General features: G+C 70.0%; 206 protein-coding genes, 5 tRNA genes and 1 riboswitch (1 of these 212 cut by a window edge). Of the genes, 77 read left to right on the top strand and 134 right to left on the bottom strand.

The genetic code is table 11. The annotated features are described in order from the left end of the window. Together MKD51_RS14335 and MKD51_RS14330 are read right to left on the bottom strand one after the other, a co-directional pair. Positions 1-255, bottom strand: the 5' end (the start) of a protein-coding gene (locus tag MKD51_RS14335) for an NUDIX hydrolase family protein (protein WP_240241165.1). 285 nt of this gene lie to the left of the window's left edge; only the first 255 of its 540 coding nucleotides appear in the window; its start codon is at positions 253-255; its stop codon lies off the left edge, out of view. A gap of 41 nt (positions 256-296) precedes the next feature. Then, on the bottom strand, positions 297-1,529 hold the full coding sequence (locus tag MKD51_RS14330) for a hypothetical protein (protein WP_240241164.1): 1,233 nt from the start codon (positions 1,527-1,529) through the stop codon (positions 297-299). 64 nt (positions 1,530-1,593) lie between these two features. Here MKD51_RS14330 and MKD51_RS14325 point away from each other — a divergent pair, with 64 nt between their 5' ends. Both MKD51_RS14325 and MKD51_RS14320 read left to right on the top strand, forming a co-directional pair. After that, the gene (locus MKD51_RS14325) at positions 1,594-2,235 is read left to right on the top strand and encodes a dienelactone hydrolase family protein (RefSeq protein ID WP_240241163.1); all 642 of its coding nucleotides are present in this window, start codon (positions 1,594-1,596) and stop codon (positions 2,233-2,235) included. Between the two features lie 170 nt (positions 2,236-2,405). Next, complete coding sequence (locus MKD51_RS14320) at positions 2,406-3,092, top strand: LysR family transcriptional regulator substrate-binding protein (RefSeq protein ID WP_240241162.1); 687 nt, start codon at positions 2,406-2,408, stop codon at positions 3,090-3,092. Between the two features lie 56 nt (positions 3,093-3,148). Here the strand turns inward: MKD51_RS14320 and MKD51_RS14315 are convergent. From MKD51_RS14315 to MKD51_RS14305, 3 genes are all read right to left on the bottom strand, one after another. After that, a tRNA-Ser gene (locus MKD51_RS14315) sits at positions 3,149-3,239 on the bottom strand. 34 nt (positions 3,240-3,273) lie between these two features. Then, a complete protein-coding gene (locus tag MKD51_RS14310; RefSeq protein ID WP_240241161.1) occupies positions 3,274-3,795 on the bottom strand; it encodes a GNAT family N-acetyltransferase in 522 nt (173 codons plus the stop codon). Next, positions 3,792-4,160 (bottom strand): VOC family protein, encoded by a 369-nt coding sequence (locus MKD51_RS14305; RefSeq protein WP_240241160.1) that lies wholly within the window; start codon positions 4,158-4,160, stop codon positions 3,792-3,794. Before MKD51_RS14305 ends, MKD51_RS14310 begins: the two co-directional genes overlap by 4 nt. Before the next feature lie 91 nt (positions 4,161-4,251). On the opposite strand from MKD51_RS14305, the gene radA reads away from it, so the two are divergent. After that, positions 4,252-5,613 (top strand): DNA repair protein RadA, encoded by a 1,362-nt coding sequence (radA, locus tag MKD51_RS14300; RefSeq protein WP_240241159.1) that lies wholly within the window; start codon positions 4,252-4,254, stop codon positions 5,611-5,613. Here the strand turns inward: radA and MKD51_RS14295 are convergent. The 6 genes from MKD51_RS14295 to MKD51_RS14270 all read right to left on the bottom strand — a co-directional run bounded on the left by MKD51_RS14295 (position 5,610) and on the right by MKD51_RS14270 (position 14,948). Further along, the gene (locus MKD51_RS14295; protein WP_240241158.1) at positions 5,610-7,172 is read right to left on the bottom strand and encodes an APC family permease; all 1,563 of its coding nucleotides are present in this window, start codon (positions 7,170-7,172) and stop codon (positions 5,610-5,612) included. The genes radA and MKD51_RS14295 overlap by 4 nt on opposite strands. After that, complete coding sequence (locus MKD51_RS14290; protein WP_240241157.1) at positions 7,169-8,530, bottom strand: NAD(P)/FAD-dependent oxidoreductase; 1,362 nt, start codon at positions 8,528-8,530, stop codon at positions 7,169-7,171. The genes MKD51_RS14295 and MKD51_RS14290 overlap by 4 nt, the downstream gene beginning before the upstream one ends. A 54-nt stretch (positions 8,531-8,584) precedes the next feature. Beyond that, complete coding sequence (locus tag MKD51_RS14285; RefSeq protein WP_240241156.1) at positions 8,585-9,262, bottom strand: hypothetical protein; 678 nt, start codon at positions 9,260-9,262, stop codon at positions 8,585-8,587. 25 nt (positions 9,263-9,287) lie between these two features. Next, on the bottom strand, positions 9,288-9,800 hold the full coding sequence (locus MKD51_RS14280) for an amino-acid N-acetyltransferase (RefSeq protein WP_240241155.1): 513 nt from the start codon (positions 9,798-9,800) through the stop codon (positions 9,288-9,290). A 195-nt stretch (positions 9,801-9,995) separates the two neighbouring features. Next, positions 9,996-12,293, bottom strand: coding sequence for a bifunctional UDP-sugar hydrolase/5'-nucleotidase (locus MKD51_RS14275; protein ID WP_240241154.1), 2,298 nt, complete (start codon positions 12,291-12,293; stop codon positions 9,996-9,998). Between the two features lie 174 nt (positions 12,294-12,467). Continuing rightward, positions 12,468-14,948: an ATP-dependent Clp protease ATP-binding subunit gene (locus MKD51_RS14270; protein WP_240241153.1), complete on the bottom strand. Its 2,481-nt coding sequence runs from the start codon at positions 14,946-14,948 to the stop codon at positions 12,468-12,470. Between the two features lie 219 nt (positions 14,949-15,167). On the opposite strand from MKD51_RS14270, the gene MKD51_RS16395 reads away from it, so the two are divergent. Beyond that, a complete protein-coding gene (locus tag MKD51_RS16395) occupies positions 15,168-16,592 on the top strand; it encodes a CPBP family intramembrane glutamic endopeptidase (protein ID WP_240241152.1) in 1,425 nt (474 codons plus the stop codon). A gap of 95 nt (positions 16,593-16,687) precedes the next feature. On the opposite strand, the gene MKD51_RS14260 is transcribed toward MKD51_RS16395, so the two are convergent. The 6 genes from MKD51_RS14260 to MKD51_RS14230 form a co-directional block, all read right to left on the bottom strand. Further along, positions 16,688-16,957: a hypothetical protein gene (locus tag MKD51_RS14260; RefSeq protein ID WP_240241151.1), complete on the bottom strand. Its 270-nt coding sequence runs from the start codon at positions 16,955-16,957 to the stop codon at positions 16,688-16,690. A gap of 21 nt (positions 16,958-16,978) precedes the next feature. Next, the gene (gene lysS / locus MKD51_RS14255) at positions 16,979-18,730 is read right to left on the bottom strand and encodes a lysine--tRNA ligase (protein WP_240241150.1); all 1,752 of its coding nucleotides are present in this window, start codon (positions 18,728-18,730) and stop codon (positions 16,979-16,981) included. A 110-nt stretch (positions 18,731-18,840) separates the two neighbouring features. Next, positions 18,841-19,716 carry a pantoate--beta-alanine ligase gene (gene panC / locus MKD51_RS14250; RefSeq protein ID WP_240241149.1) on the bottom strand — a complete coding sequence of 292 codons (876 nt, stop codon included), beginning with the start codon at positions 19,714-19,716 and terminating at the stop codon, positions 18,841-18,843. A gap of 28 nt (positions 19,717-19,744) precedes the next feature. Further along, positions 19,745-20,440: a DUF2520 domain-containing protein gene (locus MKD51_RS14245; protein WP_240241148.1), complete on the bottom strand. Its 696-nt coding sequence runs from the start codon at positions 20,438-20,440 to the stop codon at positions 19,745-19,747. Further along, entirely contained in the window at positions 20,437-22,713 is a 2,277-nt protein-coding gene (locus MKD51_RS14235; RefSeq protein ID WP_346986731.1) for a PH domain-containing protein, read from the bottom strand. Before MKD51_RS14235 ends, MKD51_RS14245 begins: the two co-directional genes overlap by 4 nt. Next, complete coding sequence (locus MKD51_RS14230) at positions 22,710-23,204, bottom strand: PH domain-containing protein (protein WP_240241147.1); 495 nt, start codon at positions 23,202-23,204, stop codon at positions 22,710-22,712. Before MKD51_RS14230 ends, MKD51_RS14235 begins: the two co-directional genes overlap by 4 nt. 124 nt (positions 23,205-23,328) lie before the next feature. Between MKD51_RS14230 and MKD51_RS14225 the strand changes: the two genes are divergently transcribed. Continuing rightward, the gene (locus MKD51_RS14225) at positions 23,329-24,318 is read left to right on the top strand and encodes an LCP family protein (protein WP_240241146.1); all 990 of its coding nucleotides are present in this window, start codon (positions 23,329-23,331) and stop codon (positions 24,316-24,318) included. Positions 24,319-24,372: 54 nt separating this feature from the next. On the opposite strand, the gene MKD51_RS14220 is transcribed toward MKD51_RS14225, so the two are convergent. From MKD51_RS14220 to tilS, 12 genes are all read right to left on the bottom strand, one after another. Then, a complete protein-coding gene (locus tag MKD51_RS14220) occupies positions 24,373-24,837 on the bottom strand; it encodes a DUF3180 family protein (RefSeq protein ID WP_240241145.1) in 465 nt (154 codons plus the stop codon). Then, complete coding sequence (gene folK, locus MKD51_RS14215; protein WP_240241144.1) at positions 24,834-25,334, bottom strand: 2-amino-4-hydroxy-6-hydroxymethyldihydropteridine diphosphokinase; 501 nt, start codon at positions 25,332-25,334, stop codon at positions 24,834-24,836. The genes MKD51_RS14220 and folK overlap by 4 nt, the downstream gene beginning before the upstream one ends. Next, positions 25,331-26,533 (bottom strand): dihydropteroate synthase, encoded by a 1,203-nt coding sequence (folP, locus tag MKD51_RS14210; protein WP_240241143.1) that lies wholly within the window; start codon positions 26,531-26,533, stop codon positions 25,331-25,333. Before folP ends, folK begins: the two co-directional genes overlap by 4 nt. 2 nt (positions 26,534-26,535) lie before the next feature. Further along, complete coding sequence (gene folE / locus MKD51_RS14205; RefSeq protein WP_240241142.1) at positions 26,536-27,102, bottom strand: GTP cyclohydrolase I FolE; 567 nt, start codon at positions 27,100-27,102, stop codon at positions 26,536-26,538. After that, the gene (gene ftsH / locus MKD51_RS14200) at positions 27,102-29,057 is read right to left on the bottom strand and encodes an ATP-dependent zinc metalloprotease FtsH (RefSeq protein ID WP_240241141.1); all 1,956 of its coding nucleotides are present in this window, start codon (positions 29,055-29,057) and stop codon (positions 27,102-27,104) included. The genes folE and ftsH overlap by 1 nt, the downstream gene beginning before the upstream one ends. 94 nt (positions 29,058-29,151) lie before the next feature. Continuing rightward, entirely contained in the window at positions 29,152-29,874 is a 723-nt protein-coding gene (locus MKD51_RS14195; RefSeq protein WP_240241140.1) for a hypothetical protein, read from the bottom strand. A 56-nt stretch (positions 29,875-29,930) separates the two neighbouring features. Then, a complete protein-coding gene (gene hpt / locus MKD51_RS14190; RefSeq protein WP_240241139.1) occupies positions 29,931-30,482 on the bottom strand; it encodes a hypoxanthine phosphoribosyltransferase in 552 nt (183 codons plus the stop codon). Between the two features lie 136 nt (positions 30,483-30,618). Then, a complete protein-coding gene (locus tag MKD51_RS14185) occupies positions 30,619-31,365 on the bottom strand; it encodes a hypothetical protein (protein WP_240241138.1) in 747 nt (248 codons plus the stop codon). Continuing rightward, complete coding sequence (locus MKD51_RS14180; protein ID WP_240241137.1) at positions 31,365-31,832, bottom strand: hypothetical protein; 468 nt, start codon at positions 31,830-31,832, stop codon at positions 31,365-31,367. The genes MKD51_RS14185 and MKD51_RS14180 overlap by 1 nt, the downstream gene beginning before the upstream one ends. Positions 31,833-31,883: 51 nt before the next feature. Then, positions 31,884-32,135 (bottom strand): hypothetical protein, encoded by a 252-nt coding sequence (locus MKD51_RS14175; protein WP_240241136.1) that lies wholly within the window; start codon positions 32,133-32,135, stop codon positions 31,884-31,886. Between the two features lie 110 nt (positions 32,136-32,245). After that, positions 32,246-32,494, bottom strand: coding sequence for a hypothetical protein (locus tag MKD51_RS14170; RefSeq protein WP_240241135.1), 249 nt, complete (start codon positions 32,492-32,494; stop codon positions 32,246-32,248). Between the two features lie 378 nt (positions 32,495-32,872). Further along, positions 32,873-33,865: a tRNA lysidine(34) synthetase TilS gene (gene tilS, locus MKD51_RS14165; protein ID WP_240241134.1), complete on the bottom strand. Its 993-nt coding sequence runs from the start codon at positions 33,863-33,865 to the stop codon at positions 32,873-32,875. Between the two features lie 47 nt (positions 33,866-33,912). Here tilS and MKD51_RS14160 point away from each other — a divergent pair, with 47 nt between their 5' ends. Further along, complete coding sequence (locus MKD51_RS14160) at positions 33,913-34,458, top strand: inorganic diphosphatase (RefSeq protein WP_277604033.1); 546 nt, start codon at positions 33,913-33,915, stop codon at positions 34,456-34,458. A gap of 60 nt (positions 34,459-34,518) precedes the next feature. On the opposite strand, the gene MKD51_RS14155 is transcribed toward MKD51_RS14160, so the two are convergent. Continuing rightward, complete coding sequence (locus tag MKD51_RS14155) at positions 34,519-35,937, bottom strand: M23 family metallopeptidase (protein WP_240241132.1); 1,419 nt, start codon at positions 35,935-35,937, stop codon at positions 34,519-34,521. 254 nt (positions 35,938-36,191) lie between these two features. Between MKD51_RS14155 and MKD51_RS14150 the strand changes: the two genes are divergently transcribed. From MKD51_RS14150 to MKD51_RS14140, 3 genes are all read left to right on the top strand, one after another. Then, positions 36,192-36,264: transfer RNA gene (locus tag MKD51_RS14150), tRNA-Glu, on the top strand. Between the two features lie 41 nt (positions 36,265-36,305). Continuing rightward, positions 36,306-36,380 (top strand) — tRNA-Asp (locus tag MKD51_RS14145). Positions 36,381-36,454: 74 nt separating this feature from the next. Then, a tRNA-Phe gene (locus MKD51_RS14140) sits at positions 36,455-36,530 on the top strand. Between the two features lie 86 nt (positions 36,531-36,616). Here the strand turns inward: MKD51_RS14140 and MKD51_RS14135 are convergent. From MKD51_RS14135 to MKD51_RS14100, 8 genes are all read right to left on the bottom strand, one after another. Beyond that, complete coding sequence (locus MKD51_RS14135) at positions 36,617-37,318, bottom strand: NAD(P)-binding domain-containing protein (protein ID WP_240241131.1); 702 nt, start codon at positions 37,316-37,318, stop codon at positions 36,617-36,619. Between the two features lie 94 nt (positions 37,319-37,412). Beyond that, positions 37,413-37,871: a pyridoxamine 5'-phosphate oxidase family protein gene (locus tag MKD51_RS14130; RefSeq protein ID WP_240241130.1), complete on the bottom strand. Its 459-nt coding sequence runs from the start codon at positions 37,869-37,871 to the stop codon at positions 37,413-37,415. 32 nt (positions 37,872-37,903) lie between these two features. Next, positions 37,904-38,503 carry a 1-acyl-sn-glycerol-3-phosphate acyltransferase gene (locus tag MKD51_RS14125; protein WP_240241129.1) on the bottom strand — a complete coding sequence of 200 codons (600 nt, stop codon included), beginning with the start codon at positions 38,501-38,503 and terminating at the stop codon, positions 37,904-37,906. A gap of 17 nt (positions 38,504-38,520) precedes the next feature. Further along, the gene (locus tag MKD51_RS14120; protein ID WP_240241128.1) at positions 38,521-39,624 is read right to left on the bottom strand and encodes an acyl-CoA desaturase; all 1,104 of its coding nucleotides are present in this window, start codon (positions 39,622-39,624) and stop codon (positions 38,521-38,523) included. Positions 39,625-39,814: 190 nt separating this feature from the next. Then, a complete protein-coding gene (locus tag MKD51_RS14115) occupies positions 39,815-42,028 on the bottom strand; it encodes an acyl-CoA dehydrogenase (RefSeq protein WP_240241127.1) in 2,214 nt (737 codons plus the stop codon). A gap of 361 nt (positions 42,029-42,389) precedes the next feature. Beyond that, a complete protein-coding gene (locus MKD51_RS14110; RefSeq protein ID WP_240241126.1) occupies positions 42,390-43,916 on the bottom strand; it encodes an amidohydrolase family protein in 1,527 nt (508 codons plus the stop codon). A gap of 61 nt (positions 43,917-43,977) precedes the next feature. Further along, on the bottom strand, positions 43,978-44,175 hold the full coding sequence (locus MKD51_RS14105; RefSeq protein WP_240241125.1) for a hypothetical protein: 198 nt from the start codon (positions 44,173-44,175) through the stop codon (positions 43,978-43,980). Between the two features lie 88 nt (positions 44,176-44,263). Further along, complete coding sequence (locus MKD51_RS14100; protein ID WP_240241124.1) at positions 44,264-44,533, bottom strand: hypothetical protein; 270 nt, start codon at positions 44,531-44,533, stop codon at positions 44,264-44,266. Between the two features lie 104 nt (positions 44,534-44,637). Between MKD51_RS14100 and MKD51_RS14095 the strand changes: the two genes are divergently transcribed. Continuing rightward, entirely contained in the window at positions 44,638-45,666 is a 1,029-nt protein-coding gene (locus tag MKD51_RS14095; RefSeq protein ID WP_240241123.1) for a helix-turn-helix domain-containing protein, read from the top strand. Positions 45,667-45,810: 144 nt separating this feature from the next. Here the strand turns inward: MKD51_RS14095 and MKD51_RS14090 are convergent, their stop codons facing one another. Together MKD51_RS14090 and MKD51_RS14085 are read right to left on the bottom strand one after the other, a co-directional pair. Then, positions 45,811-47,511: an HNH endonuclease signature motif containing protein gene (locus tag MKD51_RS14090; RefSeq protein ID WP_240241122.1), complete on the bottom strand. Its 1,701-nt coding sequence runs from the start codon at positions 47,509-47,511 to the stop codon at positions 45,811-45,813. Between the two features lie 176 nt (positions 47,512-47,687). Then, positions 47,688-48,707, bottom strand: coding sequence for a hypothetical protein (locus MKD51_RS14085; RefSeq protein ID WP_240241121.1), 1,020 nt, complete (start codon positions 48,705-48,707; stop codon positions 47,688-47,690). Positions 48,708-48,749: 42 nt separating this feature from the next. Here MKD51_RS14085 and MKD51_RS14080 point away from each other — a divergent pair, with 42 nt between their 5' ends. Then, complete coding sequence (locus MKD51_RS14080) at positions 48,750-49,136, top strand: DUF2568 domain-containing protein (RefSeq protein WP_240241120.1); 387 nt, start codon at positions 48,750-48,752, stop codon at positions 49,134-49,136. Positions 49,137-49,182: 46 nt separating this feature from the next. Here the strand turns inward: MKD51_RS14080 and treZ are convergent, their stop codons facing one another. The 6 genes from treZ to MKD51_RS14050 form a co-directional block, all read right to left on the bottom strand. Then, entirely contained in the window at positions 49,183-51,009 is a 1,827-nt protein-coding gene (gene treZ, locus MKD51_RS14075) for a malto-oligosyltrehalose trehalohydrolase (RefSeq protein WP_240241119.1), read from the bottom strand. Between the two features lie 41 nt (positions 51,010-51,050). Next, a complete protein-coding gene (treY, locus tag MKD51_RS14070) occupies positions 51,051-53,411 on the bottom strand; it encodes a malto-oligosyltrehalose synthase (protein WP_240241118.1) in 2,361 nt (786 codons plus the stop codon). A 9-nt stretch (positions 53,412-53,420) separates the two neighbouring features. After that, positions 53,421-55,622 (bottom strand): glycogen debranching protein GlgX, encoded by a 2,202-nt coding sequence (gene glgX / locus MKD51_RS14065; RefSeq protein WP_240241335.1) that lies wholly within the window; start codon positions 55,620-55,622, stop codon positions 53,421-53,423. Between the two features lie 82 nt (positions 55,623-55,704). Continuing rightward, positions 55,705-56,178 carry a YbaK/EbsC family protein gene (locus tag MKD51_RS14060; protein WP_240241117.1) on the bottom strand — a complete coding sequence of 158 codons (474 nt, stop codon included), beginning with the start codon at positions 56,176-56,178 and terminating at the stop codon, positions 55,705-55,707. A gap of 17 nt (positions 56,179-56,195) precedes the next feature. After that, positions 56,196-57,236, bottom strand: coding sequence for an ABC transporter permease (locus MKD51_RS14055; RefSeq protein WP_240241116.1), 1,041 nt, complete (start codon positions 57,234-57,236; stop codon positions 56,196-56,198). Further along, positions 57,233-58,261 carry an ABC transporter ATP-binding protein gene (locus MKD51_RS14050; RefSeq protein WP_240241115.1) on the bottom strand — a complete coding sequence of 343 codons (1,029 nt, stop codon included), beginning with the start codon at positions 58,259-58,261 and terminating at the stop codon, positions 57,233-57,235. The genes MKD51_RS14055 and MKD51_RS14050 overlap by 4 nt, the downstream gene beginning before the upstream one ends. Positions 58,262-58,390: 129 nt before the next feature. Here MKD51_RS14050 and MKD51_RS14045 point away from each other — a divergent pair, with 129 nt between their 5' ends. The 4 genes from MKD51_RS14045 to MKD51_RS14030 all read left to right on the top strand — a co-directional run bounded on the left by MKD51_RS14045 (position 58,391) and on the right by MKD51_RS14030 (position 61,596). Continuing rightward, positions 58,391-59,302, top strand: coding sequence for an EamA family transporter (locus tag MKD51_RS14045; protein ID WP_240241114.1), 912 nt, complete (start codon positions 58,391-58,393; stop codon positions 59,300-59,302). A 169-nt stretch (positions 59,303-59,471) separates the two neighbouring features. Further along, positions 59,472-60,404 (top strand): GNAT family N-acetyltransferase, encoded by a 933-nt coding sequence (locus MKD51_RS14040; RefSeq protein WP_240241113.1) that lies wholly within the window; start codon positions 59,472-59,474, stop codon positions 60,402-60,404. A gap of 66 nt (positions 60,405-60,470) precedes the next feature. Next, entirely contained in the window at positions 60,471-60,977 is a 507-nt protein-coding gene (locus MKD51_RS14035; protein WP_240241112.1) for a hypothetical protein, read from the top strand. Between the two features lie 40 nt (positions 60,978-61,017). Next, positions 61,018-61,596 carry a dihydrofolate reductase family protein gene (locus tag MKD51_RS14030; RefSeq protein WP_240241111.1) on the top strand — a complete coding sequence of 193 codons (579 nt, stop codon included), beginning with the start codon at positions 61,018-61,020 and terminating at the stop codon, positions 61,594-61,596. Positions 61,597-61,609: 13 nt separating this feature from the next. On the opposite strand, the gene MKD51_RS14025 is transcribed toward MKD51_RS14030, so the two are convergent. The 8 genes from MKD51_RS14025 to MKD51_RS13990 form a co-directional block, all read right to left on the bottom strand. Then, on the bottom strand, positions 61,610-62,197 hold the full coding sequence (locus tag MKD51_RS14025) for an antibiotic biosynthesis monooxygenase (RefSeq protein WP_240241110.1): 588 nt from the start codon (positions 62,195-62,197) through the stop codon (positions 61,610-61,612). 52 nt (positions 62,198-62,249) lie between these two features. Next, positions 62,250-62,323: transfer RNA gene (locus MKD51_RS14020), tRNA-Gly, on the bottom strand. Positions 62,324-62,350: 27 nt separating this feature from the next. After that, positions 62,351-62,935 (bottom strand): DUF4870 domain-containing protein, encoded by a 585-nt coding sequence (locus MKD51_RS14015; protein WP_240241109.1) that lies wholly within the window; start codon positions 62,933-62,935, stop codon positions 62,351-62,353. Positions 62,936-63,021: 86 nt separating this feature from the next. Continuing rightward, positions 63,022-63,339, bottom strand: coding sequence for a GNAT family N-acetyltransferase (locus MKD51_RS14010; protein WP_240241108.1), 318 nt, complete (start codon positions 63,337-63,339; stop codon positions 63,022-63,024). 38 nt (positions 63,340-63,377) lie between these two features. Continuing rightward, a complete protein-coding gene (locus tag MKD51_RS14005; protein ID WP_240241107.1) occupies positions 63,378-64,235 on the bottom strand; it encodes a TerC family protein in 858 nt (285 codons plus the stop codon). Positions 64,236-64,291: 56 nt separating this feature from the next. After that, the gene (locus tag MKD51_RS14000; RefSeq protein WP_240241106.1) at positions 64,292-65,341 is read right to left on the bottom strand and encodes a biotin/lipoate A/B protein ligase family protein; all 1,050 of its coding nucleotides are present in this window, start codon (positions 65,339-65,341) and stop codon (positions 64,292-64,294) included. 28 nt (positions 65,342-65,369) lie between these two features. After that, a complete protein-coding gene (locus MKD51_RS13995) occupies positions 65,370-66,257 on the bottom strand; it encodes an alpha/beta hydrolase (RefSeq protein ID WP_240241105.1) in 888 nt (295 codons plus the stop codon). Between the two features lie 9 nt (positions 66,258-66,266). Next, positions 66,267-68,546, bottom strand: a complete 2,280-nt coding sequence (locus tag MKD51_RS13990; RefSeq protein ID WP_240241104.1) for an ATP-binding cassette domain-containing protein — start codon at positions 68,544-68,546, stop codon at positions 66,267-66,269. A 56-nt stretch (positions 68,547-68,602) separates the two neighbouring features. Here MKD51_RS13990 and MKD51_RS13985 point away from each other — a divergent pair, with 56 nt between their 5' ends. Further along, positions 68,603-69,097 carry an SRPBCC family protein gene (locus MKD51_RS13985; protein ID WP_240241103.1) on the top strand — a complete coding sequence of 165 codons (495 nt, stop codon included), beginning with the start codon at positions 68,603-68,605 and terminating at the stop codon, positions 69,095-69,097. A gap of 57 nt (positions 69,098-69,154) precedes the next feature. Here MKD51_RS13985 and MKD51_RS16390 read toward each other — a convergent pair whose 3' ends face one another. Then, entirely contained in the window at positions 69,155-69,670 is a 516-nt protein-coding gene (locus MKD51_RS16390) for a VanZ family protein (protein WP_240241102.1), read from the bottom strand. Between the two features lie 112 nt (positions 69,671-69,782). On the opposite strand from MKD51_RS16390, the gene MKD51_RS13975 reads away from it, so the two are divergent. Further along, on the top strand, positions 69,783-71,114 hold the full coding sequence (locus MKD51_RS13975) for a solute carrier family 23 protein (protein WP_240241101.1): 1,332 nt from the start codon (positions 69,783-69,785) through the stop codon (positions 71,112-71,114). A 114-nt stretch (positions 71,115-71,228) separates the two neighbouring features. Here MKD51_RS13975 and MKD51_RS13970 read toward each other — a convergent pair whose 3' ends face one another. After that, complete coding sequence (locus MKD51_RS13970; RefSeq protein ID WP_240241100.1) at positions 71,229-72,779, bottom strand: MFS transporter; 1,551 nt, start codon at positions 72,777-72,779, stop codon at positions 71,229-71,231. A gap of 367 nt (positions 72,780-73,146) precedes the next feature. Between MKD51_RS13970 and poxB the strand changes: the two genes are divergently transcribed. The 6 genes from poxB to MKD51_RS13940 all read left to right on the top strand — a co-directional run bounded on the left by poxB (position 73,147) and on the right by MKD51_RS13940 (position 79,824). Next, positions 73,147-74,868, top strand: coding sequence for a ubiquinone-dependent pyruvate dehydrogenase (gene poxB, locus MKD51_RS13965; protein ID WP_240241099.1), 1,722 nt, complete (start codon positions 73,147-73,149; stop codon positions 74,866-74,868). Positions 74,869-74,916: 48 nt separating this feature from the next. Then, on the top strand, positions 74,917-76,194 hold the full coding sequence (locus tag MKD51_RS13960) for an MFS transporter (RefSeq protein ID WP_240241334.1): 1,278 nt from the start codon (positions 74,917-74,919) through the stop codon (positions 76,192-76,194). A gap of 154 nt (positions 76,195-76,348) precedes the next feature. Next, complete coding sequence (locus MKD51_RS13955; RefSeq protein ID WP_240241333.1) at positions 76,349-77,527, top strand: LLM class flavin-dependent oxidoreductase; 1,179 nt, start codon at positions 76,349-76,351, stop codon at positions 77,525-77,527. Next, positions 77,524-78,138, top strand: coding sequence for a CE1759 family FMN reductase (locus MKD51_RS13950; RefSeq protein ID WP_240241098.1), 615 nt, complete (start codon positions 77,524-77,526; stop codon positions 78,136-78,138). Before MKD51_RS13955 ends, MKD51_RS13950 begins: the two co-directional genes overlap by 4 nt. After that, positions 78,135-78,608, top strand: a complete 474-nt coding sequence (locus MKD51_RS13945) for a MarR family transcriptional regulator (RefSeq protein WP_240241097.1) — start codon at positions 78,135-78,137, stop codon at positions 78,606-78,608. The genes MKD51_RS13950 and MKD51_RS13945 overlap by 4 nt, the downstream gene beginning before the upstream one ends. Before the next feature lie 100 nt (positions 78,609-78,708). Next, the gene (locus tag MKD51_RS13940; protein ID WP_240241096.1) at positions 78,709-79,824 is read left to right on the top strand and encodes a phosphotransferase; all 1,116 of its coding nucleotides are present in this window, start codon (positions 78,709-78,711) and stop codon (positions 79,822-79,824) included. A gap of 8 nt (positions 79,825-79,832) precedes the next feature. Here the strand turns inward: MKD51_RS13940 and MKD51_RS13935 are convergent, their stop codons facing one another. Together MKD51_RS13935 and MKD51_RS13930 are read right to left on the bottom strand one after the other, a co-directional pair. Next, the gene (locus MKD51_RS13935; RefSeq protein WP_240241095.1) at positions 79,833-80,495 is read right to left on the bottom strand and encodes a response regulator transcription factor; all 663 of its coding nucleotides are present in this window, start codon (positions 80,493-80,495) and stop codon (positions 79,833-79,835) included. After that, positions 80,467-82,080 (bottom strand): HAMP domain-containing sensor histidine kinase, encoded by a 1,614-nt coding sequence (locus MKD51_RS13930; protein ID WP_240241094.1) that lies wholly within the window; start codon positions 82,078-82,080, stop codon positions 80,467-80,469. Before MKD51_RS13930 ends, MKD51_RS13935 begins: the two co-directional genes overlap by 29 nt. 96 nt (positions 82,081-82,176) lie before the next feature. Between MKD51_RS13930 and MKD51_RS13925 the strand changes: the two genes are divergently transcribed. The 4 genes from MKD51_RS13925 to MKD51_RS13910 all read left to right on the top strand — a co-directional run bounded on the left by MKD51_RS13925 (position 82,177) and on the right by MKD51_RS13910 (position 85,764). After that, positions 82,177-83,475 carry a phosphotransferase gene (locus tag MKD51_RS13925; RefSeq protein ID WP_240241093.1) on the top strand — a complete coding sequence of 433 codons (1,299 nt, stop codon included), beginning with the start codon at positions 82,177-82,179 and terminating at the stop codon, positions 83,473-83,475. Positions 83,476-83,544: 69 nt separating this feature from the next. Next, positions 83,545-83,958: a hypothetical protein gene (locus MKD51_RS13920; RefSeq protein WP_240241092.1), complete on the top strand. Its 414-nt coding sequence runs from the start codon at positions 83,545-83,547 to the stop codon at positions 83,956-83,958. Positions 83,959-84,082: 124 nt separating this feature from the next. Then, positions 84,083-84,502 carry a MarR family transcriptional regulator gene (locus tag MKD51_RS13915; protein ID WP_240241091.1) on the top strand — a complete coding sequence of 140 codons (420 nt, stop codon included), beginning with the start codon at positions 84,083-84,085 and terminating at the stop codon, positions 84,500-84,502. Next, positions 84,499-85,764: an MFS transporter gene (locus MKD51_RS13910; RefSeq protein WP_240241090.1), complete on the top strand. Its 1,266-nt coding sequence runs from the start codon at positions 84,499-84,501 to the stop codon at positions 85,762-85,764. The genes MKD51_RS13915 and MKD51_RS13910 overlap by 4 nt, the downstream gene beginning before the upstream one ends. A gap of 158 nt (positions 85,765-85,922) precedes the next feature. Here the strand turns inward: MKD51_RS13910 and MKD51_RS13905 are convergent, their stop codons facing one another. The 5 genes from MKD51_RS13905 to MKD51_RS13885 all read right to left on the bottom strand — a co-directional run bounded on the left by MKD51_RS13905 (position 85,923) and on the right by MKD51_RS13885 (position 91,271). Continuing rightward, a complete protein-coding gene (locus MKD51_RS13905; RefSeq protein ID WP_240241089.1) occupies positions 85,923-86,717 on the bottom strand; it encodes a sulfite exporter TauE/SafE family protein in 795 nt (264 codons plus the stop codon). 103 nt (positions 86,718-86,820) lie between these two features. Next, the gene (locus MKD51_RS13900) at positions 86,821-87,447 is read right to left on the bottom strand and encodes a hypothetical protein (RefSeq protein ID WP_240241088.1); all 627 of its coding nucleotides are present in this window, start codon (positions 87,445-87,447) and stop codon (positions 86,821-86,823) included. Positions 87,448-87,478: 31 nt separating this feature from the next. Then, positions 87,479-88,591: a cytochrome b/b6 domain-containing protein gene (locus MKD51_RS13895; RefSeq protein WP_240241087.1), complete on the bottom strand. Its 1,113-nt coding sequence runs from the start codon at positions 88,589-88,591 to the stop codon at positions 87,479-87,481. Positions 88,592-89,463: 872 nt separating this feature from the next. Continuing rightward, the gene (locus MKD51_RS13890; protein ID WP_240241086.1) at positions 89,464-90,462 is read right to left on the bottom strand and encodes an electron transfer flavoprotein subunit alpha/FixB family protein; all 999 of its coding nucleotides are present in this window, start codon (positions 90,460-90,462) and stop codon (positions 89,464-89,466) included. An 11-nt stretch (positions 90,463-90,473) separates the two neighbouring features. Then, positions 90,474-91,271 (bottom strand): electron transfer flavoprotein subunit beta/FixA family protein, encoded by a 798-nt coding sequence (locus MKD51_RS13885; protein ID WP_240241085.1) that lies wholly within the window; start codon positions 91,269-91,271, stop codon positions 90,474-90,476. Positions 91,272-91,337: 66 nt separating this feature from the next. Between MKD51_RS13885 and MKD51_RS13880 the strand changes: the two genes are divergently transcribed. Further along, complete coding sequence (locus MKD51_RS13880; protein WP_240241084.1) at positions 91,338-91,871, top strand: MarR family transcriptional regulator; 534 nt, start codon at positions 91,338-91,340, stop codon at positions 91,869-91,871. A 165-nt stretch (positions 91,872-92,036) separates the two neighbouring features. Here the strand turns inward: MKD51_RS13880 and MKD51_RS13875 are convergent, their stop codons facing one another. Both MKD51_RS13875 and MKD51_RS13870 read right to left on the bottom strand, forming a co-directional pair. Then, on the bottom strand, positions 92,037-92,813 hold the full coding sequence (locus MKD51_RS13875; RefSeq protein WP_240241083.1) for an enoyl-CoA hydratase-related protein: 777 nt from the start codon (positions 92,811-92,813) through the stop codon (positions 92,037-92,039). A gap of 161 nt (positions 92,814-92,974) precedes the next feature. Further along, on the bottom strand, positions 92,975-94,168 hold the full coding sequence (locus MKD51_RS13870) for an acyl-CoA dehydrogenase family protein (protein ID WP_240241081.1): 1,194 nt from the start codon (positions 94,166-94,168) through the stop codon (positions 92,975-92,977). Between the two features lie 203 nt (positions 94,169-94,371). Here MKD51_RS13870 and MKD51_RS13865 point away from each other — a divergent pair, with 203 nt between their 5' ends. Both MKD51_RS13865 and MKD51_RS13860 read left to right on the top strand, forming a co-directional pair. Next, positions 94,372-95,130: an SDR family NAD(P)-dependent oxidoreductase gene (locus tag MKD51_RS13865; protein WP_240241079.1), complete on the top strand. Its 759-nt coding sequence runs from the start codon at positions 94,372-94,374 to the stop codon at positions 95,128-95,130. Positions 95,131-95,142: 12 nt separating this feature from the next. Next, positions 95,143-96,303 (top strand): acyl-CoA dehydrogenase family protein, encoded by a 1,161-nt coding sequence (locus MKD51_RS13860; protein ID WP_240241077.1) that lies wholly within the window; start codon positions 95,143-95,145, stop codon positions 96,301-96,303. Positions 96,304-96,322: 19 nt separating this feature from the next. Here MKD51_RS13860 and MKD51_RS13855 read toward each other — a convergent pair whose 3' ends face one another. The 6 genes from MKD51_RS13855 to MKD51_RS13830 all read right to left on the bottom strand — a co-directional run bounded on the left by MKD51_RS13855 (position 96,323) and on the right by MKD51_RS13830 (position 100,951). Further along, complete coding sequence (locus MKD51_RS13855; RefSeq protein ID WP_240241076.1) at positions 96,323-97,273, bottom strand: hypothetical protein; 951 nt, start codon at positions 97,271-97,273, stop codon at positions 96,323-96,325. Between the two features lie 73 nt (positions 97,274-97,346). Beyond that, on the bottom strand, positions 97,347-97,829 hold the full coding sequence (locus MKD51_RS13850; RefSeq protein WP_240241075.1) for a glutathione peroxidase: 483 nt from the start codon (positions 97,827-97,829) through the stop codon (positions 97,347-97,349). Positions 97,830-97,916: 87 nt separating this feature from the next. Continuing rightward, the gene (locus tag MKD51_RS13845; RefSeq protein WP_240241074.1) at positions 97,917-98,708 is read right to left on the bottom strand and encodes a hypothetical protein; all 792 of its coding nucleotides are present in this window, start codon (positions 98,706-98,708) and stop codon (positions 97,917-97,919) included. Positions 98,709-98,759: 51 nt separating this feature from the next. Further along, positions 98,760-100,052 (bottom strand): MFS transporter, encoded by a 1,293-nt coding sequence (locus MKD51_RS13840; protein ID WP_240241073.1) that lies wholly within the window; start codon positions 100,050-100,052, stop codon positions 98,760-98,762. Between the two features lie 102 nt (positions 100,053-100,154). Next, the gene (locus MKD51_RS13835) at positions 100,155-100,793 is read right to left on the bottom strand and encodes a winged helix-turn-helix domain-containing protein (protein ID WP_240241071.1); all 639 of its coding nucleotides are present in this window, start codon (positions 100,791-100,793) and stop codon (positions 100,155-100,157) included. 2 nt (positions 100,794-100,795) lie between these two features. Next, positions 100,796-100,951 (bottom strand): hypothetical protein, encoded by a 156-nt coding sequence (locus MKD51_RS13830; RefSeq protein ID WP_240241070.1) that lies wholly within the window; start codon positions 100,949-100,951, stop codon positions 100,796-100,798. 384 nt (positions 100,952-101,335) lie between these two features. On the opposite strand from MKD51_RS13830, the gene MKD51_RS13825 reads away from it, so the two are divergent. Next, complete coding sequence (locus MKD51_RS13825) at positions 101,336-101,815, top strand: metalloregulator ArsR/SmtB family transcription factor (protein WP_346986730.1); 480 nt, start codon at positions 101,336-101,338, stop codon at positions 101,813-101,815. 2 nt (positions 101,816-101,817) lie between these two features. Further along, positions 101,818-102,492, top strand: a complete 675-nt coding sequence (locus MKD51_RS13820; RefSeq protein WP_240241069.1) for an SRPBCC family protein — start codon at positions 101,818-101,820, stop codon at positions 102,490-102,492. A gap of 71 nt (positions 102,493-102,563) precedes the next feature. Here MKD51_RS13820 and MKD51_RS13815 read toward each other — a convergent pair whose 3' ends face one another. Together MKD51_RS13815 and MKD51_RS13810 are read right to left on the bottom strand one after the other, a co-directional pair. Beyond that, a complete protein-coding gene (locus MKD51_RS13815; RefSeq protein WP_240241068.1) occupies positions 102,564-102,710 on the bottom strand; it encodes a hypothetical protein in 147 nt (48 codons plus the stop codon). A 308-nt stretch (positions 102,711-103,018) separates the two neighbouring features. Next, positions 103,019-104,578: a flotillin family protein gene (locus tag MKD51_RS13810; RefSeq protein ID WP_240241066.1), complete on the bottom strand. Its 1,560-nt coding sequence runs from the start codon at positions 104,576-104,578 to the stop codon at positions 103,019-103,021. Between the two features lie 135 nt (positions 104,579-104,713). Between MKD51_RS13810 and MKD51_RS13805 the strand changes: the two genes are divergently transcribed. Next, positions 104,714-105,250: a cupin domain-containing protein gene (locus MKD51_RS13805; RefSeq protein WP_240241065.1), complete on the top strand. Its 537-nt coding sequence runs from the start codon at positions 104,714-104,716 to the stop codon at positions 105,248-105,250. A 119-nt stretch (positions 105,251-105,369) separates the two neighbouring features. Then, positions 105,370-106,404: an arginine deiminase-related protein gene (locus MKD51_RS13800; protein WP_240241064.1), complete on the top strand. Its 1,035-nt coding sequence runs from the start codon at positions 105,370-105,372 to the stop codon at positions 106,402-106,404. 30 nt (positions 106,405-106,434) lie between these two features. Here the strand turns inward: MKD51_RS13800 and MKD51_RS13795 are convergent, their stop codons facing one another. From MKD51_RS13795 to MKD51_RS13780, 4 genes are read right to left on the bottom strand one after another with little or no spacing between them, the layout of a single operon-like run. Continuing rightward, entirely contained in the window at positions 106,435-106,812 is a 378-nt protein-coding gene (locus MKD51_RS13795) for a VanZ family protein (protein WP_240241063.1), read from the bottom strand. 19 nt (positions 106,813-106,831) lie between these two features. Further along, complete coding sequence (locus MKD51_RS13790) at positions 106,832-107,380, bottom strand: isochorismatase family protein (RefSeq protein ID WP_240241062.1); 549 nt, start codon at positions 107,378-107,380, stop codon at positions 106,832-106,834. A 57-nt stretch (positions 107,381-107,437) separates the two neighbouring features. Further along, positions 107,438-108,724, bottom strand: coding sequence for an ArgE/DapE family deacylase (locus MKD51_RS13785; protein ID WP_240241060.1), 1,287 nt, complete (start codon positions 108,722-108,724; stop codon positions 107,438-107,440). Beyond that, positions 108,717-110,051, bottom strand: a complete 1,335-nt coding sequence (locus tag MKD51_RS13780) for an MFS transporter (protein ID WP_240241059.1) — start codon at positions 110,049-110,051, stop codon at positions 108,717-108,719. Before MKD51_RS13780 ends, MKD51_RS13785 begins: the two co-directional genes overlap by 8 nt. A 113-nt stretch (positions 110,052-110,164) precedes the next feature. Between MKD51_RS13780 and MKD51_RS13775 the strand changes: the two genes are divergently transcribed. Further along, positions 110,165-111,286, top strand: a complete 1,122-nt coding sequence (locus MKD51_RS13775) for a PucR family transcriptional regulator (RefSeq protein ID WP_240241058.1) — start codon at positions 110,165-110,167, stop codon at positions 111,284-111,286. A gap of 17 nt (positions 111,287-111,303) precedes the next feature. Here the strand turns inward: MKD51_RS13775 and MKD51_RS13770 are convergent, their stop codons facing one another. The 4 genes from MKD51_RS13770 to MKD51_RS13755 all read right to left on the bottom strand — a co-directional run bounded on the left by MKD51_RS13770 (position 111,304) and on the right by MKD51_RS13755 (position 117,316). Further along, positions 111,304-112,293 (bottom strand): NAD-dependent epimerase/dehydratase family protein, encoded by a 990-nt coding sequence (locus tag MKD51_RS13770; protein WP_240241057.1) that lies wholly within the window; start codon positions 112,291-112,293, stop codon positions 111,304-111,306. Further along, positions 112,290-114,983, bottom strand: coding sequence for an alpha/beta fold hydrolase (locus MKD51_RS13765; RefSeq protein ID WP_240241056.1), 2,694 nt, complete (start codon positions 114,981-114,983; stop codon positions 112,290-112,292). Before MKD51_RS13765 ends, MKD51_RS13770 begins: the two co-directional genes overlap by 4 nt. Next, on the bottom strand, positions 114,980-116,002 hold the full coding sequence (locus MKD51_RS13760) for a 3-oxoacyl-ACP synthase III (protein WP_240241055.1): 1,023 nt from the start codon (positions 116,000-116,002) through the stop codon (positions 114,980-114,982). Before MKD51_RS13760 ends, MKD51_RS13765 begins: the two co-directional genes overlap by 4 nt. A 159-nt stretch (positions 116,003-116,161) precedes the next feature. Continuing rightward, on the bottom strand, positions 116,162-117,316 hold the full coding sequence (locus MKD51_RS13755) for an FAD/NAD(P)-binding oxidoreductase (RefSeq protein WP_240241054.1): 1,155 nt from the start codon (positions 117,314-117,316) through the stop codon (positions 116,162-116,164). 101 nt (positions 117,317-117,417) lie between these two features. Here MKD51_RS13755 and MKD51_RS13750 point away from each other — a divergent pair, with 101 nt between their 5' ends. The 5 genes from MKD51_RS13750 to MKD51_RS13730 all read left to right on the top strand — a co-directional run bounded on the left by MKD51_RS13750 (position 117,418) and on the right by MKD51_RS13730 (position 122,642). Beyond that, the gene (locus MKD51_RS13750; RefSeq protein ID WP_240241053.1) at positions 117,418-117,636 is read left to right on the top strand and encodes a heavy-metal-associated domain-containing protein; all 219 of its coding nucleotides are present in this window, start codon (positions 117,418-117,420) and stop codon (positions 117,634-117,636) included. A gap of 82 nt (positions 117,637-117,718) precedes the next feature. Beyond that, a complete protein-coding gene (locus MKD51_RS13745; protein ID WP_240241052.1) occupies positions 117,719-118,696 on the top strand; it encodes a heavy-metal-associated domain-containing protein in 978 nt (325 codons plus the stop codon). A gap of 43 nt (positions 118,697-118,739) precedes the next feature. Further along, on the top strand, positions 118,740-121,028 hold the full coding sequence (locus tag MKD51_RS13740; RefSeq protein WP_240241051.1) for a heavy metal translocating P-type ATPase: 2,289 nt from the start codon (positions 118,740-118,742) through the stop codon (positions 121,026-121,028). 47 nt (positions 121,029-121,075) lie between these two features. Further along, positions 121,076-121,435 carry a metalloregulator ArsR/SmtB family transcription factor gene (locus MKD51_RS13735; RefSeq protein ID WP_240241050.1) on the top strand — a complete coding sequence of 120 codons (360 nt, stop codon included), beginning with the start codon at positions 121,076-121,078 and terminating at the stop codon, positions 121,433-121,435. A 1-nt stretch (position 121,436) separates the two neighbouring features. Beyond that, positions 121,437-122,642: an MFS transporter gene (locus MKD51_RS13730; protein WP_346986729.1), complete on the top strand. Its 1,206-nt coding sequence runs from the start codon at positions 121,437-121,439 to the stop codon at positions 122,640-122,642. A 27-nt stretch (positions 122,643-122,669) separates the two neighbouring features. Here MKD51_RS13730 and MKD51_RS13725 read toward each other — a convergent pair whose 3' ends face one another. Further along, positions 122,670-123,437 carry a hypothetical protein gene (locus MKD51_RS13725; RefSeq protein ID WP_240241048.1) on the bottom strand — a complete coding sequence of 256 codons (768 nt, stop codon included), beginning with the start codon at positions 123,435-123,437 and terminating at the stop codon, positions 122,670-122,672. 329 nt (positions 123,438-123,766) lie between these two features. Here MKD51_RS13725 and MKD51_RS13720 point away from each other — a divergent pair, with 329 nt between their 5' ends. Then, positions 123,767-124,087: a hypothetical protein gene (locus MKD51_RS13720; protein ID WP_240241047.1), complete on the top strand. Its 321-nt coding sequence runs from the start codon at positions 123,767-123,769 to the stop codon at positions 124,085-124,087. A gap of 36 nt (positions 124,088-124,123) precedes the next feature. Next, positions 124,124-124,669 carry an NYN domain-containing protein gene (locus tag MKD51_RS13715; RefSeq protein WP_240241046.1) on the top strand — a complete coding sequence of 182 codons (546 nt, stop codon included), beginning with the start codon at positions 124,124-124,126 and terminating at the stop codon, positions 124,667-124,669. 13 nt (positions 124,670-124,682) lie between these two features. Here the strand turns inward: MKD51_RS13715 and MKD51_RS13710 are convergent, their stop codons facing one another. Next, the gene (locus MKD51_RS13710) at positions 124,683-125,777 is read right to left on the bottom strand and encodes an NAD/NADP octopine/nopaline dehydrogenase family protein (protein WP_240241045.1); all 1,095 of its coding nucleotides are present in this window, start codon (positions 125,775-125,777) and stop codon (positions 124,683-124,685) included. A 59-nt stretch (positions 125,778-125,836) separates the two neighbouring features. Then, positions 125,837-127,426, bottom strand: a complete 1,590-nt coding sequence (locus tag MKD51_RS13705) for an AbgT family transporter (protein ID WP_240241044.1) — start codon at positions 127,424-127,426, stop codon at positions 125,837-125,839. 157 nt (positions 127,427-127,583) lie between these two features. Between MKD51_RS13705 and MKD51_RS13700 the strand changes: the two genes are divergently transcribed. Continuing rightward, the gene (locus MKD51_RS13700) at positions 127,584-128,246 is read left to right on the top strand and encodes a GntR family transcriptional regulator (protein WP_240241043.1); all 663 of its coding nucleotides are present in this window, start codon (positions 127,584-127,586) and stop codon (positions 128,244-128,246) included. A gap of 55 nt (positions 128,247-128,301) precedes the next feature. On the opposite strand, the gene ald is transcribed toward MKD51_RS13700, so the two are convergent. After that, entirely contained in the window at positions 128,302-129,402 is a 1,101-nt protein-coding gene (gene ald, locus MKD51_RS13695; protein ID WP_240241042.1) for an alanine dehydrogenase, read from the bottom strand. Between the two features lie 142 nt (positions 129,403-129,544). Between ald and MKD51_RS13690 the strand changes: the two genes are divergently transcribed. Further along, entirely contained in the window at positions 129,545-130,027 is a 483-nt protein-coding gene (locus MKD51_RS13690; protein ID WP_240241041.1) for an Lrp/AsnC family transcriptional regulator, read from the top strand. A 9-nt stretch (positions 130,028-130,036) separates the two neighbouring features. Here the strand turns inward: MKD51_RS13690 and MKD51_RS13685 are convergent, their stop codons facing one another. Next, entirely contained in the window at positions 130,037-130,975 is a 939-nt protein-coding gene (locus MKD51_RS13685; RefSeq protein ID WP_240241040.1) for an SDR family oxidoreductase, read from the bottom strand. 185 nt (positions 130,976-131,160) lie between these two features. Here MKD51_RS13685 and MKD51_RS13680 point away from each other — a divergent pair, with 185 nt between their 5' ends. Continuing rightward, entirely contained in the window at positions 131,161-131,541 is a 381-nt protein-coding gene (locus MKD51_RS13680) for an MmcQ/YjbR family DNA-binding protein (protein ID WP_240241039.1), read from the top strand. Between the two features lie 53 nt (positions 131,542-131,594). On the opposite strand, the gene MKD51_RS13675 is transcribed toward MKD51_RS13680, so the two are convergent. The 4 genes from MKD51_RS13675 to MKD51_RS13660 are packed head-to-tail and all read right to left on the bottom strand — an operon-like array spanning position 131,595 to position 135,446. Continuing rightward, entirely contained in the window at positions 131,595-132,791 is a 1,197-nt protein-coding gene (locus MKD51_RS13675; RefSeq protein ID WP_240241038.1) for an alpha-hydroxy acid oxidase, read from the bottom strand. Between the two features lie 18 nt (positions 132,792-132,809). Beyond that, a complete protein-coding gene (locus MKD51_RS13670) occupies positions 132,810-133,571 on the bottom strand; it encodes an amino acid ABC transporter ATP-binding protein (protein ID WP_277604022.1) in 762 nt (253 codons plus the stop codon). Further along, entirely contained in the window at positions 133,568-134,521 is a 954-nt protein-coding gene (locus MKD51_RS13665; RefSeq protein WP_240241037.1) for an amino acid ABC transporter permease, read from the bottom strand. The genes MKD51_RS13670 and MKD51_RS13665 overlap by 4 nt, the downstream gene beginning before the upstream one ends. Positions 134,522-134,534: 13 nt before the next feature. Then, positions 134,535-135,446: a transporter substrate-binding domain-containing protein gene (locus MKD51_RS13660; RefSeq protein WP_240241036.1), complete on the bottom strand. Its 912-nt coding sequence runs from the start codon at positions 135,444-135,446 to the stop codon at positions 134,535-134,537. A 108-nt stretch (positions 135,447-135,554) separates the two neighbouring features. On the opposite strand from MKD51_RS13660, the gene MKD51_RS13655 reads away from it, so the two are divergent. The 7 genes from MKD51_RS13655 (at position 135,555) to MKD51_RS13625 (ending at position 142,228) form a co-directional block, all read left to right on the top strand. Further along, a complete protein-coding gene (locus MKD51_RS13655; protein ID WP_240241035.1) occupies positions 135,555-137,171 on the top strand; it encodes a helix-turn-helix domain-containing protein in 1,617 nt (538 codons plus the stop codon). A 216-nt stretch (positions 137,172-137,387) separates the two neighbouring features. Continuing rightward, positions 137,388-138,116, top strand: a complete 729-nt coding sequence (locus tag MKD51_RS13650) for an amino acid ABC transporter ATP-binding protein (protein ID WP_240241034.1) — start codon at positions 137,388-137,390, stop codon at positions 138,114-138,116. Positions 138,117-138,205: 89 nt separating this feature from the next. Next, positions 138,206-138,964 carry a transporter substrate-binding domain-containing protein gene (locus MKD51_RS13645; RefSeq protein ID WP_240241033.1) on the top strand — a complete coding sequence of 253 codons (759 nt, stop codon included), beginning with the start codon at positions 138,206-138,208 and terminating at the stop codon, positions 138,962-138,964. 13 nt (positions 138,965-138,977) lie between these two features. Then, positions 138,978-139,730, top strand: coding sequence for an amino acid ABC transporter permease (locus MKD51_RS13640; protein ID WP_240241032.1), 753 nt, complete (start codon positions 138,978-138,980; stop codon positions 139,728-139,730). Further along, positions 139,727-140,374, top strand: coding sequence for an amino acid ABC transporter permease (locus MKD51_RS13635; RefSeq protein WP_240241031.1), 648 nt, complete (start codon positions 139,727-139,729; stop codon positions 140,372-140,374). Before MKD51_RS13640 ends, MKD51_RS13635 begins: the two co-directional genes overlap by 4 nt. A 32-nt stretch (positions 140,375-140,406) precedes the next feature. Continuing rightward, the gene (locus MKD51_RS13630; RefSeq protein WP_240241030.1) at positions 140,407-141,186 is read left to right on the top strand and encodes an FCD domain-containing protein; all 780 of its coding nucleotides are present in this window, start codon (positions 140,407-140,409) and stop codon (positions 141,184-141,186) included. Positions 141,187-141,229: 43 nt separating this feature from the next. Further along, a complete protein-coding gene (locus tag MKD51_RS13625) occupies positions 141,230-142,228 on the top strand; it encodes an arginase family protein (protein WP_240241029.1) in 999 nt (332 codons plus the stop codon). Between the two features lie 177 nt (positions 142,229-142,405). Here the strand turns inward: MKD51_RS13625 and MKD51_RS13620 are convergent, their stop codons facing one another. The 3 genes from MKD51_RS13620 to MKD51_RS13610 are packed head-to-tail and all read right to left on the bottom strand — an operon-like array spanning position 142,406 to position 145,036. After that, a complete protein-coding gene (locus MKD51_RS13620) occupies positions 142,406-143,176 on the bottom strand; it encodes an IclR family transcriptional regulator (RefSeq protein ID WP_240241028.1) in 771 nt (256 codons plus the stop codon). Positions 143,177-143,186: 10 nt separating this feature from the next. After that, positions 143,187-144,626 carry an MFS transporter gene (locus tag MKD51_RS13615; protein WP_240241027.1) on the bottom strand — a complete coding sequence of 480 codons (1,440 nt, stop codon included), beginning with the start codon at positions 144,624-144,626 and terminating at the stop codon, positions 143,187-143,189. Beyond that, complete coding sequence (locus MKD51_RS13610) at positions 144,623-145,036, bottom strand: cupin domain-containing protein (RefSeq protein ID WP_240241026.1); 414 nt, start codon at positions 145,034-145,036, stop codon at positions 144,623-144,625. The genes MKD51_RS13615 and MKD51_RS13610 overlap by 4 nt, the downstream gene beginning before the upstream one ends. 135 nt (positions 145,037-145,171) lie before the next feature. Between MKD51_RS13610 and MKD51_RS13605 the strand changes: the two genes are divergently transcribed. Next, on the top strand, positions 145,172-146,107 hold the full coding sequence (locus tag MKD51_RS13605; RefSeq protein ID WP_240241025.1) for a DUF6282 family protein: 936 nt from the start codon (positions 145,172-145,174) through the stop codon (positions 146,105-146,107). Then, positions 146,107-146,865 carry an aldolase/citrate lyase family protein gene (locus MKD51_RS13600; RefSeq protein ID WP_240241024.1) on the top strand — a complete coding sequence of 253 codons (759 nt, stop codon included), beginning with the start codon at positions 146,107-146,109 and terminating at the stop codon, positions 146,863-146,865. Before MKD51_RS13605 ends, MKD51_RS13600 begins: the two co-directional genes overlap by 1 nt. Positions 146,866-146,927: 62 nt before the next feature. Here the strand turns inward: MKD51_RS13600 and MKD51_RS13595 are convergent, their stop codons facing one another. Together MKD51_RS13595 and MKD51_RS13590 are read right to left on the bottom strand one after the other, a co-directional pair. Further along, on the bottom strand, positions 146,928-147,380 hold the full coding sequence (locus MKD51_RS13595) for a hypothetical protein (RefSeq protein ID WP_240241023.1): 453 nt from the start codon (positions 147,378-147,380) through the stop codon (positions 146,928-146,930). Positions 147,381-147,417: 37 nt separating this feature from the next. Continuing rightward, positions 147,418-147,532: riboswitch (SAM riboswitch) on the bottom strand. 98 nt (positions 147,533-147,630) lie between these two features. Continuing rightward, positions 147,631-148,581: an ADP-ribosylglycohydrolase family protein gene (locus MKD51_RS13590; protein WP_240241022.1), complete on the bottom strand. Its 951-nt coding sequence runs from the start codon at positions 148,579-148,581 to the stop codon at positions 147,631-147,633. A 282-nt stretch (positions 148,582-148,863) separates the two neighbouring features. On the opposite strand from MKD51_RS13590, the gene MKD51_RS13585 reads away from it, so the two are divergent. Further along, the gene (locus MKD51_RS13585) at positions 148,864-150,261 is read left to right on the top strand and encodes an FAD-linked oxidase C-terminal domain-containing protein (protein WP_240241021.1); all 1,398 of its coding nucleotides are present in this window, start codon (positions 148,864-148,866) and stop codon (positions 150,259-150,261) included. A gap of 9 nt (positions 150,262-150,270) precedes the next feature. Then, positions 150,271-151,464, top strand: a complete 1,194-nt coding sequence (locus MKD51_RS13580) for a cytochrome P450 (RefSeq protein ID WP_240241020.1) — start codon at positions 150,271-150,273, stop codon at positions 151,462-151,464. A gap of 6 nt (positions 151,465-151,470) precedes the next feature. Here the strand turns inward: MKD51_RS13580 and MKD51_RS13575 are convergent, their stop codons facing one another. From MKD51_RS13575 to MKD51_RS13555, 5 genes are all read right to left on the bottom strand, one after another. Then, on the bottom strand, positions 151,471-152,109 hold the full coding sequence (locus MKD51_RS13575) for a GntR family transcriptional regulator (RefSeq protein ID WP_240241019.1): 639 nt from the start codon (positions 152,107-152,109) through the stop codon (positions 151,471-151,473). Positions 152,110-152,199: 90 nt separating this feature from the next. Continuing rightward, positions 152,200-153,675: an FAD-dependent tricarballylate dehydrogenase TcuA gene (gene tcuA, locus MKD51_RS13570; protein ID WP_240241018.1), complete on the bottom strand. Its 1,476-nt coding sequence runs from the start codon at positions 153,673-153,675 to the stop codon at positions 152,200-152,202. A 64-nt stretch (positions 153,676-153,739) separates the two neighbouring features. After that, positions 153,740-155,299: a tripartite tricarboxylate transporter permease gene (locus tag MKD51_RS13565; protein WP_240241017.1), complete on the bottom strand. Its 1,560-nt coding sequence runs from the start codon at positions 155,297-155,299 to the stop codon at positions 153,740-153,742. A gap of 1 nt (position 155,300) precedes the next feature. Next, positions 155,301-155,906: a tripartite tricarboxylate transporter TctB family protein gene (locus tag MKD51_RS13560; RefSeq protein ID WP_240241016.1), complete on the bottom strand. Its 606-nt coding sequence runs from the start codon at positions 155,904-155,906 to the stop codon at positions 155,301-155,303. Between the two features lie 2 nt (positions 155,907-155,908). Then, positions 155,909-156,952, bottom strand: coding sequence for a tripartite tricarboxylate transporter substrate-binding protein (locus MKD51_RS13555; protein ID WP_240241015.1), 1,044 nt, complete (start codon positions 156,950-156,952; stop codon positions 155,909-155,911). 277 nt (positions 156,953-157,229) lie between these two features. On the opposite strand from MKD51_RS13555, the gene MKD51_RS13550 reads away from it, so the two are divergent. Next, positions 157,230-157,910 carry a hypothetical protein gene (locus tag MKD51_RS13550; RefSeq protein ID WP_240241014.1) on the top strand — a complete coding sequence of 227 codons (681 nt, stop codon included), beginning with the start codon at positions 157,230-157,232 and terminating at the stop codon, positions 157,908-157,910. A 127-nt stretch (positions 157,911-158,037) separates the two neighbouring features. Here MKD51_RS13550 and MKD51_RS13545 read toward each other — a convergent pair whose 3' ends face one another. Then, a complete protein-coding gene (locus MKD51_RS13545; RefSeq protein ID WP_240241013.1) occupies positions 158,038-159,312 on the bottom strand; it encodes a hypothetical protein in 1,275 nt (424 codons plus the stop codon). Between the two features lie 88 nt (positions 159,313-159,400). Here MKD51_RS13545 and MKD51_RS13540 point away from each other — a divergent pair, with 88 nt between their 5' ends. Together MKD51_RS13540 and MKD51_RS13535 are read left to right on the top strand one after the other, a co-directional pair. Next, entirely contained in the window at positions 159,401-159,886 is a 486-nt protein-coding gene (locus tag MKD51_RS13540; protein ID WP_240241012.1) for a hypothetical protein, read from the top strand. Positions 159,887-159,920: 34 nt separating this feature from the next. Further along, positions 159,921-163,361, top strand: a complete 3,441-nt coding sequence (locus MKD51_RS13535) for a TM0106 family RecB-like putative nuclease (protein WP_240241011.1) — start codon at positions 159,921-159,923, stop codon at positions 163,359-163,361. Positions 163,362-163,450: 89 nt separating this feature from the next. Here MKD51_RS13535 and MKD51_RS13530 read toward each other — a convergent pair whose 3' ends face one another. Both MKD51_RS13530 and MKD51_RS13525 read right to left on the bottom strand, forming a co-directional pair. Continuing rightward, positions 163,451-164,107: a hypothetical protein gene (locus tag MKD51_RS13530; protein WP_240241010.1), complete on the bottom strand. Its 657-nt coding sequence runs from the start codon at positions 164,105-164,107 to the stop codon at positions 163,451-163,453. 49 nt (positions 164,108-164,156) lie between these two features. Beyond that, complete coding sequence (locus tag MKD51_RS13525; RefSeq protein ID WP_240241009.1) at positions 164,157-165,659, bottom strand: ADP-ribosylglycohydrolase family protein; 1,503 nt, start codon at positions 165,657-165,659, stop codon at positions 164,157-164,159. An 87-nt stretch (positions 165,660-165,746) separates the two neighbouring features. Between MKD51_RS13525 and MKD51_RS13520 the strand changes: the two genes are divergently transcribed. After that, on the top strand, positions 165,747-166,373 hold the full coding sequence (locus MKD51_RS13520) for an NUDIX domain-containing protein (RefSeq protein WP_240241008.1): 627 nt from the start codon (positions 165,747-165,749) through the stop codon (positions 166,371-166,373). Between the two features lie 145 nt (positions 166,374-166,518). Here MKD51_RS13520 and MKD51_RS13515 read toward each other — a convergent pair whose 3' ends face one another. The 7 genes from MKD51_RS13515 to MKD51_RS13485 form a co-directional block, all read right to left on the bottom strand. Further along, on the bottom strand, positions 166,519-166,983 hold the full coding sequence (locus tag MKD51_RS13515; protein ID WP_240241007.1) for a hypothetical protein: 465 nt from the start codon (positions 166,981-166,983) through the stop codon (positions 166,519-166,521). 183 nt (positions 166,984-167,166) lie between these two features. After that, positions 167,167-170,178, bottom strand: a complete 3,012-nt coding sequence (locus MKD51_RS13510) for a DEAD/DEAH box helicase family protein (protein WP_346986728.1) — start codon at positions 170,176-170,178, stop codon at positions 167,167-167,169. A 107-nt stretch (positions 170,179-170,285) separates the two neighbouring features. Then, complete coding sequence (locus MKD51_RS13505; RefSeq protein ID WP_240241005.1) at positions 170,286-172,274, bottom strand: site-specific DNA-methyltransferase; 1,989 nt, start codon at positions 172,272-172,274, stop codon at positions 170,286-170,288. Between the two features lie 25 nt (positions 172,275-172,299). Next, positions 172,300-173,028, bottom strand: coding sequence for a DUF4391 domain-containing protein (locus MKD51_RS13500; RefSeq protein WP_346986727.1), 729 nt, complete (start codon positions 173,026-173,028; stop codon positions 172,300-172,302). Beyond that, complete coding sequence (locus tag MKD51_RS13495; RefSeq protein ID WP_240241004.1) at positions 173,025-176,228, bottom strand: helicase-related protein; 3,204 nt, start codon at positions 176,226-176,228, stop codon at positions 173,025-173,027. The genes MKD51_RS13500 and MKD51_RS13495 overlap by 4 nt, the downstream gene beginning before the upstream one ends. Before the next feature lie 24 nt (positions 176,229-176,252). Further along, on the bottom strand, positions 176,253-178,349 hold the full coding sequence (locus MKD51_RS13490; protein ID WP_240241003.1) for a DUF262 and DUF1524 domain-containing protein: 2,097 nt from the start codon (positions 178,347-178,349) through the stop codon (positions 176,253-176,255). 180 nt (positions 178,350-178,529) lie between these two features. Next, positions 178,530-179,435, bottom strand: coding sequence for a phospholipid scramblase-related protein (locus MKD51_RS13485; RefSeq protein ID WP_240241002.1), 906 nt, complete (start codon positions 179,433-179,435; stop codon positions 178,530-178,532). Between the two features lie 413 nt (positions 179,436-179,848). Here MKD51_RS13485 and MKD51_RS13480 point away from each other — a divergent pair, with 413 nt between their 5' ends. Then, positions 179,849-180,961 (top strand): TM2 domain-containing protein, encoded by a 1,113-nt coding sequence (locus MKD51_RS13480; RefSeq protein WP_240241001.1) that lies wholly within the window; start codon positions 179,849-179,851, stop codon positions 180,959-180,961. Between the two features lie 67 nt (positions 180,962-181,028). Here MKD51_RS13480 and MKD51_RS13475 read toward each other — a convergent pair whose 3' ends face one another. Beyond that, positions 181,029-181,628, bottom strand: a complete 600-nt coding sequence (locus MKD51_RS13475) for a hypothetical protein (protein ID WP_240241000.1) — start codon at positions 181,626-181,628, stop codon at positions 181,029-181,031. Positions 181,629-181,726: 98 nt separating this feature from the next. Continuing rightward, positions 181,727-183,184, bottom strand: a complete 1,458-nt coding sequence (locus MKD51_RS13470) for an aldehyde dehydrogenase family protein (RefSeq protein ID WP_240240999.1) — start codon at positions 183,182-183,184, stop codon at positions 181,727-181,729. Between the two features lie 81 nt (positions 183,185-183,265). Here MKD51_RS13470 and MKD51_RS13465 point away from each other — a divergent pair, with 81 nt between their 5' ends. The 4 genes from MKD51_RS13465 (at position 183,266) to MKD51_RS13450 (ending at position 187,468) form a co-directional block, all read left to right on the top strand. Beyond that, the gene (locus MKD51_RS13465) at positions 183,266-184,042 is read left to right on the top strand and encodes an IclR family transcriptional regulator (protein ID WP_240240998.1); all 777 of its coding nucleotides are present in this window, start codon (positions 183,266-183,268) and stop codon (positions 184,040-184,042) included. A gap of 166 nt (positions 184,043-184,208) precedes the next feature. Further along, positions 184,209-185,303, top strand: coding sequence for a Zn-dependent alcohol dehydrogenase (locus MKD51_RS13460; RefSeq protein ID WP_240240997.1), 1,095 nt, complete (start codon positions 184,209-184,211; stop codon positions 185,301-185,303). Between the two features lie 55 nt (positions 185,304-185,358). After that, a complete protein-coding gene (locus MKD51_RS13455; RefSeq protein ID WP_240240996.1) occupies positions 185,359-186,687 on the top strand; it encodes an MFS transporter in 1,329 nt (442 codons plus the stop codon). Beyond that, the gene (locus tag MKD51_RS13450) at positions 186,680-187,468 is read left to right on the top strand and encodes an aldolase/citrate lyase family protein (RefSeq protein WP_240240995.1); all 789 of its coding nucleotides are present in this window, start codon (positions 186,680-186,682) and stop codon (positions 187,466-187,468) included. The genes MKD51_RS13455 and MKD51_RS13450 overlap by 8 nt, the downstream gene beginning before the upstream one ends. Positions 187,469-187,548: 80 nt before the next feature. Here MKD51_RS13450 and MKD51_RS13445 read toward each other — a convergent pair whose 3' ends face one another. Next, positions 187,549-188,067: a hypothetical protein gene (locus tag MKD51_RS13445; RefSeq protein WP_240240994.1), complete on the bottom strand. Its 519-nt coding sequence runs from the start codon at positions 188,065-188,067 to the stop codon at positions 187,549-187,551. 83 nt (positions 188,068-188,150) lie between these two features. Further along, positions 188,151-188,957 (bottom strand): nitrilase-related carbon-nitrogen hydrolase, encoded by an 807-nt coding sequence (locus MKD51_RS13440; RefSeq protein ID WP_240240993.1) that lies wholly within the window; start codon positions 188,955-188,957, stop codon positions 188,151-188,153. Between the two features lie 171 nt (positions 188,958-189,128). On the opposite strand from MKD51_RS13440, the gene MKD51_RS13435 reads away from it, so the two are divergent. From MKD51_RS13435 to MKD51_RS16090, 4 genes are read left to right on the top strand one after another with little or no spacing between them, the layout of a single operon-like run. Continuing rightward, positions 189,129-189,368: a hypothetical protein gene (locus tag MKD51_RS13435; protein ID WP_240240992.1), complete on the top strand. Its 240-nt coding sequence runs from the start codon at positions 189,129-189,131 to the stop codon at positions 189,366-189,368. Continuing rightward, on the top strand, positions 189,365-190,795 hold the full coding sequence (locus tag MKD51_RS13430) for a cytosine permease (RefSeq protein WP_240240991.1): 1,431 nt from the start codon (positions 189,365-189,367) through the stop codon (positions 190,793-190,795). The genes MKD51_RS13435 and MKD51_RS13430 overlap by 4 nt, the downstream gene beginning before the upstream one ends. Continuing rightward, complete coding sequence (locus MKD51_RS13425) at positions 190,796-191,887, top strand: Zn-dependent alcohol dehydrogenase (protein WP_240240990.1); 1,092 nt, start codon at positions 190,796-190,798, stop codon at positions 191,885-191,887. Between the two features lie 24 nt (positions 191,888-191,911). Then, positions 191,912-192,538 carry a TetR/AcrR family transcriptional regulator C-terminal domain-containing protein gene (locus MKD51_RS16090; RefSeq protein ID WP_240240989.1) on the top strand — a complete coding sequence of 209 codons (627 nt, stop codon included), beginning with the start codon at positions 191,912-191,914 and terminating at the stop codon, positions 192,536-192,538. A 7-nt stretch (positions 192,539-192,545) separates the two neighbouring features. Here the strand turns inward: MKD51_RS16090 and xylB are convergent, their stop codons facing one another. From xylB to MKD51_RS13395, 5 genes are read right to left on the bottom strand one after another with little or no spacing between them, the layout of a single operon-like run. Beyond that, positions 192,546-194,018 (bottom strand): xylulokinase, encoded by a 1,473-nt coding sequence (xylB, locus tag MKD51_RS13415; protein ID WP_240240988.1) that lies wholly within the window; start codon positions 194,016-194,018, stop codon positions 192,546-192,548. Between the two features lie 8 nt (positions 194,019-194,026). Continuing rightward, positions 194,027-194,650 carry an SIS domain-containing protein gene (locus MKD51_RS13410; protein WP_240240987.1) on the bottom strand — a complete coding sequence of 208 codons (624 nt, stop codon included), beginning with the start codon at positions 194,648-194,650 and terminating at the stop codon, positions 194,027-194,029. A gap of 47 nt (positions 194,651-194,697) precedes the next feature. Further along, a complete protein-coding gene (locus tag MKD51_RS13405; RefSeq protein ID WP_240240986.1) occupies positions 194,698-196,218 on the bottom strand; it encodes a sugar ABC transporter ATP-binding protein in 1,521 nt (506 codons plus the stop codon). Position 196,219: 1 nt separating this feature from the next. Continuing rightward, positions 196,220-197,212, bottom strand: coding sequence for a substrate-binding domain-containing protein (locus MKD51_RS13400; RefSeq protein ID WP_240240985.1), 993 nt, complete (start codon positions 197,210-197,212; stop codon positions 196,220-196,222). A 35-nt stretch (positions 197,213-197,247) separates the two neighbouring features. Continuing rightward, positions 197,248-198,261 carry an ABC transporter permease gene (locus MKD51_RS13395; protein WP_240240984.1) on the bottom strand — a complete coding sequence of 338 codons (1,014 nt, stop codon included), beginning with the start codon at positions 198,259-198,261 and terminating at the stop codon, positions 197,248-197,250. Between the two features lie 120 nt (positions 198,262-198,381). On the opposite strand from MKD51_RS13395, the gene MKD51_RS13390 reads away from it, so the two are divergent. Together MKD51_RS13390 and MKD51_RS13385 are read left to right on the top strand one after the other, a co-directional pair. Further along, the gene (locus MKD51_RS13390) at positions 198,382-199,338 is read left to right on the top strand and encodes a sugar-binding domain-containing protein (protein ID WP_240240983.1); all 957 of its coding nucleotides are present in this window, start codon (positions 198,382-198,384) and stop codon (positions 199,336-199,338) included. Continuing rightward, positions 199,335-199,949 (top strand): hypothetical protein, encoded by a 615-nt coding sequence (locus MKD51_RS13385; RefSeq protein ID WP_240240982.1) that lies wholly within the window; start codon positions 199,335-199,337, stop codon positions 199,947-199,949. The genes MKD51_RS13390 and MKD51_RS13385 overlap by 4 nt, the downstream gene beginning before the upstream one ends. Before the next feature lie 22 nt (positions 199,950-199,971). Here MKD51_RS13385 and lpdA read toward each other — a convergent pair whose 3' ends face one another. The 3 genes from lpdA to MKD51_RS13370 are packed head-to-tail and all read right to left on the bottom strand — an operon-like array spanning position 199,972 to position 205,100. Then, positions 199,972-201,366 carry a dihydrolipoyl dehydrogenase gene (gene lpdA, locus MKD51_RS13380; protein WP_240240981.1) on the bottom strand — a complete coding sequence of 465 codons (1,395 nt, stop codon included), beginning with the start codon at positions 201,364-201,366 and terminating at the stop codon, positions 199,972-199,974. 2 nt (positions 201,367-201,368) lie between these two features. Beyond that, entirely contained in the window at positions 201,369-203,837 is a 2,469-nt protein-coding gene (locus MKD51_RS13375) for an alpha-ketoacid dehydrogenase subunit alpha/beta (protein ID WP_240240980.1), read from the bottom strand. 18 nt (positions 203,838-203,855) lie between these two features. After that, positions 203,856-205,100, bottom strand: a complete 1,245-nt coding sequence (locus MKD51_RS13370; RefSeq protein WP_240240979.1) for a dihydrolipoamide acetyltransferase family protein — start codon at positions 205,098-205,100, stop codon at positions 203,856-203,858. A 116-nt stretch (positions 205,101-205,216) separates the two neighbouring features. On the opposite strand from MKD51_RS13370, the gene MKD51_RS13365 reads away from it, so the two are divergent. The 5 genes from MKD51_RS13365 to MKD51_RS13345 all read left to right on the top strand — a co-directional run bounded on the left by MKD51_RS13365 (position 205,217) and on the right by MKD51_RS13345 (position 210,715). Beyond that, a complete protein-coding gene (locus MKD51_RS13365; protein ID WP_240240978.1) occupies positions 205,217-206,173 on the top strand; it encodes a sugar-binding domain-containing protein in 957 nt (318 codons plus the stop codon). 89 nt (positions 206,174-206,262) lie between these two features. After that, the gene (locus MKD51_RS16385) at positions 206,263-207,765 is read left to right on the top strand and encodes an FGGY family carbohydrate kinase (protein WP_240240977.1); all 1,503 of its coding nucleotides are present in this window, start codon (positions 206,263-206,265) and stop codon (positions 207,763-207,765) included. Next, a complete protein-coding gene (locus MKD51_RS13355) occupies positions 207,762-208,547 on the top strand; it encodes an ATP-binding cassette domain-containing protein (RefSeq protein ID WP_240240976.1) in 786 nt (261 codons plus the stop codon). Before MKD51_RS16385 ends, MKD51_RS13355 begins: the two co-directional genes overlap by 4 nt. Continuing rightward, positions 208,544-209,638 carry an ABC transporter permease gene (locus MKD51_RS13350; protein WP_240240975.1) on the top strand — a complete coding sequence of 365 codons (1,095 nt, stop codon included), beginning with the start codon at positions 208,544-208,546 and terminating at the stop codon, positions 209,636-209,638. The genes MKD51_RS13355 and MKD51_RS13350 overlap by 4 nt, the downstream gene beginning before the upstream one ends. A gap of 51 nt (positions 209,639-209,689) precedes the next feature. After that, positions 209,690-210,715 (top strand): ABC transporter substrate-binding protein, encoded by a 1,026-nt coding sequence (locus MKD51_RS13345; protein ID WP_240240974.1) that lies wholly within the window; start codon positions 209,690-209,692, stop codon positions 210,713-210,715. Between the two features lie 231 nt (positions 210,716-210,946). Here the strand turns inward: MKD51_RS13345 and MKD51_RS13340 are convergent, their stop codons facing one another. From MKD51_RS13340 to MKD51_RS13300, 9 genes are all read right to left on the bottom strand, one after another. After that, entirely contained in the window at positions 210,947-211,993 is a 1,047-nt protein-coding gene (locus tag MKD51_RS13340) for a putative sulfate exporter family transporter (protein WP_240240973.1), read from the bottom strand. A gap of 113 nt (positions 211,994-212,106) precedes the next feature. Next, positions 212,107-213,231 (bottom strand): FAD-dependent oxidoreductase, encoded by a 1,125-nt coding sequence (locus MKD51_RS13335; protein ID WP_240240972.1) that lies wholly within the window; start codon positions 213,229-213,231, stop codon positions 212,107-212,109. 8 nt (positions 213,232-213,239) lie between these two features. Beyond that, positions 213,240-215,339 carry an ABC transporter ATP-binding protein gene (locus MKD51_RS13330; protein WP_240240971.1) on the bottom strand — a complete coding sequence of 700 codons (2,100 nt, stop codon included), beginning with the start codon at positions 215,337-215,339 and terminating at the stop codon, positions 213,240-213,242. Then, positions 215,336-216,247, bottom strand: a complete 912-nt coding sequence (locus MKD51_RS13325; protein WP_240240970.1) for an ABC transporter permease — start codon at positions 216,245-216,247, stop codon at positions 215,336-215,338. The genes MKD51_RS13330 and MKD51_RS13325 overlap by 4 nt, the downstream gene beginning before the upstream one ends. 8 nt (positions 216,248-216,255) lie before the next feature. Next, entirely contained in the window at positions 216,256-217,218 is a 963-nt protein-coding gene (locus MKD51_RS13320; RefSeq protein WP_240240969.1) for an ABC transporter permease, read from the bottom strand. Between the two features lie 90 nt (positions 217,219-217,308). Beyond that, positions 217,309-219,030 carry an ABC transporter family substrate-binding protein gene (locus tag MKD51_RS13315; RefSeq protein WP_240240968.1) on the bottom strand — a complete coding sequence of 574 codons (1,722 nt, stop codon included), beginning with the start codon at positions 219,028-219,030 and terminating at the stop codon, positions 217,309-217,311. A 28-nt stretch (positions 219,031-219,058) separates the two neighbouring features. Further along, entirely contained in the window at positions 219,059-220,171 is a 1,113-nt protein-coding gene (locus MKD51_RS13310) for an alpha-hydroxy acid oxidase (protein ID WP_240240967.1), read from the bottom strand. Positions 220,172-220,199: 28 nt separating this feature from the next. Further along, positions 220,200-220,796, bottom strand: a complete 597-nt coding sequence (locus MKD51_RS13305; protein ID WP_240240966.1) for an isochorismatase family protein — start codon at positions 220,794-220,796, stop codon at positions 220,200-220,202. A gap of 55 nt (positions 220,797-220,851) precedes the next feature. Then, positions 220,852-222,060, bottom strand: a complete 1,209-nt coding sequence (locus MKD51_RS13300; RefSeq protein WP_240240965.1) for a four-carbon acid sugar kinase family protein — start codon at positions 222,058-222,060, stop codon at positions 220,852-220,854. 225 nt (positions 222,061-222,285) lie between these two features. Here MKD51_RS13300 and MKD51_RS13295 point away from each other — a divergent pair, with 225 nt between their 5' ends. Next, the gene (locus tag MKD51_RS13295) at positions 222,286-223,551 is read left to right on the top strand and encodes a helix-turn-helix domain-containing protein (protein WP_240240964.1); all 1,266 of its coding nucleotides are present in this window, start codon (positions 222,286-222,288) and stop codon (positions 223,549-223,551) included. A gap of 48 nt (positions 223,552-223,599) precedes the next feature. Here the strand turns inward: MKD51_RS13295 and MKD51_RS13290 are convergent, their stop codons facing one another. From MKD51_RS13290 to MKD51_RS13280, 3 genes are all read right to left on the bottom strand, one after another. Further along, on the bottom strand, positions 223,600-224,247 hold the full coding sequence (locus MKD51_RS13290) for a GntR family transcriptional regulator (protein WP_240240963.1): 648 nt from the start codon (positions 224,245-224,247) through the stop codon (positions 223,600-223,602). Between the two features lie 97 nt (positions 224,248-224,344). Then, positions 224,345-225,373 (bottom strand): ABC transporter substrate-binding protein, encoded by a 1,029-nt coding sequence (locus MKD51_RS13285; protein ID WP_240240962.1) that lies wholly within the window; start codon positions 225,371-225,373, stop codon positions 224,345-224,347. A gap of 76 nt (positions 225,374-225,449) precedes the next feature. Then, positions 225,450-226,039: ABC transporter permease (locus MKD51_RS13280; protein ID WP_277604021.1), on the bottom strand; the 590-nt coding region annotated here is incomplete at its 5' end.

Raw genomic sequence — 226,039 nt, 5'->3', positions numbered from 1 at the left:
GAGATCCTTCTCCAGGTGACGGTAGAGCGCGTCGCGCACCCGCTCGCCGCGCATCACTCTGCCCGAGACGATCGTGCGCGTCATCTCGCTCTGCGCGTTCATGCGCAGCAGCATCCCGACCTCGGTGACCTGGCCGAGGCCGTCGAGCCTGACCGGGATCGCCTCGACGTAGAGGATCGGCATCCGCTCCCTGACCTGCTGCAGCTCTTCGTCGCTCAGCCAGCCGGGATTGGGGTCAGGGGTGCGAACGGCCATGCGTCCATTGTGCCCTCTCGGGAGCCGGTTCCCGCTGAGCCCTAGGGACGCAGGCGGCGACCCGAGCGCTCGGCCCACTGCGCCACCGCGAGCCACAGCGCCACCACGATGCCGCCGAGCGCGATCGACGGGATGTCGCCGAGCCGGGCGAACCACTCGACGGGGCTGGGCGAGAGCGCGTCGAGCAGGGTGCGTGCGGCGAGCGTCGCGCCGACCGCGAGCAGGCTGATGCGGCCGACCGCGGCGAACGGCTGTGCGAAGACGCCGAGCGCGGAGGTGCCGCCGCGCAGGTCGGTGTCGATCGCCGGATGCATCGCGGTCGCGAGCAGGCCGGCCAGCGTCGCGACGAAGAGGGTGAGCGGCGGCGTCCAGAGCGCGGTCGCCGGCTGGAGCGCCTGCTGGCCCCAGACGGTGGGCGTGAAGAAGGCGAGCACGCCGAGGATGCCGAACAGCAGTGCGGCGAGCAGCCCGTAGCCGATCACGCGGCCGCGCTGGTGGCCGCTGACGCTGCGTGCACGCAGGAACGCGTGCACGAGCGCGGCGCCGGCTGCTGCTGGCAGCGCGAGGCCGAGCCCTGCGACGACCGTGGTGACCGCGACGATGATGAGCGGGTCTGCCGTGCTGCCTGCCGCATCCGCCACCCCCGTGACGATGAGCGTCGCGGGGCTGCAGCGATCGCTCAGCTCACCGCAGAGTCCCGTGGCCAGCCACAGCGCGCCCGCCCCCACGCCGGTCGCGAGCACCACTGCGAAGGCCCAGCCGGCCCAGCTGCGCGCGAGCACGCCGAGCAGGCCGAGCGCGGCGGCGGCGACGCCGAGCTGCAGCAGCGGGCCTGCGACCCGGATGCGCTCGAGACCGCCGAGGGTGCCCGCCTCCGGGTCGACAGGGACACCGGACGCCGCGCCCGCGATGAGCGCAGCCCCGGCGGCGATGAGCAGGCCGATCAGCAGCAGGATGAGGGTGCGGCGGATGACGCGGCCGGCGGTCGACCAGCTGCGGTGCTGCGCCATGGCGAAGGCGCAGCCGAGCACGACGGCGAAGGCGGGCAGCACGATCGCGTCGATGCCGATCGCGCCCCACGGCCCGGAGCCCGGGAACGGGCGGCGCGGAGCTGCGAGCCAGAAGACGGTCGCGAGCACCAGCAGGCCGCGTGCGGCATCGAGCGAGACGACCCGGCCGATGCGCGCGGCGCCGCGGCGCGTCGGTCTGCGGCGGCCGCTCCCAGAGCCGCCGACCGGGCTCAGCACCCTGGTGGTCGCCGACGTGTTCGCCATGCCTCGAGGCTACGGTGTTCCTGATGGTGCTCGCCGCCCGGTGGCGCCGGAGATGGGGGATGTCGTGCTGCAGATCGACGCGGATGTGGTCCGCTGGCGCGAGGGCGTGCCCGGCGACGAGCGGTCGGCCGACGAGCCGCGCGAGCTGCTCGTGGTCATGCACGGCATCGGCTCGCACGAGGGCGACCTGTTCGGGCTCGCCCCTCACCTGCCGGCGGCCCTCACCGTGGCCTCGCTGCGCGCCCCGATCCCCTATGGCGGCGGCTTCGCCTGGTTCGAGTTCTCGCCGATCGACAGCGACGACCACACCATCATCGACGAGGCCGCGCACGCGGTGCTCGCCTGGCTCGACGGGCTCGAGCAGCGGTACGCACGGGTGCACCTGCTGGGCTTCTCGCAGGGCGGCGCGATGGCCGTGCAGCTCGCGCGCATCGCGCCTGCGCGCTTCGCCTCGATCGCACACCTCGCCTCCTTCGTGCACGCAGGCGAGCTGCCCGGCGACGCCGAGCTGTCGGCACAGCAGCCGCGCATCCCGCTGCTGACGACGATCGGCACGCTCGACCAGGTCATCCACACCGACAAGATCGAGCGCTCGACGCCGTGGCTCGACGCGCACTTCGACGTCGACCGGCGCACGTACGCCCGCGCGCACACGATCGTCGCGGAGGAGCTCGCCGACGTGGTGGCCTTCCTCGAGCGCGTCTGAGCCTCTTGCCGCCTTCGGCGCGCGTTCGATCGGGCTGAGCGGCACGCCGACCGGAATGGCGGGCCCGCGACGCGCTCGGGCCGATCGAACGCGCGCGGTCTGTGCCAGCCCAGCACCTCCCCGCAGGTCTGGCTGCCAACCACGGCCGCTCGGCACGGCAGACTGAGCCCATGGAGCGATTCAGGCTGGGCGGTGTGCCGGGGGTGACCCCTGCCAAGTGGCTGCGCGTCTGGCGCGAGCGGGTGCCCGACGTGCCAGCGCAGCTCGTCTCGATCGACGAGGCGGATGCGGTGCTGGCGCTGCAGGACGGACGGGTCGATGCCGTGCTGGCGCGGCTGCCCGTCGCCGGTGAGGGCCTCCACATCGTGCGCCTCTACGACGAGCTGCCGGTGGTCGTCGCCGCGAAGGGCCACCCGATCGTGGCGTTCGAGACGGTGACGACCGCCGATCTCGACGGCGAGCCGATGCTCGAGCAGGGCGAGCTGACGCTCGCGCAGCTGCTCGAGACGGTCGCGGCGGGCGCCGGCGTCGCGATCGTGCCGATGTCGGTCGCGCGCGCGCTCTCCGGCCCCGACACGCGCCAGCGCGTCGTCACCGACCTGCCGCCGACGACCATCGCGCTCGTCTGGCTCGAAGCCGCCGACTCGCCATTGCACCAGGAGCTCATCGGCATCGCCCGCGGGCGCAAGCCGGGCTCCTCCCGCGGCGACCGCGAGCACCTCGTCGAGCCGGGCAACGCCGCCACCGGCGCGAAGCCGCGCTCCTCGAAGCCGAAGCCCAAGCCCGGCGCCAATCGCCCCCGCCGCCCCGGCGGCCCCGGCAGATCCGGCCGCCCCGGCCCGGGCCGCCGCCGCTGAAGCTCCCTGCCAGCAAGAAAAACCGCGCCCTTGCTGGCGAGAGCAAAGACGCGGTTTGGCGGTGACGGTGGGATTTGAACCCACGGTAGGGGGTTACCCTACACGACTTTTCGAGAGTCGCACCTTCGGCCGCTCGGACACGTCACCAAGGGACGACCTTACACGAGCACAGCGGTGCTGCTCAAACCGAGGCGGCACCCAGGTGGCGCAGGTGCCGCTGCTCCACCAGCCCCTCGTGCGCCTTCTCCCCGCCGTCGGCATGCCAGCCGTGCGCCTCGTAGAAGTGCGCCGCGCGCTCGTTGCCGAGCAGCCGCCACAGGTAGGCGCCCTGGTGGCCGTCGGCGACGAGCCGCCGCTCGAGCTCGCTCAGCAGGGCATTGCCGACGCCCCGCGACCAGCGCGACGCGTGCGCGTAGATCGCATAGACCTCGCCCGTCGCCGGCGCATCCTGATCGCGCGCCGGCCCGCACATCGCCCAGCCGACCACCTCGCCATCGACCACCGCGACCAGGTCGTGGCAGCCCGCATCCGCGTGCATGTCATCCCAGTGCTCCATGCGGCGGGCGGTCTCGCGCTCGACGTCCATGCGGTCGAGGATCTCCTGTGGCACGAGCCCGCCGTAGGCCGCGCGCCAGGTGTCGACGCGCACGCGCGCGATGCCGGCGACGTCGTCGATCGTGGCGTCTCGGATGTTCGCGGTCATGCGGCCTCCCCCGGTGCGGCGTCGACCACGCAGAAGCGGTTGCCCTCCGGGTCCTCCATGATCAGGTAGTCGGCGTCGTCGGGGCGCTTCGGCCAATGCACCTGCTGCGCGCCGAGCGCCTCCAGGCGCGCGACCTCCGCCGCCTGGTCGTCGGCGTAGAGGTCGAGGTGGATGCGTGGCGGCAGGCTGCGCTCACTCGGGTGCGCGTCGAGCGAGACGTTCGGCCCCTCACCGGCGCGCGGCCGCAGCAGCGCGAAGTCGGCGTCGATCGGCAGGCGCGGCTCGTAGTCGAGCGCGGCGCTCCAGAACAGCAGCTGACGCTCGAGGTCGGAGCAGCGGATCACGATGGAGCCGACGGTGAGCATGGGGCAAACGTAGTCGATGGGGCTCGGCGACCGCTGACAGGCGCGTCCGTCGTGGCGCGGCACGTCAGCGGTCGCCGCTAGCCTCGGACGCATGGTCAAGGCTCCCGGATTCCGCTGCTCCGAGTGTGGCTGGACGACCCTCAAGTGGGTCGGCCGCTGCGGTGAGTGCCAGCAGTGGGGCACGGTCGAGGCGGCGGGCACGAGCTCGTCCCGCGTGAGCGCCGGCTCGGTGCCGGCCGACCGCGCTGCCCGCCCGATCACCGAGCTGCAGACGGCGGATGCGCCCAGGTGGCCGACCGGGATCTCGGAGTTCGATCGCGTGCTCGGCGGCGGCATCGTGCCGGGTGCGGTGGTGCTGTGCTCCGGCGAGCCGGGCGTCGGCAAGTCGACGCTGCTGCTCGCCGTCGCGGCGAAGGCGGCCTCCGCCGGCAAGCGCGTGCTCTACGTCTCCGGCGAGGAGTCGCTCGCGCAGGTGCGGCTGCGCGCCGAGCGCACGGGCGCGCTCGAGCCGCAGCTCTACCTCGCGAGCGAGACCGACCTGGGGACGATCCTCGGGCAGCTGCGCGACACCCAGCCAGAGCTCGTGATCGTCGACTCGGTGCAGGCCGTCGCCAACGCCGACAACGAGGGGCTCGCCGGCGGGCCGAGCCAGGTGCGCGACGTCGCCTCTGCGCTCACGCGCGCGGCCAAGGAAGCGGATGTGCCCCTGCTGCTGGTCGGGCACGTCACCAAGGACGGCTCGGTCGCGGGTCCCCGCGTGCTCGAGCACCTCGTCGACGTGGTCGCGCACTTCGACGGCGACCGGCAGACAGCGCTGCGCTTCGTGCGCGCGTCGAAGAACCGCTTCGGACCCACCGACGAGGTCGGCTGCTTCGAGATGACCGGCGACGGCATCCTCGAGGTGCCAGACCCATCCGGCCTGTTCCTCTCGCGCTCGACGACGCCGCTCGCCGGCACGTGCGTCACGGTCGCGCTCGAGGGGCGGCGGGCGATCCCGGTGGAGGTGCAGGCGCTCGTGGTCGCCGCCTCGACGCCGCAGCCGCGCCGGGTCGTCAACGGCGTGGACGCCTCGCGCGTCGCGATGGTGCTCGCGGTGCTCGAGCGGCACACGGGCATGCAGCTGGGCGCCAAGGACGTCTACGTGTCCACCGTCGGCGGCATCAAGCTCACCGAGCCGGGCGCCGACCTCGCCATCGCGCTCGCGATCGCCAGCGCCGACAGGAACGTCGCGCTCCCCGGTCGCCTCGCCGCGATCGGTGAGCTCTCGCTCGCGGGCGAGGTCCGCGCTGCCTCCGCCGTCAAGCGTCGCGTCACCGAGGCTCGACGGCTGGGCTACACCCGTGTCATCGACGAGAGCGTCGCGCTGGTGCGCAACGCCATCCCCGAGGCGATCAGCCAGGGGCGTCGTGAGGCAGAGGCCCGCCCGCGGCTGGTGGCCGTGCCGGATTTCTAGCCGACGGGCTGCTCCGGCTTCGGCACCTCGAGCATCGCCGTGTCGAGCGTCAGGTCGCGGCCGCCATCCGAGGCGCCGATTGCGATGCGCTCGCCGCGGAAGAACGCCGGCTGCCGCACCGCCTGCACGATCATGACGACGACGCCGAGGCCGAGCGTGACGATGCCGAGCACGAACACCAGCCCGAGCCCTCCGATGTTCGAGCCCGAGCCGTACTCCGGGTCCATCGAGTCGATGAGCGTCGTCACGAACAGCACCGCGAGCACGGTGCCGCCGAGCAGCGGGAACACGAGCCGGTAGAGCGCGGTGCGCCACGACTGGAACCAGGTGCGGCGGAAGTACCAGACCGCCGCGAACGCCGTCAGCCCGTAGTAGAAGCAGATCATCATGCCCAGCGCCGTGATGGTGTCCCACAGCACGTTCTCGCTGATGAAGCGCATGATCGCGTAGAAGCCGCTCGCCACCGCGCTCGCCACGAGCGTCGCGAAGCCGGGCGACTTGAAGCGCTCGGTCACGCGTGCGAAGGGCCCCGGCAGCGCGCCGTAGTGGCCCATCGCGAGCAGCGTGCGCGCGGGGCTCACGAACGTCGACTGCAGCGATGCGGCAGAGCTCATGAGCACCGCGAGCGAGACGAGCACGGCGAGCGGCCCCAGGATCGGGCCCGCGAGCGCGAAGAACACGTTGTCCTGGATGTCGGCGTTGCCGAGCCCGAACTCCCCGTCGCCGACGCCCGCGTAGGCGATCAGCGAGATCGCGAGCAGCAGGTAGAGCACCATGATGATCACGACGGTCCAGGTGGCAGCGAGCCCCGGCGTCTTGTCTGAGCCCTTCGTCTCCTCGTTCATCGTGAGCGTGACATCCCAGCCCCAGAAGATGAAGATCGACAGCGACAGGCCTGCCGCGAAGGCGGTGAACGAGCTGACGGCGAAGGGGTTGAACCAGGATGGGTCGACGGGCGTCGCGTCGAAGGCCGTGCCGTTCGCGACGTGCACGATGGCGGCCGCGGCGAAGCCTAGGAGCACGAGCACCTGGATGCCGACGAGCCAGTACTGCAGCCGCTGCGTGGTCTTGACGTCGCGGTAGGAGATGAAGGTGGCGCCCGCCATGAACAGCAGGCAGACGAGCACGTTGATGCCCGCCTCGCCGGCCAGGTCGGCGATGGCCGGCTGCCCGAAGACCTGCGCGAGCAGCAGGAAGAAGAAGTCGACGGCGATGCCCGCGAGGTTCGACAGCACCAGGATGGTCGCCGCGATGAGGCCCCAGCCGGCCATCCAGCCGACCCACGGGCCGAAGGCGCGCGTCACCCAGGTGAACGTCGTGCCGGAGTCGGGCATGGCGCTGTTGAGCTCCCGGTAGCCGAAGGCGACCAGCAGCATGGGCAGGAATCCGGCGAGCATGATCGCGGGCACCTGCACACCGACCTCCGACACCGTCGGGCCGAGCGCGGCGGTGAGCGTGTACGCCGGAGCGATGCATGAGACGCCGATGACGATCGCTCCGATGAGGCCGACGGATCCAGCAGAGAGGCCCTTGCCCTTGTGGGGCTGCGCCTGGCTCATGCGAGGCTCGCGATCACGTCGGCGGCGGCCTGCTGACCGGAGCGGATGGCGCCATCGACGTGCTGGTAGCCGTGCCCGGCGTAGTCGCTGCACGCCCAGTGGATGGGGCCGACGCTCTGGCGCTGGTCGGCGCCGTAGCGGTGGAGGCCGCCGAGGTCGTAGCTGGCGGCGTAGGCGCCGCGGGTCCACTCCTCGCTCCCCCAGTCGCTCTCGTAGTAGACGACGGGCTCGAGCGCCTCCGGCCCGAAGTACTTCGCGACGGACTCGAGGATCCGCCGACGGCGCTCCTCGTCGGTCAGCCGGAACGCGGCATCCGCATGCTCGTCGGAGACGAACCCGACGAGCGTGCCGCGGGCATCCTCGTGGTTCGTGTTGTCGTAGAGCTCATGCACGAGCTCGTCTGGGCCGAAGCCGGTGCCCGAGAGCCCGGCGTCGCGCCAGAAGGGCCGATCGTAGACGGCGTGCACCTTGATGACGAAGCCGAGCGAGAGGTGCTGGTGCAGCTGGTGCTGCCTGCGCGGCAGCGGCGGCTGCACATCGATGCGGGTGATGAGGTTGGGCGGGACGGCGACGATGACGCGGCTGCCGTGCACGCTCACGCCGTCGGCGACGACCGTGACGCCGTCGTCGGAGCGCTCGATGCGCCGCACCGGCGCCGAGAGGTGCACGGCGTCGCCGAGCGCCTCCGCCATGCGCACGCTGACCTGCTGCATGCCGCCGACGACGCGGCGGTCGAGGATCTCATCCTCGTCGAGCAGGTTGGCGAAGCCGTCGGCGCTCGCCGCCATGAGCAGCGCCTGCAGCGTGGAGAACGCATGCGCGGGCTTGGTGAGCATCGCCGGGCCGATGAACAGCGCGGTCAGGTGGGCGGCGGTCAGGTCGTCGGTCTGGTCGCGCAGCCAGCGCTCGAAGGAGACGGTGTCGAGCTCGCGCGCCCGCGGGTGATCCCACGGCGCATCCGGGTCGATCTCGGCGACGAGCGCCTCGACGGCGGCGATCAGGCGGTCGAGCTCCGCAAGGGTGGCGGCGTCGATCGGGAAGTCGTCGGTGAACCGCACGGCCGAGCCCTCGGCATCCACGAACACCGATTCGCCCTCGCGGTAGCGCTGGAAGGTCTCGAGGCCGAGCCGCTCGATGGTCTCGAGCAGGACGGTCTGGTGGGGCGAGATCCATTGGCCGCCGATCTCGAGCATCGCGCCGTCGATCGTGCTGGTCCAGGTGCGGCCGCCGACACGGTCGCGAGCCTCGAGCACCGCGACGGTGCGCCCAGACTCCACGAGAGCGGTCGCGGCCGAGAGGCCGGCGGGGCCCGCCCCGACGATCACGACGTCGACGTCGATCGAATCCTGCTGTGCCATGTGGTCTCCACTCCGAGTGCCTGAGGCGAACCTAGCGCTCGGAGGGCGCCGCGGTCACTCCTCCAGGATGAACTGACGGTTCTCGCTGCCCGGGTAGTCACCGACCCGCACGCTGAGGTTGTAGGCGGCGCCGCCGGCGGAGACCTGCTCGCGCTCGGCGGTGCAGGTGTCGTTCGACGACACGGTGCGATCCCACTCGATCGGCACCGTCGACTGCGGGGTGCCGGGCTCGAGCGCGACGATGTCGTCCTGCGCGTCCGTCGCGCAGTCCGACCAGCGGTAGACGAGCTCGTCGCCCGTGCGGATCTCGTACTCCTGCACGCTCGTGCCGGCATTCAGCGAGCACGCGGCCTCGCCGGTGTTCTCGATCGTGAACGAGAGCTGCACCGGCTCCCCCGCGCGGTAGGTGGTGCGGTCAGTCTGCGGCGTGATGCGCACGGCCTCGGCTGCGCAGGGCTCGCTGGCATCCGCATCCGGGTCGCCACCGATCGGCGTGAAGGGCTCCGTCGGGCTCGGCGACGGCGTCTCCTCCGCCGCATCCGTCGCCTCCGGCGCGGGAGACTCCGCGGGCGCGGTCTCGCTCGGGGCGGTCTCGGGAGGCGTCTCTGCAGTGGCCCAGGGCTGCCAGATGAGCAGCGCGACTGCAACGGCGACCACGATCGCGAGCAGCGCGAGCAGCGTGCGACGTCGGCGCACTGCTGCGCGGCGCTTGGCTGAAGATCCCGTGCTCACCGATCCAGGGTAGGCGAGCGCGGGCTCAGAGCTGCTTGAGCATGCGCGTGTTGCCCAGGGTGTTGGGCTTCACGTGCGCAAGATCCAGGAACTCGGCCACTCCACCGTCGATCGAGCGCAGCAGCTCGGAGAACACATCGGGCTCGACGACCTGCTCGGCGACCTCCCGATAGCCGTGCCTGCCGAAGAACCCGGTCTCGAAGGTGAGGCAGAACAGCCGCGTGAGGCCGAGCGTCGCCGCGCGCTCCTCGAGGGCATCGAGCATCGCGTGGCCGACGCCCTTGCCGACGGCACCCTCGGCGGCCGCGATCGTGCGCACCTCTCCGAGGTCCTCCCACAGCACGTGCAGCGCGCCACAGCCGACCAGCTGCCCGTCGCGCTCGGCGACGACGAACTCCTGCACCGCCTCGAAGAGCGTCACGAGCTCCTTGCCCAGCAGGATCCGGCGTCGCACGTAGGGCTCGATGAGCGTCTGCATGCCCCGGACGTCGCTCGTGCGCGCGGGGCGCACGGTGATGGCAGATGCGGCGGAAGTCATAGGGATCGAGCCTACTGCCCGCTGGGATCCCCGACCCGGAACACCAGCCTCGCGAACTGGCCGACCTGCCGCGTGTCGATCAGCGTCAGGCGGTCGGACCCGATGCGGCGCGGCAACAGCGGCGCCGCGTCGACATGACCGGTGACATGGCAGAGGGGCCCGGGCCGAAGCCCAGGCCCCTCTGCGTGTCTGCGACTACTCCGCTGCGCGGCGCAGGCGGCCCACGATGAGCAGCGCGGCGCCGATCAGCACCAGCAGGCCGGCACCGACCCACAGCATCGGCGAGATCTCGCCACCGGTCTGCGGCAGCGAGCCGGAGCCGCCAGCCTGGCCGTCGTCGTCGCCGGGAGCCGGCGCCGTCGGGACTGGCGTCTCGGTCGGCTCGTCGGTCGGCGGCTCGGTCACGACCGGCGGCTCCGTGACGTCTGCGGCAGGCGTCACGAGCAGCTGGAACGGCACGACCGTGCCGCCGTCGGTCTGGATCGCGTAGGTCTGCACGACCGGCTCGGCGACCGGAGCGGCTGCCGCCTGGTCGACGATCGCCGCCTCGAAGGTGATCTCGGCAGAGGTCGTCAGGGGAGCGCCCGTCTCATCCTCGTTCACGACCACACCGGCCGAGCCGAGCACGGCACCCTTGGCGTCGACGACGTCTGCGGTCGCCGAGGCCTCTGCACCGGTGGAGCGGATGCGGTCGAGCTGCGCGACCGAGATGGTCACCTCGCTGCCCTCCTCGACGGCCTCGCCGGGCAGACCCGTGATGTCGACATGGCGCACGGCGTAGTCGGGAGCGATGCCCGAGTTGTCGCCCAGGTACGCGAGCAGCGCATCCTGGTCGACGAGACCGGAGTCGCGCTCGTCGGTGCCCTCCGCGAACGCCCAGAAGTTGTCGCCCGGAGTGCCGCCGCCGACGCCCATGAGGAACGAGGCGCTGGCGATGCGGATCTCCTGCTCGGGCGAGACGAACGCGCCGTCGACACGGATGTCGCTGACGCGGTCGTCGAGCTCGCGGGAGGGGTCGGAGACGTAGGTGACGTTGTCGCTGAGCCCCAGCTGCAGGTACTCGCGGGTGCCCTCCGGAACGGGGCTGCCGTCTGCCTGGCGCTGCCACTGCTGCTCGAGCAGGGCGTCGAGCTCTGCACCGGTGAGCGTGATCGTCCAGAGGTTGTTGATGAACGGCAGCATCGTGTTGGCCTCGGCCAGTCGCACGACGCCGGGCTCGGTCTCGGGCTCGGTGGGCTCGAACAGCAGGCTGTCGCGCACACCACCGGGGTTCACGATGCCGACCTGGGCCCCGCCGCGCGCCTCATCGGCGAGCTGATCGCGATACATGTTGGCGACGAGCTGCGCCGCGGCCGACTCCTCGCTGCGGTTGCCGTTGGACTCGAGCGGCACCGTGATCGGGCCGGAGACCGTGCCGACCTCGACGTTGCCGAGCACATCGGCCTGCGCGATCGCCTCGTCGACGATCGTCTGCACGGCAGCGGCGCGCGGGTAGGTCGCCGCGAGCGTCGCGGCCTCCTCGGTCGAGCGCTCGTGGTTGGCGATCTCGGCGACCGAGACGTCGCCGCTCGCGCGATCGACCTCGAGCACGACCTGACCGACGAGGTTGCCGTACTCGTTCGACTGCATGATGGCGCGCTGGGCGCCCTCACCGGCGGGCGCGGGCGAGAGCCACGAGTAGATGCGGTGCGTGTGGCCGTTGAAGACCACGTCGACATCGGCGGAGAGCTCCTGCACCTGCGACTCCATGAAGCCGCCGAGCGAGCCGAGGGTCGCGCTCTGCTCCTCCTGCGAGGCGCCCGCGTCGAGCCGCACGTCGACGCCCTCGTGGATCTCGGCGACGATCACGTCGGCCTCACCGTTGCCAGCATCGCCGTCGGTGAGCTGTGCAGCGACGTCGTTGACCGCGGTGATCGGGTCGCCGAACTCGACACCGGCGATGCCGGAGCCGTCGACCAGGCTGGGCGTCTGGCGCGTGACGGCGCCGATCACGCCGACCGTGAGGCCGTCGACCTCGAAGGTCGCGTGCGAGGGGCCGATCGGCGCACCGTCGAGCGTCACGTTGGCGGAGAGGTAGGGGAAGTCGGCGAGCGCATCGACGCGCCCGGTCAGGTCTGCGACGCCCTGGTCGAACTCGTGGTTGCCGACGGCGGCCGCGTCCACGCCGAGGGCGTTGAGCACGTCGATGGTCGGCTCATCCTGCTGCGACGCGGAGACGAAGTTGGATGCGCCGATGTTGTCGCCACCGGAGAGCAGCAGCGAGTTCGAGGGGTAGTCCGCGCGCAGCTGCTCGATGGTGCCAGCGAACTGCACGGTCTCGTCGGCATCGAGCCGGCCGTGGAAGTCGTTGAAGTGGAGCAGGTTGACGACGGCCGTTGTCTCAGGATCGACGATGATGGGCGCGGCCACCGCGGCGGTCGGGACGATGAGCGCTCCGATGCCGACGGCGCAGGCGGCTCCAGCCGCCATGGTGCGCTTCGCGTGCTTGTTCACTGGTTCTCCGAATGCAGGGGACGGGGAGGGTGCCAAGGGCACCGCTTCGGAGCCTATGCAGTGCACATGCCGACGCGCGAGCCCCGAAAGTGAACGTTCGGTGACTCCGCTGCTCAGACGAAGCGAGGAGGGGAGCCGCCGGGGCTCCCCTCCTCGCTTCGATGCGTCCGTCGATCAGGCGTCGGCCGGCTCCAGCTCCGAGGTGCTCGACTCCGGGCTCGTGTGCGTGAAGACGAACGCGCCGTCGACGAAGTCGACCCTCACGTGCTCCCCCGCACCCAGCTCGCCGTGCAGGATCTTCTCGCTCAGGACATCCTCGATCTCGTGCTGCACCGCTCGGCGCAGCGGCCGGGCACCGAGCGCCGGGTCGTGCCCGATCGTGGTGAGGCGCCGCTTGGCGTCCACGGTCAGCTCGATCGTCATGTCGCGGTCGAGCAGTCGCTCGGAGAGCCGCGCGATGAACAGATCGACGATCTGCAGCAGCTCCTCGGGGTCGAGCTGCGGGAAGACGATCATCTCGTCGACGCGGTTGAGGAACTCGGGCTTGAAGTTCTTCTTCAGCTCCTCGCGCACCTTGCCGCGCATCGCCTCGTAGTCGTTGTGGCTCGACCCCTCAAGCACGAAGCCGACCGGGCCGCCAGAGATGTCCTTGGTGCCGAGGTTGGTCGTCATGATGATGACGGTGTTCTTGAAGTCGACCACGCGGCCCTGGCCGTCGGTGAGGCGACCCTCCTCGAGGATCTGCAGCAGCGAGTTGAAGATGTCGACGTGCGCCTTCTCGATCTCGTCGAACAGCACGACCGAGAACGGCTTGCGGCGCACCTTCTCGGTGAGCTGGCCGCCCTCCTCGAAGCCGACGAACCCCGGAGGGGCGCCGAAGAGTCGCGAGACGGTGTGCTTCTCGCTGTACTCCGACATGTCGAGCGAGATCAGGGCGTCCTCGTCGTCGAAGAGGAACTCCGCGAGCGCCTTCGCGAGCTCGGTCTTGCCGACGCCCGTGGGGCCGGCGAAGATGAACGAGCCACCGGGGCGGCGTGGGTCCTTGAGGCCGGCACGCTGACGGCGGATGGTCTTCGCCAGCACGCTGACGGCCTCTTCCTGGCCGATGACGCGCTGGTGCAGCGCCTTCTCCATGAAGACGAGGCGAGCCGACTCCTCCTCGGTGAGCTTGAACACCGGGATGCCGGTCGCGTTCGCCAGCACCTCGGCGATCACGCCCTCGTCGAGCACGCCGGTGGGGCCACCGTCGCCGCTGCGCCACTTCTTCTCGAGGCGCAGCCGCTCACCGAGCAGCTCCTTCTCCTCGTCGCGCAGGCGGGCAGCAGCCTCGAAGTCCTGGCCCTCGATCGCGCCCTCCTTGCGGGTGCGCACGTCGGCGATCTTCTCGTCGAACTCGCGCAGCTCAGGCGGTGCCGAGAGGATCGACAGCCGCAGGCGGGCGCCACCCTCGTCGATCAGGTCGATCGCCTTGTCGGGCAGGAAGCGATCCTGCACGTAGCGGTCGGCGAGGTTCGCCGCCGCGACGAGCGCGCCGTCGGTGATCGTGATCTTGTGGTGCGACTCGTAGCGGTCGCGCAGACCCTTGAGGATGTTGATCGTGTGGGCGACCGACGGCTCGTTCACCTGGATGGGCTGGAAGCGGCGCTCGAGGGCAGCATCCTTCTCGAAGTGCTTGCGGTACTCGTCGAGCGTCGTCGCACCGATCGTCTGCAGCTCGCCGCGGGCGAGCAGCGGCTTCAGGATGTTGGCGGCATCGATCGCGCCCTCTGCAGCACCGGCGCCGACGAGCGTGTGGATCTCGTCGATGAAGGTGATGATGTCGCCGCGGGTGCGGATCTCCTTCGTCACCTTCTTCAGGCGCTCCTCGAAGTCACCGCGGTAGCGGCTGCCCGCGATCAGCGAGCCGAGGTCGAGCGTGTAGACCTGCTTGTCCTTGAGCGTCTCGGGAACCTCGCCCTTGATGATCGCCTGCGCGAGCCCCTCGACGACGGCGGTCTTGCCGACGCCGGGCTCACCGATCAGCACCGGGTTGTTCTTGGAGCGGCGAGACAGGATCTGCATGACCCGCTCGATCTCCTTCTCGCGCCCGATGACGGGGTCGAGCTTGCCGTCGCGCGCGGCCTGCGTGAGGTTGAGACCGAACTGGTCGAGGATCTGCGAGCCCTTGGCGTCGGTCTGCTGCGGGGCGTCCCCGCCGACCGTGGTCGACTCCTTGCCCTGATACCCGGCAAGCAGCTGGTTGACCGTCTGGCGCACGCGGTTGAGGTCGGCGCCCAGCTTCACGAGCACCTGGGCTGCGACGCCCTCGCCCTCGCGGATGAGGCCGAGGAGCACGTGCTCCGTGCCGATGTAGTTGTGGCCCAGCTGCAGCGCCTCGCGGAGGCTCAGCTCGAGCACCTTCTTGGCGCGCGGCGTGAACGGGATGTGCCCGGACGTCTGCTGGCTGCCGGTGCCGATCATGTCCTGCACCTGCGCGCGCACGGCGTCGAGCGAGATGCCGAGCTGCTCGAGCGCCTTCGCGGCGACACCGTCGCCCTCGTGGATGAGGCCGAGCAGGATGTGCTCCGTGCCGATGTAGTTGTGGTTGAGCAGCTTCGCCTCTTCTTGGGCGAGCACCACGACCCGACGAGCGCGGTCAGTGAATCTCTCGAACATCGCTGCCTCCCTTCCTTGATTTCCGAGCGTAGCCGCGTGCCGGGGAGCGACGTGCGGCTGTTCGCTGTGGGCGCGACACAGGAGGACGCAGACGGATGGGTCGGGGTCGCCGTGCGGGACGCGGGAGTGCAGCTGCGCAGTTGAGCGGAGCTCTTCACGGTCGACGCTCACCGAACGCAAACCTGAGATCGATAGCCTCGAACCGACGCGAGGAGCACGGTGACCGATCAGCCCACGACGCCTTGGGACCAGCCGCAGGGCCAGCAGCATCCCCAAGGCCAACAGCCGCAGGCTGGCCAGCAGCAGTACGGGCAGCCGCCTGTCGCCGCACCAGCGCCGGGCTCCGCGCAGCCGCAGTACGGCCAGCCGCAGTATGGGCAGCAGCCGCAGCAGTATGGGCAGCAGCCGCAGCAGCAGCAGTACGGGCAGCAGCCGCACTACGGCCAGCCGCAGTACGGGCAGCACGCGCAGCCCGGCTACGCGTTCCAGCCGCCCGCGCCGAAGCGGCCTGCGCTGCTGCCCGCCGCGCTGCCGATGTCGGACCGCTCCTACGCCATGGCCTTCCAGCCGCTCGAGCGTCGCGTCGGCCGCTGGTTCCTCGCTTGGGCGATCGCCATCGGCTTCTTCTTCGCCGGCCAGGTGGTCGCGCTCGCACTGATGCTCCCCGGCCTGGCCGACTTCATGCTCTCGCTCGACCCGACCAACCTGCCGACCGACGAGACGGAGCTCGGGCTCGACTTCATCGAGGCCGTGATCGGCACGCCGCTGGGCATGGCCGCCGTCAACATGGCATGGGCCGCGATGATCCCCGGGGCGATCGTCGCGATGGCCGCCTTCGGCAAGCGCGCCGCAGGCTTCGCCTCGAGCGTCGTCGGCACCTGGCGCTGGAGCGTCGTCGCCCGCGCCGCCCTCGTGATCGTGCCGATCTTCGCGGTCTACATCGGCATCTCGCTCTGGATGGACCCATCGATCGAGTGGGAGTGGAACCCCAACTGGGGCCTCGTCATCGCCGTGCTGCTGACCACGCCGCTGCAGTCCACCGGCGAGGAGTTCACCTTCCGCGGCCTGCTGCCGCAGATGATGGGCGGCTGGCGCCTGCACCGCTACGTGCCCGCGCTCGTCATGCTGCCCGCGGTGCTGCTCGTGATGCTGCTGCAGCCCGCGACCTGGTGGCTCTCGCTGCTGGCGCTCGTCGCGGCGGCCGTCGGTCCCTGGGTGCTCACCGGTCGCCTCGGCAACGCCGTCTGGACCGGCATCGCCACCGGTCTGCTCTTCGGCGCCATGCACGCGCATCCGTCGATCGCGGCGACGCTCCAGCTCGCCCTCGTGGGCTTCACCTGCTCGATGCTCACGTACCGCACCGGCGGGCTCGAGTCGGCCTCAGTGCTGCACACGGCGAACAACGTGTTCATCATGGTGCCGCTCGCGCTCACCGGCACGTCGGCCTTCTCTGGGCAGCCCGTGGCGGGCGAGGACTGGCTCTCGACTGCCATCACGGCGGCCGCGCTCGGCCTGGCCTACGTCGCGGTGCACTTCACGATGCGCAAGGTGCAGCGGTTCACCGAGGGGAACCCGGCCGCCGACATGCTCGAGCCGCAGCCGCAGGTCGCACCCCAGCAGCCGATGCCGGTGGCGGCAGGCTGACCGGAGATCCGGCAGGCTGACCGGAGATCCGGCGGGCTGATCGGAGATCGGTGGGTTGACCGGAGAATTTCCGGCGCTCCGCAGAGCCGGCTGGACTATCCAGCTGGAGGCTCGCCGTGCCGGAGATCCTCCGGCCGCCGAGCCTGCAGCGCCTCATCGGCCGATGCATCCGTCACCGACGCTGCGGCAGTGCCCCTCGGAGGCAGACCCATCTTGATGCGCTCTTCTGCTTCGACGCGGTCGTACTCGCGGCGCGCGGTGCGATCGCCGCGGATGATCATGCGCATGACCATCCAGAAGATGAGCCCGAGCACGATTGTCGGGACGAGCGAGAAGATCGCGTTCCCCCACCAGCTCTCAGGCATGGGCCCAGTCTACCGGCCGCGTCAGCTCAGCAGCTCGCGCACCCGCTCGCGGCCGATCGCGAGCAGCAGGGTCGGGATGCGTGGGCCGGTCTCGCGGCCGACGAGCAGGCGGTAGAGCAGCGCGAAGAAGGCGCGCTGCGCGGCCGAGAGCTCCTTGTCGCCCTTCACCATGGCGCCGGGCTCGAGGCCGCGCTGCACCTTGGCGACGCCGTAGACCTGGAAGGTGAGGCCGTCGAGCGTCCACGCCTCCTCGATCGCGGGCAGCCCCTGGCCGCCGTCGAGCAGCAGCCGGATGGCGTCGCGCTCCGTCTCGGTGAGCGCGTCGAGCGCCGCGCGGTCGGGGCTCTCTCGCACTGACGTGTGCTCCTCGGCGGGCATGTGGGTGCCGACCCAGGTCTCGACCCGGTCGAGGCGCGGGCGCAGCGAGTCGAGCTCGGTGATCGGGTCGTCGGCGTCGAGTCCGCCGATGATGCGCAGCACCTGCGCCTCGTCGCCGAAGGTGAGGTCGACGACGGATGCGAGGGTGCGGAAGGCGACGCGGCGCGGCGTCTCGGGCAGGCGCTCGTGCGCCGTCGAGGTGGCGCGCTCGAGCGCGGCGAGCTCCGCGTCGCCAGCTGTGCCGGCCGTGGCCTTGCGCTGCAGCGCATCCCACTCGTCGTAGGTGCGCTGCAGCTCGGAGCCGAAGGCAACGTCGAAGGACTGGTTCATGCGACGGCGGGCGTAGAGCCAGCGCAGCACGGGAGCCTCCATGACGGCGAGCGCATCCGAGGGCGTCGGGGCTCCGCCGCGCGACGACGACATCTTGGCGACGCCGCCGAAGCCCACGAAGGCGTACATCGGGCCGAGCGGCCGCTCCCAGCCGAACACCGGCGCGAGCTGCAGGCCCACCTGGAAGGAGGAGCCGGGGCTCTGGTGGTCGACGCCGCTGGGCTCGAACACGACCTGCTCGAAGGCCCAGCGCATCGGCCAGTCGACCTTCCAGACCAGCTTGCCGGAGCGGAACTCGCGCAGCAGCACCGTCTCGCGGTGCCCGCACTGGCACGAGTAGGTCATCTCGGTCGAGTCGTCGTCGTAGGCCTCGATGGTGGTGAGGTCCTTGCCGCAGCTCGTGCAGTAGGGCTTGTAGGGGTAGTACTCGGTGCCGCCGGAGCCGTCGTCCTCGGCGGCCGCGCCCGACGACGCCTCGAGCGCCTTCTGCAGCTCCTCGTCGTCATCCTTGGCGGCGGGCAGCGTGCGGTACTGCGCCAGGATCGCGTCGATCTCGCGGCGGTGGCGCATGGCGTGCAGGATCTGCTCGGTGTAGGCGCCGGCGGCGTACTGCTCGGTCTGGCTGATGCCGCGGTAGCGCACGCCCGCCTCGGCGAACCCGGCCTCGGCGGCGCTGCGGAAGTGCGCGGCCCACGAGTCGTGCTCGCTGCCGGGAGGGGCCGGCACGCTCGTGAGCGGCTTGCCGATGTGCTCGGCCCACGACGCGTCGACGCCCTCGATGCCGGCGGGCACCTTGCGGAAGCGGTCGTAGTCGTCCCAGCTGAAGATGTGCTCGGCCTCGAGGCCGCGCCGCTGGATCTCGTCGACGACCAGGTGCGGGCTCATCACCTCGCGGAAGTTGCCCAGGTGCACGGGGCCGGACGGCGAGATGCCGGATGCGGCCACGGGCTTGGTCCCGCGACGCTCGGCCTCGGCGATCACCTCGTCGGCCAGCCGCGAGACCCAATCGGCTCGCTCGTGGTCGGGGGCCGGCTCGGCAGTGCTGTCGTGGGGCGTCTCGGTCACGACTGTCGATCCTACCGGCGGTGACACATCCGCCACCCGTCCGCCGACTGCCCGACTGCCCGTCGAGGCCCTGCACCTCGGACCGCAGCGGCTCGGGCTCGGACCTCAGCTCACGGGATGCTGAAGATCGCGTTGTCGATCAGGCGCACGGCGTTGGTCGATGCCGTGCCGACGCGAGCGGCCACGAGCACCTGCACCAGGCCGTGGTGCGACTCGTTCGCGAAGGCGAAGGTGCGCGGGTCGACGACCGCGAGGTAGTCGAGCTGCACGCCCGTGTCCGACTGGAAGACCGACTGCGCCGCCGCCAGCATCGCCTCGACTCCGCGGTCGGCCGCAGAGCCTGCGGCCTCCAGCGCGCGCGAGAGCGCGAGCGCATCCTGCCGCTCCCCCGCCTGCAGCATCGCGTTGCGGCTCGAGAGTGCGAGGCCGTCGGGCTCCCGCACCGTCGGCACGCCGATGATCTCGACCGGCAGATCGAGGTCGCGCACCATGCGGCGCACGAGGAAGAGCTGCTGCGCATCCTTCTCGCCGAAGAGCGCCACATCAGGCGCCACGATCGAGAAGAGCTTCGTGACCACCGTGAGCACGCCGTCGTAGTGCCCGGGGCGGCTGCGACCCTCGAGCACGGTGCCGAGATGGCCGGCGGTGACGAGCGTGGCCGAACGCCCCCCATCCGGGTACATCTCCTCGACCGTCGGCATGAAGACCGCCTCGACGCCGAGCACGATGAGCTGCTCGGTGTCGGTCTGCGGGGTGCGCGGGTAGCGGTCGAGATCCTCGTGCGGGCCGAACTGCAGCGGGTTGACGAAGACCGAGGCGATGACGGTCTCGGCGCGCTCGCGGGCTCTGCGCACCAGCTCGAGGTGCCCCCGGTGCAGCGCGCCCATGGTCGGCACCAGCGCGACGCGGCGGCCGGCGGCGCGCTCGGCTGCGACGAAGGCGCGAGCCTCGGCGATGGTGGTCAGGGTGCGGATGGGTGCGGGCACCACGACAGACTATGCGGGCTCGGCGGGGTCAGGGCTCGATGGGCGGATCGGGGTAGCGCGCGAGGGCCGTCTCGACGGCGGAGCGGACGACGCCGCCGAGCACCTGCGAGGGGCGCTCGACGCCGATCTCGTGCAGCTGCCGCAGGGCCTGCGCGACGAGCCCCGCGGCGAAGTCACGGGCTGCAGCGACCGCCTCGGCGTAGGCGGGGCGGTCGGCCTCGGCGACCACGATCGGCTCGGCGCCCATCTCGACCGCGAGCGCCTGGCCGATCGGCAGCACCGGGCCGGGCGCGGTGACGGCGATCGTGGCCTCGAGCAGTCGCGAGAGGTCGAGCGACGTGCCGGTGAAGCTCATCGCGGGGTGCAGCGCGATCGGGATCGCGCCGCGCTCGATGGCGGGGCGCAGCACCTCGGTGCCGTGCTCGGCGGCCGTGTGCACGACCAGCTGGCCCGGCTGCCATGCGCCCGTGGCGGCAAGGCCGGCGACGAGATCGGCCAAGGCTTCGGTCGGCACCGTCAGCAGCACAAGCTCGCTGCGCTCGACGATCGTCGGGGCATCGAGGATCTCCACGCCGGGCAGCATCGCCTCCGCGCGCTCGATCGCGTCGAAGCCGGTCGCGGTGATGCCGATGATCGCGTGGCCCGCCCCGGCGAGCGCGGCGCCCAGCACGGGCCCGACCCGCCCGGCGCCGATGATGCCGACGCCGAGCCTGCCGGGCCTCATTCCTGGTCGCGCGGCGGGACGCTGCGCGGGTCGGGCTGCTGCGGAGCCTGCTGGCCGTTCGATGGCGGGCTCTGCGGCGGGCGCTGCTCATGTGGCGGCTGCGGCGCCGATTGGCCGAAGCTCGGGCCGGCGTTCCTGGGCTGCTGGGGATGCGTCGGCGCGGCCACGCTCTGCGGCGGCTGAGCGGGTGCAGGCGGAGCCTGCGGCGGCATCGCCTGCTGCGGCGTCTGCGGGCGCTGCCACTGCTGCTGCTGCGGCGGCTGGCCCTGCGGCGTGCTCGGCTGCTGCCACTGCTGCGGCGCGGGCTGACCCTGCTGCTGGCCCTGCGGCGCGCTCGGCTGCTGCCACTGCTGCTGGCCCTGCGGCGCGCTCGGCGGCTGCCACTGCTGCTGCGGCGCGCTGGGCTGCTGCCACTGCTGCTGCGGCGCGCTGGGCTGCTGCCACTGCTGCTGGGCCGGCGGCACGCCCGGCTGCTGCCACTGCTGCTGCGGCACCGCTCCTCGACCGACGGGAGCGGGCGCGGGCTCCGGCATCAGTCCGTCCTGCACCGCGGGTGCGGTCGCGAGCACCGCGTTGCGCGACAGCGACGATGCCCACGACTCCGACGCATCCCGATCGATCGCGATCTTGATGGTGCGGGTGGCGTGCTCGAAGAGTGTGTGGGCATCCTGCTGGTCGATCGCGCCGATGCTGGGCGAGAGCACCGTGCCCGGCACGTGGAACTGCACGCGCGCGAGCCGCGCCATGCCGTAGATGGGGCCCTGCTGCACGGCGACCGACTGCACGCGCGCGCCGGGCACGAGCTGCAGCGAGCGCCAGATGCGGCCGTGGCGCAGCAGGAACGCGGCATCGTGCACGTGGAAGCCGTTGCGCCGCACCGAGAACCAGCGGAAGGCGCGCGCTCGCGGCGGGCTGACGACGAAGGCGTCGGGAGCCTGACCGAACAGCCCCTGGTCGACCAGCGGCGAGTGCGCGAGCTCTGGCAGCACGAGGCCGATCACGGTGCGCACATCGCGCAGGTCGCCGACTGGCAGCAGGTAGCTGGCCATCTGCTGGCTCTGGCCCTGGTTCGTGCCGTCGCTCGACATCTTGCCGGCGCGCGTGAACGACACCTGCCACCAGCCGAACGGCCGCCACAGCAACGGCTGCTTCACCTGCAGCGCGAAGATGCGGCCAGGAGGCAGGATCTCGGTCGTCGTGGAGGCGAGGCCATAGGCGAGGCGGATGCCGTCGGGCGTCGCCGCGATCGAGTAGCGCAGCTTCGCGCCAAGCGAGCGCAAGGCGGCGGCGAGGAACGCGATCGCGCTGGGCACCAACGCGAAGACCGCCCACCACTGCTGCAGAGCGAGCACCAGCACGGCAACGGCGATCACAGAGAGCACCGCCCAGACGATCAAGCCGTCGAGCAGCGAAGACAGGACGATCCGTCCCACCGGGATGCGCACGAGCGAGTCGGGCGCGATGTGCGAGATCTCGGCGTCCGGCCGCAGGAACTCGTCGACCACGCCGCTGGCCGCAGCAGCCGCCTGCCGCTCGGCCGCGAGCCGCTCGTTGTCTGCCGTGGAGCGCCCGGAGGCGCGGTTCAGGATCTCGTAGCGCAGCGCATCCGCCACCGAAGAGCTCAGGTAGTTGAGGTCGACGTTGGAGTCGTTGCCCGCCTGCTGGATCTCGAACTTGCAGGCGCCCAGCAGCCGCGCGAACCAGGGCTTCTGGATGTTGATGCCCTGGATGCGCGAGAGGGGCGCACGGCGGTGCTTCTTGACGAAGATGCCCTGCTGCACCTCGACCGCGTCGCCCGTGATGCGGAAGCGGTGCACCCGCCAGCCGATCCAGAACAGCGCGATGAGCAGCAGCACGAGGCCGATCACGCCGAGCGTGACCCAGACGAGCTGGGAGACGACGAAGTCACCGAAGGCGTCCTGGCTCCAGTCGCCATCCTCGAACTCATCAGGCACGAAGAGCGCGATGAGCCGGTCGCGGAAGATCGAGAAGAGGATGCCGAGGAAGATGATGAGCGACAGGCCGCCGCGCAGCAGCGGACTGGCGGGGTGCAGCCGGTGCCACTCGCCGTCGATGAGGCCCGCCGCCTTGGCGCGGGCGTCCTGCGGGGCGGGAGCCTGCGTCGCAGGCTGGCCCGGATGGGTCGGGCCGGCCTGGGCGGGCCACTGCGGCTGGCCGTGCTGCGGCGGGCCCCACTGCTGGCCCGGCTGCGGCTGGCCCGGCTGGCCCGGCTGACCCGGAGGCGGAGCCTGCGGCATGCGGGGGTCGGTCACAGGCCTGCCCGCCGCGACTCGGAGACCGCGACCAGGTGGTCGCGCAGCTGCTCGGCGGTGTCGCCCGGCATGCCGGGGATCGCGATCGCGCTGGACGCCGCTGCCGTGACGAACTTCAGCGACTTGAGCCCGAACATCCGCTCGACCGGGCCCTGCGTGATGTCGACGATCTGCATGCGGCCGTAGGGCACGGCGACGAAGCGGCGGAAGAGCATGCCGCGTCGCACGAGCAGGTCGTCCTGACGCTGCAGGTAGCCGATCGTGCGCGTGCGGAGGAAGGAGAAGACGACGCCGATCACGATCAGCAGGATCGCGGCGCCCAGCGGCAGCCAGCCCCACAAGGGCATGTCGCCGTCGTTCGCGAACCAGATCGGCACCGTGGCTCCGATGCCGAGGATCAGCCACCAGATGACCGTGCTGATCGACTCGACGCTCGCGTAGCGCATGCTGATGCGCTGCCACTCGCCAGTGACATCCAGGCGCTCTGCCACGGGTTCCTCCTCGTGCGATGGGGGTCGGTCCGGCCGGCTCGGCGAGGGTCTCGCCTGTGCAGGCTGCGGCCGTGTCCCAGGCTAGTCCGAGGAGCCTGAACGGCACTTCTGCGATACTGCCTCGGTGACGGCAGAGATCAAGAAGCAGAAGCACGTCGGCCGATGGGTCGCAGTGGGCATCGTCGGCGTTATCGTGCTGGCCCTGCTGGCCGCGATCGGCTGGTACTTCGTGCGTGTCAACCCCTCGGTGCAGCAGGTCGAGACGATCGAGACCGCGTTCCCCGAGGAGTCGCTGCGGCCCGAGGCCGGCGAGGGCGACGGACAGCCGGTCAACGTGCTGCTGCTGGGCACCGACGCACGCGGCGAGGGCGACTCGCTGCTGACCGACCTCGGCGACCGCGCCGACACCATCCTGGTGGCCCACATCCCGCCGGATCGCGAGAGCGTGCAGATCATGTCGATCATGCGCGACTCGTGGGTCGAGATCCCCGGTCACGGCATGGCGAAGGTGAACTCCGCGCTCGCCTACGGCGGCGTGCCGCTCATGGTGCAGGTGGTCGAGGGCATCATCGACCAGCGCATCGACCACGTCTCGATCATCGACTTCGCCGGCTTCGAGGGGCTCACCGAGTCTATGGGCGGCGTGACCGTGAACAACGACATCGCCTTCTCGTATCACGGCTACGACTACCCGCAGGGCGAGATCACCATCCAGGGCGAAGAGGCCCTCATCTATGTGCGCGCCCGCTCGCCCTTCAGCGATGGCGACTACCAGCGCGTGCACAACCAGCGCGCGTTCCTGCGCGGGCTGATGACGCAGCTGATGACGCGCGAGAATCTCACGAACCCCAACCGGATGGCCGACATCCTCGCCACCATCTCGCCGCACGTCGCCACCAGCGACACCTTCGACCTGGGCACCGTGGCGTCGCTCGGGTCGCAGCTGGCGGGCATCGGCAACTCCAACATCCAGACCTTCACGATGCCGACGCTCGGCACAGGCATGGAGGGGTCGCAGTCGGTGGTGCACGTCAACTGGGATGGCGTGGAGGAGATCCGCGCCGCCTTCGACGAGGAGTCGATGACGACGTTCGAGCCTCCCGCCGAGAGGTAGCGCGGGGCTTCGACACGCCGTGCCTCCCGCGCGGCGGCACAGCCGGCAGGCGCGCTACGCCGCGGTGCCCGCCGCCGCTGCCGCATCGTCGTCGTCGGGCGGCAGCACGCACCAGTGCTCGGCCAGCAGCCCCGCGATGAGCTGCACGAGCGCACCGCCGGCGACCACGGCGAGCGTGAGCACGGTGTCGCTCGCGACCACCGCACGCGTGAGGAAGAAGCCCAGCGCACCGAGCGCGGCACCGCCCAGCAGCGCGCCGACGATCGACGAGGCCTTCGCGAAGCCCAGCACCGCAGTGGCGTGCCGGTAGCCGACGCGGCGCTTGCCCTGCGCGGCCTGCCGCACGGGCCAGGCCATCACCAGCAGCACCGCGGCCAGCAGCAGCAGCGCGAAGCCCAGCGTGAACGGCGGCACGATCGCCGCCCTGCCGCTCATCACGAGCATCGCCTCGAGCATCCACGCGAGCGCCCCAGACACCAGCACGGTCAGCAGGATCACCGTCGGCGTCGTGCGCGTCACGGCAGCCTCCACACATCGCCGTCGACGTAGTCGGCCAGCTCGGCGACCGAGCCCTGGCCCGGCAGCACGGCGTCGGGCTCGACCTCGAGCCACGGCTGCAGCACGAACTGCCGCTGGTGGGCCCGCGGGTGCGGCAGCACGAGCCGGTCCTCAGCCCGCTCGATGCCGCCCATCGAGACGATGTCGATGTCGATCGTGCGCGGCCCCCAGCGTGCCTCGCGGACGCGCCCGAGGGCATCCTCGACCGCCCCCATCGCATCGAGCAGGTCGATGGGCTCCATCGCCGTCGCGACGATCAGCACGATGTTGACGTAGTCGGGCGAGAGGCCCTCGCCGTCGGGGTGCCACGACGGCGACTCCCAGTTGCTGGAGCGCGCGAGCACGCGGATGTCGTCGATGGACTCGATGGCGCGCACGGCGGCATCGATGGTGCCGACGCGGTCGCCGAGATTGGCGCCGAGGGAGAGCACGGCGCGGCGCTCGGCAGCGAGTCTCATCGCTCTCCCCTGCCGCGGCGCACCGTGACGGCGACGTCGCCGAACGGCACAGCGATGGGCGCCGACGGCTTGTGGACGGTGACGGATGCGTGCAGCACGCGGCGGTGGGAGAGGCACACGTCGACGAGGCGATCCGCGAGCGCCTCGATGAGGTCGAGCGGGTCACGACCCACCGCAGCGGCGAGTTGCTCGGCGAGCTCGCCATAGTGCACGGTGTCGGTGACGTCGTCGCTCACGATCGCGTCGGAGATGTCGACCTCGAGGTGGGCGTCGATGACGAACTCCTGGCCCGCCTCGCGCTCCTCCGACAGCACGCCGTGGTGGCCGAAGGCGCGGACGCCGCGCAGCTCGATGGTGCCGTGAGTCGCGGTGCCGGCCCGCTCGGCTGCGTCCTGCTCGCCGAGCTGCTGCGCCGCGAGCGCACGCAGCGCCGAGACGGTGGAGGCGACGTCGTGCACCCGCACGGCCGATGCGCCCTTCTGCGCAGCGAGCAGCGAGGTCGCCGCCGTCGCGGCGTCGCGCTCCGCGGCATCCGCGCCCTCTGGCAGCAGCTCGCCCAGGAAGCGCTTGCGGCTGGTGCCGACGAGCACGGGCAGCCGGCTCTGCCACAGCCGCCAGACAGAGGCCAGCAGCCGCCAGTTGTCGTCGGGCTCCTTCGAGAACCCGAAGCCGGGGTCGAGGATGATGCGCTCGCGCGGGATGCCGGCCAGGATCGCGGCGTCGACGCGCGATGCGAGGTGGGCGAGCACCTCCTCGACGACATCGTCGTAGTGCGTGTCCTGCGTCACGTCGATGCCGCGCGAGTGCATGAGCACGATGCGCGCGCCGCCCTCGGCGACGGTGCGCAGCATGTCGGGGTCGTGCAGCCCGGCGGTGACGTCGTTGACGATCTCGGCACCCGCCTCCATGACCGCGCGGGCAGTGGATGCATGGATGGTGTCGACGGAGACGCGGATGCCCTCGCGCACGAGCTCCTGCACGACGGGGAGGATGCGCGCCAGCTCTTCCGCGGGGTCGATCGGATCTGCACCGGGCCGGGTGGACTCACCGCCGATGTCGATCACGTCGGCACCCTGCGCGCGCAGCCGGCGCGCGTGCGCGATCGCGGCACCCGCATCGACGTAGCGTCCGCCGTCGCTGAAGGAGTCGGGCGTGACGTTGAGGATGCCCCAGACCTCCGTCTGCTGCCGTCGACCCATCGCTATCTCCGCTCTCCGATGAGCGCCATGATCTCAGCCCGCTCGATGGGCTCGGCGAGCTGTCCGCGGCTCGCCACCGTCACCGTCGTCGACTTGGCCTGTCGCGCCCCGCGTGCGCTGACGCATCCATGGGTCGCCTCGACCACAACGAGCACCCCGCGCGGCTCGAGGCCCGCCTCGAGCGCGTCTGCGATCTCGTCGGTGAGGCGCTCCTGGATCTGCGGGCGGGATGCGACGACGTCGACGACGGCGGGGATGCGGCCGAGACCGACGATGCGGTCGCCCGGCAGATAGGCCACGTGCGCGACGCCCGAGAACGGGAGCAGATGGTGCTCGCACATCGAGCGGAACTCGAGGTCGCGCAGCAGCACGAGCTCACCCGTCTCACCCTCGAGGCCGAGCGTGTCGAGCTGCTCGGTGGGGTCGGCGCCGACGCCCGCGAAGTACTCGGCGTAGGCGGTCGCGACGCGGCGCGGGGTGTCCCGCAGCCCCGCGCGCTCGGGGTCGTCGCCGATCGCCGCGAGCAGCTCGCGGACGGCCGCCTCGACGCGCTCGCGATCGACAGCCATCAGGCCGGGGCTTCGCTCTCGACGTCGGGCTCGACGGCCTCATCGACGTGCTGGGAGACGGGCAGCTCGATCGGCGGGCGATCGCTCACCGGCCGGTCGGGGTGCGAGAGCCACTGCGGGCGCTCCGGCAGCTTCTGCACGTCGTGGAAGATCTCCTCCAGCGCGAGGTGGTCGAGCGTCTCGCGCTCGAGCAGCTCGCCCGCAAGCCGGTCGAGCACGTCGCGGTTGGTGTTGAGCACCTGCCAGGCCTCGGTGTGCGCCTGCTCGATGATCGCCCGCACCTCGTGGTCGACGGTCTCGGAGAGCGTCTCGGAGTAGTCGCGGCTGGAGCCGGTGTCGCGGCCGAAGAACTGCTCGCCCTGCGAGTTGCCGAGCTTGACGGCGCCGATGGCGCTCGTCATGCCGTACTCGATCACCATCTTGCGGGCGATGCCGGTGGCCTTCTCGATGTCATTGCCGGCACCAGTGGTCGGATCGTGGAAGACGATCTCCTCGGCTACTCGGCCGCCCATCGCGTAGGTGAGCTGGTCGAGCAGCTCGTTGCGGGTGACGGAGTAGCGGTCGTTCACCGGCAGCACCATCGTGTAGCCGAGTGCGCGCCCGCGCGGCAGGATCGTCACCTTCGTGACCGGGTCGGAGTGGCGCATCGCGGCCGCCGCGAGGGCGTGGCCGCCCTCGTGGTAGGCGGTGATGAGCCTCTCCTTGTCGTTCATGATGCGCGTGCGACGCTGCGGGCCGGCCATCACGCGATCGACGGCCTCGTCGAGGGTCACGTCGGTGATCACGGTCGCGTTATTGCGCGCCGTCAGCAGCGCGGCCTCGTTGAGCACGTTCGCGAGGTCGGCACCCGTGAAGCCGGGCGTCTTGCGCGCCAGCACGGCGAAGTCGACGCCCTCAGCGATCGGCTTGCCCTGCGCGTGCACGCTGAGGATGGTCTCGCGACCCTTCATGTCGGGCGCGTCGACACCGATCTGGCGGTCGAAGCGGCCGGGACGCAGCAGTGCCGGGTCGAGGATGTCGGGACGGTTCGTCGCCGCGATCAGGATCACGTTGGTCTTGACGTCGAAGCCATCCATCTCGACCAGCAGCTGGTTGAGAGTCTGCTCGCGCTCATCGTGACCGCCGCCGAGGCCTGCGCCGCGGTGTCGGCCGACGGCGTCGATCTCGTCGACGAAGATGATCGCCGGCGCGCTCTGCTTCGCCTGCTCGAACAGATCCCGCACGCGGCTGGCTCCGACGCCCACGAACATCTCGACGAAGTCGGAGCCCGAGATCGAGTAGAAGGGCACGCCGGCTTCGCCGGCGACCGCACGGGCGAGCAGGGTCTTGCCGGTGCCGGGAGGGCCGTACAGCAGCACGCCCTTCGGGATGCGCGCGCCGACCGCCTGGAACTTCGTCGGGTCCTGCAGGAACTCCTTGATCTCGCCGAGCTCCTCGACCGCTTCGTCAGCGCCGGCGATGTCCGAGAACTTCACCTGCGGCGTGTCCTTGGTCATCAGCTGCGCCTTGGACTTGCCGAACTGCATCACGCCGCGGTTGCCGCCGGCCATGCGGGTCATGAAGAAGTAGAAGAGGCCACCCAGCAGCAGCACCGGCAGCAGGATGCCGAGCATCGACAGCAGCCAGTTGGCCTGCGGCACCTCGTCGACGTAGCCGCCCTCGGGGTCGGCGGCGGTGACCGCAGCCACCACGGCCTCGCCGCGCGGGCCGACGTAGTAGAACTGCACCCGCTGGCCGAACTCCGCGTCTGCCTCGGTGAGCACGAGGTCGACCCGCTGCTCGCCATCGACGATGCGTGCCTGCTGCACGCGACCGTCCTCGATCATCTGCATGCCCACATCCGTCTGCACGGATCGGAACTGCGGCGTCATGAAGAAGCTGAACGCCACGCCGACGATGAGGAGTGCGATGACGATCCAGGGGATCGGCCCGCGCAGGAACTTCTTGAAGCTCATGACGCCCTTCTGAGTCTCGATGCGATCAGGCTATCCCGCGGAATCAGGCGGGCTGCCGCCTGTTCGCTCAGGGCCTGTGCAGGCTGTGAGCGAGCTACGACTGCAGCTCGAGCGACATCAGGATCGCCCGGATCTGCTGGAACTCGGGGTCGCTCAGGTAGGCCTCGCCGTCGGCCGCCGACCCGACCTGCCAGGCAGCGGCCTCGCCGGCGCCGTCCACGACCACCTCGGAGCCGAAGCCGATGGTGCCGGCGCTCGACTCGAACGCGTTGATGATCGGGCATCGGGGCGACTGCGCATCGGCGGAGGGACGCAGGCCGACGCTCACGACCCACTGCTCGCCCAGCTGCACCGCGGCGGCGCCGAAGGCGATGCCCGAGGCGCCCTGCAGCTGCACGTCCTGCCGCTCGAGGATGGCGGTGCGCCACGCGACCGCCACGCCGTCGCCGTTCAGGCAGCGGCCGTCGCCGGTGTCGGGAGACTCGCGGTAGAGCAGCTGGCGCTCTCCATCGGCTCGCAGCACGTCGAGCCCGCCATCGGCCTCGCGCACCGTCCAGTCGGCGGGGATGCGGAAGGTCGCGTTGCCGGTCGGCGCCGGGATCTGCTGCCAATCGCTCGTGTCGACACCCGCGATCTCTGCGGGAAGGCTCGAGGAGACCTCAGGTGTCGGCTCGGCCGGCGTGGTCGGCGGCGGCGCCGTGATGCCGGGAGGGACGCTGGGCTCCGGCGTCGGGTCGGGCGCCGACGAGCACGCGACGAGCGCGCTCGCGGCGAGGATCAGGGCGACGGATGCGCGCGCTCGTGCACGGGACTGCATCCCCCCATCATGCCCCGAGTTGCTCGCCCATCGCTGAACGGGGGGCGATCGCCGCCTCACTCGTAGACGTGCGGGGCGAGCACGCCGATGCCGCGCAGGTTGCGGTACTGCTCGGCGTAGTCGAGGCCGTAGCCGATGACGAACTCGTTCGGGATGTCGAAGCCGCAGTACTTCACGTCGACCTGGACCTTCAGCGCATCCGGCTTGCGCAGCATCGTGAGGATCTCGACGGATGCGGCGCCGCGCGACTCCAGGTTGCCGCGCAGCCACGAGAGCGTGAGGCCGGAGTCGATGATGTCCTCGACGATGAGCACGTTGCGGCCCGTGAGGTCGCTGTCGAGGTCCTTGAGGATGCGCACGACGCCGGAGGAGACCGTGCCGGAGCCGTAGGAGGAGACGGCCATCCAGTCCATCTCGATGTGGCGGTGGAGGGCACGTGCGAGATCGGCCATCACCATCACCGCGCCGCGCAGCACGCCCACGAGCAGCAGATCCTTGCCCTCGTAGTCGGCCTCGATGCGGCGTGCGAGCTCCTCGAGCTTCGCGTGCAGCTCCTCCTCGGTGATGAGGGTCTTGGCGAGGTCTGATTCGACGTGCTCGAACTCCATGGGCGCTCCCGGATCGCGGCTGGCAGGTGCGACCAACCTATCGGCGTGTGCGACGCCGCGCCGCGCGTGCGGGTGGGCGGATGCGCGGCGCGGCCGGGCGGGTAAGTCGAGCTCGAAGGTGCGGAGGGCCTCCCGCTCAACCCGGCAGCGCGGGCGACGGGATCGCCGTGAGGTCGAGCGTGCCGATGATCTCCATGAGCAGCGCCGCCTCGTCGCCCTCGAGCCAGGCGATGGCTTCCGCCTCCGATGGCATCTCGCGCAGGGTCAGGAATGAGATCGTTCGCTCGCCGTCCTGCACCATCAGCCCGGGATGCGAGTCTCCGAAGCAAGTCGCGGTCGTGAGGCCGACGATCGCCCGGAAGCCCTGGTCCTGCGAACCCGACCACCAGGCGGTTGCCGCGTGTTCGAGGTACGCCTCGTCGAAGACGTCGACGCTGGCGCGCTCGGCGTCGTCGAGCGTGGCGGCAGGCTCGCTCGCCACGATGCCGAACCGCGCGCCAGCGCCCACATCCTCGCCTGGCCCATCCCAGTACGTCAGCTGCACAGTGCCACGCTCGTCCACGAGCCCGACGCTGTTCTGCCAGTGGAGCTCGCCGTCGTACTGCAGCTCCTCGCCGCCCATCCGTGCGGTCCAGCCCGGTGGGATCAGGAAGCTCGCGGTGCCGTTGGGCGTGGCGAGCTCCTGCCACTCGGCGTGCGGGTCGCTCGCGGCTGGCGCTGTGGTCGGCACCGGGCTCGGCTCGGCTGGCGCAGTCGGAGTCACCGCTGGCGCCGGCTCGGCGACGGCGTGCGACGGCGCCGTCGTCGGTGCGCTTGCAGTCTGGGAGCATGCGGCGAGCACCATTGTCAGCATCGTCGCGGCGACGATCGTCGCGGTGCGCATCAGGCCGTCTCGAACGAGCGCAGGATCTCGACGATCGTGCGGTACTCCTGCGCCTCCATGTACGCGCGGGCGTCGTCGAGCGAGTCGACCGTCCAGAGCGCGTCCTCGCCCGTCGAGCCCATCTGGAAGTGCGTGCCGAAACCGACGCCGCCATCCGAGCTGCCAGAGACGAAGTAGACGACGCACGTATGCTCGGCTTCCAGACGAACCTCGTCGGTGATGCCGATGCCGACGCGCCAGCGGTCATCGACCGTCCCGAGCGCCACGGTGGCGATGACGGACTCGCCCTCCGAATCGAGCGTGCCGACGGGCTGCGCGGGCTCGGAGGCGAGCACTTCGAGCGTCTGCAGACTGCCTTCGCCGCAGGTGCCGCCGATGTCGACGAAGTCATACATCGCGAGCAGCTGCTGGCCGTTTGGCGCGGTCAGCGTCGCGCTGTCCGTCCAGCGTTCGTATGGGTCTTGCACGTCGTCGCGGTCCGCGTCCGGAGCGAAGAACTCCGACTCGGACTCGAGCGTCTAATCAGGCGGGTATCGGAACGCGACCGATCCGTCGTCGGTGGCGAACTCGTGCCATCCGCTCGTATCGATCGCGTCCGGCCCGGCGACATCTGCGGGCTCATCGGTCGCGCTCGCCGCAGGCGTCGGCTCAGGTGTCGGCGTCGGCGCGGTGGTGGGCGCGGTCGGCTCTGCCGTCGGCTGCGCGCAGCCCGTCAGAGTCAGCAGCAGGATGCCGAGGGCAGCGGGTGCTGCCGGTCGTCGCGCTCGCATCGTGGATCCTCTCCCGACGGACACGAAGCATCCGTCACCCTGTCATGTCCACACTGCGTCAGAGGTCACAGCTGCAATGTCACAGTTCGGCAACGGTGTCGCGCCTCACGTCAGACGAGGTACTCCAGCGAGAGCAGGATCTGCTGCAAGGTCGCGTACTCGTCGGTCTCGATGTAGGCATTCGCGTCGTCGAGCGAGTCAACGATCCAGACGTCGGCATCGCCGATGCCTGTCACCTGCGCCTCTGAGCCGAAGGTGAGGATGCCGCCGAGCTCGCCGTCCGCGGCGGGACCGCCGACGATGAAGTAGAACGGGCAGCCGATGGGCTCGCGAAGCCGCTCCGCATCGGTGATGCCCATGCCCACGTTCCATCGGCCGTCCAGTCCGGCGGGATGCGGAACCGCGTGCGGCCGCTCTCGAGCTGGACCGTCTGCCAGTCGGCGGTCGGATCCTCGATGGCGCTCGGCTCCGGAGCGGTGGTCACCGTTGGCGTCGGAGTCGACGGTGGTGTGGTCGGTGACGCGGTCGGCGAGGAGGGCGCCTCAGCTCCGACGCCGGCGCAGCCGGTGAGGACGAGTGCGGCGACGAGCAGCGGTGCTGCGGTGCGGTGGCGTCTGCGTGCGTGCATGAGGATCCTCTCCAGACGGATGCGACGCATCCGTCACACCGTCATGTCCAGGAGCCGATGCAGGTCACACGAGCCAGATCACGGTTCGGCAACGTCTGCCGCAACGACCTCAGGCCGCGACGAAGACGAGCCTGCGGCCCTCGCGGGTGACGCGGATGCCGGGCAGGTGGATCGGGCCCTGGCCGTGCCAGTCGGTGACGAGCCGCGAGACCTCGAGCGTCTGCTGCCGACTGAGCGCGGTGTGGAACTCGCTCTGCACGGCGAGGCGGATGATGCGCTGGCGCAGGGCGGGCGGGTTCGCCGCGAGCGCGCCGGCGTCGAGCGAGAGCCCGCCCTCGGCGTGCTCGACCAGGTCGAGGATCTGCTCCTGCGCGAAGTGCGCGAGCGCCTCGGCGTCCTCGCGCAGCGTGTCGGCCGTGCGGGTGAGTGCCAGGGCGACGCCGCCGCCGAGCACCTCGTCGAGCATCGGCAGCACCCTGTGGCGAACGCGCACGCGCAGGAAGCGGTCGTCGTCGTTGTGCGGGTCGCGCCACGGCTCGAGACCGGCGTCTGCACAGGCCTGGTGGGTGGTCGCTCGGCGCACCTGCAGCAGCGGTCGCCGCAGGAACCCGATGCGCCGGTGCATGCCCCAGAGGCTCTCGGCGCCTGAGCCGCGTGCGAGGCCGATGAGCACCGTCTCTGCCTGGTCGTCGAGGGTGTGGCCGAGCAGCACCGCCGCTGCGCCCTCCTCCTTGCGAGCCTGCAGGAGTGCCGCATAGCGGGCCTGACGGGCCGCGGCCTCAGGGCTGCCGTCACCTGCCACCTGCACGGGGATCACGCGCACGGGGTCGAGGCCCAGCTCGCGCGCCTGCTCTGCTGCTCGGGCCGAGGTCTCGGCGCTGGATGGCTGCAGCCCGTGGTCGACGATGACGGCGCCGGCCCGGAGCCCCGCGCGCTCGGCCTCGAAGGCCGTCGCAGCCGCAAGTGCAAGGGAGTCCGGTCCGCCCGAGAGCGCGACCAGCAGCAGCGAACCCGGCTCCAGGTCGACCGTCGCCTCGCGCACGGCCCGGCGCACGTCGGCGACAGCAGGCGTCAGCCGAGGTCGACGGTCGTTTTCGGGCATGAAGTAACCTTATGCCGATTCCCCACCCCCACGAGAAGGAGCCGCCGTTGGCCGCCTACGACGTCGTCATCGAGATCCCCAAGGGGAGCCGCAACAAGTATGAGCTCGACCATGAGTCGGGTCGCGTCTACCTCGACCGCGTGCTGTTCACGACCTTCGTCTACCCCACCGACTACGGGTTCTTCGAGGGCACGCTCGGGCTCGACGGCGACCCCGTCGACGCGCTGGTGCTGCTCGAGTACTCGGTGCCGCCCGGTGTGTTCGTGCGCGTGCGCCCGATCGGGCAGCTGAACATGGAGGACGACGGCGGTATCGACACCAAGGTCATCTGCGTGCTGGAGAAGGACCCGCGCTGGGCGCACATCCAGGACATCGAGGATGTGCCGCAGCAGACGCGGAACGAGATCGAGCACTTCTTCGAGCACTACAAGGACCTCGAGCCGGGCAAGTGGGCCAAGCTCGGCGGCTGGGAGGGCGCCGCCGCCGCCGAGGCAACCGTGCAGGCCGGCTTCGCCGCGTTCGACGCGGAGCACGGCGACGAGAGCGATGAGCCGGTCGAGAAGCCCGAGGGCGGCCGCGACGTCACCGACTGATCGCGACGACAGAAGGGGGGCGCACCGTCAGGTGCGCCCCCCTTCTGCGTAGTCGTGCACTCAGCGCAGGTAGACCCCGCGTGCGTTCAGGAACGACTCCGGGTTGGTGAGCGTGCCGCCGACACGCAGCTGGAAGTGCAGGTGGCAGCCGGTCGAGTGACCCGTCGAGCCCTCGTATGCCACGACCTGGCCGGCGCTCACGCGCTGCCCCGGGGACACGTGCGCGGGACGGATCATGTGGAAGTACTCGCTCTGCACGCCGCCGCCGTGATTGATGTAGAGCATGTTGGCGCCGTAGATGTCGCGCGAGCGCAGCGAGACCACGCCATCCGCTGCGGCGTAGATCGGGGTGCCGCAGCCCGCCGAGATGTCGACGCCAGCGTGCAGCTTGCGGCCCAGCACACCCACCGGGTCGTTGCGCCAACCGTAGGAGGAGGTGAAGCGGCCGTAGTGCGGTGTCACCCAGCCGCTGTTGCTGGGCGGGGCGACCGGCACGGAGCCGCCGCCACCGCTGCTGCTGCCGCCGCCACCGCCGCCACCGCCGTTGTTGTTGTTGTTGGCAGCTGCGGCCGCCGCGGCGATCCGGCGCTGCTCGGCGAGCGCTGCCTGGCGCGCGGCCTCCCGCTCAGCCGCCTCGCGGGCGAGGCGCAGCCGCTCCTGCTCGGCCAGCCACGCGCGGTGCGCTTGGCCCGCCTGATAGTCCTCCTCGGTCGCGGCCCGGTCCTCGACCAGCACCTCGAGCTGCGCCTCGAGCTCCACACGGTGCTCCTGCTGCTGCACCACGGCAGCCTGTGCAGCGGCCGCGGCCTCCTGCGCTGCGAGGTAGGCCGCGTCGGCAGCCTCCTTCAGCGCCTGCAGCTCGTCACGAGCGACTGCTGCCTGATCCTGGAGCGACTGCGCGGTGTTGGCATCCTGCTGCGCCTGCTCGTAGAGCGTGTCGGCGGTGCCAGCGACGCGGTCCATGAGGTCGAGGCGGTAGAGCCATGACTCGGCGGAGCCGGGGTTCGCGAAGAGCTCTGCGCTCATGTCGCCGGTGCCGCCGGAGCGAGCGAGCTGCGCGGCGAGCTGGCCTGCGGCGAGCTGCGACTCCCCTGCACGGCCGGACGCCTCATCGGCCTGCTGCTGCAATCGCTCGGCGACGGCGACGGCCTCGTCGTAGACGCGCTGCGCCTCGATCGCCGCCGCGGCCGCCCGGTCGGACTCGGCCTGGGCGTTCACCGCCTCGGTCTCGAGCTGCGAGATGAGCGCGCGGATCTGGTTGATCTGCTCGCCCTTGGCGTTCACGTTGCCGCGCGCGGCTTCGACCTCTGCCCAGGTCGGGAAGCCGTACTCATCGACGGCCTCCGCCTGCGGGATGCCAGGAACGATCAGCGAGGCGACGATGCTGCCGACGGCCACGGTGGCTGCGACGCCGAGACGGAGGCCGCGCCAGCGCGCGCTCGCTCCGTCGGCACGTGCCGACCTGTCGGGCTGGGCCATGGTCTCCCCGTTCGGCAGCGTCGAAGCGCTGCATCGTCCACCATCGTGCACCCGGGCCTGGCCGCGGTCACGACACAATCTCGCTAACGGTATCAACCGTCATGCTCCACCTGAAGGTTGGATTGGGCGAACGCTCAGGTGGGCGTGTCGTGAGACCGGGCGACGCGACTCGCGCATCCGTCGTCTCCTCGGTTTGCACGGAGGCTCCGACGTCATGTAACGTGGCTCCTCGGTAGTCGTGTGCTCCGGCATTCGGCCCCATCGTTTAGTGGCCTAGGACACCGCCCTTTCACGGCGGCAGCACGGGTTCGAATCCCGTTGGGGTCACTCTCTACGGATTCACTCTGTACGATGAGTACTACCAGTTAGGCCCTGTAGCGCAGTTTGGTTAGCGCGCCGCCCTGTCACGGCGGAGGTCGCGGGTTCAAGTCCCGTCAGGGTCGCTCAGCCTCGGCCCTCTCGAAAGAGAGGGTCTTGTGCAAGGACGGGCGCGAGTCCGTCCGGCTCGCAAGAGCCCGGCTCTGTAGCTCAGTTGGTAGAGCGCACGACTGAAAATCGTGAGGTCACGGGATCGACGCCCGTCGGAGCCACCACAGAAGCCCCCGCACAGCGGGGGCTTCGTCATTGGTGCGGTGCGCCTGAGCCTCAAGACACGCGCAGGCGACGCGAACCGGATGCGTCAGTCGGTCTCGAGCAGGCCGCGCAGCGTCGCAGCGTTCTCGTTCGCCCCGAACGCCGGCCAGCCGGGCTGCAGCCGCAGGCCCGCATCGAGCGACTCGAGCACGACAGGGTCGAAGCCGAAGCCGTCGACCAAGCTCGCCGTGCGCTCGACATCGAGGGCATCATCACCCGCGATCGCGATCGCGCGCCGCTGCACGTGGCCGGTCGGTCGCGGCCACTCCGCCAGGTCGTGGTAGCCCATGTGATTGAACGCCTTCACGATGCGTGAGCCCGGCAGGAACGCCTGCACGATCGTGCTCGTCGGCAGCGCTGGATCCGTGAACTCGTCGCGGATCCCGTCGGTCTCCCACCAGTAGTTCATGGCGTCGATGACGAGCTTGCCCTCGAGCTGCTCGACGGGGAGGCGGTCGTACTGGCCGAGCGGCAGGGCGAGGATGACCACGTCGGCCGCGGCAGCCGCATCCGCCGACACCATCGCCTCGGCGCCCGGAGCCAGGTACTCGACGATCAGCCGGATCCGCGCTGCGCTGCCGGAGCCTGCGATGAGGGTGCGGTGGCCCGCTGCCAGCGACAGCTTGGCGAGCACGGTGCCGATCTTGCCGGCGCCCAGGATGGCGATCGTCTGCGTCGCCGCGGGTCGTACGCCGTCGGTCTGCACGATCTCCATGGTGCCCGTGCTCGACTCGACCGGCTGCGACATGCGCTCACTCCCCCTGTTGCCCTTCCAGTCTGACAACACGGGATGGGGTGGGTCGCATTCCCGCCGGCGACCCGCTGGAGAGCCGCCGTCGGGCTCAGTCGGTCGCGTCGACGGCCGTCGCGCTGCTGGCCGCGGGCGGTGCCCAGCGATGGAAGCGCCGGCCGGAGACTCGCTCGAGGTCGATGCGGATGAACTCGCGCTCCGCGGTGGGGATGAGCGGGTGGATGGGCAGCTGCTCCGCGGCCTTCAGCTCGTCTGCGGCCTCGAGCCGGCGCGCTGTGCCGTGCCCGATCACGCTCCAGGCTTCCTTCACACCGATGTTGTCGATCTCGAAGACGACCTCGTCGGCCTGCAGCGCGGTTGCCAGCTTGGTGCCGGGCGCCGTGCGGAAGGTGATCGCGCGCTCTGCTGCGTGGTAGTTGATCGGGAACACGTCGAGCACGTCGCCGACGCGGAACGCGATGCGCCCGAACTCGAACAGCCCGAGCAGCTTGAGGCACTCGGCCTCGCTGATGTCGTGGACGGGGCTGTCGGACGCGGGGTGCTCGGCCATGGCCTCATGGTCGCATCGGCCGCCCGGTCGCGCTAGGGCTGCTCCGCCAGGCGCTGCGCGAGCCCCGCCTCGTCGGCGAGCCGCGGCTCGGTCGTGCGCTCCGGGATGATGCCGCGCTTGTCGCCGTAGAAGGCGCGGATGCGATCCATGTCGGCCGGCACATCGCCCGTGAGCTCGATGGTCGGCCCGAGGCCGGTCGTGCCCGTCGTGGAGTCGACGAAGCCGAGCGTGATGGGCACGCCCGCCTCGTAGGCGATGCGGTAGAAGCCGCTCCGCCACTGCCGCGAGCTGCGCGTGCCGTCGGGCGTCACGACGATCGCGGCGCGCGGGTCAGCGCGGGTGAGCTCGATGACGCGCTCGACGAGTCCTGCAGGGTCGTCGCGGTCGACGGGAATCCCGCCGAGCCAGTGCATGACCCGGCCGAAGGGGCCCTGGAACAGCTCGCGCTTGCCGAGCCACTTGACCGCCAGTCCCGCATCCCACGAGATCGCGAGCATGAGCACGAAGTCGCGGTTGGACGTGTGCGGGGCACCGATCAGCAGCCGCGGGCCCTCATAGGGTGGCTGCTCGCGCTGCAGCTGCCATGGGCTCAGCACCCAGTGCAGCCGCGCGAGCGCCCGGCGGACCGGCATCCGCGACGCGCCCGCTGTCACCGACGCATGTCCAGCATCGGGCAGTCGAAGGGGTCACGTGCGGCGAGGCCGACGCGGTTCAGATACCGCACGACGGCTGCGTAGGCGCCGACCAGTCCGGTCTCCACGTAGGGGATGTTGTGGGTCGCGCAGTGCGCTCGCACGATCTCGCTCGCGGCGCGCAGGTGCGGCCGAGCCATGTTCGGGAACAGGTGGTGCTCGACCTGGTAGTTGAGGCCGCCCAGCAGCGTGGTCATGCCCCAGCCGCGGACGTTGCGGGAGGTGCGCACCTGCTTGGTGAAGAAGTCGAGCTTCGCGTCGCGGCTGACCGTCGGCATGCCCTTGTGGTTCGGGGCGAACGATGCGCCCATGCCGATGCCGAAGACAGCCATCTGCACGCCGAGGAAGGCGAGCGCCATCAGCGGCGGCATGACGAGCAGCAGGAAGGTGAAGTAGGCCGCAAAGCGGGCGGTGATGAGGCCGAGCTCGATCCAACGGCCGGTCACGGGTCGGCGCTCGAGCAGCGTGCGGATCGAGTGCTGGTGCAGGTTCAGGCCCTCGAGCGTGAGCAGCGGGAAGAACAGCCAGCCCTGACGGCGCGTGATCCAGCGCACCAGGCCACGAGCCTGCTTCGCGTCGCTCGGCAGGAACGCGATGGTGTCGACCTCGATGTCGGGGTCGCGACCGATCTGGTTCGGGTTCGCGTGGTGGCGCGAGTGCTTCGTCATCCACCACTGGTGGCTGATGCCGACGACGCCGGCGGCGAGGATGCGGCCCAGGCGGTCGTTCGCGGGGCCCGACTTCAGCACCTGGCGGTGCGAGGCCTCATGCGCGATGAAGGCGATCTGCGTCAGCACGACGCCGAGACCACCGGCGATGAGCAGCTGGAACCAGCTGTCGCCCAGCAGCACAGAGCCGACGAGCAGGCCGACGAGCGCAACGCCCAGCGCGACCATCATCCACACGTAGTAGCCGACGGCGCGCTCGAGCAGGCCCGCGTCGCGGACGGCCTTCGCGACGACCCGGAAGTCGGCGCGGCGATCCTCTTCTGATCGCTCAGAGGCCTTGATGGTGGTGCGCAACGGACCGTGCGTCACCTCTGCGGTGGTCATCGTGGTCAAGAGGTCCCCCTCGGGGTCGACGGCGACTTCCCAGCCGGTGGGGGCCGGTCGACCTGCATGATCGGGACCCCGGATGCTTCTTAGCGTATGGCGTACGCAATGCCGCTTGCGGCATGCGGGCTATGGGTTGTGCATGCAAGGAGCCCGGCTGCTCGCCGCGGCCGGGCTCCTTGGGGCGCTGTGCGAGGCGTCAGCGCGCCGGGACTTCCGCGCCCTCACTGGCGTCAGCCGCATCCGCCGACTCCGCTGAGGGGGCCGAGGCAGCCGAGGGCGCCGAAGCGACCGAGTCGCCGAGGATGTCTGCGGGCGGCACGGGCGCGGCGCCCGCGACCGTGATCGGCTGCGCCTCGGGGTTGGAGCCCTTCGCCCTCTTCTCCTGCGTGGGCAGCGTGCCGGCCGCGCGCATGCCGTCGTAGTGGGCCTGCGCCTCTGCCTGGCGCTTGCCCTCTGCGCCGGTGGCGATGTGTGCGCGCAGGTGCTCGTCGCCGAGGCCGAACGCCGCGACCAGGTCGAGCGCGTGCGGGCGCAGCTTCGCGAGCAGGCGCTCGATCGTCGAGGTGACGGCGAGCGAGCGAGCACCGGAGAGACGGCCGTTCTCGAGGTGCCACGCAGCGTGCTCCTCGATGATCGTCAGTGCGAAGAGGTCGCGCAGGTGGGTGAGCACCTTCTTGGTCGCCTCGGGGCTGCGCTCGACCGCCGCTGCCAGCGCGTCGTAATGCTGCAGCTCGACCCAGGCGCGAGCGGCTTCGATCAGCTGGTGCTGCTCGTTGTTGAACGCGGCGGCAGCCTTCGCCTGCTCCTTCGGCGCGTGGCGCAGCCGGCCGGCGATGTCGGCGACCATCGTCTCGACGCGGTCCTCGAGCAGGTCGCGCTGGAAGTCGTCGTCGCGCAGGGCGATGGACGACTTCTTCACGTTGCCGAGGTCGCGCACATCCTGCGTGAGCGTGCGCAGGCCCACCAGCGTGGAGGCGCGCTCGAAGAACTGGTCGGCGGCGAAGCGGGCGATGTCGCCCTTCGACGCACCCTTGAACTGCTTGGCGAAGTCGCCCAGCAGCCGCTTGCCGACCAGTTGCAGCAGCACGGTGTTGTCACCCTCGAAGGTGACGTAGATGTCGAGGTCGGCGCGCAGCTGCACGATGCGGTTCTCGCCCAGGAAGCCGGCGCCGCCACAGGCCTCGCGGGCCTCCTGCAGTGTGTCGAGCGCCTGCCAGGTGGAGAGCGCCTTGAGGCCGGCGGCGAGCGTCTCGAGATCCTCGCGCTCCTCGGGTGTGTCGGTGCGGCCGGAGAAGACGCCGTGGAACTTCACGAGCAGGCGCTCGTGGGCGTAGGTCTGCGCGTAGGCCTTCGCGAGCCGCGTGAAGAGGCGGCGCTGGTGGCGACGGTAGTCGAGCAGCACCTCCTCCTGCGTGTCGCTCGAGGCGTTGAACTGGCGGCGCTCGGAGCCGTAGCGGATCGCGATCGCGAGTGCCGCCTGCTGGGCGACCGCTGCGGCGCCGTCGAGCGAGACGCGACCCTGCACGAGCGTGCCGATCATCGTGAAGAAGCGGCGGCCGGGGCTGGCGATCGGGCTCGAGTAGGTGCCGTCGGCTGCGACGTCTCCGTAGCGGTTGAGCAGGTTGGTGCGCGGCACCCGAACGTTCGTGAAGTGCAGGCGGCCGTTGTCGATGCCGTTGAGGCCGCCCTTGTAGCCGTCGTCCTCGCCGCCGACGCCCGGCAGGAACTCGCCGGCCTCGTCGCGGATGGGCACGTAGAAGGCGTGCACACCGTGGTCGATGCCCTTCGTGATGAGCTTGGCGAAGACGACCGCGTGCTTGCCGTGCAGCGCGGCGTTGCCGAGGTAGTCCTTCCAGGCGCCGCGGAACGGGGTGTGGATGACGAACTCCTCGGCCTGCTCGTCGTAGGTCGCGGTGGTGCCGATGGAGGCGACATCGGAGCCATGGCCGGTCTCGGTCATGGCGAAGGCGCCGGGCACCTCGAGGCGCATGATCGACGGCAGGAAGGCGTCGTGGTGGTGGGCCGTGCCCAGGTGCAGCACCGCGGCACCGAAGAGGCCGAACTGCACGCCCGACTTGATCTGCAGGCTGGGGTCGGCAAGCACGAGCTCCTCGAAGCCCGCGATGTTGCCACCGTGATCGTCCTCGCCCCCGAGGCGCTTCGGGAACGCGGCGAGCACGGCGCCGTCGTCGACGAGCAGCTGCATCTGCTCGAGCGCACGGGCGCGGTGGTCGGCCATCGTCAGGTCGTCGATGCGCTGGTAGCGCGGGTCGGCGACCTTCTCGCGCGCGGCCAGCCTGCGCTCACCCCAGGTGCCGCGCAGGTCGCGGCCGAGCCAGTCGACATCGACCTTCCCGTGCTGGCGCGGCTGCTCGCTGCGCTGTCGGCGGCTGCGGTTCGTCTCGGCCATGGTTCCCCCTCGGACTGACGTGCGGATGCGGCGCCTGCGGCGGGCGCACCACCACGGTAGGCGCGGGGCCGGTGCGGCGCGCCAGGCCTTGATCCAGGGCACAATCGGTGCCGCGCGGTCGTGCACCGCGGTTGTGCGCTCGACACAACAGACTGCCGGATCTGCTGTCGGGCTTCGCAGGTCAGGGGTCTCGTGACGGCAGCCGCCCTGCGGGCGGCGGCCTCCTCGACCGACGGGTGGCCTGCGGGCGGCGGCCTCCGGTTCCTGAGCCGGTGCGCGCCGAAGGGAGGCCCTGAGCCGGTGCGCGCCGAAGCGAGGCCCTGAGCCGGTGCGCGTCGAAGGCGCACGCCGCGCCGAAGGGTCAGAGCGAGCCGTGCACCAGCTCGCCAGCGATGAGGGTGGCGGTGACCGCCGTCGCGCGGAGGCGCTCCGCCGACCCGTTCGGGTCGCGCGCGACGTCGTCGGCAGACGGCAGCGCATCCGCCAGCACCACGAGATCGGCAGGCTCACCCGCGGCGATGCGAGTGCGGGCCGAGGCCGCGATCGCCTGCTCGATCGAGATCGCCTCCTCCGGCTGCCACGGCTGCTCGTCGCCGCGCGTGCGCGTGACGGCGGTGGCGATCGCGCGCCACGGGTCGAGCGGCGTGACCGGCGCGTCGGAGCCGAGCACGACAGGCACGCCGGCGTCGAGCAGCGAGCGGATGCGGAAGGCGTCGCCGGCCCGATCGCTCCAGAGCGAGGCGGTGAGCTCACGGTCGTCGAGGGCGTGCTCCGGCTGCACCGAGGCGACGAGGCCGAGCCGCGCCATGCGCGGGATGTCGGCGGCCGCGACGAGCTGCGCGTGCTCGATGCGGTCCCCGGCCATGGCGCGAGCGCCCGGCAGCTCGCGGCCACCCTTGCCAGCGCCACCTCGCGCGGCGCGCTCGAACGCATCGATCGCCGCGCTGACGGCGGCATCACCGATCGCGTGCACGGCGGCACCGAGCCCGAGCTGCCCCGCCCTGGCGAGCAGCCGGTCGAGGTCGGCGTCATCGACGTTGCGCACGCCCACGCCGGCGCGGCCCGCTCCGTCGTCGTACGGATGGGTCGTCCAGGCCGTGCGGGTGCCGAGCGAGCCGTCGGTGATCACCTTGAGCCTGCCGACGTGCGCGGTGCCGGCGATGCGATCTCCCGTGCGCAGGCCGCGATCCGCGGCGAGCTCGAGATCCTTCTGGTAGATCCCGACCTCCACGCGGGTGGGGGTTGCGCGCCCAGGGCGCAGCCAGGCACCGACGGCATCGTCGAACTCGAGATCGACCACCCCTGCGACGCCGCGCGCCGCGGCCGACGCCAGCGCGTCGACGACGTGACGGTCGAGCGTGTCGGCGTCGAGCATCCCCTCGACTGCCTGCAGGGCGTCGAACGCTGCATCCTCGCGCAGCAGCGGTCCGTCGAGGCGCAGGCCGAGGCGCGCGAGCATCGCGGAGTTCGGCCATGAGCAGTGCACGTCGCTCGAGACGATCAGCGTCGGCGTGGCGCCGGTGGCGGCGTCGAGCAGCTCGCGCGTGGGCGGCGCGGGCCACAGGGCGTCGCGCATGCCGACCAGCACGAGCGGGTCGGCGCCTGTGTGCGCGCCCGCTGCGGCTCCGGCGCTGGCGGCGACGTCCTCGGCGCTCTCGGCGTCGAGCACGCTCGGGCGCGTGCGGTGGCGAGCCCACTGACCCAGGTGCGTGTGCTCGTCCCAGAGGCCGGGGACGACCGTCGCGCCCTCGAGGTCGTGCCGCTGCCCCGCCGAAGCCGTGGAGCCGGCAGGGCTCACACGCTCGATCTCGCCGTCGACGATGTCGAGGTCGACCAGGGGCGAGTCGGAGGGTGAGCCGACGAGCAGTCGGGCGTTGGCGAGGCGCATGCTCGCACGCTACCTGCCGCCGGGCGGCGCGTCGCGCGACGACGCCGTCGCGCGAGGTGGATCAGAGTGCGAGCGGGCTGCCCGTCTCGCGCCGGCGGGCCACGCGGTCGCGATCGACGCGGGTGCGCGGCGACGACTGCCGAACGAGCATGACGACGGTGGCGATCAGCCCGAGGGCGCCGAGCGCGCCCAGGACGGCGATCCAGGTGGGATCCATGGGGACGACGCTGAACCAGTTGGGCTCCATGGTGATGATCATGCGCTCCTCCGGGGTGCTGCGCCAGGGGTGAGTTCGAGCGTGCCCCGAGCCCGCCGTGGACTACGGGGCGGGCCCGCTGCCGCTCGGCTCAGAGCCCGCCCGCCCAGAGGCGCTCGGTGCCTGCGGCGTGGGTGCGCTGCGGCGCGCGCCCGCGGGCGTGACGCTCTTCTGCGACGCGCTCCGCGACCTGCTCGCTGAGCAGGCGTGCCTCTCGGTCGGCGACCTGATCGCGCATGCGGGCGACCAGCTCGGTGTCGGCTGCCACGCGCGGCGCGCGCTCTCGCAGCAGCGTGAAGACGGTGCCTGCGACGGCCACGAGACCGACGGCGGCGATGACGATGATCCAGGTGATGTCCATGGCAGAAAGTGTGCGCTTGCCAACTTCCCGCCACCAGTGGCAGGATGGTCAATGCTCGATAAGATCCTGCCAAGCCCGTCGGGCAGCATCGCAAGGAGGCCAGCATGCTCAAGATCGCCTGCATCGTGGATGACGATGTCAACATCTTCGAGCTCGGCGTCGCCGCCGAGGTCTTCGGCACCGATCGCACGGACCGCGGCGTGCCGCGCAATGACTTCCGCGTCGTCACGCCGACACCCGGCCCCGTGCGCATCTCCGGCGGGCTGAGCCTGCCGATGATGATCGAGGAGGGGCTCGCCTTCGCCGACGAGGCAGACCTCGTCATCGTCGCGCCGTACGAGCAGTGCAGCAGCGACGTCGAATGCAGCCTGCCCGTGGCGCTCGCGCTGCAGCGCGCCGTGGCACGCGGCGCCCGCGTGCTCACGATGTGCACCGGCGCCTTCGTGGCGGCTCGCGCCGGCGTGCTCGAAGGCCGTCGTGTCGCGACCCACTGGGCGCACGCCGACGAGCTGGCGGCCGAGTTCCCCGAACTCATCGTCGAGCGCGACGCCCTCTGGGTGGACGACGGCCCCATCACCTCGAGTGCAGGCACGGCGGCGGCGATCGACGCCTCGTTGCACCTCGTGAGCGAGCTGCAGGGCGCGCAGGTCGCGGCGACGATCGCCCGCTCGATGGTCGTGCCGCCGCTGCGCGACGGTGGTCAGCGCCAGTTCGCCATCGGGCCGGTGGCCGAGCAGCGTGCCGAGACACTCGCGCCGCTCATCGACTGGATGGTCGCCCACATCGACGACGACCACACGGTCGGCGCGCTGGCGCGTCGAGCCAACCTCTCGGAGCGCACCTTCGCCCGCCGCTTCCGCGAGGAGCTCGGCGCCACCCCCGCGGCTTGGCTGACCTCGCAGCGCGTGCAGCGCGCGCAGCAGCTGCTCGAGGCGACCGATCTGGGGCTGGATGCGGTGGCGCAACAGGCTGGGTTCGGGACGGCAGCGCTGCTGCGGCACCACTTCACCCGGCAGCTCGGCGTCGCGCCGTCGGCCTACCGCCGCCGCTTCGCATGCCCGGTCGGCCCCGGCGCTCCGGGCCGGGCGAGCGACACGACGACCCCGACCATCGACCGAGCCATGGCGAGCTGATGCACGCGCGCGTCGGGGTGTGTTCACGGCGATCGTGGCTCGGCATCATCCAGAGCCCGCACTGGGCGGGCAAGCACGGCGCTGGCGAGCAAGCAGCCGGAGGGCGCTGAGCCGAGGGACGCGGCGCGCGGACCGGTCGGAGGTTCAGGCCCGCATGACGATTCGTGGAGCTGGCCGGTGGTCGACGGCGAACCCCTGAGTGCCCGACCGCACGCTGGCACGCAGCCGACGGTGGAGTCGTGCTTCGAGCGACCGGGTCATGAGCCCGGGTCGCCGAACGGAGGGCGGGCGTGATGACGCGGGGATCTTGACGGCGAGGTTCGCGGCCGCGCCGGCGGCGAGCACGTCGTCGCGGCTGTCGACCCACGGGATGGGCTCGAGGTCGGCGTCGACGCCGATGGCGCCGCGCATGCCTGCTGCGGAAGCTCCCCGCTCGAGCGCGATGCGGGCGATCTGCCCGATGCCGGGCACTCGGCCGGCCGGCCGCTTGCGAGCGGCGCGAGCGCGTGCGTCGGCAGGCCGAAGCTGCGGGACGACGCGCCAGCAGCCAGGGGTGCCGACGACGACGAGGCGGCCGGCATGGACTTCGTGGTGACAGTGGCTGCAGAGCAGGATGCCGTTCCGCACGTCGGTGTCGCCGCCGCGCTGCCACCACCAGACGTGGTGGGCCTCGGTCCAGGCGACGGGTGCAGCGCACCCGGCGCAGCTGCCGTACTGGGCCGCCAGCGCGCGCCGCTGGGCGCGGCTGAAGAGGCGCTCGGTGCGGCCGAGCTCCAGCACCTCGCCGCCCGCGTCGACGAGCGCGCGCTGCACGATCGCGTCGCACAGCAGCCGGTCGATCGTCTCGATCGGCACCGGGTTGCGGGTGTGCTCGATCGTGAGCGTGCGGTCTGGATGGTCGAGGCCGCGGCGGTACGCCTCGTAGGCGTCCTGCTGCACGGTGAAGACGAGCCGGGGGACCTCGCCGCCGGCGAGGGGAGCCTTGCCCGACGCAGCCTGCGCCCGCACGATGCCCATCATGACGTCGTGCCGCTGCTGCTCGAGCGAACGGTCGTCGACCGGCACCATCGGGTTGCCGGCGGTCGGCGCTGCGGGTTGATCATCGCGGAACCTCACCTGCACGCGCGGCGCGGTGTGCGCATCGAGCAGGGCCTTGAGGGCAGAGCCTTCCTCGGGCGGGCTGATCATGAGCGTGCGCCACATGCCGTCGGGCTGCTGCCAGTGCCGCAGGCTGCGCATCGCGCGCTGCCGCTCGCTCGCGGGCAGCACGCCATCAGGGTCGAGCACGGCCACGTAGGCGCGGGCCTGCTCCACAAGCAGCTCGGGCGCCAGCGGACCCTCAGGGTCGGTCGCGGCCTCGACCAGGCAGCCTTCGGCCCAGGCGAGCAGCTCGAGGTCGGCGTTCGCGGCGCCGGTCTCCAGCGTGGTCACGATCGCACGCGCCTGTGCGAGCGAGAGCTCGCCCGCATCGAGTCCATCGGCGACCAGGGGATAGCGCTTGGGGATGTCGCCGCCGGAGACGGAGATGCGAGCGGTCGTGGCCCGCGCCATCGACAGCAGCTCGCTCGCCTCACGGGCGCGGATGCCGAACGCGGATGCGACCGCCTCCTTCGCGCTGCGCTTGCCCAGCTTGCGGCAGAGGTCGGTCTCGGGTGAGCCGTCCGAGCGAGCATCGACCACGCCGGCGAGGCGCACCTGCTGCGCCTGGACGAGCCGCGCCAGCTCGGCTGTCTGGCTCAGCAGCATCGCGATCTCGTGGTCGGCGACGGTGGCGAGCGAGGCGGCATCGGCGAACATCGCGCGCACGGCAGCGACGGCGGTCGCTGCCTGCTCGACCCTCGTCATCATCGACTCCTTCACCCTGCGCCCGCCGGCTGCCGGCAACCCTCACAGCATCGAACGTCTGTTCGAAGACTATCGAAGGGCACTGACACGCGATGGCAAGTCAGCGATGACTGTGGAGAACTCGTGAGGCCGATCCGACGGGCGCCCCGCGCGGGCGCATCGCTCGCCCTGGGTCATCAGCCCAGTCGACTCCAGCCCTCCGGCATGAACCCCTCGGCCTCGAGCATGAAGCGGCCGATCGGCGTCGCAGCGCGCTTCCGCAGCTTCGCCGCCGACGACCGCAGCTCCTTGAACGGCTTGCCGTAGACCGTCACCTCGCGGCTCCCCTCGAACGCCTGGTCGGGCCGCTCCCGCGCGATCGTCAGCACGCGACCGGCTGCCCATGCCGGCTCCTGCGGCATCACGGGCTCCAGCGCGATCGTGCTGCCCTCCGGCGCCAGGAAGCCGCCGAACGCCACCGGGTCGCCGCCCTCCACGGGCGTGAGCCAGCGCATCCACTCCCCCGGGTCGAACTCGGGCAGCGGATGGGTCGCCACGCCCTCGACGGCACGGCGCGTGCCGACGTGCCAGCGCTGGTAGGGGCGATCCTCGGCACCGTCGAAGGTGTAGAGCTGCAGGTCGAGCAGCGCGTCGTCGCTGTCGAGCGCATGCTGCTCGATCTCGAGCGAGTCGGCGCGCACCGCCCCGTAGGACCACGGGTGCAGCGCCTTGCCGAAGCGCGTCGCCGCCTCGACGACCAGGCCGCCCGACTCCTCGTCGAGCTCGGCCTCGACGCGCAGCGGGATCCCCTGCTCGTCGATCGCCCAGAGCCCGAAGGGATTGACGGGCTGGTCGCCCTCGCGCTCGGCCGGCGAATCCTGCAGGAAGCGGTCGGGGGTCGACGCGATCAGCAGATCGCGCTCGTCGGACTCCCAGTCGTCGTCGAGCGTCGTGTCGGCGCGCACCTCGGCAGCCTTCGCCTCCGGCTCGAGATCGATCTCGACCACCCAGCCGTGCTCCTCGTCGAGGTCGACGACCTGCTTGACCGCCGTGCTGTAGACGCCCGGCGGGATCTCGCCCGCGCCGTCCGGCACGAGCAGATAGGTGCGCGCCATCCGCGTGGGAGCGTTGGAGAGGGCGATCTCGACGATCGGCCCGCGCCGGGTCTCGAGGAAGCCATGGATGGGGAAGTCGAGCTCGCCGACGGTCTGGGTCACGGTTCCACGGTAATGCTCATTCGGGCATGGGAGGCTGGCGACGTGCGTGGACCGGCGGTGCTCTTCATCCTCGCGGCGCTCGTCGTCGTCGAGTTCATCGCCTGGCTCATCCTCGCGATGTGGGGCTGGACGATCGGCTCGCAGTGGGGCGACACCGCGGGAGCCATCGGCACCATCGTGGCGTTCGCGCTCGTCGTGCTCGCCTGGTCGCAGCTCGCCTCCCGCAGGGCGAAGGTGCCGACGCCCGTCAAGTGGGTCGCGAAGGTGCTGATCCTCGGTGGGGCCGCTCTGACGCTCGCGTCAACCGATCAGGTGGCTGCCGCGGTCGCGCTCGCGGTCGTGACGGCCATCTTGGTGCTGGTGTGCGAGACGAAGCCGGTGCGGGAGACGCTCGACGTGCTCGCCGAGCCGCGCGAACGCGGCAGGTAGGCGCCCGGGCGCAGCTCGCGCGGCACGGCTGCTGGCGTCGCGGTGCTCAGTCGAGCAGCGCGCCGCTGCCCGGCGGCAGCGAGAGCTCGCCGGAGATCGCCACGTCGGGATGCGTCCGGAAGCGGATGCGTCGGCACGAGACAGGCACGGACTGCGGCTTGTCGCCGAAGTTGAAGACGAGCTCGACGGCTGCGGTGTCGCGACGCAGGCTGGCTTCGGTCTCGTGACGCATGCCGGCTTCGCCGGCGTGCTCCTCGACCTGCGGTGCCTGCGGTGGCGGCCGCACGCCGCGCTGCAGACGCAGCACGCCTGCCTCCCCGAAGGCCTCGACCCGGTTGCGGCTCCAGTGCGGGTCGGTGAGCGCCGGCAGCTCGCGGCGCAGGCCGGCGAGCTCGCGATACCCGGCCAGCACCCGCTCGTGCCGCTCGCGCCGGATCTCCGACCAGCGCAGCTTCGACCGCTCGAACGTGGCCGGATCCTGCGGATCGGGCACGACCGACTCGTCCCACCCCATCCGCTCGAACTCCGCAAGCCTGCCCTCGCCGGTGAGTCGCCCGAGCTCTGGCTCGGGGTGGGACGTGAAGAACTGGAAGGGGCTCGAGGCAGCCCACTCCTCCCCCATGAACAGCATCGGTGTCGACGGGCCGGCATAGAGCAGCAGCGCCGCGCACAGCAGGCGCGACTCGTCGAGCGCCTCCGTGATGCGGTCGCCGCGGGCGCGGTTGCCGATCTGGTCGTGGTTCTGCGCGCTCACGACCAGCCGCCACGAGAGCGAGCGCTCCACATCGATCGGATGCCCGTGGTCGCGATCGCGGAATGTGGAGAACGAGCCGTCATGGAAGAAGCCGCGCTCGATCGTCTTCGCGAGCGCCGCGAGCGGCTCGAAGTCGGCGTAGTAGCCGTGCGTCTCGCCCGTGAGCGCGACGTGCAGGGCATGGTGGAAGTCATCCGACCACTGCGCATCCAGGCCCCAGCCGCCCGCCTCGCGCGGGGTGATGAGCTTCGGATCGTTGAGGTCGCTCTCGGCGATGAGCTCGAGCGGTCGGCCCAGGTGCGCGGCGAGCGCAGCGGTCTCGATCGCCATCTGCTCCAGGATGTGCACGTCGCCGCGCTCGACCGAGACCTCGTCGTCGATCGCGTGCACCGCGTCGAGCCGCAGCGCATCCACGTGCATCGTCTCGAACCAGAAGCGCACGTTGTCGAGCACGTACTGCCGCACCTCCGGATCGGCGACGTTGACGTGCTCGCCCCAGGTCGATCGCCCCTCGCTCGAGAGGTACGGGCCGAACCGCGGCAGATAGTTGCCCGAGGGGCCGAGGTGGTTGTAGACGACGTCCTGCACGACCGCGAGCCCGGCGTCGTGGGCGGCGTCGACGAAGCGCTGGTAGGCCGCGGGCCCGCCGTAGCCCTCGTGCACCGCGAACCAGGCGACGCCGTCGTAGCCCCAGTTGTGGGTGCCGTTGAAGGCGTTCACCGGCAGCAGCTCGACGTGCGTGACGCCGATCTCGAGCAGGTGACTGAGCCGCTCGGCCGCCGCGTCGAGCGTGCCCTCGTCGGTGAACGTGCCGATGTGCAGCTCGTAGAGCACGCCACCGGCGATCGGCCTGCCCGTCCACTCTGCGTCGTTCCAGTCATGGGCGGATGCGTCCCAGACGCGCGAGCGCTCGTGCACCCCGTGGGGCTGCCGGGTGGAGCGCGGGTCGGGCAGCACGGCGTCGTCGTCGTCGATCTGGAACCCGTAGTCGCCCGCGGGCGCGACAGCGTGCCACCAGTCGCCCTGCTCGCGCGCCATCTCGAGGCTGCGATCGCCGGCGACCACGCGCATCCGCGAGGCGTCCGGCGCCCACACGCGGTAGTCGTGCTGCTTGGTCATCGTGTCTCCTGGGTCAGGGTCTCGATACGACGCCCCGGCGTCTACTCGGCCGTCGTGTCGCGGGTGAGGAGCGCGACCGGGAGCGTCTCCAGCAGCGAGGCGAGAAGGGTCTTGCCGCCGCGCAGCTCGCGGCCGGTGAGCAGCTCGCGCCAGCTGCCCTCCGGCAGCTGCACCGTCGTGTCGCCCCAGCCGCCGCGCGCCGCGAGCGCGATCGGCAGGCGGGTCGCGACCGTGATCGCCCCGCCGCGATCGAACGCGATCGCGTGCTCGGCCGCGTCGCCGTGCGCGAGCAGCGGCGCGTAGGCCTCGAAGCGCTCGGGGTGCGCGCGGCGCAGGCGCAGCGCCTCGCGCACGAGCCGGGTCTTCGCGACCTCGAGATCCCACCCGCCCGCCAGCGGCTCGACCGCCTGCGCGCGCAGCGCATCCATCCGCTCCCAATCGATCGGCCTGCGGTTGTCGGGGTCGACGAGCGACCGCTCGAGCGCCTCCGAGCCCTGGTAGACGTCCGGGAAGCCAGGGATCGTGAGATTGAGCAGCTTCGCCGAGAGCACGTTGGCGCGGAATCCCTCCTCGGTCTCGGCCAGGAACGCCTCGACCGCCGTCGCAGGCGGCGGCGCGATGACCAGGCGGATGAGCTGGGCCAGGTCGGCCTCGAAGGTGAGGTCGGGAGCGGTCCAGTGCGTGTGCGCATCGGCCTCGCGCGCCGCCTTGACGCTGTAGGCGACGAGGCGCTCCTCGCTGGCCGGCCAGGCGCCGACGACGGCCTGCAGCAGCAGGTTGGCGAAGGTTCGGCCCTGCTGCGGGGCGAGCACGAGGAGCTTGTCGAGCAGCTCCTCCCAGGCACTCGGGACCTCGGCGATCGTGGTGATGCGCGCGCGCACGTCCTCGCCGCGCTTGGTGTCGTGCGTCGACAGGGCGTTCATGGCGTGCGGCCATTCGGCCTGCCGCCGTGCCATGCGTGCGTGGAACTCCTGCAGATCGACCGCGAAGACCTCCGGGTCGCCGCCCACCTCGTTGAGGCTCGTGAGCCGCGAGTAGCGGTAGAACGCGGTGTCCTCGACGCCCTTCGCCATCACCATGCCGCTGGTCTGCTGGAACCGCAGCGCCGCATCCTGCCTGGCGTTGCCGAGCACCGGCAGCAGCGCGTCGATCGTGTCGGCGAGCTCTGGACGGTGCTGCTTGGCGCGCTCGGCCGCCGTGCCGAGATGCTCGAGCCCCTCCGGCAGGTACGAGCGGTAGACCGGGAAGCAGGCGAGCAGCTCGGCGATCGCGTCGGCGGTGTCGGCCGGCGCGCCGCCGTCGCCCCACGCATCCGCCGCCCGCACCTCGCGCTCGAGACGCAGCACCTCTGCGCGCAGGATGCCGTCCGCGATGGCGCGCTTCGTGGTGTGCGTCATCGCCTGCCAGTCGACGGCCTCGCCGCCCCGCAGGCGGGTGTCGAGCGCGTCGAGGGCGTCGGCGGACGAGCCGTCGGTGAGCAGCCGGTCGATGAGGCCGAGGGTGTCGTAGCCGGTCGTGCCGGCCGCCGCCCATCGCGGCAGCTCCTCGCCCGGCTCCAGGATCTTCTCGACCAGCACGAAGGCGCCGCCCGTCAGCCGGTCGAGATCCTCGAGGTAGCCGGCCGGATCGCGCAGGCCGTCGGGGTGGTCGACGCGGAGGCCCTGCACGAGCCGCTCGTCGAACCAGCGCTCGATCTCGACGTGCGTGGCGTCGAAGACCTCCGGCAGCTCGACCCGCACGGCGGCGAGCGTCGTCACCGCGAAGAAGCGCCGGTAGTTCAGCCGGTCGTCGGCCTGCTGCCAGTGGCCGAGCCGGTAGTGCTGGCGCGCCAGCACCTCCTGCGGCGAGCCGTCGCCGGTGCCGGGCGCGACGGGCAGCCTGGTGTCCCAGTAGCGCAGTGCGGCGGCGCCGGCTTCCTGGGCGCCGTCGCCATCGGCGGCGGGCTCGAGCGTCAGGTGGCCGACCGTGCCGTCCTCTGACCAGTCGTCGTCACCCACGATCGGCACCAGCACCTTGCCGCCGCCGGCCTCCCAGTCGATGTCGAACGCATCCGCGATCGGGCTCTCGCGGCCGTCGCGCAGCACCTGCCACCACCAGCTGTTGCGCTCGGGCGTCGCGATGCCCACGTGGTTGGGCACGATGTCGACCAGCACGCCCATGCCGAGCCTGCGGGCCACCTCGGCCACCGCATCCAACCCCTCCGCTCCCCCGCGCGCCGCGTCGACTCTCGTATGCGAGACGACGTCGTAGCCGTGGTTCGAGCCCGGCTCGGCCTGCAGGATCGGCGACAGATAGACCCAGTCGACGCCGAGATCGGCGAGCGCCTCAAGCCGCTCGGCCGCATCGAAGAGGGTGAACTCCTCGGTGATCTGCAGTCGGTACGTGCTCTGCGGCGTGCGCAACGGGGCTCCTCAGGATTCGGCGGCGGATGGTTCGTCGGGCTCGGGCGCGGACGACGCGCGGTTCGCGGCGATCGAGGCTGCGACCGAGAAGTCGGGGTCGATCGGTGTGGTGTGCTCGCGCAGCAGCACGAAGCTGCGGGGCCGGAGCGCCTGGACGCCGCCGGCGAGACGAGGGTCGTCGTGGGCGGACTCGGCGCCCGTGTCGATCAGCACGTCCCAGGCCTCGGCGAACTCTGCGCCGGGCAGCGTCAGCTCGTGCTCCTCGGCCGAGGCATTGACGTAGAGCAGGAAGTGGTCGTCCACGATGCGCTCGCCTCGGGCGCCGCGGCCGGCGATGCCGTGACCGTTGAGGTACATGCCGAGCGACTGATCGGAATCGCCGTCCCAGTCGTCAGGGCCCATGGGGGTCGCGTCGAGCCGCAGCCAGACGATGTCGTTGAGACGCTCACCGTCGCCCGTTCGCACCGTGTTGCCGGTGAAGAATCGCTTGCGCCGGAAGGTCGGGTGATCGTGCCGCAGCCGCGCGATCGCCGCAGTGAACTCGATGAGCGGCTGGTCGATGCGCTCCCAGTCGATCCAGCTGAGCTCGGAGTCCTGCGCGTAGGTGTTGTTGTTGCCCTGCTGGGTGCGGCCCAGCTCGTCGCCGTGCAGCAGCATCGGCACGCCCTGGCTCAGCAGCAGCGTCGCCAGGAAGTTGCGCTGCTGCCGAGCGCGAACGTTGAGGATCTCGGCGTCATCGGTCGGGCCCTCGGCGCCGTGGTTGTAGGAGCGGTTGTGGCTCTCGCCGTCGTTGCCGTCCTCGCCGTTGGCGTCGTTGTGCTTCTCGTTGTAGCTCACCAGGTCGCGGAGCGTGAAGCCGTCGTGCGCCGTGATGAAGTTGATGGATGCGACGGGACGGCGGCCCGAGTGCTCGTAGAGGTCGGCGGAGCCGGCCAGGCGGCTGGCGAACTCCCCCAGTGCCGTCGGCTCGCCGCGCCAGAAGTCGCGCACCTGGTCGCGATACTCGCCGTTCCATTCCGTCCACTGCGGCGGGAAGTTGCCCACCTGGTAGCCGCCGGGGCCGATGTCCCACGGCTCTGCGATGAGCTTGACCTGGCTGATCACCGGATCCTGCTGCACGAGCTCGAAGAAGGTGGAGAGCTTGTCGACGTCGTAGAACTCGCGTGCGAGCGTCGCGGCCAGGTCGAAGCGGAAGCCGTCGACGTGCATCTCCGTCACCCAGTAGCGCAGGCTGTCCATGATCATCTGCAGGGCGTGCGGATTGCCGACGTTGAGGCTGTTGCCCGTGCCGGTGTAGTCCATGTAGTGCTGCTGATCGCCGTCGACGAGGCGGTAGTAGGCCTGGTTGTCGATGCCGCGCCAGCTGAGCGTCGGCCCGAAGTGGTTGCCCTCGGCCGTGTGGTTGTAGACCACGTCGAGCAGCACCTCGATGCCCGCGTCGTGCATCGCCTTCACCATCGCCTTGAACTCCTGCACCTGCTGGCCGAGCTCGCCGGTGCCTGCGTATTCGGCGTGCGGCGCGAAGAAGCTGAGCGTGTTGTAGCCCCAGTAGTTGCGCAGCCCCTTCTCGAGCAGCGTCGCGTCGTGCACGAACTGGTGCACCGGCATGAGCTCGATCGCGGTGATGCCGATCTTCTGCAGATGGGCGATGATCGACGGGTGCGCGAGACCCGCGTAGGTGCCCCGGAGCTGCTCGGGCACATCGGGATGTGTCTGCGTCATGCCCTTGACGTGTGCCTCGTAGATGAGCGACTCGTTGTACGGCGTGCGGGGGTGGCGGTCGCCCGTCCAGTCGAAGAACGGGTTGATGACGACGCCCTTGACCATGTGGGGTGCCGAGTCGTCGTCGTTGCGGCTGAGCGGATCGCCGAACTCATAGCTGTGCAGCGGCTGGCCCCACTCGATGGTGCCGCTGGTGGCCTTCGCGTAGGGGTCGAGCAGCAGCTTCGCCGGGTTGTGGCGCAGGCCCTGCTCCGGGTCGTACTCCCCGTGCACGCGGTAGCCGTAGCGCTGGCCGGGCTGCACCGTCGGCAGGTAGGCGTGCCAGACGAAGGCGTCGACCTCCGTGAGCTCGACGCGCGTCTCGGCGCCGGCATCGTCGAAGAGGCAGAGCTCGACCTTCTCCGCGGACTCGGTGTAGATCGCGAAGTTGGTGCCGGTGCCGTCGAAGGTGGCGCCCAGCGGGTACGCCTCTCCTGGCCAGACCGGCAGTTCGGGTGTCGTGTCAGTCACCCTCGTGAGTGTAGGACGCGGATGTTTCAGGGCGCTGTGCAGTACTCCACCGCTCAGCCGCTCAGAGCTCCACCGCGCGCTCCTCGCCGCCGGTGATCTGCAGCAGCTCTGCATAGCTGAGCATGAAGACCGTGTCGGGGGTGCCGGCCGCCGCAGACAGCAGCGGGTAGTCCCGCAGCGCCGTGTCGACGAGCGTGCGGATGGGCGCCGGGTGCCCGAGCGGCGCGACGCCGCCGATCACCTGCCCAGTGGCTGCGCGCACCTGCTCCGGCGTCGCGCGCTCGATCGCTCCCTCGCCGAGCTGCTCGGCGAGCGCGACCGTGTCGACGCGGTGGCGACCCGACGTCATCACCAGCAGCGGCGCATCCGCCATCCAGAAGATCAGCGAGTTCGCGATCGCACCGACCTCGATGCCGAGCGCCGCCGCGGCCGCCTTGGCGGTGTGCACGCCCTCGGGGAAGTGGATGATCTCGCGATCGATGCCCATCGCGAGCAGCTGCTGCTGGATGCCGGTTGCTTTGGTGGGAAGCGCCATGCGCCTATCTTCGCGGGTCACGCGATGCGGCTGCCCGGCGCGAGCGTGCGCGCCGGTGCGCGAACGGCCGCGATCGCGCCCCACACCGCGAGTGCAGCGAGCGCCAGGTGGATGGCGATGCCGACGAACCAGCTCGGCGCGGTGCGCTCGTAGATGTCCTCGTAGGGGTCGACATAGCTGCCGTCGGGCCCGTAGTCGGCGCAGGACTCCTCGTGCGGCGGCTCCTGCACGCTGCGCACCGCGAGCGCGATCTGGCTGAAGACGTCGGTGGGGTACCCGTCAGCTGCAAGCGCGGGTGGGATGGCGTCGGCAAGGATCACGTAGGGGTTGGCCGCGAGCATCCACCACACCCGGTCGGGCCGTGGGACGACCGTCTCGTAGGTGCGGTCGGTCTCGCGGCAGGTGGTCTCGAAGGTCTCCTCGTCGTAGTCCCAGACGATCTCGTCGCGAGTCTCCTCGGTCTGGAAGGCGACCGTGCCGACGCCGAATCCGATGAGCGTGCCGACCGAGAAGAACGCCACCACGAGGTAGGTGACGACCGTCGACAGCACAGGCTTGCGGATGAGCCCGGAGAGGCCGACGCCGATGGCAGAGATGACGCCGATCTCGAGCACCACCAGCGGGATCGAGATCAGCACCGCCTCCATGCGGAGGCCACCGAGCATCGCGGAGGCCACCATGAAGGGCAGGCAGACGGCGAGGAAGCCGAGCGAGGCGATCCAGGCGCCGAGCACCTTGCCGAGCACGAGCTGCGTGCCGCTCACCTGCGTGACCTGCGTGGAGGCGAGCGTGCCGCCGTCGCGATCGCCGTTGATGGCGTTGCCGGAGAGCGCGGGCGTGACGAGCGAGGTGACGAGCATCACCAAGAAGATCGTCATCGCGAAGATCGCGTTGCCGAGGTCGCGCTGGTAGCCCTGCAGCGATGCGTAGAGCACCACGATCACGCCGCCGACGACGAGCGCGACGATGCCGAGCAGCACGTACCAGGCGACCGAGCGCACCCGCTGCTTGAGCTCGAGGCCGACGACAACGCCGAGCATGCGCAGCCAGCCGCTCATCGGGCGCCTCCCGCGAGGCCGAGGTAGGTGCGCTCGATGTCGCCGACGCTGGGCGCGAAGTGGGTGACGGCGACGCCCGCCCGCACGAGCTGCGCGAGCACATCCGCCGCATCCTCGTCGCGATCGAGCGCGACGTAGGCGATCTCTCCTTCGATGCGCACGCGGTCGAAGGAGACGCCGATGTGCGCGAGCTGGTAGCTGAGTGCCGGGGCGCCGGACGAGCCCGGGTCGAGGGCACGGATGCGCCACTCGCGGGCCGCCTGCCGGGCAAGCACGAGCCGCTCCCCGCCGACGACCTCGCCGCGGTCGACGAAGACGGCATCCTGCGCCATCTCGTCGAGCTCCGACAGGTCGTGGCTCGAGATGAGCACGGTGCCGCCCTCTGCCGCGAAGCCGCGCAGCAGCTCGCGCAGCTCGACGCGCGAGGTCGGGTCGAGCCCGGCTGCGGGCTCGTCGAGCAGCAGCACGCGCGGGCGGTGCACGAGCGCGCGTGCCAGCCCGAGCCGCTGCTGCTGGCCGCGGGAGAGCACGCGGCTGGGCCGCTTGGCGAGCTCCTCGAGCCTGGCCTGCACGATCAGCTCGTCGGCGCGGGTGCGCGCTGCGGCCTTCGACAGGCCGTGCAGCCGCCCGACCGTGGTGAGGATCGTCAGCGGCGTCAGCGTGCGCCACGTGCCCAGCACATCCGGCATCCAGCCCATCGCGCGACGCACCGATCGCGGATCCTTCACGGGGTCTGCGCCCTCGATCCGGATGGCGCCGGCATCGGGCGCGAGCAGCGAGGCGAGCATGAGCAGCAGCGTCGTCTTGCCTGCTCCATTGGGGCCGATGAGGCCGGTGACGCGGCCGGGCTTGGCGTGGAAGGTCATCTGTCGCACCGCCTGCACGCTGCCGAAGCTGCGGGCGACGGCGTCGACGACGATGCCGCCGGCGTCCGGGCCCGGCAGCGCTGCCGGCTGCCTGAGCGGGTCGACGAAGACGGGGAGCGGCTCGGGTGCGCCGGGACTCGGCTCGCTCGGTGGCTGCATGTCTCGATCCTGGCGGGAGCGTCTGAGGATTGCCCCGAGCCGCGCTCAGGATCATCCGCGCGGATGACGGCGGTGCGACGTCCGCTCGGCCGCCTCGCTCCGCAGGTCTGGCCGTCCTAGGCTGAAGCAATGCCCCGCATCCGCCGCCTCTCCCCCGGCGGCATGCTCGCCGGCGTGCTGCTCGTGCTCGGCGCGATCGCCTCGGTGCAGTTCGGCGCCTCGATCGCCAAGACCGTCTTCGACCGCATCGACCCGGCGGGGCTGACCCTGCTGCGCCTGGCGTTCGCTGCCGTCGTGATGCTGCTGATCGCTCGCCCGCGCATCCGCACCTGGAACCGCGCGGCGTGGCGCTCGATCCTGTTCCTGGGCATCTCGCTCGCGGGCATGAACCTGCTGTTCTACCTGGCGCTGCCGCGCATCCCGATCGCGGTCGCGGTCACGCTCGAGCTCATCGGCCCGCTGCTGCTCGCGCTCGTGCAGTCGAAGCGAGTGGTCGACTTCGCCTGGGTGGGGCTGGCCGCAGTCGGCGTCGGGGTGCTCGGCGTGCAATCGCTCGGTGGCTCGCTCGACCCGATCGGCGTGGTGCTCGCGCTGGCGGCGGGCGGATGCTGGGCGGCCTACATCCTCGCCTCGGCATCCGTCGGCAAGAACGTGCCGGGCGTGGGAGGGCTAGCCGGAGCCCTCGTGATCGCGACGGTCGCGGTGCTGCCGTTCGGCCTCATGGGAGCGATCGGAGCGGTCGCCGCCGACCCGAGCGTGCTGCTGCCCGCCTTCGCGATCGCGATGCTCTCGAGCGCGATCGCCTACGGCCTCGAGATGCTGGCGCTGCGCCGCGTGGCGACCCGCGTGTTCGGCATCATGATGGCGGTCGAGCCCGCTGCCGCGGCGATCTTCGGCTTCCTGGTCGTCGGCGAGCTGCTGACCGGCTGGGATCTGCTCGCGCTCACACTGGTCGTGGCGGCCTCGGCCGGCGTCGCGCTCACCGCCGCTCGGGCGCGCCCCATGCCGCCAGAGACCGGGCAGATGCCGCTCATCCCGTGACTGCGCGGCTCGCGCTAGGCTCATCCCCAACCGGCGCCGCTGAGACGCCCGAAGGTCGAGAGGAGGTCGCGATGTTCACGCACATTGCCGCCCTCGACCGCGACGTCTCCGTCGACGAGGTCGGCTGACCGTTCGCACCGCGTCCTCGCGGTGCTGACTGGAGGACGACATGGAGCTTCGCTCCCCTGCCTCGACCGACGAGGCGAAGCGCTGGCTGCTGGCCAGCACCAGCACGATCGACACCCCCGCCAACCGCGCCAGGCTGGCGCCCGAAGCCATCGACCGCACCTTCGAGCGCGGGCATCGCAGGCCCGATCTCGTCTGGGCGGCGACCGAGGGCGAGCATCTGCTCGGCCTGGTCGCAGCTCGCGACTTCGGCGACGCCCGTCTCATCGACGTGCTCGCCCTGCCCGACGACCCTGACGCATCCGCCCGCCTCGTGCGGCAGGCGACCGAGTGGGCGCTGCCGAGCGACGAGGCAGAGGTCTCGTTCGGCGCGACGGCCGACGCGCCGCTCGCCGACCCGCGGGTGCGCGCCGTGCTGACGCAGTTCGAGGCCGCCGGCTGGCGGCTGCTCGTGACGCGGCAGCACTACGAGCTGGCGGCCGTGCTGCTGCACGCTCGCGCGACCCCTGGGCTGCGCCTCGAGCGCGCAGTCGAGGGCGACGAGGATCGGCTGAGCTCGCTGCTCGAGCGGGTGCTGCCGGGCTCGCTCGACGTGCGCGATCAGGCGGCGGTCGCCGAGCACGGGCTCGAGGTCGCCGCGCAGCGATGGGCGCGCGAACTGCTGCACGCCGACCCGATCGACTGCATCCGGTTCGCCGTCGACGACGGGCCCGACGGCCGGCGCGACGCGGGGCTGGTCTCGTGGCTGACCGTGCCGAGCGGCACCGGATTCGTGCTGCAGGTCGGGGTCGCAGCAGATGCGCGGGGTCGCGGCCTCGGGCGCGAGCTCGTCGCCGCCGCGACCGCAGGGCTGCTCGACGACGGCGCGCACACGCTCATCGCCGACACCGACAACGCGAACGTGCCGATGCAGCGGGCGTTCGCGGCGGAGGGCTGGCACGCGACGGAGTCGCGGATCGACCTGCACCTGCCCTAGCCGGAGCATCGCGCGGCGCCCGTGATCCATGGGCGCCGCGCGGTTGCCGGCTGGGATGATGGATGCGTGGAGCGGCACGACGAGGACGCACGGCGCTGGGCGCCGCCGGGCCATCCGGCCGCGCCCGCTGACCGCGGCGAGTCGGAGCCCCAGCAGGAGGAGCCCTCGGCGGCCGCACCCTGGACCCGCGGACGGACGCCGACCAGGAAGCCGCAGGACGCATCCGCCACCCCCGCCTCAGAGATCAGGCCGCCCGACGTGCCGTGGGATGCGCCACCGGAGCCGGACAGCGCGGAGCAACGCGAGAAGTCGATGCTGCCGATCGCGATCGGCATCGCGCTGCTCGCGGTGCTCGCGTGCGTGCCGCACTGGGTCGCGCCGACCATCGCACTCATGGTGGCGATCGTGGGGCTGCCGATCGCGTGGGGCTTCCGCCGCATCTCGCAGGGGCGCCGCAAGGTGCAGTACATCGTCGTGGTGCTGACGCTCGTGCTGATCGCGGCGCTCGCGGTGATCGCGCCGCTGACATGGCTCGAGCTGGGTGTGCTGCAGCCGCTGACGGTGCCCGACTGACCGGTTGACGCTCGGCCCGGGGCACGCCACGCTCAGGGTCGTGGCAGAGATCATCGCGACCGAGTCCATCTCGCTGGACGGCGTCATGCAGGCGCCCGGCTCCCCCGACGAAGACACCCGCGGGGGATTCGAGCACGGCGGATGGGCTGCGCCCTTCGCGTCGGACGACCAGATGGCGATCATGGGCGAGGGGATGTCGCAGGCCGGCGGCATGCTGTTCGGCCGCCGCACCTACGACCAGCTGGTGGGCTTCTGGCTCTCGAACCCCGCGCCCAACCCGTTCACCGACCACATCCGAGAGACGCAGAAGTGGGTGGCGTCGCGCACCTCGGCTCCCCTCGAGCACCCGAACTCGACGCTGCTGACCGGCGAGGCGGTCGAGACTGTCGCGCGGCTGCGCGACGAGGCAGAGGGAGCGCTCACGATCCTCGGCAGCGGCGAGCTCGTGCGCGCGCTGCACGAGGCGGGGCTCGTCGATGGCTTCGTGCTGCTCGTGCACCCGGTGACGATCGGCAGCGGCCAGCGGCTCTTCGGCGAAGGCGGCAGGCACGACCTCGCCCTGCGGCGGGCCGACACCACGAGCACCGGCGTCGTGATCGCGCAGTACCGCGCGAGCTGAGCAGCTGCGTCGTTCAGCGACGACGCGGGTGCAGCCAGGGCGTCGCGAGCCGGGTGATGAACGGCAGGATCAGCCCGACCATGATCGGCGTCAGGATGACGGTCGAGACGAGCAGTCGCAGCGGCAGCGCGAGCTCGTCGAAGCCGGGGATGCGCCCGAGCAGCCAGCTGACGAGCACGTTCATGGGGAAGAACGCGAGCCAGACGATGATCATCTGCTTCCAGACCGGCGGCGCTGCGGCGACCTGCCGGATCTCGACGCGCGCGTCATCCTCGACCACGACGCCGGCGGGGGCATCGAACCAGCCCTCGATGCCGGTGCGGCGCTCGACGCGCGACTCGCGCGCGAAGCTCGCGCCCGCCGCGATCCACTGCTGCCGATCCGGGCTCGCCTCCCACGCATCCAGCGTCGCCCGATCCTGGAAGCGATAGATCATGTGCCAGCGGTCGGTCTGCGGCGACTCCCGCACCCAGCCTGCGCCGAGGAATCCGTCGAAGTGCGTGGCGAGATCGACCCCGTGCCGCACCCACGCCTGCGCGTAGCGATCCATGCTCGAGTCGACTTCGCGCTCGATGGCGACGGTGATCGGGGCCTGCTCCATGCCTCAACGGTGGCAGATGCCTGTTTCGCGCGCATGTCGCCAGGGCCGAGCTTGGAGCGGATGACGGGAATCGAACCCGCGCTATCAGCTTGGGAAGCTGAAGTTCTGCCATTGAACTACATCCGCGTGGCCGCCTGAGCGGCTTTGACCATCCTACGCCACGGCGCTGGGCGCCCCGGCGGGTCGGGCTGCACGCAGGAACGGGATCGCCAGCCAGGGGCGCGCGACCTCGCCGCGGGCCGCAGCCATCCAGCCGCGGATGAGGTTGATGATCGTGAGGATGCCGCCGCCGAAGAACGCGAGTGCGAGCAGGGTCCCGGTGATCGCGAGCACGATGCCCTGGGGCGACGAGCCCGAGACGGAGCCGCCGTTCGTGAGCGCGAAGAGCATGCCGAAGTGCAGTGCGGCCGTGACCAGCACCGAGAGCAGCCAGGAGAGCGACCAGTTCAGCGCCGCCCGCGAGTTCGCCTCGTCGACACCGCCGTTGCGCACCGCGCCGCCGCGCAGGCCCATGAGCACGAGCGGCACGATGATCAGCGACACCAGCGGGATCGGCATCCAATAGAGCAGCTGCCACGCCCAGTGGCGCACGCCGGTCGCGGGCGGCGCCGGGAACGCGCCTGGGGCGAAGCCCTGCTGCGGGTGGGCAGCTTCCTGGGAGCTCTGCTGCGGCTGGTAGCCCTGCGGGGCGTAGCCCTGCGGCGGCTGCTGCGGCTGCTGCGCGCGCTGGTCACTCATGGGCCCGACGATATCGAGGCCGCCGCTCCGCGGCCTGAGCGCCGCTCTGCGACTGCGGGCTCGGCGAGGGCGCGCCGAGCGGTCGGTCAGCCCTCGTAGGCGTGCGCGACGAGCGGCTGGTGCTCCGGATGCCGCTCGAGCCAACCCTGCACGAATGTGCACTGCGGCACGATCTTGCGCTCCGCATCCGCCGCGTCCTGCAGCGCGAAGACGGCCAGCGCGCTGCCGACGCCGTGCCCGCCGTACTCGTCGCCGACGACCGTGTGCTGCAGCACCCGGTTGCCGTCAGCGTCGTCGACGTAGGAGAGCACGCCGGCGAGGTGATCGCCGATGTGCGCCTCGTAGCGGCCGCGGTCGGAGTCGTCACCGACGACGACGTGGGTCTGGCCTGCCTGCTCGCTCATGTCCCCATCCAACCCGGTCGGGCGGATGGGGACAAGGCTCACGCTCGGTCGCTCGGGGGTGCGCTCTGCGGAGCCGCGTCGTCCATCGCGGCCGAGCCCTGGCCGGAGACGGCAGCGCCGACCGCAGGCTCCTCGCTCATCGTGTCGTGCAGCTTGACGGGCTCGACCTGGTCACCCTTGCGCTTGCGCTTGCGCGCCGCAGCCCAGAGGTTGAGCGCCTCGACCAGCACCGCGAAGGCCATCGGGCCGTAGATCAGGGCCTTGTCGATGTGGATGCCGAAGCCGTCGGCGATCAGGAAGACGCCGATCAGCAGCAGGAACGACAGCGCAAGCATCTTCACCGTCGGGTGGCGGTTGACGAACTCGAAGATGTACTTCGCCGAGAACAGCAGGATGCCGAACGAGAGCACGACCGCCGTGATGATCACGATCATGTTGCTCGTCATGCCGACCGCGGTGATGACCGAGTCGAGCGAGAAGACGAGATCCATCAGCAGGATCTGCGTCAGCACGGCGCCGAAGGTCGCCTTGACCGCCGAGGAGCCGTGCTCCTCCTCACCCTCGAGCTTCAGGTGGATCTCGTGCACGGCCTTGTAGAGCAGGAAGCCACCGCCTGCGATGAGGATCAGCTCTCGGCCCGAGAAGCCCATCCCGAACAGGGTGAAGAGATCGTCGTTGAGCGTGATGATCCAGCCTGCGAGCAGCACCAGCAGCAGGCGCATGACCATCGCGAGCGTGAGGCCGAGGTTGCGGGCCTTCGCCTGCTGCTCCTTGGGGAGCTTCGCGGCGAGGATCGAGATGAAGATGACGTTGTCGACGCCGAGGACGATCTCGAGCACGAACAGCGTGAGGAAGACGGCGATGAGATCGGGCGTGAATACGAGCGAGAAGTCCATTTGCCGTTGATCTTAGGGCGCGAACGTGTCGCGCCGCCGTGAGTTCGCCTGGCCGATCACGGCACGCGGTGCAGCCACTCCTGGGTGCCGAACTTGGTGCGGATGCGCTCCTCGGCCTCGGTGAGCTCGGCGGGCGTGAGTGCGCCATCGGTGCCGCCGAACAGCTTTCGGAAGGTGCCCTTGAGCGCCTCCTGCACCTCGGCCTTCTGCATGCCGGTCTGCGACTTCAGAGGGTCGACGCGCTTCTTTGCGCTCGTGGTGCCCTTGTCGCTCAGCTTCTCCTTGCCGATGCGCAGCACCTCGGTCATCCTGTCGGCGTCGATGTCGTACGACATGGTCGCGTGATGCAGCACGGCGCCGGAGGCGAGCCGCTTCTGCGCGGCGCCGCCGATCTTGCCCTTGGCGGAGGTGATGTCGTTGAGCGGCGCGTAGAACGCATCGATGCCGAGACCCTTGAGCGCCTCGATGACCCAGGCATCCAGGAACGCGTAGGAATCCTGGAAGCTCATGCCCGAGACCAGGTCGCCGGGCACGTAGAGCGAGTAGGTGATGGCGTTGTCGGGCTCCGAGAACATGGCGCCGCCGCCGGTGATGCGGCGCAGGATCGGGATCCCGTGGCGCTCGGCGGCAGCGGGCTCGACCTCGTTCTTGTAGGACTGGAACGAGCCGAGGTAGACCGCTGGTCCCGCGAGGTTCCAGAAGCGCAGCGTGGGGCCGCGGCGACCGGCGCCGACCTCCTCGGTGAGCACCTCGTCGAGCGCGACATGCACGATCGGCAGCCGCGGCTCGTCGTCGATGATCGTCCACTCGTAGTCGGCGAACGAGCTCGCGTGCTGCAGCGCGCGGCGGATCGCGACGCCCACCGACTCGGGGGTGAAGCCGAGCAGCACCGCGTCCTGTGGCAGGTCGGCCTTGATCGCCTCCCCGATCTCGACGGCGGTCGCGGTGACGCTGAGGCCGTTCACCGCCGCGTCGATCGCGCCGAGCGCCTCATCGGGTTCGAGGAAGAAGTCGCCTGCCAGGCGGAACGCATCGATGCGGCCGTCCCGCTCTTCGAGGTCGACCACCACGAGCTTGCCGCCGGGAACCTTGTACTCGCCGTGCATGCCCCCAGCCTATGACTGCGAGTCGCGCTCAGGCCCGCTTGCCCTTCGGGGGCGCCAGGCGCGCATCGAGCCAGTCGACGAGGTCGTCGAGCACCTTGCCCTTGTTGATCTCGTTGAGGATCTCGTGTCGTGCGCCCGGGTAGACGGTGACGGTGACGTCGCTCAGCCCCGCGCGGTCGCGGTAGGCGAGCCCAAGCCGCTGCAGCGACTTCGTGCCGCCCAGTGAGTCGTCGGAGCCACCGGCGATGAGCAGCGGGATGTCGGGCTGGATGCGTCGTGCAGGCACGCCGTAGAGGCGCGCCCCCTCGAGCGGGCCGAACAGCTGCAGCGGCTTGGCGGCGAAGGTCAGCGGGTCCTCGACGAACCCGTCGATGACCGCCTGGTCGCGCGAGAGCCACTCGTAGCCGGTCTCGCCCAGATGGGTGTGGCGGGCGTTGAGGTCGCCGCCGTTCATCCAGCCGGGCATGCGGTAGGCGCTGCCGGTGAGCACCGCCGCGTCGACGAGCTCTGCCTTGCTGTTGAGCAGGATCTGGGTCGAGAGCGAGCCCCACGAGTGGCCGAGGATCGCGACCGGCAGCCCGGGGTGCTCACCGCGGATGCGTCGCAGCGTCGTGGAGAGGTCGCCGACGACCGCGCGCATGCCGCCGGCGCCCAGCCGCCCCAGCTTCGTGAGGTCGCCGCTGTGCTGCTCGATGCCGGTGGCGCCGTGCCCGCGCTGATCGATCGCCCAGACGGCGTAGCCGGCTGCGACGAGGCGCTGCGCGACGTGCTCGTACCGCAGCGCGTGCTCACCGAGTCCGTGGGCGATCAGCACCACGCCCTTCGGCTTGCCCGGCTTCCACGTGTAGACGTGGATGTTCACGCCCTGCAGGTCGACGAAGGTCGACTCTGCGCGGATGGCGGTGAACTTGGGCATGCGCTCATTTTAGGTCGATGCGGCCGAAGAACCCGCATCCGTGAGCCGATGCGCCAGGTGACGCCCCGTGAGCGATGCGCCAGGCTCGGCGGCCAGCGCAGCAGGAGTGCCTTCGAAGACGACCCTGCCGCCCTGCGCTCCCGCGCCGGGGCCGAGGTCGATGATCCAGTCAGCGCGCGAGACGACGTCGAGGTTGTGCTCGATGACGATCACCGTGCGGCCCGCGTCGACGATGCGCTCGAGCAGCCCGATGAGGTTGTCGACATCGGCCATGTGAAGGCCCGTGGTCGGCTCGTCGAGCACGATCACCTGGGCGGCCGTGCCCATCTCGATCGCCAGCTTCAGCCGCTGGCGCTCGCCGCCCGACAGCGTCGTGAGCGTCTGACCGAGGCGGATGTAGCCGAGACCGACGTCGACGAGCCTGCCGAGCATCGGCGCGACCTGCTTCTCGGTGAAGAACGCGGCGGCCTCCTCGACCGACATGTCGAGCACGTCGCCGATCGACTTGCCGCGCAGCCGGTACTCCAGCACCTCTGCCGTGAACCTGCGGCCGCCGCACAGCTCGCACGGCGTCGTCACGCCCGCCATGAACGCGAGGTCGGAGTAGATGACGCCGAGGCCCTTGCACTCCGGGCATGCGCCCTCGGAGTTGGCGCTGAAGAGCGCGGGCTTCACCTTGTTGGTGGTGGCGAAGGCCTTGCGAATGGGCTCGAGGATGCCCGTGTAGGTGGCCGGGTTGGAGCGGCGCGAGCCCTTGATCGCGGTCTGATCGACGAACGTGGCGCCGTCGCGCGGCAGCGATCCGTGGATGAGCGACGACTTGCCCGACCCGGCGACGCCCGTGACGGCCACGAGCACGCCCGTCGGCACATCCACGTCGACGCCCGTCAGGTTGTGCGAGCGCGCGTCGCGGATCGCGATGCTGCCCGTGGCCTCGCGCACCGACATCTTGATCGTCTGCCGGTGCTCGAGGTGGTCGCCCGTGCGAGTGCCGGATGCCTTGAGGTCGTCGAAGGTTCCCTGGAAGACGATCGTGCCGCCGTGCGTGCCGGCGCCGGGGCCCATGTCGACGACGTGGTCGGCGATCGCCATCACCTCTGGCTTGTGCTCGACGACGAGCACGGTGTTGCCCTTGTCGCGCAGCCGCTGCAGCAGGCCGTTCATGCGCTCGACGTCGTGCGCGTGGAGGCCGGCGGTGGGCTCGTCGAAGACGTAGGTGACGTCGGTGAGCGCAGAGCCCATGTGGCGCACCATCTTGGTGCGCTGCGCCTCGCCGCCCGAGAGGCTGCCCGCCGGGCGGTCGAGCGAGAGATAGCCGAGGCCGATGGCGTCGAAGGTCTCGAGCAGGTCGACGAGCTTGGCGCGCAGCGGAGCGGTCGCAGCGCCGCCCGCGTCGGCCGGGATGGCGCCGATGAACGGGGCGAGATCGGTGAGCTGCATCGCGGTCGCCTCGGCGATGGTGATGCCCTGCACCGTGACCTCGCGGGCTGCTGCGTTGAGGCGCGAGCCGCCGCACTCTGCGCAGTCGCCGAAGGTGGCCGCGGCCTCGACGCGCGCACGCATCGTGGGCTTCATCGAGTCGGGGTCCTTGACGAAGACGCTCTTCTTGAGCTTGGGGATGAGGCCCTCGTAGGTCATGTTGAAGCCCGCGAAGCTGACCTTGCGCTCATCGGCGTAGAGGAAGAGCTGCAGCTCTTCCTCGGTGTAGTCGGCGACCTTCTTGTCGGCGTCGAGCTGGCCCGACTCGGCGTAGAGCTTCCAGTACCAGGTGCCCACCTGGTAGTTGGGGAAGTCGATCGCGCCCTCGTTGAGGCTCTTCTGGCGGTCGACGATCGCGTCGACGTCGATGGCCGAGACGCGCCCGAGGCCCTCGCACACGAGGCACATGCCGCGTGGGTCGTTGAAGGAGAACATCACCGAGGACTCGAGATGGGGCGTGCCCACGCGCGACCACAGGATCCGCAGCATCGTGTACGCATCCGTCGCCGTGCCGACCGTCGACCGCGAGTTCGCGCCCATCTGGTCCTGCCCGACGAGGATGGCGGCCGTCAGCCCCTCGAGGCTGTCGGCCTCTGGCTGGGGCGCCGGCGGCATGAAGCCCTGCACGAAGGCCTCATAGGTCTCGTCGATGAGGCGGCGCGACTCGGCAGCGATGGTGCCGAACACGAGGCTCGACTTGCCGGAGCCCGAGACGCCCGTGAAGACGCTCAGCTGCCGCTTGGGGATGTCGACGTCGACGGACTGGAGGTTGTTCTCGCGCGCACCGCGGACGCTGATCTGCTCGGTCACCTGGCACACGCTAGTGGCTGGCGGTGACACGCGACGGCGACTGCCATGCTGTGCGCATGCCGCAGGTCGTCGCGCGGGCCTGGGTGCCCATCGAGCCGGCGCTGGCGTTCGCCGTCTCGCAGACGACCGGGGCGGTGCGGATGCGGTGGGATCCGTTCATCCGCAGCCAGCGGCTGGTCGGCGCGGAGCGGCCCGGGAAGGGCGTCCGCACCCGGACTCGCACCCGGCTGGGGCCCGCGATGGAGAGCGAGTACGTCTCCTACCGCCCGCCGACCTCCGTGGGGATGACGATGCTGCGCGGGCCATGGTTCCTCGCGAGCTTCGGTGGCGGCTGGCGGTTCGCGCCGGAGCAGCGAGACGGCGTCGACGGCACGCTCACGACCTGGAAGTACACCTACGCCGTGCGACCGACCTGGTTGCGGCCGGTGGCCGAGCCGATCGGGCAGTGGCTGCTGGGGCGCGAGATCCGCCACCGCATCGCCGGCTTCGCCACCGGCTGCGCCGACCCGGTCGTGCTGGAGGCGGCGCGGGCCGACCTGGCTCGGGACTGACGAGCCCCCAGGGCACAGGCCGAGCGTGGAGCGCGGGCCGCGCCTACCGGGGCGAGGTCAGCGGATGCGCGGCGCGCCCGCGCGGGCGCGGTGGCCCGAGCGGGCCAGCAGCAGCGCCACGAGGGCGAGCAGGCCGCCGATGCCGGCGCCGATCGTGTTGGCGAGCCAGTCGCCGGTCGAGCACGAGCGACCGATCGCCGGGACAAGCGCCTGCACCGTCTCGATCGCAGCCGAGAGTGCGGCGCCCGCGACGGCCCCCGCGAGCGCGCCGAGCAACGGGCGACCGACCGCGACACCGACGAGCAGCGCGAACGGCACGAGCAGCACGACGTTGGCGAGCGGCTCCGGGGCCAGCAGGCGCACATCCCACTCCGCGACGCATCCCGCTACGAGCTCGCGCGGGCTCGGCAGCAGCGTGAGTAACAGCACGCCGAGGCCGACCACGCCGGCGAGCGCCCATGCCGATCGTGTGCGGCCCGCGAGCCACCACCCGACGAGCAGGCCGACCGCAGCGACGACCACGAGCAGCACACCGGCCAGCCACGGGGAGGCGGCGAGGATCGTCGAGAGCACCCGACGACCGTAGCGCCGGGGCTACGATCGCGAGGACGGCCCCCGCCGTCGACGCCTGCTCGCCGGCCCATGCACGCAGCACCGTGCATCCGGCACCTCACCGAAGGGCATCATGTTCACCTGGCGCCACCGCGATCACACCAACCTGTCCGCGAACGACATCGTCTACCCGGAGGAGCGCCTCGCCTGGGGCCGCACGATCGGCCTCGGCATGCAGCACGTGGTCGCGATGTTCGGCGCCACGTTCCTGGTGCCGATCATCACGGGCTTCCCGCCGTCGACGACGCTGCTGTTCTCCGGCATCGGCACGATCCTCTTCCTGCTGATCACCAAGAACCAGCTGCCGAGCTACCTCGGCTCCTCCTTCGCGTTCCTCGCACCCATCGGAGCGGCGACCACGATCGGCGGGCCCGGCTTCGCGCTCTCCGGCATCATCCTGGTCGGCGTCCTGCTGGCGATCGTCGGCGTCATCGTGCACTTCTCGGGCACGCGCTGGATCGGGGCGGTCATGCCGCCGGTCGTCTCCGGCACGATCGTGGCCCTGATCGGGTTCAACCTGGCGCCGGCGGCGCGCGACAACTTCATCGTCGACCCGCTGCTGGCGACCATCACGCTGCTCGCCGTGATCCTCACCTCCGTGCTGTTCCGCGGCATGGTCGGGCGGCTCTCGATCCTCGTCGGCGTCGTGGTCGGCTACGTCGTCGCGCTCGCCACCCAGCGCGTCGACCCGGAGGCGCTCGCGGCGATCGAGGCTGCGCCGTGGTTCGGCCTGCCCGAGTTCACCTCGCCCACCTTCGACCCTGCCCTGCTTCCTGCCATCCTCATGTTCGTGCCCGTGGTGCTGGCGCTCGTCGCCGAGAACCTCGGCCACGTCAAGGGCGTCGGCCAGCTCTTGAGCCGCGACCTCGATCCGCTCGCCGGGCGCGCGCTGTTCGCCGACGGCCTCGCCACCACGATCTCGGGCATCTTCGGCGGCTCCCCCACCACCACCTACGGCGAGAACATCGGCGTCATGAGCGCCACCCGCGTCTTCTCGACGGCCGCCTACTGGGTGGCGGCGATCACCGCCATCCTGCTGGGCCTGTCGCCGAAGGTCGGCGCGGTCATCTTCGCGACGCCTCCCGGCGTGCTGGGCGGCGTCACGACCGCGCTCTACGGCCTCATCGGCATCATCGGCGTGCGCATCTGGGTCGAGAACCAGGTCGACTTCTCGAAGCCGCGCAATCAGTTCGCCGCCGGCGTCGGCCTGATCGTCGCGATCGCCGACTTCACGCTCTCGGCCGGGCAGCTCTCGTTCGGCGGCATCGTGCTCGGCACGGTCGCGACGCTCGTGATCTACCACCTGATGGATGGGCTGGAGCGGCTGCGCGGCCGTGGCACCGAGGCGGGTGCCGACGCCGCGCGGCCCGACCATGCCCCACCGGCCACCGACCCCGCCGACTAGCCTCACGCGGCGGAGACGCCGAGTGGGGCTGCTGTGCCCGACCGGGGCCGGCGTGCCAGCCCCACTCGCGCGCAGCTGCCCCACTCGCGGACCCGGGCCGGCCCAGGCAGGCGGTCAGCGGCCGGCCGGCTCCAGCGGGCCGTCGTGCAGCTCGATGAGCGGCATCGACGAGATGTCGAGGTGGGGGTTGTCGTCCTGCCCGGCCACCAGCTCCTCGGCCTCCGCCCGGGTCTCGACCGTCGGCACCGAGCCCACGAGCGGGCGCTTGGCCGACTCGCGCATCGACAGCAGCGCGACGCCCGCCAGCACGGCGAAGAACATGATGTAGAACGCGGGCATGTAGGTGTTGCCCGTCAGCTGGATGAGCGCCTGGCTGAACAGCGGCGTCGTGCCGCCGAAGAGCGACACCGAGATGTTGAACGCGATGCCCATCGCTCCGAAGCGGGTGGCTGTCGGGAACAGCGCAGGCAGCGCCGACGTCGACGGCGCGACCCACAGCGCCACGGGCAGCGCGACGAGGCACAGCGCGACGACGACCGTCCAGATCTCGCCGATCTGCATCAGCCAGAACGCCGGCACCATGAGCGCGAGCGTCGCGATCACCGCCGCGACGTAGATCGGCTTGCGGCCGACACGGTCAGAGAGCCGCCCGAGCAGCGGCAGCAGTGCCGACATGCCGATGAGCACCGGCACGGTCACGATCGCCGCGAAGAGGTTGCTCGTGCCGACCGTCTGCTCGAGATAGGTGGGCATGTAGCTGGTGAGCGCGTAGCCCGCCGTGTTGGTGGCGGCGACGATCGCGGCCGCGATGAGCATGACGCGCCAGTGGTGGCGGATCGTGCCGAGGATGCCGTGGCGTGCGAGCGGATCCTCGGCGTCCGGCTCGTCGTTCGCCTGGGCGAGCTGCGCCTGCTCGTAGGCGGGCGTCTCGGGGATGCGCAGGCGGAACCAGATGGCCACCACGCCGAGCGGGATGGCGACGAGGAACGGGATGCGCCAGCCGTACTCCACCATGGCGTCCGCGCCCGAGATCGACGTGGTGATCCAGGTCACGATCGCGACCGTCGATGCGCCGGCGGCGAAGCCGACGTAGGAGCCGACGTCGAGCCATGACGCCCAGAAGCCGCGCGAGCGGTCGGGCGCGAACTCGGTGACGTAGGTCGATGCCCCGGCATACTCGCCGCCGGTCGAGAAGCCCTGCACCATCTTCAGCAGGTACAGCGGCACGATCGCCCACGCGCCGATCTGCGCGGCTGTCGGCAGCAGGCCGATGAGCGCCGTGGCTCCGGCCATCAGCGCCATCGTGAAGAACAGCACGCGCTGCCGGCCGATCCGGTCGCCGAGCGGGCCGAGCACGAGGCCGCCGAAGGGGCGCACCAGGAACGACACCGCGAAGCCGAGCAGCACGACCAGCAGGCCCATGCCCTCATCCATGCCGGCGGTGAAGACCGCGGTCATGGTCACGGCGAGGTAGCCGTAGATGCCGAAGTCGAACCACTCCATGAAGTTGCCGACGACCGTGCCGGTGATGGCCTTCTTGATCTTGGCGGTCTTCACGACCAGCACGTCGCTGACCTCGAGCCTTCGCATCTCGCCCGTGTCGGTGAGGGATGCGTCGGGTGCCGAGGGGTGGCCCGGCGGCATGGGCGTGCGGTCTTCAGGCATGGCGTGCTCGTCTCGTCTCGTCGCTGGTTCCGTATCGCGCGCTCGACACCGGTTGCGGCCGGGAGCGCGGCGATCGGCAACGATAGCGATGCGCCTGAGGAGCCGCTCGGAGGTTGGGTTGCTACAACGTGCACGTGCATGCGGGCGGGCACGTGCGGGCACGCACGCGGACGCGCCCGCGCGCGTGGGCGCGCGCGGCTGATGAGGTATCCGGCGCAGAGGCGGAGCGCTGCCGGTCTCGTGACGCGTCGCGCTGCGCGCGGCGCTCCTCGACCCGCGGAGGCAATGACGCGTCGCGCTGCGCGCGGCGCTCCTCGACCTACAGAGCCCTGTCGCCCGACCGCATCCGCGTGCCATCGTTGGCCACATGGGAACCGTCGCAGACACCATCGTCCAGACGCTCGTGGCCAACGGCGTGCAGCGCGTCTACGGGCTGCCGGGCGACTCGCTCAACGCCTTCACCGAGGCGATCCGCACCGAGGATCGGATGGAGTGGGTGGGCGTGCGGCACGAGGAGACCGCCGCGTTCGCCGCCGGCGCCGAGGCCGAGATGACGGGCGAGCTGGCGGTGTGCGCCGGCAGCTGCGGGCCGGGCAACCTGCACCTCATCAACGGGCTCTTCGACGCCAACCGCAGCCGCGTGCCGGTGCTCGCGATCGCCGCGCACATCCCCACTGTCGAGATCGGCACGAACTACTTCCAGGAGACGCATCCGCAGGAGCTGTTCCGCGAGTGCTCGGTCTATGTCGAGTACGTGGCCGACGCGGCGCAGATGCCGCGGCTGCTCGAGATCGCCATGCGCGCCGCCATCGAGCAGCGCGGCGTCGCCGTGCTCGTGATCCCGGGCGACGTCGCTTCGGCGACCATCGAGGACGACCGGCACACGATCATCCGCCGCACGCAGTCGGCGACCGTGCCGCTGCCGGTGCAGCTGCTCGAGGCGGCCGACGTGCTCAACCGCGCGAAGAAGGTGACGATCCTCGGCGGTGCGGGCACCGCAGGAGCCCACGCCGAGGTGCTGGCTGCGGCCGAGCGGCTCGGCGCCCCCGTCGTGCATGCGATGCGCGGCAAGGAGCACCTCGAGTACGACAACCCGTACGACGTCGGCATGACGGGACTGCTCGGCTTCGCGAGCGGCTACCGGGCGATGAGCGATGCCGACGCGGTGCTGCTGCTGGGCACCGACTTCCCGTACCCGCAGTTCTACCCGGACGACGCGCGGTTCGTGCAGATCGACATCCGCGGCTCCCAGATCGGGCGGCGGCACCCCATCGATGTCGCGCTGCAGGGCGGCGTGCGAGAGACGCTCGTGGCGCTCATGCCGCACCTGGAGCAGAAGCAGGATCGGCATCTGAAGGACGCGCAGAAGCACTACGGGAAGACGCGCGAGAAGCTCGACGATCTGGCGGCCCCGGCGCGCAAGGGCCAGGCCGTGCACCCGCAGTACCTCGCCCGGCGCATCGATGCGCTGGCCGCGGACGACGCCGTCTTCATCCCGGACGTCGGCTCGCCCGTGGTCTACGCATCCCGCTACCTCACCATGAACGGCAAGCGTCGGATGCTGGGCTCGTTCAGCCACGGATCGATGGCGAACGCGGTGCCGCAGGCGATCGGCGTGCTCGGGCAGGACCGCGCGCGCCAGACGGTGACGCTCTCGGGCGATGGCGGGCTGGCGATGCTGCTGGGCGATCTGCTCACGCTGACGCAGAACCGGCTGCCGGCGAAGATCGTGGTGTTCAACAACTCGTCGCTGAACTTCGTCGACCTCGAGATGAAGGCGGCGGGCTTCGTGCCGTTCGCGACCGATCTCGAGAACCCGAGCTTCGCCGCGGTGGCGGAGGCGATGGGCATCAAGGGAATCAGGGTGGAGGACTCGGCGGGGGTCGACGCCGCCCTGACCGAGGCGTTCGCGCACGACGGGCCGACGCTCGTCGATGTGGTCTGCGACCCGCAGGAGCTCACGATCCCGCCGGCGATCGCGTTCGAGCAGGCGAAGGGCTTCGCGCTCTATGCCATCCGCACGGTACTGTCAGGCCGCGGCGACGAGCTGCTCGACCTGGCTCGCACCAACTGGCGCCAGCTCTTCTGAGCCGACGCGATCTTCGATGGTGGACGAGCTGAGGGGGTGGCCGTGAGCATGCTTCCGACGCCGCGGCGCGTGCAGGGCACCTACTACGTGCTCGTGCTGGGCAACACCCTCGCCGCCTCGTTCATCTGGGGCATCAACACGCTGTTCCTGCTCGACGCCGGGCTGACGAACCTCGAGGCCTTCTCGGCGAACGCGTTCTACACGGTGGGCGTGCTGCTGTTCGAGATCCCCACGGGCGTCGTCGCCGACACGATGGGGCGGCGCTGGTCGTATCTGCTGGGCTCGGCGACGCTCGCCGTCACCACCGGGCTCTACTGGCTGATGTGGCTGTGGGAGGCGCCCTTCTGGGGGTGGGCGCTGGCCTCGATGCTGCTCGGCCTGGGCTTCACCTTCTTCACCGGCGCCATCGATGCGTGGCTCGTGGATGCGCTGCAGGCGACCGGCTACAAGGGCTCGCTCGAGCGCGTGTTCGGCCGCTCGGTGATCGTCAGCGGCGCCGCGATGCTGGTCGGCTCGGTGCTGGGCGGCGTGGTGGCGCAGCTGACCGACCTGGGGGTGCCGTTCCTGCTGCGGGCGGGTGTGCTCGTGGCGATGGTGGTCATCGCCGGGCTGCTGATGCGCGACCTGGGCTTCACGCCCGACCGCAGCGAAGGCCCGATCAAGGCGACCCGCACGGTGCTGCGCGCCTCGATCACGCACGGCCTCGGCAACCCGCCGGTGCGCTGGCTCATGCTGTCGAGCCCCTTCACCGCGGGCGTCGGCTTCTACGCCTTCTACGCGCTGCAGCCCTACCTGCTCGAGCTCTGGGGCGATCCGGAGGCCTACTCGATCGCGGGGCTCGCGGCGGCGCTGCTGTCGGGCTCGGCGATGCTGGGCGGGCTGCTCGCACCGGTGGTGCGGCGCTGGTTCCACAAGCGCACCTCGACGATCCTGCTTGCTGCGGTGTCAGGGGTCGCGGTGCTGCTCGGCCTGGGCCTGATCCGCAACTTCTGGGTCGCGATCGTGCTCGTCGCCGTCTGGGGCGTCATGACCTCGATCGACGACCCGGTGCGCCGCGCCTACCTCAACGACATGATCCCCTCGAAGCAGCGGGCGACGGTGCTCTCGTTCGACTCGCTCATGGGCTCGGGCGGCAGCGCCATCGCGCAGCCGCTGCTCGGCCGCTCCGCCGACCTCGGCGGCTACGGCTTCTCGCTGCTGCTGAGCGGCGTCCTCTCGGCGGCGGCGGTGCCCTTCCTGCTGCTCAGCAGGGCGCAGCGCTCCCCCGCCGATACGGCGACGGCCACGCTCGAGGGTCCGGCTGTCGACCCGGCGACCAACGTCTGAGCGGATCGCGACGTGCACGACGCGCACTTGCAGTGCGCCGAACGAGCACCTGACGGGTTGAGAGCGCCGGGAATAGAGTCTCCACACGACCCGTTGCAATTATTGTTCAACTTTGAAAGACTTGTCCGCGACGGAAGGACCACCCATGAGCAGCATGCAGTTCGGCATCTTCTCGGTGAGCGACATCACCCAGGACCCGACGACCGGCCGCACACCCAGCGAGCACGAGCGCATCAAGGGATGGATCGCGATGGCCAAGAAGGCCGAAGAGGTCGGCCTCGACGTCTTCGCCACCGGCGAGCACCACAACCCGCCGTTCTTCTCGTCCTCCCCCACGACGACGCTCGCCTACATCGCAGCGCAGACCGAGCGGCTCATCCTCTCGACCGCGACCACGCTCATCACCACCAATGACCCGGTGAAGATCGCCGAAGACTTCGCGATGCTGCAGCACCTCAGCGACGGCCGCGCCGACCTCACGCTCGGCCGCGGCAACACCGGCCCCGTCTACCCGTGGTTCGGCAAGGACATCCGTGACGGCATCGAGCTCGCGATCGAGAACTACGCGCTGCTGCGCAAGCTGTGGAGCGAGCCGGTCGTCAACTGGTCGGGCAAGCACCGCACGCCGCTCACCGGCTTCACCTCGACCCCCGCCCCGCTTGACGGCGTCGCGCCCTTCGTCTGGCACGGATCCATCCGCTCGCCCCAGATCGCCGAGCAGGCCGCCTATTACGGCGACGGCTTCTTCCACAACAACATCTTCTGGAACAAGGAGCACACCGAGCGCATGGTGAAGCTCTACCGCTCGCGCTTCGCGCACTACGGCCACGGCGAGCCCGAGCAGGCGTTCGTCGGCCTCGGCGGCCAGATCTTCATGAAGTCGACAGAGCGCGAGGCCAAGGAGCGCTTCCGCCCGTTCTTCGACGTCGCGCCCGTCTACGGTCACGGGCCGAGCCTCGAGGACTTCACCGAGGCGACGCCGCTCACCGTCGGCACGCCCGAGCAGGTCATCGAGCGCACCCTCGGCTTCCGAGACTACGTCGGCGACTACCAGCGCCAGCTCTTCCTGGTCGACCACGCCGGCCTGCCGCTCGAGGAGGTGCTCGAGCAGATCGAGATCCTCGGCACCGAGGTCGTGCCGGTGCTGCGCCGCGAGTTCGACCTGCTGCGCGCCGATGGGGTTCCGGATGCGCCCACGCACGCCGCGCGCGTCGCGGCCGCCCGTGAGGCGGGCACGCAGATGGGCGAGCAGGGCAACGCATGGCGGGAGCAGGGCGCTCGCAGCGACCTGGACACCGGCGCCGCGATCGCACGACAGGCAGGTGACGCATGACCAACGCACGCATCGCGGTCGTCTCGGCCGGGCTCGGCGAGCCCTCGAGCACCAAGCTGCTCGCCGACCGGCTGCGCGACGCGACCCTCGCCGCGCTCGCCGCGCACGGCCAGCACGCGGAGGCCGTCGACGTGACGCTCCGCCCGCTGGCGCAGGACATCGCGAGCCACATGCTCACGCACAACCCCAGCGACGCGCTCGCGGCGGCCATCAAGGAGGTCGTCGACGCGGAGGCGATCATCGCCGTCACGCCGACCTTCACGATGTCGTACTCGGGGCTGTTCAAGTCGTTCTTCGACGTGATCGAGGAGGGGCAGCTCGCCTCGATCCCGACGGCGCTCGGCGCCACCGGCGGCACGGCTCGCCACTCGATGGTGATGGACACCGCGATGCGGCCGCTGTTCGCCTACCTCAAGGCGCAGGTCGTGCCCACGGGCGTCTTCGCCGCCGCCGAGGACTGGGGCGCCGTCGGCCTCGACCGTCGCATCGCCCGCGAGGGCAAGGAGCTGGCCGACCTCATGGTCGCCCTGCCCCGCCGTCGCGAAGCCGACCCCTTCGACGAGTCGAGCGAGGCGTTCGTCTCGTTCGAGCAGATGCTGGGCCACGCGTGAGCACCCGAGCGCTCGCGCTGCGGGCATGGCGCGAGTACATCGAAGGCTCGCAGCTGCTCACGAACGAGCTCGAGCGACGCATGAAGGCCACCTGCGGCATCGACCTCGGTGACTTCAACGTGCTGCTCGTGCTGTCAGAGGCCGATGGCACGCGGATGCGCATGGGCGATCTGGCGCGCATGCTCGCGTTCGCGCCCGGCCGGCTGACCTACCGCGTCACCGCGCTCGAGCGCGAGGGTCTCGTCGTGCGCGAACCCAGCGCGACGGACGGACGCGGCACCGATGCGGTGCTGACGGATGCGGGTCGCACCCGACTGCGCAAGACACGTCCCGTGCACGCGCGGCATGTCGACGAGCTGTTCCTGGAGGGCCTCGGCGAGCGCGAGCTCACGGTGCTCCTGGAGGTGTTCGGGCCGATGCGAGCCAGGTTGCTGGACGACTGCGCGACGGCGGAGGACGTGGCCGAGTAGCGCGCAGGTCGCTCCGGCCGCGCGCCGGAGGGCCGCTGCAGCACGAGACCGAGGCATTCTGCGGCGAGTCCCAGCCGCCCCCTGGAACGATGGAGCGGTGATGGAGCAGCGGCTGCTGGAGCAGGCGATCGGGGCAGCCGGTCGCCCGGTCTCCGCCGAGCCGTTCGGCGAGGGTCGCATCGTCCGCTTCCTCGTCGAGGACGGGCAGGATCGCGGCGACTGGTTCGTCGACACCTCCCGCCAGGCCGTGCCTGCAGAGACGGGCTTCGTGATCCGTGATCGCGACGGCAGGACCATCGCCCGCATCTGGAAGCATCCGCTCGACCCTCGCCTGCCGGCGCTGCGCACCGTGCTCGATCCCGAGCGCCTCATCCGCATCGCGGCAGCTGCCGGCTCCACCGGCGAGATCGACGGGCGCGTGCTCGCCTACCGCCCCGGCCGCCGCGCGGTCGTGCGCCTCACGCAGCACGACACCCACCTGTTCGTGAAGGTCGTGCGCCCTGGCGAGGCCGAGGACCTCGCCGAGATCCACCGAGCCTGCCGCGCCGCGGGCGTGCCGGCCCCCGAGGTCGTGCACTGGACCCCGGCAGGCGTCGTGGTGGTGCGCGACGCCGACGGCACCGCCGGCCCGGTCGCAGCGACCCGCATGAGCGCCGACGACCTGCTCGACGCGGTCGACGCCCTGCGCGAGCAGCTGCTGCGGGTCCAGACCCGGCGCATCGCGCGCCCCTCCGTCGGCACCCGCCTCGCCTGGCACCTCGACCGGCTCACCACCGCGCTGCCCGAGCGCGAGCACGAGATCGCCCAGCTGCGGCCCGCGCTGTCGCCGCACCTGAAGCGCGATGGTCAGCCGAAGGCCGTCCACGGCGACCTGCACATCGGCCAGCTCTTCTTCACCGACGGCACCGTCTCATCCGTCATCGACGTCGACACCGCCGGCCTCGGCGATCAGTGCGACGACACCGCCGCCTTCATCGGGCACGCCACCGCGAGCGCCGTGCGCAACGAGGTCGCCGGGCGCGCGAGCGACGCAGCGCTGCTGCACACCCTCGCGGAGGTCGCCGCCGACCGCTGGATGCAGCAGCCGCACACCGCTGCGCTCACCTCGCTGCACCTCATCGGCCACGCGATCCGGGCCGTCGACCGCAGCCGCGAGGCCGCCGGCCTGCTGCTCGACGAGGCGCTCGACCTCCAGCGCATCCGTCGCGCACGCTGAGCCGCGGCTCAGACCAGCCGGTAGCCCATGCCGCGCACCGTCTCGATGCGCTCGGCGCCGAGCTTGTTGCGCAGGTAGCGCACGTACACGTCGACCACGTTGGAGCCCGGATCGAAGTCGTAGCCCCACACGCGCGAGAGCAGCTGCTCGCGCGAGAGCACCTGCCCCGCGTGGCGCACGAGCTCCTCTGCGAGCGAGAACTCGCGGCCCGAGAGGTCGATCGCGCGGCCGTCGACGGTCGCGCGGCGGGTGCGGATGTCGAGCTCGAGCCCGTTGTGCGAGAGCTCCGCCGCTGCCGCTGAGCTCGCGCCGGTCGATGCCATGCGCAGCCGCACACGCGCCAGCAGCTCGTCGAAGCGGAACGGCTTCGCCATGTAGTCGTCGGCGCCGCCCTCGAGCCCCGCGACGGTGTCGGCCCCGCCGGCGCGCGCCGTGAGGATGATCACCGGCATCGTCGAGCCCGAGCCGCGCAGCTGCGCGAGCACCTCGAAGCCGTCCATGCCCGGCAGCCCGATGTCGAGCACGAGCAGGTCGAACTCGTCGGTGAGCGCCAGGTCGAGCGCCTCCGGCCCGGTCGCGGCGACGCGCGTCGTGTAGCCCGAGGCCGTCAGCCCCTTCTCGACGAACGAGGCGATCCGCGCCTCATCCTCGGCGATCAGGATCGATGCCATGCTGCTCCTCGGTCGTCGTGCGCGCGTCCTGCCAGGCGGCTCCGGTCGGATTCGTGACGGGCGGATGGGGTGCGATGCCCGCGTGATCAGTCTCCCGCACGCGGGTGGCCGGCTCGTGCGCAGCGCCCTCGACCACGACGGCGCCGGGCAGCGCGAGGATGAACTCCGAGCCACGGCGGGGCTCCTGCTCGCCCTCCCGCTTGCTCCACGAATCCGCGACCCAAGCCCGCCCGCCGTGCGTCTCGGCGATGAGCTCCACGATCGAGAGGCCGAGGCCCGAGCCGCCGTCACCGCGGCCCTCGGCCTGCCCGCGGTGGAAGCGCTCGAAGATCTCGGCCTTCAGCTCGTCGGGCACCCCCGGGCCGCGGTCGCGCACGAACAGCTCGATGTCGCGACCGCGCGCGCGGGAGCCGATCGTGATCGGCCCCTCGGCGTGCCGCACCGCGTTGGCGACCAGCTGCAGCATCGCCTGCGTGATGCGGTCGGGATCGAGCGTCGCGCTGACCGGCGAGCTCGGCACGGTCTCGTCGATCACCGCTCCGGCGATCGCGCTCGCCTTCGCGGCGATCTGCTCGGTGAGCACGGCGAGGTCGGTGGGGCGGATCGAGAACGCGCCCGGGTCGCGCAGGCGCGCGGCGGCGCGCAGGTCGTCGACGAGCATCGCCATGCGGTCGAGCTCGTCGATGGCGAGATCGCGGGTCGCGACGACATCGGCAGGGTCGCCGGTATCGACAAGCTCGAGGTGCCCGCGCACGATCGTGATGGGCGTCTTCAGCTCGTGGCCGACATCGCGCAGCAGCTCGCGCTGGCTGTCGAGCGCGCCGCCGAGCCGGTCGAGCATGCGGTTGACGGTGACAGCCAGCTGCGACACGTCGTCGCGCCCGTCGCCGACGGGGATGCGCTCGTCGAGGGTCGCTGCGGACGAGCGCTCCGCCACCTCGCGCATGCGGCGGATGGGTCGCAGCAGCCGACCGGAGACCCACAGGCCGATGAGGAACGTGGCTGTGACGGCGATGAACGCGGTGATGGTGAACACTCGCGCCGCCTCGTTGATCTCTGCGAGCTCGCCGTCGATGTCGTAGCCGGTGACGAAGATCGCCTGCGGTGGCTGGCTCTCGTCGACCTCGCCGATCGCGACCGGGGCCGCGAGGTAGCGCACGCTCCGGCCCTCGCCGTTGACGTACGTGCCCATGACCGTCCCGTGGTCGGCAGTCTCCGTGATGACGCGCTCGACGAGACCGGGCAGGTGCTCGAGCTGCAGGTCGGTCTCCACCCCTGGCACGAGCGCGGCGCGCCCGTCGAGAATGCCGAGCGTGCCCGTGTTGTCGTCGGGCGCGAGCCTTTGCACGACGGCCGCGAGCGCCCGCTCCAGCGATGGCCACTGCTCTTGCGCGACCGTGAAGCTGCCCGACTCGAGCGCTGCCCGCAGATTGACATCGATCTGCTCGAGCACGCGGGCGCGCTCGGAGAAGTATGCGACCGTACCCGCGGCGAAGACGGTGACGAGCGAGAGCAGCGTCAGCAGCCCGACGATGCGCGAGCGCACGGTCCAGGTGCGCAGGCGCGGTCGAGCGGCATCGGGCATGCGTCTCATTCAACCGTGCGAGCGAGCGCCGCGGGCGGCGAGTGAGAGAACCCTCACGTTCAGGCGTGGCGCCCGCGCATCTGCTGAGATCGAGGTGTGCACGATGCGACCCCTGCCGAGACCACCGCACCGCGCGGCCCGCACTCCCCGGAGGAGCAGCTGCTGCGCGACGCCCTCGGCGACGATCTGGGCGGCGAGCTGCGGGTGCTGAGCCGCGAGCCCTACGGCGCGGGCGCGCTGACGGGCTTCGAGGAGGCGCCGACCGGCGCGGGGCAGACGCGCTACTGGTACGTCGACACCTCCGGCAAGCGGGTCGATGCCGAGACGGGGTTCGTGCTGGGCGACCCCGAGCATCCGCAGGCGCGCATCTGGCTGCATCCGGCCGACCCGCGGCTGCCGGCGCTGGCACCCGCGAGCTTCCCGGACGCGGCCGCGACGCTGATGGGACGGCTCGGCATCAGCATCGACCGCAAGCCGGAGCTGCTCGTCTACCGGCCCGGCAAGCGGGCGATGTTCCGGATGCGCTCCGGTGAGCGCGACACGTACCTCAAGATCGTGCGGCCCGAGGCCTCGTCGTCGATCGTCGAGCTGCAGGAGTCGCTGCGCGCCGGCGGCGTGCCCGTGCCGCTCATCACCGGCTGGTCGGAGCTCGGCATCGTGCTCACCGAGACCGCCGAGGGCGTGCCGCTCACGTCGCGGCTGGCAGAGCTCGACCCCGAGCGGCTGCTCGACTCGATCGAGTCGCTGCGCGATCGCATCGGCTCGGTCGTGACCGGTCGCGATGCCCGCGCCTCGCTCGGCTCCCGCAGCGAGTGGTACACCGAGCGGCTGGCGCGGTGGAGCTCTGAAGGGGAGGCCCTTTCGGGCCTCCCCCGCGACCCCAGCGCGGACGCCCGTCGCGGGCGTCCGGAACAGCCCATCGAAGCGTCCCTCCACGACCACCTCGCGACCCTCACCCGCATGATCACGTCGGTCGACCCATCCGCCCTCATCGTCGAGGACGACGTGCAGCGCACCGTGCATGGCGATCTGCACGTGGGGCAGCTGTTCGTCGCCGAGCAGAATGCGAGCGCCATCTCGGGCGTGATCGACATCGACACCTGCGGGCTGGGCGACCCGGCCGACGACGAGGCCGCCTTCATGGGGCATCTGGTCGCCTCGATCGTGCTGGCGCGGGCAGACGAGGCGCGTGCTGCGGGCTTCCGGCGGCTGCTGGACGCCGCGATCGGGCGGTGGCTGGCCGTCGACCGGCCCGGCAGGGTGCGGGTCGCGCACCGCACCGCCGTGCACGTGCTCGCGCACGCGCTCGCGCCGATCGAGCGCGGCGAGCACGAGATGGCCGAGCAGGAGCTGGCGATCGGCATCGAGATCCTGGGATCGCTCCTCGAGGGCTGAGCCTCGAACATGAGAGGGCTCTCATCTGAGCCTCCTGCTCGCCTCACGACCCGCGGCGATGCTGGATGCATGCAGCGGAAACAGTGGCTCCTCGTCGGCACGGCCGGCGTCCTCAGCGTTGGCGCGATGGCGATCGGCGCGGTCAGCATCGCGAACGCCATGCAGGTGCAGGATGCATCCGGCAGCCCGATCGCGGGCAGCGAGATCCGGGGCTCGGCCGCCGGCGCAGGCTCCGATGCCGGCTCCGAGCTCGCGAAGCTGGGCTTCGACAGCGCCATCCTGGCGCCCACGCCGACCTCCACCCCCGAGCCCACGCAGACGCCGACCGCCTCCTCGGCTCCCGCCGCCGTCAGCGCGCCCGCACCGGCCCCCGCACCCGTCCAGCAGCAGGCGCCGCCGGCGCCACAGCCCGTGCCGGCCCCCGCGCCCGTTGCCCCGTCCGGATCGCCGACCTCGGCCGCATCCGCCGCGTCGAACGGCTGACGCGCAGCCGCCAGACCCGCGGCCGCATCCGCTCTGCCCGCCCCGCCAGCAGCCGTCAGCGCTGGCGGGGCGCGCTGCCGCCCGACCGCGGCGAGGCGGCCAGATCGTGAGATAGACTAATCACATGGCCACCATCGCGCTCGCAGACTCCCTCCGCGTCGCGCTGGTGCGCCTCGGTCGCCGCATGCGCCAGCAGCGCGCCGACCAGCAGCTCTCGCCGCATCACCTGTCGGCGCTCGGCGCGATCCAGCAGCTCGAGGAGCCCACGCTCGCGCGCATCGCCGCCGCCGAGTGCGTGAAGCCGCCGAGCATGGTGAAGACGCTGCAGTACCTCGAGGAGCTCGACTACGTCGAGCGAAGCCCGCACCCGAGCGATGGCCGCATGGTGGTGCTGCGCATCAGCGACAAGGGCGAGGAGATGATCGCCTCGATGCGCGAGCGCCGCAACCGCGTGCTCGCCGCCTCGATCGCCAAGCTCAGCCCCGAGGAGCGCGAGATCCTCGCGAAGGCCGTGCCGCTGCTCGAGAGGCTCGCCGAGCAATGATGTTCCGGTCCTTGCGGCTGTTCAACTACCGCACCTGGTTCTTCGGCGCCCTGATCTCCAACGTCGGCGCCTGGATGCAGTCGACGGCGCTGTCGTGGACGGTGCTGACGGTGCTCACCGCCAACGACGCCACCGCGGTCGGCCTCAACCTGGCGCTGCAGTTCGCGCCGCAGCTGCTGCTCGTGCCGATCTCGGGCCTCATCGCCGACAAGTACGACCGCCGCAAGGTGCTCTTCGTCACGCAGTCGGCGATGGGCGTGCTCGCCCTCATCCTCGGCGTCGTCGTCACCACCGGCATCGTCGAGCTCTGGCACGTGCAGGTGTTCGCGCTCATGTTCGGCGTCGTGCAGGCGTTCGACATGCCCGCCCGCCAGGCCTTCGTCTCCGAGCTGGTCGGCCAGACCGACATCGCCAACGCCGTCGCGCTCAACTCCGCCTCGTTCCACGGCGCGCGCCTCATCGGCCCCGCCGTCGCCGGCCTGCTCATCGCGCTCGTCGCCCCCGGTCCCGTCTTCCTCATCAACGCGTTCACGTTCATCGCCATGCTCGTGGCGCTGGCGCGCATCCGCACCCGCGAGCTGCAGCCCGCCCCGCGCGGCGCGAAGGGGCTCGGCGACATCGTGGAGGGCTTCCGGTACGTGCGGAAGCGCAAGGATCTGCTCGTCATCTTCGTGATGGCGTTCATCCTCGGCACGTTCGGCCTGAACTTCCCCATCTACATCTCGACCATGACCTCGATCGAGTTCTCGGCCGACGCCGACACCTTCGGCATCCTCTCGAGCGCCATGGCGATCGGATCGGTCACCGGCGCCCTGCTCTCGGCACGCTCGGCGAACCCGCGCTGGACGGCGATCGTCGGCGGCATCGGACTGTTCGTGCTCGCCTGCGTCTTCGCGGCCTGGACGCCGGGCATCATCGCCTTCGCCGTCTCGCTCGCGATCGCCGGCTTCACCGCGCAGCTGTTCATGACGAACGCCAACTCGATGGTGCAGCTCACCTCGGCCCCGGAGGTGCGCGGACGCGTGATGGCGCTCTACGGCGCGGTCTTCATGGGTGGCACGCCGATCGGCGCCCCGATCGTCGGATGGGTGGCGGATGCCTTCGGCCCGCGCTGGGGCATCATGGTCGCCGCGATCACGTGCCTGGTCGCGTTCATCGTGGGCGCCATCTACTGGGTGCGCGTGCGCCGCGACGACCGCATGACGCGCACCGGCACGCTGACGCTGCCGCCCCCGACCGAGTCGATCGACATCGTCAAGTAGGGCGACGAGCCGCGCGCAGCACGCGTGTGCCGAACAGCTCGAGCGTTGCCTCGCAGCCATCGCGAGACGACCCGTTCCGCCGATCCGGACCCGGTGGACCAGGTCGGCTTCGGTGGAACGGGTCCGCTTCGGTCACGCAGGTCCGGAGCGGCAGGGCGCTAGGCCTTGTCGCCCTGCTTGATCGCCTCGAAGACGAGCCGCACGATCAGCAGCACCAGGAATGCGCCGAAGATGATGGATGCGGTGCGCGGGTCGAGCGCCACCGCTGCGGCCGCACCGAGCGCGGTCGTGACGCACGCGGCGACGCCGACGATGGCGGATGCGATGAGGTCGACGTTCTTGCGGCGCAGGTTGCCGATCGTGCCGGAGATCGCGGTGGGGATCATCATGGCGAGCGAGGTGCCCTTCGCGACCACATCGCTCTGACCGAACAGCAGGATGAGCATCGGCACGATCACGATGCCGCCCCCGACGCCGAGGATGCCCGAGAGCACGCCCGTGATGAAGCCCAGCACGATCAGCCCGATGATAGGCAGGACGCCGAGCTCGAGCTGCGCGTCGCGCGAGGGCACCACGAGGAAGAGGCTGACGGCGACGATGGCCAGGAAGACGATGAACGCCCAGCGGATCGCCTGCACCGGCAGCTTGTGCAGGAGGTGGGCGCCGACCTGCGCGCCGACGATCGAGCCGGCGACGAGGATGAGCGCCACCAGCCAGTCGACGTTGCCGAGCGCGGCGTAGCTCGCGACGCCGACGAGCGCCGCCGGCACGATGGCGCCGAGCGAGGTGCCTGCGGCGAGCCTGCGCGGGAACTTCGCCAGCAGCACGAGCAGCGGCACGATGACGATGCCGCCGCCGATGCCGAACATGCCCGAGAGGAAGCCCGACAGCAGGCCGATGCCCACGAGCGCCCAGATCGGTCTGCTGTGCTCGGTCTCGGTCGCGTCAGTCACCCCACCATCCTGCCGTGACCCGCGGCATCCGCCCGACACACACCGAGCAGCGGCCGCCGATCGACGGGGAGCGACTGCTGAGATGTGCCAGGTCGGCGCACGGTCAAGCTGCGCGATCGGTGTGCGCGGGCTCGCGGCGCAGCACCTGCGCTGCGAGCCACGACGCGAACGCACTGAGGATGACCGGGAGGAGCAGTGGCACGAAGGTGGCGAGCGCCACGACTGGCGCGGTCTGCGGCAGCAGGTCGGCCGGGGCGAAGATCGCCGCAGGAAGGCCGCTCTCGAGCGTCGCGTCGCCCATGATGGCGCGGGCGCCGCCGAACGCGTCGAGGATGGCTCCGCAGCAGACGGCAGCCACGATGCCGCCGGTCGCCGCGACGAGGAGGAAGCCGATCCAGGTGACGCGCGCCGGGCGGGCGGTGCGGACGGCGCGCAGCAGCACGCTGCTGACGCGCAGGCCCACCAGCCAGACGACGATGCCGAGGACGATGCCCGCGACCAGCACGGCGCCCCAGGGCGAGCCGAACCAGGCGATCGGGCCCGAAGGCGGGAGCTCGAGGTTCGGCTCATACGCGGAGTAGCTGAACACGACCTCGCCGATGTGACCCGGCAGCAGCAGGAGCAGCAGGCACGCCTGCGCGACCCCGAGACCGAGCCAGGCGATCCCGCCGCCGACGCCACCGGCCAGCCGGACGCCACGCGCATCGAAGGCGGGAGCGGGGCTGCTCATGCGGGCAGGATACGGGGCGCGATCATGGCGCCTACCGGGCCGACACCGTGCCGAAGCGGCTCGCGATCGGGCTGAGCAGCGCCGGCCGCGCCGCGACCATGGCGGCGGCCACGACCAGCATCGCGCCGGCGAAGAAGAGGAAGCCGAGCCAGTCGTCGTCGGGCTTCGCTGCGAACATGTGGTTCAGGTTGCGGAGGGCTCCGGTCGTGAACACCAGCAGCACGTGCACGATGATGAAGGCCGAGAAGTAGAGCATGGTCGGGAAGTGCACGGCGCGTGCCCACTCGATCGGGTAGGCGCGGTTGAGCCGGTCTGCGCCCTTCGGCCACCAGCCGCTCATGCGCGCGCCCGTGACGATCGCGAGCGGCGCGGCGATGAAGACGGTGACGAAGTAGGCCAGCTGCTGGAGCGAGTTGTAGTTGACCCAGCCGTCCTCGAGCGGCCAGTTGAGCGTGGCGTACTGCAGCCCGGCCGAGATCGCGTGCGGGAAGACCTCCCAGCTGGTCGGAACGATGCGCATCCACTGGCCGGTCGCGAACAGCAGGACCACGAAGACGAGGCCGTTCACGATCCACAGCACGTCGAGGCTCGTGTGCAGCCAGACCGTGATCGAGACCTTCTGGCCCGTGCGCTTCGACGTGAAGTAGGCGGGGGGCTTGCGCTCGCCGCGCACCTGCAGGCCGCTGCGGATGATGAGCGCGATCAGCAGCAGATTGAAGAAGTGCGACCAGTTGAGCCAGGCGGGCAGGCCGATCGGGGCGCCTTCCGGCAGCTCGTAGGTGCCTGGGTATTGCGCGATGAAGGCGGCGATCGGCTCGAGACCCGCGATCCAGCGCGCGAGGCCGACGACGATCGTTGTCAGGCCGATGACCGCGAGGGCGACCAGGATGCCCGCGAGCGCCCACTGGCGGCGGGTGGTCGGGCGGAGGCCGGGCTGGGCGTCGCTTGCGGCGGCGGCGCTGGTCGCTGCGGCGGCGGGCGCGGCGGCCGGGGCCTTCGCGGGTGGCGCCTTTGCGGGTGCAGCCGAGGTCTTCGCGGCTGGCGCCGTCGCGGCTGCGTCGGGTGCCACCTTGGCGGCCGCCGCAGGTGCGGCCGCCGCGGTTCCGGTACGGATCTGCGGCTCGGAGAGGGGTGCGGGCAACACATCGGTACCGGAAGCGGATGCGGCGGCCGAGGGAGGTGTGGCTGCCTCCGTCGGTCGAGGAGGCTCCGCAGGAGCCGTCACGAGACCAGCGGGGTGCGCTTCCGTCGGTCGAGGAGGCTCCGCAGGAGCCGTCACGAGACCAGCGGGGGCAGGGGCCTGCGCCTGCGACGCCTCGAGACGCGGCTCGCGGCGCTCGGCGCTGCTCGACGAGCGGACGGGCGCGTTCGCGGGCCACGGCTCGCCACCGGCGACGCGGGGCATCCCGCGGCGGATGGCGACGCCGTCCGCAGCATCCACCGGAGAACCGGTACCGATCGGTCGCTCAGAGGGGGGTGCAGCCGACACATCGGTACCGGTCTGCGGATGCTCGGGGGCCGGCGCAGGGACCTGAAGGCCGTCAGGAGTGGCAGCTGGCGCGGCAGGAGGCGAGGCAGCGGGCGCTGGCGTGGAGGCAGGAGCGGAAGCAGCGGCAGGCGCTGCGACGGGGGCACCCGCGGGCCAAGGCTCGCCGCCGGCGACGCGCGGCAGCCCACGCCGGATCGCCGTGGTCGCGGCAGGCTCGAGCGCAGCGGCAGCGGGTGCTGTGGCGGGTGCGAGCTCAGCGGCAGCGGGTTCCGTGGCGGGTGCGGCCGCAGCCGCAGCGGACGCGGGCGCGGGCTCAGCCGCAGCGGGTGCCGTGGCGGGTGCGGCCTCAGCCGCAACGGGCGCGGGTGCGACCTCAGCGGCACCGGGCGCGGGCTCAGTCGCGGCGGTCGCTGCTGCCGCCGGCGCCACACCCTCCGGCGGCCACGGCTCGCCGCCGGGAGCGCGCGGCAAGCCACGGCGCACCGCGGGCGCGGCGCCCTCTGCTGGGATCTGCCCGCTCGACATCGCTAGCCCTTCCGCGCCTCGAGCGCCGCGACGAGCTGCGGCACGATCGTGAAGAGGTCGCCGACGACGCCCAGGTCGGCGATCTCGAAGATGGGCGCATTCGCGTCCTTGTCGATCGCCACGATCGTCTTCGCTGTCTGCATGCCCGCGCGGTGCTGGATGGCGCCGGAGATCCCGATGGCCAGATAGAGATCGGGCGAGACCGACGTGCCGGTCTGGCCGACCTGCGACGACTGCTCGACGTAGCCCGCGTCGACCGCTGCCCGCGAAGCACCGATGGCCGCGCCGAGCGCATCGGCGAGCTGCTCGATGAGCGCGAACTGCTCCTTCGAACCCAGCCCGCGGCCCCCGGAGACGACCTTCTTCGCCGAGCGCAGGTCGGGTCGCGTCGACGTCTGCTCCGCTGCCTCGAAGCCCTCGACGACGGCAGCCCGGCGCCCAGTCGCCGCAACCTCGAGCGAGCTGATCTGCGGCGTCGCGGCCTCGGCGCGATGGTCGATCGATCCGCGCCGCAGCGTGACGATGAGCGGCCCGAAGGTCGCGGCCGAGGTCACGTCATAGGCGCCGCCGTAGATCGAGTGCCGCGCGACGATGCCCTCCGCGTCGCGCTCCACCGCGACCGCGTCGATCGCGAGCGGCGCCCGCAGGCGTGCGGCGAGGCGACCGGCCGCATCCGTGCCCTCGATCGTGTGCGGCACGAGCACTGCCGCCGGCGCGAGCTGCGCGACCGCGGCCGCGAGCGCATCGGCCACCGGGGCACCGAGCTGTGTCGGGTCGACGGCGGCCGTCAGCACCTGCACGGCGCCCAGCGCTGCGGCAGCCTCTGCCATCTGCGGCAGCGCGTCGGCCGGGCCGACGGTCACAGCGACGGGCGTGCCGAGCTGCGCGGCCGCGCCGATCGCTTCCGCAGCGCCGTCGGCGAGCTTCGGCTCGCCTCCGGAGGCGGCGAGCAGCAGGATCAGGATGGGCTGCGTGATCGCAGCACCTGTCGTCTCAGTCATCTCGGTGCTCCTCAGGCCAGCCTGCGGTCGGCGAGGAACGCGGCGATCCGCTCCCCCGCGCTGCCGTCGTCGGTGATGATCTCGCCCGCCTCGCGAGGCGGTCGCTGGTCAGCGGCGATCACGATCGATCGCGGCGCAGCCGTCTCGTCGAGCTCGGCGCCGAGCCCCTCGAGCTCTGCGCTCAGGTCGTCGAGCGAGAGCACCTCGAGCGGCTTCTTCTTCGCGCCCATGATGCCGCGCAGCGCCGGGAAGCGCGGGTCGGGCATCCGCTCGGTGACCGAGGCGATCGCGGGCAGCTCTGCCCGCACCGACATCGTGCCGCCATCGGTCGCGCGCGAGCCCTGCACCGCATCCGCCGTGATCTCGATCGTCTCGAGCCGGGTCGCGGCCGGCACGTCGAGCAGCTCGGCGAGCATCGAGGGCATGACGCTGCCGCCGCCGTCCGTGGACCCGTTGCCGGTCACGACGAGGTCGAAGCCCGAGCGGCGCAGCCCGGCGGCGAGCACCTCGGCGGTGCGCACCAGGTCGGCACCGGCGAGCCGCTCGTCGGCGATGTGCACGGCAGAGCCGGCGCCCATCGCGAGCGCCTTGCGCAGCGCCGCCTGCGTGTCGGTGGGTGCCATCGACATCGCGACGACCTCGACTCCCTCTGCGGATTCCGCGTGTCGGATGACCGACTCGAGCGCGCGCTCGGTGATCTCGTCGAGCACGGTCTCGCTCGCAGCACGGTCGGCGAGCCCCGTCTCGAGGCTGAGCACGCGGTCGCCGTAGGTGTCTGGCACGGGCTTGACGAGCACGACGATCTTCATCGGAGCGCTCCCTTCCTAGTAGCTGGATCGGCGGGCGATACGGTGAGCCGAGTGGAGGAGGCGCTGATGACCACGATGCCGGAGACGTTCGACCCGATCGCCGAAGCCCGCCGCCAGTGGCTCGACCACGGCTGGACGGATGCGGCGCCGGGCATGACGCTCGTGACCTCCGTCAATCGCGCGCAGCAGCTGCTCGAGGCCCGCGTCGAGGCGACGCTGCGGTCGTTCTCGCTCTCCTTCGCACGCTTCGAGGTGCTGCGACTGCTCGCGTTCACGCGCGAGGGGCGCATGCCGATGCAATCAGCGGTGCGACGGCTGCAGGTGCATCCGACGAGCGTCACGAGCACGGTCGACCGGCTCGTGCGCGACGGACTGGTGGCCCGCGAGCCGCACCCGACCGACGGCCGGGCGACGGTGCTGACGATCACGGATGCGGGGCGCGAGCGGGTCGAGCTGGCCACGGTCGCGCTCAACGACGAGGCGTTCACCGCCGTGGGGCTCGAGGACGACGAGCTGGCAGAGCTGGTGCGCATCATCGCGCTGCTGCGGAAGCGCTCCGGCGACTTCGAGGATCCGCGGCCGGCGCCGGAGCCGTTGTGATTGCGGCCGGAGGACGCAATGCGCGTAGCGCCTTGCGTCCGGAGGCCGCAAGATCGAGGAGCGCGCGGCGCAGCCGCACGCGTCGCGAGATCCCGCTGGGCTGAGCTCTTGGTCTCGTGACGCGTCCGGGCTGCGCCCGGGCGCTCCTCGACCAGCGGGGCCGGGCTAGCGATGCGTGAAGTTCGGCTCGCGCTTCTCATTGAAGGCCGCCATCCCTTCCTTCTGATCGGCGGTGTCGAACAGCGCCGTGAACTGCTCGGCCTCGAGCGCCAGCCCCGCCTCGAGCCCCGTCTCGAGCGCGCCGTCGAGCGCGGCCTTCGCCGCGACGAGCGCCGGCAGCGACTTCTCGGCGATCGTGGTCGCGAGCTGCTCGGCCTCGGCCAGCAGCTCCGCAGCCGGCACCACGCGCGAGACGATGCCGATGCGCTCCGCCTCCGCCGCGTCGATGCGGCGACCGGTGAGCACCAGCTCAGCGGCCTTCGGGTAGCCGACCGCGCGCACGATGCGCTGCGTGCCGCCGATGCCGGGGATCACGCCCAGCCCGATCTCCGGGAAGCCGAACTTCGCCGAGTCGCCCGCCAGGATCACGTCGCACATGAGCGCCAGCTCAAACCCGCCGCCGAGCGCATAGCCCGACACTGCCGCGATGACGGGCTTCTTCGTGCGAGCGAACTCGAGCCACGGCCCGAAGTGGTTCGCCTCGCGCATCTCGGCGGTCGACTTCGACGCCATCTCCTTGATGTCGGCACCGGCCGCGAACGCCTTCTCCGAGCCGGTCACGACGATCGCGCCGATCGAGTCATCGGCATCGAGCTCAGTCGTGGCGGCCACGAGCTCGTGCATGAGCTGGGTGTTGAGGGCGTTGAGCGCCTCCGGCCGGTCGAGCGTGATCCAGGCGACGCGCCCGCGACGCTCGATGCGGATGGTCTCGTCGTCGGTCATGCGGACGTCTCCTCGAGGCTGGTCGTTCCTGTCGTCGGCAGTGAGGGGCCGAGCGCTGGCACCGCTGCGCAGCATGCCTCCACCATGGCAGGCGCAGCGCCCGAGAGGGAGGTCGGGTTCCGGGCGTGCTGCACCGCGCCCTCCTTTCGACCCCTCACGGGCTACCGCTCTCCCAGCAGGGCGCGGCCGACGATCATGCGCATCATCTCGTTCGTGCCCTCGAGGATGCGGTGCACACGCAGGTCGCGGACGACGCGCTCGATGCCGTACTCGTGCAGGTAGCCGTAGCCGCCGTGCAGCTGCAGGGCCTGGTCGGCGACGCGGAAGCCGACATCCGTCGCAAAGCGCTTGGCCATCGCGCAGGCCGTCGGGGCATCCGGCGCCTTGGCGTCGAGCTTCGCCGCAGCGCGCTCGAGCAGGGCGCGGGCGGCCTGCAGCTCGGTCTCCATGTCGGCGAGCTGGAACTGCACGTGCTGCCTGGTGGCGAGCGGCTGGCCGAAGGTGGCGCGCTCCTTGACGTAGGCGATGGAGCGCTCGAGCGCGAACTGCGCGCCGCCGATCGAGGCCGCGGCGATGCCCAGCCGGCCGCCGTTCAGACCGCGCATGGCGATGCCGAAGCCCTCGCCCTCGTCGCCGAGCCGGTTGGCCGCCGGGATGCGGACGCCCTCGAGGATCACCTGGCGCGTGGGCTGCGCCTTCCAGCCCATCTTCTGCTCCTCGGGGCCGAACGAGAGGCCGGGGATGCCCGCCGGCACGATGAAGGCGGTCATGCCGCGCGAGCCGCGCAGCGCCGGGTCGGCGCCTCCCGTGCGCGCCATCACGACGTAGACGGCAGAGGTGCCCGCACCCGAGATGAACTGCTTGGTGCCGGTGAGCACGTACTCGTCGCCGTCGCGCACCGCGGTGGTGGCGACCGCTGCGGCGTCGGAGCCCGCGCCCGGCTCGGTGAGGCAGTAGCTGGCGAGGTCGTCCATCGCGCACAGCCGCGGCAGCCACTGGTGACGCTGCTCGTCGGTGCCCTCGGCGTCGATCATGCCGGCGACCATGTTGTGGATCGACAGGTAGGTGGCGACGGCCACGTCACCGCGAGCGAGCTGCTCGGTGATGGCGATCGAGTCGATGCGGCTGAGGCCAGCACCGCCGACGTCCTCGCGCACGCACACGGCACCGAGGCCGAGCTGGCCGGCCTCGCGCAGGGTGGCGACGGGGAACTCGTGGGATGCGTCCCGCTGGTTCGCGAAGGGGGCGAGCCGGGCGTCGGCGAAGTCGCGCACCGCCTCGACGAGCGCGGCGCGGTCCTCGGCACTGACCTGCGCGTCATCGGCCTGAGCCTCGCGGGGCTCCGTCGTCGTCACGTGGCACGACCTCCTCGTCGCGTTCGTTGGTGTCCTCACAGTTGCATGGACATCCACATATCTACCATCCTGGGGGCACGGCTCGCCAGCCGGCTGGAGGCTTTCGCCAACACGCTTGCCGGGCGAGCGGCGCACCGGTTAGCGTCACGAGCGTTGCGCTCGCGGGCGACGGCGCTGCCAAGGACGGCAGCAGAAGGGTCTCCATGGACATCAAGGGGCAGGTGGCGCTCGTCACCGGCGGAGCATCGGGGCTGGGCCTCGCGACGACCGAGGCGCTGCTGGCGCAGGGCGCGAAGGTGGTCGTCATCGACCTCGGCGGCACCCCTGCGGCCGAGGCTGTGGCCGCCCGCGACGGCGTGACGTTCGTCGCCGCCGACGTGCGCGACGAGGCGCAGGTGACGGCCGCGCTCGACGCCGCCGAGGCCCTCGGCGACCTGCGCGTCGTCGTGAGCTGCGCCGGCGTGAACGACGCCGCGAAGGTGGTCGGCCGCTCCGGCACGTTCCCGCTCGACCGCTTCCAGCGCGTGATCGACATCAACCTGATCGGCACCTTCAACGTCATCCGGCTCGCCGCCGAGCGCATCGCGCGGCTCGAGCCGATCGGCGAGGAGCGCGGCGTGATCGTCTCCACCGCATCCGTCGCCGCCTACGACGGGCAGATCGGCCAGGCCGCCTACGCCGCCTCCAAGAGCGGCATCGTCGGCATGACGCTGCCCATCGCCCGCGAGCTCGCCGCCTCGCAGATCCGCGTCAACGCGATCGCACCCGGCCTGTTCGACACGCCGCTGCTGGCGGCGCTGCCCGACGAGGCGCGCGCCTCGCTCGGCGCCCAGGTGCCCCACCCCGCTCGCCTGGGCGACCCATCCGAGTTCGCACTGCTGGTGACGCAGATCGTCGCCAACCCCATGCTCAACGGCGAGACCATCCGGCTCGACGGGGCGATCCGCATGCAGGCCAAGTAAGAGGAGAGACGGATGCGTTCAGACTTCTACGACGAGGACCACGAGGCGTTCCGCGACACGGTGCGGGAGTTCGTCGCCCGCAACGTCGCGCCGAACCTCGCGCAATGGGAGGCAGACAGCCTCATCGACCCCGAGCTCTACCGCACGATGGGCGCGGCGGGGCTCGTGGGGCTCGCGATCCCCGAGGAGCACGGCGGCATGGAGGTGACCGACTACCGCTTCCGCATGATCATCAGCGAGGAGCTCTCGAAGGTCGGCGCCGCCTCCGTCAACGCCACCTTCGGCGTGCACGACGACATCGTGCTGGCCTACCTGCTCGACCTGGGCACCCCCGAGCAGCTCGCACGCTGGCTGCCGCCGATGGCATCCGGCGACTCGATCTCTGCGATCGGCATGACCGAGCCCGATGCGGGCAGCGACCTGCAGGGCATCCGCACGAACGCCGTCCGCGACGGCGACGACTGGCTGCTGAACGGCTCGAAGACCTTCATCACCAACGGCTTCCACGCCGACAAGGTGCTGGTGTTCGCGCGCACGGATCCCGAGGCGGGCTCGCGCGGCTTCACGCTCTTCCTGGTCGAGAACGGCATGGCCGGGTTCGAGCGCGGGCGGAAGCTCTCGAAGCTCGGGCTGCACTCGCAGGACACGGCGGAGCTGTTCTTCCACGACGTGCGGGTGCCGGATGCGAACCGCGTCGGCGAGGTGGGCATGGGCCTGATCGCCATGATGCAGCGGCTGCCGCGCGAGCGGCTGTCGATCGCCACCGGCGCGCTCTCCTCTGCGGAGGCCGCCTACGGCTGGGGGCGCGACTACGCGTTCCAGCGCAAGGCCTTCGGCGGGCTGGTCGGCGACCTGCCGACGGTGCGCTTCACGCTCGCCGAGCTCGAGACCGAGCTCGACGTCACCCGCGCCTACATCGAGCGCTGCATCCTGGCGCTCAACGAGGGCCACCTGACGACGGCGGATGCGTCCAAGGCGAAGTGGTGGGCTACCGAGCTCGAGCAGCGGGTCATCACCCGCAGCCTGCAGCTGCACGGCGGCTACGGCTTCATGGAGGAGTACCCGATCGCGCGCGCCTTCCGCGACTCGCGCGTGCAGACGATCTACGGCGGCACGACCGAGATCATGAAGGAGATCATCGCGCGCGACATCGCGAAGCGCGCGAAGCAGTAGGCCCCGCGGCCGCGTCGGCTCAGGCGGCGGATGCGCTGGGCGCGTTCGCCGCCTCGGCGTCGGTGGCCGCATCGTCGGTCGCCGGGCGCATAGCGTGCGCCATCCACCACCAGGCGAAGACGCTGACCGCGATCGGCACGATGAGCGCGAGCAGCTGGCCGATCGCGATCCACGGGCCGAGGATGCCGAGCAGCGTGCCGGGGTCTGCGAACTGCGACAGCACGCCGGCACCGCCCTCCAGCAGCCACTGCTGAGCCTCCTCCTGGTCGAGGGTGCCGGGGTCGACTCCCGAGTCGAAGCCGCTCCCGTCGAGGTCGAAGCCGTCGCCGAACGGCAGGCCGCCGAAGAACGGCAGCGTCACGGAACCCGCGCCCGACAGCAGCACGGCCGCGACGACCGAGATGCCGAAGCCCGCCCAGGTGACGCCGGCGGGGCGGCGCAGCCCCGGGTGGCGCAGCATGCGCGCGCTGATCCAGAGGCCGAGCAGCGCGATCACGATGCCAGCCGGGATGCCGATCGCGATGACGATGCCCCAGGGGCTGCCGAGCCACGCGAGCGTCTGGCTCCAGACATCCGCCGTGGCACTCGTGCCGTCCTGCTCGATGGCGAAGCCGATGCCGTAGACCACGGCGCCGACGAGCACCGGCAGCAGCAGGAAGATGGCGCTCAGCTGCGTGATGCCCAGGCCCAGCCAGGCGAGCCCGCCGCCGACGCCGCCGGCGAGACGAGCGCGATGCGCGGCCGCCTTGGTGAGCTTCGGCCGGGGCTGCTTGGGCGGGCCCGCGTCGCGGACAGGCGGCACATACGGCTGGTGCGGCATCGGCTGCTGCAGCGTCGCGGTCGGCTGCGCCTGCGAGGCGAAGGGGTTCTGCGCGAAGGGCTGCGGCGGCAGCTGCGCGCCGGGGCCGCTCGGGTTTCCCACCTGCTGGGCAGGCTGCGAGGCGAAGGGGCTCGGGTTCGGCAGCGTCATGGCTCCACGCTAGGTCGCACGGCTCCGAGGCGCATGGGGGTTTCCCGCCGATTCTGCGGCGCGCAACCGGACGTCAGCGCGCGAGCGCCTGCTCGATGTCGCCGCGGAGCTCCTCGGGCTTCTTCACCGAGCCGTAGCGCTCGAGCACCGTGCCGTCGCGGCCGATGAGGAACTTCGTGAAGTTCCACTTGATGGCGCCGCCGACCATGCCCTTCTTCTCGCTCTTCAGCCACTGGTAGAACGGGTGCGTGCCGGGCCCGTTGACCTCGATCTTGGCGAACATCGGGAACGAGACTCCGTAGTTGCGCTGGCAGAACTCAGCGATCTCGGTCTCGGTGCCGGGCTCCTGGTGGCCGAACTGGTCGGACGGGAAGCCCAGCACCACGAGGCCCTGATCGCCCAGCTCCTTCCACAGCTGCTCGAGGCCCTCGTACTGCGGCGTGAAGCCGCACTCGCTCGCGGTGTTCACCACCAGCACGACCTTGCCGTCGTAGTCGCCGAGGTTCACCTCGCCGCCGGTGAGTGCCTCTGCCTGGAAGTCGCTGAGCGTCGTCATGCCCCCAGCCTGCCAGGCCGGGCTATGGGCACGCCGAGTGCAGCGGGTGGGTGCCCGGCCGAGGGATGCGCAGGTCGGGTCACGGCGCTAGGAGTGCGTGGGCTCCGGCCGCTCCAAGCCCTCGAAGGGAGCGACGCCGTCGCGGTAGGCCTGCTCGTCGGCCTCCGCGATGACCGTGCCGCCCACCATGAAGGCGACCAGCTGCGGCGGGCTCTGCTCGGCATCGGCGGGAGCGCCGACGCCACGATCGACATCGGCCAGCATGACCGTGACCCACATGGAGCCGGCGTTCGCTGTGCCGATCCACTGCCACATCTGTGCGCGATCGAGCGAGCCGTTCGTGGCGATCACCTCGGCGTCACGCTCGGCCGGCGTCTCGTGGCCCCACGGCTCGCGGTCGAAGTCCCACTCGATGGGGCCGTAGCCGTGCTCGGCGAGCGTCGCCTCGATGACGGCGACGAGCGCGGGCCAGTCGTCGGGCGCCTCGGCCGTCAGGAGCTCGGAGGAGTTCAGCGTCTGGTGCAGCGTCGCCCCGCCATAGCCGTTCTCGCCGTGCGGGTAGACGCCGCCCTCGAGACCCCGCGACCAGACGAGGCCGGGCACGGCGGGCTCGAGCCCGGCCTGCAGCGCAGCCAGCTGCTCCTCAGCGACCGCCTCGACCTGCTCGGCGCGCGGCGCCGCCAGGACGTCGGCGGGCTCGACGGCGCCCTCGCCCGGGTAGTCGGCCCACGAGAGGCTGGACTCTTGACCGTCCTCGTCGCTGACGGTCGTCGTGGGAGGCGCGGGGCTCATCAGCGCGCACCCCGTGACGACTGCTGCAAGCAGCCCGATGGCAGCGATCGAGAAGAGTGTGGCGGGTGCTGCTCGACGACGGACCATGGGTCAAGCCTGACAGCCGCAGCCCGACTCCGTGGGCAGAAGACCCCGCAATCATCCGCTGGTCGGACGCCCGTCGTGGGCCGACGCATCCGCCGCGTCCTCATTCGGCGAGCGCCATGCCCACACCGCGATCGCCGCGCCCGCGATGCCGATCGCGGCCGCGAGCAGCAGCCAGCGGAAGTCGATGAGCACCATCGCGCCGGTGCCGATCGCGAGCATGATCATCTGCGGCACGTTGATCGACACGTTCATCGCCGCCGATGTGCGGCCCTGCAGCCGCGACGGCACCAGCCGCATCCGCAGGGTCGACAGGCCGACGACCACCCACGGCACGCCGAAGCCGATCGGCCATTGCACGAGGGCGATGCCGATCCAGCGCATCCACTCCTCCGGCATCGGCCACTGCACGAGCGCGAAGGCGGCGAACGAGCCGACGGCGACGAGGGTCATGCCCCACGCGAACAGCCGCCGCTCCCCCAGCCGACGCAGCACCATCGCAGACAGGAGCCCGCCGCCGAGCGCGGCGACGCCCTGGATCGCCTGCGCGGGCCCGAGCGCGGCGGGACCCGCCTGCAGGCCGTGCTCGATGAGCGGGAAGATCGTGGCGTTGAGGATGCCCGTGAGGCCGAAGCCGACGGCGGCGGCGATCGTCAGCAGTCGCAGCAGCGGGTCGGCCAGCAGCGCGCGGAACCCGGCGGAGACCTCGTGCCAGTAGCCGACCCCCGCCGCGCGCGGCTCCGGCGCAGACTCCTCGATGCGCACCGTGAGCAGCATGAGCGCCATGACGAGGTAGCCGGCGACGCTCACCGCGACGACCGCCCATGGGCCCGCGAGCACGTAGAGGCCGGCGCCGAGCGGCGGGCTGACGATGCGCATGCCGTTGTCGATCGAGGTGAAGATGCCGTTCGCCGAGCCGATCTCGTCATCGGGCAGCAGGTCGCGCAGCATGCCGGACTGCGCGGCGCTCGTCAGGTAGGCCGAGAGGCCGTAGCCGAAGGTCACGGCATAGATGAGCCACACCTGTTGCGGCCCCTGCACGAGCAGCAGGGCGAGCACGACGCCCGCGGTGGCGAGGTTCGTGACGATCAGCAGCGGGCGGCGATGCACGCGGTCGGCGAGCTGGCCGGCCCAGGGCGCCAGCAGCGCGGGCAGGCCCAGGAAGAGGAACACGAGCGCGCCCGCCGCATCGGAGCCGGTGAGCTCACGCACCCAGATGGCGAGCACCAGGTAGAGCGCGCTGTCGCCGAGGTTGGTGGCGAACCACCCGATCATGAGGCGGCGGTAGGCCGGGCGGCGCAGCGGCGAGGGCGGCTGGGGGCGGGGGTCGGATGCGGTGGTGGTCATGCGTGGACTCCTGTGTCCTGGCGGCACGGTCGGTCGCGCAGCGCACGTCGAGGGCGCGCGCGTCACGAGACCACTCGGTGGCCGAAGCGATGGGGTGGGCGGTCAGCCCTCGTCGGATGCCTCGCCAGTGGCGGGCAGGTCGAAGTCGGGGTTCAGCGTGGCGAACATCTGCGCCTTGCGGCTGCGGGGCGGACGCTTCTTCGGGTCCTTGCGACCGCGGAATCGGTCTGCGATGTGCGCGATCTCTTCGGCGACCTCGGTGAGCTCTTCGGGGGTCGCCCAGAAGGTGGAGGAGTTGACGGTGATGCCCGGCAACCACTCCTTGTCACCGAGGCCGTGTCTGGTCAGGAAGTCGACGACGCGGTTCGCCTCGTGCTGCACGTAGAGCGCGGCGATGGTGCTCGAGGTGCGGATCGAGGCGGGGTCGTGCGGGTTCGGCCGCAGGTCGCGGCTGCTGTGCACCGCCTTCCAGGGCTTCGACGTGCCCCTCGCCTCTCCGCGCTCGATGAAGCCGGCCTTCGCGAGGGTGCGCAGGTGGAACGAGCAGTTCGATGGGCTCTCGCCGACCTTCTCGGCGATCTGGGTGGCAGTGGCCTCGCCGAGCTCGTCGATGACGGAGAGGATCTCGACCCGCAGCGGGTGCGCGAGCGCCCGCAGCAGTGCCGGGTCGCCGGTGCGCAGCGACCTGCCCTCATCGGTCTCGACGTCGAGCGTCTCGAAGTCGTCCTGCTCCGCGGCCATGCTCAGATCAAACCACGCTGCATGGCGAGCTCTGCACGCACACGGTCGTAGTAGCGCTGCGAGTCGTCGCGCTCGAGGCGCGTGCGGTTGCGGCGCTCCTCGACGGCGAGGGCGAGCGCGTCTGACGCCTTGCGGGCGATGCGGCTGGTGCGTCCCATGGGATGCCTCCTCGGTCGTGTCGGCTGTCTCGGGTCTTGCTCGTGCCGACATCCGAAAGACTACTTTCAAAGCATCCGCTTCGCAACAGTTCTTTCAAAAGATCTCTTTCGGCGTGTCGCCGACGGAGCAGACTGCGCAATGCGATCGCCGATCGGGCCCTCCTGCCTTGCTGTGCGCTGCGCGCAAGCGGCACCTGGCGCGCCCGCGCGCGCTGCGCGCAGTGTTCCGCTCGGCGCCACCCAGCCCATCCGATCGCCGAGATTGTCGGATTGGTGCTCGAATGTCGCGACAGATGTGCACCAAGTCGACAATCTGTGCTGCAAGGAGCCCGGTCGCGATGAATCAGGGTTGACTTATATAAGCGCGGGTGCAAGTATTGCTGCATGCACGCGCTTGATGTCCTGGGCGATCCGGTGCGACGACGCATCCTGGAGCTGCTCGCCGACGGCGAGGCCAGCGCCGGTGCACTCGCGACCGTGATCGGCGGTGAGTTCGGCATCAGCCAGCCTGCCGTCAGCCAGCACCTGCGCGTGCTGCGCGAGCAGGGCTTCGCCACCGTGCGGCCCGAGGGACAGCGGCGGCTCTACGCCGTCGACCCGTCCGGTCCGCGTGAGGCCCGTGAGTGGCTCAGCGCCTTCGACGGGTTCTGGATGCCGAAGCTGGCCGCCCTCGACACCGAGCTCGCCCGCGGCCGCCGGCAGCGGCGGCTCGCGGCGGAGGCAGCGGCAGCGCTCGCGGCGTCGCAGGGTGAGGGTGCGGCCGGGCCGGCCGACGCATCCGACGATCGCAACCAAGACCACGACCAGGGCGAGCGCCCGGCACTCGATGCCGGCCCCGCCGAGACCACCGACGACAAGGAGTGACGATGATGGATGTGCTGGGACAGCTGGGCGCGGTGAGCCGCGGTGTGCGCAGCGAGGTGATCGACGGAGAGCCGTCGAGCGTGCAGACGCTGGAGCAGACCTACCCCTCGCCGATGACGGATGTGTGGGATGCGGTGACGAGCGCAGAGCGGATCGCGCGGTGGTTCATGCCGGTCACCGGTGACCTGCAGCTGGGCGGCACGTACCAGCTCGAGGGCAATGCCGGCGGCACGGTGCTCGAGTGCGAGCCGCCTGCCGGCGAAGCCGCACGCTTCAGGGTGACGTGGGAGTTCGGCGGTGGCGTGACGTGGCTGACCGTGCGGCTGGCGCCCGAGGGCGAGGGCACGCGGCTCGAGCTCGAGCACGTCGCTCGCGACGCGGATGTGCCTGTGGAGATGAGCGCGATGTTCGGCCCCGGCGCCACCGGCGTGGGCTGGGACGGTGGACTGCTGGGGCTCTCGCAGCACCTGACGACCGATCCGGATGCCGCGATGGCTCCCGAGGAGCTCGAGGCCTGGGCGAGGTCGGAGGAGGGCACGGCGTTCTACCGCGGCTCCGCCGACGCCTGGGGCCAGGCATCCATCGATGCCGGTGCCGACCCCGAGCAGGCGAAGGCGCAGGCCGATGCCACCTTCGGCTTCTACACGGGCACGACGGGAGATGGCGAGCAGGGCTGACGCTCACCACCTGCGAACAGCGAGGGGCGAACCGGCTGCGTGCCGGTTCGCCCCTCGTCGTTCGCTGTGGCTCAGATGAGCCGCATCAGCGTGCGGACCTCGTTGCGCAGGTCCTCCTGCTTGGCCATGATCCGCTCTGCCTCGGTGCTGAGCGTGTGGCGCTGCTGCCACGAGAGTCGCTGCGTGGCCTGCCGTGTGGATCGCTGGGCGCGTCCCATGATGATGCCTCTTCCCGTCGTCGTCCGGCGGCGGCTCTCGTCGCCGGCTGCGCGAGCGTCCGGTGCGTGCTGTCTCGGCCTCAGCCAGCTTGTCTCGAACGCTTCCCCTGCATTCCAGCACCGGCCACCCACACGGCACGCCCCGTCCATCGCGGCAGATTGTCGGGTTGGAGCACGATTGTCGCGACAGACGTGCACCAACTCGACACGTTGTCGACGGAGCCGGGCGCATGGGCGCGGACGGGCGCGGATGGGCGCGGATGCGCGACACAGGGGCCGCGCCGCACGGCGCGACCCAGCGCGGCGGGCTACTCGGCGGGCGTCGCCGCGGCGGCGGGCGTCGCTGCGTCGACGAGCGCGGTCGTCTGCGCCGGCGCGCCCTTCGCGGCCATCGCGGATCCCGCCGCGTTGCCCTGCGCGGTCGAGTTGATGATCGCCTGCAGGTCGATGCCGGTGGCGTCCTTCATCATCTGCGTCATCGAGGCCATGTTGCCGACCATGTCGCCCGTGAGCTTGCCGGTGCCGTCGGCCGAGACGACGGTGATGTTCGACGACGCGTAGGCCTTGCCGAATGCCTCCGCCACCTGCGGCAGCACCGCCAGCAGCTCCTGCGCGAGCACGACCTGCGCGTTCTCGGTGAGCGCGTTCGCGCGCGCCTCGATCGCCTGGCCCTCCGCGAGACCGCGGGCGCCGATCGACTCGGCCTCGGCGCGACCACGGGCTGCGGTGGCGAAGGCCTCCGCCTCGCCCTCCGCCTTCGCTGCCTCAGCGGCGGCGATGCGGGCGGTGCGGGCGGCAGCACCGCGCGCCTCCGTCACCGCGGCCTCCGCGTTGCCCTCCGCCTTCGACGCCTCGGCGCGGGACTCGCGGGCGGTGCGCTCGGCGTTCGCCTCCGTGGCCTTCGCCTTGGCGTTCGCCTCGGCCGTGACCTGGATGCGGTAGGCCTCGGCATCCGCCACCTTGCGCACCTCGGCGTTGAGCTCCTGCTCGCGCAGCGCTGCCTGGCGCTCGGCCGTGATCTCCTCCTGCGCGACGATCGCCTGACGCTGCACCGCGTCCTCGAGCGGCTTCGCGGCGGCAGCCTGGGCGACGGCCTTGTCGGTCTCGGCGGTCACCGCGGCCTGCTGCAGCTGCAGGATGCGGTTCGCCTCGAGGATCGCCTTCTTCGCCTCGATCGATGCCTGCTCGGACGCCCGCTGCGCCTCGGTGTTGGCGATCGCGGCGGCGCGCTGCACGGCAGCCGACTCGGGCACCCCGAGGTTGACGAGGTAGTTGGAGGTGTCGTTGATCTCCTGGATCTGCAGGGTGTCGACGACGAGCCCCTGCTTCGACAGCGCATCCTCCGCGGCCTGCAGCACCGCGGCAGCGAGCGCCTGGCGGTCGTGGATGATCTCGAGCACGGTCAGCTGGCCGATGATGCCACGCAGCGAGCCCGAGAGCACCTCCTGCGTCGACGACTCGATCTCCTCCTGCTGCGAGAGGAATCGCTGGGCGGCGTTGCGGATCGACTCCTCGGTGCCACCCACCTTGATGACGGCGACGGCCTGCGCGTGGATCGTGATGCCATCCTTCGCCTGCGCGGTGGTGTTGAACAGCAGCCGCCGCGAGCGCAGCGACATCTTGAACGACTTCTGCACGAACGGCACCACGAAGACGCCGCCGCCGGTGACGACCTTCTGACCGGAGAGGTCCTGGGTCGTGTGGCCCTCGGCGTCGATGGTCTTCTTGCCCTTGCGGCCGGTGACGATGATCGCCTCGTCGGGCTCGGCGATGCGGTAGCGCCTGATCGCGCCCATCACGAGCGCGGCGATGATGATGACGCCGAGCAGGATGGGCAGCACGAGCGGGAGGAAGAGGAAGTCGAACAAGGGGGCTCCTGAGTGCGAGGGGATCTTCCTCAGAATCTACGGTGCGGATGCTGTGAGGGGGCCCGGGCGCGACGGGTCGTGATCGGCGCGACGGCCTGCCACCGCCGGGCCTAGCCTGACGTTCGAGGAGGCACGATGACGACGGATGCGGCAGGCCGGCCGGTGGGTGCCGGCGCGGGGGTCGATGGCTCGGCGGGTGATGGCCCGGAGGCGGCCGGCACTGCAGCCGGCGGCACGGGGCTCGACGGCCCTGCGCCCGACGGCACGGTGCCCGACGGCACTGCGCCCGACGACACTGCGAGTGCGACCACAGCCCCACGCATCCTCGCCCACACCGCAGCGCTCACCGCGAGCGCCAGCGACCCCGACGAGCGCGGCGCGGTCTGGCGACTGGCCGAGCCGACCCGGCACCTCGACGCGAACGTGATCGCGGTGCCGCCGCACGCATCCATCGACCCGCACGCCGGTCCGAGCGAGGATGTCCTGTGGCACGTGATCGCCGGCAGCGGCACCCTCGCGACCGACGACGGCGATGTCGCGCTCTCCCCCGGCGCGATCGTGTGGCTGCCGCGCGGCTCGAAGCGAGCGGTCATCGCCGGCGACGCGGGCCTGCGCTACCTCTCGGTGCACCGCCGCAAGAGCGGGCTGCAGATCGGCAGCCGCCCGGCGTGACGCCCGCCATCGAGCCCGCAGCGGGGCCGCGCAAGGGATCAGCGCACCGGCCGGATCCGCGCCGACCGCTTGCGCGAAAGCCCGAAACCCGCGCGTGATCGCCGCTAGATTCGGCTGATGTGAGCGCCGTCGCACCCCATGCCGTCATCCTGATCCGCGCCCTGCGGTTCCGTCCGAATCCGGCGACCGCTGCCGACAACGCCTTCCAAGCCGATGCGGCAGAGGGCGAGAGCCCCGACACCACCGCCGCGAAGGCGCTCGCCGAGATGGACGCGCTCGCCGCGGCCCTCCGCGAGGCCGGCGTCACCGTGCACGTCTTCGAGGATGAGGATCACACCCGCCCCGACAGCGTCTTCCCGAACAACTGGCTCTCGACGCACGCGGGCGGCACCGTCGCCGTCTACCCCATGTACGCATCCAACCGCCGCCACGAGCGCCGGGCCGACGTGCTCGAGATGCTCAAGGCGAGCTATCGCGTGCAGGCGATCATCGACTACTCGGGGCTCGAGCCCGACGGCATCTTCCTCGAGGGCACGGGCGCGATGGTGCTCGACCCGATCTCGCGCGTCGCCTACATGGCCCGCAGCCACCGGGCCGATACGCAGGTGCTCGAGCGCTTCTGCACCGACTTCAACTACGAGCCGATGGTCTTCGACGCGGTCGACGCCGATGGCGTGCCGGTCTATCACACCAACGTCATCGCGACCATCGGCACCGACGTTGCGCTGTTCGCGCTCGACATGATCCCGGATGCGCGGCGGCGCGACGAGGTGCGCGAGCGGCTGACCGTGAACGGGCGGAAGATCGTCGAGCTGACCGAGCACCAGGTGCGCGAGTTCGCCGGCAACGCGGTGGAGCTCGCCGGTCGTTGGCCTGACGGGCGGCGCCGCACGATCATGGCGATGTCGGCGCGGGCGCGGGCGTCGCTGACGGCGGCGCAGGTGGCGGTGATCGAGGAGTCGTGCGAGATCATCTCGGTCGAGATCCCCACGATCGAGCTCGCGGGCGGCTCGGTGCGCTGCATGATCGCTGGCGTGCATCTCGACCCGCGGCCGGCGCGCGAGCCCGAGCTCACGGAGGCGGTCGAGGCGATCGCCGAGGAGCCCGAGACCATGGACGGCGTCGAGGCAGCGTCGGAGCTGCCGCTGCCGTAGGCCGAGGAGCGCGCGGCGCAGCCGCACGCGTCACGAGGCCGAGCGGCCCGGCATCCGGTTCGCGCGCCGCGCGATCGCGACCCCGAGGGCCAAGCCGAGCCCGATCCCCACGATGTCGGCCACCGCATCCCACGCATCTCCCGACCGCTCGGGCAGCAGCACGTGCTGCACGAGCTCCGAGCCGATGGCGTGCGCGACCAGCACGACGCCCAGCGGGAGCGGGCGGATGCCGGCCAGCACGCCCAGCAGCGCGGGCAGCAGGAAGACCGCGACGTGGATCACCTTGTCGGCGCCAGGGATGCTCGGCGTGCCATCAGGCGTCGACGGCGCGTAGAGCACGACGAGCTGCAGCAGCACCGCGAGGGCGAAGCCGATCCAGACGGCCCGGCGGGCCCACGTCGAGTGCATGCCTCGATCGTGGCACCTCTCAGCGCGCGAGCACCTCGGCGACGGTCGTGATCGTCGCGAAGCGGCCCGACAGCGCGGCCGCCGTGCGGGCGATCACCTCGTCGGGCGTCAGCTCCCCCGAGCCGTCGTGGAGGGCGAGCGGATGGGTCGCGGTGGCGTCGATGACGACCTCCACCTCGTAGCCGAGGTCGCTGGCGACGCGCGCGGTGGTCTCGACGCACTGCTCGGTGCGGATGCCGGCCAGGCGCAGCCGCCCGACGCCGTGGCGCGTGAGCTCCTGCGCCAGGTGGGTCGTGGTGAAGGCGTTGATGCTGCGCTTGACGACCACCGGCTCGTCGTCGCGCGGCTCGAGGCCGGGCTGCAGCCGCACTGCGCCGCCGGCCGGATCGAACACGCCGCCACTGCCGGGCTCGGCGTGCAGCACCCAGACCACCGGGTCTCCCGCGGCCCTGGCGTGCTCGACGAGCCTGCTGATGTCGGCGACGATGTCGGGGTTCGAGATCGTCGCCCACAACGGATGCTGGCGGAACGACTCCTGGGCATCGATGACGATCAGCGCGGTGCTCATCGCCTCAGCATGCCCCGCCGCAGCGCGAGGGGCGAGAGCCGGTCCTGCCAGATGCCGTCAAGATCGCGACGACTCTTGCACGCCGCACCAGTCGGCGATGAACAGCGCGATCGACTTGGTGATGCGCCGCACCGACTCGATGCTGACGCGCTCGTCGTAGCCGTGGATCGCCTCGGAGATCGGCCCGTAGACGAGCGAGGGGATGCCGCCGTACTGCGTGAAGACGCGGCCGTCGAGGTAGCCGGGTGTCGTGAAGGTCTCGAGCTCGCTGCCGAAGACCTCGCGGTGCGAGGCGCGCAGCGCGGCCTCGGCATCGCTGCCCTCCTCGAGCACGTAGCCCTGGGCGAAGAAGCCGTTGCGGGTCGCCGTCGCACGGATCGGATTCCCGGCCTCGTCGGTCGTGACGCTCGCGAGATGCGCCTCGATCTGCTCCCAGGCGTCCTCGGCCGTCACGCCGGGGTAGAGCGCGATGCGCAGATCCATCTCGCACCAGGCAGGGACGCTGGAGGCCCAGTCGCCGCCCGCGACGATGCCGAGGTTGAGGTTGATCGGGTGGTCGAGATCCTCGAAGTAGCGGTGCTGGCCGCGCTCGGCGTTCCACGCCTCCTCGAGCTCGCGCAGCCGGCCGATCACGGAGTGCGCGGCGTCGATCGCGTTGAAGCCCGCGTGCATCTCACGCGGATGCGTCGGGGCGCCGTCGACGCGCACCCGGAACCAGATCACGCCCACGTTGGCTCGCACCAGCATGTCCTCCTCGGGCTCCGGGATCAGCACCGCATCCGCCGTGTACCCGCGCTGGAGCGCGGAGAGCGAGCCGTTGCCGGTGCACTCCTCCTCGACGACCGACTGGATGTGGATGCGGGCGGTGGGCTCGAGGCCTGCGTCGAAGAGCGCGTCGAAGGCGAAGAGGTTGGCGACGAGGCCTGCCTTCATGTCGCCGCTGCCGCGGCCGTAGAGCCAGTCGCCGTCGATGCGGGCATCCCACGGGGACGCGGACCATGCGCCTTCCGGGCCGGTGGGCACCACGTCGATGTGACCGTTCAGGATCAGCGATCTGCCCGCCTCGACGGTGGGCTCGTACGTGCCGACGACGTTGTCGACGTCTCCGTAGTCGACGTCGATGATGCCGGCGCCGGGGTGCGCGGCGAGCGCCCCCGGGTCGAGCTGCCAGCGATCCATCTGCAGCCCGCGCTGCTCCATCGCGCGGTGCAGCAGATCCTGCGCGCTGCCCTCCTGCGTCCGCAGCGACGGGTGCCGCACCACCTCCTGCGTGAACGCGAGCTGCGCGTCGAACCGAGCGTCGACCGCTCGCAGGATCCGGTCTCGGATGGTGGGGTCACTCATGGTGCTCCTCGCTCTCGGTGTTGACGTCGTCACGGATGCGCAGCCGCTCACCGATCGCGCCGCCGATCGCGGTGATCGCGGCGATCGCGATGAGCAGCAGCGCCGCCGACCAGGACTGGTTGTCGCTGGCGAGCAGGGATGCGGTCGCCAGCAGTGGCAGGAAGCCGCTGATGGCGCCCGCGAGGTTGTAGCCGAGCGCGACGCCGCTGTAGCGCAGCCGCGGCGGGAAGAGCTCGGTCAGCAGGGCACCGGTGACGGCGTAGGCGAGCGTGATCAGGAGGATGCCGAGGGTGACCGCGAGGATGATCGCGAACGCCTGCCCGGTGTCGATGAGCCAGAACAGCGGGAACGCGGCCGCGGCGGTGGCGAGCGACCCGACCACGGTCATCCGTCCCGGTCCGAACCGCTCGGCGAGACGGCCCGCGTAGACCGTCATCGGGATCTGGAACACCGCCGCGATGAGGGTCGCGTTCACCATCGTGCCGCGATCGACGCCGAGGGTGTTGGAGCCGTAGCTCACGACGAAGGTGGTCATCATGTAGAAGCCGCCGACGCCGAGCAGCGCAGCAGCCACGGCGACCAGCAGCCTGCCCCAGGCCTTGCGGAACACCTCGAGCGCCGGCACCTTCGCGCGGCCCTCCTGCTCGACCAGCTGTGCGAAGACGGGCGACTCCTCGACCTTGAGCCTGATGTAGAGGGCGATCCCCAGCAGCGGGAAGGCGGCGAGGAACGGCAACCGCCAGCCCCACGCGTCGAAGGCGTCCGCCGGGAGCATCAGCACCAGCGCGAACGCGCCGGAGGAGAGCAGCGTGCCGACCGGTGAGCCGATCTGCACGAGCGCGGCGAACCGGCCGCGCCGCTCGATGGGCGCGTGCTCGACCGCGATCGTCACCGCTCCACCCCATTCGCCGCCGACGGCGAGGCCCTGGACGAGCCGGAGGACGGCCAGCATGATCGGCGCTGCGATGCCCACCGAGAGGTAGTCGGGGAGGATGCCGATGAGGCCGGTGGCCACGCCGATCATGACGACGGTGACCAGCAGGGCGGGCTTGCGGCCGAAGCGGTCGCCGACCATGCCGAACACGAAGGCGCCGATGGGTCGTGCGGCGAAGCCGACGCCGAACGTCGCGAACGCGGCGAGCGTCGCAGCGGTCGCATCCAGATCCGTGAAGAACAGCCGGTTGAACACGAGGGCGGCCGCCGTGCCGAACAGGAAGTAGTCGTACCACTCGAGGGCGGTGCCGACGAAGGCGGCGCGGGCGATGCGGGCGGCGTCCTTGCCGCTCACGATGACCGGCGACGCGGCGGGCTGCACAGCTTCGGACATGGGATCTCCTCGATCGGGCGCCGGCACCGCTGCCGGACGTGATCCATCTTCGAGAGTGCATCTGGCGTCGACAAGCACGGATGACAACCGGTTCGCCGACCTATCATGTGCAGATGCCCCCGTCTGTGCTGTCCGCGATCGCCTCGCGATGCCACTTCGACCTCGCCAACGCGACCGCTGAGTACACGCGAGCGGTGCGGCAGCTGCCCGGCTACTCGCTCGCGGCGATCGCCGAGGAGGAGCTGCACCGAACGGCCTACGATTCCCTCGACCTGATGATGCGGCTGCTCGCCGGCGAAGACGTCGCCGAGCAGCTCGGAGCCCGATCGGACAGCATCGGCCGTCGGCGCGCACAGCAGGGCATCGCGCTCGACTCCCTCGCTCGCGCCGTGCGCATGGACTTCCGCTTCCTCTGGGGCGTGCTGCGCGATGAGGCGCACGCGGACGAGGTCGTGCCGCTCGCCGAGGAGGTGGCGACGATCTGGGATGTCGTCGAGCTGCACACGAGCAGGGTCCAGACGGCCTACATCGCCGAGCTCAGCGAGGTGAACCGCGAGCTCGAGCGCGAGCGCGGCTCGCTGCTGCGGCGCCTCGTGGCCGGGGAGGCCAACGATCCGGCCCAGCTCGAGCACATCGCCGCCATGTTCGGGTTCCCGCTCGACGGGCGGTTCCGCGTCGCGGTCGCGAACCCACGATTCTCCCGGCAGTTCCGTCAGGCGTTGGGCCGCCTGCGCGCGCGTCCGGACATGCAGGCGTTCGACGGCGTCGAGCTCGCCATCCTCGACGACGCCGCGCTGAGCAGCCATGACCGCGAGCTGCTGCAGCAGGCGCCCGCCGGGATCTCGCCCGCCGTGGAGGGGCTTGGCAGGGTCGCCGTCGCGTGGAGCATCGCGCGTCGGCTCGCCGAGCTCGTCGACACTCCCGACGCCGCCGCGACGCTCGGATCGCACTGGCAGCACCTCGTCGACGAGGGGCTCGGGCCGGCAGCAGTCGCGTTCCGCGACGAGCGGCTCGCGCAGCTGCGAGCGCTGCCCGCAGGGCGCCGTGCCCTGCTGCTGGAGGGCGTGCATGCGTACATGCGAACCGGCTCGATCGCCGAGACCGCCGAGCGCCTCTTCGTGCACCGCAACACCGTGCTCAAGCGGCTCAACGCCTTCACCGTGCTGACCGGGCTCGACCCCTCGGTGCCGAACGACGCCGCGACGATCCGCCTGCTGCTGGGCGGCATCGAGTAGCGCAGCCAGCGCGCTGGTCAGCGTGCGGCGCGGTAGTGCTCGGCGAGGCGCCGCAGGCCCGCGTCGATCGAGACCGTCGGCATCCAGTCGAGGTCGCGGCGGGTGTCGCGCTGGTCGAACCAGTGGGCGGTCGAGAGCTGCTCGGCGAGGAAGCGCGTCATGGGCGGCTCGTCGCCGCCCGCCCGGGAGGCGACTCCCGGAATCGCCCAGATGCGCTCGATCAGTGCGCCGGCCGCGCGGCCGAGGGGGGCGGGGATGCTGCGGTGCGGCGGGCGCACGCCCGCGGCCAGGCAGATGCCCGCCAGCAGGTCGGCGACGGGTCGCGGCTCGCCGTTCGTGAGCACGTAGGCATTGCCGTGCGCGTGCTCGGCGCGGTGCAGCGCCGCGACGATGCCGGTCGCAGCGTTGTCGACGTAGGTGGTGTCGATCAGCGCGGTGCCGCCGCTCAGCAGCGGCACGCGGCCGCGGCGCGCGCGGTCGACGATCCGTTCGATGAGCTGCGTGTCGCCGGGGCCCCACACGATGTGCGGGCGCACGGCCACGACGCGCATCGCGGCGGAGTCGCGCGAGAGCGCCAGCAGCTCGCCCTCCGCCTTCGTGCGCGCATAGTCTCCGCGGGCGTGCTCTGGCGACGCGGGCTCCGCGCCGACGCCGGCGAGCGAGGCACCCAGATGCGCGACCGATGGCGAGGAGACCTGCACGAAGCGCCTCACGCCAGCGTGCTCCGCCGCGTCCAGCAGCGTGCGCGTCCCCTCGACGTTGACGAGCCGGAACTCCTCGCGCTCGCCCGCGAGCGACACCTTCGCGGCGAGGTGCACGACGCCTTCCGCGCCCTCGGCGGCGCGCGCGACGAGCGCCGCATCCGTCACCGAGCCGAGCACGTCCGTCACCCCCGGCACCCGCGAGGGGCGGCGTTGCAGCGCACGCACCTCGTGCCCGGCAGCGACGAGCTCGGCGGCGACCGCGCGGCCGAGGAATCCGGATGCGCCGGTGATGAGCACGATCATGGCGCGCCCGGCCTGCCGCCCGCGAGCGCCCGCTCTGCCCACTCGGAGAGCCGCGAGCGGTCGATCTTGGAGTTGTGCCGCACGTCGGTGGGCAGCTGCGGCACCGTCAGCACGGCCGCGAGCGGCAGCTGCGTGCTGGCGCGCACCGCGGCCGTGAGCTGCGGGTCTGCGAGGCCCGGCCGGGCGCGCGCGGGGATGGTCTCGACGACCGCGACCGCCTGGCGCAGGCCGTGCGGGCCGACGCCGACGACGGCGGCGCGGCGCACCGCGTCGACCGTCTCGGCGTCCTGCTCTGCACCGACCGGGGCGATCGGGCCGTCGGCGGCGACGATGACGTGCTGGATGCGGCCCTCGATCCAGACGCGGCCCTCGGCGTCGAGGTGGCCGATGTCGCCGGTGCGGTGCCAGCGTTCGCTGGCGCTCGGCGTCGCCCGCGTGGCCGCGCGGTCGGTGAGCCACAGCCGGTCGTAGTGGGACTTCAGGTGCGGGGCCGAGATGAGGATCTCGCCCAGCACGCCGGGGTCGGCGCTCGGCTCCCCCGTCGCCCGCCCGTCGGCGTCGAGCGCGCTGACCAGCACCCGGTTCGCGCCGATCGGCGACCCCACGCACACACCGGCGTCCGGCGCATCCGCCGCCATCCGCACCTGCTCGAGCGTGATGTCGGTCACCAGCAGGCACTCCGTCATGCCATAGGGCGTGTGCGGCGTGGCGTTCGGCATGAGCTCGGCGACCGCGGTGAGCATGGCTGCGCTGATCGGTGCGCCGGTGGAGAGGAACGTGCGCACGCTCGCGAGCGCCGCGCGATCGTCATCGGTGAGCGCCTCGGCCGTCGCGACCACGTTGAGGATGGCCGCGGGCGAGAGGAAGACGATGCCGGCTTCGGATGCGCGCACGGCCGCGGAGACGGCGGTGGCCGTGAGGGTGCGGGGCGAGGAGACATCCATGTCGGGGGTCGCCGAGCGCGTGCCGAGGGCAGGCCCGAGCAGCGCGAACGGCGCGAAGCCGGTGACCAGGCCGATCTCGGGCGTGATGTCGAGATGGGTGGCGAGCACATCGCGCAGGGCGCTCAGCTGCCCGTGCGTGTAGACGACGCCCTTGGCGGGGCCGGTCGAGCCGGAGGTGAACAGGATGGCGGCGTCGTCGTGCGCGCGCGGCGCCTCCGGTTCCTGCATCCCTGCGGCCTGCAGCTCGGCGCCGCGCGCTGCGACCTCGCTGAGGCTGTGCGAGACGCCGAGCGCCGCGGCGGCCAGCCGCGGCAGGCGCTCGGCGGAGATGCGCACGCCTGGCCAGCCGAGCGCCCGCGCGGCGGTGAGGCCGAGGCGCTCGCCGATCACGACGTCGGGCCAGGATCCGCGCACGGCGCGCGTCAGGCCGCGCACGCCCAGGCCGGCATCGGCGACCACGACGACGGCGCCGATGCGCAGGCACGCGTAGAGCACGGCGGTGAGCGTTGGCCCCGGCTGCAGCAGCAGCGAGACGCGGTCGCCCTTGCGGACCCCCAGCCCGTGGAGGCCCGCGGCGATGCGGCGGGTCTGGGTCTCGAGCTGGCGCCAGCTGACGCGGCGGCCGCGTGTCATGTCGATGACGGCGACGGCGGGGTCGCCGGTGCGGGCGTCGAGGCCGTGCCACAAGGGAGTGAAGGGGGTGGGCTTGGTCTGGTGACGCGTGCCGGCTGCGTCGGCGCGCTCCTCGACCAACGGTCGGGGCGACTCCTCGACCGGCGGGGCGGGCGGCTCCGCGACTGACGAGCGCAGCCACTCCAGCACCGCCGGCGCATAGGGGCGATCCTCCGCGACGAGGTGGCTCGCGCCCTCGAAGCGGTGCACATCGGCATGCGGGAGGCGGTCGACCAGGTCGTCGAGGTAGCGGTCGCCGAAGACCGGGTCGTTCGGGCCCCACAGCATGAGCGCTGGCACGCGCAGCGCTGCGACGCCGGCGCTGATGCGCTCGAGCTCCTCGAAGCTCTCGTGCCGGGCGTCGACCGGGATGTCGGCGACGAAGCCGCCGATGCCGCCGCGCCGATCGGCCGAGCGGTAGGGCGCGCGGTACGCGGCCTTCACCTGCGGCTCGAGCGCCGGCGAGGCGAGCGCGAGCGTCGTGTCGAGGAAGCCGGTGGTGGCGACGGTCGCGGCGCCCAGCACGCCTCGCGCGCCCGCGAGCCGCAGCGGCGCGGGGATGGGCACTCCCGCCGGATGATGCACCGCGGTGTTGAGCAGCGCGACCGCCGCGAGCGACTCCGGGTGGTCGACGGCCCAGCCGAGCGAGATGACGCCACCCCAGTCGTGCCCGAGCGTCACCACCGGGCCGTCGAGACCCACCGCATCCGTGAACGCCCCGAGGTCTGCGACCCGCTGTGCGAGCGGCCGATGCGCACCCGTGCGCTCCGAGAAGCCCATCTCGAGCTGGTCGACCGCGACGACGCGCCACACGGGCTCGCCGGCTCGGGCGGCACGCAGCGACTCGTCGACGATCGCGCGCCACAGGTAGGACCAGGTCGGGTTGCCGTGCACCGCGAGGATCGTGCCGACCGGCTCCACCCCGAGCTCGGCGAGCGCGGCCTCGGTGTCGAGGCAGTGCCACTCGCGCGTCACGCCCGCGTCGGCACCGCTGCCATGCACCCGCACGACGCGGCTCCACCGCGCATCCAGCCCCGGCAGATCCCGAGGAGGCAGCGAGGCTGGCTCGGTCACCAGGCCAGTTCCAGCATCGCGGTGTTGAGGCCTGACCCGACCCCCATCAGCAGCACGCGGTCGCCCTTGGCGAGCGAGGCCTGCTCCTCGACGAGCGTGATCGGGATGGATGCGGGGCCGACGTTGCCGTAGCGCGGGAAGGTCGTGGGCACGCGAGCCGGGTCGAGGCCCGCCGCCTTCACGATCGCGTTGGTGTGCACGGAGGAGACCTGGTGGGTGACGTAGCGATCCATCTTCGACCAGTTCCACTCCGGCTCGGCCTCCTTCCATGCGGAGACGACCAGGTCGAGGCCGCCCTTCAGCAGCTCCTTGGCGTTCGTGTACATGCCGTCGACGCTGCCCACGCAGAGGTCGTGGAACTGCGTCGCGGCACGCGTGACGCCGCCCAGGATGCGGTGGCCGGCCGGGTGCTTGTCGGCGCGACCGAGCACGGCGGCGGCCGAGCCGGAGCCGAGCGTGAGCGTGGCGAACTCGCTGAGGAAGTCGGCGCGGTCGACGTCGGTGCTCGTGAGCCGCTCGACGGTGTTCTTCTGGATGTCGTCGGCGTCCTCCCCGTTGACGACGATGGCGTAGTCGATCTGACCAGACTCGATCATGCCCGCGGCAAGGCTCATGCCGTTGACGAAGCCGAGGCAGGCGTTCGCGACGTCGAAGTTGACCGCAGAGCTCGGCAGGCCGAGCCCGTGGTGCAGCCGCACCGCGACCGAGGGCTCGAGATGCTTGCGGGTCACGGAGGTGTTGATGAGCAGCCCGACCTGCGAGGGGTCGATGCCGGCCTCGGCAAGCGCGCGCTCACCGGCGGAGATCGTCGCCTCGTCGGCGGATTCGCCCGGGGCCCAGTTGCGTCGCTCGAGCACGCCAGCGACGCGGCGCAGCAGACCGGTGCGCAGCTTGAGGCGGCGAAGCGCGGTGTCGAGCCTGCCCTCGATGTCCTCGGATGTGGTGATTCGGCTCGGAAGCGAGCTCGCGACCGCCAGCAGAGCGACGTTGCTGAATCGGGTGGTCGCGTTGCCTGTCATGAAGTCTCCGTCGGGAGCCGGCGGATCGGCTCAACCAACCGTCAGCGTACCGAGCAGACCTATGCGGTTCGACACCGGCAGTCGGAGAGGCCGTGGAACACGCAGCCGCGACACGGCCAGCAGCAGCGACGGCGCCCCGCGCACTCGGCACCGAGCCGGTCAGAGCCGCGACGCTGCGCGGGCGACGTGCGGTCCCGCATTCCAACCGACCACGCCCGAAGGCACGCCATCGGCGGTCGAGAACTCGGTGAGCAGGCCGCCGCCCTCGAGCTCGGCAGTCGCCTCACCCGCATCGCGCCCACGCACCCCACGAGCGCCGATCACTGCGCCGTGCGCCACGAGGGTGAAGCCGGTCGTCGGCGCCCAGGGGCCGGGATCGTCGCCGAGCCCGAGGTCGTGCAGCACGGATCGAGCGGCGTGGGCGCCCTGGGATACCGCCGCATCCCAGTGATCCACTCGCACGTGCCCCTCGGCCATCGCAGGTGCCGATGCGCTGCCAGCCGCGTAGATGCCCGGTCGGGTCGGGATGCGGAAGCGGTCGTCGACGGCGATCGCTCCGTCGAAGCCCGCCCAGGCGAGCGCAGGTGCAGAGCCCACCGCGACCACGAGCGCTTCGCCGGTGACGGTGCTGCCGTCCTCGAGCTCCACGACCGTCGCGGCACCGTCCCGTGCCGCTCGCACGGCCACGATCCGGACTCCGAGCCGTGCGTCGACGCGCTCAGCGTGCAGCGATGCGAGCCGCCCGGCGATGTCCGCTCCGACCGCCGCTCGCAGCGGCAGGGGCGAGCGACCGATGAGCGTGACGCGAGCGCCCGCGCCCGCGTAGTGGCTCGCGACCTCTGCGCCGATGAATCCCGATCCGATCACGATCACGCTCGCTGCCGCCGGCTCGGGGATGGCGCGGCGCAGGCCGTCGGCATCGCGAGCTCCGTGCAGCGTGTGCTGTCGCACCGCGGGGTCGACCGAGAGCGCCTCGTCGAGCGGTCGCGGCAGGCTGCCGCACGCGAGCACCAGCGCGTCGGCGCGCAGCGCACGACCGTCCTCGAGCACCACCGTCCGCTCCGACGCATCCAGGCGCATCGCGCGCGCGTCGATGACCTCGACGTCGGCCAGCGGCGCCAGCGCGATCTGTTCCTGCGTCAGGAGGCCGGGGAGCAGCCCCGTGTCCACCAGCGTCCGGTTGATCGCCGGCCCTCCCTCGCCGTTGAGGAGACGGATGCGGCCGGCGAAGCCGCCGCTGCGGAGCGCTCTGGCGCAGCTGTGCCCCGCCGCCCCGGATCCGACGATCACCACTCCGTGCTCGTGCGCTGGCATCCGATTCACCCTTCTCGTCATCTTGCAGACATACCCCCCAGGGGTATAGCGTTCACCGTAACAGCACCGAGCGCACGGCTCGGAACCGGCAGGAGGCGATGATGGCAACGACCGAGTACCAGGTGACCGGCATGACGTGCGGGCACTGCGAGATGGCGATCCGAAGCGAGGTCGGGCAGATCGCCGGCATCTCCGACATCCAGGTCAGTGCGGCCGACGGCCACCTCACGGTGCAGACCGACGGCGATGCCCCCGCAGACGACGCGGCAGTGCTCTCGGCGGTCGACGAAGCTGGCTACGAGGCACGCCGCCTCTCCTGACGCACCGCGCGAGGCGGTCGAACAGACGACCCCCGTGCCACTGCCCGACACGCCCGGACGCAACTCCCATGAAGGGTCTCCCATGAACACCGCCGCTCGTCTCAGCCTGTACGGACTCGGCCTCGTCGCCGCATTCGGCGCAGCCTTCGTCATCTCGGGGGTGGTCGTGCCCGATGCCGTCGTCGACGCCCGAGCCACCGCAACGGAGGATGGGCACGGCGCGCACCAGGAACCGGCCGCTCCCGAGGCGGCGCCGGCGGCACTGCCGGGCCTCTCGCTCGAAACCGACGGCTACCAGCTCAGCCCCGTCACCGCGCCCGGAGCGGTCGGCGAGGAGGGCGAGCTGCGCTTCACCGTGCTCGACGCGAACGGAGATCCGCTGCGCGAGTACACCGAGGAGCATGAGAAGGAGCTGCACCTCATCGTCGTCCGCGCGGACGGCAGCGAGTTCCGGCACGTGCATCCCGAGCTCGACAGCGATGGCGCGTGGTCGCTGCCTTGGGCATGGGACGAGGCCGGCAGCTACCGCGTCTTCGCAGACTTCACCCCCGCGACCCAGGAGAGCGGCATCACGCTGACCCGCAGCATCAGCGTCGCCGGCGACTTCGCGCCCGTCGCCGTGGAGGATGAGGTGCGCACCTCGAGCGCGGGCGAGTTCGAGGTGCAGCTCTCCGGCGACCTGGCCGTGGGCGACAGCTCCACGCTCACCGTCGAGGTCACGCGCGACGGCGAGCCTGTGACGGAGATGCAGCCCTATCTGGGCGCGTTCGGCCACCTCGTCGCCCTGCGTGACGGCGACCTGGCCTACCTGCACGTGCACCCGGAGGGCGCGGAGCCCGAAGCAGGCGACCTCTCTGGCCCGACGGTCGACTTCGCCACGGAGGCGCCGACCGCCGGCCGCTACCTGCTGTACTTCGACTTCCAGGTCGACGGCGAGGTGCAGACGGCCTCGTTCGTGCTCAGCACCGAGGCCGCCGGAGCGACCGACACCCCCGTGAGCAGCACCCCCGACGAGAGCCCCGAAGAGGCGCCCGCCGACGACGGTCACGACGACCACTGACCCGCCTCGCGGCCCCACGCACTCCACCAGAAGGATCCACAGCATGGCTACTCCCGAAGTGATGATCGAACCGAACCCGAGCAGCTACGAGCTCGAGATCGGCGGCATGACCTGCGCCTCCTGCGCCATGCGGATCGAGAAGAAGCTCAACAAGCTCGAGGGCGTCGAGGCCTCGGTCAACTACGCGACCGAGAAGGCGAAGGTCTCGGCCCCGGAGGGCTTCGACCCTGCTGTGCTGATCGCAGAGGTCGAGAAGACCGGCTACAGCGCGATGCTCCCCAAGCCCAAGGCAGCCGCTGCCGACTCGGACGACGGTGACGAGCCGGTCGACCACGAGCTCGTCGCACTGCGCCACCGCCTCATCGGGTCGATCGTGCTCTCGGTGCCCGTGATCCTCATGGCGATGATCCCGGCGCTGCAGTTCACGTACTGGCAATGGGCCTCGCTCGCGCTCGCCTCCCCCGTCATCGTCTGGGGCGCATGGCCCTTCCACCGCGCCGCCTGGATGAACCTGCGGCACGGCGCGGCGACGATGGACACGCTCGTCTCGCTCGGCACCTCTGCCGCGTTCGTGTGGTCGCTGTTCGCGCTGTTCTTCGGCACCGCAGGCGTGCCCGGCATGACGCACGCCTTCGAGCTCAGCATCGCGCCGAGCGACGGCGCAGCGAACATCTACCTCGAGGTCGCAGCAGGCGTCACCATGTTCATCCTCGCCGGGCGCTACTTCGAGAAGCGCTCGAAGCGGCAGGCGGGCGCGGCGCTGCGAGCGCTGCTCGAGCTGGGCGCGAAGGACGTCGCCGTGATGCGCGGCGGCAGCGAGGTGCGGATCCCGGTCGAGGAGCTCGCGGTCGGCGACGAGTTCGTCGTCCGCCCTGGCGAGAAGATCGCGACCGACGGCGTCATCGTCTCCGGCCTCTCGGCGATCGACGCCTCGATGCTCACCGGCGAGTCCGTGCCGATCGAGGCGGGCCCCGGCGACGCCGTCACCGGCGCGACGGTCAACGCGAGCGGCAGGCTCGTCGTGCGTGCCACCCGGATCGGCTCCGACACACAGCTGGCGCAGATGGCGCAGCTGGTCGAGGACGCGCAGTCCGGCAAGGCGGAGGTCCAGCGCCTCGCCGACCGCGTCTCGGGGATCTTCGTGCCCATCGCCATCGCGATCGCGGTGGTCGCGCTCGGCGCGTGGCTCGGCGCCGGGTTCCCCGCGGCGAGCGCCTTCACGGCCGCCGTCGCCGTGCTCATCATCGCGTGCCCCTGCGCCCTCGGGCTCGCCACCCCGACCGCTTTGCTCGTCGGCACCGGCCGCGGCGCGCAGCTCGGCATCCTGATCAAGGGACCGGAAGTGCTCGAGTCGACCCGCAAGGTCGACACGATCGTGCTCGACAAGACCGGAACCGTCACGAGCGGCAGGATGACCCTCGTCGACGTCGTGACCGCGCAGGGCACCGACCGTGGCGAGCTGCTTCGCCTGGCGGGTGCGATCGAGGACGCCTCCGAGCACCCGATCGCCCAGGCCATCGCGAAGGGCGCGACCGAAGAGCTCGACATCGTGCTGCCCGGCGTCGAGGACTTCCGCAGCATCGAGGGCAAGGGTGTCAGCGGCCTCGTCGACGGGCACGCCATGATCGTCGGCCGGCAGTCGCTGCTCGACGACTGGTCGGTGCGGTCGGATGCGGAGCTCCAGCGCCGCAAGGAGGCCGCCGAGAGCGAGGGCAAGACTGCCGTGCTCGTCGCATGGGACGGCGAGATCCGCGGTCTGCTGGTCGTCGCCGACACGGTCAAGCCGACGAGCGCGGACGCTATCCGGCAGTTCCGCGAGATCGGCCTGACACCCATCCTCCTCACCGGCGACAACGCCACCGTGGCGAAGCGCATCGCCGCGGAGGTCGGCATCGACGAGGTCATCGCGGAGGTGCTCCCGAGCGACAAGGCGGATGTCGTCTCCCGGCTGCAGACGGAGGGCAAGGTCGTGGCCATGGTGGGCGACGGCGTCAACGACGCAGCCGCGCTCGCGCAGGCGGATCTGGGACTGGCCATGGGCACGGGCACGGATGCGGCCATCCAGGCATCCGACATCACGCTCGTCCGCGGCGACCTCCGCAGCGCGGCAGACGCGATCCGTCTCGCTCGCAGGACGCTCGGCACCATCAAGGGCAACCTGTTCTGGGCCTTCGCCTACAACGTGCTGGCGATCCCCCTGGCAGCCCTCGGCCTGCTCAACCCCATGCTCGCCGGCGCGGCGATGGCGTTCTCCAGCGTCTTCGTCGTCGGCAACAGCCTCCGCCTCCGCTCCTTCAAGAGTCGCGCGGTGGACCACCAGCCCGCACGCTGACGAGGCATGGCCGCGTCCCTCGGTCGTCGATGTGACAGTATTTGCGTATGAACGCAAATACGCAAGCAGGAGACGAGCACGTCGAGCTCGCCGTCGAGGTCTTCACGATGCTCGCCGACGTCACGCGCGTGAAGATCCTGCTCGCGCTGCGCGAGGGCGAGCAGTCGGTCGGCGACCTCGCTGCGGCGGTGCGCAAGCCGACGCCGGGCGTCTCGCAGCACCTGGCCAAGCTGCGCCTCGCCCGGATGGTGGTGGCCCGCCACGAGGGCACACGCGTCTTCTACCGCCTCGCCGACGACCACGCGAGCGAGCTCGTCTCCGTCGCCATGCACCAGGCCGAGCACATGCTCGGCACCGCGCCCGAGCACATCCGTGTGACGCAGGAGAGCTCGACCGACCGTGCGTGACGTGCTGCGCAACCCCGCCTACGCGAAGCTGTTCAGCGCGCAGGTCGTCGCACTGCTCGGCACCGGCCTGCTGACCGTCGCGCTCGGCCTGCTCGCCTTCGACCTGGCGGGCGGGGATGCGGGGGTCGTGCTGGGCATCGCGCTCACGATCAAGATGCTCGCCTACGTGGGCGCCGGGCCGCTGCTCATCGCGGCCACCAGCCGGGTGCCGCGCAAGGCGCTGCTGATCGGCGCCGACGTCATCCGCGCCGCGATCGCCCTGCTGCTGCCGCTCGTCGGCGAGGTGTGGCAGATCTACGTGCTGATCTTCGTGCTCCAGTGCGCATCGGCGACCTTCACGCCCGCGTTCCAGGCGGTCATCCCCGAGATCCTGCCCGACGAGCGCCAGTACACGCGGGCGCTCTCGCTCTCGCGGCTCGCGTACGACCTCGAGTCGCTGCTGAGCCCCGCGCTCGCCGCTGCGCTGCTGCTGGTCATGAGCTACTCGAACCTGTTCCTCGGCACGGTCGTCGGCTTCGTGCTCTCTGCCGCGCTCGTGATCGCGACGCGGTTCCCGAGCATCGAGCCCGATCGCGGCTCGTCGTTCGTCGAGCGGCTCACGCGCGGTGCGCGGGTGTTCCTGCGACACGCAGAGCTGCGTGCCCTGCTCGCCCTGAACCTCGCCGTCGCAGCACCGACGGCGATGGTGATCGTGAACACGGTCGTGCTCGTGCAGGATCGCCTGCAGCGCCCGCAGGCGGATGTCGCGATCCTGCTCGCCGCCTACGGGGCAGGCTCGATGCTCGTCGCGCTCGCGCTGCCGCGGCTGCTCGACCGCATCCCGGAGCGCACGGTGATGCTCGCGGGAGCCGCGACGGTCTCGCTCGGGCTCGCGGGCGTGACCGCAGCGCTGTTCGCGGTGCCACCCTGGGCGCTGCTGCTGGGGCTGTGGGCTGTGCTCGGGGCGGGCAACGCGGCGATCCTCACCGCGGCGCCGCGGCTGGTGCGGCGCAATGCGTCGACGCCCGAGCGGCCGGCGGCCTTCGCGGCGCAGTTCTCGCTGTCGCACGCGTGCTTCATCCTGACCTATCCGCTGGCCGGCGCGCTCGGCGCCACCGTCGGCCTGGCCTGGGGTGCCCTGGTGCTCGCCGGCATCGCGACCGTGGCGACGATCGCCGCGACCCTCCTGTGGACGCGTCGGAGCCGCACGCTCTCCCCCACCCACTGACGCGGCGCGAGCAGGCGATCCCTGCGATCACTCCACGCGCAGCTGCACGCTCCCGCTGTCGTCGTCGGAGTAGCCGTGCACGACCACCACGATGTCCTGCGGCTGCTCGCCGCTGAGCTCGATGCTCGGGTTGCGGTCGCCGCCGCTGTCGTCGTCGCGGTAGTCGGTGTCAGTCTCGGGCAGGTAGGCCCACATCACGGTGTCGCCGTCGGCCGTCGCCGAGAGCGTCTCATCGCCGCTGGCGAGCGGCACCATGGCGATGATCGCGCCGCCGGCCTCCAGCTGCAGCTCAGCGGAGGAGCCCGGCGGCACGACGGTCGAGCCGGTGAGCACCTGCAGCTCGAAGCCGGTGCTGTCGCCGCCGAACTCGCCGACCTCGATCGTGTACTCACCCGGGTCGAGCACGGCGGCCAGCGCCGAGTCGCGGGTCTCCATCTCGAAGCCGAAGACATCGATCTCGCCGTAGGCGTCGTCGTTCTCGACGTCGACACCCGGCCCGGTGAGGTGCAGCGTGAGGTCTTCGTCGTCGGGTGAATGCGCGCCGATCACGACTGCGGATCGCTCCTCGACCTGCAGCGCGACCGCGGTGGTCGCGTCGCCGCCGACCCGCCCCTGGCGCACCTCGCCCGCGGTGGTCTCGCCCTGCACGATCGGCGCGGCCGGCGTCGCCTGCGGCAGGGGCGGGGGTCCTGGGATGCAGCCGGCGAGCGCGAGGGACGCGATCGCGGCGACGCCGACGGCACCGACCGCGCGCCGTGCCCCATCCGCTCTGCCTGTCCTGCGTGCTCCGCGCATGCTCAGCTCCCCCGCCGCACCTCTGCTGTCGGCTTGATCGTACGACCGCCGACCTGGAAGCCGGCGGCTACCCCTCGCCCAGGTCGACCTCCGGCAGCGGTACCAGCGGCAGCACTCCTCCCCTGGGGCCCTCACCTGCCGCCGAGGCCGGTCAGGGTCGAATCCGCTCAGGGCGGACTCCGCGCGGCGATTCGCACCGGTCGCGAGTGGGACAATCGTCTGTTGGAGCGCGCACTCAGCAGCGCTCCGATCCCCCTCTTCACTCCAATGCCGGAGCGTGCGCGCTCTGCCGTGCCCGCATCCGTCGCACGCACTGCAGGGAGCAGCCCATGAGCACGACGCACAGCACCGACACGACCGCCGCACCGGCCACCGAGACCACCGCCGAGACCACCGCGCCGGCGCCCGCACGCACGGGCCGTCGCTGGCCCTGGATCGTCGCGCTCGTCGTGGTCGCCGCCCTCGGCGCGACCGGCACCGGCATCGCAGCGGGCGCAGCATCGGACGCACAGGCGCAGCTCGCCGTCTCGCAGGAGCAGGTCGGCGACCTGCAGACCCGCAGCGACATCCTCGAGAGCAGCCTCAACCTCATCCGCGAGCACCGCGACCGCCTCGAGCTGCAGCTCGAGGAGCTCCAGGCCGCAGAGTAAGGCGCACGGTCATGGGGCGGCCTATAGGGTCGCCCCATGACCGACCGCACCACATACCTTCTCGTCGACGGCGAGAACATAGACGCCACGCTTGGCATCTCGGTGCTCGGTCGGCGGCCGCTGCCCGAGGAGCGACCGCGCTGGAACACGCTGCTCGAGTTCACCGAGCGGGCGTGGCAGCAGCCGGTCAAGGGCCTGTTCTTCCTGGCTGTCACGCACGAGCTGCCCGCATCGTTCGTGCAGGCTCTGCTCGCGATCGGCTACCGGCCGGTGCCGCTGCAGGGCGAGGGCAAGGTCGTCGACATCGCCATCCAGCGCACCGCGGAGGCGCTGCTGGAGCGCGACGCCGACGTCATGCTCGTCAGCCACGACGTCGACTTCGCACCCCAGATGGAGCGGCTCGCCGAGGGCGACCGCCGCGTCGGCATCGTCGGATTCAACGAGTTCATGGCCGGCGGCCTGCGCGAGGTGCCGGGCGTCGAGTTCTTCGACCTCGAGTACGACGTGGCCGCGTTCAAGAGCCGGCTGCCGCGCGTGCGCGTCATCCCGATCGACGAGTTCGACCCGCTCGAGTTCCTCTAGGCGCCGCCCGCGATCACACCGCCGCGACCGGCAGCGCGCCGGTGACGAACGCGGCCCGGATCCCCTCAGCGTCGACGCCGGTGAGCCCCAGGCTCTCAGCGGTGCGCCCATCGGCCTCCCACGCACGGCCGCACAGCACCTCGCTGATGCGCACGAACGAATCCGTCAACGGCATGGCAGAGCCGATCTGCGCGGCGATCGAGCTCCAGGTCAGCAGCCCGAAGGGGATGTCCTCGGTGAAGTAGCGGTGCTCGACCGAGTCGGGCTCTGGGAACCCCTGCCGCCCATAGCCGGCGACGATGCGCTCGACGTAGCTGCCCTCATCCACTCCGTACGACGTCTCGAGGAACGACCAGAAGCTCGGCACCTCCACGCCGAGCGCGCGGCCGAGGCCGATGCGCTCCTCATCGAGCGCGTTGATGAGCTCGCCGATCCGCTCGGTCACGAGCGTGTGCTGCGGCAGTCGCGCGGCATCCTCGACGGTCTTGAAGTTCAGGATGGCGGGAGGCACGTGATAGACGGGGTTGACGTTGGCAAGACCCACCTGCAGCGCGTCGCCGCCGTCGACGTAGCGCTCGCCGAAGAACGGCACGAGTCGCGCGAGTGCCTCCGCCGTGCGCGAGCTGGGCACGGTCGCGAGCGGCACCGCCTGCTTGATCGCGCCCACATAGACCTGAGCGGGCCCGCGCAGCCTGCAGGTATAGAGACTGGTCGCGGTCTCGGCGATGAGCGCCGGCGCGCGGCCTGCCTGCACGAACTTGCCCACGAGCTCGACTGCGCTCCCGAGCACGCCGGGCTGGAAGATGACGAGCTGCTCGGGCTCCAGCACCGTCGCGAGCGCCTCGGAGAGGTAGGGATGGGCGAAGGCCGGCGCGGCGACGACCACGACGTCGGCGCCTCCGGTCGCGGCCGCGAGGTCGGTCGTGAGCAGTGCGGGCATCGCCGAGCCCTCGACGTCGCCGGAGAGCTCGATGCCTTCACGCTGCTCGATTGCCGCGTAGTCGCGCTCCCAGCGCGAGAAGACGCGCACGTCGTGCCCCTCGAGCGTCATGTGACCGGCGATGGCCTGGCCGACGTTGCCGGCTCCGATGATTGCGATGCTCCCCACGGGGGCTCCTTTCGATGACCCGTGCGGCTGCCGCGCGGGAGTGAGTGGTCGGGTCGCGATCAGCGGATCGGGACGCCCGGGCCGAGCGGGATGCCCAGCGCGTACCAGAGCAGGAAGAGCGCCGTCCATGTGATCAGCACCACGACGGCGATCGGGATCGTGAACGACAGCAGCGTGCCGATGCCCGCGCCCTTGCGGAACTGCTGCACGAAGCCGAGCGCGAGCACGAAGTAGCCGTTGAGCGGCGTGATGCAGTTCGTCACGGAGTCGCCGATCATGAACGCGACCATCGCCGACTCCGGAGCGATCCCGACGTACATGACGAGCGGGATGATGACGGGCGCCAAGATCGACCACATCGCCGAGCCGCTCGTGATCAGCATGTTGAGGATGCAGATCGCGAAGAGGATGACGAGCAGCACCACCAGGTGGGGCGCCTCGAGCGAGCGCAGCAGGCCTGCGCCGTTGACGCTGACGACCGAGCCGATGTTGGTCCAGGTGAAGTAGGCCAGGAACTGCGAGACGACGAAGAACAGCACGAGCACGGGGGCGAGCGAGCGCACGCCCTCCGCCATCGCGGGCGGCACGTCGCTGAAGCTGGGGATGGCGCCGGTGATGCGGCCGTAGGTGATGCCCAGCAGCGTGAAGATCACCGCGATGAAGATGGCGATGTACTTCACGACGTAGGAGTCGATCAGCCCGCCCTCTGCACCCAGGAAGGGCGAACCGGGCAGCAGCATGAGCGCCATGACGACGGCGCATGCCGCGAACACGCCGCCGGCGGCGAGCAGCGCCCGCGTCTCGACCTTCGACAGCGTGATGGAGCGCACCGTCGTCGCCGATGTCGCACCCTCGGTGTTGAACAGGCGATCCGAGACGACGAAGTCAGCCTCAAGCTGCTCTGCTGAGAAGTCGCTGCGGCGCGCCAGCACTCGGTCGACGAAGATCGCGATCGCGGCGGCGAGCACCACCGAGGAGGTCGCCGTGAAGAAGTAGGTGGCGACCGGCGTGATGAGGTACTCGGCGTCCACGATCTGCGCGGCCGCCGTCGACAGCGACGAACGGATGGCGTCGGCCGGCGTGACGAGCGGGCTCGCGTTGAACCCGACGGCCGTCGCCGCATAGGCGACCATGAGCCCGAGCACCGGGCTGCGACCGGCGGCGCGGAAGGCGAGCGCGCCGAGCGGGATCATGACGAGGTAGGCGGAGTCGCTCATGACGTGCGCGATCATCGCGCTGAACGCGATGGAGAAGGTCAGCAGCCGCACGGGAAGGCGGCCGACCGTGATGCGCAGCAGGGCGGTGAGCAGCCCGCTGCGCTCGGCGACGCTCACGCCCAGCAGCACGACGACGACCATCGCCAGCGGCGGGAAGGTCGAGTAGTTCGTCAGCGCGCTCTCGATCGCGAACTGCGCGCCCTCGACGGACAGGAGGTTGTTGACGGCGACCGTCTCGCCCGTCGACGGCAGCGTCACCGAGACGCGGTTCGCGGCCAGGATCGCGCTGACCGCTCCGAGGATCGCGATCAGGATCACGAAGAGCCAGAAGGGATGCGGCAGCTTGTTGCCCGCGCGTTCGATCGCGCTCAGCGCGCGGTAGAACCGATTCGGCGGCGCGTCCTGTGCCACCACGTCCGATGTCGTCGTCATGCTGGGCCCGATCTCTCGAAGGCGATCCTCGGCGCCTCGCTCCGATGCGAGACTGCCGCCAACTCAAACATCCTGCTGGAGTCACCGTGATATTTCAGTCAGACGTTAGAGTGATCTCGACGCCAAGTCAAGTATCGCGGCGAGACGGGAGGTCAGCATGGAGGGTGCGCCCTCGATGGTCGAGCAGGCCTACCAGGCGCTCAAGCAAGACATCGTGCAATGCCGGCTGCGACCCGGCGAGGTGATCGTCGACGCGCGGCTGGCCGCGACCTACGGCATGAGCAAGACGCCCATCCGTCAAGCCATCAACCTCCTCGATCGCGAGGGGCTGATCGTCGTCGTGCCGCGCAAGGGCACCTTCGTGAAGTCGGTCGACTTCACCGAGGTGCAGGACATCTACCGCCTCCGCGCCCTGGTGGAGCCGGAGGCCGCGGTGCTCGCATCCCGGCGCGCCACCAAGGAGGAGCTCGACAGCCTCGAGACGCTGAGCGCGGCGACCGTCGACCCCGACGCCGACAGCTCCGTGCGCAACGCGGCCAACCGCATCCTGCACGTGCGCGTCGCTGAGCTTGCGCGCGTGCCGATCCTGCTGCGTACGATCACGGCGCTCAACGAAGAGATCGAGCGGTTCCTCAACCTGCGCAAGGAGCTCGGCCGGCCCTACTCGGCGGTCAACCACGGGCGACTGGTCGACGCGATCCGCGGCGGTGACGAAGCAGCGATCCGCGAGGTCACGACCTCAGGCATCGAACGGGCACGGATGCACATGCTCGAGTCGATGCTCGAGGGCGGCGCGTTCGAAGGCGCTCGCGCCTCATAGTCGCCACCAGCAACCGCAGCCGATTCGATCAGCTGCGCGTTGGCCGCGCGCTGCGTCAGGCCGTGACGAGCTCCATCCCGAACGCCTGCGCGACCGCCGCGTTGACGACCCGTCCGTCCTGCACGTTCAGCCCCTTCGCGAGCGCTGCGTCCTCGGCCGCCGCGCGCTCCCAGCCCTTGTCGGCCACGGCCGCCACGTAGGGCAGGGTCGCGTTCGTGAGCGCGCGCGTCGAGGTCTCGGGCACGGCACCCGGCATGTTGGCGACGCAGTAGAAGACGGTGTCGTGCACCGGGAAGGTGGGGTTGTCGTGCGTGGTCGGGCGCGAGCCCTCGAAGCATCCTCCCTGGTCGATCGCGATGTCGACGAGCACGGCACCCGGCTTCATCGCGGCGATCATCTCGTCGGTGACGAGCTTGGGTGCGGCGGCGCCCGGGATGAGCACCGAGCCGATCACGAGGTCGGCGTCGGCGAGCTCCTCGGCGATGTCGAGTCGCGTCGAGACGCGGGTGCGCAGGCTCGTGCCGTAGCGCCGCTGCAGGTCGCGCAGGCGCGGCAGCGAGAGGTCGATGACGGTGACGTCGGCGCCCATGCCGATGGCGTTGGCGAGCGCGTGCTCGCCCGCGACGCCGCCGCCGATGACGACGACGCGTGCGGCGGGCGTGCCGGCGACTCCGCCGAGCAGCGTGCCGCGGCCGCCCTGAGCGCGCAGCAGCGCGTGCGCGCCGACCGCGATCGAGAGGCGGCCGGCGACCTCGCTCATGGGCGAGAGCAGCGGCAGCGAGCGGTCGGGCAGCTGCACCGTCTCGTAGGCGATCGCGGTCGTGCCCGCGGCGACGAGCGCGTCGGTGAGCGGCCGATCGGCGGCCAGGTGCAGGTAGGTGAAGAGCGTCTGGTCGGCGCGCAGGTGCCCGTACTCGCTGGCGATCGGCTCCTTCACCTTGACGACCATGTCGGCGCCGTCCCACACCTCGGCGGCGGTGCCGACGATGGTCGCGCCCGCCGCGCGGAACGCCTCGTCGTCGATGCGCGAGCCGAGGCCCGCGCCGGCCTGCACGAGCACGTCATGGCCGCGTCCGACAAGCGTGTCGACGCCCGCCGGGGTCATGCCGACGCGGTTCTCGTTGTTCTTGATCTCGGTGGGGATGCCGATGCGCATGGGGTCTCCTTCGACGTGCGGATGCTCGACGACGATTGTCGACGTTCATTCGGTCTGTGGATGGTTCCGCTGCAGCATCTTCGGTAGATTGGCGATCAGCCGACGATCATCACCCCATCGGGCGGCCTTGGGAGGGAGTGCGATGAACGATCTTCGGGAGCGCGAGCTCGACGATGTCGACCTGGCCCTGCTCGCAGGCCTCGCCGTGGATGCGCGCATGACCAACGCGCAGCTGGCCGCGCGCGCCGGCGTCGCCCCCTCCACAGCGCACGTGCGGCTGCGCTCGCTCGAGGGCCGCGGCATCGTGCGTGGCTATCACGCGAGCGTCGACCAGGCGCGGCTCGGCCGCGGCCTGCAGGCGATGATCGGCGTCACCCTGCGCGCGGGCTCGCGGCAGGAGTCGATCGAGCGCTTCGCAGCCGAGATCGGCGTGCTGCCGCAGGTGATCGAGCTGTTCTTCCTGTCGGGCTCCGACGACTTCCAGATCCACGTGGCCGTCGCCGATTCCTCAGAGCTGCGCGAGTTCGTCGTGCGCCACCTCTCGGCACAGCAGACCGTCGCTTCCACCCGCACCAGCGTGATCTTCGCGTACCAGCGCAACGCGGTGGCGGCATCCTTCGAGTGAGGCCCCTCGCTACGGCGTCGGCATGCCGCCGTTCACATTGAGCGTCTCGCCGATGACGTAGCTCGACTCCGACGAGGCGAGGAAGACATAGGCGGGCGCGAGCTCTGTCGGCTGCCCGGCGCGGCCCCGCGGCGTCGACTGCCCGAACTTCGGCAGCTCTTCCTTCCGCTGGCCGCCGGAGGGCTGCAGCGGGGTCCAGATCGGCCCCGGCGCGACGGCGTTCACGCGGATGCCCTTGGGAGCGAGCTGCTGGCCCATGCTCTTGGTGAAGTTGTTGATCGCCGCCTTGGTCGACGCATAGTCGACCAGCACCTCCGGCGCCATGTAGGCCACGATCGACGTCGTGTTGATGATGCTGGAGCCGGGCTGGAGGTGCTGCAGCGCCGCCTTCGTGATGCGGAACATCGCGAAGACGTTCACCTCGTAGGTCTGCACCAGCTGCTCGTCGGGCAGCTCTTCGAGGCTCTTCTGCGCGATCTGCTTGCCGGCGTTGTTCACCAGGATGTCGAGCCCGCCCAGGCCCTGCACCGCATCCGTCACCAGAGACTCGCAGAACGCCTTGTCGGTGAGGTCGCCCGGCAGCAGCACGGCGGTGCGGCCGGCCTCCTCGACGATGCGCTTGATCTCCTGCGCGTCAGGCTCCTCCACCGGGAGGTAGTTGATGGCGACGTCGGCGCCCTCCTTCGCGAAGGCGATCGCCACAGCGGCGCCGATGCCGGAGTCGGCGCCGGTGATGAGCGCCCTGCGCCCTTCGAGCCGGCCGGTGCCGCGATAGGAGAACTCGCCGCGGTCGCTCTTCGGCTCCAGCTTCGCGTCGAGGCCCGGCTCGGGCTGCTGCAGCTCGGGCGGCGCGATCACGGGATACCGGGTGACGGGGTTCTGGAAGCTCAGCTGGTCGGTGCTCTCGCGGTGCGCGTCGTCGGCGTTCGCGGTGCTCTGGTCGGTCATGTCCACTCCTCACATCGTGCGGTTGGGGTAGCCACGCTAGCGACCGAGCGGCTCGTGCGAAACCGGCTGCTTGACTGGCGCTGCTGCACTCGTGACGAGGCCGGCGCTCCGTGTGATCGGATGGTTCCGCCACTCAGGCCCGAGAGCCTCGGATGCCGCAAGGGCCGACAGCAGGAGGAGGACGGATGCACGGCGAAGCGTTGCAGGATCGTGCGCGGCAGCGCGCCGACGAGCTGCCCAGTGCGGGCTGGGAGCAGCCGTTCGGACCGGAGTGGGACGTCTGCAAGGTGCGCGGCAAGGTCTTCATGCTCATGACGATCCGTGGCGGTGAGCCGATCGTGACGCTCAAGGCGGATCCCGAGGAGGCGAGGGCGCTGCAGAGCGAGCACGCCGACATCACGCCGGGATATCACATGAACAAGCGGCACTGGATCACGCTGCATCCGGGTGGCTCCCTCACCACAGCGCTCGTCGACGAGCTCGTGACGGAGTCGTATCGGCTCGTCGTGGAGAAGCTGCCGCGCGCGCAGCGACCCATCGATCCCGCCACCTTCGGGCTGGAGTAGGCCAGGACTTCGCCCGCGGCGACCTCGTGACGCCACCTCACCCGCGTGCCCGGTCAGCCGGCCGTGTCACGTCCCGCAGGTGAGGGTTCGCGGAGCGGCGCGGTGGGCTTCTCGACCGGCCGTCGTCGCCCAGCCAGCTCCGGGATCCCCGTCGCCGCCACGAACCCCATCGCCGTCTCGAGCTCGTCGGCCAGGATCTCGAACACGCGGGCGACGCCGTCGCGGCCGCCGGCCGACAGACCATAGGCGAACGGTCGCCCGGCGCCCACCAGGTCGGCACCCGCCGCGAGCGCTGCGACGACGTCCGACCCGCGGCGCACCCCGCCGTCGACGACGATCGCGGCACGACCGTTGACGGCCTCCGCGATCGCCGGCAGCACATCGAGCGTGCTCGGCTGTGCGTCGAACTGGCGGCCGCCGTGATTCGAGACGTACACGCCGTCGGCGCCGTGGTCGAGCGCGATCTGGGCGTCCTCGGGTGTCATGATCCCCTTGACGAGCAGCTGACCGTCCCACTTGCGTCGCAGCGCAGCCACGTCGTCCCAGGACGCCCGACGGTTGTTGTTGTCGCCCATCCACCGAGCCATCTCGCCCATGCGGATCGGTCGGCCGTCGATGCTGTACGTGCCGTAGGTCATCTTCCGGCCCGTCAGCCAGCGCGCGACCCATCCAGGGTGCATCGAAACGTCGACCACGTCGCGGAGCGGCGGCTTCGGCGGCATCGACGTGCCGTGCCGAAGATCGCGCTCGCGCTTGCTCGACAGCGTCACGTCACCGGCGACGACGATGGTCTCCACCCCGAGGTTGTGCGCCCGGGACAGATGCTCGTCGGTGTGGTCCTGGGTCTTCCAGAACGCGATCTGCTCCCAGAGCCTGCCCTCGGCTGCGGCGTGCGCCTCCTCGATGGAGACACCCGACCACGGGCTGTGGACGAAGAGGCTGCCCGCACTCGCTGCTGCGGCCGCAACCGCGACGTCTGCGGCCGGGTGGCACACGGTGAGCATCCCCATCGGCGAGACGATGATGGGCGTCGCGAACTCCTGACCGAGCACCCGGGTCGCCGTCGAGATCTCCGCAAGATCGACGAGGATCCGCTGCTGCAACGAGACCGCCGCGAACGCGTCGCGGTTGCGTCCCAGCGTGCGCTCATCGAGCGCGCCGCCCTCGACGAAGTCGTAGACCATCTTGGGCAGGCGCCGGCGCGCACGCCGCTGCACCTCGTCCACACTGAACATCGACTGAATGGCCAATGCCGTCTCCTTGTATCTCTAGTCCAAGACCCGGGCCAGGAAGCTGCGGGTGCGTTCCTGCTGCGGATTGCCGAGCACATCCTCTGGCGGGCCGGACTCCACCACGACCCCGGCATCCATGAAGACCACCTGATCGGCGACCTCGCGGGCGAAGGCCAGCTCGTGCGTCACCACCAGCATCGTCATGCCCTCGGCCGCAAGCGCCCGCATCACCGTGAGCACCTCGCCGACGAGCTCGGGATCCAGCGCCGACGTCGGCTCATCGAAGAGCAGCAGCTTCGGCTTCATCGCGAGCGCGCGGGCGATCGCGACCCGCTGCTGCTGACCGCCGGAGAGCTCCTGCGGGTAGGCGTCGCGGCGGTCGCCGAGGCCGACGCGCTCCAGCAGCACCATGGCCTCCTGCGTCACCTCGGCGACGGGGCGGCGCAGCACCTGCACCGGCCCCTCGATGATGTTCTCGATCGCGGTGCGGTGCGGGAAGAGGTTGAAGCGCTGGAACACCATGCCGGTGAGCCGCCGTGAGCGGGCGATCGCGGATGGCCGCGCCGCGTGCAGTCGGCCACGACGACGCTCGGCTCCCACCATCTCGCCGTCGACGAGCACGATGCCCGCGTCGATCGTCTCCAGCTGGTTGACGCACCGCAGCAGCGTCGTCTTGCCCGACCCGGAGGGGCCGAGGAGGCAGGTGACCGAGCCCTCCGGCACCGAGAGCGAGATGTCCTTGAGCACCTCTGTGCCGTGGAACGCCTTGCGCAGCCCGCGGATCTCCACCATGTTCATGTGCGCACCGCATCCGTCGTGTCCTGGGCTCTCGGCACCTTCGCGCGCCGCTGCCTCCTGGGCTGGAACCCCTTGCCGTAGCGGGCCTCGAGCAGGCCCTGGAGCCCGGTGAGCACCGACGTCATCGCGAGGTACCAGACGCACGCGACCAGCAGCAGCGGGATGGTCTGGTAGTTCAGCGCATAGATGATCTGCGCGGAGTAGAGCAGGTCGGAGATCGCGAGCACGCTGACGAGCGAGGTGCCCTTCAGCATCGAGATCACCTGGTTGCCCGTCGGCGGGATCACGATGCGCATCGCCTGCGGCAGCACGACCCGACGCATCAGCTTCGACTCCGTCATGCCGACGGCACGGCCGGCATCCTTCTGCCCCTCGTCGACCGACTGGATCCCGCTGCGGATGATCTCGGCCATGTAGGCGGCCTCGTTCAGCGCGAGCCCGAGCAGTGCGGCGCCCAGCGGCGTGATGAGCACGTTCGCCTCGCCGATCACGATGCTCGGGCCGCCGAAGGGCAGTCCGAGGGCGATCACCGGGTAGAGCGCCGCGATGTTGTACCAGAAGATGAGCTGTACGAGCAGCGGGGTCCCCCGGAAGAACCAGATGAACGCGCGGGCGACCGCCGAGTACGTCGGGTTCTTCGCGAGCCGCATGATCGCGAGCACGACCCCGAGCAGGATGCCGGCGGTCATCGACACGACGGTGAGCAGGATGGTCAGGCCGACGCCCACGAGGATCTGCGGGTTGAAGAGGTACTCGAGCACGGTGCCCCAGCCGAACCGCTCATTCGTGATGACGTCCCAGAGCGCGCCGACCACGATCACGATCACCGCGATGGCACCCAGGATCGACCAGATGCGGGGCCTCGGGATGATCTCCAGGGAGTCGAGCGTCGACTGCAGCTGCGTCGGCGTGCCCACCTCGTCGACGGCGCCGGCCTTGGATCTCTGCATGTTGCGTGCCCCTCTACTGCGGGAAGTTGATGCGCGCCTCTTCGAGGGCCATCGCTTCCAGCCCGTAGGACCCCAGCACCTCGAGGTACTCGGGGCTCTCGATGATCGCCGCCATCGCCGCACCGACCGCGTCGATCAGCCCGCTCGCCTTCGGCACGCCGATCCCCACCGGGGAGACGTCGAGCTCGCCGGCGACCTCGATGTCTGGGTTCTGCAGCGCCGCGTAGCTGAGGATCGGGCCGTCGGCGTAGACCGCGTCGCTCCGGCCGCTGCCGAGCGAGCTGATGGCCTGGCGCGTGTCCTGGAACTGCTGGATCTCGAGCGGCTCGCCGCCCGCCTCTGCACAGGCTTCGTTGAGCGCGGGGATCTTCACCGTGAGCTGGTAGGAGCCCGTCAGCACGCCGACCCTCGCCCCGCAGAGCGCATCCACGTCGACCTCGGCGGGGTTCCCGGCTGCCACGACCAGTGCGCTGCCCATGTCGACGTAGTCGACGAAGTCGAGCTGCTCCATGCGCTCCTCGGTGGGCGTCATGGATGACACGGTCATGTCGAAGCGGTCGGCCGCGAGCCCCGGGATGATCGAGTCGAAGTTGCTCACGACCACCTCGAGCTCCAGGCCGAGCGCGCCGGCGACGAGGGCTGCCATGTCGGGGTTGAGCCCCGTCATCTCCTCCGTGCCCTCCCGATAGAACTGGGTGGGCGGCTCGTTGGTCGGGATCGCGACCCGCAGCACGCCAGCCTCGCTGATCGCGTCGGGCAGCAGGTCTGCCGCAGCCTGCACGACGGCGATGCTCCCGGCGTCCGACGTCGGTTGCTCGCCAGCCTCCGGCTCCGCGTCTGCGGCGGCGCACGAGGTCAGCGCGAGTCCGGCGATCACGGTGAGGGCGATTCCGGGGAACACCCGGGTGCGAGTTGTCAGGTGCATCATTGCTCTCCTTGAAAACATGTGGTCGGACTCAGCGTCCTCTCCGCAACCAAGGAAAGACATGGAGTAGTGTCCAGACCACCGGGCGGATCGCTGGAGGACTGCACAATGGGACCGCACGCTGATGCTGGCAATGCGCGTGTGATCGGCGACGTGATCGAGTCGCTCGACGGGATCCTCACGGTCGCGTCCCCCACGGCGTCGTTGCACGATCGGACGTTCCTCGGAAGCGTCTTCGTCGAGACGGGTGCCCAGGAGCGCCACTACGCCGATCGACTGGTGCTCGCGCCAGACCTGGATCCGGAAGCGCAGGGCTTCGATGCGCAGATGCGCGAGCTCATGCAGCGTGACGCGGCCGGCGTCATCATCAGGCGCCCCGAGAAAGCGTTGGCGAACATCGCGCCCGAACTCGCTGAGCGACTGATCCTGCTCGACGACGGTGCCGATTGGGCCGACACTGCCCAGTCGATCCGGGCGCTGTCCTCCGGAAGCTCCAGCCTCGTGGCGAGCGGGATCCAGCAGGGTGACCTGTTCTCGCTGGCGAACACCCTGGCGTCGCTCGCCGGCGACGCGGTCAGCCTCGTCGACACGGCCGGGCGCATCGTCGGCTACTCCACGCATCCTGATCAGCCGCTCGATGCGCTTCGCCGCAAGACCACGCTGTCGCTGCGGGAGGCGATGCACCCGGACTCCGATGAGGAGTTCCAGCAGCTGGCGGCCGCAACCGGCTCCCTGGAGTTTCCGGGTCACGGCTCTCGGTATGGACGCGTGGCGGTCTCCGTCAGAGCCGCCGGCGAGATCCTCGGCACCGTATGGATCGTCCAGTCCGAGCCGAGCCGCACGCCTGAGACGCAGCGGTTCCTCGACTCGGTCGTCCCGCTCGTCGCGCACCACATGCTGCGGGCGCGCCAGACGGCCCAGGCCGACGAGCGGCGCAGCACCGACCTGCTGCGGGCTCTGGTCGACGACGCGAAGAGCCTCCGAGCCGCCGCCGCGCGGCTCGGCCTCAACCCCGGCGCGATGCACACGGTGGTGTGCTTCCGTGTCGTCGGCGAATCCAGTGCCAACCCGGTGCTCGACGCGCAGCAGCTCGTGCACCGCACCGCCACGACGGCGAAGGCACAGTTCGCATGGTCGCACTGCGCGATCCTCGACGGCCTGACCGTCGCCCTGATCGGCAGCGCTGACGTCGTGCAGATCCGCCAGTTCGCCGAGCGCGTCACGCTGGCTTCCGTAGGCGGCGTGGTCGCCGGAATCGGCAGGATCGCCGACACCCACACTCAGATTCCCCGCTCCTACCGAGACGCCGCACGCATCAGCCACATGCTTGCGGCAGCGCGCACGGAAGTCGGCGCAGACCCGGACTCAGGCGCGAATGCAGCTCGCGCGGTGGCGGATTACGCCGAGACGCAGGCGGAGCTCCGAGTCACCCGGCTCGTCGAGATGCTCGACGATCCAGAGCTGCTCGAGGGCGATGACGCCGAGCGCATCCTGGCGCACGACCGCGACAACCAGAGCCAGCTCGCGCCGACACTGCTGGCGTTCCTCAACCACCAGGGCAGCGTGCGAAAGGTCGCCGCCGCGCTGCACGTGCACCAGAACACGGTGCGGTACCGGCTCGACTCGATCCAGACGGAGCTCGGCATCGATCTGGATCATGCGGCGACGCGGCTGTGGCTGTGGCTCCGGCTGCTCGGGGATGCGCACGCGTCTGACAATCCGTGAAGCGCCAGCGTCCACTCGACGAGCGTGCGGCGGTTACTCCGACGTCGTTTGCCCCGCCGTGCTGTAGTCCCGCCGGCCGCCCGAGTCATGTCACAATTGACATGTTTAGAGGTAGTTGACATGCTCTGTCAGTAGTGGTGTACTCGTCGCGGCGTGAATGGCACGCCGAGATGCGCCTCCTCGCAACGGAGCGGCGGCGCGGGACGGAGGTCAACGATGATCCGGTTCGACGATGTGAACAAGTGGTTCGGTGAGTATCAGGCGCTGCGCGACATCAACTTCGAGATCGACGCCGGCGAGGTGGTCGTCATCCTCGGCCCTTCGGGCTCGGGCAAGAGCACCTTGCTGCGCACCATCAACGGGCTCGACACGGTCTCCAGTGGGACGCTCACCGTGGACGGCGTCGAGGTGAGCTCGCCGAAGGTCAACCTGAACGCGCTCCGTGCCGAGATCGGCTTCGTGTTCCAGCAGTTCAATCTGTACCCGCACATGACGGTGCTCGAGAACATCACGCTCGCCCCGATCAAGCTGAAGCGCATGACGAAGGACGAGGCCACAGCGCGCGGCGCGCAGCTGCTGCATCGAGTTGGGATCCCCGAGCAGGCCGACAAGTACCCCGCGCAGCTCTCCGGTGGGCAGCAGCAGCGCGTCGCCATCGCGCGCGGCTTGGTGATGAAGCCGAAGATGATGCTCTTCGACGAGCCGACGAGCGCACTCGATCCGGAGATGATCAAGGAAGTGCTCGACGTCATGGCCGACCTGGCCGCGGGCGGCATGACCATGGCGGTCGTCACGCACGAGATGAACTTCGCGAAGCGCGTGGCCGATTGCATCGTGTTCATGGACGCCGGTGAGATCATCGAGATCCGAAAGCCGGAGGAGTTCTTCGCCGACCCGCAGCACGAGCGCAGCAAGGACTTCCTGTCGAAGGTGCTGGCCGTCTGATGGTCGCCAGGAAGACATCCCGGCGCGGCCGAGTCATTGCTCGCGTCGCGGCGGCCTCGATCGCGGTGGCGATGACGGCTGGATGCTCGGTGAGCGACGAACCCACCGACTCGCTCACCGAGGCGCTTGCCGACGGGGTCCTGAGCGTCGGCGTGAAGTACGACACCAGACCATTCGGCTTCATCCCGGAGGGCGCGTTCGAGGTCGCTGGATTCGACGTCGACCTCGCCCGTGCCGTCGGCGAGCAGCTCGGGGTGCGAGTGGAGTTCGTGCAGGTCAACTCCCAGAACCGTATCCTGAACCTCAACAGCGGCAAGGTCGACGTGCTCATGGCGTCGATGCTGCGGACCGACGCCCGCGACGAGATGATCGACTTCTCCACCGTCTACTTCTCCGACGGGCAGTCGCTGCTGGTGCCCGCGGACTCCGAGCTGACAGGCATCGAGGACCTCGGACCCGAGACGACCGTCGCGACCGTGCAGGGCACCCCTGAGGAAGCGGTGCTGCTCGAGCACGCGCCGGACGGGGTGCACACGGTCACCTACCAGTCGTGGCCCGACGCGCTGCAGTCGCTCTACCGCGGAGAGGCGCAGGCGGTCACGACGACCGTCGGCATCCTCTATGGGCTGCAGCAGTCGTCCAATGCGGCCGGGCGCCCGATGGAGATCGTCGGCGAGCCCTTCGCTGACGGACCAATCGCGGCCGGCTTCCGAGAGGGCGATGACGAGCTCATCCAGGCTTTCGACGATGCACTGCTCGAGCTGCAGGAGACCGGCACATACGAAGACATCTATCTGCGCTGGTGGAGCGACGCGCTCCCTGACGTGTACGAGATCGAAGCGCGTTAGGAGGCGATGCGACATGGGTAATTGGGATTCTGTGCTCACCCAGCCTGGGCTGGGCATGCTCTGGGATGGGCTGCTTGTCACGCTGCAGCTGGCGTTCTACGCGATCGTGCTTTCGACGGTGCTCGGCATGCTCATCGCCCTCGGGCGCGTGACCCAGGGTCGCCGCACAGCACCGCTGCGCTGGCTGCTGACGGCTTACGTGGAGTTCTTCCGCAACGTGCCGCTCGTCGTGCAGCTGGTGTTCTGGGGCTTCGCGGTCTTCAGCGTCGAGGTCGTGCGGGGATTCTTCGCCCCGTTGAACGCCATCTACCCGAACGCGTTCATCGCCGGCGTGCTCGGCCTCACGATCTACACCTCCGCATACATCGCCGAGGTGTTCCGAAGCGGTCTGCAGTCCATCCCCAAGGGACAGATGGAGGCCGCACGCGCGTCGGGTCTGAGCTACTGGGGCGCGATGTTCAACGTGATCATCCCCCAGATGCTCCGCACCACGGTCGGCGCCCTCGGCAATCAGTGGATCGGCGCGACGAAGAACACCTCCATCGTGCTGTTCCTCGGCGTCGCCGACCTCGTGTTCCAGGCACAGGAGATCGAGGCTGCGACGTTCCGTGGCGTGCAGGCGTTCACTGCAGTCGCGCTCATCTTCGTGGTCATCTGCCTCTCCGAGTCGTTCCTGCTCGCGCAGCTCGAGCGCCGGCTCGGCAAGAAGCGCGGCAAGCCGACCACACCGCTCACCGTGACGCAAGTGATCAGGACGCAAGCATGAACTTCGACGTGATCTTCAGCAACCTGCCGTTCATGCTGAGCGGACTCGGCCTGTCGCTCGGGCTGGCCGCGGTCTCGATCGTCGGCAGCTTCCTGCTCGGCGTGCTCTTCGCCGCCGGCCGGATCTCGACGCGCCCCTACCTGCGCTACCCATCGATCGCCTACATCGAGCTGGTGCGCAGCATCCCGCTCATCATTTTCATCCTCTACATCTTCTTCGGGCTCGCGGGCCTGGGCATCAACGTCGACCCGTTCTGGTCTGCAGCACTCGCGCTCACCATCTTCGCGAGCGCCTACGTGGCAGAGGTCATCCGTGCAGGCATCCTCGGCATCAAGCCCGGGCAGATGGAAGCGGCGAGGGCGAGCGGCCTGAGCTACTTCCAGGCGATGCGGCTGGTGGTGCTGCCTCAGGCGGTGCGCAGCATGTCGCCAGCGCTGGTCTCCGAGTTCATCAAGCTGGTCAAGGACAGCTCGCTCGCTGCCGTCGTCGGAGTCTTCGAGTTCTTCAACCGCGTCAACCTGGTGAACTCCCGGGAGCTCACCGAGCCGTTCATGCTCTTCGGCTTCGCAGCGCTCGTGTACTTCGTCCTCAACTTCTCGCTGAGCCAGGCTGCCCGCAGGATGGAGCTGCGCGCCGATGTCTAGCGGTGCAAAGACGACCAAGGAGTCGAACGACCATGGATGAACAGCGTGAGGCCGATCGCGACGACCTGATCCGACTGCTGGGTCGCGCACGCAGGCCGATGTCGATCACCGACGTCTGCGAGCGCTTGGATGCCGAGGGGCTCGACTACTCGTCGCAGTCCACGCTGGCTCGCCGGCTGAAGCAGCTCGAGCGCGACGGCCTGTGCTTCCAGGCCGGCCGCGAGGGCCGCATCCTCAGCCCCGAGGGCACCGCCCGATACCGGCAGCTCGAAGAGGGTGCCACGAGGAGCGATCTGCTCACGCAGGTGCAGTCGATCTCGACCTCCGAGGGCCTCGAGCAGCTGCTCAGGATCCGACGCGCGGTCGAGCCGGAGGCGGCCCGCGAGTTCGCGGAGTCGGCGACCGACGAGCAGATCGAGGAGCTGCGCGCGACGCAGGCGCTCTACCGAGAGGCGGTCGCACCGGCGGGCCCGCACCCGCGCGGCGCGGCGCTGGGCTTCCATCGCCACCTGGCCACGGCATCCAACAACCCGTTCGTCCTGCTGGTGCTGAACGAGGCGCTGCACGAGCGGACGGGAAGGATCGAGGCCGCGATGGATGTGGTGCTGCAGCAGCAGCGCACGCACGAGTCGAGCGTGCACTTCCACGACGACATCATCGACGCGATCGTGCGCCGCGATCCCGTGGCCGCCGAGGAGTCGATGCGAGCCCATCTGGACACGCTGCTGGCCGAGATCGAGCAGTTGAAGCCCGGACGCGATCTCGACCTGCTCGACAGCATCCTCGAGTGGTCGCTCACCCCCGACGACTGACCGTCGACGTTCTCGACATCCCCCATCTCCCGAGAGGAACCCCATGCAGAGCAATGAGCCCCAGCACGTCGACCGACTGAACCTCCCCTTCGTCGGCATCCCCTCCTACATGCGCTCGCCTATCGTGCAAGACCTGAGCAAACTCGACGCTGATCTCGCAGTGCTCGGCATCCCGTCCGACGAGGGCTCCCCCTGGTACCCGGGCGCCCGGTTCGCGCCCCGGCAGATGCGGGAGATGTCGGTGCGCTACGCGGGCTACGGCAAGATGCAGGGTCGAGCCGGCTACTACGACATCGAGACCGACCAGCGATACCTCGAGTTCGAGATGGGCAACGAGCGCATCGCCGACTGCGGCGACGTCGACATCATCTACACGAACCTCGAGGCGACCTATGGGAACATCACGGATTCGGTGAGCCAGATCCTCGAGGCCGACGCCATCCCGCTCGTCATGGGCGGCGACCATGCGGTGAGCTACGGTGTCGCACGGGCGTACCAGGAGCCGATCACGATCGTGCACTTCGACGCGCACCTCGACTACCGCCCGTTCTTCCACGGTGCCGAGTACGGCAACGGCAGCCCGATGCTGAAGATCGGCCAGCTGCCGAACGTGACCAAGATGGTGCAGGTTGGCGCACGCGGGCTGCGCGCGAGCCTCGACGACCTCAACCGCGCGCGCGACAACGGCAATCACGTCGTCACGATGGCGGACTACCGCCGCGAGGGCGCGCAGAGCATCCTTGACTCCATCCCCGAGCACGGTCGCGTCTACATCAGCGTCGACATCGACATCCTCGACCTGCCGCTGGTGCCGGGATGCGCGTCTGCGGAGGCGGACGGCCTCACTTACAACGAGCTGCGCCAGATCATCTTCGCCATCGTCGCGAACCACGAGCTCGCCGGGTTCGACGTCGTCGAGATCAACCCGATGCTCGACGTCCGCTCGAACAACACATCGCTGCTCGGCACGCAACTGATCATCGAGTCGGCTGGACGCGCCGTGATGAACGAGTCGTACCTCAAGCGCAAGGGACGGGCCTGACGCCAGGCGCCTGACTGCCTGGGCTGCGGCGGACGAGGAGAAGGGCGGGAACACTCGATGTGCTCTCGCCCGCGCGCTGACCAGCGGCCGACGACGATGCGGATCGGTGGTCATGTCACGATCGACGGGCACGTTGCCGATCCCGTGGCGGGCAGCGCCACCTGGTTGCAGGAGCGACTATCCGCTGAACCCCAGCTGCGCCGACAACCGCGCCGCCGTCGCCTGCAGCTCGGCCGCGAGCGCCTCGCGCGCGTCGCCCTCGAGCACCGAGCTCGCCGCCACCAGCGCCACCGTCGCGGCGACCTGCCCCGAGCTGTCGAAGGCCGGCACCGCGATCGCGGCGACTCCCGGCAGCACCGAGGCGCTCGTCGCATAGCCGCGCGTGCGTGCCTCCTCCACGAGGCCGGGCACCCGCTCGCGCTGCGCGTCGGTCGCGCGCCGAAGCACCCGCTCGACGGTGGGCTGCTCGCGCAGGTGCGCGAGGAAGGCGATGCCCTGCGCAGAGTCGGCTTGCAGCGGCGCCCCGATGCGCACCGTCATGTTCACGGACTTGCCGCGCGGCTCCTCGCACAGCACCGCGACGGCGTTGGTGCCCGTCCAGATGCCGAGCACTGCGGTCTCCCCCGTCGCCTCGGCGAGCTCCTGCAGCAGCGGCCGGCCGAGGTCGACGACGCGGTTGCTCGCGAGCATCGCCGCGCCCAACCCGGCCAGCAGCGGCCCGAGCCGGTACGCGCCATCCCCCACCCGCGCCAGGAATCCCTCGGCCGCGAGCGACTGCAGGTAGCGATGCGCGGAGGTGCGCCCGATCTCGAGCTCCGCCGCCACCTCGTTGATGCGCAGCTCGGTGTGCTCGGCGTCGAGCATCCGCAGGATCTGCGCCGCGCGCGAGACCACCTGCAGGCCACCAGCGTCGGGCTTGCCGGCGTCGGCCCTGGCAGTGTCGCTCACAGGCTTCAGCCTACGTGCGCGCGGGCTGGGCAGCCTTGCCCACCACGTCGTCGGCCGCGGCGCCCAGGTCGACGCCCTTCGTCTCCGGTCCCCAGAGGGCACCGACGATGAGGCAGATGCCACCGACCACGAGCAGCACCGTGGGCGCGAGCTCCATCGGCATGAACGCCGAGAGGCCGGTCGTGTAGAAGGCGTAGAACGACGGGATGATGAGCGCGAGCGAGTAGCCGACGCCATAGCCGGTGGCTCGGATCGACACCGGGAAGCGCTCCGACATGTAGGCGCCGATGGCTCCGAACGCGGGCACGCCGAGCAGCGCGATGAGCGCCACCACCCCGGTCACCGCCCAGAACGACGTGACGACGCCGGATGCGAAGAGCACGTAGAGCGGGATGGTCAAGAACGACGCGATTCCACACCAGACGAAGAACGCGCGTCGGCCGATGCGCTGCGAGAGCATGCCGAACAGCGGGTAGGCCACGCACACCGTGAGGAACGCGAGGATCATCGCGATCGACGTCTCGGTGGGCGTGAGACCCGTGGTGCCCGAGATGGTCGGCGGCAGGATGACGATCGCCGCGTTCGACGAGAACCAGACGCCCGTCATGAGCAGGAAGGCCTGCAGCAGCGGCGTGCGGTGCGCGCCGGTGAGCAGCTCCTTGAGCGGGTTCGGGCGCTTCTTCGTGGTGTCGGCCTTCGCGAGCGCCGCGGTCTTCTGCCACTCGGCCGACTCCTCGACGGTGCGCGAGTAGTAGATCGCGAACGCGATCGAGATGACAGCACCGACGACGAAGGCGATGCGCCAGCCCCACTGCGAGTATGCGGAGGAGGGGTCGCCCGCGGGCGCGAACTGCAGCACCACGAGCGTGAGCGCCGAGATGGCGACATACGACGCCGGGAAGCCGAATGCGTTGAGCCCCGCGTTGCGGCCGCGGTGGTTGGGGTTGGAGTGCTCCATCGCGAGCGGCACGGCGCCGGTGTACTCGCCGCCCAGGAAGATGCCGTCGATGAAGCGCAGCACGATCAGCAGCACGACGCCCAGCAGACCCACCTGCTCATAGCCGGGCAGCAGAGCGATGAGGCCTGTCCCCACGCCTGCACCGGCGACGGCGATGACCGTGGCCTTCTTGCGGCCGATGCTGTCGCCCAGCCAGCCGAAGATGATCGAGCCGATCGGTCGGGCGATGAGCGTGGATGCGAAGATCAGGCCCGCGAGGATGGCGCGGGTTCCCGCATCCATGTCGGCGGGCATGAAGAACACCATCGCCGGGGCCAGCGCGATCACCGGCAGGTAGATGTCGAACATGTCGATGAAGAAGCCGACGGATGCGCCGGTGACGGAGCGACGCTCCTCCTTGGAGGCCTTCTCGTATCGCACCGGACCGTTCTTCACGGGCCCATTCTTCACCTGGTCGTGCCCGCTCGGGCCGGCCAGGACATCCGCGGTCATGCCGCACCGCCGATGGAGAGCGGCCGGCCGGCGACGAGGTCGTCGACCCAGACGGTCAGATGCGCGTAGTCGGCGCGCGGCGGCACGAAGATGTCGATGTTGATGCACGGGCCCTTCGTGACCTCGATGTAGTGCTCCTTCGTGCGGGGCACGAGCAGCAGGTCGCGCGGGCCGACCTTGTGGGCGACGCCGTCGACCCAGTAGTCGGCCTCGCCGTCGAGGATGAACACGAGCTGGTCGAAGTCGTCGTGCGAGTGCGGGCGCACCTCGAGCCCCTGCTCGACGGTGTTCCAGACGATCATGACCTCGTCGCTGGCGTAGGCCTTGCGGGTGATGCCGCGGCGGGCCACCTCGTCGGGGATGTCGTCGAAGTTGACCACCCGCGAGTAGAGCTGCTCGTTGCGAGCCATGCGATCTCCTTTGATCTGTCGTCCTGCTCGTGTTCCGCATATCGGAACGCCTTGTGCGTAGTGCGGGATGAGCGTACCATCATGCGGACGACGCCTGTCAAGAGACCGGACTCCCGACTGAGAGGAGCAGCGACGATGCTGCAGCCCGCCGACCACCAGACCATCGCCATCGACGACACCGAGGTGGCAGCGATCCTGCAGGGCGCCGTCGACCTGCACGTGCACCCGAGCCCCTCACCGTTCCCGCGCAGGCTGCCGATCGCCGAGGCCGCATGGCAGGCGCATGAGGCGGGCTTCCGCGCGATCCTCACAAAGAGCCACCACCACTCGATGGTCACCGACATCCGCGCCGCATCCGAAGCGTTGGGCGGCCTCCCGATCCCGGTGTTCTCGGGCGTCGCGCTCAACAACTACGTGGGCGGCCTCAACCCCTACGCGGCAGAGCTCGCGCTCGCGCAGGGCGGTCGCATGGTGTGGTTCCCCACCATCTCGAGCCGCGCGCACATCTGCGTGCACGAGGAGGAGGGCGAGAACCTGAAGTTCCCGACCAACAACCTGGGGCTCCGTCACACGACCGAGATCGGCATCCTCGACGCGGATGGGCGCCTCAAGCCCGAGGTCGAGGACATCCTCGAGGTCATCAAGACGCACGACGCGGTGATGAGCTGCGGCCATCTCGAGCCCGACCAGATCGACGTGCTGGTACCGCGAGCGGCCGAGGTGGGTGTGACGCGCATCCTCGTGAACCACCCGAACTTCGTCATCCAGGCCGACCCCGAGCGGGCGCGCCGCTGGGTGGACGCCGGCGCCGTGATCGAGCACTCGATCTGCCAGTACGACGAGCGCTCGGGCTTCTTCCAGCCCGACTGGGGCATCCCCACCCTGCTGCGCTTCATCGAGGCTGCGGGCATCGACAACACGCTGCTGGGCAGCGACCTGGGCCAGAAGAACAACCCCTACCCGGTCGAGGCCTACGCCACGATCGTGCGTGGCCTGCTCGACGCCGGGCTGCCAGCCGATGACGTGCGCAAGCTCGTCAACGCCAACCCCGCGAACCTGCTGGGGCTGTGATGGCTGCGGTCTCGACGCACGCGCTCTCGCTGCGCTCGCTGCTCGACGCCGGCCCGGTCGTCGGCACGTTCCTGAAGATCCCGCGCTTCGAGGTGGTCGACCTGCTGGCGATCGCAGGCTTCGACTTCGTCGTCTGCGACTACGAGCACGCCCAGATGACCATCGGCGACGCGACCGACATCGTGCGCGCAGGCGTCGGCCGCGGCCTGCCCGTGGTCGTGCGGGTGCCGTCGCTCGATCGCGGCGAGATCAACCGTCTCCTCGAAGCGGGCGCCGCAGGCATCCAGCTCGCACGAGGGTCGGCGGATGCGTCGGCCGGCCTCCGCACGCTCGTCTCGTACCCGCCGCTCGGCTCCCGCTCGGTCTCGCTCGGCCAGCCCGCCGCGAACTACGGCATCGGCGTGACGCTCGCCGAGCACTTCGAGCGCTCGAACCGCGAGACGCTCGCCGTCGGCCAGTTCGAGACCGCTGACTACGCCGACGGGATCGACGAAGCGATGGCAGCGCTCGATGTCGCCTTCATCGGCCCGGTCGACCTCTCGGTCGACCTCGGCACCCCAGGCGACCTCAACTCGGCGCCGATGCAGGAGGCGACGGCAGCGATCGAAGCAGCGGCCGCCAAGGCTGGCAAGCCGATGGGCGTCTTCACCGGCACGGCGGATGCGGCAACCGCCGCCCGCGCGAAGGGCTACCGCTACATCGTGACCGGCAGCGACCTCTCGATGCTGTCGGCAGGGGCGCGAGCTCACGTCGGGTAGGTTTCCGACCCGAATTCGCACTGCCCGCATCCACCGCCTACCCGCTCACCCCGCCTGCCCGCTCACTCCTGCAACAGCCAAGCCAGCGTCGCGGTCACCGCCTCCGACAGGGTCGACGCCTGCAGCTGCTGCGGCAGCGTGCGCCACGGCTCCACCTCAAGCGTGCCCCGCACGCGCAACCGCGGAGCACGTCGGTCGCCGTCCTGCCGCCGCACCTCGCGATGCAGGTCGAGGAAGAGCTCGGGTGTGAAGCCTGCGTCACGCCACAGGCGAGCCACAGGCAGCCACTGATCCGCGACGCTGTCGGGCACGTGGCCGCGGCGCAGCTGCCCGAACACGACAGGGCCATGGAACGACTTCAGCCAGGTCGGCGACCAGTGCGCCAGAACGGTCAGCCATTCGAGGTCGAGCGCTCGTGCGCGCGCCTCTTCGAGCGTCGGATACTCGTCGGGTCGCGGCCGCGACTCGACAGGCGCGCCGAACTGCGGGGCGGGGATGGGTGCTTGCACGTGCATGAGGGATCCGTCCTCTCGGCGAGGGCGGCGTGCCGCTCCCGCTGACTTGCCCGTCGCGGTCGCGTCGAGCCGGCTCTTCCCCTGGGGCACCCCGCTCAGCGGAGGGGGTTGCCGTGCAGCCGGCCAGGTACCGATGGCTGCAGCTCTTGAGCTTGTGGTCAGTGTAGACGGATGCGGTGACACGACGCCGGACGCCGCCGGCGTGCGACGCGAAGGCGCGATGCGGCGTGCACGAGCGCTACTCGGCGACTCAGCGCCTTCCCACTCCGATCGCGCTCAGCGCCATCCCGGACAGATCCTGTGCGCTGCCGACCGCCCGTTCGGACCACCACCCGTGCAGGTGCTCGGTGAGCTCGGCCGGCAGCGCCGTCGCCCCGTAGACGGCACCGGCCAGCGACCCCGCGATCGCCGCCACCGTGTCGGTGTCTCCGCCGCAGCGCACGGCCAGCTCGAGCGTCTCGGCGAGCGTGCCGCCGTGTGCGATCGCCGACCACGCCGCCTGGAACGCGCCGACCACCCAGCCGTTGTTCGCGGTCAGCTCCCACGGCATCCGCCGATCGCCCGCAGCCGCCTGGTCACGCCAGTACTGCTGCCACTCGGCGCCCTCGACATGCGCGATGCCGCGCTCGAGGTCGAGGTCGCCGGTCTCGATCGCGTGGGTGATCGCGACGCTCCAGATGACGGATGCATCGCCAGCCCGAGGGTCGTGGTGCGTGAGATCGCTGATGGCACGGGCCGCGCGCGCCGCACCGGCCTGATCGCCCAGGTAGCCGAGCGCAACGGGCCCGGTGCGCATGAGCGACCCGTTGCCGCCCGAGCGGCCGTTGACGCGGTGCACCCGCTCGGCGGCGGCGCGCGCTGACGCGGCGCCGTCTCCCTGCATCGAGCCGAAGACGGCGCGCGTCTGCACGCCCACATCCTTCGCATCGCGACTCCACTGCACCCACTCGCCGACGATGCGGTCGAGCGCCGCCTCGTCGTCGAGCGACCGGCCGTCAGCGAGCGCCCGCAGGATCGGCAGTGCCATCGACGTGTCGTCGGTCCACTCGCCCAGCTCCCACGGTCCGCCGGCCTGTACGACGATCGGCATTGGCGGCAGCACCGCGGGCTGGAACTCGTAGGGCGCGCCGAGCGCGTCGCCAGCGGCGGAGGCCAGGATCGCGCCGAGCGCGCGGTCGTGTTGGGCGGAGGTGAGGGCCACGGATGCTCCTTCGGTCAAGACGCTCTGGTCTGCAGTGAACCACCCGCCAGGGCATCATGAACCCGTCGCGCTCCCTGACTGGCTTCGACGAGGTCGCAGGTGGCCTGCACCTGGTCCCCGTGGCTTCCCCGTGCCGGAGGGCGAGGCATGCCGCCGCACGGTCATGGAGGGTGTCAGTCGCCGAACCCTCGGTTGACCCGACCCGCGACGCCCGACGTGTCCTACGGTGGACGCGCGGGCAGCTCGGAGCGCGATCGGCCCTCTGGATCCGAGGAGCCCACGTTGCATACCGAAGCACCAGACCTTGGCTCGCTGGCCGCGTCGCTCCCCGCAGGTGCCCTGCTCACGGAACCCGCCTCGATGGAGGCCTACCGCCGTGACCGCGCCAACGACCCCGACGCCGGCATTCCGCTCGCCGTCGTGCTCGCGACCAGCACGGAAGACGTGCAGGCGGCCGTCCGCTTCGCCGCCACCCACGGCATCCCGATCGTGCCGCGCGGGGCGGGGTCGGGCCTCTCGGGCGGCAGCTCGGCCGTCGACGGCTGCATCGTCGTCTCCCTCGACCGCATGCGCGCCATCGCGATCGACCCGGCGACCAGGATGGCGACCGTGCAGCCCGGCGCCTTCAACGCCGAGGTCAAGGCCGCCGCCGCCGAGCACGGCCTCTGGTACCCACCCGATCCCTCGTCGTTCGAGTTCTGCTCGATCGGCGGCAACGTCGCCACCAACGCCGGTGGCCTCTGCTGCGTGAAGTACGGGGTCACGACCGACTATGTGCTCGGCCTCACGGTCGTGCTCGCCGATGGCCGTGCGGTGCGCCTCGGCGGCCCACGCGTGAAGGATGTCGCCGGCCTCTCGCTCACGAAGCTCTTCGTCGGCAGCGAGGGCACGCTCGGCGTCATCACCGAGGTGATCCTCCGCCTCGTGCCCGCCCAGTCGCCGCCAGCCACGCTCGTCGCGACCTTCGCCGACCTGTCACAGGCGTCGGATGCGGTGGCCGCCATCACGCGCACCACGCGTCCGTCGATGCTCGAGTTCATGGATCGCACGACGATCGCTGCCGTCGAGGACGTCACGCACATGGGCCTCGATCGGCAGGCCGCGGCGATGCTGGTCGTGCAGTTCGACGACCACCCGGGCGACGCGGCGACCGCGCTGGAGGCCGTCGAGCGGCTCTGCACCGAGCACGGCGCGGCCGAGTGCTACGTGACCAGCGACCGCGAGGAGGGCGAGGCGCTGGTGGCAGCCAGGCGGATGGCGATCCCGGCGCTCGAGCGGCAGGGGGCGCTGCTGCTCGAGGATGTCGGTGTGCCGATCCCGCGGCTGCGCGACCTGGTGCTCGGCATCGAGCGCATCGCGGCCGAGCGCGACGTCACGATCGCGGTCATCGCCCACGCGGGCGACGGCAGCACGCATCCGCTGCTCGTGCTCGACCCGACCGACCCCGAGCAGCAGGCCCGCGCGCGGGTGGCCTACGGCGAGGTGATGGATCTGGCGATCTCGCTCGGCGGCACGATCACCGGCGAGCACGGCGTCGGCAGACTGAAGCAGGCGTGGCTGGCCGACTACCTCGGCGACGACGTGCTCGAGCTCAACGAGCGCATCAAGGACGCGCTCGACCCGCAGCACCTGTTCAACCCGGGTGCCGTCTTCGCCCACACGGCGCGCACAGCCCCCTAGGCTCCGGACATGAGCGGCATCCCCTTCCTCGACCTCGCCGACCCGGCCTTCGACGTCACCTCCACCGCCGTCCACAGCGGACGCGACACGAGCTGGTACGCCGAGACCCCATACGGCTGGGCGATCCTGCGCTACGACGAGGGCACTGCGCTGCTGAAGGATCGCCGCTTCCGCCAGGGCAACGGCAAGTGGCCCGATCAGAACGGCATCCACGACGGGCCCTGGCGCGAGTGGTGGCAGGAGACGCTGCTGAGCATCGACGGCGACGATCACCTGCGGCTGCGCAAGCTGCTCGGTCCTGCGTTCCGCAGCAAGGCGATCGAGGCGATGCGGCCGCAGTTCCAGGCACTCGCCAACGACCTGATCGACGGTTTCGCGGGGCGCGGCACCGTCGAGTTCGTGCAGGAGTTCGCCGAGCCCTACGCCTCCCGCATCCTGTGCCTGCTGCTCGGTCTGCCCGACGAGCAATGGCCGCAGGTCGCGCACTGGGCCGACGATCTCGGCAAGTCGTTCGGCATCAACGTCAAGCAGGATCTGCCGCGCATCGAGGCGGCGCTCGAGGGGCTCACCGACTACATCGAGCAGGTCATCACCGACCGGCAGGCGCAGCCGCGCGACGACCTCGTCAGCACGCTCATCGCCGCGCATGAGGCGGGGGATGCGCTCAGTCGCCGAGAGCTCAGCGTCGCCCTGGTCTTCCTCGCGTTCGCGGGCATGGAGACGACACGCAACCAGCTGGGCCTCGCCCTCCAGACGTTCCTCGAGCATCCGGACCAGTGGGCACTGCTCGCCGAGCGCCCCGAGCTCGGCGCCCGCGCCGTCGAGGAGGTCATGCGTGTGAACCCGACGGTCACGTGGGTCACTCGCGAGGCGATCGACGACGTCGACCTGCACGGGCTGCAGATCCCCAAGGGCGGCATCGTGCAGGTGCTCTCGCACGCCATCGGCACCGACCAGCGCGCCATGGCCGAGCACGTCCCCTTCGGCATCGACTACGACGACCGCCCGTTGCACAGCGGCTTCGGCGGCGGCGTGCACCACTGCCTCGGCCACTTCGTCGCGCGCACCGACATGAGCGTCGCCCTGCCCCTGCTCGCTCGGAGGATGGCGGATGTCGCTGCCGACGGTCCGGGCGAGTGGCTTCCGGTCTCGGGTAACACCGGCCCGATCCGCTTCCCGCTCAGGTTCACGCCCGAGCGCTGAGCGACCTCACTGCGCCGCTTGCGAGCCGCCCACCGCATACATCGACATGCGCACCTCGCGCGCTGCGGTCATGTGCGACTCGGCGATCTCGCGCGCACGCAGCGCGTCGCGGGCGTCGATCGCTGCGAGCAGCTGCTCATGCTCCACGAGCACTGCCGACCAGCGGTCGTCGCCCTCGAGCGTCGTCGTCGGGTAGCGCACGAGGTGCACGTTGAGTCGATGCAGGAGGTCGACGAGGGTGGCCGAGTGGCTCGCGGCCCAGACGGCCTCGTGGAACTTGCGGTTCGCGGTCGCCCTGGCCCGGGCATCCGACCCCGTGGTCACCATCGCATCCTGTGCCGCGCGCAGGCGGCGTCGATCGAGCTCGGTGGCGCGCTCGGCCGCGGCGCGCGCGGCCGCACCCTCGAGCGTGATGCGCACGTCATAGATGTCGATGATCTCTTCGGGGCTCGTCTCGCGCACCTGCACGCCGCGCGGCAGCCGCTCGACGAGCGCCTCGATCTCGAGCCGATGCAGCGCCTCTCGCACGGGGGTGCGCGAAGTGCCGAACTCGGTGGCGAGCCGGTTCTCAGAGAGCGGCTCGCCCGGCTTGATGCGCCCATCGACGATCGCCTGCCGAATCGTGTCGTACACACTGGTCGCCACCTGCGCACCACCTTCCCCTGCCGAATCTACCCGGATGCTCCGGGCCGGCCGCTGGGCGGAGCCGCACGGCCGGCACGGTGCACGCCGCGATCAGGCGACGGCACCCGCACGACGACCGAACACCATGCCCGCCGCGAGCCCCGAGCCACCCGGGTAGTTGCCCGAGAAGAGCCCGCCGAGCATCTCGCCGCACGCGAGCAGACCCGGGATGGGCTCCCCCGCCTGGTCGAGCACGCGGCCGTCGAGGTCGCCCTTGACGCCGCCGAACGTGAACGTGATGCCGCACGTGACGGGGTAGGCGAAGAACGGGCCGGTCTCGATGGGCGACGCCCAGTTCGACTTCGGCGGCTGCACGTCGGCGCGACGGCCGTCCTTCACGGTCGGGTCGAACACGACGGCACGGTCGATGGATGCGTTGAAGGCGTCGATCGTCGACGTGAGATCCGCGCGGTCGACACCCATGGCATCCGCCAGCTCGTCGATCGTGTCGGCCTCATGCACGCCGATGCCGGGCATGTCGTACTCCTCGGTGCGCAGCATCGGGCGCAGCGAGGCGTCGAAGATCTGCCAGGCGATGGAGCCCGGCTGCTTGAGGATCTCGCGGCCGTACTTCGCATAGGTGTAGTTGCGGAAGTCGGCGCCCTCGTCGAGGAAGCGCTGGCCGTCGCGGTTGACGATGATGCCGAGCGGGTAGCTCTGGCGCGTCAGGCGGTTCGTGAGCTCGCGGTTCGACTCGTTGTGCTCGGCGCCGGCATCCCACTGCACTGAGTGGCAGGTCGACCAGTCGCCGCCCTTGGCCGCGCCGATCTCGAGCGCAGCCGAGAGCATGTCGCCCACGTTGTAGGGGGTGCCGCGCACCTTGGCGTTCGCCCAGCCCTGCCCGAGGTGCTGCTCGCGCCACTCGGGGCTCGACTCGAAGCCGCCTGCCGCGAGCACGACGCTCTCGGCCCGCAGCTCGAGCTCGTCGCCCGTCGCCTCTTCGGTGGCGCGCACGCCGACGACCCGGCCGCCTTCGACGATCAGCGAGCGGGCGCGGATGCCGTAGCGCACCTCGGTGCCGAGCCGCTCGGCGACCGCGGTGTGATCGGCGATCAAGCCCTCGCCGCCGCCGACGTTGCCGACGTGCAGGCCGCCCCAGAAGAGGTAGCTGCCGTCGGGCCGGTCGTAGGCCTGCCGCTCGTACATGAGTCGGTACTTGAGGCCCAGCCCGTGGAGCCACCGCACCGCATCCGCCGTCTCCGTCACCAGCACCTGCGCCATCTCGCGGTCGGTCTTGCCGTCGGTGACTTTGATGAGGTCGGCGAGGTACTCCTCGCTCGAGTAGGGCGGCACCTCGGTGAGCGCGTGGCGGTCGTCGGCCTCGACGATGTCGCGCAGGTCGTCGAGCCCCGCGTGGTTCATGCGGGTGGCGCCGGCGGTGTAGAAGCTGTTGCCGCCGGCCATGTCGCGCTCGCCGCGCTCGAGCAGCACGACGCTGCGGCCGCGCTCTGCTGCGGCGTGGGCTGCGGCGAATCCGGCGTTGCCGCCGCCGACGACGATGACGTCGTGGCTCGTGGGTGTGGTCATGTCGATCCTCTCGGCACGGAAGCTGTCGCCTCCCATTGTATACAGATGTATGCGACTGCGCGCGTTACTTCGCGACGCCGCGTAGCTCACGCTCGGCCTCGCGCTCGGCCTCGTCGACAGAAACCGCATCGCGCAGCGTGCGGCGACGGCGACGGCCCACGCCGACCAGCGGCGGCAGCACCAGCAGCAGCAGCACGACCACCCAGAGCCCGATCGCCAGCGGGCTCGAGAGCAGCACGGCCGGGTCGCCTTCCGAGAGCGTCATGGCGCGGCGCAGCTGCGCCTCCACGAGCGGCCCGAGGATGAGGCCGACGACAGCGGGCGCGACCGGGATGTCGGCAAGCCGCAGCAGCATGCCGAAGGCGCCGAGCGCCACCAGGATCACGATGTCCCACACCGAGCCGCCGGCAGCGAAGGCGCCGAGCGCGGCGAAGACCGTGACGGCCGCGTAGATCCCCCAGGTGGGGATGGTGAGCAGCTTGGCCCACACCTTCACGAGCGGCAGGTTGAGCACCAGCAGCATCACGTTGCCGATGTAGAGGGATGCGATGAGTGCCCACACGAGGTCGCCCGATTCGGCGAACAGCGTCGGGCCGGGCTGCAGGCCGTAGGACTGGAAGGCGGTGAGGATGATCGCCGCGGTGGCGCTGGTGGGCAGGCCGATCGTCAGCAGCGGCACGAGCACGCCGGCGGCGGCGGCGTTGTTGGCAGCCTCCGGGCCCGCGACGCCCTCGATGGCGCCGTGGCCGAACTCGCCCTTGTGCTTGGTGAGCTTCTTCTCGGCGGCATAGCTGAGGAAGGTCGGGATCTCGGCGCCGCCCGCGGGCAGCGAGCCGATCGGGAAGCCGAGCGCGGTGCCGCGCAGCCAGGCGGGCCAGGAGCGTCGCCACTCGGCGCGCGTGAGCGCGGCGCGACCCTTGACGGGCTGGATGGTCGACGTGCCGGTGCCCGAGAGCACGTGCGAGAGCGTCTCGGCGACGGCGAACAGGCCAACGACCACGAGCACGACGTCGATGCCGTCGAGCAGCCGGTCGGAGCCGAAGGTCATGCGCGCCTGGCCCGACTGCACGTCGATGCCGACGATGCCGATGGTGAGGCCGATGAGCAGGCTCGCGGCGCCCTTCAGCAGGTTGGGACCGAGCAGCGCCGCCACCGAGACGAAGGCGATCGCCATCAGCGCCACGTACTCGGGCGGGCCGAGCGTGACGGCGAAGGCGGCCATGACGGGCGCGATCAGCGTGATGCCGATCGTGCCAATGGTGCCGGCGACGAACGAGCCGATCGCGGCGGTCGCGAGGGCGGCAGCGGCGCGACCGCTGCGCGCCATCTTGTTGCCCTCGAGGGCCGAGACGATCGAGGCCGACTCACCGGGTGTGTTCAGCAGGATCGACGTGGTCGAGCCGCCGTACATGCCGCCGTAGTAGATGCCGGCGAAAAGGATGAGCGCCGACGAGGGCTCGAGCTGGAACGTGATGGGGAGCAGCAGCGCCACCGTGAGGGCCGGGCCGATGCCGGGCAGCACGCCGACGGCGGTGCCGATCGTGACGCCGAGCAGCGCCCAGAGCAGGTTGGCGGGCGTGAGGGCTGATTCGAAGCCCTGCAGCAGGAGGGAGAAGGCTTCCATGTCAGAACCCCCAGGGTCCGGCGGGCAGCGTGAGCCCGATGATGCGGTCGAAGAGCAGCACGACGACGCCGGCGAGCAGCACCGCGGTGATCACCAGGTGCCAGCCGCGCGGTGCGCCGAGCAGCAGCGCGACGGCGATGTAGAGGAGCGCCGCCGCGAGGAAGAAGCCGACGAGCGGCAGCAGCGCGGCGAAGACGAGCAGGGCGACGAGCACGAGCACCGTGCTCCAGCCCCGCCCGCGGCGCACGACGCCGCCGCGGCGCACGCGCAGCAGCACGAGCGCGTAGCGGTGGTTGCCGATCGCGAGCGCCAGCCCGACGATCCCGAGCAGCGAGCCGATCAGGATCGGGAAGGCGGCGGGGCCCAGCGGGTCGGATGCGGGTGGCAGCTGCGAGGCGTCGACCAGCACGAGGATGGCGATGACCGTCATGATCGCGCCGACGAGCGCGGTCGTGGCGCCCGAGAGCACCGCGGGGTAGGCGCCGGCGGTGAAGGCGTCCGGTGGTGGCGGAGCGTTGAGCTCCGCCTTCTCCATGACGCTCATCTCCGTGGTCTCGAGGCCCGGCCGAGCCTTGCGGCCCCGGTCGTCACGCTTGCGTCCCAGCATGGTCAGTCCACCAATCCGATCGAGCGCAGCACGTCTTGCGTGGTCCGCTGCTCGCTGTCGACGAAGGCCTCGAGGTCGGGGCCGGTGAGGTAGGCGTCGCTCCAGCCGCGCTGCTGGAGGATGTCGTTCCAGGTCTCGGATGCGTGCATCTCGTCGAGCATCGCGACGAGCGCGGCGCGCTCCTCGGGTTCGAGACCGAGCGGGGCGGCGATGCCACGCCAGTTCTCGAGCTCGACGTCGATGCCGGTCTCTCGCAGCGACGGCACACCCGGCAGGGTGTCGAGCTCCTCCGGGCTCGACACGGCGAGCGCTCGCATCGAGCCGTCGGCGATGTAGGGCGCGAGCTCGGAGATGCCGGAGATGCCGGCGACCGAGCTGCCGGAGAGCATCGTGGTGAGGGCCTCGCCGCCGCCGGAGTGCGCGACGTAGGAGACCTCGGCGGGGTCTGCACCGACCGCCTGGCCGATCAGGCCCGCGAGCACCTGCTCGACGCCACCGGCCGAGCCGCCGGCGATCGAGACGGAGCCGACGTCGGTCGCCATCGCTTCGCCGAGCTCCTCCATGGTCTGGATGGGCGAGCTCGAGGGCACCGCCACGACGAGGTACTCGGTGGAGAGGCGAGCGAGCATGTCGACGTCTTCGAGGGTGGCCTCGGACTCGTTGGTGAGGATGGCGCCGACCATGATGGCGCCCGTCACCATGAGCTCGTTGGCCTCGCCCGAGTGGCGCACGAACTGCGGCAGCCCGATGGTGCCGCCGGCGCCGCCCACGTTGTAGACCTCGCTGCGGCCGACGATGTCGGCGAGGGATGCCTGCACCGCGCGGGAGGTCTGATCCCAGCCGCCGCCCGGGTTTGCGGGGGCCATGATGCTCAGCTGCCGGCCGCCGAGCGCGGCGTCGTAGCCGCTGGCTGCGCTGGAGCGCTGCTCGATGCCGGTCACGACCAGCGTGGCGATCATCGCCACGCTGGCGACCGCGCCGATCACGAGGCGAACTGCGTGCGGGATGCGCTTGCGCTTCCCTGTTGGCTGCTCTTCGGTCACCATCGACGGGCCCTCCCGGTCACGACGTCACTGTCGGGATGCAACGGTATACAAGTGGATGCGCGACGTCAAGCGGGTCGCCGCAACTTGCTTCCCGGCCCCCATTCCTTCGCGGCGTCTAGGTGCTGGCTGACGTCGTCGTCAACGACTCCGGGCACGCGAGTTTGCCATCGGCGATGCGAGCTGACCAGCAGATTCAACCGTCGATAGGGTTCCGGCAGCGCCACCAATGGCGCGGGTGCAGAGCACCCACCGGGATGATCTAGGGAGACGTGTTCTCATGACGCCACTGCCCACACTGCAAGATCATCTTGCCGAGAGCCGCGTCGCGGTGACGAGTAGAGACTTCGAACTGAGCAAGAGCCTCGGGACAGCTGCGAGTTGGGCGGTTTGGGGATCGGAAGTCGGCGACATGTCCGTCTTCGACGATGCCGCATTAATCACACCCCAACTCCGCAAGGACGTCGTGCTGATCGGCGCCAACTTTGGGATGATTCGCGACGACGAAGTCATCCAGCGTTTCAAGAACTTTCACGCCGGGCGCAGCGGCGGTGACGCCAAGCTTCGGAGAGGCATCGAAGGGACTCCGCTGGAGGGCGCGTTCCTGACTGATCTACTGAAGGACTACCCAACCCCCGACACCCAAGGCCTCAAGAAAGCGATCTTGTCTGGAGAGATCGACATTCGGAAGCACGTCGTCGAAGGGTTCGCTGAGGAACAGGCGGCACTCGGACTGGACACCAACACGCTGTACATCCCGCTGGGGAGGACGACGCAGGAGCTCTGGGAGCTTCTCGTCGCGCTCGGACACATCCGAGCTGATCAACGAGTGTTCCATCGAATCGGCAATGGCGGGCCAACGTACAACAATGCCGTCGTGCAGAACCTTCGCCACTACGCTTCGGCGGTCAACATGAGCAAGGCAGTCGCGGCCCTGCTCGAGCAAAACGTGCGGGTGTAGCGCGTGACCCCTTGTGTCGCCTGCGCCTCCCTGCGTCGTGGGCAGAGATGATCGAAGGCCTCGACGACGACAGCGCCGCGGTCTGACCGCGTTTCCGCCGAACTGCCGGGTCGCTCGACCGACCGCGTCAGTCGCGCGGCTCGGGGTTCTCGATTGCGGCGGGGGCGTCTTCCGCGCGACGCGCATCTCGCCGCGCTTGCACGCGCTTCGCGAGGCTCAGCACGACGCTGTCGCCCTGTTCCTGGATGCCCGCGCCGACGGCCTTCGCGCGCGTTGCGACGCCATCGCCGATCGCCCCTACTTGGTCAGCTGCCTCGCCGACGAGTGCTCGAGCCGCACGCGCCCAGGGCGTGTTGTCGGCCTGCTCCACCTGAGTGACCGCGAGGTCTGCGTGCCGCGCGAACTCGGCGACCTCGTTGTTGACGCCGTTGGCACGATCGGTGACCCGTCGCGAACTGAAGGGGTTGGCTACCCGGTCGCGATTCGTCAGTGTCGCAGCATCATGAACGGATGCATTGATCGCGTCAAGGGTGCGTGCGATGCGGTTGGTCCGGGCGAGCCGAGCGGCTCTGATGCCATGCCTGTGCTGGTCGAGTTGGTCCGGTTCAGAGTCGATCACGCGCGCAAGCTCAAGCACGTACTGCCGGTCCTGCAGCGCCATAGTCCGTGCCAGCACGCCGAGCCAGAACGAGACATCCTCGCGGACCTCCTCGAGTACGGCAGCAGATTTGTCAGTGTCGGTCCCGCGCTCCTTGACGAGCTCCGCGAGCGCGCCGAGCTGTGCCACCGCCTCCGCCTGCATGGTCTGCAGAGCGAGCGAGTTCGCCTGCACCTTCGACCAGGTGATAGCCGAGACCCGGCCCGTTGCGTCGTAGATGCTCTTCGCCTCGTCGATCGCGAACGTTACGCCGCCGATCTGACCGAGTGCTTCGATCTTGCGCTGCTTGAGCAGGCGATCGAGCTTCGCGTCAATGACTTCGAGGTACTCCTGGATGTCGTCGAGCGACGCCTCGAGCGACGCCTGCGTCATCATCGTCGCGAGCGCCATGGGTGCGGCAGGGGTGAGCAGCGCTGCGTGCTCGAACTTCAGGTGCTTGAGAATCTTCCCGCCCTCACCTCGCACCACCCCGGTCATGAGATTGTCAGCCTTGCTGAGCGCCTCGCCGTGCTTCTTGACGAACTCTGCAGACTCCTTGGTCAGCTTGACCCAGCGCCCGCTATTGGCCTGCACTGCGCCCATGACGCCGAGTGCTTTGCCCGCGAGCGCGAGCGACTGCTGCGTCAGCTTCTTCGCATTGACGCCTGTCTTTGCCTCAAAGGATTGCAGGGCCAGCTCGTCGCCGAGCAGCATGATGCCGTCGTCGCTCTCGATGATCGCCAATGCCAGGTCGTCGTCGCTCATGGCTTGATTCTGACCGATCACAGTGACATCTGCCGCCAATGCGTCACCACGGTGCCCACCCGTCAGTGGCCACGACGAAGATGAAGCCATGCACGAGAGCGACCAGCCTGCAGAGCAACCGACCACGTTGCCGGAATTTCGCATTGCAGACCCCGCGGCATGGCTTGGAGATCCCGATTTCGACGTCGTCGATCTGGTCCTGGGCATGCCCGAGTATTTCGGCGCCAACGTCTGGAGCCCACAGGGCGGCGAGGTCGAGGAGGTTGAGACGCGGGATGACCTCAAAGCTCGCGTCGCTCGCCTCGACGACAACCGTTTCGGCGTGCTGAAGTGCGCGGTCGGCGAGCGATTCCCCTTCGCCCAGACCCTGCGGGTCGGTGACGCGTGGATCGTCGAAGTGCACGACGGCACCGCCGACGGCTGGGTGAGCCGCGTGCGGCGTGGCGAACGGACGATGCCGCAGGACGTGCTCGATCCCGCAGAGGCGTTCACCGCCGATGATGCTGCGACGATCATGTGGGCATGGCTGGCGGGCGAATTGCCAGAGGGCCTGTCGCAGATGTCGCTCCGCTGACGATCGCATCTCGAACCCAAGACTGGAGCGCATCATGATCCTGGATGACACCACCGGCGAAGTGCTGCTCACCGCGAGCGACCTGACGCGCGCCAGCAGTTGCGAGTGGCAGGTGCTCACTGGCCTCGACGCGAAGCTCGGGCGCCGCGACGCACCGCCGTCCGATGAGGATGCGATGCTCGCGCGCACCGCGAAGCTCGGCGACGTGCACGAGGAGCGCATCCTCGAACAGCTGCGCGGGAAAGGTCCGGTCGTCGAGATCGAGAAGGATCTGGGCGCTGCCGGGCGCGATGCAGCCATCGCCGCGACCCGCGAGGCGGTCGAACGCCGCGCTCCCGTCATCTTCCAGGCAGCGTTCGGCGGCGGTCGCTTCTTCGGCTACGCCGACTTCATCGAGCTCGACGACGACGGCCACTATGTCGTCTCCGACGCGAAGCTCGCCCGCAGCCCCAAGGTGACCGCGCTGCTGCAGCTCGCTGCCTACGGCGGTGCGCTCCGCGAGCTCGGCGCGCCGGTCTCCGACGAGGTGCGCCTGCTGCTCGGCGACGGCACGGTCAGCGCCCACCGCCTGCGCGACATCGAACCGGTGCTGCTCGAGCGCCGCGCGCGGCTCGAGCACCTCGTCGACGAGCGACTCGAGGCAGGCGCCGTACTCCCCTGGTCCACACCCGGCATCCTCGCCTGCGGCGCGTGCCCCGCCTGCGAGCAGCAGATCGAGCTGCACGACGACGTCTTCCGCATCGCCGGGTTGCGCAGAGACCAGCGCGAACGCCTACGCACCGTCGGCATCCGCACGGTGGCCGAGCTCGCATCCGCCTCCGACTTCGCCAAGCCCGACGGTATGGCCGCGGCGACCTTCGCGATACTGCAGCGCCAGGCAAAGGCGCAACTGCAGAGCCAGACGGAGGGGGAAGTCACCTTCTCGCTCGTCGAGGAGGGTCCGATCCGAGCGCTCCCAGAGCCGAGCGCCGGCGACCTCTTCTTCGACTTCGAGGGCGACCCGCTCTGGCAGGACGGCTCGTTCTGGGGCATCGACTACCTGTTCGGTGTGCGCGACACGGCAGGGCAGTTCACCGGCTTCTGGGCGCATTCGCTCGCCGAAGAGAAGCGGGCACTCATCGACTTCCTCGCCTATGTCGCCGAGCGCCGAGAGCGCCACCCCGACCTGCACATCTATCACTACGCCTCCTACGAGCGCACGCACCTGCTGAGCATCGCCGCCCGCCACGGCGTCGGGGAGGATCAGATCGACGACCTGCTGCGCGCGGGCGTGCTGGTCGACCTTTACCCGGTGGTGAAGCGGGCGCTCGTGATCGGCAGCCCCAGCTATTCGCTCAAGAAGCTCGAGCCGCTTTACATGCCGGCCGAGCGCGCCGGCGAGGTGACGAACGCGGGCGACTCGATCGTCTGGTTCCAGGAGGCGACGGAGCTGCGCGACGCGGGCGAGCACGACGAGGCGGATCGCCTCTTCGCCCAGATTGAGGAGTACAACGCCTACGACGTCGAGTCGACCCACCGGCTGCGCGACTGGCTGCGCGGTCTCGTCGCCGACCACGAGGACGAGCGGATGCCCGCCTCACCACCCAAGGAGCTCTCACCCGAGCAGTCAGAGATCATCGAGGCGCGGGAGCGGCTCGTCGAGCGGCTGCTTGCGCGGGCGGGCGACGATCCAGCGCATCGCGACGCCGATCAAACGGCGCTGTGGCTCGCCTCCGCTGCGGTCGGCTTCCACACCCGCGAGCGCAAGACGTTCTGGTGGGAACACTTCTCGCGGCTCGATGGCGCGATCGAGGAATGGCGAGATGAGCGCGAGGTCGTCACTGTCGACGAAGTTCTCTATGTGAGCCCGTGGCGACCCGAGAAGCGCAGTGTGGTTCGGCGCATCCGGTTCCGCGGCACTCTCGCGCCTGGTTCGCGCCTCGGCAGTGAGGCGAGCGGAATGTACGCGGCCTACGAGCAGCCGACGGCGATCGACCCCGATGCGATCACCGTCCTGCGTGCCCACAACCGCACGGTGCTGTCGGCCGACGGTGATGTCTTCGAACTCGCGGAGCGGCAGGGCGATGTGCCGGAGCAGTGGAGTGAACTGCCGATCGCGATGGCTCCGGCGCAGCCGCCGAACTCCCGCCCGCTCAGCGAGTCGATCGAGGCTTGGGCAGAGAGGGTCGCGACGGCGGCGGCGCAGGGTGGCCCGCTGGTGGCTTCCCTGCCCGACGAGGCCGCGCTCGACGTGTTGCGGCGGCGGGTGCCGAGCGCGCTCGCCGAGGTGAGCGATGGCGAGACGGCGACGATCGACGCGGTGGCGCGCTCGCTCGCCGAGCTCGATGCGCCGTTCGTCGCTGTGCAGGGCCCACCCGGCACCGGCAAGACCTACAGCGGGGCGCGCGTGATCGCCTCGCTCATCGACCGCGGCTGGCGCATCGGCGTCGTCGCCCAGTCGCACGCGACGGTCGAGCACATGCTCGAGGGCGTGATCGAGGCAGGCGTGCCGGCCGAACGCGTACTGAAGTCGCGCAAGACCGGCGATACGGGGGTGCACGGCTGGACCGTCTCGTCTGACCCGGAGCGCGACCTCGGCGACGACGCGGGCGTCATGGGCGGCACTGCGTGGACCTTCGCCGGGCTCGCGAACAAGAGTCGGCGGCCCCTCGACCTGCTCGTCATCGACGAGGCGGGCCAGTTCTCGCTCGCGAACACGATCGCGGCGGGCCAGGCTGCGCGCCAACTGCTCCTCATCGGCGACCCGCAGCAGCTACCGCAGGTGAGCCAGGGCACGCATCCGGCGCCCGTCGACGACTCGGCACTCGGGTGGCTGTGCGACGGGGCTGCAGTGGTGCCGCCGGAGTTCGGCTACTTCCTCGGCACGTCGTGGCGGATGCACCCACGGCTCTGCGAGGCCGTGTCCGACCTGGCGTACGACGGCCGGCTCGGCGCCCACGACTCGGAGCGCGCGATGCCAGGCATCGCACCCGGCCTCGTCCCGGTGCCCGTCGAGCATGTCGGCCGCACGACGTCGTCACCCGAGGAGGCGGCGGAGGTCGAGCGCATCTTCCGCGAGGTCGTTGGCCGCGAGTGGCACGACGGCAAGGAGCGGCGCACGCTCACTGCCGCTGACGTGATCGTCGTCGCCCCCTACAACGCGCAGGTGGGCCTGCTGCAAGACCGGCTGCAGGCCGCCGGTTTCGGCGACGCGTCGGTCGGCACGGTCGATCGCTTCCAGGGGCGGGAGGCCGCGGTGGTGATCGTCTCGATGAGCGCGTCGAGCGCCGCCGAAGTGCCGCGCGGCATCGACTTCCTCCTGTCGATCAACCGCCTCAACGTCGCGATCTCCCGCGGTCAGTGGCTCGCCTACCTCGTGCACTCCCCCGGCCTGCGCGAGCATCTCCCGCCGACGCCAGACGGCGTCGCGCAACTGAGCGCGTTCCTGCGACTGGTGAGCGGGAACGAGGAGGCTCAGACCACAGTCACCCAGTAGTCGCCCATGCACTGGCCCTCGCAACTGGCAGCCCTCTTGGCGATTCGCGCGACGCCACGAGCGCGCGACGCGATCGCTGACATGTGTGACTACGGCAGCACTGCTGCAAGGGTCTGTGCGATCACCGGAGCAATGCGACGCCCGTTCTGGAGGTAGATCGGCATCATCGACGCGATCGGTCGATTGCCGATGACGATGCGCCCATCTGTGTCGAGCACTGCGACCGGCTGCTCGTCGCGGAAGATCACCCAGAGGTTCTCCCACGGGTGGAACTTGGTGCGGCCCGGCGACAACGTCGCCAGCATCTCCCGCCCTTCGGCGAATCCGTCAAGCACATTGGGCTCGGGGTAACTCGCGTTATACCCCCACATCTCCCGGGGGACGACGAGTCGCGCATCCCACCGGTGGCGGTCATCGACCTGCGACTGCAACACCTGCGCGATCACGCGGTACGTCAGCGAACGTGGCGTCGTCGCGCGCCGGCCCATGGGCCAAGCAGTCACCTTCTCGACGAGCTTGATGACATCGAAGGGCTCATCCGCGGTCAACAGCGTGTGCAACGCCACGGGCTGCCAGGGCTGCTCGCTGTGCACATGCACGCTGCCGCCGTTGCGATTGAGATCGACCCTCACCTCGAAGTCGCTCAGCTCTCCGTCGCGCACGCCGAGGCAGTCGTAGAACCCGTCGAGCGGAAAGTGGTTCCACACGATGAGCCGCGAATTGCGTCGTGCGAGCGTCGCCGCCATCCACCAGGAGAGGGCGTTCGCCCGCTGCCAGGCCTTCGTCTGTCCACTGTTACTCATCGGAGTCCTCCACGTGACCCGCGTGGAGCCGGACGGCCGCCACAGATTCTGAAGACGCAACTGATCCTGCCGCCTCGGCAGCCAGCTTTCGCACCGCGTTAAGCAGGAAAGGCTCCGGCTCGTACCGCACCATCTTCGCCGCCAGCGCCTCGAGCGCGTCCTCGACATCAGCATGCAGGTGCCGCACCGCATACAGCGCAGCCACCGCCGCGGTCCGCGACCGCGACTCGAGGCAGTGCAGCAGCACCTCGCGGCCCTCAGCGCGCATGGTCGCGACGGCGTCCGCCGCATCGATGAGCACGAAGTCGAGGTGGGGGTTCTTGCCTGGCTGGTCGATGAGGCGCACCTCGTCATGGTTCTCTCGCACTACCGGCGCTTGTGCGTTGCCGACGCGGCAGAGCGAGACGACACCGTCGATCGACTCGGGCAGCGAAGCCAGCGCGGCGAGATCGCCCAGCCACACCCCCTCATCGAGCGGGTGTTGCACGAGCGTAGGCCCCAACTTCGAGGGGAAGGTCGGCGCGGTCGGCCAGCCGTTCGCGTCGGGCCCGGCGCCGATCGCAAGGGTCGTGAGCTCGACCAGCGTGCGGCGATCGCCGACCACGCCGTCGCCGGCCCAGCCGTGCAGGTGCCGCTGCAGCGACCATGGCAGTGCCGATGCGCCATAGACGGCGCCCGCGAGCGCGCCCGCGATCGCCGCCACGGTGTCGGTGTCGTTTCCGCAGCGCACCGCAAGCTCGAGCGTCGCCGCGAGCGTGTCCGCGTACGTGATCGCCGACCAAGCCGCTTGGAACGCGCCGACGACCCAGCCGTTGTTCGCGGTCAGCTCCCACGGCATCCGCCCCTCGGCTTCGGATGCGAGGTCGCGCCAGCGCTGCTGCCGCTCGGCGGGCAAGTGCGTGATGCCGCGCTCGAGCTCGAGCTCGCCGGTCTCGATCGCGTGGGCGATCGCGACCGTCCAGATGACGGATGCGTCGCCGGCGTCGTCGTCGTAGTGCGTGAGTTCCGAGATGGCACGTGCCGCACGCACTGCGCGAGCGTGGTCGCCGAGGTACCCGAGCGCGACGGGTCCGGTGCGCATGAGCGAGCCGTTGCCAGCGGTGCGGCCAGTCGACGCATGCAGGCGCTCGGTGGTCAGGCGCGCTCCCTCGGCGTTCTCGGCGTTCCACCGCGGCAGGTGCTGGAGCACGCGGCGGGTCTGCGTGCCGACATCCTTCGCCTCGTAGGTCCAGTCGACCCAAGTCTTGACAATCTGGTCGAGCGTCGCCTCGTTGTCGAGCGAGCGTCCCTCGGCGAGGGCCCGCAGTAAGGGCATCGCCATAGCGGTGTCGTCGGTCCACTCGCCGAGCTCCCACCCGCCGCCGGCCTTGGTGATGATGGGCGTGGGCGGCAGCACGGCCGCCTTGAACTCGTAGGGCGCGCCGAGCGCGTCACCAGCGGCGGAGGCAAGGATCGTGCCGAGTGCGCGATCCTGCTGGGCGGAGTTGAGGGCCATGGTGGCCTCCTTTCGACGAGCGGGTTTGCTCACTCGTGATCTAACTCGATGCCACCGACATTAGCGCGAATCTGCTTGAATGCATGCATGGCCGATCGCAAGGGCAAGCAGCTCACCGACTACCCGCGCCCCTCGGTCGCGGTCGACACCGCGGTGCTCACCGTCGCCCACGGCCAGCTCTGCGTCGGCCTGCTTACCGACGGGCGCTCCCCCAAGCGCCGCCTGCCTGGCACCTTCCTCCATGAGGGAGAGACGCTGGCGGATGCGGTACGTCGCTCCCTGCGCGAGAAGGCGGGTATCGAGGGGGTCGAGCCGGTGCAGCTGCACGTGTTCGATGCGCCGGGGCGCGATACGCGAGGCTGGGTGATCACGGTGGCGAACCTCGCTACGGTGCGAGCGGACGCAGTCGGTTCCCTCCCGCTCATACCCGTCGGTGACGCCGCGGGCCTGGACTTCGATCACGACGACATCGTGAAGCTCGCGGCCATGCGGCTGCGCGCCGACTATTCCGAGCACCCGGACCCCGCGGGCCTCCTCACGCAACCGTTCAAGATCGGACAACTGCGCGAACTTCATGCTGCCGTGGCGGGTGAGCTATCACAGCCGGACACCTTCCGACGACGAATGCTCCCCCGCCTCTCAGCGGTCGGCATCGAGCGCCGCGGAAGTGTCGGCAAGCCCGCTGCACTGTTCCGGAGGATCACCATCGACTAGCGTCGCCCAGGCGTCCCGCCGTTGCATACCCGCAAGGCTGCGTTGGATGAGGCAAATGTCCGCACGGGTCGAGGTTCGTCAGTAACGTGTCCCTAGGCTCGGGCGGATGCGGCTCGAGTCTGGCGACCTCCGCACCCATCCAATATCAGCCGGTGAACCAATCGCGAATCGGCTTCTTCTTCCTGGGATCGTATTGTGCCGCGTCGGCGTCGGTAGCTGCTCTTCGAAGTTGCATAAAAGGACGCTCGCTCTCAGGCAGCATGGTGAGTTCGTTCTCGAACCCGTCGAGGATTGATTGATAAGGTGGCCTAGTCGCGGCTCCATGGATGCCTCGACGCCACTGGTGCCAGGTGACCGTCGTGATCAGTCCGGCCTCACGCTGGTCCGCTTCGTCCTCACACAACTCGAGATATGACCACAGCCTACTGCGCGTCTCTGAATGCGCTTGCGCGGATGCAGGCATCTCCCCCCGCACAAGGGCAATGCGATCTTCGGCACTCAAGGCGTCCATGATCTGCCAATAGCGCTGAACGTAAATGTCTTCGAACTCGTGCTTCCGCGCTCGGTTCGCCTGCCTGACTTGCAAAGCCACTCCGACGATGGCCATCACTGCCAAAGTGACTGTGCACCATTCTGCCCACGTGCCAGGTTCCATTCCGCTTCCTTTATCGTTCGATGAGATTGCGGGCCCCATGTGGGGTTCGACAGCGGCGCGACCTCCGGCAAGCGAGTCTGCGCGGACATAGTTCGCACGTGGCCTCTGGTCACGCGCGGGAAACCGCTCGTCGGCTGGTCAAGCACGCCACCCGTCGCTGGGGACTTGCGCGAACAGGTCCTCGATCGTCACAACCGGAGTCTGGGTGTAGATCAGGTCGACCCTCGCGTCGCTCGCACGGATTGCCGTGAAGTGCTCGCGCGCGGCCATGATCTTCCTCTGCTCCGAGGGCCGCAACGCCGAGAGATCCGTGGTGCCTTTGGTCTCCGCCACAAAGTAGACCGTCTCCGCTTCACCGTCCGCCACGACGGCCGCCCAGTCAGGATTGTAGGAGCCGAGCGGCGTCGGCACGGTGAAGGATGCCGGCAACTTCACGAAGAGCTGCACCGACTCGTGCTGCTGCAACTGCCGGGCGAACTCTCGCTCAACTGCGGAATCGGTGACGACATGCTCGTACACCGACTTCGAGAAGTGCAGGGGCTCGCCGTCAGCGTCAGCGACGATGTTCCCACCCGAGCCGACGTACCCAGACAGTTCGCGCTCCGTGAAGATCTCCTGCGCGTAGGAGCGCTCTGCATCGGGCCGATCGGCCGGAATCCGGGTGTACTTTACGCCCGCGACAAGCAGCTGCTGCATGGCGCCGAGGAGGACCGAGGTCACTTGGTCGATGAACTTCTGAGGATTGCGCTTGAATCCGTCGAGCCGCCCCGAGTTGGCGAGCACTCGCGCGAGCGTTGCCCGGGTGAGCTGCGTGCGATCGGCGAGCAACGACAGGATGTCGGGCAGATCCTCCGCGTCGGCGTAGTTCACCTTCGCGCGAGACGCCTCGCCATCGAAACCGGACACACCGTCATGACCAACTCGCACGATGGTGCTGACCCACGTGGCCTTCCGAGTTGGGACCGGAGGCATCCCGACCACCGCTCCAGTCAACTCTTGCTCAAGTTGCTCCTGCTTAATGTCCAACTCGTAGACGGTGCGGTGCCGAATCCGGCTCCACAGCTCGGCGAACTGCGGCGACTGCAACTGTGACTGCGACGCCTTCACCGAGCGATGAGTGCGTGCTGGCCGAATGTCGATCGGGCGCGCGAGCCTGCGTACGGCGTGCACCACCGCCTGCACCGCCGCTGCCGGCACTGCGGCCGCGATGATCGATCGAAGCCGCTCAGGATCGTTGGCGACCAGTGCGCGCAGTGAGTCCTGCACCACGCCCTTGCTGTCGACATACCCATCCGACTCGAGGGCATCGACCAGCGCTCCAGCGGCATCCGCACCGATCGGCGTCGCGGTCGGCCTTCCATCGACATCGGCCGTGTACTGGATCGTTGAGATGCCAGCTGCGGTGACGATGCCGAACGTGAGACCGAGCTCCTCGGCGAGCTCCTTCTGCAACCCTTCGGCGAATGTCGCGAAGTCCTCGTGCGCGATCACGGTGAGGCGGTTGATCGATCGATCGCGTTCGCGCTCACCCGCGCCGTTGACTGCGAGGCGCAGGCCGCGCCCCACGGACTGCCGCCGCCAGCGCTCCGTGCCGGTATTGCGCAGCACACAGATCTGGAACACGTTTGGATTGTCCCAACCCTCCTGCAGGGCGGAGTGAGTGAACACGAACCTGATCGGCGTTCCGGGCGTCGTAAGGCCCTCCTTGTCGCGCATGATCTGCTCGTATGCAAGACCGGCCGCCTGGCGCCCTTTCTCGGTGGTCTCCGACGTGTCGATGAGCCGGTCGCCGACCTTCTTCGATCGATCGATCGAGAAGTACCCCTGATGTGCCGCCCTCGCTGTCTCCTCCGGTGTGAGCCCTGATCGCAGCACCTGGTACTTCTGCTCTGTGACTAGCTTCGCGTATTGATCTTCGAAGATGCGGGCGTAGTCTCCGGGCTGCTCGACGCCGTCGGAGTCGTAACGCCTGTAGTTAGCGACGTGGTCGATGAAGAACAGGCTGAGGACCTTGACCTTCTCTGCCCCGCGCCCAGCACGCTCGGCAACGGCGAGCTCCTTGTCGAGGTGCCGTCGGATCGTCCGCGCTATCATCTCTCGCGTGCGCTCGATCGGAGCGAGGTCATCGCCGGACACCTCGCCGACGCCGAGTGGCTCCGCGAGAGTGGTGAGCTGGATCCAGCCGTCGTCTCCGAACCGAATGTTCTCCACGTCATAGGCGCGGTAGCGCTCGAGCCCGGTGACATCGGCGAGGTTGTCGCCCACCGTGACGGTCTTGACGGTGCGGGTAGTGCTTCCGCCTGATTCAGTGTCGACGCGCACCTTCGCACTAATCGCTCCGCTCCTGCGGCTCGTGGAGTCAAGCTTGACGTATGCCCGAGTTCCCGAAGCCTCGGTCTCCAGCGCATCGACCTCGATCTGCTTGACGAGCTGGTTGTCATGCGCTGCGATGGAATCGAGCGCGAAGACGAGGTTGGCCTTGTCGCTCTTGGGATGCGTGGCTGAGTACCGCACCGAGGCGATCGCACCGAACTCCTCGAGTGCCGTTCGACCGGCGCCCTTCTTCTTCCCGAACCCGGCATCGCCGTACACCGACTGGGGTTCATCGATGATGAGGAAGGGCCGCGTGGCACGGATGAGGTCGATCGCCTTCTCCCCGCCGAGCGCTTCAGATGGCTTGCGGATGTTGTTGGTCGCCTTGTTGATCGCGGCGACCGTGACGATCATGATCTGGATCGAGTCGGCGACCGCGAACGACCGAACGCGCGAGAGGTTGGTCGAGTCGTACTGGAAGTGCTCGACCGGGGGGTTCCCATACAGGGCAGCGAAGTGATCCCGCAGCTGCCGGATCGAGGTCTCCACGCCTTCCTTGATCGCGACCGACGGCACTACGATGACGAACTTCGTGAACCCGTAGAGCTGGTGCAGTTCGTAGATCGTGCGCAGGTAGACGTAGGTCTTGCCCGTGCCCGTCTCCATCTCGACCGTGAAGTTCATCGACTGCAGCGACGCCTCTGGCAGCAGACCGGTCGCGGCCTGAACAGCGTGCAGGTTCTCGAGGATCGTCTCGTCGTCGAGCTTGCGTCGGTTGCCGATGCCGAGATCAGAGACGTCGCCGACATCGATCTGCCCGGAGCGTCGGGCGAGCACTGTGAACTGGGATGCCAGCGCCTCTTGGCCCGCGAACAGTCCTGTGACCGCGTCGATCGCCTGCCGCTGGTAGTCGAGGTTCTCCTCGAACTTCCACGTCGTGGCCATCAGACGGATCGCAGCGTCGTGATGCCAACCTGGTTGAGCGCGGCCGCAAGGTTGAGCTTGGCGGAGCTGTCGGCGAAACCGGTGTCACGCACCACCACGGAGACGTCGGACTCGGGTGCGTCTTCGTCCCGCCAAGCCTGGATCGCGCGAGCAATCTCCTTCGCGCGTTGCACGGTGATGTCTGTGCCGAAGTGCGCGAAGAGCGTGCCGCCGCCGACGCTGTACAGCGTCGATCCGGCGACCTCACGCTGCTCCACTGGGACCGTGAGCTCCACCCCCAGGCGCAGCATCATCTCGACAAGCAGGTCGTCGGTCGTACGGCCTTCGACGAGGTTGTCTACTGCGTCGAGCAGCGTCTGACCAACATCCCCGTCGACCTCGCCTCCCCAACTCTGAATGTTTGATGCCGCCAGCCGGTACGACCGGAAGCCGAGGTCGATGGGCCCGCTCGCCGATCCTCGCTCGTCCGCGATCTGCCGGCCCGCGCGCCGAAGCCGCTCGCGAGTGACGTCGGCGATGGACTCGTAGTCGTCGCGATCGATGTTCTCGTCGACTTGAACGAGGACGTAGCGTCGCCGACCACCATCCGATGCATTCAACTCCAGGACGGCGTGACCAGTCGACCCCGAGCCGGCGAAGAAGTCAAGCACGAGCGCGTCAGGTTTTTCCCCCGAGACGAGCCCGATCCACCGGGTAAGGACGTCGACGTCCTTGGGGAAAGTGAATGGAGAATCTCCGCCGAACAACTGCTTCATTCGGCGTCCTGCGTGTGTACGCTGGCGTTCAAACACGGACATGACGACCTGTCCAGTGACGGCTTCCAGTCGCTTCTTCAGTCGAATCGGCCTTGTGTGATCGTCGCGGAAGATGATCTCACCCGCGTCGATCGCCTGCTGCATTCGCTCGGGAGCCGCATAGAGCCACCCGCGTTCCGGAATGGGGACAGGTAGACCCGTGTCCGGATGGAGCACATCGTACTTGGGACCTTTCCCTCCCGGCCAAGTAAGGTCTGTATCGCCGGCGAGTGCACCATCGGGAAGAAAGTAGGTGTAGCGAGACATTGCCTGCACCGGGTCATCCGCTCGCTTCGACTTGAACCATGCTCGCATTGCGCTTGTGGCCGCACGCTCATCTGGCCCGAACTGCTCCCACACTCGGCGGCCCTGCGCGATGACGTCGTCGACGCCCTCCTTCTCCTCCCGCCAGCGCACACCCTGCGCTGCCAGCGTCTGCTCGTTCTTGGCGTAGATAAGCATGTAGTCATGTCCGACGGAGATGTAGCGGGAGTCGTTCTTGCGTCCGCCCTGCCACACGACCGTTGCGATGAAGTTCTCAGCCCCGAAGACCTGGTCGAGCAGGAGCTTCAGGTTCGCCTGCTCGTTGTCGTCGATCGCTGCGATGAGGACACCGTCGTCGGCAAGCATGTCGCGCGCAGCCCAGAGCCGCGGATGCATCATGCTCAACCAGCTCGAGTGCTTGCGGCCCGATGTCTCGGAGACCTGCACGAGCCTTCCGACCTCGTCGCGGTCGCCGGATGCAGTTTCGAACTCGCTTGCCGACTGCTCGCGCTTGTCGTCGTACACAAGATCGCCCGCGGTGTTGTAAGGCGGATCGATGTAGATGACGTCAACCTTGCCTGCATACGCCCGACGCAACAGACGCAGCACAGCGAGGTTGTCACCTTCGACCACCAAGTTCTGCGTGCCGTCCCAATCGACGGATTCGTCTGGGCGCGGAAGCAGCGTGCCATCGGGCGGCAGGAGCGCCAGGCGCCGCGATTCTGCCTTGCCAGGCCAGCTCAGCCCGAACTTCTCCTGGCCGGCCACGACCTCGTGGCCCGCGAGCGCCTGCAGGACCTCGAAGTCGATGCCGGTCTCGTCCACGGCATCGGGGAAGGCGCGCGTGACGAGATCCGTCAGGAGGTCGGCGTTCGACGCCGCCTCACCAGGGCCACTCAGGGACTCGACGGGAACGAACCGATCGGACATTGTTCTCCTCAGAGGGGATTCAGGGCTACTCAGGAGCGTAGAGGGCGGCGCCGACATCCGAGCATTTGGCGCGGATCCTCTTTGCCTCTCTATTGAGGTCGATACGTTCCTGCATCTGCTTCGTGCGCTGCAGGCGACGCTGCACCGCGATGAGCTCGGCCGCCAGGCGATGCAGCTCAAGTCGAGAGCGAAGCGCCTCGCCGGCGGTGAGCGCACCGTTGGGCTTCGCATCTCCGGCGGCGAGCCGCCGAGCGACATCCGAGTACCAACTCCAAAGGTCTGTGCGATCCAGCGGCGCGAAGCAGCGCGCAGAAGTGCCGGCGGACGCAGCGTCGACGGTGAGCACGACTTCAATCACCGAGCGGGCGGCGTCAACTTGGCTTGCCCGCGTCACGGCAACGCTCAGTTCAGCGAGACCGCTCGCTGCGGTCGTGAGCAGCACGAGCGGTCGCGGCATCGCCCGCATGAGCAGATCACATAGTCTCGCTCGGTCCTGCGCTGTGGCGGTGTCGGCGACCGCGAGATGCAGCACAGCGACATCCAGCACGGTGCGCTCCGAGGAGCGGCTCGCAGACATGCTCGTCGTCTGCGGCGACAGGACAGCGACGACCTGCGCGGACGAGACCTTCGCGGCGATCAGGCGCGAGTCGGCAGTCGTCTCCACGATCAACTCCTGGAGCATCTTCTTCGTCAGTCGCTCGCCGACGACGGCACTCTCCGGAATACCGAGGAGTTCAACGACATCGAACGTCACGGCACGAGCGCCATCCACGCGACGAGGTCGACGACGTCGAGGCCAGGGGCGTCGTCGCCTGCGCCCAATTGCGTCGCGCCGGCGGAGAACAGGGAGGCCACCCGGTTCTCGGAGCCGCGGCGGGATGCGGCCGCGACGGCGGCGGCGAGCAAGCGCCGGTAGTGGCGCATGTCTCGACCATCCTGCGTCGACCGCGCGAACTCGCGCACCGCCTCGACATCAATGGCGGTTCCTTCGGTGCCGTGCAGCCGCAGCACATCCAGTGCCAACTTCGGGTCTTCAACCGGATGGGCGAGGGATCCGTCGTCGGTGACGTATAGCAGGAGGTGCGGAGCAAGTGGGTACGAAGGGGTGAGCGGGATCTGTCCATCCCGGACTCGCAGCAGGAACACGGCACCGGGCGCCAACCCATCCGTGGCCAGACTCTGCTGGAAGCGCGCGACGGCGAACAGAGCGAGCGGCCACGACTGGACCGTTTCGAGATCAGCGTGATCGTGTGATGCAATATCCATGCGGAAGTCGGAGAGCGTGAGGTCGGTGATCGAGAGGCCGCCAGCCAGGTCTTCCATCGAGGGCGCGGTCGTCTGCATCTGCTCGAGCTGCATGCGGCGATAGTCGAGGTCGTTCATGGCCTTCTGCTCGTTCTGGGTGAGCAGATTCTCCTCACCGGTCGCGGAGACATCGAGCAGTGCCATTCGTCCCGAGACGCGCTTCTCGAGGTTGATATACGTCTCGAGATCGATGTCGGGCCAAAAGTTGACAAGTTGCACGCTGGTGCTGCGGGTGCCGATGCGGTCCACTCGTCCGAACCGCTGGACGATGCGCACGGGGTTCCAGTGGATGTCGTAGTTGACCACGGTGTCGCAGTCCTGCAGGTTCTGCCCCTCCGAGATCGCATCCGTGCCGATCAGAAGGTCGATCGATTCGCCGTGCTCGTCGCCACCCTTCGACAATGGCGAGAAACGCTGCAGCACCGAGTGCATATCGGTACGCGCCAAGGGCAGCGTCGACCTCGTGGACGATCCGGTGATCAGGCCGACGTGGATTCCGAGCTCGTCACGCGCCCACTCGCGCAGTTGCGCATAGAGGTACTCGGCAGTGTCGGAGAACGCGGTGAAGATCAACACTTTGCGGTTGCCGTCGTTGAACGGCGCCGTGACTTTCTCGCGCACGTAGCCCCTGAGCCGCTGGAGTTTCAGGTCGCGTGACGGCGTGATTTGCGCGAACTCCTCCTGCAGCAACTGCAGCGTTTCCAGGTCGTCGTGGAGGTCTTGCCTCCAGCGACGCCGATCGATGTCCGACAGCAGGATCTTCACGCGAGTGCCGATCACCGCGTCCTCGAACATCGGATCTTCGAAGTCGAGGTCGCTCCAGTCCTCTCCTTCGATCTCGCTCAAAGAGAGTGATCGTCCGGGGTCGCGCTCGAAAGCCTCGATCGCGTCGAGCACGGCCCGGACCGTGCTCAGCAGCTTGCGCAGCGTCATAGTGATCGAGTGCGTTGACGACTCGAGGCGCTTCAGCAGGTTGACCCGCATGAGGTGCACGATGTTGTTTTCGCGGTCGGTCTGGGCGAAGTACTTGCTCCCCGTTCCCCACTTGTAGTCGTAGAGCTGCTCGTACCTACCGAGCATCCCCGAGAAGACGTAGCTCATGGGCTTGTACGCCGCCAAGTTCATCCCGAGGATATGCCGGTTGACCTCTGCCAACGGCATCAGCGCGTCGTCCGCATCGACCGCGGACTTGATGTTGATGGGCGGGCGACGAACAGGGAAGCTCCCCACATCGCGGGAGCTGTAGTACTTCTCGATGTGCTTGCGTGATCGCGCGATCGTCATCAGGTCGAGCAGGCGCACGTAGTCGAAGCCGAGATGACTCACCAGTGATTTCGCGCTGCGTTGCGACTCGGGTGCCTCCTGCCAGGCGCGGAACCTCATCTGCGCCTGACGCAACGTGGACTCGATCGAGGCGATCCCTTCACCGGAGAGCGCCCGGTCATCGCCTTCAGTGGCGAACAGCACCTGATTCTTCAGGTCGGCGAGCCGTGTGTTAACCGGCGTCGCCGAGAGCATCAGCACCTTCGTCTTCACACCCGATCTGAGCACTTCATCCATCAGTCGCTGATATCGCGTGACCCGGCTCTTGGACGGTGAAGTGTTGCGGAAGTTGTGGGACTCGTCAATCACAACCAGGTCGTAGTTGCCCCAATTGAGGTGCGCCAGATCGATGTCGCCGGAGATCCCGGATGACCGTGTGAGGTCGGTGTGGTTGAGCACGTCGTAACGGAGGCGGTCACCGGCAAGCGGGTTGCGCCCATCGTTGGCTCGGTACAGCGTCCAGTTCTCGCGGAGCCGCTTCGGCGCGAGCACGAGCACGCGGTCGTTGCGCAGCTCGTAGAACTTGATGACCGCGAGCGCCTCAAAAGTCTTCCCGAGGCCAACACTGTCGGCGAGGATGCAGCCGTTGTGGCGCTCGAGCTTCTCAATGACGCCGAGCACGCCGTCGCGCTGGAATGAGTAGAGCTTCTTCCATACCTCCGAATCGAAGAAGCCCATTTGCTGTTGAGCCCCGAAGGCATCCGTCCCCGCGTCGACGAAGTCCTCGAACAGAGCTGTGAGGATGCGGAGGTAGGCGGACTCGGGTGTGTTGTCCTGGCTCAGCACGCGCAGTGCTGCCCGGAACTCCTCGTCAACCAGACGTGTCGCATCCGTGCTGTGCCAGATCTTGTCCATGATCGCCTCAGCACGCGCGACACGCTCGGTCGACCGTTCGACGGACGTGAACAGCATGGCGTCGTGGCTGGCGACCAGCCCGAGAGCCTCAGACTCGAATCCTGCGCCTTCCACGACGACCGAAGCCGAACCGCGCATGCTGAGCCACGTTTCGCGAATGGTGCGCGTGACCTCCTTCGCACTCAGGTGATCGGTCGACCATGTAGTGCACTCGCGAGCGATGCGGTGCTGGTCGAGGCGCGCGCGCTGGAGGTTCTCGGAGTGCCCGCCATTCAGGTGGGCATGCTGCCAGTCGCGCCACAACAGCAAGCGCACAGTCGAGTGCTCGAGCTGGTCCTTCAGCGCGTCCCAGGCGAATAGCGAGAAGCTCTGCGAAAGTGCGTCGACGTGCGTCGAGTCAGCGAACGCGCCACGAACCGCGTCACGGACCTCTCGGCCGTTTGCCGCGAAGTATGACTCGGAGTCACCCATCGGAATACCCAGTCTGGTCAGAGTTCAATCGCCACCCATCTGATATTCGAAAGCCTGTCGGACCACGCTCATGACGTAGTCGAACTCAATGTCGGCATCAAATGCAATTTGCGTTTCCCCTACGCCCCAGTGGCCAATCGCGCTCACGTCACGCGCGACCCCTCGCTCATCTCGGAGTTCGGATGTCGGGAGGTTGAGCACGAGCAGCAGGCGCGCCGCCTGCGGGATGACCTCGAGGAACGTCTCCTCAGAGCGGAACACGATACGCACTTTAAGGAAGTCGATCGAGATCGAAGGATCGAGCGCCAGCACTTGCTCAGCAAGACGGTCGAACTGCGCCCGTCGCTCGGGACGCAGCAGGTTTGGGTGATCCTCGATCGCGTAACCCGTGCTCGAACGGCTCTCCTCGTAGTGCTCAAGCACAGCCGGATCCAGCTCGGGACGGCGCCAGATTTCGCGCGCCCGGCCGGCCAACCTCGCCGCTCTCTCCTCGATAGCCTCAGCGTCCCATACCTCGAGCTGGCCGATGCCCTGGTTGAGGCGTAGCGGGCTCTGCCGAAACCCTCCCTGCATGTCCCGCTTCTCAACGAACGGCCGATCCGAGTACTCGGAGTTGTAGCCAGTCAGCGTCAGGTTCCCGAGTGTGTGCAAGTACTTCTCCTGCACAGCTCTCCAGTCTTGGCCGAGCGCCTCGCACCACTCCGGCCTCAGGGACTCGTTCTGCGGAAGGATGTGCTCGATCGTGTACTCCTCGGTCGGTACCGGCTCTTTCCTTCCCTGATTCTCTAGTTTACGCAGCAGGTAGGATCGACGCTTGAAATGATAGGCGTCGAAGGTCACGAGCTTCTCCTGAAACTCCGCATCGGTCGGAAAAGCCCGGTAGCCCTGCATGCGAAGGAAGTGCGCCTTGACGCTCTCGAGGTAGCGATCCTTGCGTAGCGAACGACCGAACATCTGGAACGTTCTGTTGAGCGAATTCGTTGCATGTCCGACGACGGCTCGGCGGAAAACATAGGACGTGACCATGTCTACAATCACGACGAACTCGTCGCGGGCGACAGCGCCAAGGTCGTAGTCGGTGTACACCTCGAGGAGGAATGGATAGACGACATCGGCGCGGATCTGGGCCAGGTCGTCGAAGGCACGCTTGAGCGCAGGATCGACCTCCTTGCTCAGCACGAAGGCGGCGTATCGCCGTGAGTGTTCGCGGAGATCGACCACCAGGGGCTCGATCGAGTCGTCATGGGTGCGGCGCTTGGCCGCGTGGTCTTTGAAAGCCTCGTAGAGGTCATCCTGCCTCGGAATGGTGCCCGTCACGAGGGTGAGGTAGTCGCGAATGAACTGATCGAAGCGCCACTCTGCCGCGGCGAAGTCGAGTTCCATCGGCCGCCAAAGTCCTCGCCACAGCCGCTCCTGCTCGGCCATCGGTAGGTCCATCAGCACGAAATTCCTGATGAGGTCGGCCTGCGACAGCTTCTTGCCGGTTGAATTCATAGCTTCGAAGACGAGTTGGGGGTGGTCGGTGCCGAGTTCCAGGCTGACGTCGACGACCTGCAACTTCGCGAGGCCACGGCAAACGACGGCAAGGTCGGTCTTCGGATCGCTGACCTTCGAGCGTATGCGGTCGTAGTTCTCCAGCACCCGGCTCGTGATGCCCGAAGGACGCTCCCTGCCATCAACGATTGACTTGAGAGCCTCCCGATCGCCCGCGGAGAGCAGCAACTTGTAGCGGCGTTCGTCGTTCTTGAATCGGTTCCGAAGGTAGGAGTCTCGAATCTCGGCGGGGGAGAAACCCTCGACGGGCTCCTGCTGACTCTCCGGTGCCAGTTCGAGGTGGTCGGCGAGCGCTGCGAGGATCAGCGTCAGCGTCGTGACGCGCTGCTGGCCGTCGATGATGAGGTTGGGGGCCTGGTTGGTCTTGGTCCCGGCGGACTTCTCGACGTAGACGACCGAACCCGTGAAGTGTGCCCCGAGTTCACTGTTCTGCCCAGCGCGAATGATGTCGCGCCACAGTTGATCGCATTCGGCGTCGCCCCATGCGTACGCGCGTTGAAAGATTGGAACCTCGAACTGGCTGATCACTTTGAGCAGATCAAGCAGGTTGGCATCGTCGGCCTTCATGATCACGACGATAGTGCGACCCCCTGACTCGTATTAGCGCCGCACCGACCAGAAGTGAAGGAAGATCAGCTGAGTCGCGATGAGGCTCCTCCCCTACAGCTTTGGACCGGCAGTGTGCCCCCTCGACAGCCGGCCGACATCGGGCGGTTCATAGCCGTGGGCGACGAGGCGGAGCACGCATTAAGTGCTGAAAGTGCGTCGGCGGGACCGCTGTTCGCCGCTGCCTTGCTTCAGCACCGTGTCGACGACGAGTGCCGCGGACACCACGAGTGAGAGGAGTGGGTCTTCGAGCTGCCGGTGCATCTCGAGGACGTAGTTGTCAGCCTTGGTGAAGTTCTCTTTGCCGAGTCCCGCCCAGGTTTTTGTGATCCGGCCCATCTCGTTGCCGCTGGGATCCTGAACACTGAAGTCCCAGGCGCGCCAACTCTCAGCGTTGATCGTGCCGAGCGTTTCGCCGTCTGCCTCCATCCTGAAACGTATGTTGAACCGGCCGCCCAGCACCGGGGCCATGACGCCGAAGTTCTCTTGCACAATCTGCCCGACGGGCGTGCCGCCCTCGCGCATGACGACAACTTTCGACTTCAACACCGCCGCCGGTCGGGTCAGCGTCAGGACTGGGCGGCCTTCACCATCGACGATCTGGAAGCGCTTGGTGGAATTCTCCCGGCTCATCACCACGCGCGACATGCTGTGTCCGTATTCGCGCACACCGCCCACCTTGTGCCCGTGCTGGTTGAAGACCGTGTATTCAGCCTTCCTCTCGAAGAACTTCGCCTTCTGATTCACGACCAAGATTTGCTCGGTGAACAGCGTCCCGCCCCCGACGCGTGCCTGGTCACCGACACCGAGTTTCTGCAGTTGGCGCTGCACCTTCTTGCTCGCTGCTGGAGTCGACGAAGGCATCTGCAAAGGCGCGACGAGTGCTGACTGGGTCTGCACGGGGAACGGCGGAGCGACGACCGGCGCATCAGTCATCTGGCGGCCCTGCGAGCCGACATGCTCCGTCCATTGCGCGCCGTCCCAGTAACGATGCTCGTGCCGACCGAAAGGGTCGGCGTACCAACCGGCTGGCACATGCTCACTCATGTTCCGGATGCTACAGCGGAGCGAGCGCCGGTCCGTCGAGAGCATGAGCACGACGGGCCGCAACTAACTTGCGCTCGCACGATGCTTAGTGAGCAGCAACTGGAGGCGCTGGTGCCGCTTGGGACTGCACGGGGCAACTGCTGGAACTTGGCCAGGCCCGGGCGCCGTCGCCCCCGATCTCGACGGCGAGTTCGTGCAGAAGCTCGATGAGCTCGGTGCGGGGAGGCCCTCCAGCCACGATTCGATCGACTCTGGCATGCGTAAAGCCTGCCTAGGGCTGGCGGCACTGCTCACGCCATGTCAGTGCCCCTCCATACCTTCATGACAAGTCGAGGCGCCCTCAGCTCCTCGATCCCATCCCTCTCCCTCCGACTCCCCAGGCCGGTGGGTTCACACTCCAGAAGGAGACATCCATGTCCAACATCCCTCCGCAGGGCTACGGCGCAGCGCCGCAGGCCCACGCACCCCAGTACGCACCGCAGGGCTATGCGCCTGCGCCTGGCACCGCATCCGCCCCGCCCCTCAGCGCGCCGCAGGCGCCGCTGAAGAGTTTCATCGCGACCTGGCTGTTCGCGATGCTGCTCGGACTGCTCGGTGTCGACCGCTTCTACCTCGGCAAAATCGGCACGGGCATCCTCAAGCTCGTGACCCTCGGCGGCCTGGGCATCTGGTGGCTCGTCGACCTGATCATCACCCTCACGGGCAACCAGACCGACAAGCAGCGGCGCCCGCTCGCCGGGTATGACCAGCACAAGAAGGTCGCGTGGATCGTCAGCGGCGTGTGGGTGCTGCTCGGCATCATCCTCGGCGCGGTCAATGGCGCGTCGGCGGGGAGCCGCGTGCCGGTGGCCGTGCCCGCCGTGACCGAGCCCGCCGCTGCGGCAGAGGCGCCGGCCGAAGCGCCGGTCATCGAGGAGCCGGAGGAAGTTGCAGAGAAGCCGGTCGCCGAGCCCGTCGTGGACGAGCCTGCCGACGACGCCGCCTCGTGGGCGGCCGGGAGCTTCGGCAGCTTCGACCCCGTCACGCAGCAGGGTTCGGGAGACTCGGTCATCGAGCTGCCCGCAGGCGTTGGCTTCGTGACCGCGACGCACACTGGCTCGGCGAACTTCATCGTGCAGGTGCTCGATGGCAGCAACCAGTCGACTGGCGACCTGCTCGTCAACACCATCGGCAACTACAGCGGCCAGGCCGCCTACGGTCTGAACGCCTTCGGTGAGGGCGCACGCCTGCAGGTGACCGCCGACGGTGCGTGGGAGCTGACCGTCGCGCCGATCGCGAACGCGCCGGAGCTTGCGCCCAGCGGCAGCGGCGACGGCGTCTTCCTCTACGGCGGCGATGCCGGTGCGGCTGCGATCACGCACGACGGCCAGGCGAACTTCATCGTGCAGCAGCACAGCGAAGACCTGTTCACGATGCCGTTGCTCGTCAACGACATCGGACCATACTCGGGCACGGTGCCCCTCAACGGCGGACCGTCGGTCATCACCGTGATGGCTGATGGCGGCTGGACGATCGCCGTGCAGTAGCTCGCCGCACGGATGGGCGGCCGCCAGGGACTGCGTCCTCGGCGGCCGCTGCGTTCGCGCAGGGAGGTTACCCCTCAGTCGGCTCCGGCAGGGGCGCGCCGCAGTCCCGACATTGCGCCGCCACGGGCACGAGCATGAAGCACTCGGTGCAGAGCACCTCCCGGATCGCCGGTGGCGGCGTCGCTCGGGGCGTAGCGCGGGGACCGCGGGGCGCGCTCGAGCGACTGCGCTTCGCAGGCGCGAGCGCGCGGGGCGTCAGCTGCGGTGCGCCGCCGTCCGCCGGCAGCGTCGCGCCGAAGAATCGGTAGCACTCGAAGCGGTCCTCCGCGGCGCCCTGCTCGCGCGCGCGCTCGCCGCCGCCCGCCGGTGCCCACGGGTAGTCGGCGCCGATGGCCAGATCAGCCCCGACGCAGAGCGACGTGAGGTGCGGCTCTCCCCGCGACTCGGCATCGTTCGAGACGCGGTCGAGCACGCGACCGATCCACTCGGGCGCGGGGTGCCGGGTGGAAATGCCAGTCGCCGCCTGGATGCGCTCGCTCAGCTGCTCGTGCGTCAGCCAGGCGCCGTAGTCACGCGCGACCTCGAGCAGCGCATCCCTCGCCGCCGGCCACCACACCCTCAGGGCGTCGGACTGCGTGACGAAGCTGCCGTCTGCGCGATCGGGCATCGGGTGTCCTCCTCTGGTCGCTCAGGTGTCAACGCTATTGCCTGGCACCAGCGAGCGAGCGAGCACCGGATGCGCTGCCGCTGCGCATCCGCAGGCGACTACCCGTCGATCGACTGCGGCACACCCAGCGGGTTGTCGTCGCGCAGCGCCTCCGGCAGCAGCGCCGCCGGCAGGTTCTGGAACGCGACCGGGCGCAGGAAGCGGGCGATGGATGCGGTGCCCACCGCCGTCGTCGACGACGCGGTGGTCGCCGGGTACGGCCCGCCGTGCTGCTGTGCGGAGGTGACCGAGACGCCGGTCGGCCACTGGTTCCACAGCACCCGGCCGGCACGGTCGGCCAGCACCGGCACCAGCGTGCGCGCCAGCGCCAGATCAGCGTCGACCTCGTCGGCGACGATGGTCGCCGTCAGCTGGCCCTCGAGCGCGCGAGCGATCACCGCGAGATCTGCGGCGTCGGTGTACGTCACGACCAGGCCGACCGGGCCGAACACCTCAGCGACCAGCGCTTCGGGGTCGTCGAGCACCGCATCCGCCGTCGTCAGCAGCAGCGTCGCCTCGGGCTCGGCAGCACGGCTCGCCGCACCCTCGCGCAGCACCGAGACCGCGTCGTGGCCCGCGAGCGCGTCGAGGCTCGCGAGGAACCCCTGCGCGATGCGGTCGTTGAGCAGCGGAGCAGGGCCGGGCACTGCCGCCGCACGCAGCGCATCCACCACACCTGACTCGGCCGGCACGAACAGCACGCCGGGCTTCGTGCACAGCTGCCCCTGGCTGCCGGTGATCGACGCGAGGTAGCCCTCCGCGATCTCGGTGGCGCGACTGCCCGCGGCTGCCGGTGCGACGAACGCCGGGTTCACGCTGCCCAGCTCGCCATAGAACGGGATCGGCTCGGGGCGGGCGTTGGCGATGTCGAACAGTGTGCGCCCCGCCGGAATCGACCCCGTGAACGACGCCGCCTTGATCGCCGGGTGCTTGAGCGCCTCGACGCCGTGCTGCGTGCCGTGGATGACGCGCAGCAGGTCGGCGGGGGCGCCCGCCTCGACGACGGCGGCCTCGATGACGGCGGCGGTGGCGTCCGACAGGCGCGGGTGGCCCGAGTGCGCCTTCACGAGCACGGCGTTGCCGGCCGCGAGCGCCGCTGCGGTGTCGCCACCGGCGACCGAGAACGCGAAGGGGAAGTTGCTGGCCGCGAACACCAGCACCGGGCCGATGGGAATCAGCATGCGCCGCAGATCGGGGCGCGGCGCACCCATCGGCCACTCGGCGTCGGGGCGGTCGATGCGAGCGTCGACGAAGGCGCCGCGCTCGACCTCGCGGGCGAACAGGCGCAGCTGGAAGGTCGTCCGCTTCAGTTCGCCCCGCAGGCGCGGCCCAGCCAGCGAGGTCTCCTGCTGCGCGATGGCGATGAGGTCGGCACCCGCCGCGTCGAGCGCATCGGCGATGGCGCGCAGCACGCGGGCGCGCTCGGCGTACGCCGTCGTCGACCAGATGGCGGATGCGTCGGCGACCCGGGTGATCACCTGGTCGGTGGTCAGGGTGGGCGTTGCGGTCTCGGTCATCCGGTCCTCCTGTTGGCTCACGCGCGCGGCAGCCTCGCCGCGACCCCTCCATCAACGCACACCCGCAGCTAGACTGCCGCCATGAGTTCCGATGAGCGGAGCAGTCCGCGCTCCATGATCGGCCGTGTGGCCGCGGTGCTGGGCGCCTTCAACGGCGAACGGCCCGTACTCGGCGTCAACGACATCGCGCGCCAGGCCGGGCTCGCCAAGTCGGTCACCTCGCGCATCGTCAGCGAGCTCGTCGCCGTCGACTTCCTGGAGCGCGCCGATCACGGCGTGCGCGTCGGCATCCGGCTGTTCGAGCTCGGCGAGCTGGCGCAGCGCTCGAAGGAGCTGCGGCAGCTCGCGCTGGCCGCCATGGCCGACCTGCGGCAGGCGACGGGGACCACGGTGCAGCTCAGCGTGCTCAAGGGCGCCGACCAGGTCTACGTCGAGATCCTGCGCGGGCGAGACGCCGAGATGGTGATCCGTTCGCGAGTCGGTGGGCGGGTTCCCGCCTATGCGACCGCCGGCGGCAAGGCCGTGCTGGCGCACTCCTCTGACGAGCTCGTCGCGCTGGCGATCCCGGAGGCCTTCGAGCTCCTCGGGCCAGGCACCGTGCCGGACGAGGCCGGGCTGCGCCGCCAGCTCGAGCTCGTGCGCACCAACGGCTACGCCCACGAGATCGAGGAGTCGAACCCCGGTGTCGAATGCGTCGCGTGCCCGATCCTCAGAGCCGATGGCACACCCATCGCCGCGATCTCGGTCTCCGGCCCTGCAGGTCGCGCCGACATGCTTCAGTACGCCCCCGCGGTGCGCATCACGGCGCTCGGGCTGAACCGACGCATCCGCGCGAACTCCGTGTTCAGCTCGCTCTAGCCTGCTCCGCTCAGCGGAACCAGAGTTGCCACCAGCCGCACACACGGCCCTACGGTGACGATCGTCGTCAGAGCACCGATCGCCACGCAGGGCAGGCACAGCAGCCCACCTCGCAGCAGGGCATCGAGATCGCGATGTCACTGCTATCAACGAGGAGGCGCCTGCAATGAAGGCGATGGTGATGCACGAGTCCGGCTCGCCGCTCGTGCTGGAGGAGCTCACGCTCGACCTGCCCGGGCCGGGTGAGGTGCGCGTGCGCATCGAAGCGGCCGGTGTCTGCCACAGCGATGTGCACTACCTCACGGGCGGTCTCGCCGCTCGCACCCCGATCGTGCTCGGCCACGAGGGCGCCGGCATCGTCGAGCAGGTCGGCGATGGCGTGACCGCCTTCGCGCCGGGCGACAAGGTCGTGCTCATGTGGCGTCCTCGTTGCGGCGAGTGCGAGTTCTGCCACACCGGCAAGCCGGCGCTCTGCGCGCTCGGGAAGGTGCACGGCCAGACCAACGAGCTGCTGCGCGGCGGCACGCGCCTCAGCAAGGACGGCGTGCGCTATCACCACCTCATGGGCGACTCGGTCTTCGCCGAGCACGCGGTCGTCTCGCAGGAGTCCCTCATCGCGATCGACGCCGACATCCCCTCGGAGATCGCCGCGATCGTCGGCTGCGCCGTCATCACCGGCATGGGCACCGTGCTCAACGGCATGCCTGACCTCACCGGCAAGAGCGTCGCGATCATCGGCGCGGGCGGCGTGGGCCTCTCGGCCGTCATCGCCGCCGAACTGGTGGGAGCCGCACAGATCATCGTGTCGGATGTCGTCCCGTCGCGCCTCGAGAAGGCCCGCGAGCTCGGTGCGACCCACACCATCGACTCCAGCGTGGAGGACTTCACCGAGCGGGTGCTCGCCATCACCGGCGACGGTGCTCAGTACGTGATGGAGGCCATCGGCCGCCCCGCCACGATCCGCGCCGGGTTCGACGCGTTGCGCCCCGGTGGCACGGAGATCGTCGTCGGCCTCGGCGCGGCCGGCGAGGAGCTCTCGATCCCGATCAACCTGCTCGTGCAGGGCGACCGGCGCATCGTCGGCGCGCTCTACGGCTCGTCGAACACGCCCGTGCAGCTGCCGGAGATCCTGCGGCTCTACAAGGCAGGACGCCTCCCGCTCGACCGCCTGGTCGATCAGACCTTCGCGCTCGCCGATGCCAACGAGGCGATCGAGCACCTGCGCACGGGTGCCGTGGGGCGACCCATCCTCGTTCCCTGACCCTCCCTCACTTCGTCACATCCACGCATCCGCGTCGCTCTCAAAGGAGAAAGCAATGACCACAGCCGTCAATGACAAGCCGCCGACCGGGGGCGCCGCCGTCGTCGTCTCGGCGAAGGATCGCCGCCGCGCCCTCATGGGCAGCGCCGTCGGGTCGACCATCGAGTGGTACGACTACTTCCTCTACGGCACGATGGCGACCGCCATCTTCAACATCCACTTCTTCCCCAGTGAGGATCCGGTCGTCAGCTCACTGCTGGCCTTCGCCTCGTTCGCGCTCGCCTTCGTCGTGCGCCCCATCGGTGGCGTCATCTTCAGCCACATCGGTGACCGCATCGGCCGCAAGAAGACGCTCGTCATCACGCTCACGCTCATGGGTGTCGCGACGATGCTCATGGGTGTGTTGCCCGACTACGCCGCCATCGGCGTCGCTGCACCGATCCTGCTGACGCTGCTGCGCCTGGTGCAGGGCCTCGCGCTCGGCGGCGAGTGGGGCGGTGGGCTGCTGCTGGCCGTGGAGTACGCGCCCAAGAACCGCCGAGGCTTCTATGGCGCCGTGCCGCAGATCGGCGCGCTCGCGGGCCTTGCGCTCGGCAACATCGTCACCATCGGCGCCCGCGCGGTCTTCCCGGAGGAGGCGTTCGAATCGTTCGGCTGGCGCATCCCGTTCCTGCTGTCGGGCGTGCTGCTCGTGGTGGGCCTGTGGATCCGCGCACGCATCGACGAGACGCCGTCGTTCCGGAAGGTGCAGGCCGAAGGCACGAAGCAGAAGCTGCCGATCGCGACGGTGCTGAAGCACTACTGGCGCGAGGTGCTGATCTCGACCGGCGCGAAGTTCGTCGAGACGAGCACGTTCTTCATCTTCGCGACGTTCTCGATCTCGTACTCGATCGGGCTCGGCTACGACTTCGGCACGATCCTGGCGTTCGTGCTCGTCGGCTCGATCATCGGCATCGGCGGCATGCTCTTCTACGGCGGTCTCTCCGACCGCATCGGCCGCAAGAAGGTGTTCCTGGGTGGCTCGATCGCGGTGGCGATCTTCATCTTCCCCTACCTGGCGATGCTCTCGAGCGGCAACCTGTGGCTGGCGGGCACCGCGATCATCCTTTCGTTCGCGGTCATCTGGCCGACCTACGGCTCGCTCATCGGCACCGTCCTGGCCGAGAACTTCGCACCCGAGATCCGCTACACGGGCGCCTCGCTCGGCTACCAGCTCGGCGCTGCGATCGTCGGTGGCCCTGCCCCCCTCATCGCGACGGCGCTGCTGGCCATCTTCATGGGCAGCTGGGTGCCGGTGGCGATCTTCGTGGTGTTCTGTGCCGCGGTGGGCTTCGTCTCGGTCTGCTTCGTGAAGGTGCGGCACAACGAAGAGCTCGATGTCTGAGTTCGACCCGACCGAGCAGACCCAGGCGCCTCGAGTGGGCGCCTGGGTCACGCTCGACGCCATCGTGGCGACCGAGCAGATCGCCCGCGCGGGCTTCGACTACGTGTGTGTCGACGGCCAGCACGGGCTGCTCGGCTACGACGCCCAGGTGCGGGCGCTGGTCGCGATCTCGGCAGGCGGCGCCGTGCCGTTCGCCCGCGTCTCGACGAACAGTGCCGCCGAGATCGGGCGCGTGCTCGACGCCGGTGCGCGCGGCGTGATCGTGCCGCTGATCGACTCCGCCGACGAGGCTCGCGAGGCGGCACAGGCCGCCCGCTATCCGACCTCGGGCGGCCGGCGCTCGTATGGCCCGATGCGGCTCGGGCCGCACTTCGGCACCACGCCGGAGGAGACGGATGCGGCCGTCACGGTGCTCGTGATGATCGAGACGGCGTCGGGCCTGGCCGACCTCGAGGCGATCCTGGACGTCGACGGCGTGGACGGTGTCTACGTGGGCCCGTACGACTTGTCGCTCGCGCTCGGAGCACGGGTGCCGTTCGAGGACGCGATCCTGCCGCGACTCGACGCAGAGCTCGAGCGCGTGGTGGCGGCGGCAACGGCGCGCGGCAAGATCGCCGGCGTGCACTGCGCCGACGGCTCGCAGGCCGCTCTGCGGGCGGAGCAGGGCTTCACCTTCATCACGGCGGCGACCGACGTGTCATCGTTGCGGGCCGACATGGTGATGCAGCTCTCCGCGGCCCGCGGCACTGCCCGTGATCCTGCGCGCACACGCACCTATTGAGGGATGCGCGGGCGATCGCAGGCGCGAGTGCGCGGTCGCGATGCGCCTCGCCTCTCGCCCTCGATCCAGGCTGCTGACGCCTACGGCACGACCGGCGGCGCAATGCGCTCCGCCCGCGGACGCCGCCTGATCACCGACGTCAGCCACTCCACCACCAGCGCCACGGAGCCGGCCAGCCACGGCACCGCAGCGACGAACGACACGACCCCCGACACCACGAACAACGCCGACTCGCTCTCAGTGACCCCGAGCATCCGGGTGAGCATCGAGCCCGCCGAATCGGGTGCGTCGCCGCCGCCGACGACCGTCATACCGACGATCAAGACGCCGATCGACGCCAGCCAGGCCCACGCGATCGCTCGCGTGCGCGCGGCCGATGGCGGCCGCAGGGCGCCACCCCTGCGCAGCATGCCGAAGGTCGCCGCCGTCGCGACGAGGCCATAGCCGATGATCCAGATCGGGAAGGTCCAGACCATGGCGACCAGCAGCCATCCGGCAGTCGGCACCATGAGCAGCAGCCCGACGAACGGAGCGACGACGGCGCCCCAGCCTGCGACGGTGACCGCTCGAGCCGACGGCCGCGAGCTCACAGCATCCATGCGCCGAGCATCCCACGCTCACCTGAGCGGGCCGCGCGGCGCTGGCTGTCTCGAGCCGCTCGCTCGTCGCCGACCGGCCTCACTCAGTCGCGCTGCAGATCCGGCAGATAGCTGTTGATCGAGCGCGCCCGCTCGATCGCCGCGACCGGCACCCGCACCACCGCGACGCCAGGCTCTTCGCCCAGCAGCGCGGCGTTGCGCCCGAACGGCGTCGCGATGCAGCTGCGGCCGGTGAAGCCGGGCCCGCAGTGGTTCGCGTAGGCGATGACCACCCCGTTCTCGAGCGCCCGCGCGGGCACCTGCAATGTCGAGGTCTGGGTGGCCGAGTAGTGCCACGCGTCGCCGAGCTCCTCGACGCCCTCCTCCACCGACGGCACGGCCGTCGGCACCAGCAGGATGTCGGCTCCAGCGATCGACAGGGAACGCGCGAATTCGGGGAACTCGACGTCGTAGCAGATGCCAACGCCCCAGCTGGTGCCGCGCCAGCCGAACGGATCGCCGTAGGCCGCAGCCGGCGTCATCCACCGCTGCTCGACGCCGCCGAAGAGGTGGCGCTTGCGCACGCGCGAGACTTCCTCCCCCTCTGGGGTGAAGAACGAAGCGGCGATGTGGTGCGCGTCGCCCTCCGCGTCGACGGACGAGGCGACCAGACCGACTCGGTGCTCGAGCGCGAGGGCCGCGAGCGCCGTCCGGATCGCCGCGCCGTCGTGCCGCCACGCGCGGTCGGGCGCGTAGCCCGTCGCGAAGAGCTCGGGCGTCACGATGACGTCGGCACCCTGCTGCGCCGCAGCCGCAACAAGTTTCGCGAGCGTCGCGAGGTTCTGATCGATGTCATCGATCACGGCAGTCGCCTGGGCCACCGCGATCGCGTGCGTCCGGTCGTCGCTCATGCGTTCATTCTCGTCCCCTGTCGTGCGATCCGACCCGAAGAGTCGGTGTCGAGCATCCGCGCCGCCTTGACTCGCGGGCCCACGATGCCTCAAGATGACGCTAAACCAAATTCGATTGGGTTTAGCACCGCGACTTCGGTGCGGTCCCGCAGTACGGCGAAGGAGCCGACGATGACCCCCACTCCGCAGCACCAGACCGACGAGGCGCACTCCTCCTCGTTCGAACGGGCGATGATCGCAGCCGGCAAGGATCCGGCCGTCGCGGCCGAGCTCGAGCGACGCATCCAGATCGTGGAGCGCGACGAGCGCGACGACGCATCCCGTCTTCCGCTCTCACCGCGCGAGATCACCGTCTACCTGGCCGTCACGGTCGTCGCCGTCGTCATCGGCATCCTGGTCGTGGTCCTGTGAGCGAGCGGAAGGCCAAGCTGGCCGACCCGATGCTCGCCAGCGAGCAGGTCTTCGGCACCTTCCCGCTACTGAAGGAGGAGCGCAGCTGGAGCGCGCTCGACTTCACCTGGGTCAACACCGCCCTCGCGATCGCGACCTGGGCTTTCCTCGTCGGCGGATCGACAGCGCTGCTCGTCGGCTTCGAGGCGGGCATCGCCGCGATGCTCATCGGCAATGCGATCGGCCTGTGCTTCATGGTGCTCGCCTCGGTCGTCGCCTCGCAGCGCTACGGCTCGGAGCAGTACATGCTGCTGCGCGGCGCGTTCGGCGTCGTCGGCGTCGGCGCGCTCGTCTTCACCGTCATCCTCATCACCGAGATGGGCTGGTCGTCGCTGCTCGCCGTCATGGCCGGCCGCGCCACGAGCCAGGTCGCATCGACCATGGCGGGCGTCGACCTGGGGCAGTACGGTCCGGTCGTCACGATCGGCGGGCTCGTCGCCATCGCGATCGCCTGGTGGGTGCTCTCGCGGGGCCCGGTCACGATCGGTCGCTTCAACGCGATCATCGCGCCGGGCCTGGCCGTCATCACCGTCGTGATGATGGTGTTCCTCGTCATCAACACGTCGTGGGATGCGCTGCTCACCGCCTCGCCGCTCGCGCCATTCGAAGACGAGACGCTCAACTTCATGGTCGCCGTCGAGTTCAACGTCGGGGTGGGCGTCTCCTGGTATCCGGTGATGGGCTCGCTCGCCCGCATGACCCGCACCCGCAAGGCCGCGGTGTGGCCCGCATACGGCGGCCTCCTCATCGCCACGCTCATCGCACAGGTGGTCGGCATGGCCGCGGCGCTCACGCTCGGCGACTCCGACCCGACCGTCTGGATGGTGCCGTTCGGCGGCGCGGTGCTGGGCGTCGCGGTGCTCATCTTCATCGCCTTCGCCAACATCACCTCGATGTCGTCGATCGTCTACTCGACGATCCTCGCGATCCGGCAATCGTCCGGCGGGCTCTTGGCGAGAGTGCCGTGGAAGGTGCTGACCGCCTCGTTCTTCGTGCTGCCCGCGATCATGACCTTCTTCCCGCAGTTCATGTATGAGCAGTTCATGATCTTCGTTTCGGTCTCTGGCGCCTTCCTCACAGCGCTGTGCGGTGTCGCGCTCGCCGACTACTTCATCGTGCGGCGGCAGCGCATCGACCTGCGCGAGATGCACCTCGCGCAGCGCGGCACGATGTATGCCTACCCGGCCGGCGTCAACTGGGCCGGTGTCGTCGCGCTGCTGCTGGGCGCGGCGTTCTACCTCTGGCTCTACAACCCAATCACGCTCGAGACGCAGGCGGCGTTCTCGGTGATCACCGCCTCGCTGCCCTCAGCGATCGTCGCCGCGCTCGCCTACCTGCTGCTCACTCGACTGCTGCACCGCAAGCGCACGTTCCGGAAGGCCGACTGAATGACCACCACCCGAGCCGCCGTCTACGACGGCAACGCGACCCTCGACATCCGCGAGGTCACGCTTCGTGATCCCGGCCCCGGTGAGGTGCTGGTGCGCATCGGCGCCTCGGGCGTGTGCGGCTCCGACCGCCATGTGCTCGACGGCGACTGGCAGATGCCGACTCCGACGATCATGGGCCACGAGGGCGCTGGCGTCGTCGAAGCCGTCGGTCAGGGCGTGCGCAGCCTCGAACCCGGTGATCACGTGATCATGACCTGGTTCTACCCGTGCGGCGTCTGCACGAGCTGCCGTGAGGGCCGCACCTGGGTGTGCACGGGCTCGGGCTCCGAGGCCTGCGTGCTGCCGGATGGGTCGACGCCGATGACGCTCGACGGCGCCACCGCCTACCCGTACCTCGCGGTCGGCTCGATGAGCGAGCGCGTCGTCGTCGCCGAGCAGGCGGCCATCAAGGTGCCGAAGGAGCTGCCGTTCGACGTGGCGGCCCTCATCGGCTGCTCGATCGCGACCGGCGTCGGCGCGGTCGTCAACGACGCGCAGCTGAAGGCGGGCCGCTCGGCGCTCGTCATCGGCGCGGGCGGCGTCGGCATCAGCATCATCATGGGGCTCGCCCTCGCCGGCGCGAGCCCGATCATCGCCGCCGACGTGACGGATGCGTCGCTCGAGCTGGCGCGGGAGTTCGGCGCCACGCACAGGGTGCGGTCGGATGCGTCGCTGCCGGAGAGGGTGCGCGAGCTCGTGCCCGAGGGGGTCGATGTCGCCTTCGAGGCGATCGGTCGGCCGGAGACGATCGCGATCATGCCTGCGACGCTCAAGCGCGGCGGCTCGGCCGTGATCGTCGGGCTCCCGCCGCAGGACCGCCCCGTGCCGATCGACGCGCTCGCGCTCGCGGAGGAGGGCAAGTCGCTGCTGGGCTCGAACTACGGCTCGACCGTGCCCGCGCGCGACTTCCCGATGCTGGCGCAGCTCTACCTCGACGGACGGCTGCCGATCGACCGGCTCATCACGAACCGCTTCGCCCTCGACGAGGTGAACGACGCATTCGACCTCATGCGCTCGGGTGCCCGCGGGCGAAGCGTCATCATGTTCTGAGACCCCGCGACCGAACGGAGCCACGTGGCCAGGCCGAAGCACCGCATCCTCTCTCCCCAGCTCATTGCGGAGGCGGCGCTCCGGCTGGTCGCGAAGCACGGGGAGTTCACGATCCCGGGCGTTGCTGCGGCTCTCGGCGTGCACCCCTCGTCGCTCTACCACCACCTTCCCGGCGGGCGGCTCGCGATCGTGCACGAGATGCGCGAGCAGCTCTATGCCGGGATCGAGCTCGGACCTGCCCGCGACGTCGCACAACCCCCGCTGGATCGATTGCGACTGTGGATGCGCGCCTACCGAGCGGCGACCGCACGCGTGCCCGCCATCGTGCCGGTGCTGGTCGGCGCGCCGGTGCAGGATGCTCGCACGCTCGAGATCTACGAGGCGCTGTTCGTCATCCTGCGCGATGCAGGGGTGCCGGTGGAGCAGCGCGTCGCGTGCTCGTCGATGATCGACGCGGTGGCGCTCGGGTCGGCGATGGACGCTGCGTCGCCGGTGCCGCTCTGGCGCAGCGACGGGCACGAGCTGCCCGAGCTGCGCGAGGTCGCCGCCATGGGCGACGACGAGCATCGGGCGATGGCGGGGTTCGAGCTCGCGGTCGAGGCGGTCGTGGCCGCTGTTGCGCGGCTTGCGGAGGGCGAGCCGGTCACCTGAGCGGAAATCAGGCCTCCCGGCCCCGATCAGCACCCGTCCAGCCCGCAGTCGCGCGATAGCGCTCCTGCAGCCCCCCTTCGACGCGGCGTCGCGGCGTCACCGACGAGGTCGTGGCCGGACGCAGCGCATCCGACACCGTCTGCACCGAGGTGCCGCCCAGCACCGCGATGGCCTGCAGGGCGGCACCGCGCGCGGTCGCCTCTGGCGCATCGCGCACGGCCACCTCGCGACCCAGCAGATCTGCCAGGAGCTGCAGATACGCGGTCGAGCGCGCGCCGCCACCGGTCGCGATGAGCGCGCCATCCGTCTCCGCTCCGACGTCGCGCAGCCGTTCGAGCCCGCCGCACATGCCGAGCAGCACCCCCTCGAAGGCCGCGCGCGCCACGTCCTCACGGGATGTCTTCGTGGTGAGCCCGGCGATCACACCGACCGCATCGGGCCGGTTCGGTGTGCGCTCGCCGTCGAGGAACGTGGCGAAGACCGGCCGATCGGGCTGGTCGGCCGCGAGCGCCATCGCGCCGAGCTCGCCGACGTCGACGCCCAGCATCGCAGCCGCCCAATCCGTCACCTTCGTCGCGTTCAGCGTGCAGGCCAGCGGCAGGTAGCCACCGGTGGCGTTCGCGACACCGTCGATGATGCCGGTGGGGTCGAGCACCGGCTGCTCCGACGAGGCGAGCACGACACCGGACGTGCCGATGCTGAACGTGACATCGCCCGTGCGCATGCCCAGGCCCACCGCACCCACGTGCTGATCGCCACCGCCCGCGGCGACGACGACGCCGGGCAGGAGGCCAAGCTCCTCGGCCACAGCAGGGAGCACCTCACCTGCCGGCTCGTCTGGCCCGACGACCGTAGGAAGCAACGGGGCCCAGTCGAGGTCTTCGCGAACGAACCGCTCGAGCAGGTCGATGCGCCACCGCCCCTCGTGGGCAGCGTAGTAACCGGTGCCGGACGCATCCGAGCGGTCGGTGGCCGCCCGGCCGGTCATGCGCCAGGTGATGTAGTCATGCGGCAGGAGGATGCGCCGCACGGCGTCGAGGCGGTGCGGCTCGTGCTCCGCGATCCAGGCGAGCTTCGTGATCGTGAACGCGGATGGCGGAACGCTCCCGACCGCGTGCACCCAGCCCTCTGCCCCCAGCTCGGCGACCATGCGCTCCGCCTGCGGCGCGCTGGTGGTGTCGTTCCAGAGCTTCGCGGGTCGCAGCGGCCGCCCGACGTCGTCGAGCATGACGAGCCCATGGCATTGCGCACCGACGCTGAGCGCTCGGATGTCGGCGCTCGCCACGCCAGCCTGAGCGATCCCCGCCGCGAGCGCTTCCTTGACCGCCGCCCACCATGTGAGCGGGTCCTGCTCGCTGATGGGTGGAAACGTGCGCGGATGCGCGGCGCGCCCGCTCCCGAGCAGCGCGCCGGTGTCGGCATCACGCAGCTCAACCGTGCTCGACTGCGTCGAGACATCGACGCCGGCCACGATCGGCATGGTGCCTCCTACTGAATCGGCTCGAACGCCTCCGGCTCGTGCCGCTGCTTTCCTACGGCGCCGCCGGGATGTGTCTCGAGCATCTGCTGCCAGGTGTAGCCGCGCTGCCGCATGAGCAGGATCGCGAGCGCATCCCCCCACACTGCTGTCACCAGTGTGGAGCCCATCGCGATGACGTTGCCGGGGTCGGCCCCCTCACGATTGTGCAGCGTGACCACGGTGTCCGCCAGCCGCGCCATGGACGACGACGGGTCGGAGGTGATGGCGATGATGCCCACGCCTCGTCGACGAGCCAGCCCGATCAGGTCGTTGAGCTCGGCGGACTCGCCGCCCTTCGAGATGGTGAGGAGGATGTCGCTCTCGGCGAGCACCCCCATCGTGCCGTGCAGGGCGTCCATGGGGTGGAGGAAGGCAGCGGGCGTGCCGCAGACGCTGAAGAGATGCGCCATGCGGCGGGCGATCGTGCCCGAGGTGCCCGAGCCTGTGATGAAGACCTTGCCGGTGCATGCCAGCAGCTGGTCGAGCACGTCGAGGAAGCTGTCGTCGAGCTGATCGGCGACGGCTGCGACGGCGGAGGCCTCAGCGAGGATGGTCTGGCGAGCCGCGTCGAGCACGCGCGAGCGGTGATCCATGGTTCTCCTCGTGGATGACAGGTGGGACGTGGTGGGCATTCGGGCGCTCAGGCGGCGTCCCATGCGATGCGGCGCAGCGCCTGAGGTGTTCGCTCGGACAACGGCACCAGCTGACCGTCAGTTCGACCGCCGTGCATGACGATGACGTCGTCAGCGATCTCGGCGATCTCGTCCTCCTCGCTGGAGACGACGATGATGGTGATGTCCTCGTCATGCGCAAGGCGACGCACCAGCCGGTGTATCTCGCTCTTCACGCCCAGGTCGACGCCCTTCGTGGGTTCGTCGAGCAGCAGGATCCGAGGGCGTTGGGCAAGCGCGCGTGCCAGCACGACCTTCTGCTGATTGCCTCCAGAGAGTCGCTCGATCGGCGCCTTTCGGTTGCCGCGCACTCGCAACGAGTCCATCAGCTCCACTGCGCGCGACTCGAGCCTGCGATGGCGCAGGAACGGGCCGACGCTCTCCTGCTGCAGCACGGGCAGCATCAGGTTCAGCGTCGAGTCGAGCTGCGGCACGATGCCGTCCTGCTTGCGCTCCTCCGTCACATACGCGATGCCCCGGCGCATCGCGTCGCGTGGACTGCGCGGCGTGAACGGCTTCCCGTCGACCCGCATCTCCCCGCCCGTGAGGGCATCGAGTCCCACGACCGCGCGGAGCAGCTCCGTGCGACCAGCGCCGACAAGGCCATAGATCCCCAGCACGCGACCGGCGCGCGCTCGCACCGTGACATCTCGGAGGTGTGCTGTCGAGAGTGCGCGCGCTTCGAACGTGACCCGTGCGTCCGGCTTCGCGTCCTTCGACGCCGTCGGCGGCGTCTCAGGATCACCCGCATCCTCGCCTGCGATCGCATGCACGATGTCGCCGCGGCTCACCTGGTCGACCAGTCCGTCGATCCGGACTTCGCCGTCCACCAGGGCGATGATGCGTGAGCAGACCGCATAGAGCTCCTCGAGCTTGTGATCGACGAGCACGATGCCCAGCCCCTGCTGCGCAAGGGCCCGCACGGTCTCCAGGAAGCGATCGACCTGCTCGCCTTCGAGCGAGGTCGTCGGCTCGTCGAGCAGCAGATAGCGCGCCTTGCGGTGGGTCGCGATCGCCACCTCGAGCAGCTGACGGGTCGCGACGGGGATCGCGCCGATGCGGGCGTCCGGATCGATCTTCAGACCGAACTCGGCGAGCAGCGCCTGGGTCTGGGCACGCATCTCATCTCGGCGCAGCATCCCCGCCGCGCTGCGCTCGCGTCCGAGGAACGCGCTCTGCGTCACCGTGAGGTTCGGCACGAGCGAGAGCTCCTGGTAGACGGTCGCGATGCCCGCGTGGATCGCTGCCGTCGGGTCGCCGAGCCGGAACGCGTCACCGTCGACGGTCACCGTGCCGATCTCCGGTGCGACCGCACCGGAGATCGCCTTCAGCAGCGTCGACTTTCCGGCGCCGTTGTGTCCGACGAGCCCGACGATCTCACCGGGACGGACGGTGACCGAGACGTCTCGCAGCACTGACGTGCCCGCGTAGCTCTTGCTCACGCGGTCGATGATCAGGCCCCGCTCAGCAGTCTCGGCCACCGTCGTCATCTCAGCCCACCTCGCCCGGTGCGGGAGTCTCGCCCTCGCCGAAGACCTTGAGCGGCAGCAGGATCTCGGCCTCCGGGGTCTCGCCCGCGATGAACCCGGCGATCTGCTCGATCACCTGGCGCCCGTACGACTCCGGCTCTTGAGCGACGCAACCCGCGTACGGAGCCTCGATCGTGAGCTCGGAGGCGCAGAAGCCGTAGACCGCGACATCGGTGCGGTCCCCAAGCGCCTGCAGCGCGCCATACGTGGCGGGCCCGGTGCTGGCGAAGATCACGTTGATGTCAGGGTTGCCAGAGAGCAGCTCGCTCGTCGCCTGCAGCGAGGCGTCGGGTTGCACGTTGCCATCCACGCTCGCGACGATCTGGGCGTTCGGGTTTCCCGCGGTGATCGTGTCCTCGAAGCCCTGGTCACGCGTCACCGTCGGCGTCTCGTCGGGCTCGGTGACGAACCCGATGTTCAGCTCTGCGTCAGCGCCGAGGTCGGCCAGCACCAGCTCCGCCATCTGCTGGCCGCCCGCGTAGTTGTCAGCACCGAGGTACTGCATGATGCTCGCCCCCTGCGCCTCGAGCGACTCGGGGTCCACACCGACGTTGACGGTGAACACCGGAACGCCCGCCTGGTTGGCCGCCGCGACGATCGCCGCAGCAGGCTCCGACTTGACGCCGTTCAGCGCGAGCGCGCATGGCTGCTGCTCGAGCAATGCCTGCACCTGGGCGAGCTGCTGCGCGTCGTCATCGTTCGCGATCTGCACCTGCACCTCGAAACCGGCATCAGCGCCGGCCTCCTCGAAGCCTCGCTGCATCGCCACGTAGTACGGATTGGTCAGATTGGGCAGCGCGACGCCGATGAACGGCTGCTCCTCGCTGCAGGATTCCGGAAGCGTCGCCTCTTCTGGGTCGGCGCTCGTGTTCGTTCCTGTGTCGATCGCACCGCAGCCTGCGAGCAGCAGCACCGCTGCTGCGCCCGCGGTCGCGATAAGGGTGTTGCGTCGCATGGGATTCTCCTTCGTTGACGCGTGGATGGATTGGTTCAAGCAGCGCCGGACGTGACCTCGGCGCTGCGCGGCTGCTGGGGTCCTCCACGGCCCCGGAAGCGGTCGAGCAAGGTGGTGAGCGAGATCGAGCGGCGATGGGTGTCGAGGATGACGCCGATGAGGATGATCGCGCCGATCACGAGGGGCTGCCAGTAGCTCTCGACGCCGACGACGTTCATGCCGTTCGAGACGGTGGCGATGAGGAGCGCGCCGAGGAGCGCCCCGCCGATCGAACCGATGCCGCCGAACAGGCTCACGCCCCCGACCACGGCAGCGGCGATGGAATAGAACAGCTCGTTGCCCGAACCCGCGCTGGGGTAGCCGACCATGAGCCTGCTCGTGACGATGAGCCCGCCCATCGCCGCGCACAGCCCGCTCATCGCGTAGGCGAACATCACGACCCTGCCCGTCCGCACGCCGGCGAGACGGCTGGTCTCCTTGTTGCCGCCGATCGCGTAGATGTGCACGCCAGTCGGCGTCAGCGTGAGCACGACGGCGAAGATCGCCGCGGCGACAGCCACGAGCAGGATGGGCATCGGGATGCCGAAGATCCCGCCGCGCCCGATGATCGCGAACATCTGATCGGCGACGTTGACGGAGCTTGCGCCGGTGAGGATCAGCGGCACGGACGCTGCGGCGCCGAAGGTCGCGAACGTCACGATGAATGGGGGCAGGCCCAGGTAGTGGACGGCGAACCCGTTCCAGGCCCCGACCAGCAGGCCCAGGGCGATCGCGAGCAATGCAGCCGTCCACCAGGGCAGTCCGCTCTGCATCAGGAGCGCCGCCACCATGCCGGTGAGCGCGATGTTCGACCCGGTCGAGAGGTCGATGCCTCCGGTGAGCAGCACGAAGGTCTGCCCGAGCGCGAGGAACGCGATGACAGCGCCGTTCAGCAGCAGGACCTGCATGTTCGAGATGGTCGCGAAGTTCGGTGAGAGCAGTGCGAGCACTCCGACCACGAGCACGATGACGACCGCGATGCCGATCTCGTTGGGGATCCGCCGCTTCATCGCTGCCTCCTTGCAGTGTGCTTCGCTGGTGCTCATCTGAGCGCGTTGCTCGCTCATCTGTTATCGAGAGACACTATGCTCATCCGTGACAACGCGCAAGCGTCGATCGTGAGGAGCGGCATGAGCCCCAGCAGCAACGCTGACGACGGACTCGACCGCGGCCTGGCCGTGCGAGCGGCCCGGGCCTTCTACGTCGCCGATCGCAGCAAGATCGAGATCGCCAAGGATCTCGGCATCTCCCGCTTCAAGGTGGCGCGACTGCTCGAGCATGCCCGCGCATCCGGCATCGTCTCCATCGCGATCGACGACTCCGGGTTCATCGACGAGGAGCGCTCAGCAGCGCTGCGCGAGCGCCTCGGCATCGAGCGTGCCGTGGTGGTCGCCGCACACGGCGACGATGACGAGGTGCGCCACACCGTCGGTCGCGCGGCGGCCTCGCTGCTCTCCGAGACGCTCACCCACGGTGAGGTCCTCGGCATGGGCTGGGGGCGCACGCTGAGCGCGACGGCCCAGGAGCTCGGCCCCCTGCCACAGGTCTCTGTCGTGCAGCTCACCGGCGCGACGGAGATGACGCGCCACCTCTCGCCGGTCGAGATCGTGAGAGCGATGAGCCTCAGCGCCGGAGGCGAGGTGCTGCCGATCTTCGCGCCGCTGCTGACCGAGGACGCGGAGACGGCCGCTCTGTTCCGTCGACAGCCGGCGATCCACCGAGTCCTGGAGCGCTTCGATGCGGTCACGACGGCGGTGATGGCCGTCGGCAGCTGGAGTCCACCGATGTCACAGCTGTTCGATTCGATCGAGCCGAGCCTGCGCGAGTCGCTGCTCGAGCGCGGTGTCGTCGCCGAGGTCGGGACGACGCTCGTCGACAGCGACGGGCAGGAGCTGGCACCCGACTTCTCAGAGCGCTGCATCTCGATCTCTGCCGAGCAGATCAAGGCCGTCCCCCGTGTGCTTGGTGTGGCGATGGATGCGCGAAAGGCGCTGGCCCTCACTGCTCTGACGGCGGGCGGTTGGATCACCGAGGTCGTCGTCGACGAGACGCTTGCCGACGCGGTGCTCGCTGGGCCTCGGCGGTGACGGTGCACGTGGGCGCGTCGCTGTGGTCGACCGCGCCCGCGGGTCTCGATCGGGAGGCGAGACGGCTGGTCGCGGCCGGGATCGATCGCCTGCACTGGGACTTCTCCGATGGCACCATCGGACCGGCCGGGGGGTTCACGGCGTCGCAGGCGTCGCACGTCCTCGATCTGACCGGTGCGGTCGGAGAGGCCCATCTCATGACGACCGACCCTGAGCACGGACTCGATGCCTGGCTCGCGTGCTGCGACATCATCGCCGTGCACCGCCGAGCGCCACGCTGGCGGGCGACCGTCGATCGCGTCGCCGAGGCCGGCCGTCAGGCGGTCGTCGCCGTGGAGTCGAGGGCCGAGCTCACGGGGCTCGACCCGTCTCTCGGGGTGCTCGTGATGTCGGTTCGTCCCGGCCATGCCGGATCAGGCTTCGATGCGGATGCGCTCGATGTCGTGCGAGCGGCGTCGACTGCGGGGCACGAGCTGGTGGGCGTGGACGGCAGCGTGACCCCCGAGATCGGCCGGACGCTGATCGCCGCGGGCGCCACCTGGCTTGTGAGTGGCACCTCGATCACCGCCGCAGCGGACGCAGCGGAGTGGATCGCCAGCCTGGGCGCCTGAGCGTTCGGCGGCTTCGAACCGTTCAGAGGTTGATCGGCGATCCGTGCACGCCGTGCGCGGCTTCGAGGATGACTTCGCTCAGCGTGGGATGCGTGTGGACGTTGCGGGCGAGCTCCGCCGCTGAGAGCTCGTACTGCTGTGCGAGCGTGAGCTCCGGCAGCAGCTCCGAGACGTCGGGGCCGATGAGATGCGCTCCCAGCAGCATCCCGTGCTCCTCGTCCGCGATCAGCTTGACGAAGCCCTCGGGCTCGCCGAGGGCGTGCGCACGCGCGTTCGCCATGAAGGGGAATGTCGAGACGACGATCCGCTGACCGGTCGCGCGTGCATCGCGCTCGGTCAGGCCGAAGCTCGCCACCTGCGGTCGACCGAAGACCGCCCGCGGCATCATCCGGTAGTCCGCGATCGGGACGGTCTCGACTCCGGCGATCGACTCCGCCGCGACGATGCCTTGGGCTTCAGCCACGTGCGCCAGCTGCAGCTTGCCCGTGACGTCGCCGATCGCCCAGATGTGCCCGGCGCTCGTGCGCATCCGCTCATCGATCTCGATGCCGCCGCGCTCGGAGATCCGCACTCCGGCAGCCTCGAGCCCCAGCGCACCGCTGTTCGGCGCGAAGCCGATCGCGACGAGCACGAGTTCAGCCGCGAGCTCCGATTCGCCGTCCTCGCGTGCAACCGCGACACGAACGCCTCCATCGCGCTCATCGACACCGGCCACGCGGGCGGACGTGAGCACGGTGATGCCGCGCTTGGCGAGCTGCTTCTCCAACGCAGCAGCGACGTCGTCGTCCTCGTTCGGCAGCAGTCGCGGCATCGCCTCCACGATCGTCACCTGCGTGCCGAAGGCCGCCAGCAGGCTGGCGAACTCGACGCCGATCGCACCGCCGCCGATGATCACGATCGACGTCGGCGCATCCGCACGCATGATGAGCGTCTCGTAGGAGATCACTCGCTCCGAGAGCGCGATGCCGGGCAGCCCCATCGGGCGGGCGCCCGTCGCGATGATCGCGTCGCCGAAGCGCAGCGTGCTCCGCACTCCCTCGACGCCGGTGACCTCGATCGTCTGCGCGTCTCGGAACCGACCGGTGCCGTGGATCTCCTCGATCCCATGCTTGCGCATCAGGTAGTGCACACCCTTGACGCGCCCGTCCGCGACCTCGCGGCTGCGCGCGTAGGCGACGCCGTAGTCCGCCGTCATCTCGCCGCGCAAGCCGAATCGAGCGCGCTCCCGCGTGATGATGTCGGCGATCTCGGCATGCCGCAGCAGCGTCTTCGCCGGCACGCAGCCCAGGTTGAGGCACACGCCGCCCCACATCGACGGCTCGACGATCGCCACCCGCTTGCCGAGCTGCGCGGCGCGCACTGCGGCGGTGTAGCCCCCGGGCCCGGCGCCGAGCACGACGACGTCGAAGCGCTCCATCGCTAGATACCCATCGTCGAGTCGTCGGGCACGGCCCATGCGCCTCGGCCGGGCTGCACCGCATGACCCGGCAGCGGGACGATGCGTTCGTGCACGGCGTCGATGATGTCCTCCGGCGTGATGAAGTACTCCCACTCCAGCTCGGCCGGCGGTGCGATCCAGTTGCGCGCGCCGAGCACGGTCACCGGTGCATCGAGATCGTCGAAGGCCTCGGCGGTGACGGTCGAGGCCACGGTGTGGAGCCAGGACCCGCGCAGATTGGCGTCCGATGCGCACAGCAGTCTGCCGGTCTTGCGCACCGAAGCCAGCAGCAGCTCGTACTCGAAGGGCACGAGCGAGCGAGCATCGATGACCTCGGTCTCGATGCCGTGCTCTTCGCTCAGACGCTTCGCGGCATCGAGGGCGCGGTAGAGGGTCGCGCCCACCGTCAGCACGGTCAGGTCGCTGCCCTCGCGCACGATGTTCGGGAGCCCGATCGGTGTCGGTTCGGCACCGATCGGCACGCCGTCGGGATGCACGATCTCCGGCTGGTCGTAGAGGCGTTGGCTCTCGAAGAACAACACTGGGTCGTTGCCGCGCAGCGCGGCGATGAGCAAGCCCTTCGCGTCGCGCGCCGTCGCAGGGAAGACGATCTTCAGACCAGGCACCGTCGCCGCCATCGACGACCAGTCCTGCGAATGCTGCGCGCCGTACTTCGCCCCCACGGAGATGCGCACCACCATGGGCAGCTGCACGAGCCCGCCGGACATCGGCTGCCACTTGGCCATCTGATTGAAGAGCTCGTCACCGGCACGACCGATGAAGTCCGCGTACATGAGCTCGACAAGTGGGCGGCCACCGGAGAGCGCGAAGCCGACACCCGTGCCGATGATCGCCGCTTCCGAGATGGGGCTGTTGAACAGACGGTGCCGGGGCAGGAACTCCGTCAGCCCGCGATAGACACCGAACGACCCGCCCCAGTCACGGTTCTCCTCGCCCCAGAGCGTGATGCGGTCGTCGGCAGCCGTCGACAGCACGATCGCCTCGAAGATCGCGTCCCGGAACGTGACGGCCTTCGCTCCCGACAGGGCGGCCCCCTCGGCCACCCCCGTGCGTGACTTCTTGGCGATCGCCTGCAGGTGGGGCAGCTCCTCGAGCGGCACCGTGGTCTCCCCTGCAGGTGCCGCCTCGAGGTCGACCGTGGTGTGGTTGAACGTCACGCCAGCCATCACCTGCGGGTCATCACGAAGCCGCATCCGGGGCGACACGTGGGGGTCGATGGCAACCTCGAGCGCGGCGCGCACGGTGTGCTCCGCCCACGTCTTGAGCTCCTGGTGCCGGCCGTCGGCGATCACGCCTTCGTCGACGAGGCGCGAGAAGTAGCGGTCGATGGGGTCGCCCTTCGCCCATGCGTCGACCTCCTCCTTGCTGCGGTACGAGCTCGAGTCGCTCGGCGAGTGGCCGGAGAGGCGGTAGGTCTGGCAGTCGATCAAGACGGGACCGGTGCCGGCCTCCAGGTGCTCGCGCGCGTCACGCATGGCGTCGATGACGGCGAACGGATCGTTGCCGTCGATCGACTGCGCGTGCATGCTCTGCGGATTCACGCCAGCGCCGATCCGCGAGAGGCGCTCGAAGGCCATCGTCTCGCCGATGGGCTGGCCGCCCATGCCGTAGAAGTTGTTGACGATGAAGAACACCACCGGCAGCCCGCCGCGATGCGACTCGTCCATGAGGCCGGTCAGCTGCGACATCGAGGCGAAGTTGAACGACTCCCACACCGGTCCCGTGCCGGTTGAGGCATCGCCGATGCTGGCGACGACGATGCCGTCTTGACGTCGCAGGCGGTTGTAGAGCGCCGCGCCGGTCGCGAGGGGTGCCGACCCACCCACGATCGCGTTGTTGGGATAGATCCCGAGCGGCGGGAAGAACGCATGCATGCTTCCGCCCAGGCCGCGGTTGAAGCCCGTCCGTCGCCCGAACGTCTCAGCAGCCATGCCGTACATGAGGTAGTTGATGGCCAGCTGCTCGGGATCGTCGGCGTCGAGACGATCGCGCACGACACGCCATGCCTCGCCTCCCGCCCACGTGGAGAAGTGGTCCTGGAGCTGCGCTGCATCAGCCTTCGCGATCGCCGACAATCCCTTCGCGACCACCTCGCCGTGGCTGCGGTGGCTGCCGAAGACCTTGTCGCGCGCGTCGAGCGTGAACGCCTGGCCGACGGCTTGCGCCTCCTGACCGATCGACAGATGCGCCGGACCGAGGTGCGTGTAGTCGACGCCCAGGTACGCGCCCTCGCGCTTGACGGCGTTGAGCATGAGCTCGAACTCGCGCACCAGCAGCATGTCGCGCCCGATGCGCTCGAGCGCCGCGTCGCCGTAGCGCTCGCGCTCCGTCGCGAGCGGCGTCGCGTAGGCGTTCACTGGGATGGTTCCGAGTCGCAACTCGCCCGGCCGGCGGATGTCGGCGGGATCGATCAGCAGTTCCTTGACCATTGGAGTCCTCGTTCCGGATCAGAAGGCGTCGAGCACGTCGACGTGCGCGATGGCCGCGGCCAGGTCGGCGAGCAGCGATGCGGCGGCGCCGCCGTCGAGTGCTCGGTGGTCGAACGTGAGGGAGAGCGGGAGCAGCGTGGGGCCGTCACCGGCGCAGTGCGCGGCGCCGACGCCGAGGATGCAGCTCTGCGGCGAGTTGAGCACCGGCGTGAACCAGTGCACGCCGAGACCCCCGAGGTTCGAGACCGTGAAGGTGCCGCCATCCATCTCGTCGGGTTGCAGGCCGCCACTGCGCGCGCGTCCGATGGCGTCACGCGCCTGCGCGGCGAGCCTCCCGATCGAGAGCAGATGTGCGTCGCGGATGACCGGCACCAACAATCCATGATCGGTGTCGACCGCGAACCCGAGGTCGACGCGATCGAACTGCTGGATGCCGTCCCAGGAGAACCATGAGTTCGCGGCCGGATGCTCCCCGACGACCCGAGCGGCGACATACAGGAGCGCGTCGTTGACGCCGACGCGCGGCTTGTCCCCGTCGCCCTCTGCCGCGGCTCGCAGCCGTCCGACCCATTCGAGCATCCGATCAGCCTCTGCGTAGCGCGTGAGCGTCACCTGGGCCGTGCCCGCCAGGGAGGCGTGCATGCGTTGCGCCGTCACCTTGCGTGCGCCGCGCACCGGCACCACTCGCACGGACTCCAACCCTGTCCGTGACGTCGCCGGTGCGACTGTGGGCGCGGGTTGCGCAGCTGTGGGCGGAGCCTGCGTCGACGCTGCTCGCTCGACGTCGGCCGCCAGCACACGCCCGAGCGGTCCGCTCCCGGCGACCTGCGCCACATCGACGCTGCGCTCGTCAGCGATCCGCCGGGCGCGTGGGGAAGCCGAGACCCTTCGACGGGTCGGAGCGGGGCCCGGCCCGGCACCGTCTGTGAGCACGGGAGCCACGGCGTCATCCGGCTCGGGAGTCTCCGGAGCAGGCTCGGCGGGCTGCTCGCCGCCCATCGTCTGCGCTTCGACTACGGCCTCCCCCTCTGCACCGATGACGCCGACGACGGAGAACTCGGGCACCTCATCGCCCGCGCCCGCGCGCTGCGCCAGCAAGGTGCCCCCGGTCGGCGCCTCCACGTCGACCGTCGACTTCGCGGTCTCGATGGTGAGCAGCGTCGCGCCAGCCTCAACCTGCTGACCGACCTCGACGAGCCACTCGACGAGGACTGCATCCTCCCCCGCGTTGCCCGTGGTCGGGATCCGCACCTCCGTCGCCATGGCGGTCTCCCTTGCGTCGTTGAAGAATCAGCGCTCTTATGAGCGGCCAATGCACTGATGAGCGTGACGGAGAGCATACACTTGCGCCACCGCAGGGTAAAGAGCTGGAGGCTTCGATGATTGAGCAAGGCAAGTCGCTGCGACGACAGGGTTCGCTCGTCGAGGCAGCCCGTGTCGCCAGGCGGTACTACCTGGACAACAAGCAGAAGAACGAGATCGCCGAGGAGCTCGGGCTCTCGAGGTTCAAGGTGGCACGACTGCTCGACCTGGCTCGCAGCGAAGGCATCGTGCAGATCTCGATCCAGCTGCCGACAGCAGACGACCTCGAGCTGGCCGACCGCCTCGCAGCGCGGCACGGGCTTCGCCGCGCAGTCGTCGTCCGCGGCGAGTACCCCGACCCCGAGTCGATCGCCGCCGCCATCGGACACTCCGCGGCCGAGTACCTGGCCGCCATCCTTGGGCCAGAGGACGTGCTGGGCATGGCGTGGGGCGCGAGCCTCACCGCGATGGCGAACGCCTTCCGTGCGGAGGCCTCGGGTGCCGATGTCGTGCAGATCGTAGGCGGCGTGCGGTCGGTGGGGCAGACGCTGAGTGGCGTCGAGATCGTGCGCAGGCTCGCGCTCAGGACCGGCGGTCATGCCTACCCGCTGCACGCGCCGTTCGTGGTCGGCAGCGCCGAGATGGCGAGCGACCTTCGCCAGGAAGCGTCGCTCGCCGAGGTGACCGAGCGGTTCGAACGGCTCACGATCGCCGTGTTCGGCGTCGGCGCATGGGAGCCACCCCAGTCGTCGCTCTTCAACGAGCTGCCGCATCACGACCGCGCGCAGCTTCGCGAGGCCGGCATCGTCGCTGACCTGTGCGGCATACCGCTCAACGCTGACGGCGAGATCGTCGACCAGGCGATCGCGCAGCGCGTCGTAGGCGTCTCGATGGATGAGCTGCGCAGGGTGCCGGAGGCCGTCGCCGTGGCCGGCGGGGTGATGAAGGTTGAGGCCATCCGTGCGTGCCTGCGCGCAGGCGTGATCTCCACACTGGTGACGGATTCCACGACCGCAGAGCAACTGCTCATCTGAGCACCTGATTGCACTCTGAGCGCTTCCCGGGCATCATCTGCTCACAGCGCTCTCGCAGTCTCGAACGTCGGCACCAACGGAGGTGACCAGTGACCGTCCACCTCGGCATCGACCTGGGCACGTCGAGCGTGAAGTGCGCGCTCCTGTCCGCCGACGGCGTCGTCGTGGCCACCTCGCAGGTCACGTACCCGATCGATCGGCCGAGCATCGGCTGGGCCGAGCAGCACCCGGACGCGTGGTGGTCGGCGACAGCCGAGGCTGTGCGGGCGGTGCTCGCGCAGCATCCGACGCCCGCACCCAGCAGCATCGGCCTCAGCGGCCAGATGCACGGGGTCGTCCTCGTCGACGGCTCGAACCGCCCCGTGCGGCCCGCGATCATCTGGCCCGATGCCCGTACCGGCCGGGAGATCGATGCCTGGCGGTCTGCCGTCGGCGATCGCTTCGTGTCCATCACGTGCGGCATGCCCATCGCGGCCGGGCTCGCCGGTCTCAGCCTGAGCTGGCTGGCCGCGAACGAGCCCGAGGCGCTCGCACGCACCGCAAGCATCCTGCAGCCCAAGGATTGGGTCCGCTTCCGGTTGACCGGCCAGCTCGCACTTGAGCCGACGGACGCGTGTGCATCGCTGCTCTTCTCGGTGGTCGACGAAGCGCCAGTGCCAGAGCTGCTGGAGCTCGCGGGGATCCACGAAGGTCAGCTGCCGCCGATGATGCCAACCCTCGCGATCGGCGGACACGTCACCGATGCGGCAGCGGCAGCGACAGGCCTGGCGCCTCGGACGCCAGTCGCGGCGGGCGGCGGGGATCAGGCGATGGCCGCGTTCGCGCTCGGACTCGACAGCCCTGACCGCGCTGCCATCGCGATCAGCTCCAGCGGCACGGCGCTCGTGCCGATCGCCAACGACACCGGCTCGCTCGAGCGCCAGAGCCGCACCCACCATGTGATCGCCGGGGCCCGTCCCGGCAGTCGCATCGCGATGGGCGTCGTGATGGCCGCAGGACTCGCCACTCGCTGGCTCGCAGACGACCTGCTGCTCGGCGCGACGACCGAGGCAGCCCTCCTGGAGGCCGCCGACGACATCCTTGCCGGCGCCGATGGCTTGAGTGGCAACCCGCACTTCGGAGGGACGCGCACGCCGGTGGTCGACAGCCGACCGCAGGGCGCGTTCGTCGGGCTCAGCTTCCTGCACACGCCCGCCCACCTGATGCGCGCCACCGTCGACGGCGTCGCGCTCTCGCTCACCGGTTCCGTGCAGGCGATCCAGGACTCGCGCGAGCCCGTCCGCGAGATCGTGCTCTCAGGCGGAGGCGCCCGTTTCCCGACCTGGCATCGCGCAATCGCCGACGCCTCAGGGCTCCCCGTCGTGCTCTCCTCAGATCTCGACCACTCGCCCATCGGTGCAGCACTGGCCGGCGCATCCGCCAACGGCGATGAGGTCCGCTTCGACGGCCGATCCCGCGTCGAAGGGCGCGTCGAGCCCGACCCTGCGCGAGCGGCCGCGTTCCGCGCAGCGCGCGAGCTCGCTGTCGAGCGCGGGCTCCTGCCCGCTGCACATGCGACCCCAACCTCGACCTCGGAGGCGATGACCCGATGACCACACTCGACGCGACGACGAGCACGGATGTCGTGCTGCGCGTCCACGGCGTCACGAAGCACTACGGCCACGTGCAGGCACTCCGCGGTGTGGACATGGAGGTGCGCCGCGGCGAGGTCGTGGGTCTCGTCGGCGACAACGGCGCAGGCAAGTCCACGCTGGTCGGCGTCCTCTCAGGCGCTGTCACGCCGACGGACGGAGCAGTCGAGTTCGAGGGTGCGCCCGTCACGCTCGCCAGCCCTTCGCATGCCCGTGATCTCGGCATCGAGACCGTCTACCAGGACCTCGCGCTCGCGCTGGAGCTGCCCATCTGGGCGAATCTGCATCTCGGCCGGGAGCAGCGCCGCAGCGGACTGCTGGGCGCGCTGGGATTCCTCGACAAGCAGGCGATGATCGCGAGCGCCGAGGAGGAGCTCCGGGCGACCCGGATCCGCATCGGCTCCGTCAGTGCCCGCACCAGTGCGCTCTCAGGCGGCCAGCGTCAGGCGATCGCGGTCGCGCGCGCGACGGCACGGGGCTCCAAGCTCGTGCTGATGGACGAGCCGACTGCCGCGCTCGGCGTCGAGCAGCAGCACCGAGTCGGAGAGCTCGTGCGCCACGTCGCCGACCAGAACGTGCCGGTCGTGCTCATCAGCCACAACCTCCCGCAGGTTCGGGAGCTCTGCGACCGCGTGCTCGTCATGTATCGCGGCCGCATCGTCGCCGACCTCGATCCGAAGGTCGAAGGCGTCGAGTCCATGATCCGGTGGATCACGGGTGCGGCGCTGGAGGAGGGGCGATGAACGCCAAGCGAATGCCGACACGACCGGGCGAACCGGTCGAGACATCGATGCTCAGCACGCTGGACGGCAGCGATGAAGGGCTTCGCCGCGGGCCTCGCACACCACTGCATCGCCTCGGCTCGTTCCTCGGCAGGGGTGACGGCGATGTTGCTCGCGTGCTCGTGCTGCTCCTGATCATCGTGATCATCGGGCTAGTAGCCCCGAACTTCATCTCGAAGGCGAGCTGGCTCGCGCTCTCGCAGACGGCCACTGTCGTCGCGCTGCTCGCGATCGGTCAGACCTTCGTCATCATCACCGGCGGCATCGACCTGTCCGTCGGTGCGGTGATGGCGTGCTCAGCGGTGATCGGCGCCGTCGTCATGCGCACCGTCTCCGCAGACGGTGGCGACCCGAACCTCGCCATCATCGCCGGCCTCGCCACGACCCTCGGCATCGGCGTCCTGGCCGGCCTCATCAATGGGCTCGTCATCACGAAGCTGCGCATCACACCGTTCATCGTCACGCTCGGCATGCTCAGCGTCGCAACGGGCACGATGAACCTCATCTCGGGCGGCGCCGAGATCGTCGGTCTGCCGCCGCAGCTCGGCGGCATCGGCAACACGCCGATCGCCGGATGGTTCACGGTGCCCGTGCTCATCACGATCCTGACCGCGATCGTCGCCGGCATCGTGCTCACCCAGACCCGGTTCGGCCTCCGGACCTTCGCGATCGGCAGCAACCAGGGCGCCGCACGACGCGTCGGCATCGGCGTCGAATGGCACATCGTCCGCGTCTACATCTTCGCCGGATTCCTCGCGGCGGTCGCCGGATTCCTCCTGACCTCACGATTCGTGAGCGCCAGCACGATGGCAGGCACCGGCATGGAGCTGTCGTCGATCGCTGCAGCGGTCATCGGTGGTGCCAGCCTCATGGGCGGACGCGGTTCCGTGCTCGGCACGATGGTCGGCGCGCTCATCATGTCTGCGCTGCAGATCGGACTCATCATCGCGGGCGTCGCCTCGTTCTGGCAGACGATCGCCATCGGCATCATCACCGTGGTGGCGGTCTACGGCGACCAGATCCGCATTAAGTACTCAGGCGAGCGGTCCTAGGCCGCTCGAACAGGCTGCGGAGCGACGGCGCTCCAAAGGAAGGGAACAACCATGCTGAAGAAGCACCAAGCACGAACGGCCGTGGGGCTGACTGCGTCGGCGCTCGTCCTGCTCGCGACCGTCGCCTGCTCGGGAGCGGCCGCGCCGGACCCTGCGGGAAGCGACGGTGCGGCTGCTCCGGAGGGCGGCGAGGATCTCACGATCGCCCTCGTCCCCGGAATGACCACTCACCCCGCCTACCAGACCATGTACTGCGGCGCTCTCCAGGCTGCAGAGGAGCTCGGCGTCACCGTCGACTTCCAGGGCGCCAACGCGTGGGATCCCGCGCAGCAGCTGCCCGTCGTGCAGTCGCTGCTCGCGACCTCACCCGATGCGCTCCTGCTGGTGCCGGCGGATGCGTCGGCGCTGCGGCCGGCCGTCGACCAGTTCCTCTCTGCCGACATCCCGGTCATCACCGTCGACACCGGGCTCGAGGACACGAGCGGCCTGACCGCCGAGATCATGTCGGACAACGAGCAGGGCGGTGGCGCGGCTGCAGAGGCGCTCGGCGAGGCGATCGGCGGCGAAGGCACGGTCGCGATCATCTCGGGCGTGCCGGGAGCGACCACCGACATCGCCCGCGTCGACGGATTCACGCAGGTGATGGCGGAGCAGTTCCCCAATGTGACGCTGCTCGAGCCTGAGTACTCGCGTTCGGTGGTCGCCACCGCCGAGAGCCAGGTGCAGTCGCTCATGCTTGCGCACGATGACCTCGCGGGTGTGTTCGGCGTCAACGGCAACTCGGCGACGGGTGCCGCGAATGCCGTCGCAAACGCTGCGACGGAGATCGTGGTCGCAGGCTACGACGCTGAGCCCGGCACCGTCGAGCAGCTGCGCGCAGGCAACATCAACATCCTGGTGGTGCAGGACTTCATCCAGGAAGGTGAGCTCGCAGTGCAGTACGCGTATGCGGCGCTCACCGGCGACGAAGCGTCCATCGAGACACCGCACGTGCTGGAGAACATCATCGCGACCACCGAGAACGCAGATGACCCCGAGATCTCGCAGTACTTCTACATTCCGGAGTGTCAGGTCTGACGATGACTGCTTGAAGGTCGGTGAGGGGCGGTGCGGCAGCACCGTCCCTCACCGCGTCGGACGCTCAACAGGCAGCGCATCGGGGCGCGCCCCCTCGGCTTCGGCCCTCGCACGAAGAACAAGGCGCTCGAAGAGATCGCCGCATAGGTCTCGCAACGGGAAGGGCGGAGCCACCCGGCTCCGCCCTTCTTGGGTGACGGGGCCCCGACCCAGCGCCTGCCGTGCAGATGGTCAACCCAACTGCACTGCACCCCACGCGAGGCCGGCCACGAGCACCCAGGAGAGCAGCGCCACCAGCAGCGCGCGCCAGCCGGTGCGCACCAGTGACCGGATGCGCACGGCAGCGCCGAGGCCGAAGAGCGCCATGGCGAGCAGCGCAGTCTGCACAGCGGCCGCGATCTCGAGCACCGCTTCCGGCACCGGCGTGAACGAGCGCAGGAGCATCGCAGCGATGAAACCAGCGACGAACAGTGGGACGATCGGCGGTCGCGACGCACCCGTCGCCGACGCATCTCCGCGTCGGCGCATGACGAGCGTCGTGACCGCCACCATCGGCGCCAGCATCACCACGCGGGTGAGCTTGACGACCACGGCGACAGCAAGCGCGGCTGGGCCCGCGATCTGCGCGGTCGCGACGACCTGGCCGACATCGTGCACGCTCGCGCCCACCCAATGGCCGAACTCCAGCGCGCTCAGACCCAGCGGGTGCCACAGCAGGGGCAGCACCACGATGGCGAGCGTGCCGCACAGCGTGACGAGCGCCACCGGCGTCGCGGCCTCCTCATCGTCGGAACCCGTTGCGTGGCTCATCGCGCCGATGGCCGAGGCGCCGCAGATCGAGAAGCCGGCCGCGATCAGCAGCGGCTGGTGTCCCGGCAGCCTCAGGAGGCGGCCCAGGGCTAGAGTCGCGACGAAGGTCACGAGCAGCACTCCGACGACGGCGGCGATGGCCACCCAGCCCAGCGCAGCGATGTCGAGCAGGCTGAGCTGCAGACCGAGCAGCACGATGCCGATGCGCATGCAGCGCTTCGCCGCCAGACCGAGACCGGGCTTCAGCCGACCGCTGAGCGCCGGTTGCGCCACCGGCAGCTGCGCGACGACGATGCCCAGCACGACGGCGGCGGTGAGGAGCGGCACGGCGGGCAGCGCAGCATGCAGGCCCCACGCGATGAGCGCAGCCGCACCCGCCACCAGCAGGCCGGGGGCGACACGAGCCGTGCGCCCGGGCGCCCGCGGCGTGCGCCCTTCCGGCACGACACCGGTGCGCCCGTCGGTCATGCCGGCATCCTCATGGTCCACGACGCTCCATCCTCCTCGCCCTGGCAGGGCCTTCTCATCGCGCCGCATCGGCGGCCGCATCGCACAGGTGCTGCGACCGCCGACGCGACTCCCTACCGCGCGACCTGCTCGACGTCATCGGCGTAGCGGCCGATCGCGATGGGCTCCAGATAGAAGCGCTCGGGCCGCATCGCCGAGAGCTCCCACACATCCTCGCCGCCCAGCAGCTCGCGGGCAGCCATCCACCCCCACATCGGTCCCCAGCCGATGCCCCCGTGCGAGACGGTGAAGTACAGGTTGCGCAACCATGGCACGGCCCCGACGACCGGCCCGCCGGGAGGGATCGCGCGGATGCCGATCGAGCTGCGCACCGGCGCCGTTCCAGCCAGCTCGGGCAGCGCGGTGGCGATCTCATCGACGAGCTCCTGCGCCGACCGTGCGTTCGCCCCGTGCGTCGCATCCTGCGGACCGCCGCGCCAGTGCACGGCGAGGCCACCCGAGGGGTCCGGCCGCGCGCACCACTCGGGGCCGTTGATGACGTGCGTGACGGTGGCGATCGGCTGCGTGTAGACGAGCCTGCCCGGGATGAGGTCGAGCGGGATGGCGAGATCCGCCATCGCGGCGATGTGGCTCGCCCAGCTGCCAGCGGCGTTGACGAAGACGTCGCCCTCGACGCGCGTGCCGTCCTGCAGTCGCGCAGCGACGAGGCGCTCCCCCGCCCGCTCGAATCCGACCACCTGGGCATCGCGGCGGACGCGGCCGCCGCGAGACTCGATCGATGCGACGAGCGCTCGCACGACCGCCGGCCCATCGACCCATCCGGAGCCCGTCTCGTTGAACACGACCTCGTCGTCGAGCAGGCGCAGGCCGGGTGCGAGCGCGCGAGCCTCATCGGCGCTGAGCTCCCGCACATCGATGCCCTTCTCGCGCACCACCGCGGCCGAGCGCTGCAGCTCTTCGCGCTCGTGGCGATAGCCCCACATGAGCGTGCCCGACCAGTGCACGTAGTCGCCCGGCACCTCGAGCTGCAGTCGCTCGAACATCCCGTGCACCCCCGCGCGCAGCTTCGCTCTGCCTGGCTCCTCGCGCCACGACATCTGGGGATAGCTCGACAGCCACGCGATCGATGACGACGAGGTGCCTCGACCGGGCTCGCTCGCGTCGAGCAGCTCGACCTCTGCGCCCTGCTCGAGCAGCCGGAACGCGACGTGGCTCCCGATCGACCCTGCTCCGATCACGACGACCTTCACGCGTGCTGCAGCTCTCGTGTGAGCTCGGGGAAGTGGCAGGCGGCGTCCCGGCTCGACGACGTCGGCTCGAGCCTCGGATCCTGGGACACGCACCGCTCGCGGCGCTCGTCGTCGAGGAGCGTCGCGAAGATCGGGCACCGAGCCCGGAACGCGCACCCGGAGGGGCGGTCGCTCGGCGATGGCATGTCGCCCGTGAGCGTGATCGCCTCGCGCGCGCGCTCGACCTTGGGATCGGGGATGGGGATGGCCGAGAGCAGCGCCTTCGTGTACGGATGCGCGGGGTCATCGAAGACCTCGTCTCGCGTGCCGATCTCGACGATGCGGCCGAGGTACATGACGGCGATCCGGTCGGAGATGTGCGCGACGACCGCGAGGTCGTGCGCCACGAAGAGGTAGCCGAGCCCGCGCTCCGCCTGGATGCGGGAGAGCAGGTTCACGATGCCGGCCTGCACGGAGACGTCGAGGGCGGAGACCGGCTCGTCGAGCACGATCACGTCGGGGTCCGTCGCGAGCGCCCGTGCGATGCCGATGCGCTGCCGCTGGCCTCCCGAGAACTCGTGCGGATACCGCTCAGCCATCTCCTCAGCGAGGCCGACGTCGCGCAGCAGCTGCGCGACCCGCGCCGGGCGGTCCTTCCGATCGACGCGTGCGAGCGCGAGCGCTTCGCCGATGAGATCGGCGACCGACATGCGGGGGTCGAGCGACGAGAACGGATCCTGGAACACCATCTGGATCTGGCGTCGCATCGCGGTGAGCGCCCGGCCGCGCGCCGACGCGAGGTCGCTCCCCCGCACGCTGACGGTGCCCGAGGTCATGGTCTGCAGGCGCGTGATGGCCCGCGCGGCGGACGACTTGCCGCATCCCGACTCACCGACGAGGCCGAGCGTCTCGCCTTCTCGGATCGTGAAGGAGACGCCGTCGACCGCGAGCACACTCGTGCGCTTGCCGGCCCGATCCTTCCGGTCATAGCGCTGCACGAGGTCATCGACCTCGAGCAGCACCTGGGCGTCGCGCTCGACGACGACGACGGGCTCGGGCACGCTCGGCAACGGTGCGCGAACGATCTCGGGCTGCCGCGCGAAGTGACATGCCGCCGCGTGGGTGCTGAGCTGCTGCGCGCCATCGAGCTCGGCGACGGCCGCGTCGATCACCAGCAGCTCCGGCTCCTTCTCTCGGCAGGTGTCCCGCGCGAAGGCGCAGCGGTCGGCGAAGGGGCACGCCCGCCCGGTGAGGCTCGCCGGGCTCGGTGGCGCTCCAGGGATGGGGATCAGCGGTGCGTCGCGCTGATCGATGCGCGGGATCGACGCCAGCAGGCCGCGCGTGTAGGGCATCCGCGAGTGCTCGAAGACCTGGTCGATGTCGCCGCGCTCGACGACCCTGCCGCCGTACATCACCAGCACGCGGTCGGCGTGGCCCGCGATGACGCCCATGTCGTGGGTGACGAGGATGAGCGCCGCGTTCACGTGCTTGCGCGCCTGGTCGAGCGCTTCGAGCACCTGCGCCTGCACCGTGACGTCGAGCGCGGTCGTGGGCTCATCGGCGATGATGACGTCTGGCCGGTTCGCCATGGCGATCGCGATCACGGCCCGCTGCCGCATGCCGCCGGAGAACTCGTGCGGGTAGTGGTCGATGCGGTGCTCGGCGTCGGGCATGCCGACGACGCCCAGCAGCTCGATCGCCTCGCGCCGGGCTTCCGCCTTCGGGACGTCGCGGTGGATGCGGATCGCCTCGATCAGCTGCGCCCCCACCGTGAGCACGGGGTTCAGCGAGCTCATCGGGTCCTGGAACACCATGGAGATCCGTGCGCCGCGCAGCTTCGACATCGCACGATCGTGCAGTCCGATGAGCTCCTGCCCTTCGAACCTGATGGAGCCTGTGATCGTCGTGTGGTCGGGGTGCAGCCCCATGATCGCGTTGGAGGTCACGGACTTGCCCGAGCCCGACTCGCCGACGATGCCGAGCACCTCGCCGCGTCGCAGGTCGAAGGAGACGCCGCGCACGGCACGGATGCCGCCGAAGCGCACATGCAGGTCGCGCACCTCGAGCAGCGGCGCGGTCGCGAGCTGGCTCGCCTGCTCGTGAACGGTGATCGTCATGCTGACCTCCTTGTCGACTGGCGGGGATCGAGCGCATGGCGGATGCCGTCGCCGATGAAGGATGCGCACAGCGCGATGATCACGATGAACAGTCCTGGGAAGTAGAACAGCCACGGCCGCGTCATGACGGCGCTCTGCGATGTGGCGACGAGCAGACCGAGCGAGGTGTCGGGCGCTTGCACGCCGAAGCCGAGATAGGAGAGCGCTGTCTCCGAAAGGATCGCCGTCGCAGTCAGCACCGTGACGGCGACGGTGATGGTGCCCATGGCGTTGGGGATGAGGTGGCGCACGATGATGCCGAAGTGGCTGACACCCAGGCCGCGCGCTGCGAGCACGTACTCCGAGGTCGCGAGCGACATGACGGTCGCCCGCACGATGCGCGCGACGACGGGCCACGCGAGGAAGGCGAGCACGGCCGCGATGGTCACCCAGCTTGTCTCGCTGCCTGTCGACAGGTAGGCGAGCACGGCGGCGACCGCGATCGATGGGAACACGAGGATGACGTCGATGACCCGCATGATCGCGCCGTCGGTGAACCCACGGAAGTAGCCGGCGATCGCACCGATGATCGAGCCGACCACCGTCGCCGAGATCGCGACGACCAGTGCGATCAGCACCGAGCGCTGCGTCCCTCGCATGATCTGCGACATGGTGTCGAAGCCGGTGCTGTCGGTGCCGAAGGGGTGGGCGAGCGAGGGCGCCTGCGAGATGTCGTCGGTGTAGACGTCGTAGCGGTAGGGCCACACGAGCGGCCCGACGAAGGCGAACAGCAGCACGAGCACGAACACCGCGAGCGCGATGACGCTCGTGGGGTTCCGCAGGAACCGGCGGAGCGCGGGGAACCGGCGCTGACTCGATGGCCGAGGACCGACGACGGCGTCGCGCGCGGTGGGGGAAGCGGGGATCATGCGACTCCTCAGGCGGTGCGGATGCGGGGGTCGAGCACGCCGTAGAGCAGATCGGCGAGCAGGTTGAGCAGGATCGTCGCGGTCGCGAACACCAGCAGCCATGCCATGACGACGTTGACGTCGAGGTTGCGGATGCCGTTGAGCAGCAGGTCGCCCATGCCCCGCCACTGGAAGATGCTCTCGGTCACGATCGCGCCGCCGACGAGCGCGCTGAAGTCGAGGGCGATGACGGTCACGAACGGCATGAGCGCGTTGCGCAGGCCGTGCCGCACCACTGCCCGGCCCTTCGTGAGGCCCTTCGCCCGAGCGAGGCGCATGTAGTCGGCGCTGAGCACCTCGATCATCGACGAGCGCACGTAGCGACTCCAGGAGGCGAACTGGTTGATGACGAGCACGACGGTCGGAAGGGCGATGAAGCCAGCGAGCTGCAGCCCCGTGGCCCCGGTGGAGGCGCCGTCTCCCACGGTGTAGAAGATGGTGGCGCCCGCTGCCGTGTTGACCTCGATGGCGGCGTACTTCAGCAGCACCCCGATCCAGAAGACCGGGATCGCGAGGGCGACGAACACGATGACGCTGAGCGTGACGTCGAGCGGGCCGCTCTGGCGCATCGCGCTGATGACGCCCACGACGATCGCGATCACGGCGGCGACGAGCACGGCGATGATGATGAGTCGGAAGCTCACGACCATCCGTGCACCGAGCTCGGCACCGATGTCCACGTTCTGCACGGACCCGCCGAACTCACCGCGGAAGATGCCGGTGATCCAGGTCCAGTACCGCATGAGCACCGGCTCGTCGAGACCGAGCTCACGCTCGAGCCGATCCAGCGCCTCTTGTGGCGGGGGCGGATCCATCGAGCGGAACCGCGACATCGGGTCGCCTGACAGCGCCACCATCATGAACATCGCGAACGACGCGATGATGATCATCGGCACCGCGATCGCGATGCGCTTGAGCGCGTACCTCAGCATGGCCCTCCTCCTCCGTCTGCTTGCGCGTGCCCGGTGCGGAGATCACTCCCCGCACCGGGCCGCAGTGCCGCGCACCGCATCACGCGGCGATCACTGCCCGGTGAATCCCCACTCGTGGAGGTTGTAGAGCGGACCGCTGAGGGTCGGGTTGTCGCGAACGTTGCCGAGGTTGCTCGGATAGGCGATCAACGTCGACTTCTGGTACATCGGCAGCAGCAGGAGATCGTGCACGAACAGCTCGTCGGCCTGGCCGATGAGCTCGATGGCCTCCTCCTGCGACGTCGCCGCGAGCGCGCCGTCCACGAGCGCGTCGACCTCCGGGTTGGAGTAGTGCGGGTTGTCGCCCGTTCCCGTGGTGTAGCGGTCATGGGCGTTCGACGCGAGGAACGGCGAGCCTGTGTAGCCGACGAGCACGATGTCGTGGCCGTAGGGCTCGATGCTCGACATGGTGTCGCCGAGCGAGTCCGTCGTCTCGAGCGCCAGCGTGATGCCCAGCGGTGCCACGGCTGCCTCGATGACCTGCATCGCGGACTCCCGCACGGCGTTGCCGACCGAGTACACCGCACGCAGGGCGGGGACCTGCTCGCCCTCGGGAGTCACGAGCCTGCCGTCGACGACCGTGTAGCCCGCCTCCTCCAGGATCGCGGCCGCCGCCTCCGTGTCGCCGAGGCCGTAGTTGAGCGGATCGGTGTGGTTCTCGTATCCGGTCTGCTGCTGCATGATCATCGCGCTGCCGAGCGGCGTCACCGATTCGTCGAACTGGCCCACCGTGCGGTCGATGATGCTCTGCTTGTCGATCGCGGTCGCGATCGCCTGCCGCAGCGGCAGATCCGACAGGAACGAGTTCGAGTGGTTGAAGACGAGCGCCTCCATCACGAGCGACTGGTTCATCTGGTAGCTCACCCCCTGCTGCGCCATGCTCTGCACCTGCTGGAGCAGATCGACCTGCGGCTGCGGGTACATCACGTCGATCTCGCCGTTCTGCATCGCGATCGGCGTCTGCTGCGTGTCGGTGATCATCGAGATCGTGACGCGCTCGAGATTCGGTGCCTCGCCGTACCATTCGGAGTTCGGCTCGAGCACGATCTGGATCCCCGGCTGGAAGTCCGTGATGATGTACGGGCCGCCCGAGAACACAGGCACGGTGTTGACGAAGTAGTCGCTGAACGACTCGTACAAGCCGCCGTTCGCCTCGGCCAGATGCGCGGGCAGCAGCCGATTGAATTCGCGCTGCCACTCCGAGAAGTTGCCCGCGTGGGTGGCGGTCACCGTGCGGCCGTCCTCCGACTGCTCGATCGACTCGACCTGATCCAGGCCGTCGCTCCGACCCGCCGCGCAGTCGGGGCAGTCGCGTCCGTTGAGCATCTGCCACTGCAGGATGAAGTCATCGCCCGTGATCGGCACGCCGTCCGACCACACCGCATCCTCGTTGATGACGTACTCCACCACCGTCGGATCCTGGCTGACGACCTCTGCGCTCGCGAGGAGGTCGTCGTTCATCTCGAGCGTCGACCCGTCGGGCTGGATCACGAACGCGCTCGGGTACAGCGCGCCCGTCACCCACACCGCTTCCGAGATGTCGCCGGCGGCCGAGAGGGTGTTCCAGTTCTGGATCGTCTTCTCGATCGCCATCGTGATCTCGCCGCCCGGCTCGACCTCGGCGGTGTTGACCGTGTTGAGGTCACCCGTGACCTGGCCTGCGGCCGGGGCGTCGCCGCCGGCCTGACCACCGGCATCGCCTCCAGGCGCGCAGGCGGTGAGCAGCAGCGCTGCGGCAGCGGCCACCGCGATTCCCGTGGTTCTCAGCTTCATGATGTGCTCGCTTTCGTGGGGTGGTGCGTCAGGCAGCGAAGGGGTTGTGGTGGAAGACGTGGGGGCCGAGGTCTGCGATCGACGAGCAGCCCAGATGCCCGAGCGTCATCCAGAGCTCCTGCTTGAGGATCTCGATCACGCGCAGCACGCCCTCCTCGCCGTCCGCAGCGAGGCCGAGCGCCGTCAGCCTGCCGATGGCGACGGCGTCGGCGCCCAGTGCGACGGCCGCAGCGATGTCGCTGCCGCGACGGATGCCGGAGTCGAGCACGATGGGCAGCTCGGGCACCGCCTTGCGGATCTCGGGGAGCACCTCGATGGTCGACGGCGTGCGGTCGATCGTGCGACCGCCGTAGTTCGAGACGTAGAGGCCGACGGCACCCGCGTCGCGCGCGGCGATGGCGTCGGCGGCGCTGTGGATGCCCTTGATGATCACGGGCAGCGGCGCCTTCTCGATGATCCGCGCCGCGTCGGCCCACGTGTAGCGCGGCTTCGTGAACGCGATCAGCTCCTGGAGTCCGGCAGGGTCGGAGCCGTTCTCGCCGAAGTTGATGTTGTCACCGGTGGTGCGTGACGAGAAGCGGTTCTCGATCAGTCGCTCGCGCCACTGCCGGATGGGCGAGTAGGTCGCGATGATGTGGGTGTAGCCGGCGTCCTTCGCCCGCTGCATCATCGCCAGCACGAGCTCGTCGTCTCCGACGAGGGTCATCTGGTAGAAGTGCGCGGCGTTCGACGCCGCCGCGACGTCCTCGAGACGGTAGGAAGCGGCGACGGGCACCATCTGCTGGATGCCCGCGCGCTCGGCCGCGCGGCCGATGCCCGGGTGCCCGTCGGAGTGGAACGTCGCCTCTTGGCCGAACGGCGCCGTGAACAGCGGCATCGACAGGTCGTAGCCGAACACGCTCGTCGAGGTGTCGGGGTTGCTGACGCCGGCGAAGAGCGGCACCTCCCACAGCAGCTCGTCGAACTTCGACTGGTTGCGAGCGACGGAGGTCTCGGAGCCCGTGCCCGTCCAGAGGTAGTCCCAGGCGGAGTCGGAGAGGTGGTGTCGAGCCGCCTTCGTGATGCCCGTGATGGTCGTGAAGCGCTCGCTCGAGCCGAAGCGGTCGTCGAAGATCGCGCGGGTGGTCGCTGTCTCAGTCATGATCCTGTCCTGTCCTGGTCTGCCGCGCTCAGGCAGCGGTCTGTGCGCTTGCGCGGAAGGTCTCGGTGACGGCCGCGACGTCGCGAACCCGGCCGATCTGCGGGAACACCTCGCGAACGGCGAACTCGTGCTGCTCGGTCGTCTGCGACGCCATCGCGTCCTCGACGAACACCAGCTCGTAGCCGTGGTCGTACGCCGAGCGTGCGGTGCCCTCCACGCCGAAGCTCGTCGAGATGCCGCACATCACGACGGTCTCGATCCCGTGCCTGCGCAGCTGCAGATCCAGGTCGGAGCCGTAGAACGCGTTCCACGAGCGCTTGATGACGACGGGCTCGGTGGGCAGCGGCTGCATCTCGTCGACGAGCTGGTCCCAGCCGTCCCACCGGTGAGGCGCGCGCCGCTCGACGTCCACGCGCTTGACCAGCGTCAGGGAGTCTGACTCGTCGGGGAGGAAGCTCGTGCGCACGTAGACCACGAGCGCACCGCCCTCGCGAGCGGCGTCGACGAGGCTTGCGACGCGGGTGATCACCGTGTCGGCGTCATGCGGTGCTGCGGCATGGCGCCGCACGGCGCCCTGCATGTCGATGATGACGAGCGCGGACTTGTCTGTCTCGAAGAGGGTCATGGTTTCCTTCTCGATCGATGCGGATGGGGTGCAGGGGGCTCGATGAGCGAGCGGCTCAGGATCCGGTGAGGCGGCGCACGAGTCGCACGAGCGTGTCGGGAGCGCCGATGCTCGAGGCCTTCGTGATGATCGCGAGGTTGGCGAAGGGCCCGCCCGTCAGGCGCACGACGGGACAGAGCGGCTCGAGCTCGTTGCCGGGCTTCAACGCAACGGCGTCGAGCGCACGGATCGTCCTGCCCGAGCTCACACCGCCGCTCACGACCACCCCGAGCGCCGGGTGATCGCCGCGGGTGCTGACGTCGAGCAGCCGTCGCACGGCCGCGGCGATGTCGTCGGCCGCGAGCAACGGGTCGTCGCCGGTGCGCTCCGGCGCTTGGATGACCACGACGCGGTGCTGGGCCACCGTCTCCAGCAGCATCGCATCCGTCTCTCGCAGCAGCGCTGCTGTGGTGGTCACGCGAGCCGCGGGACCGTAGACATCGGCGACGCGGGCGAGCTGCTGCCGGTCGAGCGTCGCGGCACCCGTGGCGGCGACGACGACGAAGCCGTCAGCGTCGAGCGCCGGGTGGCAGCGCAGCCAGCCGCCGCTGGAGACCGCGACCACCTCGTGCTGCGCCTCGATCCGATGCACGACGCCGGCAGCGGCCTCGAGGTGTCCCTCGTTCGCTGCATCGAAGATGAGCGTGCGGTGGCCAGCCGCGATCGCGCGCTCGACCTCAAGCGCCGCCGACTCGCTGCCGAGTGTGAGCGCATCGACCGAGACCACGAACGGCTCGCCCTCGAGCTCGAGCCGCTCGGCCACCGGGATCACCTCGACACCCTGACCGTGGCGATGCACGCGCTGCTCGCCCTCGACGCAGATGCGCCCGGCGGTCGGGTAGCCGGTGATGACCGCCACGATGGGATCGCGGGCGCCGGCGCCCCGCAGCACTCCGCGGTGAACATCCGCGGGTGTACCGCGGAAGGCCGAGTCGACGCGCTGCTCGACGCGCAAGCAGCCGCGGACGCGCAGCCACCGGGTCCACTGCTCCGCCAGATCCGTGGCGTCCTCCAATCGATCCTGCGCCTGCAGGTCGACGACGATGGCATGCAGCCCGGGCATCGGCACGGTTGACGGATCGTCGACGACCTCGACGCGCAGACCCCGCTGCTGCAGTCGTCCTGCGACGCTCACGGCTGCCTGGAGATCCTCGGTGATGACCCCGAGCGCGACGGAGGCTGTGCCGGCCTCGGGCCGAGCACGGGATGACGAGCTTCCGAGCATCGCCGCCTCCTCGCGTCACCTGCTGCGCACCGTCGAATCGATGCGTCGTGGTCACGCTAAGCAGACCGAGCGAGGCAGTCACGCGACATCTGTAGCGACGTCACCGCACACCGCGCGAAGCCGGGCGGGCGTTATCTGATTGCAACGTGCCCGACTTCGAATGATGCGTAGTGTGGCGGGAACCTGTCTGTGTCGACAGGGTCCAGCGAGAGCGGAGGTGCTGCCATGGGGGCGCTCCGACTCGAGGCCGCGCACCGCAAGCTGCTGCACGAGCTCGCCGAGGCGATCGGCACCTCGCTCGAGGTCCCGGTGGAGATCACGGACGCGCGGCTGCGCTCGCTCGCACGCAGCGAGCTCGTGCCCGTCGATGGCCACGCGCGGAGCCTGCGACCCGACCTCTCGCCTCGCGTGCGGATTCCTTCTGGACACCGTGGACCCATCCACGTGCCTCCGGTCGAAGCGATCGGCTTGCAGGGCTTCTGGGTGGTGCCGATCTTCGGCGTCGACCGCCTGCGCGTGCTGCTCTGGATCCTCGACGGCGACGCCGATCGCAGCGCGGTGGAGTTCGCGGCCACTGCGGCCCACGCGACCGTGCACGGGCTCGATGCCGCGCACGCGTTCGAAGCCGCCTCGCGCGAGTCGGGACTCGGCGCTGCGCCCTTCGACGATCGCATCGGCGAGGTCGAGCGCGCGGTCACCGTCGCCGCGGGCGAGGGCGACTTCCACTACGACTCGGTGAGCATCGCCCTCGCCGTGCTCGTCGAGCCAGCCAGCGCGCACTTCGCGACCGCCCACGACTTGGCCGCGACGCTGTGGCGCACGGCGCAGCGCGGGTCGAAGGTGCTGCCGGCGCGCCGTGTGCTCGCGGCGCAGCACGAGAACGAGGCGGTCGTGCTGCTCGCGCCGTTCCCGCAGGACTCGCCCGCCGAAGCGCTCGAGCGGGCCATCGCGATCGTGCAGGATCTGCTCTATCGCAGTCAGGATGCGGGGCTCTACGGCCGGTGGACGATCGGCACGAGCGCGGTCGTGCGGCATCCCGAGGGGCCCGCGCGAGCGATCTGGCAGGCGCGCAACGCGGCTCGAACTGGCTTGCGGATCGGGATGAGCGGGCAGATCGTGGAGTGGCAGCGCGCCGAGCAGTACCACGGGCTGGCGCAGCTGCCGCAGCGGTTCATCGACGATCACTACCTGACCGCAGAGCTGCTGGCCTTCTTCGAGGACCCCGAGAACGACGACCTCACGGCCACGCTCGAGAGCTTCCTGGAGCACGCCGGCAATGTGCAGGCCGTCGCGGCAGAGCGCTTCGTGCACCGCACGAACGTCTACCACCGCCTGCGTCGCATCGAGTCGGCCCTCGGGGTCGATCTCGGCCGCGGGCACGACCGCCTCGCCCTGCACATGGCGCTCATCGCCTGGCGGATGCGGACGCGCCAGTCGGGCGCGCATGATCTCGCCTCGCAATCGCTGCAGCCCGTGTCGCCGCCCTCATGATCGAGCGAGCGGCAGGGTGCGACGAGGCTGTTCGAACGCTGGCCTGACCTACCCGAAGTACTCCCGCGTCGCCGCCAGCACGCTCGTCAGGTGCCTGCGCATCGCGTCGGCCGCGGCATCCGCGTCGTGCGCCGCGATCGCGTCGATGATCGCCAGGTGCTCCGGCAGCGAGACCGTCGGGCGGTCGTGGTGCATGGCGAGGCGGATGCGGTAGCGCACGTTCTGCGCCCGCAGCTGCCCGATGATGCGGGGCGCGACACGCATCTGGCTGAGCTCGAAGACCGTCTCGTGCAGCGCCTGGTTGCCCTGCGAGTAGGCCTCGGCATCGCCCTCGGCGACCGCCGCGCGCATCCGCTCGCCGACCGCGACCAGCCGCGCGACCCCGGCCTCGTCGGCGCGCTCGGCCGCCCGTGCGGCGCAGATCGACTCGAGCGCAGCGCGCAGCTCGACGATCTCGAGCGCCTCCTCGAGGTCGACCGCCCGCACCCGAGCGCCGCGGTGCTGGATGCGCTCGACGAGCCCCTCGCTCGCGAGGTTCACGAGCGCCAGCCGCACGGCGCCGCGACTCGCGGCGTACATCTCCATGAGGTCTGCCTCGACGAGGCGCTGGTTGGGCGCCAGCTCGCCGGCGGTGATCGCGCGCCGCAGGGCATCCGTCACCTGCGCGGTGTCGCGCCCCGACTCGACTGTCGACACTGGCTACCTCCGCTCGGGTGTTCGACAACTGTAAAGGGCCGCTGCTCGCAGAGCCTGCGACGGCGCCGGACCGCTCGACCCGGCGCCGTCGCGAGCCTCACTCGGCCGCGCCCTCCCAGACGATGTCGGCGAAGGCGGGCGCCTCGGCGACCAGGCCAGACTCCACGTGGAAGGCCAGCGCCGTGTCATAGCTCGACTGCGAGATCGCCGACGAGGATGCCATCTCCTGCGGCATGATCTCGACCAGCGCCTCGACCACGGCCGGGTCGGTGTCACCCAGGTATGCGGCGAGCAGCTCGGCCGCGCCCTCCGGGTCGTCGGCGATGAAGGCCAGCGCCGAATCGATCGCGGCGTTGAAGCTCTCGACGAGCTCTGGCCGGTTCTCGAGCACCTCGGTGTTGCTGAAGGTGACGCCGTGCAACTGGCCTGCCATCTCGGGCACGTCGCCGCGCTGCGGAGAGATGTAGATCTCGCCCGCGCCCTGCTGCTCGGCCAGCTGGCCGACCGGCTGGAAGAACGCCAGCGCATCGACCTGGCCGCTCGAGAGTGCCCCCAGCGCCGCCGGCACCTCGGCGCCGAGGTTGACGAGCGTCGCGTCGGTCGCCGAGTCGAGCCCCTGGCTGCCGAACAGGTAGGTGACGAGCGCCTCGGTGCCCGAGCCCGGGCCGGTGATGCCGATGTTCTGCCCCTCGAGCGCGGCGATGCGCTCTTCGATGGGCGCGTCGACGGGCGGGCCCTCGAACGAGTCGCCCACGATGATGTCGACGTAGTACTCGGTGACGAGTGCCCCAGTGATGCGCGCGGTGTCGACGCTCTCATGCAGGTTCAGCGCATCGGTGACCACACCCGCCGCGATGTCGATCGAGCCCGAGGTGAGCGCGGCCGCGAGCTTCGCGCCCGTGCCGAGGCGCGGGCGCTCGCCGAGCTCGACATCCTCGTCTTCGAAGTAGCCGTTCTCCTCGGCAACGTAGAGCGGGAAGAACGCGATCGAGTTGCTGATCTGGCCGACGTTCAACACGCGCGACTCGCTGTCGGGCGTGCCGCCCGAGCATGCGCTGGCGGCGAGCACGACGCCCGCGGCCGCGACGAGCGCCGTTGCTCGTCGAAGGGTGATGGTGGTGGTCATGACTGCTCCTGAGTTGGTTGTGTTGCGTGCGTTTGCGGTGTTGCGTGCGTGATTGTTGTGTGTCGGATGCGTCGGGTCACGCGTCGAGCGGCTTCCACCGGTTCGCGCGCGCGGCCAGCAGGCCGACGAGGCCGTTGAGCACCATCGCCAGCACCGTCAGCACGGCGACAGCTGCGAAGACGCCCGCAGTGTTGAACTGCGCCGCCGAGTCATTGATGAGGTAGCCGAGGCCGCGGTTCGAGGCCACGAGCTCGCCGATCACCGCGCCGATGAGGGCGTAGGGGATCGAGACCTTGAGGCCCGTGAGCAGCCCCGACATCGATGCCGGCAGCACCACCTTGAGCGCGATGTCGCGGCGGGTGCCGCCCATCAGCCGCACGGCGTCGATCAGCCCGCGGTCCACATCCCGCACCCCAGCTGCGGTGTTGAGGAAGACGAGGAAGAACACGCTCACCGCGGCCAGGATGATCTTCATGTCGATGCCGATGCCGAACCAGACGATGAACAGCGGCGCGAGCGCCACCTTCGGAATCGAGTAGAGGGGGCTGCTGCACGAGTAGGTGACAGTTTCGGTTAGGCCGCAAGGGCCAGGTTCTTGGTCATGATGGTCTCGTACTCGACGGGCGTCAAACGGCCAAGGCGTGGCTGCCGGCGGCGTCGGTGGTA

The sequence above is a fragment of the Agrococcus sp. ARC_14 genome, from assembly GCF_022436485.1.
GTDB lineage: Bacteria > Actinomycetota > Actinomycetes > Actinomycetales > Microbacteriaceae > Agrococcus.
The sequence above is the reverse complement of the archived record's forward strand: the minus strand, read 5'-3'. Positions and strand labels throughout refer to the sequence as shown.

Bases quoted from the DNA above. Each gene is read 5' to 3' on its own strand.
- MKD51_RS13790 (WP_240241062.1), bottom strand. From the start codon at position 107,380: ATGAGCACCGCGCTGATCGTCATCGATGCCCAGGAGTCGTTCCGCCAG.
- MKD51_RS13480 (WP_240241001.1), top strand. From the start codon at position 179,849: ATGTCCAACATCCCTCCGCAGGGCTACGGCGCAGCGCCGCAGGCCCAC.
- MKD51_RS13960 (WP_240241334.1), top strand. From the start codon at position 74,917: ATGCTTCCGACGCCGCGGCGCGTGCAGGGCACCTACTACGTGCTCGTG.
- folP (WP_240241143.1), bottom strand. From the start codon at position 26,533: ATGGGTCGACGGCAGCAGACGGAGGTCTGGGGCATCCTCAACGTCACG.
- MKD51_RS13345 (WP_240240974.1), top strand. From the start codon at position 209,690: ATGCTGAAGAAGCACCAAGCACGAACGGCCGTGGGGCTGACTGCGTCG.
- MKD51_RS14195 (WP_240241140.1), bottom strand. From the start codon at position 29,874: ATGCAGTCCCGTGCACGAGCGCGCGCATCCGTCGCCCTGATCCTCGCC.
- MKD51_RS13975 (WP_240241101.1), top strand. From the start codon at position 69,783: ATGTTCACCTGGCGCCACCGCGATCACACCAACCTGTCCGCGAACGAC.
- MKD51_RS13660 (WP_240241036.1), bottom strand. From the start codon at position 135,446: ATGCACCTGACAACTCGCACCCGGGTGTTCCCCGGAATCGCCCTCACC.
- MKD51_RS13305 (WP_240240966.1), bottom strand. From the start codon at position 220,796: ATGACCCTCTTCGAGACAGACAAGTCCGCGCTCGTCATCATCGACATG.
- MKD51_RS13545 (WP_240241013.1), bottom strand. From the start codon at position 159,312: ATGAGCGACGACGACCTGGCATTGGCGATCATCGAGAGCGACGACGGC.
- MKD51_RS13780 (WP_240241059.1), bottom strand. From the start codon at position 110,051: ATGTCCGAAGCTGTGCAGCCCGCCGCGTCGCCGGTCATCGTGAGCGGC.
- MKD51_RS13445 (WP_240240994.1), bottom strand. From the start codon at position 188,067: ATGGATGCTGTGAGCTCGCGGCCGTCGGCTCGAGCGGTCACCGTCGCA.
- MKD51_RS13610 (WP_240241026.1), bottom strand. From the start codon at position 145,036: ATGGCTCGCAACGAGCAGCTCTACTCGCGGGTGGTCAACTTCGACGAC.
- MKD51_RS13635 (WP_240241031.1), top strand. From the start codon at position 139,727: ATGAACTTCGACGTGATCTTCAGCAACCTGCCGTTCATGCTGAGCGGA.
- MKD51_RS14000 (WP_240241106.1), bottom strand. From the start codon at position 65,341: ATGCACGGCGAGTACAAGGTTCCCGGCGGCAAGCTCGTGGTGGTCGAC.
- MKD51_RS13410 (WP_240240987.1), bottom strand. From the start codon at position 194,650: ATGGATCACCGCTCGCGCGTGCTCGACGCGGCTCGCCAGACCATCCTC.
- MKD51_RS13835 (WP_240241071.1), bottom strand. From the start codon at position 100,793: ATGGCCGCGGAGCAGGACGACTTCGAGACGCTCGACGTCGAGACCGAT.
- MKD51_RS13865 (WP_240241079.1), top strand. From the start codon at position 94,372: ATGGACATCAAGGGGCAGGTGGCGCTCGTCACCGGCGGAGCATCGGGG.
- MKD51_RS13805 (WP_240241065.1), top strand. From the start codon at position 104,714: ATGACGACGGATGCGGCAGGCCGGCCGGTGGGTGCCGGCGCGGGGGTC.
- MKD51_RS13485 (WP_240241002.1), bottom strand. From the start codon at position 179,435: ATGAGTGAGCATGTGCCAGCCGGTTGGTACGCCGACCCTTTCGGTCGG.
- MKD51_RS14155 (WP_240241132.1), bottom strand. From the start codon at position 35,937: ATGGCCCAGCCCGACAGGTCGGCACGTGCCGACGGAGCGAGCGCGCGC.
- poxB (WP_240241099.1), top strand. From the start codon at position 73,147: ATGGGAACCGTCGCAGACACCATCGTCCAGACGCTCGTGGCCAACGGC.
- MKD51_RS13390 (WP_240240983.1), top strand. From the start codon at position 198,382: ATGAGCCCCAGCAGCAACGCTGACGACGGACTCGACCGCGGCCTGGCC.
- MKD51_RS14055 (WP_240241116.1), bottom strand. From the start codon at position 57,236: ATGAGCGGCTGGCTGCGCATGCTCGGCGTTGTCGTCGGCCTCGAGCTC.
- MKD51_RS13910 (WP_240241090.1), top strand. From the start codon at position 84,499: ATGATGTTCCGGTCCTTGCGGCTGTTCAACTACCGCACCTGGTTCTTC.
- MKD51_RS13425 (WP_240240990.1), top strand. From the start codon at position 190,796: ATGACCACCACCCGAGCCGCCGTCTACGACGGCAACGCGACCCTCGAC.
- MKD51_RS13600 (WP_240241024.1), top strand. From the start codon at position 146,107: ATGGCTGCGGTCTCGACGCACGCGCTCTCGCTGCGCTCGCTGCTCGAC.
- MKD51_RS13495 (WP_240241004.1), bottom strand. From the start codon at position 176,228: ATGGGTGACTCCGAGTCATACTTCGCGGCAAACGGCCGAGAGGTCCGT.
- MKD51_RS14050 (WP_240241115.1), bottom strand. From the start codon at position 58,261: ATGCAGCCACCGAGCGAGCCGAGTCCCGGCGCACCCGAGCCGCTCCCC.
- MKD51_RS13295 (WP_240240964.1), top strand. From the start codon at position 222,286: ATGGGGGCGCTCCGACTCGAGGCCGCGCACCGCAAGCTGCTGCACGAG.
- MKD51_RS13615 (WP_240241027.1), bottom strand. From the start codon at position 144,626: ATGACCGCGGATGTCCTGGCCGGCCCGAGCGGGCACGACCAGGTGAAG.
- MKD51_RS13935 (WP_240241095.1), bottom strand. From the start codon at position 80,495: ATGGCATCGATCCTGATCGCCGAGGATGAGGCGCGGATCGCCTCGTTC.
- MKD51_RS13350 (WP_240240975.1), top strand. From the start codon at position 208,544: ATGAACGCCAAGCGAATGCCGACACGACCGGGCGAACCGGTCGAGACA.
- MKD51_RS14170 (WP_240241135.1), bottom strand. From the start codon at position 32,494: ATGGGCATCACCGATGCGGAGCGGCTTCGCGAGCCCATCGGCTGCCCG.
- MKD51_RS13325 (WP_240240970.1), bottom strand. From the start codon at position 216,247: ATGATCCCCGCTTCCCCCACCGCGCGCGACGCCGTCGTCGGTCCTCGG.
- MKD51_RS13285 (WP_240240962.1), bottom strand. From the start codon at position 225,373: ATGACCACCACCATCACCCTTCGACGAGCAACGGCGCTCGTCGCGGCC.
- treZ (WP_240241119.1), bottom strand. From the start codon at position 51,009: ATGACCAAGCAGCACGACTACCGCGTGTGGGCGCCGGACGCCTCGCGG.
- MKD51_RS14270 (WP_240241153.1), bottom strand. From the start codon at position 14,948: ATGTTCGAGAGATTCACTGACCGCGCTCGTCGGGTCGTGGTGCTCGCC.
- MKD51_RS14330 (WP_240241164.1), bottom strand. From the start codon at position 1,529: ATGGCGAACACGTCGGCGACCACCAGGGTGCTGAGCCCGGTCGGCGGC.
- MKD51_RS14045 (WP_240241114.1), top strand. From the start codon at position 58,391: ATGCCCCGCATCCGCCGCCTCTCCCCCGGCGGCATGCTCGCCGGCGTG.
- MKD51_RS13830 (WP_240241070.1), bottom strand. From the start codon at position 100,951: ATGGGACGCACCAGCCGCATCGCCCGCAAGGCGTCAGACGCGCTCGCC.
- MKD51_RS13890 (WP_240241086.1), bottom strand. From the start codon at position 90,462: ATGACTGAGACGACAGGTGCTGCGATCACGCAGCCCATCCTGATCCTG.
- MKD51_RS13685 (WP_240241040.1), bottom strand. From the start codon at position 130,975: ATGACCGACCAGAGCACCGCGAACGCCGACGACGCGCACCGCGAGAGC.
- MKD51_RS13855 (WP_240241076.1), bottom strand. From the start codon at position 97,273: ATGACGCTGCCGAACCCGAGCCCCTTCGCCTCGCAGCCTGCCCAGCAG.
- hpt (WP_240241139.1), bottom strand. From the start codon at position 30,482: ATGGAGTTCGAGCACGTCGAATCAGACCTCGCCAAGACCCTCATCACC.
- ftsH (WP_240241141.1), bottom strand. From the start codon at position 29,057: ATGAGCTTCAAGAAGTTCCTGCGCGGGCCGATCCCCTGGATCGTCATC.
- MKD51_RS13450 (WP_240240995.1), top strand. From the start codon at position 186,680: ATGTCTGAGTTCGACCCGACCGAGCAGACCCAGGCGCCTCGAGTGGGC.
- MKD51_RS13565 (WP_240241017.1), bottom strand. From the start codon at position 155,299: ATGGAAGCCTTCTCCCTCCTGCTGCAGGGCTTCGAATCAGCCCTCACG.
- MKD51_RS13825 (WP_346986730.1), top strand. From the start codon at position 101,336: ATGCACGCGCTTGATGTCCTGGGCGATCCGGTGCGACGACGCATCCTG.
- MKD51_RS13365 (WP_240240978.1), top strand. From the start codon at position 205,217: ATGATTGAGCAAGGCAAGTCGCTGCGACGACAGGGTTCGCTCGTCGAG.
- radA (WP_240241159.1), top strand. From the start codon at position 4,252: ATGGTCAAGGCTCCCGGATTCCGCTGCTCCGAGTGTGGCTGGACGACC.
- MKD51_RS13840 (WP_240241073.1), bottom strand. From the start codon at position 100,052: ATGACCACCACCGCATCCGACCCCCGCCCCCAGCCGCCCTCGCCGCTG.
- xylB (WP_240240988.1), bottom strand. From the start codon at position 194,018: ATGCCGATCGTGGCCGGCGTCGATGTCTCGACGCAGTCGAGCACGGTT.
- MKD51_RS13375 (WP_240240980.1), bottom strand. From the start codon at position 203,837: ATGGTCAAGGAACTGCTGATCGATCCCGCCGACATCCGCCGGCCGGGC.
- MKD51_RS13300 (WP_240240965.1), bottom strand. From the start codon at position 222,060: ATGCTCGGAAGCTCGTCATCCCGTGCTCGGCCCGAGGCCGGCACAGCC.
- MKD51_RS13405 (WP_240240986.1), bottom strand. From the start codon at position 196,218: ATGACGACGGTGGCCGAGACTGCTGAGCGGGGCCTGATCATCGACCGC.
- MKD51_RS13670 (WP_277604022.1), bottom strand. From the start codon at position 133,571: ATGAACATGGTGGAGATCCGCGGGCTGCGCAAGGCGTTCCACGGCACA.
- MKD51_RS13550 (WP_240241014.1), top strand. From the start codon at position 157,230: ATGACGCCACTGCCCACACTGCAAGATCATCTTGCCGAGAGCCGCGTC.
- MKD51_RS14295 (WP_240241158.1), bottom strand. From the start codon at position 7,172: ATGAGCCAGGCGCAGCCCCACAAGGGCAAGGGCCTCTCTGCTGGATCC.
- MKD51_RS14130 (WP_240241130.1), bottom strand. From the start codon at position 37,871: ATGGCCGAGCACCCCGCGTCCGACAGCCCCGTCCACGACATCAGCGAG.
- MKD51_RS13520 (WP_240241008.1), top strand. From the start codon at position 165,747: ATGGCCGATCGCAAGGGCAAGCAGCTCACCGACTACCCGCGCCCCTCG.
- MKD51_RS13705 (WP_240241044.1), bottom strand. From the start codon at position 127,426: ATGACGACGACATCGGACGTGGTGGCACAGGACGCGCCGCCGAATCGG.
- MKD51_RS13355 (WP_240240976.1), top strand. From the start codon at position 207,762: ATGACCACACTCGACGCGACGACGAGCACGGATGTCGTGCTGCGCGTC.
- MKD51_RS13605 (WP_240241025.1), top strand. From the start codon at position 145,172: ATGCTGCAGCCCGCCGACCACCAGACCATCGCCATCGACGACACCGAG.
- MKD51_RS13625 (WP_240241029.1), top strand. From the start codon at position 141,230: ATGCAGAGCAATGAGCCCCAGCACGTCGACCGACTGAACCTCCCCTTC.
- MKD51_RS13640 (WP_240241032.1), top strand. From the start codon at position 138,978: ATGGGTAATTGGGATTCTGTGCTCACCCAGCCTGGGCTGGGCATGCTC.
- MKD51_RS13700 (WP_240241043.1), top strand. From the start codon at position 127,584: ATGGAGGGTGCGCCCTCGATGGTCGAGCAGGCCTACCAGGCGCTCAAG.
- MKD51_RS13465 (WP_240240998.1), top strand. From the start codon at position 183,266: ATGAGTTCCGATGAGCGGAGCAGTCCGCGCTCCATGATCGGCCGTGTG.
- MKD51_RS13750 (WP_240241053.1), top strand. From the start codon at position 117,418: ATGGCAACGACCGAGTACCAGGTGACCGGCATGACGTGCGGGCACTGC.
- MKD51_RS13455 (WP_240240996.1), top strand. From the start codon at position 185,359: ATGACCACAGCCGTCAATGACAAGCCGCCGACCGGGGGCGCCGCCGTC.
- MKD51_RS13475 (WP_240241000.1), bottom strand. From the start codon at position 181,628: ATGCCCGATCGCGCAGACGGCAGCTTCGTCACGCAGTCCGACGCCCTG.
- MKD51_RS13885 (WP_240241085.1), bottom strand. From the start codon at position 91,271: ATGAAGATCGTCGTGCTCGTCAAGCCCGTGCCAGACACCTACGGCGAC.
- MKD51_RS14310 (WP_240241161.1), bottom strand. From the start codon at position 3,795: ATGACCGCGAACATCCGAGACGCCACGATCGACGACGTCGCCGGCATC.
- MKD51_RS13655 (WP_240241035.1), top strand. From the start codon at position 135,555: ATGGGACCGCACGCTGATGCTGGCAATGCGCGTGTGATCGGCGACGTG.
- MKD51_RS13860 (WP_240241077.1), top strand. From the start codon at position 95,143: ATGCGTTCAGACTTCTACGACGAGGACCACGAGGCGTTCCGCGACACG.
- MKD51_RS14060 (WP_240241117.1), bottom strand. From the start codon at position 56,178: ATGGCGCTTCCCACCAAAGCAACCGGCATCCAGCAGCAGCTGCTCGCG.
- MKD51_RS13775 (WP_240241058.1), top strand. From the start codon at position 110,165: ATGCCCCCGTCTGTGCTGTCCGCGATCGCCTCGCGATGCCACTTCGAC.
- MKD51_RS14260 (WP_240241151.1), bottom strand. From the start codon at position 16,957: ATGCCTGAGAGCTGGTGGGGGAACGCGATCTTCTCGCTCGTCCCGACA.
- MKD51_RS13970 (WP_240241100.1), bottom strand. From the start codon at position 72,779: ATGCCTGAAGACCGCACGCCCATGCCGCCGGGCCACCCCTCGGCACCC.
- MKD51_RS14110 (WP_240241126.1), bottom strand. From the start codon at position 43,916: ATGCGCCTCGCCAACGCCCGACTGCTCGTCGGCTCACCCTCCGACTCG.
- MKD51_RS13340 (WP_240240973.1), bottom strand. From the start codon at position 211,993: ATGACCGACGGGCGCACCGGTGTCGTGCCGGAAGGGCGCACGCCGCGG.
- folE (WP_240241142.1), bottom strand. From the start codon at position 27,102: ATGGCTGTCGATCGCGAGCGCGTCGAGGCGGCCGTCCGCGAGCTGCTC.
- MKD51_RS13985 (WP_240241103.1), top strand. From the start codon at position 68,603: ATGCCGCAGGTCGTCGCGCGGGCCTGGGTGCCCATCGAGCCGGCGCTG.
- MKD51_RS13650 (WP_240241034.1), top strand. From the start codon at position 137,388: ATGATCCGGTTCGACGATGTGAACAAGTGGTTCGGTGAGTATCAGGCG.
- MKD51_RS13320 (WP_240240969.1), bottom strand. From the start codon at position 217,218: ATGCTGAGGTACGCGCTCAAGCGCATCGCGATCGCGGTGCCGATGATC.
- MKD51_RS13400 (WP_240240985.1), bottom strand. From the start codon at position 197,212: ATGCGACGCAACACCCTTATCGCGACCGCGGGCGCAGCAGCGGTGCTG.
- MKD51_RS13580 (WP_240241020.1), top strand. From the start codon at position 150,271: ATGAGCGGCATCCCCTTCCTCGACCTCGCCGACCCGGCCTTCGACGTC.
- MKD51_RS13850 (WP_240241075.1), bottom strand. From the start codon at position 97,829: ATGACGACGCTCAGCGACTTCCAGGCAGAGGCACTCACCGGCGGCGAG.
- MKD51_RS13940 (WP_240241096.1), top strand. From the start codon at position 78,709: ATGGAGCAGCGGCTGCTGGAGCAGGCGATCGGGGCAGCCGGTCGCCCG.
- ald (WP_240241042.1), bottom strand. From the start codon at position 129,402: ATGCGCATCGGCATCCCCACCGAGATCAAGAACAACGAGAACCGCGTC.
- MKD51_RS13915 (WP_240241091.1), top strand. From the start codon at position 84,083: ATGGCCACCATCGCGCTCGCAGACTCCCTCCGCGTCGCGCTGGTGCGC.
- MKD51_RS13900 (WP_240241088.1), bottom strand. From the start codon at position 87,447: ATGAGCAGCCCCGCTCCCGCCTTCGATGCGCGTGGCGTCCGGCTGGCC.
- MKD51_RS14135 (WP_240241131.1), bottom strand. From the start codon at position 37,318: ATGTCGCAGCCGGTCGAGTCGAGCACGGGCACCATGGAGATCGTGCAG.
- MKD51_RS13740 (WP_240241051.1), top strand. From the start codon at position 118,740: ATGGCTACTCCCGAAGTGATGATCGAACCGAACCCGAGCAGCTACGAG.
- MKD51_RS13310 (WP_240240967.1), bottom strand. From the start codon at position 220,171: ATGACTGAGACAGCGACCACCCGCGCGATCTTCGACGACCGCTTCGGC.
- MKD51_RS14010 (WP_240241108.1), bottom strand. From the start codon at position 63,339: ATGAGCGAGCAGGCAGGCCAGACCCACGTCGTCGTCGGTGACGACTCC.
- MKD51_RS13665 (WP_240241037.1), bottom strand. From the start codon at position 134,521: ATGCAGAGATCCAAGGCCGGCGCCGTCGACGAGGTGGGCACGCCGACG.
- MKD51_RS14115 (WP_240241127.1), bottom strand. From the start codon at position 42,028: ATGGCCGAGACGAACCGCAGCCGCCGACAGCGCAGCGAGCAGCCGCGC.
- MKD51_RS13760 (WP_240241055.1), bottom strand. From the start codon at position 116,002: ATGACAGGCAACGCGACCACCCGATTCAGCAACGTCGCTCTGCTGGCG.
- MKD51_RS13745 (WP_240241052.1), top strand. From the start codon at position 117,719: ATGAACACCGCCGCTCGTCTCAGCCTGTACGGACTCGGCCTCGTCGCC.
- MKD51_RS13525 (WP_240241009.1), bottom strand. From the start codon at position 165,659: ATGGCCCTCAACTCCGCCCAGCAGGATCGCGCACTCGGCACGATCCTT.
- MKD51_RS13440 (WP_240240993.1), bottom strand. From the start codon at position 188,957: ATGAGCGACGACCGGACGCACGCGATCGCGGTGGCCCAGGCGACTGCC.
- MKD51_RS13785 (WP_240241060.1), bottom strand. From the start codon at position 108,724: ATGAGTGACCCCACCATCCGAGACCGGATCCTGCGAGCGGTCGACGCT.
- MKD51_RS13470 (WP_240240999.1), bottom strand. From the start codon at position 183,184: ATGACCGAGACCGCAACGCCCACCCTGACCACCGACCAGGTGATCACC.
- MKD51_RS14105 (WP_240241125.1), bottom strand. From the start codon at position 44,175: ATGATCATCACCATGGAGCCCAACTGGTTCAGCGTCGTCCCCATGGAT.
- MKD51_RS13395 (WP_240240984.1), bottom strand. From the start codon at position 198,261: ATGAAGCGGCGGATCCCCAACGAGATCGGCATCGCGGTCGTCATCGTG.
- MKD51_RS14280 (WP_240241155.1), bottom strand. From the start codon at position 9,800: ATGACTTCCGCCGCATCTGCCATCACCGTGCGCCCCGCGCGCACGAGC.
- MKD51_RS14100 (WP_240241124.1), bottom strand. From the start codon at position 44,533: ATGGACATCACCTGGATCATCGTCATCGCCGCCGTCGGTCTCGTGGCC.
- MKD51_RS13505 (WP_240241005.1), bottom strand. From the start codon at position 172,274: ATGTCCGATCGGTTCGTTCCCGTCGAGTCCCTGAGTGGCCCTGGTGAG.
- MKD51_RS13755 (WP_240241054.1), bottom strand. From the start codon at position 117,316: ATGCCAGCGCACGAGCACGGAGTGGTGATCGTCGGATCCGGGGCGGCG.
- MKD51_RS14185 (WP_240241138.1), bottom strand. From the start codon at position 31,365: ATGCGCACCGCGACGATCGTCGCCGCGACGATGCTGACAATGGTGCTC.
- MKD51_RS13555 (WP_240241015.1), bottom strand. From the start codon at position 156,952: ATGGTGACCGAAGAGCAGCCAACAGGGAAGCGCAAGCGCATCCCGCAC.
- MKD51_RS13435 (WP_240240992.1), top strand. From the start codon at position 189,129: ATGACCCCCACTCCGCAGCACCAGACCGACGAGGCGCACTCCTCCTCG.
- MKD51_RS13995 (WP_240241105.1), bottom strand. From the start codon at position 66,257: ATGCCCAAGTTCACCGCCATCCGCGCAGAGTCGACCTTCGTCGACCTG.
- MKD51_RS13735 (WP_240241050.1), top strand. From the start codon at position 121,076: ATGAACGCAAATACGCAAGCAGGAGACGAGCACGTCGAGCTCGCCGTC.
- MKD51_RS13930 (WP_240241094.1), bottom strand. From the start codon at position 82,080: ATGCCCGATGCCGCTCGACCGCGCCTGCGCACCTGGACCGTGCGCTCG.
- MKD51_RS13460 (WP_240240997.1), top strand. From the start codon at position 184,209: ATGAAGGCGATGGTGATGCACGAGTCCGGCTCGCCGCTCGTGCTGGAG.
- MKD51_RS13330 (WP_240240971.1), bottom strand. From the start codon at position 215,339: ATGACGATCACCGTTCACGAGCAGGCGAGCCAGCTCGCGACCGCGCCG.
- MKD51_RS13595 (WP_240241023.1), bottom strand. From the start codon at position 147,380: ATGCACGTGCAAGCACCCATCCCCGCCCCGCAGTTCGGCGCGCCTGTC.
- MKD51_RS13880 (WP_240241084.1), top strand. From the start codon at position 91,338: ATGACCACGATGCCGGAGACGTTCGACCCGATCGCCGAAGCCCGCCGC.
- folK (WP_240241144.1), bottom strand. From the start codon at position 25,334: ATGAGACTCGCTGCCGAGCGCCGCGCCGTGCTCTCCCTCGGCGCCAAT.
- MKD51_RS14245 (WP_240241148.1), bottom strand. From the start codon at position 20,440: ATGAGGCCCGGCAGGCTCGGCGTCGGCATCATCGGCGCCGGGCGGGTC.
- MKD51_RS14015 (WP_240241109.1), bottom strand. From the start codon at position 62,935: ATGAGTGACCAGCGCGCGCAGCAGCCGCAGCAGCCGCCGCAGGGCTAC.
- MKD51_RS14090 (WP_240241122.1), bottom strand. From the start codon at position 47,511: ATGACGAGGGTCGAGCAGGCAGCGACCGCCGTCGCTGCCGTGCGCGCG.
- MKD51_RS13920 (WP_240241092.1), top strand. From the start codon at position 83,545: ATGCAGCGGAAACAGTGGCTCCTCGTCGGCACGGCCGGCGTCCTCAGC.
- MKD51_RS13680 (WP_240241039.1), top strand. From the start codon at position 131,161: ATGCACGGCGAAGCGTTGCAGGATCGTGCGCGGCAGCGCGCCGACGAG.
- lpdA (WP_240240981.1), bottom strand. From the start codon at position 201,366: ATGGAGCGCTTCGACGTCGTCGTGCTCGGCGCCGGGCCCGGGGGCTAC.
- MKD51_RS13315 (WP_240240968.1), bottom strand. From the start codon at position 219,030: ATGAAGCTGAGAACCACGGGAATCGCGGTGGCCGCTGCCGCAGCGCTG.
- MKD51_RS14125 (WP_240241129.1), bottom strand. From the start codon at position 38,503: ATGCCGGTCCGCCGGGCGCTCGCGCGGCTGCACTGGGTGCTGAGCCCA.
- MKD51_RS14095 (WP_240241123.1), top strand. From the start codon at position 44,638: ATGCTCAAGATCGCCTGCATCGTGGATGACGATGTCAACATCTTCGAG.
- MKD51_RS13715 (WP_240241046.1), top strand. From the start codon at position 124,124: ATGACCGACCGCACCACATACCTTCTCGTCGACGGCGAGAACATAGAC.
- MKD51_RS14320 (WP_240241162.1), top strand. From the start codon at position 2,406: ATGGAGCGATTCAGGCTGGGCGGTGTGCCGGGGGTGACCCCTGCCAAG.
- MKD51_RS13530 (WP_240241010.1), bottom strand. From the start codon at position 164,107: ATGGCGGCGACGCTCGCACGACGCAATTCGCGGCTCATCGTGTGGAAC.
- MKD51_RS13950 (WP_240241098.1), top strand. From the start codon at position 77,524: ATGACCAACGCACGCATCGCGGTCGTCTCGGCCGGGCTCGGCGAGCCC.
- MKD51_RS13725 (WP_240241048.1), bottom strand. From the start codon at position 123,437: ATGCGCGGAGCACGCAGGACAGGCAGAGCGGATGGGGCACGGCGCGCG.
- MKD51_RS13770 (WP_240241057.1), bottom strand. From the start codon at position 112,293: ATGATCGTGCTCATCACCGGCGCATCCGGATTCCTCGGCCGCGCGGTC.
- MKD51_RS14175 (WP_240241136.1), bottom strand. From the start codon at position 32,135: ATGCGAGCGCGACGACCGGCAGCACCCGCTGCCCTCGGCATCCTGCTG.
- tcuA (WP_240241018.1), bottom strand. From the start codon at position 153,675: ATGACCACACCCACGAGCCACGACGTCATCGTCGTCGGCGGCGGCAAC.
- MKD51_RS14305 (WP_240241160.1), bottom strand. From the start codon at position 4,160: ATGCTCACCGTCGGCTCCATCGTGATCCGCTGCTCCGACCTCGAGCGT.
- MKD51_RS13820 (WP_240241069.1), top strand. From the start codon at position 101,818: ATGATGGATGTGCTGGGACAGCTGGGCGCGGTGAGCCGCGGTGTGCGC.
- MKD51_RS13630 (WP_240241030.1), top strand. From the start codon at position 140,407: ATGGATGAACAGCGTGAGGCCGATCGCGACGACCTGATCCGACTGCTG.
- MKD51_RS14005 (WP_240241107.1), bottom strand. From the start codon at position 64,235: ATGGACTTCTCGCTCGTATTCACGCCCGATCTCATCGCCGTCTTCCTC.
- MKD51_RS14025 (WP_240241110.1), bottom strand. From the start codon at position 62,197: ATGGAGCAGGCCCCGATCACCGTCGCCATCGAGCGCGAAGTCGACTCG.
- MKD51_RS13795 (WP_240241063.1), bottom strand. From the start codon at position 106,812: ATGCACTCGACGTGGGCCCGCCGGGCCGTCTGGATCGGCTTCGCCCTC.
- MKD51_RS13535 (WP_240241011.1), top strand. From the start codon at position 159,921: ATGATCCTGGATGACACCACCGGCGAAGTGCTGCTCACCGCGAGCGAC.
- MKD51_RS13690 (WP_240241041.1), top strand. From the start codon at position 129,545: ATGAACGATCTTCGGGAGCGCGAGCTCGACGATGTCGACCTGGCCCTG.
- MKD51_RS13815 (WP_240241068.1), bottom strand. From the start codon at position 102,710: ATGGGACGCGCCCAGCGATCCACACGGCAGGCCACGCAGCGACTCTCG.
- MKD51_RS14040 (WP_240241113.1), top strand. From the start codon at position 59,472: ATGGAGCTTCGCTCCCCTGCCTCGACCGACGAGGCGAAGCGCTGGCTG.
- MKD51_RS13845 (WP_240241074.1), bottom strand. From the start codon at position 98,708: ATGGTCCGTCGTCGAGCAGCACCCGCCACACTCTTCTCGATCGCTGCC.
- MKD51_RS13370 (WP_240240979.1), bottom strand. From the start codon at position 205,100: ATGGCGACGGAGGTGCGGATCCCGACCACGGGCAACGCGGGGGAGGAT.
- MKD51_RS13540 (WP_240241012.1), top strand. From the start codon at position 159,401: ATGCACGAGAGCGACCAGCCTGCAGAGCAACCGACCACGTTGCCGGAA.
- MKD51_RS13720 (WP_240241047.1), top strand. From the start codon at position 123,767: ATGAGCACGACGCACAGCACCGACACGACCGCCGCACCGGCCACCGAG.
- MKD51_RS13490 (WP_240241003.1), bottom strand. From the start codon at position 178,349: ATGAAGGCCGACGATGCCAACCTGCTTGATCTGCTCAAAGTGATCAGC.
- MKD51_RS14290 (WP_240241157.1), bottom strand. From the start codon at position 8,530: ATGGCACAGCAGGATTCGATCGACGTCGACGTCGTGATCGTCGGGGCG.
- MKD51_RS13560 (WP_240241016.1), bottom strand. From the start codon at position 155,906: ATGCTGGGACGCAAGCGTGACGACCGGGGCCGCAAGGCTCGGCCGGGC.
- tilS (WP_240241134.1), bottom strand. From the start codon at position 33,865: ATGCCCGAAAACGACCGTCGACCTCGGCTGACGCCTGCTGTCGCCGAC.
- MKD51_RS13955 (WP_240241333.1), top strand. From the start codon at position 76,349: ATGCAGTTCGGCATCTTCTCGGTGAGCGACATCACCCAGGACCCGACG.
- MKD51_RS13875 (WP_240241083.1), bottom strand. From the start codon at position 92,813: ATGACCGACGACGAGACCATCCGCATCGAGCGTCGCGGGCGCGTCGCC.